Consider the following 226,254-nt stretch of genomic DNA (forward strand, 5'->3'; position numbering starts at 1 on the left):
TCTGAGTCCCGGCGAGGACCGCCCCCGGACGTCCAGGTTCCGCACAGGTGACCCCCGTTACAGTGGCCCCGTGACGAGCCAGACCTCCCCCGACCCGCGTGATCGCACCGCTCAGGAGCGTGCCGACACGGCCCGCCGCACCGACGAGGCCATCCTGGGCGGGCCGCGGGTGTACACGCTGGCCGACCTCGTGGCGGGGACGGGGCTCTCCACGGAGTTCGTCGAGAACTACTGGCGCTGGCTGGGTCTGCCGGTCACCCACCCGGAGGAGGCGCGCTTCACGGCCGCCGACATGGAGTCGCTGCGCGAGATCGGCACCCTCATCGAGGAGGGCCAGCTCGACCAGCAGGCGCAGATGACCCTCGTCCGGTCCCTGGGGCACACCTCGGACCGCCTGGCGCTGTGGCAGGTGGAGGCGTTCGTCGAGCACCTGGGTCGTCGCTACGCCCTGGACGACGTCAGCGCGCGCCTAGCCGCGGTGGACCGGATCCCCGGGTTCGCCGACGTGCTGGCCCGCCAGCTCGAGCACGCCTGGCGCCGCCAGCTCGCCGCGCTCATGGGCCGGTTCGCCACCGAGTTCGGCAGCTCGAACGAGGCCCGGCTGCCGGGTGACCAGCTGCCGCTGCGTCGGGCGATCGGTTTCGCCGACATCGTGTCGTTCACCAAGCGCACGGCCGGCCTCGGGTCGCAGGAGCTGTCCGAGTACGTCCAGCTCTTCGAGTCCCGGGCCCGGGACGTCATCACCGAGGCCGGCGGTCGCGTGGTCAAGACGATCGGGGACGCCGTGCTGTTCGTCGCTGACGACGTCGCCACGGGCGCCGAGTGCGCCCTCGGGCTGGCCGCGCCCCACTCCACCGACGAGATCCCCGTGCGCGTCGGGTTCGTCTGGGGGCGCGTGCTGTCGCGGTTCGGCGACGTGTTCGGCCCGGACGTGAACCTGGCCTCGCGCATCTCGGAGCTGGCCGAGCCGGCGACCGTGCTCGTCGACCCGCCGACGGCCGCCCTGCTGGCCTCGTCGGCGCGCTACGCCCTGACGGCGCAGGCGCCGCGGGAGGTCCAGGGCCTGGGCGAGATCACCCCGGTGCGCCTGCAGCGCGCCTACACCGGCTGAGGCCTCAGAGCAGCACCGGCTCGGGGTCCCGCGGCTCCGGGTCGGGGTCGATGAGTCCCTCGTCGTCGAACCGGACGTTCCCCACGCGCGGTCCGATCGGCCGGGTGTGCATCGGTGCCGAGGGGTTCTCCAGGAGGGCGCTCGCGTGCTCGGCGTCGACGGACGGGTCGAGCCACGCGTCCCACGCCTGCCGCGGCAGGGCCACCGGCATCCGGTCGTGGATGCGTTCGAGGCCGTCCGCCGCCGCGGTGGTGATGACGGTCGTGGAGACGAGCCACCGGTCGGGGTCGTCGTCGGCGCGGGTGCGGTCCCGCCAGAACTCGTAGAGCCCCGCGAAGGCGGCGACCTCACCGTCGGCGGGCCGGATCCAGTACGCCTGCTTCGGGGTCCTGCGGGTGCCGGGCGGAGCCTCGAGCCTCCGCCACTCGTAGTACCCGTCGGCGGGGACCAGGCAGCGCCGGACCCCCAGCGGCTTGGCGAACGCGGACTTCTCCAGGAGGGTCTCGCGGCGGGCGTTGATCATGCGGGCGCCGATCCCGGGGTCCTTCGCCCAGGAGGGGACGAGCCCCCACCGGGCCACCTGCAACGTGCGGGTGATCTCCCCGGCGGTGGTGCCGCCGTCGGGCAGGGGTTCGCGCCGGGGACGTTCGACGACGATCCGCACCGGGTCGGTCGGGGCGACGTTCCAGCGCGGCCCGAGCAGGCGGGCGTCGTCCGCGATCTCGGCGACGGCGAGCTCGTCGGCGAGGTCCTGGGCGTCGGTGAAGGAGGCGAAGCGGCCGCACATGAGGTCATCGTCCCCCGGACCGCCGACATCGGCGGTGAGAGGGGTCACGGCGAGCGGCCCTCGTGATCGTCGTATCGTTTCGATAGCATGAAGCCCATGCCCGAGAAGACCACCGTGCTCCAGCGCGCCCGCTCGCCGTTCCGCTGGATCCTCATGCTCGGTGCTCTCGCGGCCCTGCCGGCCTTCACGGTCGACATGTACCTGCCGTCGCTGCCCGAGGTCGCCGACGACCTCGGCTCCACGGCCTCCTACGCCCAGCTGTCCGTCTCGGTGATGCTCATCGGCGGCGCCGCCGGCCAGCTCGTCATCGGGCCGCTCTCGGACCGGTTCGGACGCCGCGCCCCGCTCGTGTGGGGGCTGGCGCTGCACGTGGTGACCTCGCTGCTGTGCGCCCTGGCGCCCACGATGTCGGCACTCATCGTCCTGCGGCTGCTGCAGGGATTCTTCAACGCCGCCTGCACCGTGGCCGCGATGGCCGTGGTGCGCGACCGCTTCGTCGGGGCGGAGGCCGCCCGCATCCTGTCGCGGCTCATGCTCATCATCGGCGTGGCGCCGATGCTCGCGCCGACCTTCGGCTCCGCGGTCGCCGCCGCCGCGGGCTGGCGCTGGGTCTTCGCCGTCCTCGCGGTCGGCGGTGCGAGCCTGGCCGTGGTCGTCTGGCGCGCCATGCCCGAGACGCTGCCGGCGGCACGCCGCCAGCCCGGCGGAGCCGGCAGCGTGCTGCGCGGCTACCGGGACCTGGTGCGCGACCGGCACTTCATGGGGCTCGCGGTCCTGCCCGGCCTCGGCCAGGCCGTGCTCATGAGCTACGTCGTCGGCTCGCCGTTCGTCTTCCAGGAGTACTACGGCCTCAGCCACACCCAGTTCTCCCTCCTCTTCGCCCTCAACGGCCTCGGCCTGGTCGTCTCGGCCCAGATCAACGCCGCCCTGGTGCGCCGGGTCGCGCCGATCCGCCTGCTGCGGGCCGCGCTGGTGCTGCAGGGCGTGTTCGCCGTGGGGCTGGTCGTGGTCGCGCGGACGGAGTTCGGGGGCCTGCTGGGCCTGCTGGCGCTGCTGTGGATCGTGCTCGCCTTCCAGGGGCTCATCCCCGCCAACGCCTCGGCGATCGCGCTGTCCCGCCACGGTGAGCGGGCCGGGTCCGCGGCCGCCGTCATCGGCGCCGTGCAGGCCGGGACCGCCGGTGCCGTCTCGCCGCTCGTCGGTGTCCTCGGCGGTGACGCCGTCGCGATGACCACGGTCATGCTCGGGGCGTGGACCGCGGCGATCTGCGTGCTCGCCTTCGCCACGCCCGCCTTCCGCCGTGGCGGGTGGGTCCACCTCGCCTGAGCCCGGGACACGCCGTCGACCGCCCGTGCGAGGAGGCGTCGGTCTAGGGTGACAGGGTGAAGGAATCCAGTCCCCGGCATCTCGGGCACCTTGCCGGGCACCCGGTACTGCGCTGGGTCGCCCTGGGGGTGACCGCGGTCCTCGCGCTGGTCGGAGCGGCATCGATCGCCGCGTACGTCGACCTCAAGTCGCAGATCGAGGTCTCCGACGTCGACGCGTTGATCGGCCGGCAGCGACCGGAACGCGACCCGGTGGCCGCGGCCTCCGACGAGCCGGCCGACCCGAGCGACCCCTTCGCCGGGCAGGACCGGAACATCCTGGTCATGGGGACCGACTACCGCGACGCGGAGAACGCCGAGATCGCCGGCTCCGGGGACGAGTTCCACTCCGACAGCACGCTGGTGATGCACATCAGCGGCGACCGGACCCGCATCGAGGCGATCTCCATCCCACGCGACTCGCTCGTGGACATCCCGGCCTGCCCCCGGCCCGACGGCAGCTCCACCGCGCCCCAGAGCAACGCGATGTTCAACACCGCGTTCTCCCTGGGCGGCGGACCGGAGCAGGACCTCACCGCGGCCGCGGCCTGCACGCTCCTGACCGTCGAGTCGCTCACCGGCCTGACGATCGACGACCACGTCGTGGTCAAGATGGCCGGCGTGGTGGACATCGTCGACGCCCTCGGTGGGGTGCCGATGTGCCTGCCGGAACCGGTGATCGGCGACTCGCGGTACAGCGACCTGGAGCTCGACGCCGGACGCCAGGTGCTGGACGGTGAGACCTCGATCCAGTTCCTGCGGGTGCGCAAGGGCGAGGGCATGGGGCTCGAGCTGGGCAGCGACCTGCGGCGCATCGAGCGTCAGCAGGCGTTCGTGGACTCCATGCTCCGCGAGGTCCTCGACCAGAACCTCATCACCAACACCCCGAAGCTGTACCGGATGGTGCGGGCGTCGCTGAAGTCGATGTCCACCAGCCCGGAGCTGGCGAGCCCCAGCGCGCTGGCCGGTCTGGCCTGGAGCCTGCGCAACGTCGACCCGTCCAGCATCGTCTTCGAGTCGGTCCCGGTGGTCGAGGCCCCCACCGACGCCAACCGCGTGGTCTGGACCCACGAGGCGGCCGACCTGTGGCAGCGGTTCGCCGACGACGTCCCGCTGCACGGCGAGCCCACGCCCACACCCACGCCGAGCGACTCGCCCGAGGACGGCGTGGTCGAGGCGGAGACCACCGCCGACGAGGGCACCGGGTCGGCAGGCTCCGACGGCGCGGTCGACGAGTCCGGTGACGGCGCCGGCGGGGGTGGCCAGGGCGGCACCGTGAGCGCGGACAACCCCGGCACCTCCGACCCCTCGCCGAGCCCGTCGCCCAGCCCGTCGCTGCTGCCCGGCGTGTGCAGCTGAGCGACGGCTTCGTCGTCGCGTGCCCGGTGTGCTGGTCCTCCTCTCGGGTTTCGGTCTCGGGCTGTCCCTGATCCTGGCCATCGGCGCCCAGAACGCGTTCGTGCTGCGCCAGGGGGTGCGCCGCGAGCACGTCGGCGTCGTGGTGCTCGTGTGCGCCGCCTCCGACGCCGTGCTGTACGCGGCCGGGGGAGCGGGCCTCGGGGCCCTGGTGGAACGGAACCCCGTGGTCGTCGACGTCGCCCGGTGGGCGGGTGCCGCCGTCGTGCTCGGGTACGGGGCGCTCGCCGCCCGGCGGGCGCTGCGCGGCGAGGAGGGACTGCGCGTTGCCACCGACGGCGCGTCCGGTGACGAGGGGCGGCGCCTGCGCCCCGTGCTGCTCACGGCCCTCGCGCTGACCTGGCTCAACCCGCACGTCTACCTGGACACCGTGGTGCTGCAGGGGTCGGTGGCCGCCACCTACGGCGACGACCGCTGGCTGTTCAGCGCCGGTGCCGTGCTCTCCAGCATCGTGTGGTTCACCGCGCTGGGCTACGGCGCCCGCCTGCTGGCACCGGTGCTGCGCCGGCCGGGGGCGTGGCGGGTGGTCGACGGCGTCATCGCGGTGATCATGGTGGCCGTCGCGGTCTCGCTGGTCGCCGGCGCCTGACCCCGCTTCGCCCGGTCCCGTCCCAGCCCGCCGCGTCGCTCAGGTCGCCACGTCGCCCGGGTCGTACCTTCCGTCACGTGGTCGTACCCCGCGGGTACGACCACGTGACGGAAGGTACGACCTCGGCAGGGGTCAGGGTCGGTCCCTGCCGAGTCAGGACCGTGTGCCGCGGGTCAGGGCGATCCGCGGCGAGTCAGGACGCGGGTCAGCGGGTCAGCGCGGCCAGCCGCTCGATGCCGTCGCGCAGCACCTCGGGCTGCTTGACGAACGTGAACCGCACCCGGGAGCGCATCGTCTGCGCCGCCGTCGACCCGGGGCGGCAGAACGCCGAGACCGGCACGCCGACCACCCCGACCAGCTCGGGCAGCCGCAGGCACAGGTCGTGGCCGTTGGTGAAGCCGAGCGGCGCGCCGTCGGCCACCACGAAGTAGGTGCCCTGCGGGACGACAACGTCGAACCCGGCCCGCTCGAGGCCCGCGCAGAGCAGGTCACGGCGTTCCGCCAGGGAGTCCGCCAGGGCGCGGGGGGTCTCCTCGTCGGCCAGCGCGAGGGCGATCGCCGGCTGGAACGCCGACCCCGAGGTGTAGGTCATGAACTGCTTGAGCGTGCGCACCGCCGTGATGAGGTCCGCGGGGCCGTGCATCCACCCGACCTTCCAGCCGGTGAGGCTGAACGTCTTGCCCGAGCTCGACACCGTCAGCGTCCGCTCGGCCATCCCTGGCAGCGTGGCGATCGGGACGTGCACGGCGTCGTCGAACACCAGGTGCTCGTAGACCTCGTCGGTGAGCACGAGGGTGTCGCGCTCGCGGGCAAGGGAGGCGACCTGCTCCAGCTCGGCGCGGGTGAGCACGGTGCCGGTCGGGTTGTGCGGGGTGTTGACCAGGATCATCGCCGTGCGCTCGGTCGCGGCGGCACGCAGGGCGTCGGCGTCCAGGCGCAGGTCGGCGGTGAGCGGCACGGGGACGTGGGTGGCGCCGGCCATGGCGATCGCTGCGGCGTGGGAGTCGTAGAAGGGCTCGAGGGTGATGACCTCGTCGCCCGGCCCGGTCAGGGCGAGGATCGCGGCCGTGAGCGCCTCGGTCGCCCCGGTGGTCGCCAGGACCTCGGTGTCCGGGTCGACGTCGAGGCCGTAGCGGCGGCGCTGGTGGTCGGCGATGGCGTGGCGGAGCTCGGGCACGCCGTCGCCGGGGGCGTACTGGTTGCGGCCGGCGTCGATGGCGGCCTTGGCGGCCTCCTTGACGTAGTCCGGGCCGTCGACGTCGGGGAAGCCCTGGCCGAGGTTGACCGCGCCGGTGCGGTTCGCCAGCACCGTCATCTCGGCGAAGATCGTCTGGGCGATCGTCCCGTCGTCGGAGAGCAGGCCGGTGGCGGCGGCGACCTGGCGCCACCGAGGTGTGGACGTCATGCAGGCGACACTACCGACGGGTCGAGAGAACTGTGGTGGTGAGCGGCCGCGGCCGCGCGTCGGACGCCTGCGGCGAGGCGTCAGTCCATCGCACGCCCATCGGCGGTGTTCATGCCGTTCTCCCTGAGCCGTCGGACCAGGCTGCGCCGCCGCCATCGCCTCGTGGGGACGATCAGAGTGAGCCCGAAAGCGACCCAGATGACTCCAGGAGCGATCAGGCTGCCGTCAGCCGTGGTCCCGGCGCCGGTCGTGATCCTGATGAGGCCGTCGACGAGGAGCCCGATCCCGAGAAGGACGATGATCGCACCGATCCCGAGGAGGAGTCCGGAGAGCACACGCTTCCAGGCAGGCATGTCCAGCCAGAGTTCGTGACGGAGGTCTTCGTCGCGGTCCAGGTTCGTCTCCGTCTGGATTCGTCGCAACTCCTCGGCGATCCGACGATCCAGCACACCGGTGGCCTGACCTTGCTCCGCCAACGTCCCGCGGAGTGTGGCGAGCCGTTGCAGCCTGTGGAGCTTCCGGGCGGAGAACTCGCCGGACCATGCCCTCGAGAGCAGCGCGAGGATGGGGGCGGCGATCGCCGCGACCCCCGCCAGCAACGTCGCGAACGTGGTCACGTCCACAAGAAGCCACGCTAGTCAGCGTCGGCTCAGCTCGCTCGTGACCCGCGACTCCGGATGAAACCTGGGAGCCGGGGGCGCCGGCTCTGTCCACCGATCCGTTGACCGGCGTTGTCCACAGGGTGGATGGCCCCAGGCGCAGCGGGCGGGAACTTCGCTACGCTCGGTCGCGCTTGAGTGGATTTGCCCGATTGACCCCGACGGAGAGGTTCCACGGGTGGACGCCGACGTTCTGACCCACGACGAGGCGGGCAGCCTGCTGACCGGCGAGGTCCGCGAGCTCGTGCGCCGCCGTGGCATCGACCCGGTGACCGATCGCCACGGACTCGACCGCCTGGTCGGGGAGGCCGTGGCCGACTACGGGGACCGGGCCACCCTCGGGGTCGTTCCGCCGCTGGTCGACCCGGCTGCCACCACTCGTGCGCTCATCGACACCTTCGGCGGGTTCGGTCCGTTGCAGCCCTACCTCGACGATCCGGAGATCGAGGAGATCTGGATCAACAACCCGGCCCAGGTGTTCGTCGCGCGTCGCGGAGTCAGCGAGCTGACGACGACGCTGCTCACGGGCCAGCAGGTCCGGGACCTCGTCGAACGGATGCTCAAGTCCTCGGGGCGCCGGCTCGACCTGAGCTCGCCGTTCGTCGACGCCACCCTGCCTGGCGGCGAGCGCCTGCACGTGGTGATCCCGGACGTCACCCGCGAGCACCTGGCTGTCAACATCCGCAAGCACGTCGTGCGTGCCCACCACCTCGACCACCTCGTCCGCCTCGGCTCCCTGACGACGCACGCTGCCGCCTTCCTCGACGCGGCCGTCCGCGCGGGGGCCAACATCCTGGTCTCCGGCGCCACCCAGGCTGCACGCTAAACGGTGTATTAGATCTACTTGGACGCCTTCTTCTTTTTCGCGTCCTTCGAGTCCTTGACTTCCTCGAAATGGCCTGGCGGGAGCATCATCCACATTACTCCAGCAGCGTCGATGACGAACACGCGAAGCTCCTCGACGCCTGTGGGCGAATCAAACGTGTATCTACGGGTCTCGTTGACCCCTAGCGAACCGTCAGAACTTGCCTTAAGGTGAGTAGGCATCCCGGCGGGTGTGTTGGCTGCTCCAACGGCCGTTTTCCCAAGGATCCACGCCGACCGCAGCGGTGCAGATGAGTCGTTCCGTATGATCCACTCGCGGAAGTGTTTGGCACGGGACGGCGCCCTTGATTGCGGTTCGTCTGTCACCTCGCGGAAGTGAACCCCTTGAATCTGCTGCCTGCGTAGTGACGCCTCTGCAGCTCTGCGATCCCGCCGTTCGAAGAACCACAGCACGCCAGGGACCAGCGCTCCGAGGCCCCCGACCCACTCGCCGACAGTTCCCCACTCGACCCCGCTGAAGCACGCCATACGGCGAGGATACTGCGCTCTGTGTCGGGCGCCCCGTAGTCAACCGCCGAGTTGCCTCACTCTGGTCCAAGATTCACCCGGCAGTGTCGCTCGTTCGGTGTGTCCCATCTGTAGGATGAAGTAGTGACGAATAAGCGTTTCAGGTTCTATGTGTTCGTGGGCAACGATGGTCGGCAGTTGTCCACGGCGTGGTATTTCTGGGCTGACGCAACTTCGTTCTATCTGATAAACGTTGACATAGGCGGCTTGAAGATTAGTCTGCATGGACACGATCGTCGCTATCTCGGTGAGCAGCACTACCGTGTTCAACCAATGAATGGCAAGCATGATATCCGAAGAACTAGTTCGGTGCTGCTTGTGGCTCCCCGCAGAGGCTGGCCGCTTACGTTCAGTGGTCGGAGCACTGGCGATGGCGAATTGGTGATCCGGATTCGGATCACACATGCCGCGACCTGTTTGTCGGAATCACCGACTCCCGTACCTGACAGACCAAGTAGCGCCAAGATCGCGCTTCCGGCCAACTTGGGTGGCTGGGCCAATGACCTTGAGTTGACTTTCTCGCAGGTTCCCCAGGGCTGGCAGCCCGCCAACACCCATGACGAGTGGATCAGTGTTGAGCATGCGGGCACCACGGCCTACATCGGAAGGCACCAGCCTGGCTTCATGATCTGCAACGCTCAAGGAGCGGTTCTTCGGGCCAACTCGCGTCGGCGCTGGACTGACTGGTACCCGACGCCTCCGCATCTCTGCACTCCACCGCCCGAGGGTCGGTCGAGTGATCAGCGGGTCGTCGCCGTCGACGTCGAAGAAGACGGCGTGCTCTGGATCGTGGAACAGGCCACAGCGCGCGTCGCTTCGGACAGCGGTCTACGCTGAAACGATGACTGACTCATTACTTCATTCCCTCCGTCATCACGTACTCGACGAGTCTCAGCCAATCGCAGGATTGCTGCGCAAGTGCCTGATGCTAGGTGCCGAAACCGGTTCCGATGCGCTCCGAGGCTGGGCTCGGCGAGAGCTTGACGGCTACGACGATGCCGATGAGATTCCTGCGTACCGAAAGATCGGCGTTCCCATCAAGATGTCGTCACAAAGCGGATCCACCGTGATGCAGGGGCAGATTATTGACCGGCTTCAAATGCCGCAGAAGTGCTGGGAGTGGGTGCCTGAGAAGCTCGAATTGACGCAGCCCGTAGCGGAACTTGAAGAACTGGCGCAGCGCGAAACGCTGGCTTTCGCGAACTCCGGACTTCATCATGCTCAGGACTTATGGAACGCAGAACTCGGTCCGTATCAGTCCATAATCAATCTTTCGTACACGACGACCGGGTCGGCGTTGGCAGGCGTGCTCAGTCAAATCCGGACGCACTTGGTCGACGTGGTAGCCGACCTCACGGCCGACACGCCCCTTGCTGAACTCCCTGGTAAAGAGGAGGTAGACGCTGCCGTGAGCAACCGGATTGGGCAGGCCCGTGACGTGTATCAGACGACCGTTCACCAGGCGAGCGGGCCGGTCGCCGTTGGAACCGAGGCTTCTGCTACTGCGGAGGGTATGACGGTCGCCGACGTCGTGAGGCTCTTGGACAAGGTTCAGGAGATGGCAGGCGAGGTCGAGGCGAGCCAGCAGACCGCCTTGATCGATGCCGTCGCTGAGCTACGAGAAGCGGTTGCCAAGGGCACGCCCGACACCGGCGACGTGGTCAAGAAGGCGGGCAAACTTCGGCAGATCGCGGAGAAGGCCGGGACCTCCTCTGTGTCTGCTGCGGTAGCCACGGCAACGCAGGTTGTCATCAGCATGGCGATGTCAGGAGCGTTCGGGTAGGCACCCGGCCCGTTGCGCGGGCCAGGGTCCGTGCGAGCCGCTGGGAGCAACCTCGCACCCCTCAGTGACACAAGAAGGCCCGGCACCCTGGGGTGCCGGGCCTCCTGCCAGTCGCTGCGGTGTCAGCCTACGGACGGCTGATCGCGTTGAAAAGGGTGGGCTCCCATAAGAGTTGAAGGGCTGACCGGTCGTGGCCCACGTGGCCATCTCGTCCACCTCGTCGGCCTGGACGATCGCGTCGATCAGGGCCTGGGCCGCCGTGTGCACGTTGGCGCGGGCCTGGTCGTGCTGGGTCTGCCAGGTCGGGTCGGCCGCGACCGTCAGGTACTCGCGGTGGTAGTCGGCCGAGATCAGGCTGGCCTGGTCCTGGGCCGTGTCCAGGAACGCCCGGGCAGCGTTGCGGCGAGCCACCACCGCGTCGTAGTTCGGCGTCGGGTCGGTGGGGTACTCGCCGGTGTCGCGCAGGATCTGCGCGGCCCTGCGCCGGTCGGCCTGCTTGGCCTCGACCACCGCGGCCGAGCCGTCGCCGGTCGCGTCCAGGTCCTTGACCGCGGCCTTGTACTTGGCCTTGAACTGATCCCACTCGTCGCCGCCAGGCATGATTACCTAGGCGACCTCCGTGGAACGCGACGTCTTGGTGGCCTGGCGAGGTTCTCTCAACCTCGCAGCAAGTCCCTAGCGAGGCTCGTGTCCGCGGCTCCTCAGCAGTTGCTTGAGTCGCTTCTCCCAGCCGCCCTGGTGAACGACGCGGTCGTATTCAGCGTCCGGGTCAGCTAGCAGATCGACTCGTGGACGCTTGCTGAGCTGCGCCCAATCCTCGTACATGAGGTAGAGAGCGTTGCCATAGTTCAGGCACTCGAGGGCGACGAGCTCCTCGCGGAACATGAAGCCGAAGTAGCGAGAGAACCCGCCTTCACCAACGACCGTCTTGTCCGGGTTCATCTTCCGGATCGCCTCGAATCGCCCCTTCGCCTCCCTGACGCGCGGCGAGGAAGACTTCACGCCCAGCCGTTCGACGACTCGTTCAAACGTCGCCTCGCCCTCCGGCAGGATCTTCCAGTCCACAAACTGCGTATCTAGCCAACTGGCAACGCTCACGTCCGTCGCCACGACTGACGCGTGCGTCCCGGCGTTCTCCCGGATGAGTGAGCAGGCCAGCAATAGGTCACGCTCTTCGTAGTTGTCCTTCTGGAAGACGCGGTCGACGCGAAACCCAACCGTCACCTTGCCGTCGATCGGGTCCTGCACGTCGATCAGTATCGGCAGTTGCTGTCCGTGCCAGGTTTCCTTTCGGTAGACATCCCTGGTCCAAGTAACGATGTGCTCGCCCTTGCTCGGGTCGCCAAAGTCGGGGGCTAACCAGCCACCCATGGTCTTCGGCTGCTTAGGGAGGTCTTTCCTCGTGACCTCCCGGCCGTTCGCGTTGTAATTCGACCAGCGACCCACACTTGGAGGAGGCACGATCGCAGAGTCGAACTGGACCTGCCCGCCGTCCCAGCCGATTCCGAGGTGCTTCAGGCGACCAGCAGCTAGGTCAGCCGTGCCGAACGCCCTCGTGGCACCGACGTAGAACGTGTCCATCGTCAGGCTCGCGATCTGCTCGCTGACGATCTGGGGAACATTCCGATATCCCGGCATCCGACAACCGTCCCTTCGACTAGGTCCTGCTCTTGAGCCTTACACGGGCCACCGACATTTGCTAAACACGTCACGTCCCTAGGCCGAGCCAGGCAGCCAGCACGAGCACGGCCACCCCTCCGAGGACAGTGAGGACGAACGTTGCGGTGTGGTCACGCCAGGTGCGGGCAAGCCACTTTGACTCGACCTCGCGCGACGCGGCTTCACTCAGGACATGACCGCTTGCCTGCGGTTCCTCGACGCCTTCGCCGATCTGGTGCTGCTTCTCCTCGACGCCTGCCTCCAGTTCAATCTTCTCGAAGGCAGTCTGAGCAGCGCGCTCCAAACCTGCACACAGGACTCGCTTGCTCGCACTGACGGTGACTTGTAGGTGACGGTCACCGTTGTAGATCTCGAAGTAGAACACCTGGGCTCGAGCCTGCGGGATGGGCAGGATGCCTTCCGATGTATCGACGACCTCGATTACCTGGCTCAGTCTCTCCGGATAGAACTCGTGCTCCTCGGCCGCTTCCCGGGCCTCTTGCAAGCTGCCTCGATGCAACTCGCTCCCTGACGAGTCAACGACGTTCAGCATGCCCGGCCTCACGTCACCCGGTACGTCGTCCAGGGCCCCAATGATCTTCCGCTGGACCACGTCGAAGGCCGCCCAAGTGCTGTACTGCTTGGGCAACCGCGCTTCCACCGTTGCCTTGAAGACATCCTCCACGGTACCGACTCGCCTCTCGCTCGTCCTTGACGTCCCAGCGCAAAGGCTGGCACAAGTCCCCGACAGCGTGACGACTCTTTCACCCGCTCACGGCGTGTCGTAGTACCCAGGCTGGTCCGAACCTTCGACAAACTCGGCGATCACGCCTGTACCCCTCGAGGTCTCGACCTGCTCGTCGGTGATCCGGTACACCGCAGGTGGCCTACGGAGCTTGCCCTCGTAGATGATCTGGCCCGAGACGCTAGGCGCGTAGTAGGTCTGCTGGTCGTAGGGACCGCCACGCAGCCGAACGAGGATTTTGTCGTCCATTCGGACAGTCTCGGGCGGGTCGGCTCAGCTCGCGATTCGGAAAGTCATGGGAGGGAACACCGCCTGACGGGCACCATGGTGCCGGTGGTCTTCCTCATCCTGCCGATCACGGTCGTCTTCGCCGTCTTCCCCTCCCTGGCCACGTTGCAGATCGGTCTGTGACCTCGACGAAAGGATGCTCCATGACCACCAACCCGCCCGACAGCACGCGCTCCCGGCACCTGCCCGAGGCCGACGACCCGGAACGCGGCGACGTCCCCGGCTGGGTTCTCGTCACGCTCATGACGGCAGGTCTGGTCGTCGCGCTCTGGGCACTGGCGGGTCCGCTGCTCGAGGACGCCTTCACCCAGGCGATCGAGAGCGTCACGGGTCTGTGACGTCCGGGTCATGGGCACGAGCCGATGGCTCGGCGGCCGGCCGGTCCGACGGTGAGCGCGGCTCGGCGGTGGCGGAGTTCGCCCTCGTCTCGGCGCTGCTCGTGGCGCTCTTCCTCGGCGTCGTGCAGGTCGCGCTCGCGTTGCACGTCCGGGCCGTCGCGATCGATGCGGCGGCTGAAGGCGCACGGCTGGCGGCGCGGACCGACCACGACCTCGGTGCCGGTGCCCAGCGGACCCGGGACCTGCTCGCGTCGGCGCTGAGCGAGCGGTACGCGGGCGACGTCGTGGTCGGCACGACGAGGCGCGGTGGACTGGACCTCGTCCGCGTCACGGTCACCGCGCCGCTGCCCGTGGTGGGTCTGCTCGGCCCGTCAGGTGCGATGACCGTCGAGGGGCATGCCGTGGACGAGTCGGCATGACCGGGCGTCCAGACGGCCCCGACGACCCCGAGTCGTCACCGACCGGATCTGGGGAGGAAGGTGCCGCCGTGGTCGAGTTCCTGGGAGTGGGTGTGCTGCTGCTCGTCCCGCTCGTGTACCTGGTCGTCACCGTCGGCCAGATCCACGCCGCGGGGTTCGCCGTCGAGGGCGCGGCCCGGGACGCCGCGCGGGCGGTGGTGACCGCCGAGTCGTCGGCGACCGGTGCCGCACGTGCTCGGGCGGCGACGGAGGTGGCTCTGGCAGATCAGGGCTTCGTCGTCGACGGCGCCGATGTCCTGGAGCTCGAGTGCTCGGCGAACCCGTGCCTGACACCGGGGGCGACGGTCGGCGTGCGGGTCCGTGTCGAGGTGCCGCTGCCGTTGGCGCCGCCCGCGCTGCAGGACTGGGTGCCGCTGAGCATCCCGGTCGAGGCGGCCCACGTCGCACCGGTCGAGGAGCACGTCGGGACCCGGCCGTGACGGCGGCACGCGAGGAAGGGCGGATCATGCTGCTCACCGCGGGCTTCGTCGCGGTGGGGCTGATGCTGGTCGGCATGGTGGCCTCGGCCGCGTCCGTGCACCTGGACCGCAAGCACCTGTTCGACCTGGCGGACTCGTTGGCGGTGGCCGGTGCCGACTCGATGACCCGGGAGACGTACTACGGGGAGGCGATGGCCCCGGACGGGTCGGGCGTGCTGACCTTGACGGACGACGGCGTGCGCACCGCCGTGGCCGAGCACCTGGCCGTGCAACCGGCATCCTCGGCCCCAGGACTGCGCGGCGTGAGGGTGCAGGAGGCCGCCACGCCGGACGGCCGCAGCGCCCGCGTGAACCTGATCGCCACCTCCCACCCGCCGTTGATTCGTTGGTTCACCGACGCCTTCGGTGGGGGCATCACCGTGACTGCCACGGCAACGGCACGGGCAGGTTGAGCAGGTTCTGTCGTTCGCCGGCGTCCGACGCCGCGATCCCCAGGCAATTCGTAGGTTCGTCGCAGGCTCTCCCCGGGTAGGCCGCGCACTGTGGACCTATGACAGCGACGACGAGCCACCCCGGCCCTTCCGTCCCGTTCGTGGCGGACCGGCACCCTGCGCGGTCCCGCGTCCGGCGGGACGCGGCCGTCCGGTACGTCGCCGTCGCAGCGCTGTGGCTCGCGCTGCTCGGTGTCGACTGGATGTGGGCCGCCGACGGCGGTCTGCAGGCTCTCACGGCCTGGGACACCGCGTTGACCTCGCTCGGGCAGATCACGGGACTGGCGTCGGCGGCGCTGCTGCTCGCCCAGGTGCTGCTCATGGCCCGGGTGCCCGCGCTGGAGGCGGCATTCGGGCGCGACCGGCTCGTGAGCATCCACCGGCTGGTCGGCCTGTGGTCGTTCAACCTGCTCGTCGCCCACCTCGTCCTCATCACCTGGGGGTACGCCGCCGGGAGCATCACTGCGTGGCCCGCGACGTTCTGGGAGCTGATGTGGCAGTACCCGGGCATGCTGCTGGCCGTCGGCGCGACCGTGGCGCTGGTGCTGGTCGTGGTCACCAGCGTGCGGGCCGCCCGACGCCGGCTGCGCTACGAGTCGTGGCACCTGCTGCACCTGTACGGGTATCTCGGGGCGGCGCTCGCCCTGCCGCACCAACTCTGGACCGGTCAGCAGTTCCTGGCCCGCCCCGCCGTCACGGCCGTGTGGTGGACGGTGTGGGCGTTGGTCTTCGCCGCCGTCCTCGTGTGGCGGGTCGCGCTGCCGGCCTGGCGCACCTGGCGTCACCAGATCCAGGTCACCGGCGTCGTGCCGGAGGCGCCCGGCGTGGTGTCCGTGCACCTGACGGGCCGGCGCCTGCACCGACTGGTCGAGCCCGGGCAGTTCCTGGTCTGGCGGTTCCTGGGCCGGCAGGGCTGGACCCGGGGCAAGCCGTACTCGGTCTCCAGCGCCCCGACGTCCCGCTCCGCCCGCGTGACGGTCGCCGCCGTCGGCCCGGCCAGCACCGCGGCCGCCGACCTGCAGCCGGGCACCCGCGTCGTCGTCGAGGGAGCCTACGGCCGCCTCACCCGCCGCGCGCGCACCCGGCGCAAGGTGCTGCTGATCGGTGCGGGCTCCGGGCTCGCACCGCTGCGCGCGCTGGCCGAGGGCCTGGACTACGCACCCGGGGAGGCCGTGCTCATCGAGCGGTACCGCGAGCACCCGCTGTTCGCGGCCGAGCTCGACCACCTCGCCGCCACCCGGGGCCTGGGGGTGGTGCGGCTGCCCGGACGACGCCGGGCCGACGGCTCGTGGGTCGGGCCCGGGTTCGACGGGGACGACGACGAGCGGGTCCTGCGCGGCTGGGTGCCCGACGTCGCCGAGCGCGACGTGTACGTCTGCGGGCCGCCCGCGTGGACGCAGAGCGTCCGCGAGGCCGCCCTCGCTGCCGGCGTCCCCGCCGCGCAGATCCACAGCGAAGACTTCGGATGGTGACGCGAGATGAAGAAGATCGTCCTCTGGGTGCTGTCGACGGTCACCGTCCTGGTCCTGCTGCTGGGCTACCGCACCTCGACCGACCCTGACGCGCTGAGCACCTCGACGTCGGTGGTGCAGGCGGCGACCGGGACGTCGGGGTCGACGAGCAGCCCCGGGTCGACCAGCAGCACCACCGGTGACGGGGGCGGGTCTCCCGGCTCCGGCTCGACCGACACCTCGAACGGGTCCGGGTCCTCGAACGGCAACGGGGGATCGTCCGGCTCCGGCAGCTCCGGCTCCTCGGGGTCGTCCTCCTCCGGGACGGCGAGCACGACGGCGTCCGGCGACGTCGTCCAGACCCGGTGGGGCCCGCTGCAGGTGGAGATCACCGTCGAGAACGGGGAGATCACGGCCGTCGACGTCCCTGTGTACCCGGACGACAACGGCAAGGACCGGCAGATCAACGGGTACGCGCTGCCGGTGCTCGTCCAGGAGACGCTCGACGCCCAGAGCGCCTCGATCGACATGGTCAGCGGCGCCACCGTGACGAGCACGGGGTACACGCAGTCGCTGCAGAGCGCGCTCGACCAGGCGGGGCTGTGAGCGGCATGGCGACCACCCAGCCGGCGGTCCGTCGCCGGGTGGTGCACGTCATGGGGATGCCCGTCAGCGTGGCGCTGCGGGGCCGCCACGCCGAGGGGCCCGCCGCGGACCGGGCCTGGGACCGGGTGGTCGTCGAGCTGCAGCACGTGGACGTCACCTTCAGCACCTACCGGCCCGACTCGGTGATCAGCCGGCTGGCGCGCGGCGAGATCGGCGTCGACGCCCTGCCCGACGAGGTGCGCGAGGTGCTGGCGCTGGGGGAGGAGGCCCGCCGGGCGTCCGACGGCGCCTTCGACGTCGTGCAGCGGCACCCGGACGGCACCGAGACCTTCGACCCGAGCGGCGTCGTCAAGGGCTGGGCGATCGAGCGCGCGGCCCGGCACCTGCGCGACCTCGAGGGAACCGACTACTGCCTCTCAGCCGGTGGCGACATGGTCTGCCACGTGGCCGACGACGACGCCGAGCCCTGGCGGGTCGGGATCGAGGACCCGCACGCCCCGGCGCGGCTCCTCGCCGTCGTGCCGGTGCGGGACGGCGCCGTGGCGACCTCCGGGCTCGCGCACCGGGGTGACCACGTCGTGGATGCGCGCTCCGGGCGGACGCCGACGGCGCTCGCGTCCGTGACCGTCGTCGGGCCGAGCCTGACATGGGCGGACATCGACGCCACGAGTGCCTTCGCGCTTGGTGCCGACGGCCGCGACTGGCTGCGGACGCGGCCGGGGGAGACGGGGCTGGTGGTCTGGGCGGACGGGCGTGCCGAGCCGTTCGCCGGCATCGGGTCCCGATGATCTGCCGGGACGACTGGCGTGCAACGTCGCCGCACGGTGGGGTCCGGCCGCGTCAGAGGCCTACCCGGTTCACGCAATGTCTCGCCTGCCGCACCCCCCCGGCACCCCGGGAGCCACCGGGTGATGAGGGTGATTTCTCCCCGCTGAACGCGCCTCGGTCCTCTTTGTCATCGACGATGGGTCACACGGCGACCGTGCACGTTCGACGCTGACGTGCCAGGGGGGACAAAGGCGTCCCTCGCATCGTGACAGATGGGGTGATGGGGGCGTGGCCCGATCCCGTGGACGACTTGCCGGCCTGGCGCTGTCGGCCGCGTCGGCCCTGCTGGTCGCGGGCTGCCTCGGGGCCGACTACCGCGACCTGCCCCTCGACCTGTCCGCCTGGGACGACGGGTGGCTCGTTGCGATCGAGCCGGAGGAAGAGCTGTGGGTCGGCCTCGACGGCAACAACCTCCACCCCGACCAGGCGTGGGAGCTCGTCGAGGCCGACGACGCGGTGCTGCGCCTGACCACGAGCGAGCACGAGGTGCCGCCGCCCGGGTCGGACCGCCCCGGCGACCCGCACATCTCGACGACCGTCTTCGGGTTCGTCGGGGTGGACGTGGGCCGGACGCCGCTGCGCTTTGAGCTCGTCGTGGACGGCGAACGCGTCGACGTCGCGGAGTACACGGTCGACGTGGTCGACGACGCCTGCGCGGCCGAGACGGCCGCCGTCGCCAACCGCTGCGGCGGGGAGCTGTTCTCCTACCAGCCGCAGTACCTCCAGGCGCTGAACCACGGCGAGCAGGTGAGCCTGGGTGTCGGGGAGGAGGCCGAGCTGGTCCTGCCCGCGAACGCCCTGCACCCGGACACTGCGTGGCAGGTCGCCGAGCACGACGGCGCCGTGGTCACGGTGGACGGCCCGGTCGACCTGGGCCCGGCCCGCTCGTCGGGTGACTTCAGCGAGGTCGACCCGGAGGTGCGGCACTCGTTCCTGCCGGCCTGGCGGTTCACCATCACCGGTACGGCGCCGGGGGAGAGTCCGCTGATGCTCGAGCTGACGGTGGACGGCGAGCTGATCGACGTCTACGAGCTCGTGGTGCGCGTCGGCGCGTAGGTCCAGGTGCTGGTCACGAGGCCGGATCTCGCTGCCGGGCTGCCGCCGGCCACCGGGGCGGCAGACCCCTCGTGGCGACCCCCGCCGTAGACTCCGGCGGGTGAGCAACGCAGCGTCATACCCCACGATGGAGGACGTCATCGGCGACACCCCGCTGGTGCGTCTGCAGCGCCTGCCGGGGCCGGAGAACGAACGCCGCGGCAACGTGCTGCTCGCCAAGCTCGAGGGGAACAACCCGGCCGGCTCGGTGAAGGACCGGCCGGCGATCAGCATGATCCGGGGTGCCGAGGAGCGAGGGGAGATTTCCCCGGGCGACACCCTGCTGGAAGCCACGTCCGGCAACACCGGGATCGCCTTGGCGATGGCGGCGGCGATCAGCGGTTACCCCCTGGTCCTCGTCATGCCCGAGGACGCCTCCACCGAGCGGATCCAGACGATGAAGGCGTACGGAGCCGACCTGGTTCTCACCCCGGCAGGGGGCGGCATGGAAGAGGCCCGCGACGTCGTGACGCGGATGGAGCGGGAAGGCCGCGGTCGGGTCCTGGACCAGTTCGGCAACCCGGACAACCCGCGTGCCCACGAGGTCGGCACGGGCCCGGAGCTGTGGCGCCAGACCGAGGGACGGATCACGCACTTCGTGTCCGCGATGGGCACCACCGGCACGATCACCGGGGTCTCGCGGTTCCTCAAGTCCCGCAACCCCGATGTCCAGATCGTCGGGGCGCAGCCCGCGGAGGGCTCGAGGATCCCCGGGATCCGCGCCTGGCCGCCGGAGTACGTGCCGAGGATCTTCGACCCGTCGGCGGTGGACCGGACGGTGGAGGTCAGCCAGACCGATGCCGAGGAGATGGCCCGCCGGCTGGCCCGCGAGGAGGGCATCTTCGGCGGTGTCTCCGCGGCCGGTGCGTGCTGGACCGCCCTGCAGGTGGCCGAGGAGGTCGAGGGGGCGACGATCGTCTTCGTGGTCTGCGACCGCGGCGACCGGTACCTCTCCAGCGGCGTGTTCCCCGCCTGAGAGTCGCGTGCGTGACGCGCTGGTGACGTTGTCGTGACGCTCTCGTAGGCGCGTGTAGGTCATGGTCGCAAGGTTGGTGGGCGACCGCAGGGTCGCCTTCAAGACCTCAAAGGGAGGGCCGACCCATGAAGCGGTCGATGCGTGCAGGGGCCGTTCTCGGAATGGCTGCAGCGGGGGTGATGATGGCCGGCTACGCGGTGGCGGGGACCGACTCGACGACGCTGGCCAACGGGGCTGACCTGTCGGTGACGGTCAGTACCCCGACCACGGGGGACACGTTCCTGGTCCCGACGGGGTCGACGACCGTCGACGTCCCCGTCGAAGGCAGTGCCTCGATCGGCGAGGGCGAGCCGAACGTGCACTGGACCTATGTTGTCGACGTCAGCGGCAGCACCGGCGCCGGCTGTGGATCGGTCGGCGGCACCGTGCTGGACTGCGAGAAGCAGGCCGTCACCAACCTCAACAATGCGGTGGTCGCCGACGGGTCCGGCAAGGACGTCGGCGTCAGCGTGTTCGGGCGCGGCGGCGCGTCCGCGGACATGAGTGGCGCCGCCGGCAACCAGCCGATCGTGGCTCCGGACGACCCGGGAGTCGACGTCGTCATCGGCTCGATCGTGATCGGAGGCGTCAACCTCTACACCCCGCGCGCGGTCAACCCCAACGACACGAACTTCAGCGCCGGACTGACAGCGGCGGGCACCAGCGTCTCCGCGTCCACCGCCGCGTCCAAGAACGTCGTCTTCCTGTCCGACGGCGAATCCAACCTGGGCGGCGGCAACTTCAATGCGGCAGTTGCCGCGCTGGACTCCGCGGGTGCCACGATCTACTCGTTCGCCGTCGGTAGCGGTGCGAGCTGCGCCGGCGGATCGGACGGCACGCTCCAGGCGATGGCCGACGCGACCGGCGGCACCTGCACCAACGTGCCGAACCCGGCCACGCTGCCCGACATCGTCCAGAACGTCACCGACACCGCGATGACGGACGTCGCCCTCGAGGTCGACACGGTGAGCACGTCCTTCGACACGCTCACGCAGACGCCCCCGTTCGACGGCCCGGGCAGCACGGACTTCACGGCCACCGCGGCCGACCAGGCGCCGGGTGCGCACGAGGTGTGCGCGTCCGCGACCGGCACGGGGCCGAAGAGCGATGCGAGCTCGGAGCAGACGGTCACGCAGTGCGAGACCTATGACGTGTACGCGTTCTCCCTGACTCCCGAGACCGCCACCAACGAGCTCGGGTCGGACAACGAGCACACCGTCACCGCCACCGTGGACGGGCCCGCCGGGAAGCTGGCGGGATGGCCGGTCGAGTTCGCCGTGACCGGGCAGAACGCCGGGGCGAGCGGGACGTGCGCCCCCGCCTCGTGCGAGACCGACGCCGACGGTGAGGTGACCTTCACCTACAGCGTCCCGGTCGAGCCGAACAGCCTGGGCACCGACACCATCTCGGCCACGGTCACCGTCAACAGTGACTCCGCCACGGTGGACGTGACCAAGGAGTGGGTGGACACGACGCCGCCGACGGCCACGTGCGAGCCCGGACCCAACTCGGGCGGACAGATCCCCGCCGCCCCCGGCGAGGGCGGCCAGGGACAGAACCAGGACGGGTTCTACACGATCACGGCGACCGACGACGTCTGGGGCGCTGAGTCCCTCGACGTCTTCGTCATCGACGACGGCACCGGGACCGTCTTCGGCCCCTACGCGAACCCGACCAACCTCAAGTGGACCGAGGCCAACGGGGCCGATCCCATCGAGAAGGCCGGCTCGGGTGCCGTCGACTGGGCGCTGAAGGGTCAGGGCGACGCGCAGATCACCGCCGTCGACGGTTCCGGCAACGTGTCGGACCCCGTGGCCTGCCTCGTCCCGCCCGCCCCGCAGTGACGGCCGAACCGACCGCCCCTGCCTGACACCGGCGTGGCCGGTACCCGGACGTCACACTCCGGGTACCGGCCACGACCACGATCCGCTGCGACGCACCTATTCGTCGATGCGTTCGGGTGCTCCCGACGCGGGGACGCACCACACCTCGATCCGCAGCGTCCGCAGTACCTCGGGTGGGATGCGGCGCACCTTTGGCACCACGTCCTCCGGGACGACGACGGCGTAGCGCGTCGCACCGCTCAGGTCCGTCATGCGCCGGAGCAGCTGCCCGAACATCGTGTCAACGTCGAGTCCGGGACTGCTGGTGTGACCTGTTGTCTCCGCGACGAGCGTCCTCTCCTCGGGGCGCTTCGCGATGACGTCGACATAGCCCGGGTCGTCCAGCGTGACCTTCCAGCCCTGAGCGGTGAGATGGTCGGCGAACCGTCGCTCGACCTCGGTCTCCTTCATACCGATCACCCTCCTCGCTGTCACCGTTGGCTCGTCGACGAGGCATCCTGCTCGTGTCGTGGAAGGCGGCTCAGCCGGACCGCGGCGGAGCGGTCGCCAGCTCGGTGAGCCGGTGCATCATGCGCCAGCTCATCACCGCGCTGACGGTGCTGAGCACCTCGGAGACGGCCCGGTCGACCGGCCGCTCCGACTCGTACCGCTCGCGCATGTGCAGCCGCGTCGCCGGCGCCGGGCCCACGTGCACCGGTTCCAGGTGGAAGGCCCACGTGAAGTCGTGGCCCTCGGGCGCGCCCTCGGCGCCCTGGGACGTCACGACGAGGTCGCTGCCGGGCTTCACCTCGGCCACCCGCAGCGCGACGTCCGGGTGCAGCCGGAAGGCGTCGCCGGGGTGGACGTCCTGCCACTCGGGGTGGATGGTCGTGGCACCGGTGATCTGGCACCCGACGAGGTTCTCCAGCGCCTCGAACGAGTAGAAGCCGGCCTTGTCCTGCCCGATCTGGGCGACCCAGGGCCAGACCTCCGCGGGCGTGGCCGCGATGGTGCAGGCCCGGTCGGCCTGCACGACGCCACCGGTCATCAGCTCGTCGCCGGGCAACCAGGCGCGCGTCTCGGGCTCGGTGGCGCCGAGCCGTCGGTGCGCACCGGTGACGAGCACCGCCGCGCCGGCGGCGAGACCTGCCACGACCGGCGCCGCGAGCGCCGCCGTCAGTGCACGGCGTCGTCCCCGCCGCGGGGCGTCCTGTTCGCTGTCGTTCTCGCCCACGGTGTCCAGTCTGCTCCGAACGCCCGCGGTCGCACGGCGCGGCGGCAGATCGTCAGCAGGATTCGAGAACCCGGTTCATCGCGTCCTTCTCGGGCTGGGTGATCGCGAGCTCGTACGCGGCCTTGACCTCGATCTGGGTGGCGACGTACTCGCAGCGGAACGCCTTGTTCGGCGGCAGCCACTCGGCGGCGTTCGCGGCTCCCTTGGTGCGGTTCTCGCCGGGGTCGACCATGAGCAGGTTCGCCGGGTCGTTGGCGAACTTCTCGCGGCGGTTGTCGTTCCAGTCGTGGGCGCCGGAGATCCACGCGTTCTGCAGGGCGACGACGTGCTCGGCGTCCAGGGAGACGGCCAGGTCGTCGCTGCCGCGCTCGAAGGCGCGGTTCTTCTCGCCGGTGTACGGCTCGACGTCGTAGGTCCCGGACAGGACGGTGCAGCCGTCGTCATCCACCTTCTCGTCGCTCAGGTCGCGGGCGAGCATGTCGTTGCGGGCGTCGCAGCCGTTGCCGTCCGGGTCGGTCCAGTGGTCGAACTCGTCGCGGTCGTAGCCGGTCTGCGGGGCCCTGCCCTTGACGGTGAGCCCGTCGAGCTGCCGGGTGACCTTGGTGACGTCCACCGACCCGTCGGGACTCGCCCCCGAGCCACCGGAACCACCGTCCCCGGAACCACCGTCCCCCGACCCGTCGTCGAGCGAGGCGACGTCCTCGGCGGCGTCGCCGATGACGGCCCTGGCGTCGTCGGCGACGGAGTCCAGGTCGAGGTCCCCACCGCTGCCGGTGACCTGGACGAGGACGAGGGCGACGAGGAAGGCGGCAGCCAGGCCGAGGAGTGTGCGACGCATCCGCACACCCCACCAGGTCCAGGCGACTTCGTCGCGGCGCCCACGCCGGTGCCGCCCCTGCTGGGACGACATCTCGTGCGTATGCTCACGGTCGAGGAGAGGGGTGGCTGCATGGCTGAAGGGGAGAAGGCGGACCCGCCGTCGCGCCGCAGGGACAGGCTGCGCCGGCGGTCGGGCGTCGCGGCGACGCCCGCCGTGGCCGAGGTCCCGCGCCTGACCCGCTACGTCGAGGACGGACGCCCGAGCCCGGCCCCCGAGGGTGCGAGCGTGGCCGACGGGCTGCGGTTCGCCGACGGTGCCTCCGACCGCATGACCATGTCGCTCTACCCGCGGCCGACGACGGCCGCGATCCACGAGCTCGCCGAGGCCTGGGAGCTGCACCCGCTGGTGGTCGAGGACCTCCTGCACGCCCGCCAGCGACCCAAGGTCGAACGCTACGGCGACCTGCTGTTCCTCGTGGTGCGCTCCGCCTGGTACGTCGACGCGGAGGAGGACGTCGTCCTCGCCGAGTTCCACGTGCTGGTGCGCCCGGGTGCCGTCGCCGTGCTCTGCCAGGACGGACGGTGGATCGACGGCACGCCGGCCGAGCGCCTCGACGAGTCGACGTTCGGGTCCGAGGAGGAGGCCCGTGCGCTGCTCCCGGGCGAGGACCTGCTGCGGCTCGGTCCGGAGGCGGTCGTCTACCGGTTCCTCGACGCCATCGTCGACGGCTACACCCCCGTGCTGCAGGGCGTGGCCATCGACAAGGAGCAGATCGAGCGCCAGGTGTTCAGCGGCGACGCCGCGGTGGCCGAGCGCATCTACCGGCTCAGCCAGGAGGTCATCGACATGCAGCACGCGACCTCGTCGATGACGGAGGTCGTCGAGGCGCTGCGCGCGGGGTCCGCCGAGCCCGCCATCGCGACCGAGCTCCAGACCTACCTGCAGGACGTCTCGGACCACCTCACCCGCGCCACCGCGCGGGTGGCGGAGTACCGCGAGGCGCTGGGGCAGATCCTCGACGTCAACGCGACGCTGGTGGCGCACCGGCAGAACGAGGACATGAAGAAGATCTCCGGCTGGGCGGCGATCCTCTTCGCGCCCACCCTCGTCGCCGCCGTCTACGGCATGAACTTCGACGTGATGCCCGAGCTGCACTGGGTGTTCGGGTACCCGATGGCGGTCACCCTGATGGTGGCGTTCTCCGTCGTCCTGTTCGTGGTGTTCAAGCGCGGCCGGTGGATGTAGTCCGGGACGGCCTCCGCAGCCTGTGACGTGATGCACACGGCCAAAAGGCGAATCTGAGATGCGTCTTTAGATACGGTGCCGGACATGCAGCTCACGGCGTTCACCGACCTGGGCCTCCGGATCGTCATGAGGCTCTCCGTGCTCGGCGAGGCCGAGCACGCCACCACCGGCGTGCTCGCCGAGGAGCTGCACGTGCCGGCCAGCCACGCCGCCAAGGTCGTCACCCGGCTCGCCCGCCTCGGCGTCATCGAGGCGCGCCGCGGTCGCGCCGGCGGGCTGCGTCTGGCCGACGGCGCCGAGCGCCTGTCGATCGGTCGCATCGCGCGGGACCTCGAGGGCGACGGGGAGGTGGTCGACTGCGAGGGGGCGAACCCGTGCCCCCTGCGCAACGGCTGCCGGCTGCGCGGGGCGCTCGCCCGCGCGCGCGAGGCCTTCTTCGCCGTCCTCGACCCCCTGACGATCGCCGACATGGCCGCCCCACCGACCCGGTCCGTCCTCCTCACCCTCGGAGCCGGACCGCCCGCCGGGTCGACGCCGTGACGTCGCCCGCCACCCTGCAGGTACCCGAGGAAGGATCCCTCCCGATGCTCACTGCCGAGTCCACCGCCGTCGTCCGTGCCACGCTTCCCGTGGTCGGGGCCGCGATCGGCGACATCACGCCGCTGTTCTACCGCAAGATGTTCGCCGCGCACCCCGAGCTCGAACGCGACCTGTTCAACCGGGGCAACCAGGCGCAGGGCGACCAGCAGCGGGCGCTCGCGGCCTCGATCGCCGGGTACGCCACGCTCCTCGTCGACGAGGACGGGCCGGACCCGAGGTCGGTGCTCGCGCGCATCGCCCACAAGCACGCCTCGCTCGGGATCCTCCCGGAGCAGTACCAGATCGTGCACGACCACCTGTTCGAGGCGATCGCGGAGGTGCTCGGCGACGCCGTCACCCCGGAGGTGGCCGCGGCGTGGGACGAGGTCTACTGGCACATGGCCGAGGCGCTCATCCAGATCGAGCAGGGGCTCTACGACGAGGCGGGTGTCGCCACCGGTGACGTCTGGCGCTCGGTCCGGGTGCGGCGTCGGGTCCAGGAGTCGCCCGACACCATCTCGCTGGAGCTCGCCGATCCCGACGGTGCCGCCCTGCCCGCCGGCCGGCCCGGCCAGTACCTGTCGGTCGCCGTCCGCCTGCCCGACGGCGCGCGGCAGATCCGGCAGTACAGCCTGACCGGCGCGGCGGACACGGGCGCGTGGAGCGTCTCGGTGAAGGCGATCCCCGCGTCGCACGACGGCGACCGGATCGCGCCGGCCGGGGAGGTGTCGAACCATCTGCACGCCACGGTCTTCGAAGGGGACGTGCTCGAGGTCTCGATGCCCTTCGGCGAGCTCCGGCTCACCGAGAGCACGCGGCCGCTGGTCCTCGTGTCCGCCGGGATCGGCATCACGCCGATGATCGGGTTCCTGCACCACCTGCGCCGCACCGGCACCGACCGCCCCGTGACGGTGCTGCACGCCGACCGGTCCCCGGCGCGCCACGCGCACCGGGCCGAGCTGGCCGGGCTGGTCGACCAGATTCCCTCGGCGACGCTGCACCGGTGGTACGAGGACCTCGGCGCCCGGCCCGTCGGCGACGGCCTGCGCCCCGGCTACCTCGACCTCGACGGCGTCGACCTGCCGGCCGACGCGGACGTCTACGTCTGCGGCCCGCTGCCCTTCATGAGTCTCGTCCGTGGCGAGCTCCTGCGCAGGGGCGTCCCGGCGGACCGCATCCACCACGAGGTGTTCGGTCCCGGCGAGGAGGTGGCGGCCGCTTGAGCCGTCGGGCCGGGCCGGCGGGGCGCCGTCGGCCCGGCCCGGTCCACTAGGCTCGAGGTATGGCCGACGACAAGCTCCCCGTCGATCTGAACCAGATGTTCGAGCTGGCCCGGGCCGGCGCCGACCTCCTGCTGGAGTTCGTCGACGCCGGCGTGCCGGTGGACCACGCGGACGCCCACGGCAACACCCTGCTCATGCTGGCGGCGTACCACGGGCACGCCGACCTCGTCCGCGGTCTGGCCCGGCGCGGGGCGGACGTGAACCGGCTCAACGAGCGGGGCCAGTCGCCGCTCGCCGGAGCCGTGTTCAAGGGCGACCCCCACGTGATCGACGTCCTCGTCGAGGCCGGGGCCGACGTCGACGCCGGCCGACCGAGCGCCCGGACCACGGCCGAGATGTTCGGTCAGCCGGTGCCGGGGGAGTCGTGAGCGAAAGGTAGGCTGGTTCCTCGTGGCCACTATCGACTTCCCCGCCGAGATCAAGGGGCTCCGCTCCACCCTCGAGTCCATCGAGTCGGTGAGCGACCCCTCTGCCCTGGAGGCGAAGATCGCCGAGCTCTCCGAGCAGGCGGCCGCTCCCGACCTCTGGGACGACCAGGAGAACGCGCAGCGGGTCACGTCCGCGCTCTCGCACGCGCAGGACGAGCTGGAGCGGGTCAAGCGGCTGTCCCAGCGGATCGACGACGTCGAGACCCTGGTCGAGCTCGGCCACGAGATGGACGACCCCGACTCCCTGACCGAGGCGGAGTCCGAGATCACCGCGCTGCGCAAGGAGCTCGACTCGCTCGAGGTCCGTACCCTGCTCAGCGGCGAGTACGACGCCCGCGAGGCCGTCGTGACGATCCGCGCGGGCGCCGGTGGCGTCGACGCCGCGGACTTCGCCGAGATGCTCATGCGCATGTACCTGCGCTGGGCCGAGCGCCACGGCTACCCGGCCAAGGTCATGGACACCTCCTACGCCGAGGAGGCGGGCCTGAAGTCCGCCACCTTCGAGGTCAACGTCCCCTACGCGTTCGGGAACCTGTCGGTCGAGGCCGGCACCCACCGCCTGGTGCGCATCTCGCCCTTCGACAACCAGGGGCGGCGCCAGACGTCGTTCGCCGCGGTCGAGGTCATCCCGCTCATCGAGCAGACGGACCACATCGAGATCCCCGAGAACGAGCTGAAGATCGACGTGTTCCGGTCCTCCGGGCCAGGCGGCCAGTCGGTGAACACCACCGACTCCGCCGTGCGCATGACGCACATCCCGACCGGCACCGTCGTGTCGATGCAGAACGAGAAGTCGCAGATCCAGAACCGCGCCGCGGCGCTGCGCGTCATGCAGTCCCGCCTGCTGCTGCTCCGTCAGCAGGAGGAGGCCGCGAAGAAGAAGGAGCTCGCCGGCGACATCAAGGCGAGCTGGGGCGACCAGATGCGCTCCTACGTCCTGCACCCGTACCAGATGGTCAAGGACCTGCGCACCGAGCACGAGGCCGGCAACACCCAGGCCGTGTTCGACGGCGCGATCGACGAGTTCATCGAGGCCGGCATCCGCTGGCGCCGCAACCAGTCGGAGAACTGAGGTCCGTCCGGCCCGGCCCTGACTCGGCGCGTTCCGCCCTGACTCGCCACGGTCGGGCCTGACTCGGCGCGTTCCGCCCTGACCCGGCACGAGGTGTGCCGGCCCGGCCCACCGGACAATCCCGGACGATTGCGGCCAGCAACGGACCGGTGCCCGCGACACGCCGCGTGTCTGCCGTCGGGGGCAGGATCTCGCGTGCGACTCTCGGATCGGGTGAACGCCTGCGCCTGGCAGGCATCCACCCGGTGGGAGGTACGCCGTGATCCGGTTCGAGAACGTCTCGAAGGTCTATGCGCGGGGGGCGCGACCCGCGCTCGACGACGTCTCCGTCGACGTCGAGCGGGGCGAGTTCGTGTTCCTCGTCGGCGCGTCCGGCTCCGGCAAGTCCACCTTCCTGCGGCTCGTGCTGCGCGAGGAGCGCCCCACCGGCGGACGGGTGTACGTCGCCGGGCGCGACCTGACCCGGCTCTCGCCCTGGCGGGTGCCCGGTCTGCGTCGCGGCATCGGCATGGTCTTCCAGGACTTCCGGCTGCTGCCGAACAAGACCGTCTACGAGAACGTCGCCTTCGCGCTGCAGGTCATCGGGCGCCCACGCCACCACATCCGCACGACCGTGCCGGAGGTGCTGGAGTGGGTGGGGCTCGACGGCAAGGAGAAGCGGCGGCCGCACGAGCTGTCCGGCGGGGAGCAGCAGCGCGTCGCGATCGCCCGCGCCTTCGTCAACCGCCCCAAGATCCTGCTCGCCGACGAGCCCACCGGCAACCTCGACCCGACGACCTCCCAGGGCATCATGCGGCTGCTGGACCGGATCAACCGCACCGGGACCACCGTGGTGATGGCGACCCACGACGACGAGATCGTCAACGAGATGCGCCGCCGGGTCGTCGAGCTCTCCACCGGGCACGTCGTGCGCGACGAGAAGGACGCCGTCTACGGCCGCCGCGAGGAGATCCTGCCGCAGGTCGGTCCCGTCGCCGTCCTGGACGCCCCCGGGCGGGGGGTGCCCGCCCGCCGCATCTCGGTGCGCCCCGAGCCCGGTGACGTCGCCGCGGAACGTGCGGCCGACCAGGCCGCGGCCCGGGGGGTCGACCCGCCGCCGGCGGAGACCGACGACGAGGAGGTCCGGGCGATGTCGGGGGCGTCCCGGGCCGAGGAGGCCTGAGCGGTGCGCCTGCAGTTCGTCTTCGGCGAGGTCCTGGGTGGTCTGCGCCGCAACGCCACGATGGTGGTCTCGGTGGTGCTGGTGACGTTCGTCTCCCTGACGTTCGTCGGAGCCGCCGCGCTGCTGCAGGTGCAGATCGACAAGCTCAAGGGTGACTGGTACGACCTCGTCGAGGTCTCGGTCTTCCTCTGCCCCGAGGGTTCCACCGAGCCGACGTGCGCCGAGGGCGAGGCCAGCCCCGAGCAGATCAGCACCCTGGAGCGCACGATCAGCACCGAGCTCGACGGCGTCGTGTCCACGGTGTACTTCGAGTCGAAGACCGACGCCTTCGAGGCCTTCTCCGCCCAGTATCCCGACGGCTACCAGGGCACCCAGCTCACCGCGGACGACATGCAGGCCTCGTTCCGCCTCCAGCTCGCCGACCCCGAGCAGTACCAGGTCGTGGACGAGGTGCTCTCCGGTCGGGACGGCGTCGAGGTGGTCGAGGACCAGCGGGCGATCTTCGACCCGCTGTTCCTGGCGCTGAACCGTGCCTCGCTGGTGGCCGTCGGTCTCGCCGTCGTCATGCTCGTCGCTGCGGCGCTGCTGATCATCACCACGATCCGGCTCTCCGCGGTGTCCCGGCAGCGCGAGACCGGGATCATGCGGCTCGTGGGTGCCTCGACCCTGTTCGTCCAGCTGCCGTTCATGCTCGAGGGCGCCATCGCGGCACTGCTCGGGGCCGTCCTGGCGGTCGTCGGGCTCTGGGCGGCCGTGCAGTACCTCGTCGTCGACTGGCTCGCCGCGTCGGTGGACTGGGTCGAGCACGTGACCCCGGCCGACGTGCTCACCATCGCCCCGCTGCTGCTGGGCCTGGCCGTGGCGGTCGCCGCCGTCTCCTCCGCCGTGACCCTCCACCGCTACACGAGGGTGTGATCCGCCGTGCCCGACGTCGTCCGCCTGCGCCGCGCCCTCGCCGGGGTGCTGGCCGCGCTGCTGCTGATCGGCCCGACGGCACCGGTCGTCGCCGACGAGCTCGACGACCAGCGTGCCGCCGCGGAGGAGCAGCAGCGCCAGAAGCGCGAGGAGCGCCAGGACCTGCAGCACGAGCTCGAGGACACCAACGACAAGTTCGCCCAGGCGGTGCTCGACCTCAACGAGGTCGAGGGGCGTCTGCCGGTGGCGCAGGCCGAGCTCGCCGAGGCGCAGGCCGCCCTCGCCGAGGCCCGCCGCAAGGCGGCGGTGCTCGCCGACCGGCTCGCCGACGCCGAGGACGAGGAGAAGGCCGTCGCCCAGGAGATCGAGGCCGGCGAGGGCAAGGTCGAGGAGGCGCGGGACGACGTCGCCGCGATGGCGCGCGAGGCCTACCGCCGCGGGGACGACGCCAGCACCATCGGGTTGGTCACGGGGGCGCAGTCCACGGAGGAGTTCCTCGACGACCTGTCCGTGACGGCGTCGGCCGCGCGCAGCCGGTCCCGCTCGGTGACCGAGCTGCAGGAGGCCGAGACCGTGGCCCGCAACCAGCAGGCGCGGCTCGACGCGATCCGGGAGACGATCGCGGTCCTCAAGGCCGAGGCGGACGCGAACGTCGTGGTCGCGCAGGAGGCCGAGCAGCGGGCGGCGGAGCGCAAGGCCGAGGTGGAGCGGCTCATCGAGGAGCAGAAGCGGCTCAAGGCCACGATCGCGGACCAGCGGGACGAGACGATCGCGGAGCTCGAGGAGAACGAGGCCGAGCGCGACCAGCTCCAGTCCGAGATCAAGGACATCATCGCCAAGCAGGCCGAGCGCGACCGTCGGCTCGAGGAGGAGCGCAAGCGTCGTGAGGCCGAGGAGCGCCGACGCCAGGAGGCCGAGGCACGCCGGCAGGCCGAGCGCGAGGCCGAGCAGCGCGCCGCCGAGCAGCGTGCGGCGGAGCGCGGCCAGCAGGACTCCGGTGGCGGGTCGGGCCAGGGCGGCGGGGGAGGCTCCGGCTCCGGCGGCGGCTCGGGCGGCGGGGGCGGCTCCGGCTCGGGCGGCGGTTCGGGCTCCGGCGGTGGCTCGAGCGCGGGTGGCGGAGGCGGGTCCAGCTCCGGCGGCTCGTCGACCCCCTCGGGTCCGTTCCTGGGCTGGCCGACGAACTACCGGGTGGTGACCAGCAGCTACGGCATGCGCTACCTGCCGATGTACGGCTACACCCGGCTGCACGCGGGCACGGACATCCGCAGCTACTGCGGCACCCCCATCTACGCCGCCCAGAGCGGGTACGTGGAGCAGGCCTACTACGGGTCGAGCCCCGGCAACAACGTGCTCATCAACCACGGCAGGCACCGCGGGGACAGCGTCATGAGCCGGTACCTGCACCTGTCGCGCGACGTGGTCTACGTCGGGCAGAAGGTCTCCAAGGGCCAGGTGATCGGGTACTCCGGGAGCAGCGGGTCCTCCGGGGCGTGCCACCTGCACTTCGAGGTGTGGCTCAACGGCAGCACGGTCGACCCGATGCGGGGCTGGCTGAACTGACCTGCGGAGCGGCGTGACCGCCCTGAGCGAAAATCCGCTGGTCCCGGGTCCGAGGCCGCGTATCCTGGAGCGTCGCGTCACCCAGGGAGGAGGAGACCGTGTCCAACAAGTCCAAGGGCGCCAAGAAGAAGCAGCAGTCGGCGGACCCGCGCCAGGTCGTGGCGAACAACAAGAAGGCCCGCCACGACTACGTGATCGAGGACGTGCTCGAGGCCGGGATCGTCCTGTCCGGGACCGAGGTCAAGGCGCTGCGCATGGGGCGTGCGTCGCTGGCCGAGAGCTACGTCACCGTCGACCACGACGAGGTCTGGCTCGAGCACGCGCACATCCCCGAGTACTTCCAGGGCACCTGGAACAACCACGCGCCGCGCCGTCGACGCAAGCTGCTGCTGCACCGCGACGAGATCGACCGCCTCGGGGTCAAGTCCCGGGAGAAGGGCAAGACGATCGTCCCGCTGCGGCTGTACTTCCTGGACGGGCGGGCCAAGCTCGAGATCGCGCTGGCCCACGGCAAGAAGGAGTTCGACAAGCGCCAGGCCCTGCGCGAGAAGCAGGACCTGCGGGAGGCCCAGCGCGCCATGCGACGCCAGGAGCTGCTCGGCTGACGGCGCTGCGGCGCACCGTGCCGCGGCTCGCGGCGGCGCTGCCCCGGTGCGGAAATATCTGTGCGACCTGGGGCGTTCATCCACTACGATGGACAGACCGGCGGTGGTCCGCCACGGCCGGTGCGGATCTTGACAAATCCATAGGGGCTGATCGGTTTCGACGGTGGTCGTGCTTCCAGGGGAAGCGGGCCGAGGATGCAGTGCTCATCTCGTTAACGCTTGCCTGCAAACCTATAGGTGCCGATAACAAGCGCACCGACTTCGCCCTCGCCGCCTGAGCGAGCTCCGAAGTCCGTGAGCCCGGGAGCGCTCTCGACCCGGTAGCTCACGTCATCTAGAGAGCCACTGCTCGTCGCCCTCGTCATCGGGGCGACGGGGACTTCCAGATGACTGGGCCCGTCCGCACCTTGTCTGCGTGAGTGCGGGGGCCGAGAAAATCGCAGCAGACTGCGCCCGGAGAAGCCCTGGAAAAGCGCTACCGGACCCGGGTTCGATTCCCGGCAGCTCCACTCGTCACGACGAAGGCCCGCCTGACACCGCGTCAGGCGGGCCTTCGTCGTGCCCGCGGGCCGCGGTCGGTCAGGGAAGACGGCCGGCCCGGCGAGTCCGACGAATTCGCGCTTGCGGTGGACAGCGTGGTCCACCTTCGCCAAGGTGGACGAATCCCGGCGTGACGGGGACCACCCGCCCGAGTGCGAAAAGAGGTCGGCCATGGCCGAAGCACGACTCGACAGGCTCGCCCGGCGGCTGGGCCTGGAGACGAACCCCACGATCTTCTTCACCTCCGCCGGCCTGATGGTGCTGTTCCTGCTCCTGCTGCTGGTCTTCCCCACGCAGATCGGTGACGCGTTCGGAGCCGGCCGGGAGTGGATCGTCACCAACCTGGGCTGGTTCTTCATCATCGGCGTGACGTTCTGGCTGGTGTTCCTCGCCTACGTGGCCCTGAGCAAGTACGGTCACCTGCGCCTGGGTGACAACGAATCACGGCCCGAGTACTCGAACCTGTCGTGGTTCGCGATGCTCTTCGCCGGCGGCATCGGCACGGTGCTGATGTTCTGGGGCGTGGCGGAACCGATCTCGCACTTCTCGACGCCGCCGTTCGACGACGTGGCCCCGTACTCCGCCGAGGCGGCGAGCGACGCGATGTCGATCTCGCTGTACCACCTCAGCCTGCACACCTGGGCGATCTTCACGTTGCCGGGCCTGGCCTTCGGCTACTTCGTCTACCGGTACAAGCTGCCGCTGCGCGTCAGCTCCGTCTTCTACCCCTTCCTCAAGGAGCGCATCCACGGACCGATCGGCAAGACGATCGACATCTTCGCGGTGCTCGGCACCCTGTTCGGCCTCGCGGTCTCCCTCGGTCTCGGTACCTCCCAGGTGGGGGCGGGGGTCAACGCGCTCTTCCCCAGCATCGAGAACGGCACGCTGCTGCAGGTCGTCGTCATCACCGTGCTGACCATCACGGCCGTGAGCTCCATCGTGGCCGGGCTGGACAAGGGCGTGAAGCGCCTGTCGAACATCAACATCCTCATGGCCGTCGGCCTGATGATCTTCGTCCTCATCGCCGGGGACACCCTGTTCCTGCTGCGCCAGATCCCCGAGAGCGTGGGCGTCTACGCCCAGGACCTCATCGGGCTGGCCTTCTGGAACGACGCGATGTCGCAGTTCACCAGCGAGGGAGGCTGGGGCTGGCAGGGTGGCTGGACGGTCTTCTACTGGACGTGGACCGTGACCTGGGCGCCGTTCATGGGCGTGTTCCTGGCCCGCATCTCCAAGGGCCGCACCATCCGGCAGTTCGTCGGCGGCGTGCTCATCGCCCCGTCCGTGTTCACCATGGTGTGGTTCGTCATCTTCGGCTGGTCGGCGATGGAGCTCGACGGCATCGGCGGCAGCGGAGGCGCGATCTCGGAGGCCGTGGCCGACAACGTGGCGCTGGCGATGTTCACCTTCTTCGAGAACTACCCGGCGGCCACCCTGGTCTCGGGGATCGCCGTCATCGTCGTCGCCCTGTTCTTCGCCACGTCGTCGGACTCCGCGTCCCTGGTGGTCGACATGCTCTGCGTGGGCACCGCCGACTCGGGCCCCACCCGGCAGCGCGTGTTCTGGGGAGTCAGCGAGGGCATGCTGGCCGCGTCGCTGATCATCCTCGGCGGGGTGACCGGCCGGGACGGTCTCGCCGCGCTCCAACAGGTGATCACGGTGATCGGGCTCCCGATCTTCATCCTGAACTTCCTGATGGTCTTCAGCCTCTACAAGTCGCTGCGGACCGAACGCCATACCGCCGTCGAGGCCCAGTTCGCCGGATTGATGGCCCGATGGCGCTTCATGGGGCGCGCCGGCGCGGGGCAACGCGGGGCGTCGGCACGTGCGGCCGCGCTGCAGGGGGCCGCGGTGTCGTCCGGGGCGACGACCGGGAGCGCTGCGGCGACCGAGCGCTCCGCAACCGGCAGTGAGGAGCCGCCCGAGACGGGGCCCGGGGAGCCGGACACCGGGACCAGGACCGACTGACCGGTCGCCGCCGCACGGCGGCGCGACCGAGGTCGCAGGGCCGAGGGGGCCCGGGGCATGACGTCCCGGGCCCCCTCGGCCGTGCACCAGACCTGCGCGCGACCTGCTCGAGGGGCGGGCGTCGTCCTGCCGGCGCACCCGGGTCCGCCGGCCCGGTGGCCGGCTGCGGTCAGCCGACCAGCTCGGGTTCGCGGTCCGACGCGCCCGTGCTCGGGGCGGGCGACCCCGGACCCCGGGGGTCGTCCTCGCCCCGGCCCGGCCCGGACGGGGGAGCGGAGGACCGCCGCCGACGCAGGAACCACACGATCAGGCCGACGGCACCGATCGGCAGCAGCCACGGCAGCAGCACGCCGAGGACGAGCACGACGGTCTTCGCGGCGGCCACGAGCGCGCTCCACCCGGTCTCCAGCCCGTCGACGAACCCGCTCGCCGGCGCCGTCACCGGAGCCGTCCGGGGGGTGATCTGGATGTGCAGCGTCGACATCGCGACCTGGTCGCTGAGCGCCTCGCGCTGGGCGACCAGGGAGTCCAGCTCCGCCTGGCGGGCCGCGAGCTCACGCTCGACCTCGAGCAGGTCCTCGGTCGAGGTCGCCTGGGACAGCAGCTCGTCCAGGCGCTTCGTGGAGGTCGTCAGAGCCGAGATCCGCGCGTCCAGGTTCTGTCCCTGCCTCGTGACGTCGTCCTTCGTGACCTCCACGTGCTGGACGGTCGCGAGCTCCGAGAGCGCCTCGACGGCGCTGGTCGTCCGTGCCGCCGGGATCCGCACGGTCATCGACGCGGGGCCCGGCTCGCCGTCGAGGTCGGGCGACTCGGTGAGCTGGTCGACGCGTCCGCCGGCCCCCTCGACCATCCGGGTCAGCTCGGCCGTCGTGCGGGAGGGGTCGGGGGAGGTCATCTCGATCCACCCGGTGACCACCACCTCGCGGTCGACGGCGGCGGTGCGGTCCGCCTCGGTGACGACGGACTCCTCGGCGACCGCCGCGGCGTCGGCGGCGGACGTGCTCGCCACGTCGTCGGTGGCGGTGTCCACGCCGACGGAGACGTTCTCGTCGGAGCCCGTGCAGGCGGCGAGCCCGAACGTGAGGATCGCAACGACGGTGAGGGCGGTGGCTCGGCGACCGAGTGCGCGGGTCGGCATGACCCCGACTCTAGGCCCCTGACCAGCGAGGATCCGGTCCTTCGCACCGATCGTGATGCGACCGTGCCAGGACCGTGACATCCGGCCCGGGACGAGTCCAGGGCAGGTAACGATCAAATAACGAAGGGCTCCGTACGATAGACAGGCGATCTGTAAGGACGCTCTACTAACAAACATGACCACGACAACGACGCGCACCAGCCGACGGGGCCTGGGCGGCGGTCTGCGAGCGACCTCCAAGGTGCTCCCCGAGCACGCTCGGGCGCACAACCGGTCGCTGGTGCTCCAGCACCTGTTCCACGAGGGGCCGACCTCGCGGGCCGGCCTCTCCCGGTCCACGGGCCTGACCCGGGTCACGGTCTCCGACCTCGTCGGCGTCCTGCTGGCCGAGGGCCTGGTCGAGGAGCTCGGGACGCAGCCCGGACGCCGCGTCGGCAAGCCGGCGATCCTCGTGGGGATGCGGACCGACGCGTACCAGATCGTCGGGCTCGACCTCTCCGACGACACCGTCCTGCGCGGCGCCGTCCTCACCCTCACCGGCGAGGCCGTCGACCGCCAGGTCCTGCCGGTCGACGGCCGGCGGGGACAGGACCTGGTCGACCTGCTGGCCCGGTTCGCCCGGCGCCTCGTCGCGTCGGCGACCCGCCCCGTCATCGGCATCGGTGTCGGTTCGCCGGGCGTCGTCGACGACACCGGGCGCGTCGTCGAGGCGCCGAACGTCGAGTGGAGCGACCTGCCCCTGGCCGCGCTGCTCACCGACCGGCTCGGCCTCCCGGTGCACGTGGCCAACGACGCCAACTCCGCGGCGCTCGCCGAGTACACCTACGGCGGGGGCGGCGACTCGATGATCGTGCTGACCGTCGGCAAGGGTGTCGGCGCCGGCGTCATGGTCGACGGTGCCCGCGTGCACGGTGCCGGTGACGCCGCCGGAGAGCTCGGGCACGTCACCGTCGTCGAGGAGGGTGGTCAGCCGTGCGCCTGCGGGCGGCGCGGCTGCCTCGAGACGGTCCTGTCCGCCCCGGCGCTCCGGCGCGCGACCGAGGGGCTCGACGCGCACCAGGCCGAGGCCGTGCTGGCCGACGTCGGCCGCACGCTCGGCAAGACCCTCGCGCCGGTCGTCGGTGCGTTGAACCTCGGCGAGGTCATCCTCGCCGGCCCGCCCGAGCTGCTCGCGGAACCGCTCCGGACCGCGGCGCTCGAGACCATCACCGCGCGGACCATGCCGGCCACCTCGGCCGGCCTGGACCTGCGCATGGCCGCCCTGGACGACGACGTCGTCCTGGCCGGGGCGGCCGTCCTCGTCCTGGGCGCCCAGCTCGGCGTCTCGTGACCCGTCCCTCCGAACCTCATCCATCGGCGGCGCGAACAGAGCCGTCCCCGCAACACCGTGGAAGGAACCATCCCGTGAAGAGAACCCGACTCGTCGCCGCCGCCGCGGCCTCGACGATCACCCTGACCCTGGCGCTGACGGCCTGCAGCAGCGACACCACCGACACCGGCTCGGAGGGCACGGAGACCGAGGCTGCCGGCGAACCGGAGGCCGCCGACCTCACGATGTGGGTGGCCGGTGGCGACACCCCCGACGAGCTGCGCGAGTACCTCGTCGAGACCTTCGAGGCCGAGAACGAGGGCTCGACGCTGACCATCGAGGAGCAGGACTGGGGCGACCTGGTCACCAAGCTCACGACCGCGCTGCCCGACGCCGAGAACACCCCGGACGTCGTCGAGCTCGGCAACACGCAGGCCCCGACCTTCACCAACGCCGGCGCGTTCCGCGAGATCTCGCCGGAACTCTACGAGGAGCTGGGCGGGGACAACCTGCTGCCGTCCTTCGTCGAGGCGGGCTCGGTCGACGGCACCGTCTACGCGTTGCCCTACTACTTCGGCTCGCGCTACATGTTCTACCGCGCGGACATCTGGTCGGACGCCGGCCTCGAGGTCCCGACGACGCTCGACGAGTTCGGCGCGGCCGTCAAGGAGCTGCGCACCGACGACATGTCCGGCTTCGCCCTCGGGGGCCAGGACTGGCGCAACGGCATCTCGTGGATCTTCGCCCACGACGGCGAGCTCGCCGTCAAGGAGGGCGACGAGTGGGTCTCCACCCTCTCCGACGAGAACACGATCGCCGGTCTCGAGCAGTGGCAGGACGTCTACCAGGGCGCCTCGAACCTGCCGGCCACCGACCGCGACGTGGCCTACTGGGACTTCCTCAACGACACCGCCGAGGGCGGCGCCCCGGACGCGGCGACGATCATGGCGCCGGGCTGGGCCCGCTGGTCGATCGGTGACCTCACCGAGAACGACGAGGGCGAGGAGGTCCGCGACGGCATGGCCGACGCCTCGACGTTCGACATCTTCGCCCTGCCGGGTGTCGACGGCGGCGTGGCCCCCGTCTTCGCCGGTGGCTCGAACATGGCGGTCTCGGCCCAGTCGCAGCACCCCGAGCTGGCCGAGAACCTCCTGCGGGTCATCTACTCGGACGAGTACCAGACGATGCTCGCCGAGAACGGCCTGGGGCCGGCCAACACGGAGTTCACCTCGGTGATGGAGACCGACAAGTTCGGTGAGGTCACCGTCGAGACCGCTGAGAACTCGAAGCTGACGCCGGCCGCCCCGGGCTGGGCCGCCGTCGAGGGTGCCTCGGTCTACGAGGAGCTCTTCCAGAAGATCGCCGAGGGCGGTGACGTGGCCGAGCTCGCCGCCGAGTACGACGAGACGATCACGCCGATGCTCAACGGCCAGGCGGGCTGACGACCGGCTCGTCACCGCACGCAACACCCTGACGGGCGGGGTGGCGCCGCACGACCAGGCCGCCACCCCGCTCGTCCCATGACCGGGAAGGAGGACCGCATGACCCTGACCACTGGCGGGACCGCCGGATCGGACGGCATCGCGATCCGCCGTCGGCGCACGCCGGCCACCCCTTATCTCCTGCTGATCCCCGCGGTCGCCGCCCTCCTGGTCGGCCTCGGCTACCCCGTCTACTGGCAGATCATCACCTCGCTGCAGGAGTTCGGGCTCATGCAGCAGTTCGGTGCCCCGCCGGAGTTCATCGGCCTGGACAACTACACCCGGATCTTCACCGACCCCGAGGTCTGGTCCGTGGTGGCGAAGTCCATCGCGTTCTGCCTCGTCAACGCCCTGGTGACCGTCGGTCTCGGCCTCGGCCTCGCGGTGCTGATGCGGGCGGTGCCCGGCTGGGTGCGCATGTCGATGCAGATCACCCTGCTGCTGGCCTGGGCCACCCCGCTGGTCGCCGCCGTGACCGTGTTCCGCTGGCTCTTCGACGACCGCAACGGCGTCGTGAACTGGATGTTCGTCCAGCTCGGCCGGGAGAACCTCGACGGGTACAACTGGCTCGGCAACGTCTGGACGTTCTTCCTGGTGGCATCGCTCGTCGTCATCTGGATGTCGGTGCCGTTCGTGGCCCTGTCCATCTACGCCGGGCTCACCCAGGTCTCCGAGGAGGTGCTCGAGGCCGCGCGCATCGACGGTGCGGGCTCGCGGCAGATCCTGTGGCGGATCATCATGCCGCTCGTGCGGCCGGTCATCGCGATCGTGCTGCTGCTGCAGATCATCTGGGACCTGCGGGTCTTCGCCCAGATCCGGCTCCTGCAGGACGCCGGCGCCCCGATCTCCGAGACGAACCTGCTCGGCAACTACATCTACGAGCTCGGGGTGGGCAGCCAGGACTTCGCCGGCGCCGCCGCCGTCTCGCTCTTCGTCCTGGTGCTCACGATGGTCCTGTCGGGGCCGTACGTGCGCTATCTCATGAAGGAGGACGCGGCATGAGCGCCGTCCTTGCGGACACCGCAGCCCCCGCGGCACGCACCGGGGAGCGACGTCCCGTGCGCCGTCGTCGGATCCGGCCGGGCAAGATCCTGCTGAGCGCCCTCGGCCTGCTGATGGCCCTCGTGTGGGTCTTCCCGGTCTACTGGATGATGAACTCGGCGGTCACCCCGGACGCGATCCTCGGTGCCGACACCCCGCAGCTCCTGCCCGTCAGCTTCACGCTGACCAACCTCCGATCGGTGCTCACCGACTCCGGGTTCCTCAACGCCCTGGGCATGAGCGTCATGGTGACGTTCCTGACGATCACGCTGGTGCTGGCCTTCGCGTTCCTCGCGGCCCTGGCGATCAGCCGGTGGCGGTTCCGGGGCCGGACGAGCTTCATCCTCGCGGTGCTGTTCATCCAGATGCTGCCGGCCGAGGGTCTGTTCATCGCCCAGTACCAGATGATGTCCAGCCTCGGTCTGCTCAACCAGGTCATCGGCATCTCGGTGCTGTACGTGGCCATGCTCGTGCCCTTCACCGTCTGGATGCTGCGCGGGTTCGTCGCGGGCGTCCCGATCGAGCTGGAGGAGGCCGCGATGGTCGACGGGCTCTCGCGGCCGCGGGCCTTCCTGCGGATCACGTTCCCGCTGCTGGCCCCCGGTCTCGTCGCCTCCGGGGTGTACGCGTTCCTGCAGGCGTGGAACGAGTTCACGACCGCGCTGGTGATCCTGCCCGCCGAGTCGGCGCAGACGCTGCCGATCTGGCTGCGCAGCTTCCTGTCGGCGTCGGCCAACCGGGGCATCAACTGGGCGGAGGTCATGGCGGCCTCCACGCTCATCGCCGTGCCGGTGATCGTCTTCTTCCTGTTCGTGCAGGGGCGGATGACCTCGGGTCTGGTCTCCGGGGCGGTGAAGGGCTGACGTGGACGAGAACGGCACGGCGACGCCTCCGGCGTCGCCCGGACCCAGCGTGGGCCTGGACATCGGCGGCACCAAGACGCTCGCCGTCCTGCTCGCCCCCGACGGCACCGTCGCGGCGCAGACGCGCCTCCCGACGGCCCCCGGGCCCCGCGGCGTCCTCGACGGCGCCGTGCGCGCCGTCGAGGGTGTCACCCGCGCGGCGGACGTCCCGGTCGAGGACGTCACCGGGGTGGGCGTCGGCATCCCCGGTCTGGTGGACGCCGTCGACGGCAGCGTGCGCCACGCGGTCAACCTCGGCCTGGACGGGGAGGCCTTCGAGCTCGCGACGCTGCTCTCCGCGCGGCTCGGCGGGATCGGCGTCGGCGTCGAGAACGACCTGAACGTCGCCGCCATCGGGGCCGCCCACCTCCTCGAGGTCGCCGACCCCACCTCCGGACCTGTCGACCTGGCGTTCCTGGCCCTCGGCACCGGTCTGGCCGCCGGGGTCGTGCTGGACGGCAGGCTCCGTCGCGGCAGCCACGGGGCGGCCGGCGAGATCGGTCACGTCCCTGTGGACCCCGCCGGTCCGCCGTGCGCGTGCGGCCAGCGCGGCTGCCTCGAGCTCTACGCCTCGGGCTCGGCGATCAGCGCCGTCTGGCCGACGACGTCGGGCCGGCCCGCCCCGGTCGAGCTGTTCGAGGCGGCCGAGGCCGGGGACCCGCGGGCCGTCGCCGTGCGCGACCGGTACGCGAGCGCCGTCGCGGCCGCCGTCCGCCTGCTCGTGCTCAGCGTCGACGTGCGCTACGTCGTCCTCGGCGGCGGGGTCTCCCAGCTCGGCCGGCCGCTGCTCGAGGCCGTGCAGGGGGCCCTCGAGGACGAGTCCGCGGCCTCCGGGTTCCTGCGCAGCCTCGACCTTCCCGGCCGCGTCCGCCTGGCCCCCGGCCGGGTCCCGGTGGGAGCGGTCGGCGCCGCCGTCGTCGGGCGCGGGCACGCTGCCCGGGTGCCCGACCTGCGCTGAGGCGCGTCCCGACCGGCCCTGCGCCGACACCCCGCCCGTCCGGCACGCCGCCGACGCGGGCACGACCGAGAGGAACCATCGACCGTGCGACTCCGCCGGGCCCTGGCCGCGACGGCCGCCGTCGTGCTCGCCGCGCTGTCCGCCGGGTGCGGGGCGGGCGAGGTCGAGCCGGAGGTCTCGGACGACATCGTCCTGTGGCTCGTCGGCGCCGACACCGGTGACGAGCTGCGCGACCACCTCGTGACGACCTTCGAGCGGCGCCATCCCGGCGCGACGCTGACCATCGAGGAGAAGCAGTGGCCCACCCTCGTCGACGACCTCCACCGGGCCCTGGGCGATCCCGCCGCGACCCCCGACGTCGTCGAGCTCGGCAACACGCAGGCTCCGACGTTCACCCATGCGGGTGCGTTCCGTGAGATCTCGCCCGCGCTGTACGCCGAGCTCGGCGGGGACGACCTGCTGCCGTCCTTCGTCGAGGCGGGGTCGGTCGCGGGCACCGTGTACGCCCTGCCGTACTACTTCGGCTCCCGCCACGTCTTCTACCGCAAGGACGTGTGGCGCCGCGCCGGGGTCGAGGTGCCCGAGACGCTGGGCGAGTTCGGCGACGCCGTCACGACGCTCACCACGGGCAGTCGTGCCGGGTTCGCCCTGGGCGGCCAGGACTGGCGCAACGGGATCTCCTGGGTGTTCGCCCACGGCGGCGACCTGGCCGTCGAACGGGACGGCTCGTGGGTCTCGACGCTGTCCGACCCGGACACGGTGGCCGGGCTCGAGGCCTGGCAGGACGTCTACCGGCACGCCTCGTTCCTGCCCACGACCGAGGTCGACACCGGCTACTGGGAGTACCTCAACGACGGCGTCGAGTCCGGCGTCCCGGCGGCGGCCGCGATGATGGCCCCCTCGTGGGCCCGCTGGGAGCTGGGGGACCTGGTCCGGGACGACCAGGGCGTCGAGGTCCGCGACGGCATGGCCGACGAGGACACGTGGGGGGTGTTCGCGCTCCCGGGCGTCGACGGCGGGGTCGCGCCGGTGTTCGCCGGCGGCTCGAACCTGGCGATCTCGTCGCTGACCCGCAACGCCGCGCTCTCCGAGGACCTGCTGCGCGTCGTCTACTCGGACGCGTACCAGACGATGCTCGCCGAGTCCGGGCTGGGTCCCGCCGACACCCGGTTCACCGACCTGATGACCGACGACGTCTTCGGTCGCACACTGGTGGCGACGGCGGAGGCCTCACGGCTCACCCCGGCCGCGCCCGGCTGGGCGGAGATCGAGTCCCGAGGTCTCTACGAGGACCTGTTCGAGGAGATCGCGCGCGGCGGCGACGTCGCCGCGGTCGCCCGGGAGTACGACGCGCTCATCACCCCGCTGCTCGACGGCACGGCCGACGACGGCGCATGACCGACGAAGGAAGGAGACCTCGATGGAGGTCGTGATCGCTCCCGCCCAGGAGCTGGCGGTGCTGGCCGCCGAGGCGATCGAGGCGTTGCTGCGGCGCAGGCCGCAGGCGGTGCTCGGTCTGGCCACGGGGTCCAGCCCCTCGCAGGTGTACGACGAGCTGGCGCGACGCCACGCCGAGGGCGGGCTGTCGTTCGCCCGGGCCCGCGGCTTCATGCTCGACGAGTACGTGGGGCTGGCCGCCGACCACCCGGAGCGGTACCGCAACGTCATCGCCGCCGACATCGCCGAGCGGGTGGACTGGCAGGCGGACCAGGTGCAGGGACCGGACGGGCTCGCGTCGGACCTCTCGGCCGCGTGCGCGGCGTACGAGCGGGCGATCGCGGACGCCGGGGGAGTGGACCTGCAGCTGCTCGGGATCGGGACGGACGGGCACATCGCCTTCAACGAGCCGGGGTCGTCGCTGGCCTCGCGCACGCGGATCAAGACGCTGACGACCCAGACGCGGGTGGACAACGCGCGGTTCTTCGACGGGGACGTCGAGCAGGTGCCCACCCACTGCCTGACCCAGGGGCTGGGCACGATCATGGAGGCCCGGCACCTGGTGCTGCTGGCCACGGGCCGGCACAAGGCCGAGGCCGTGCACCAGCTGGTCGAGGGGCCGGTCTCGGCGCTGTGGCCGGCGACGGTGATGCAGTTCCACCCGCACGCCACGGTCCTCGTCGACGAGGCCGCGGCCTCGCGGCTCCAGCTCGCGAGCTACTACCGCCAGACGTACGACTCCAAGCCTGCCTGGCAGGGCCTCTGACCCGCGGGCCAGGATGCCTGGTCGCGGGTCAGGATGCTCGGTCGCGAGTCAGGATGCCTGGTCGCGAGTCAGGATTCTTTGCCGCGGGTCAGGGGACGGCAGCGCGGAGCACGTCACGGTGTGACGTTCCGCGCGCTGCGTCCTGGTGCGCCCGGGCCGAACCGTCGGCGGGCGCACCTCCTCGTCCCGGGCCCGCCCTGACTCGCGGAGGACCGTCCTGACTCGCACGGCAGCGCCCTGACTCGGCGGAACGTGCCCTGACCCGGCGCGTGCGGACCTGACTCGTGACCCGTCCGGCACGCTCCGGTGGAGGTGCCGGTTCGCCTCGACCCACGATGTCCGGCACGTAGGATGGGGCGCATGAGCGAGCCCCTCTCCACCCCGCCGGCCGACCCCTCGCAGGACACCGGGTCGGGGACGAGCGTGCTCGAGCGCCCCGACACGCGGGAGCAGTCGGCGGAGCCGGGTGACCACGAGCGGTTTGCGCACTACGTGCGCAAGGAGAAGATCATGCAGTCGGCGATGTCCGGCAAGCCCGTGATCGCGCTCTGCGGCAAGGTCTGGGTGCCGGGCCGCGACCCCGCGAAGTTCCCGGTGTGCCCGATCTGCAAGGAGATCTACGACGGCCTGCGTGACCCGCAGGACGGCGACGACGGCAACTCCGACTCCGAGTCGTGAGCTTGCCGGTTCCCGAGTCGGAGTCCGTCGACCTCTTCGCCGCCGCCGCCGAGCCGGCCAAACCGCTGCCGCAGTCGCCCTCGGTCTCGGCCGCCTCCCACCTCAGCCCCGCGTACCCGCGTCGTGCCCCGTGGGGGACGGCGTCGAACCTGCGGGCGTGGCAGGCCGAGGCCCTGGAGCTCTACCACCAGCGCTCGGCCCGTGACTTCCTGGCCGTCGCCACGCCGGGCGCCGGCAAGACCACGTTCGCCCTGCGGGTGGCCACCGAGCTGCTCGACGCCGGCGTGGTCCGGCGGGTGACGGTCGTCGCGCCGACGGAGCACCTCAAGCACCAGTGGGCGGACGCCGCCGCGCGGGTGGGCATCCGGATCGACCCGTCGTTCAAGAACGCCCAGGGAAAGCACGGGTCGCACTACGACGGCGTCGCGCTGACCTACGCCCAGGTGGCCGCCAAGCCCGCCCTGCACCGGGCGCGCACCGAGGCCGCCCGCACCCTCGTCATCCTCGACGAGGTGCACCACGGGGGTGACGCCCTGAGCTGGGGCGACGCCATCCGGGACGCGTTCGAGGACGCCACGCGACGTCTCGCGCTCACCGGCACCCCGTTCCGGTCGGACACCGCCTCGATCCCGTTCGTCACCTACGAGGCCGACGCCGAGGGCATCCGGCGCTCGAGGGCCGACTACACCTACGGCTACGGCGACGCGCTGCGCGACCACGTCGTGCGCCCGGTGCTGTTCATGACCTACTCCGGCGAGATGCGCTGGCGGACCCGCGCCGGGGACGAGGTCAGCGCACGCCTCGGCGAGGACATGACCAAGGACATGCACTCCCAGGCGTGGCGCACGGCCCTGGACCCGCGCGGCGAGTGGATCCCCTCGGTGCTGGCGGCGGCCGACCGGCGGCTGACCGAGATGCGCCGCTCCGTCCCGGACGCCGGCGGCCTCGTCATCGCCACGGACCAGGCCGACGCCCGCGCGTACGCCGGGCACCTGGCCCGCATCACCGGGACCTCGCCGACGGTCGTGCTCAGCGACGACGACGGCGCCTCGGCGCGCATCGACGAGTTCTCCGCCGGGACGGACCGCTGGATGGTGGCGGTGCGCATGGTCTCCGAGGGCGTCGACGTGCCCCGGCTGGCCGTGGGCGTCTACGCCACGAGCACCTCGACGCCGCTGTTCTTCGCCCAGGCGGTGGGCCGGTTCGTCCGCGCCCGCAAACGCGGCGAGACCGCGTCGGTGTTCCTGCCGAGCGTGCCGCTGCTGCTCGGCCTCGCCAACGAGCTGGAGGCGGAGCGCGACCACGCCCTCGACCGCCCGCAGACGGCCGAGGAGCAGGGGATCGAGTACGACCCGGAGGCCGCCCTGCTGGCCGCGGCCAACAAGGAGGAGAAGGCGTCGGGGGAGCTGACGGGTTCCTTCGAGGCGCTGGACGCGCAGGCCTCCTTCGACCGTGTGCTGTTCGACGGCGGCGAGTTCGGCACCGGCGGCGACATCGGCTCGGACGCCGAGCAGGACTTCCTGGGGATCCCGGGGCTGCTGGACGCCGACCAGGTCTCCACGCTGCTGCGCCAGCGTCAGGCGGCGCAGACCCGCGGCCGCGACGGCGCCACCACCGGCGAGGCCGTCCTGGAGCAGTCCGAGCAGGAGCACCGCCGGGCGGCGGCGCTGCGCAAGGAGCTGTCGAAGCTGGTCTCCGCCTGGGCGCGCAAGAGCGGGACCCCGCACGGCAAGGTGCACAACGAGCTGCGTCGGCGCTGCGGCGGTCCCGAGGTGCCGCTGGCCACCGCCGACCAGCTCGACGCCCGGGTCGAGACCGTGCGCGGCTGGTTCGTCGGCAAGCGCTGACGCGCGCTCCCGCGGCCCCGCCGCGGCCGGTCAGGACAACGACTCGGTGACCGTGGGGATCGCCGGGTCGCCGGCCGAGAGCCGCCGGGCTCCCCGGGGCAGCTCGTTGCGGGACCTGGTGTGCTGCTCGGCCGCCGTGCTCACCCCGTGGGCGCCGACCCACCGCGAGTCGATCGCTCCGTCCGTGACCAGCGGCACCTGCAGGGGGCGCAGTCGGCCGCCGTCGGCGGCGTCCTCGGGCGGCTCCCACGCCACGACGTCCTCGTCCGGACCCGTGAACAGCACCTCCTCGACGGCCCGCTCGTCCTCGTCCAGCCGGCGGGCGGCCGCCTTGCGCCCGCCCGCGGTCGACTTGTGCGCCGAGGCCTTCGCCACCGCCTGCAGCCGGCCCGCCGAGTCGGCGCGCGCCACGAGCTTGTAGACCATCCCGCAGGTCGGGGCGCCCGAACCCGTCACCAGCGCGGTGCCGACGCCGTAGGCGTCCACCGGTGCGGCGGCCAGGCCGGCGATGGCGTGCTCGTCCAGGTCGGAGGTCACCACGATCTTGGTGCCGGTGGCCCCGAGCTCGTCGAGCCGGGCCCGGACGTCGATCGCCATCGCCCCGAGGTCGCCGGAGTCCAGCCGGACGGCCCCCAGCCCGGTGCCGGCCGCCTCGATCGCCCGGTCCACGCCGCGTCGCACGTCGTAGGTGTCCACCAGCAGCGTCGTCCCGACCCCGTGCCACGAGACCTGGGAGGAGAACGCCGAGCTCTCGTCGTCGTGCAGGAGCGTGAACGCGTGGGCGGCGGTACCGATCGTCTCGAGCCGGTAGCGGTAGCCGGCCTCGAGGTTCGACGTCCCGACGAACCCGCCGACGACGGCGGCCCGGGCGGCGGCGACCGCGGCGACCTCGTGCGTGCGCCGCGAGCCCATCTCCATCACGGGACGGTCCACCGCGGCGCTGGTCATCCGGGACGCGGCCGAGGCGATGGCGGAGTCGTGGTTGAGGATCGACAGCACCAGCGTCTCCAGCACCACCGCCTCGGCGAAGGTGCCCTCGACCTGCAGCACGGGCGACCCCGGGAAGAACGTCTCGCCCTCCGCGTAGCCGGTGACGGTCCCGGTGAACCGGAAGTCCTGCAGGAACTCCAGGGTCCGGTCGTCGACCACGCGCTGCCGGGCCAGGAAGTCGAGCTCGGTGTCCCCGAAACGAAAGGCGGGCAGCGCCTCGAGCAGCCGGCCCGTGCCGGCCAGCACGCCGTACCGTCGGCCGGCCGGGAGGTGACGGGTGAACACCTCGAAGACGCAGTGGCGGTGGGCGGTCCCGTCGGCGAGCGCCGCCGCGAGCATCGTCAGCTCGTACCGGTCGGTGAGGAGCCCGAGCGAGGGCCGGGGTGCGGTCAGGGGGACGTCCGAGGAGGACGGCGGGACGGTCAGGGGGCTCGTCGCCGGGTCGTCGTCGGCCCGTCGCTCGTCGGTCATGCCCCTACGGTACGGCGCGCGCGCCGCTTCGGGCAGGAGGAACGGGTGCGGCGCGTGCGGTCCCGCCCCCGCGCGGCCGTCCCCGTAGGGTGGTGGCATGACGGAAGCGGCGACGCAGGAGGACACCAGCACCGAGGCGGTGTTCGGACTCGCCGACCCCTGGGTCACCATCGTGTGGAACGACCCGGTCAACCTCATGAGCTACGTCTCGTACGTCTTCGAGAGCTACTTCGGGTACCCCGAGGCGAAGGCACGCACCCTGATGCTGCAGGTGCACCACGAGGGCCGGGCGGTCGTGTCGACCGGCCCGAAGGAGCGCATGGAGGTCGACGTGCAGGCGATGCACGGGTTCGGCCTGTGGGCCACCATGCAGCAGTCGGACGCGCCGGGCGCGGCAGGGGAGGGGGCATGACGCCGTTCCGGTCCACCCCTGCCGGGTACGTCGCCACCTGGGAGCCCGTCGAGCGCGAGGTGCTGGCGCGCGTCGCCCGCGACGTCGCCGACCTGCTCAGCGCGGACTCGGGGCTCCCCGAGGACGCCGCGGAGTCCGCCGAGGTCGCCTTCACGGGGGTCGCTCGCGTCCCGCGCGACCCGGCCGTCCAGCGGCTGCTGCCGGACGCCCACCGGGAGGACGAGGAGGTCGCCGCCGAGTTCCGCCACCTGACCCAGACGGACCTGGCCGCGGGCAAGGTCGCCCGGCTGCGGGGGTTCGCCGAGACCGTCGACCCGTCCGTCGAACCGGTCACCGACCCGGGGGACGGCGACCAGGTGCTCGTCGAGCGCGACGGCGCCCAGGACTTCGCCGCCGCCCTGACGGACGTGCGGCTCGTGCTCGCCGAGCGGCTCGGCCTCGACGACGACGGCGACGTCGAACGGCTGCACGACGAGGTCATGTCGGGGTTGATGTCCGAGGACGAGCACGGCGACGACCGGGACCCGGACGAGGCCTCGGGGTTCGACGCCGAGCAGCGCGTCTACTGGGGCGGGGTGTTCGTCGCGGCCGGGTTCGCCCAGGAGTCCCTGATGGACGAGCTCCTCGCCGACCTCAGGGCCCGCCGCGGCACGGACTGAGGGCCGTCGGCGGCCCGGTGCTGTGGTGCGTGCCACGCGTGGCTCCGATCACGAAACCGGTGCTCAGGACGTCGCGACGTTAGGCTGCCAGCCGTGAACGACGCCCCGATCGGGATCTTCGACAGCGGGGTGGGCGGTCTCACCGTCGCCCGCTCGATCCTCGACCAGCTCCCGCACGAACGCCTGCACTACATCGGCGACACGGCGAACGGCCCGTACGGGCCCAAGCCGCTGGCCGCCGTGCGTGCCATGGCGCTCGCCGTGATGGACCGGCTGGTGGACGACGGCGTGAAGATGCTCGTCATCGCCTGCAACTCCGCCTCGGCGGTCGCGTTGCGGGACGCGCGCGAGCGGTACACCGTCCGCCGCGGCATCCCCGTGGTCGAGGTGATCCTGCCGGCGGCGCGCCGGGCCGTCGTCGCCTCCCGCTCCGGTCGGATCGGTGTCATCGGGACCAAGGCGACGGTGGACTCGCTGGCCTACGACGACGCCTTCGCCGTCACCCCCGGGATCGAGGTGACGAGCCAGGCGTGCCCGGAGTTCGTCCGGCTGGTCGAGGAGGGCACGACGTCGGGACCGGAGGTCTTCGACATCGCGACCCAGTACCTCGCCCCGGTGCGGGCGGCCGGCGTGGACACCCTGGTGCTGGGCTGCACGCACTACCCGCTGCTGGCGGGCCCGATCTCGTACGTGATGGGACAGGACGTGACCTTGGTGTCCTCGGCGGAGGAGACGGCCCTGGACGTGTACCGCAAGCTCGTGGCGCACGACCTGGAGCGGTCGCTGGACGCGCCCGCGCCGGAGCACCGCTTCGCCGCGACGGGGAGCCCGGCACCGTTCGCGGACCTGGCCCGCCGGTTCCTCGGACCGGAGGTCGACCTCGTGGAGGCTGCATGAGACTCGTGACCGTCGGTGTCTCCGGCTCGTTGCCGGGGCCGGACTCGCCCGCGTCCTGCTACCTGGTGCAGGCCGACGACGCGGAGCGGACCTGGAACGTGGTGCTCGACCTGGGGTCGGGTGCGCTGGGTCCGCTGCAGCGTCACGTGGACCCGGCCGACCTCGACGCGATCGGCCTGTCCCATCTGCACCCCGACCACTGCTCGGACCTCAGCGGGCTGTACGTGTACCTCAAGTACCACCCGGAGCGTGGCGTCGTCCGCACCGGGGTCCCGCGCGAGCTGCCGGTGCTGGGGCCGTCCGCGACGTGCGAGCGGGCCGCGGCGATGTACGGGCTCGAACCGGGCGAGGACATGGCCACCGAGTACGCCTTCCGCACCTGGGAGCCCGGGTCGCCGGTCCGGGTCGGCCCGATGACGCTGGAGCCTTTCCGCGTCAACCACCCGGTCGAGGCCTACGGCGTGCGGGTGACCGGGCCGTCGTCGGACCGTGCGGGGGAGTCCGCGACCCTGGTGTTCTCCGGGGACACGGACATGTGCCCCGGGTTGGTCGAGGGGGCGAGGGGCGCCGACCTGCTGCTGTGCGAGGCGGCGTTCCTCGAGGGACGTGACGACGGCGTGGAGCGCGGCATCCACCTCACGGGCCGGCGCGCCGGGAAGGTCGCCGCCGAGGCGGCTGTCGGCCGGCTGCTGCTGACGCACCTGCCCGCGTGGACCGACCCGGCCGACACGCTCGCCGAGGCCCGCGGCGTGTTCGACGGCCCGACGGAGCTCGCCGTCGCCGGCGGCGTCCACACGCTCTGAGCCGGCGGGTGGGTACGCTCGACGCCGTGCAGAAGCTTCCCGTCTGGCCGGCCGTGATCGCCGACCTCGTGTGCGTGCTGGCCTTCACCCTCGTCGGCACGGCGAGCCACGCCTCGGCGGGGTCGGCCGGTCACGTGGTGGCCGTGGCCGCGCCGTTCGTGATCGGGCTGGCCGTCGGCTGGCTCGCGACCCGCGGGTGGCTGGCGCCCGCGCAGCCGTGGCCGACGGGCGTGGCGATCTGGTTCGCGACGGCGGCTCTCGGCCTGCTGCTGCGCCCGCTGTTCACCGGGGGCTTCGCCTGGTCGTTCAGCCTGGTCACCGCGGTGTTCCTGGCGCTGACGATGATCGGCTGGCGGCTGCTGGCCGCTCTCGCCCAGCGCCGCCGCCAGACGTCCTGACCACCCGGGACGCTGTGGGCATGAAATCGGCAGCTCGCCCCCGGGTCGAGCTGCCGATTTCATGCCCACAGCGACGGGCGACCGGCGGGGTCAGGGGCGCAGCGCGGCGGCGATCGCCGGGGCCAGGGAGCGCAACGCCTTGCCGCGATGGGAGATCGCGTTCTTCTCGGCGGCGCTCAGCTCCGCCGAGGTGCGCCTGCCAGGGGCGCCGTCCGGGCCGGCCGGCTGCTCGACCGGCACGAGGATCGGGTCGTACCCGAACCCGCCCGTGCCGCGCGGGGAGCGCACCAGCACCCCGGGCATCTCGCCCATCGCGACCTCCTCGCGGCCGTCGGGGGTCACCAGGGCGGCCGCGCAGACGAACGCCGCCGCACGGTGCTCGTCGCGCACGTCGCCGAGCTGACCGAGCAGCAGCTCCAGGTTCGCCGCGTCGTCACCATGGCGGCCCGCCCAGCGGGCCGAGAAGATCCCCGGGGCTCCGCCGAGCACGTCGACGCTGAGCCCGGAGTCGTCCGCGACGGCGGGCAGCCCCGTCGCGGACGCCAGGGCGCGCGCCTTGATCAGCGCGTTCTCGGCGAAGGTCACGCCGTCCTCGACCGGCTCAGGGGCGTCCAGGTCCCCGGCGGTGACGACCGCGTCGTCGGGCAGGTCGGCCAGCCCGGGCTCGGCGTGCAGGATCGCCAGCAGCTCGACGAGCTTCTTGCGGTTGTGCGTGGCCAGCACCAGCCGGGCCGACGCCGGGGCGCCGGCCACCTCAGGCGCCCTCGGCCAGCGCCGCCTGCTGGGCGGCGGTGAGCTCGGTGGTGCCCGCCACCGCGAGGTCGAGCAGCGCGTCCAGCTCGTCCCGACGGAAGGGGACGCCCTCCGCGGTGCCCTGGACCTCGACGAAGGCGCCGTCACCGGTGGTGACGACGTTCATGTCCGTCTCGGCGCGCACGTCCTCGACGTAGGGCAGGTCCAGCATCGGGGTGCCGTCGATGATGCCGACGCTCACGGCGGCCACGGACCCGGTCAGGACCGTCTTGCCGCCCGGGGTGATGACGCCGTGCCGGGTGCCCCACTCCACGGCGTCGGCGAGCGCCACGTACGCGCCGGTGATCGCGGCGGTGCGGGTGCCGCCGTCGGCCTGCAGCACGTCGCAGTCCAGCACGATCGTGTTCTCGCCCAGCGCCGAGACGTCGACGACGGCGCGCAGCGCGCGGCCGATGAGACGGGAGATCTCGTGCGTGCGGCCGCCGATCTTGCCCTTGACGGACTCGCGCGGGCTGCGCTCGTTGGTCGCGCGCGGCAGCATCGCGTACTCGGCCGTCACCCAACCCTCGCCGGAACCCTTCTTCCAGCGGGGAACGCCCGCGGTCAGCGACGCGGTGCACAGCACGCGGGTCTTGCCGAACTCGATGAGCACCGAGCCCTCGGCGTTCTCGCTCCAGTGGCGGGTGATCGTCACCGGGCGGAGCTGGTCAGGGGTACGGCCGTCTGCACGCGTGGTCATGGCCCTCACCCTAACGGGGCGGGCCGGGCACCCGTCGGGCCCGCGTCACATGCCGAACCGTCGCCGCAGCTCGCGGGCGTGACGCCGCGAGACCTCGACCCGGGACCGCTGCCGGTCGTCCATGACGACCACGAGAGAGCCCTGGAAGTCCGGGACGAGCTCGCGCACGTGGTCGAGGTTGACCAGGTAGGACCGGTGGGCCCGGAAGAAGTGCCCGCGCAGGCGTCGCTCCAGCTCGTTGAGCGACATCGTGACCAGCAGCCGCTCGTCGGCGAGCTTGAGGTAGGAGTACCCGCGGGCCGCGCTGGCGTACACGATCGAGGCACCGTCGACCAGGACGGTGCGGCCGTCACGCTGCACGGGGATGCGCACGAGGGTGTCGGCCTCGCCGCCCGACGGCGGGCGCGGACCGGGCGGCGGGCTCGTCGCGCTGTCGTCGCCCCGGTCGGCGGCCGGCTCCGCGGTGCCTCCGCCGTCGGTGCGCAGGGCGCGCTCCAGGGCACGCTGCAGCCGGTCGGCGTCGAACGGCTTGAGCAGGTAGTCCACGGCCGCGAGGTCGAAGGCGTCCACGGCGTGGTCCGGGTACGCGGTGGTGAAGATGACCTTGGGCGGGCGGGGACGGTCCCGCAGGGCGGCGGCGACGTCGAGCCCGGAGCCGCCGGGCATCCGCACGTCCAGCAGCACGAGGTCGTAGTCGAGGGAGCCCAGCAGCAGCAGGGCCTCCTCGCCGTTGGTGGCCTCACCGACGACCTGGACCTGGCCGACCTCCTCGAGCAGGTAGCGCAGCTCGGCCCGGGCGGGGGCCTCGTCGTCCACGATCAGCGCCTTCGGTCGCACGGGCGTCACCTTAGCGGGATCCGCAGGTCGACGGTCGTGCCCTTGCCCGGCCGCGAGGCGACGTCGAACGAGTACCGGTCCCCGAACAACGCGTCGAGGCGCTGGGAGATGTTCCACATGCCCACCCCGGAGTGGTGCGCGCCCGACGCCGCGGGGTCGGGTCGCCGGCCGGCCAGGAGACGTTCCAGCGTCTCCGGCGGCATGCCGACGCCGTCGTCGCTGACCCGGATCGAGGTCGTGCGGGTCAGCGGGTCCACGCGCGCCCGCAGGTGCACCGTGCCGCCCGAGACGGAGTCGGCGATCCCGTGCTTGACGGCGTTCTCGACCAGCGGCTGGATGACCAGCACCGGCACGCGCGAGGTCAGCACCTGCGGGTCGATGTCGTAGCGCACCCGCAGCCGGTCGCCGAACCGCGCCTGCTCCAGCGACACGTAGGTGCGCACGAAGAAGTACTCCTGGCTGAACTCCGCGAAGTGCCCGTCCTGGCGGACGGCGTAGCGGAAGAAGTCGCTCAGCCGCAGCAGGAGCTGACGGGCCTCGTCCGGGTCCGTGCGGGACTTGGAGGCGATGGTGTTGAGGATGTTGAACAAGAAGTGCGGGTTGATCTGCGCCCGCAGGGCGTCGAGCTGGGCGTCGGAGGCGAGGTGGCGCTCGCGGTCCATCTCGGCCAGCTCCAGGTGCAGCGACAGCATGGAGGCCATGTCGTCCACGAGCACCCGCGGGGCCGGCTCGTCCTGGGTGCGGTAGACCTTCAGGGTGCCGACGATCCGGTCGGCGACCGCCAGCGGGGCGACCACGGCGGTGCGCAGGGGGCAGCCGGGCTCGGGGCAGCCGATGCCTTCGCGGGCGTGCACGACGACGGTGCGGCCCTTGCCGAGCGCGAGCCGGGAGACGCGGGTCTGCATCGCCTGGCCGACCTTGTGGTGGTCGCTGCCCGGGCCGACGAACGCGAGCACCTGCTCGGTGTCGGTGATGGCGATCGAGTCCCCGCCGAGCAGCGGCCGGATGAGCTGGGCGGTGCGCCGGGCCGCGTCCCGGGTCAGCCCGTTGCGCAGCGGGACGGACCGGCCCGCCGCGGCGATCGTCAGACCGTCGCGCAGGCCGCGGGGGTCCTGCGGCCGGGCCCCCGGGCGCCAGGCCCGCGTGCGGGTGCCGGACCCGGACCGCGGCCCGCGCAGGGCCGACGGGTAGCCCAGGACGACGACGGTGCTCACCACGAGACCGGCGACCATCGTCGCGAGCACGCCGAGCGGGGGCGTGACCAGCACCTGGGTGACCAGGTACACCAGCCCCCAGGCCGCCACGAGCACCGCCGCCAGCAGCCAGCTACCGCCGCGCACGTCGCACCTCCCGGCGCCGTCGGCGCGACTCGGCGAGGACGAGCCGGGCCAGCGCCTGCGTGTGCCGGTCGGCTGCCGTGCCGTGCATGATCAGCCACGACCGCTCGACGTCGGGCGGCGGCGCGGTGGACCGGGAGACGACGACGGTCACCACGGTGGTCAGCGGTGCGGCCAGCAGGGTCGGGGCGAGCAGCAGGTCGGGCCACGGGGAGCCGTCGGCGACCGTCCCGGCGGTCAGCATCGCGATCACGACCACGACGCCGGTGGTCATCCCGGCGACGGCGCCGACCGCCGTGGTGCGGCGCCACCAGATCGACAGCAGGAACACGGGGGTCAGCGCGGAGCCGGCCACCGCGAACGCCCACGTGACCATCGTGGCCACGATCGAGGGGGTCGAGGCGGCGAAGGCCTCGGGCCGCAGCACCAGCCCGATCCCGGCCGCCGTGCCGGCGGTCACCAGGGTGGTGATGCGCCCGGCGCGCACGGCCTGCCGCTGGGTGGCGCGGGGGTTGAGGTGGCGTTCGTAGACGTCGTGGCCCCAGGACGCGGCCGCGGCGAGCAGCAGACCGGCGATGGTCGACAGCACCGCGATGAGGGCACCGGCCGCGACGACGCCGAGCCCCGCGTCGCCGCCGTAGATCCGGCCCAGCACCGGCAGCGCGTGCTCGGGGACCGTCAGCACGCCGTCCACGGTGAGCTCGTCGAGCCACGGGTTGTCGGCCACGGCGCCAGGGACGATCTCGCGGGCCGCGGTGCCCAGCATGACCGCCACGGCGTAGAACACCCCGGCCAGGCACAGCACCCACACGGTGGTGGTGCGGGCGGCGCTGCCGGTGGGGGAGGTGAAGTACCGGTTCATCACGTGCGGCAGCCCGGCGGTGCCCATCGCGAGCGTGACCATGAGCGCGATCTGGCCCAGCACGTCGTAGCGGGCACCCGGTTCGCCGAACACCGCGGGTTCGCCCGGGTGCAGGGCGTTGGGCTCCGTGGCCAGCCCGCCGTCCGGCGCCGGGTTCCCCAGCGGCGCCGTGGAGATCTGCTCCACGGCGTCGCCGTAGTGGAAGCCCTCGCCGATCACGGTCGCGGCGAGCCACAGCAGCGCCCCGAGCAGCAGCAGGAACTGCACCGCCTGCGTCCACGTGGTGCCCCGCATGCCCCCGAACGAGACGAGGGCGGCCACCACCGCCGTGGACACCACGATGCCGGTGGCGTACGGGCTCAGCCCGGCCACGCCCTGACCGACCAGCAGCTCCCAGGTGATGCCGGACCCGACCGTCTGCGGGACCAGGTAGGACAGGATCACGAGCTGGACCACGCCGACCGCGACGAGCCGCACCCGCTCCGAGCCGAGCCGCCGGCCGAGGAAGTCCGGGATGGAGAACTCGCCGAACCGGCGCAGCGGGGCGGCGACGAACAGCAGCACCGGGACGAACCCGGCGGCGAAGCCCACGGCGTACCAGGCGCCGTCCAGGCCCGTGGCGTACACCGCGGCGGCCACGCCCAGGAACGACGCGGCGGAGAAGTAGTCGCCGCAGATCGCCCACGCGTTCGTCGCCACGCCCACGCGCTGCCCGGCGAGGTAGAAGTCGACGGTCGACGTCCCGCGAGGGCGCATCACCAGCGCGACCACCGACACGAGGGCCAGGACGACGGTCAGCGTCAGACCGCTGGCCAGCGTCACCGGGCGTCCTCCTCGTCCACGGTGTCGTCCGCGGGCTGGGCGGCCTCGCCCAGCATCCGGTGCTCCACGGCCGAGGACAGCCGGGCGGCCGCGATCCCCAGCACGGCGAAGAAGCCGTACAGCCCGAAGGCGGCGACGAGGAAGCCCGGGCTCATGCCGCCGACGAGGCGTGCCTGCGACCACCAGTCGAGGGTCAGCGTCAGCACCGGGAAGGCCGCGACGCCGAGCAGGAACACGACGAAGTAGCCGACGGCGACGCGTCGCAGGGTGCGGAAGGTCGCATCCACCTCGGCGGGCGTGTCCCGCGTGCCGACGTCGTCGTCCATGACCGAGCACTGTACGGAGCGCCGGGCCGGCGGGGAAGAGCCGGACGGGGCGCCCCGCCGGGTCATGACGCGGCGACGGCGGGGGAGCGCAGCACCCGGACACCCGTGGCGAGCAGCACGACGGCACCACCGGCCGCCATGACCAGGCCGATGCCGGGCATGGCCTGGCCCCAGGAGTCCGTGGCCGCGCTGACCTCGCCGAGCCGCACGAGCTGCCAGCCCACCACGAAGGCCACGGAGGTGCCGGCGACGAGGCTGTGGGAGATCGCGACCCAGCGGCGCGGGATCACCGCGCCGGCCACGGCGACGAACCCTGCGCACAGCGTCCACAGCCCGGGGCCGGCGGTGCCGCTCAGGGTGCCGACCGGGGTGATGACCCAGGGCAGGAGGCTGCCGACGATCACGGCGAGCGCCCCGAGCAGCATGCCCAGACTGCCCGGGTGGAAGACCCGGGTCCGTCGGGCCGGCGTGCGTCCGCCGGCGCGCAGCAGGTTGCCCAGGGAGGTGCTCGTCGTCGAGGCCATGGGTCCGACTGTAGGTCCCGGACGGCGGGAGGGAGCCCGGGAGTCGGTGAGCGGCACGGTTCGTCCCGCGGGCGGTCGGTCGGGCCGCCCGAGCGGTGCGGTCGCGCGGGGGCGACCGGTGGGCGCCGTCTGCCGACCGTTCGCGGGACGGACCCTGCCGCCGGGGTGTGAAGGTCTTGTGACCGCGGTCACCGCTGCGCTTCGCTCGGGTGCGTACGAGGACGGACGTGCCCCGGACGACGACGTCCGGGGGAACGCGACGAAGGGAGCGTCCGATGGTCGACACCGAGCGAGGCAGCTCGCCGGATCCCGGGCCACCGCCCGACAACGGGTGGCGCCAGGAGTACTGGAAGAAGAACCTGCGGCTGATGATCGTGCTGCTCAGCATCTGGTTCCTGGTCTCGTTCGTGTGCGGGATCCTGTTCATCGAGCAGCTCAACACGATCGAGGTCTTCGGCTTCCCCCTGGGGCTGTGGTTCGCCCAGCAGGGCTCGATCTACACGTTCATCGTCCTGATCCTCGTGTACACGCTGCGCATGGACAGGCTCGACGACGAGTACGGCGTGGCCGAGCGTGACGAGGAGGGCCGGCGGCTGTGAGCGACATCCAGATCTGGACCCTCGTCTTCGTGGGTCTGTCCTTCGGGACCTACCTGACCATCGCGTGGCGCAGCCGCGTCCGCGAGACCAAGGGCTTCTACGTCGCGGGCCAGGGCATCCCCGCCGTGGCGAACGGTGCCGCCGTCGCCGCCGACTGGATGTCCGCGGCGTCGTTCATCTCCATGGCGGGCCTCATCGCCTTCCTGGGGTCGGACGGTTCCGTCTACCTCATGGGCTGGACGGGCGGCTACGTGCTGCTGGCGCTGCTGCTCGCCCCGTACCTGCGCAAGTGGGGCAAGTTCACCGTCCCCGAGTTCGTCGGCGACCGGTACTCGGAGTACGTACGGCTCATCGCGGCGGTGGCCGCGATCATCGTGTCCTTCACCTACGTGGTGGGTCAGATGCGCGGCGGCGGCATCGTGTTCAGCCGGTTCCTCAACCTCACGATCGAGGGCGGCGTGGCCGTGGCCGCGGGCGTCATCTTCCTGTACGCGGTGCTGGGCGGGATGAAGGGCATCACCTGGACCCAGGTCGCCCAGTACACGGTGATGATCGTCGCCTACCTCATCCCGGCGTGGACGATCGCGCAGAAGATGACCGGCTTCCCGGTGCCGCAGGTGACGTTCGGGCAGATCCTCGACGAGCTGAACGCGCTGAGCCAGGAGTTCGGCCTCGAGCAGTACACCGAGGCGTTCGCCGTGCGGCCCCAGCTCGACGTGTTCCTGGTGACCCTGTCGCTGATGATCGGCACCGCGGGTCTGCCGCACGTCATCATCCGCTTCTACACCACGAAGTCGGTGCGCGGTGCCCGGTTCAGCGCGCTGTGGGCGTTGGTGTTCATCGGCCTGCTGTACACCACGGCCCCGGCCGTGGGGGCGTTCACCAAGCTGAACCTCATGCAGTCGGTGAACGGGGTGGCGGTGGACGCCCTGCCGGCCTGGGTGAACAACTGGGCCGCCACGGGGCTGGTGACCGTCTCCGACTCCGCGTCGACGATCACGACGTTGAGCAACGACCCCGCCTCGGGGGCGGACCTCGTCGTCAACAACGACATCCTGGTGCTGGCCACCCCGGAGATCGCCGGGCTGCCGGCACCGATCGTCGGGCTGGTCGCGGCCGGTGGCCTGGCCGCCGCGATGTCGACGGCGGCCGGTCTGCTGCTCGTCATCTCCTCCTCGGTGTCGCACGACCTGTACTTCCGGGTCGTGAAGAAGCCGACGTCGGACTCGCGCCGCCTGCTCGTGGGGCGGATCGCGATGGGTGCCGCGGTGCTGGTGGCGATCTACGGCGGCATCAACCCGCCGGCGTACGTGGCCCAGGTGGTCGCCTTCGCCTTCGGGCTGGCGGCGTCGACGTTCTTCCCGATCCTCGTGCTGGGGATCTTCTGGAAGCGCGCCAACGCCGTCGGGGCGGCGTCCGGCATGATCTCCGGCCTGGCGTTCACCGGGGCGTACATGATCTACACCCTCGAGGTGTTCGGGACGTCGTCGCACGAGTTCCTGTTCGGCATCTCGCCGGAGGGCATCGGCGCGCTGGGCGCGCTGGTGAACGTGGTCGTCACGGTCGTCGTCTCGCAGCTGACGACGCCACCGACGGAGCACGTGCAGGAGATGGTCGAGGAGCTGCGGTACCCGGCGCGCCGGGTGACGTCCCCCGTGGCGGAGACCGAGTAGTGGTGCACGGGATGACGTCCCCTCGCGCGGTCGCGCTCACGGGCGCTGCGCGCCCTCCGCTTCCGGTCTGACGACCGCGCGAGGGGACGTCGTCCCCGTGCTCGACGTCCGGGCCCGGACCCCGCGTGGGGTCCGGGCCCGGACGCGTCGGGTCAGAGCGGACCGCTCAGGCAGGATGGGTGCGTGCACGTGGCCTTCTTCCGGAATCTCAACCAGGGTCAGCGTTCGCAGCCCACGACGGCCGACCTGCGGGCGGTCTTCGCCGAGGCCGGCGCCGCCGTGGCCGAGCCGTACCGGTCGAACGGCACGGTGGTCTTCGCGGGCGACGACCCCGACGCCGTGGTGGACGACGTCCTGACCGCGCTGGCCGTGCGCACCTCCTATCACGACCTGGTCCTGGTGCGGCCCCTCGCGTTCCTCGAGCAGGTCGTGGACCGGCACGCCGGACCGGACGCTCACCGCTGCGAGCTGACGCTGTTCCCGGGCACCACGGTGATCGCCGACGACGTCCTGGCCCACGAGGCGGGACGCCGCCGGTGCGCGGTCGTCGACCGCGGACCGGGCTGGGCGGTCGTGCAGAACGACCGCGACCGGCAGAGCAACGGGACACCGGCCCTGGAGGCGGCCGGGGCCCGGCGCGCCACGTCGCGCGGTGTGCCGACCCTGGCCGGGCTCGTGGAGCGGTTCGGCGGCTGACCCCGGGACGCGGCGTCCAGGTCAGCGTCGCGCGGACGGGCGGATCGTGGCGCCGCCGGAACCTCGGCGCGGGCGGTCACCGGGCCAGGTCCCGCCGGCGGAAGCCGACGAACCCGACGAGGAGGAACCCCACGGTGACCAGGCTGATCCAGGCCAGCCCCGTGAGGTCGACGTCCGCGGCGCTGACGTCCGGGACGTGCCAGAAGGGGCTGATGCCGAGCACCCAGTCGTCGAGGCCGAACGTCGGGCCGAGCAGGGTGAGGAGGAACGAGACGAGGACGCCGACCCAGGCGACGAGGGCGACGGCCGGCCGGGCGCCGACGACGGCGACGGACACCGCGACGACCGTCCAGACGGCGGGCACGGTGGCCACGGCCTGGCGCAGGACGTCGCCGACGCCGACGCCGATGTCGGCGGTGCCGGCGAGCCATCCGATGACCGCCCCCGCGACCAGGACGTACAGACTCGACGCCCCCAGGGCGAGGAGCACGTGACGTGCGTAGTAGCGGGTCCGTGAGACGGCGGTGGCCAGGATCGGCTCGACGCGGTCGACGGTCTCCTCGCTGCGGACCTTGAGCATGATCTGCACACCGGGGACGGCGGCGATGATGCCGACCAGGCTGAGGATCGTGACGACGAACGCCGAGGTGAGCTCGTCGGGGCTCGTGGCGCCGGCGGCGAGGATCTGCTGCACGGCCGGGTCCGCGCCGAAGATGTCCGTGATCGAGGTGGCGAGGTAGCCGAAGACGACGCCGAGCATGAGGGACGCCAGGGCCCAGGTGACGAGGGGGCCGCGGTTGAGCCGCACGGCCAGGCGCCAGGCCGTGGTGTCCTTCCCGCGGGCCGGGCCGGGGCCGGGGGTGATCGTGCCCTGGCCGAAGTCGCGACGGGCCTGGAGGGTGAACGCGACGGCGAGCAGCACCAGGGTCAGGGCGACGGCGAGCGCCAGCGGCCACCAGGTGTTCCCGCTGGCGGGACGCGTCTCGGTCATCCACGACAGGGGATTGACCCAGGAGGTCCACCCCGGGGCGTCGACGGAGTAGGCGAAACCGCGCAGCACGAACAGCACCCCGAGGGTGCCCACGGCCATCGAGCTGGCGGTGCGGGCGTCGGCACCGAGCTGGGCCGTCACCGCGGCGACGCCGGTGAACATCCAGCCGGTCGCGGTGAAGGTGGCACCCAGCAGCAGCGTGGCCTCCCACCCGCCGCCGCACAGCACGGTGACCAGAGCGGCGACCACGCCCAGCACGAGGGAGCCGATCAACGCCATCGCGGCGCCCGTCAGCAGCCGGCTGCCGCGCCCCAGCACGCCGGACGCGAGCAGCTCGGCCTGGCCGGAGTCCTCCTGGGCCCGGGTGGCCCGGATCACCGCGAAGATCGCACCGAGGGCAGACAGGAAGCCGCCGAGGGCCAGGGCGCGCCAGGCGTTGAAACCGTCCGCGGTGGACAGGTCGTAGGCCGGGCCGAAGATCAGGCCGAGAGCGGGGTTGGACCCCACCGCGGCCGCCAGACCCTCACGGCTCTGCTGGGTGGGGAACACCCAGGGGTAGACCAGCACCGACGAGGCGGACAAGAGGGTGGCGATCGCGATCCACGGGGCGAGCAGCCGCCCGTCGTGCCGCAGCGACGTGCGCAGCAGCGGAGCGGTGCCGGTCAGGTGGCCGCCCCGGGGCTGTGCGTGCGCCGGGTGATGGGCCGTGGCCGTCGTGCTCACGGTGCGGTCCCGGTCTCGCCGCTGGTCGTCGTCCCGGTCGGGGCGGACGCCTGCTCGTCCTCGTACAGGCGCAGGAACAGGCTCTCGAGCGACGGCGGCTCGACGGTGAGCGAGACCAGACCGTAGTCGGTGAGCAAGGTCATCGCCTCGCCGATCCGGGTGGACTCCACCGTCGCCGTGAGTCGGTCGCCGTCCAGGTGGACGTCGTGCAGCGAGGACAGCTCGTCGATCGCGGGAGCCCGTTCGAGCACCGCGCGCACGGTCGTGCGCACGTCACCGCGCAGCCCCTTGAGGGTGCCGGTCTGCACGATCCGTCCCTCGCGGATGATGCTGAGCCGGTCGGCCAGCGTCTCGACCTCGGCCATGATGTGGCTGGACAGCAGCACGGTCGCCCCGCGCTGCCCGGCCTCGCCGATGACCTCCTGGAACACGGCCTCCATCAACGGGTCCAGGCCGCTGGTGGGTTCGTCGAGGATCAGCAGCTCGACGTCCGACGCCAGGGCCGCGACGATCGCGACCTTCTGCCGGTTGCCCTTCGAGTACTGCCGGCCCCGCTTGGTCGGGTCCAGCTCGAACCGCTCGACCAGGTCGGCGCGCCGCGTCTCGTCCAGGCCGCCCCGCATCGAGCCGAGCAGGTCGATCGCCTCACCGCCGGTCATGCCCGGCCACAGCGACACGTCGCCGGGCACGTAGGCGAGGCGGCGGTGCAGCGCGACGACGTCCGACCACGGGTCCTGCCCCAGCATCCGGACGGTGCCGCCGTCCGCCTTCAGCAGGCCCAGCAGCACCCGGATCGTCGTGGACTTCCCGGCCCCGTTCGGGCCCAGGAAACCGTGCACCTGGCCCCGCTCCACCTGCAGGTCCAGTCCCCGCAGCGCCGGGAACCTGCCGTAGGACTTGGTCAGTCCGACGACCTCGATCACCGGGTCCGATCCGCTCATGTGCTGGGTCCTCTCGGGTGCCTGCCGCCGGACACGGCGGCCTGACCACAGCACACTCCATCACCGGGACACTCGCATCGCCGACCTGCGAGCGGTCGCCGGGCCGCCCAGCGGTCGGGTGCCCACGTCGACGTGCCTAGGCTGGTCCGGTGCAGCTCGTCGCGTCCGACCTCTCCTACGCCTACCCGGAGCACCTCGTGCTCCGGGGCGTGGACCTGCGCGTCTCCGACGGCGTGCGCCTGGGCGTCGTGGGGGAGAACGGGTCCGGCAAGTCCACGCTGCTGCACCTGCTCGCCGGCACCCTGCCGCTCCAGGGCGGACGACTCCAGCGGCACGGGTCGGTGGCGCTGGTGACCCAGGAGCTCACGGAGGCGGCGGGCCGCACCGTCGGCGACCTCGTCGCCGGCACCCTCGCCGACCTGCGGGCGCTCGCCACCGACCTGCAGCGGGCCGCCGAGGCCTTCGACCACGACCGTGGCGACCTGCGCGCGCTGGGGGAGCTGCTGGGCCGGGTCGAGCACCTCGCGGCGTGGGACGCCGACCGCCGCGTCGACGAGGCGCTGACCCGGCTGGGTGCCGTCCGCGACCACGCCCGCCGGCTCGACACGCTGTCGGTCGGGCAGCGCTACCGCGTACGGCTGGCGTGCCGGCTCGCCGAACGGGCCGACCTGCTGCTGCTGGACGAGCCCACCAACCACCTCGACGACTCCGGCGTCGACTACCTGACCGAGCAGCTGCGGACGTGGCGCGGCGGCGTCGTCCTGGTCACGCACGACCGGCAGCTGCTGGACGACGTCGTGACCGCCGTCTACGACCTCGACCCCTCGATGGACGGCCGGCCCGTGCTGTACGGGCAGCCCGGCTACCACGCCTACCGGTTCGGCAAGGCGCAGATGCTCGCCCGCTGGCAGCAGCGCTACCGGGCGGAGCAGGAACGCGCCGCCACGCTGTGGTTCCGCCGGGACAGGTCCTACGAGGGGCTCTCCGACGAGTGGCGCCCGCCCAAGGGTTCCCAGAAGCACCGCCGCGGGACGCGAGCCCGCATCCACGTCAAGGCGGCCGACCGCCTCGTGGAGAAGCTGGAGGCCGAGGCGCTCGACGTCCCGCCCCCGCCGCTGGAGCTGGCCTTCCCGGACCTGCCGGCGATGTCGCCGGGCTGGGACCCCGGCGACCCGCTGGTCGAGCTGCGCTCGCCCCGGGTCGTGGCCCCGGACGGCGGCCTGATGCTCGACCTGCCCGGGACGCGGCTGGCGATCCCGCCGTCGGGCCGGCTCCTCGTCGTGGGGCCCAACGGCACGGGCAAGTCCACCGTGCTGTCGGCGCTGACCGGGACGGGCACGCTGGCCCGCGGTACCCGCACGCTGCGGCCGGGGGTGCGTCTCGGCACCGTCGCGCAGGAGGGGCGGGTGCCCGACGGCGCGCGGAGCGGCTTCGACACCTACGCGGCCGAGGCGCTGACGCTCCTGGACCGCGGCGAGCTCGACCCGGACCACGTGGTGCCCGTCGCGGCGCTGGGGCTGCTCACGGAGGACGAGCTGGACCGGCCGGTGACCGAGCTCAGCGTGGGACAGCAGCGCCGTCTGGACCTGGCGCTGGCGCTGCTGCACGCCCCGCACCTGCTCGTGCTCGACGAGCCCACGAACCACCTGTCCGTCGACCTGGTCGACGCCCTGACGCCGGCGCTGCAGCGCACCCCGGCGGCCGTCGTCGTGGCCACCCACGACCGGCGGATGCGCGCGGACCTGGCCGGCTGGCCGGTCCTCGACCTCGGCTGACGGCGGGCCGCCCGCTCCCGGGCCGGGTCAGTCGAGACGTCCGACGTGCGCCATCGCCTGGCGCACCAGGGTGCCCTGGCCGTTGACCATCTCGGCCTGCACGGTGTCGCTGCACGCCTCCTCGGGCGTGAGCCAGGCGAGGTCCAGGGCGTTCTGCTGGGGTCGGCAGTCCCCGGTGACGGGCACGACGTAGGCCAGTGAGATGGCGTGCTGGCGGGGGTCGTGGAACGGGGTGATCCCGGGGGTGGGGAAGTACTCGGCGACCGTGAACGGCTGCGGCGAGGCCGGCACGCGCGGCAGCGCGACGGGCCCGAGGTCCTTCTCGATGTGTCGCAGCAGGGCGTCGCGCACCCGCTCGTGGTACAGCACCCGTCCGGTGACCAGAGCGCGGGTCATGTTGCCCAGCGGGCTGGCGCGCAGCAGCAGCCCGACGGCCACGACGTCTCCCGAGTCGTCGACGCGTACCGGGACGGCGTCGACGTACACCAGGGGCAGCTGCGCGCGCACGGCGGCGAGGTCCTCGGGCGTCAGCCAGCCGGTGGGGGCGGACTCGGGCCCGTTGTCGTCGTCCGGCGGGAACTCGGCGGTGTCGGTCACCCCTCGTTTCTACCAGTCGCGCGGTGGCTGGGGCCTGCGCAGGTGTGATCTGCTGGTCGGAGGCCGGACGCGACGGGCCGGGAATACCCAGTGGGGTTTTATTGCTCGCACCCGTAGCAGCACATCCCAACGAGAGGACTTCGCATGGCCACCGTCGAGCTCACCGACTCCACCTTCGAGCAGGCGATCAAGGACAACGACATCGTGCTGGTCGACTTCTGGGCCTCCTGGTGCGGCCCGTGCCGCCAGTTCGCGCCCGTCTACGAGGCGTCGAGCGAGGAGCACCCGGACGTCGTGCACGGCAAGCTCGACACCGAGGCTCAGCAGCAGATCGCCGCTGCCGCCGGCATCAGCGCCATCCCGACCCTGATGGCGTTCCGCGAGGGCATCATGGTCTTCAACCAGGCCGGTGCGCTTCCCGCGCCCGCCCTCAAGCAGGTCGTCGACGCGGTCAAGGACCTGGACATGGACGACGTCCGCGCCCAGATCGCCGCCGCGGAGAACGGTCAGCAGCAGAACTGAGACCACCGCACGACGAACGGCCGCCCCGGGACAGGTCCCGGGGCGGCCGTTCGTCGTCTCAGCGCAGTGGCGTCAGGGAGTCGAGCCGCCCCCGCTGAACGACCGGGCGCCGGTGGCCACGACCTGGCCCGCCGGCACGTCGACGACGGTGCCGTCGGAGAAGGTCACCGTCTGGTCCGTCGCCGTGACGTTCGACGCCACGTAGGTGCGGCCGCCCGTCCCGTCGAAGGCCGCCGCCATCGGGTCGTCGGCGTGCACGTCGGTCGCCACCGTGCCGAGCGCGGCCAGGTTCGCGATCCAGTGGTAGGTGTGCGCCGGCGTCTCGCCCTCCTCGGGGGTGAACGTCGTCGACTGCAGCAGGGACAGGGCGCGGTCCCCGTCGCCGAGGGCCAGGTACTGCCACAGGATGTCCTGCCAGACGGTCGGCGGGCCGCCGTTGACCTGCTCCAGGTGGTCGTACGAGGCGCGCACCGTCTCGGGCGAGGTGCCCAGGTAGAGGTGGGACCCGGTGATCGGCAGGGTGTTGATGCCCTGGATCATCTCGGCCTCGCCGCTGAACCACGTGGCGTAGGCGCCGCCGTCGCCCCAGACCATCCCGACCACGGGGTGCCCGAACGCGTCGGGGTACGTGGTGCCCTCGGAGTCGAACCAGTACCGCTCGATCGCCGCGGCCTGCGTGGCGTAGAGGTAGGCGCCGGCGTCGCGGACCGCGGTGTCACCCGTGGCCTCGCCCCACTGGACCAGGGCACCGGCGAAGTTCATGCCCTCGGAGCTTGACTCCTGGTTGTTCCCGGCGTTGAAGCCGGCGTGCCCGGAGGCCCAGTCGTGACCCGCGTAGATGTCGAAGTCGCGCAGGTACGGGAACCGCGTCTCGGTGCGGTCGTAGTTGTTCGCGTCCCGGATGAGCAGGTCCACCATGCCGCCGTAGTCGGAGGCCCACTGGGGGTCGAACCGGGCGAGGGTCGCCGCGGCCGCGATGTAGTAGCCGTAGTGGAAGTGGTGGTCGTTCAGCTCGGTGTCCGAGCCGTACGAGCCGGGGTAGCCGATGAGCGTGCCCCACTCGGCGTCGTAGCCGAACACCTGCTCGGTCTTGCCGGGCGTCGCGGTGAACCACTCGGTGAGCACCGAGCGCACCGAGGCCAGGGCCTCGTCACGCTGCTGCGTGCGGCCGAGCTGGTCGGCGATCTCGATCACACGGGTCGCCCGGCCGAGCGCCTTGCCCGTCCAGTAGGTGTCGGTCCGCTGGAGGTCCAGCGGGTCGGAGATCTGGTCCAGCAGGGCCTCGAGCTCCGCCTGCTCGGCCCCGGTGCCCGTCGCGACGGCGGGGACCTCCGTCAGGACGCCGCCGAACGGCGTGGCCGTGGTGAACGAGTCGACGCCGGTGAGCACGGTCATGTCACCGCGCGCCGAGGTGTACGTGCCGGTCGCGGGCGTCGCACCCTGCAGGTACGCGCTCTGGTGCGGGTACAGCGCGGCGACCGTGCCGGCGTCGGTGGCACCCGGCCACGGGGTCGTCTCGAACGTGTAGGTGGTGGTGACCTGGCCGGCGGCCTCGTCGTAGCTGTAGTCCATGCGGGTCGACGTGACCGGGGCGCGCCCCGCCGCGGTGTAGTCGTCCACGAGCGCGTCGCGCTGCGCCGTGCTGACGTCCGGCATCACGGCGACGGCGTACCGCTGCGTCGGCGCGGTGACCGAGCGGCCGCGCACGCCCCAGCTCACGCCCTCGGGTGCGACCGCGAGGTAGTCGCTGCCGCCGGAGGTGAACCCGATGCGGCCGGGCTCGTCGAGCCAGACGGACGCCGGGCCCTGCGTGGTCAGCTGTGCGTCGCCGCCGGTCGCCTCGAACCAGGAGATCGGTAGTCCGTGGCCGATGGTCGCGCGCAGCGTCTGCTGCCCGTCGTCCCACACGGGGGTCACGGTCCAGTCGGTCCAGTCGGCCACCTTGACGTCCTGGGCCGAGAGCCCGCTGACGCCCGCGAGCACGTCCTGGGAGTAGGCGTAGTGGTACTCGTTGGTGCTCAGGGTCGGCTCGGTGGTGTAGCCGATGCCGAGGCCCGTGTTCGTGGGCTTGAACGACGCCGGGTGGGCGTGCAGCGGGGTGCTGAAGCGGCAGTCGGAGAACTTGTACGCCAGCGACGACCACCAGTCGTTGGTGGGCAGCGGCGTGCTGGGCGCGTCCGGCGTGACGAAGGCGCGGGCGTCAGCGGTCACGGCGGCGCAGCCCTCGGGCGTCGGCCCGACGGGGTCGGTCGTGTAGCTGCCCGACCCCACGTCCACGACGTCGGCCGAGGCCGGGGGAGCGGTGGCGGACACGATGCCGGCCAGCAGGAGCGCGGGCACCGCGATCCGTGCAGTGCGCCGACGCCGGGCGGAGTTCCAGAACGTCATCGTTCACCTCATCGGTCGGTCGCTCGGCCTCGACGACCGTCGGCAGCCTCGCCGGCGTCGTCACCGGCTCCGAACGATCGCGTGGGAGCGATCCCACGACCCTAGTGACACGGTGGTGACACGTGCAACCAATGTCTCAGTCCCTGGGAGCGTGCAGGTCAGCAGGGTGCGGTGACCCGTCGGGGCGCCACCCGGCTCGAGAGCGGGTCGTCAGGGTCGCCACTCGTCGCGGTAGTCGGGGTGGTCGGAGAAGTCCGCCGCGCTCTCGCGCATCAGCCCCTCGGCCCAGGAGGCCTGCGCGGGACCGAACAGGCCCTGCTCGTACTGGTCGGCGTGGGCGTGGAGCTCGCGCAGCTCCGCCTCGCGCTCGGGGGTGAGCGGGACGTGACCGTGTTCCCCGCGGTGCTTGCCCTCGTGCTCCAGCAGCTCGGAGATCCGGGCCTTGAGGAATGCGCTCAGCGTGGACATGACGTCGCTCCCTTCACCGCCGCGACGGCTCGCGCCGCGTGCGCGCCGTCATCCTCGACGGTACGCCGCGACGGCCCGCGCGGCGCGGGATGGTGCGCGAGGCGGGAGTCGAACCCGCACGTCCGAGGACACCAGGACCTAAACCTGGCGCGTCTGCCTGTTCCGCCACTCGCGCGTGGCCACCCCGATCCTACGGGGCGGCGTGCCCGGGTCAGGCGGCGTCGATCCCCAGCTTCGTGCGCAGCCGTGCCACGTGCCCGGTCGCCTTGACGTTGTACTGGGCGAGCTCGACGGTCCCGTCGGTGCCGACCACCACCGTCGAGCGGATGACGCCGACGTAGGTGCGGCCGTAGTTCTTCTTCTCGCCCCAGGCGCCGTAGGCCTCCAGGACCTCGTGGTCCGGGTCCGAGGCCAGCGGGAACGTCAGGCCGTCGCGCTCGGCGAAGGTGGCGAGCCTGGCCGGCTCGTCGGGGGAGATGCCGACGACGGCGTACCCGGCCCCCTGCAGCGCCTCCAGGGAGTCGCGGAAGTCGCAGGCCTCCTTCGTGCACCCCGGCGTCATCGCCGCGGGGTAGAAGTACACGACGACACCCTGCTCGGCGCTCTCGCGCAGCGTGGCCAGCGACACGGTGCTGCCGTCGGCGGTGGGGAGGGTGAAGTCGGGGGCGGTGTCGCCGGTGGCGAGACGGGTCACGGGTGCTCCTGGTGCTGCGGGGACGGGACCGTCGCTCAGCCTATCCGCAGGTCGCGCGACGACGTCGGGCGATGCGGTGCGCGGACGGTTCTCGCGTAGCGTGGACCTCGTGAGTCCCGCAGCACCTCCCACCGCGGCCGGGGACGGCGAGCAGGCCGTCGAACCGCTGCCGATCCGCATGCTCCACGACCGGGTCCTGGTCGACCCCGAGGTCGACTCGGCCGAGCGGCAGTCCTCGGCCGGGCTCGTCATCCCGGCCACCGCCAGCGGTCCGAAGCGGCTGGCGTGGGCGAAGGTCGTGGCCAAGGGCGAGCACGTGCGCCAGGTCGAGGTCGGCGACCGGGTCCTCTACGACCCCGAGGAGCGCGCCGAGGTCGACCTGGGTGGCACCGACTACGTGCTGCTGCGCGAGCGCGACGTGCACGCCGTCGCCGAGCGGTCCGACGACGGCGGGGCGACGGGTCTGTACCTGTGACCTGCGCCGCTGTCGCGGAGGTCACACACCGCGCGGCGAGATCCGGTTGTCACCCCGCGCCGCGGTGCTGGTAGAGTTCCATACCGCTACGCGCCATTAGCTCAATTGGCAGAGCAGCTGACTCTTAATCAGCGGGTTTGGGGTTCGAGTCCCTGATGGCGCACCACGCACGCGGAGCTCACGACGTGGTCTCCGCGCGCACAGCGGCCGGCATCGAGCACTCGACGCCGTCGTGTCGCGCCATTAGCTCAATTGGCAGAGCAGCTGACTCTTAATCAGCGGGTTTGGGGTTCGAGTCCCTGATGGCGCACCACCCGAAGGCCCCCGTCGCTCCGGCGACGGGGGCCTTCGTGCTCTGTCCTAGCGGCCGTCCGTGCCGTCGGTTCCGTCGCGGCGGTCGCCCTCGCCGTCCGGGCCGGGGTCCACGCTGAGCAGGTCGCCGGGCTGGCACCCGAGCGCGTCGCAGACCGCCGTGAGCGTCGAGAAGCGGATCGCCCGGGCCCGGTTGTTCTTGAGCACCGAGAGGTTCGCCACGGTGACGCCCGCGGACTCGGCGAGCTGGGCGAGGGTCAGCCCGCGACGTTCGAGGAGCCGGTCGAGGTGGGCCACCACGCGGTGCGGGGGGCCGTCCGTGGCGTCGTCGCGTGGTATCACACCAGTCCTCGCAGCTCGTCCCGCATGGCGGCCCCGTGCCGCAGCAGCACCGCCACCCCCCAGAGGGTCGCGGCCACCGCGAACGCCGTCACGGGCACGACGACCTCGCCCGCCGGGACGGTCGCCCCCGGTGCCGTGAGGGAGCCGGCGGCGACGGCGTCGCGCACGAGCACGAGATGGCCGGCCGTCGCGACGGCCGCGGCGAGCAGGCCCCCGCCCAGCACGACCGTGCCGACCCGCCTCAGGTGCCGCGCGTTGTCGGGGTGGAAGGCGTCGCCGGTCTCGGTCGTCCGGACGACACGGCGCAGCAGCAGCCCGCAGGCGACCGCGGTGAGGCACCACGCCACGGCGGGGGCGAACACCCACAGGCGCTCGCCGGCCGTGGGCTCGACGATCGTCAGCGTCGAGGTCGTGGTCCCGCCCAGCAGGTGGCGGCCGTCGTCGCTCGCGGTGGTCGCCGCCTGCCCGGTGACGGGGACGAGGATGTTGTCCGCGACGAGCGCACCGGTCCCGGCGAGCAGGGCGGCCACGGCGGCCAGCACGGTCAGCACGGTGACGGCGCGCGACGCCGTCCGTCGTGGTGTGGAGGCGTCGTCGGTCCGCCGACGGCGCCATATCGACAATCGATACGCTAGGGTCATGGCATCACGATAATCGATATGCCAGTGAGGTGCCCGATGTCGACCCTCCCTTCCCGCACCAGCGCCCGGACCCGGGCCGGAACCGTCACCCTCTTCCTCGTCGGCTGCCTGCTGTGGTTCGTGGGCGCGCCGATCGTCGTCAGCGTCCTCGACCTCGGGCCGGTCGTGCTGGTCGGCCTCGCCGTCGTCCAGCTCGCGGGGGCGGCGGGGACGGCCGCGTGGTGGCTGCGACGCCGCGGGGCCGGGCCCGCCGCCGTCGGGATCGGGGCCGGTCGGTGGCGGCGCGACACGCTGCTGGCCCTGGCGACGGTCCCGCCCCGGCTGGCGCTCGAGCTGGGCGTCCTCGTCCCGCTGGCCGGGGGAGTGGCGAACGAGGGCGTCCAGGAGGTCCTGCGCCTGACGTCGGGTGGCTGGTCGGCGGTCGTGGGCGCGCTGGTCCTGGGCGTGGTGGGTGGCGGGCTGGCCGAGGAGCTGTGGTTCCGCGGCGTCCTCGTCGGCGCCGTCCCGCAGGTGTTCGCCGATCGTCGTCGGGCCCGGGCCGTGGCCGTCGTGGTCTCGGTCGTGCTCTTCGCCGTGCTGCACCTGCCGGCGACCGTGCCCGACCTGGTCTCGATCCTCGTCGCCGGGGCGACCTACACGGCGCTGTTCGTCGGTACGGGGCGTCTCACCGCGCCGGTGGTGGCGCACTCGTGCTGGAACGCCACCGTGATCGTGGCGCTGGTCGTCCAGCACGGGTGACCCGGACCGCCGTGACCGCATTGTCGGGTCAGCGTCCAAGGTCCCGGTCGCACAGGGTCGTCCTGCACTGACCGGACAGGGATGTCCGGCGTGACGATCGAAGGACATCTCAGGGATCCGGTGCCGCCCCGGACCAGCGTGGCCCCTCGGTGGTCGAGATCCCGCGCACGGGAGCGAGGCGAACGATCATGATGACGAGGTCGACGCGACGTGGCGTCGGAGCTGTCGCGGGAGCGGTCCTGCTGACGACGATGAGCATCACCGGCGTCCAGGCGGCGCCCGGGGGCGGCGGCCCGCCCCATCCCCCGGGCGACGAGGGCGAGCTGGGGGCCAACAACCTGTCCGTCCCGACCGTCTTCGTGCCCGGCGCGGCGGGGTCGCCGTTCGGGGGGACCTGCACGGACGGCGACGACTCGGTCGACCCGGCCGGGACGAAGGGCGTCGACACCGACGGTGACGGGATCCCCGACGAGCACCTGGACTACTGGGTCCAGGGGATCGCCACCTGGCAGGCCGACTGCGCCGAGGCCGCGGCCGACACGCTGACCGTCGGTGCCGAGTGGGGGGACAACCTGCAGAACGCCCCCCTGAAGGCCGGGACGCCCATCCGGGTGGAGATCGGCCTGTTCGCCGACCCGACGGCGTTCCCGATGCCGGGGTACACGGTGGTGAAGCTGGACCCGACGCTGCTGGACCGTGAGTCCCACTACGGGACGCTCGGTGTCGAGGAGTCCCCGTACCCGGAGGTCCGGGCCTGGGACGGCGGCGCCACCCTCGACATCCGCACCACCGACGGCTCGGTCGTGGTGGCGGACGAGATCGCCTACGGCGCCGAGGTCAACTCCACCGGCCGGGTCGTCTACGGGTACAACTGGCAGAAGCCCGTCGGCGGTGAATACCTGATCACCGTGACGACGCCGGCCGTCGGGCTCGGGGCGACCGATGCCGGCACGCTCAGCGACAGCGACGGCGACGGCGTCGACGACACGGTCACCCTCGTGGTGAACGTCGGGAACAAGGGCGGCGGCAACGGTGGCGGCAACGGCGGCCGTCCGGCCGACCGTCCCCGGGGTGGCAACGGCGGTCAGGGCGGCGGCAACGCCCTCGGCCGGGGCTGATCCGGTCGGGCCGCGTGGGTCGGGTGCCGCCACGGGTGGCACCCGACCCGGCCGGCCGGCGGAGAGGAGTGGGACATGTCCAGGATGGTGAGCAGGGTGTCGCGGACCCTGCTGGCGGTGCTCCTCGTCGGAGCCTCCGCCCAGGTGGCCGCGGCGGCGGAGGGGGAGTCCACCCCCGGGGTCACCATGACGGCGGTCAACCCGGCGTCCGCGCTGCGCGACGGCGGGCTGCGGATCGCCCTGACGGCGCACAGCGGGACGGACGGTGACGGCGTGACGTCGTGCCGGCCGCAGGACGCGACCATCGACTGCTGGGGCTCGCTGGTCCTGCAGACGCCCGGGTCCGACGGGCTGCGCCTGGCGGACCTCGAGGTCCACCGCGTCATGGTCGGCGGTGAAGGCGGCGGTCACGGCCCCGGCGGCGGTCACGGCGGGGGCCATGACGGCCATGACGGCCACCTGGCCTTCCCGGACGCGGTCGTGGACGGCGCCGGGCAGCAGGCCGTCGTCAGCGGGCAGGCCGTGCTGCGCGACCCGGGGAGCACCGGGCTGCCCCGCGGCAGCGCCGTGCAGGTCAGGATCCACCTGACGGATGTCTCGCAGGTCGCGGGGCACGACCTGGTCGACGTGCAGGTCAACGAGCTCGTGCACGGACCTGTGAAGCCCGTGCTGTACGAGTCCGGGCCGCAGCCGGTCCAGCAGGTGGGGATCCACCCGCAGGGCTGACCCGTCGAGGAGCCGCGGCCCGGCCGGGAGCGCACCCCGGCCGGGCCGCCCGCGCCGCCGGCGACCCGTTGGCGTCCACGGCCTGACGGTGCACGATGGGGTGATGATCTCCACGGAGCTCGCCACCCGGTTGCGCGACGCGGGACTCCTCTGGAAGCCCGCCGACGGCGACCGCTTCCACATCGACGCGCCCGACCTCCTCGAGGACGTCTTCACGGTCTCGACGCTCGTGGTGGAGGCGCACCACTTCGACACCGGCACGATCCTGGGGTTCAACGGGACCACCGAGTGGGCGCTGGACTCCGTCGACCTCGACGACACGCTGTGGCTGCCGCGCGAGGACCAGCTCCGCGAGCTGCTCGGCAGGACCTTCCGGGCCCTGCGGTACGACGGAGAGGTTTTCGCCGTCGAGGTCGAGCTGCTCGGCGAGCAGCGCGTCTTCGAGGCCCGCGACGCGTCCGACGCCTACGGGGAGGCGCTGCTGGCGCTCATCGGGCTGTCCTCGGTGTGACCCGCGCCGGCGGCGGGCACGACTACCCTGGTCCGGTGCCGAACCCATCGCAGGAGAACCCCGGGACCCCGCAGGACACCCCGGGAGACGACACCGTCGACACCCGTCACCACCGCCGTCCGCTCAGCTTCGTGCGGCGCACCGCGCGTCTGACCCCGGGGCAGCAGAAGGCGTGGGACACGCGCCGTCACCGCTACCTGGTGGACGTCCCGCACGAGCACCGGGACCTCTCGGTGCACCCCGACTGGCAGTTCGACCCGGTCGCGGAGTTCGGCCGCACGGCCCCGCTCGTGCTCGAGATCGGGACGGGCCTCGGCGAGTGCGTCGTGCACGCCGCGGCGACCCACCCCGAGCGTGACCACCTGGCGGTCGAGGTCTACCGGCCGGGCGTCGCGCAGACCATCGTGCGGGCCGGGCACGCCGGTGCCGACCCGGCGGTGGCCGGCGGGGACCCCGGGCACGAGCTCGACAACCTGCGGATCATGCAGGTCGACGCCGCCGAGCTGCTCGGTCACGGGCTGCCGGAGGGCAGCCTGGACGAGCTGTGGGTGTTCTTCCCGGACCCCTGGCCCAAGAAGCGGCACCACAAGCGCCGCCTCGTGACCCCGGCGTTCGCCGAGCTGGCGGCCCGCGCGATCCGGCCCGGCGGCCGATGGCGGCTGGCGACCGACTGGGCCGAGTACGGCGAGGTCATGCTGGAGGTCGGCGACGCCGCCGACGGCTTCCGCAACGCCCACGGACCGGGCGGCCGGGCGCCGCGCTTCGAGGGCCGGGTCATGACCAGCTTCGAGCGCAAGGGTCTGAACGCCGGCCGTTCGGTGACGGACCTGGAGTACGTCCGGGTCTGACTCAGTCGTCCAGCCCACGGGCCCGCAGGGCCTCGCCGAGGGCGTCGGCCCGGCGCAGGGACCCGACGACCAGCGGGACGGCGAACGCGCGCACGTCCGCCTCCCGGCCCCGCGCCCGCTGGGCGTCCCGGACCCGCGCGGCCAGGTCCGCCAGGACCGGTACCGAACGCAGCGTCAGGGCCAGCACGAGCGCCACCCGCTCGGGGTCGACGCCCCACCGGCGGCCAGGCCGCAGCGCGCTCTCCAGGGTGTCCAGGACGTCCTGCGTCGCCGTGGTGGCCGTCACGAGACCGGCGAGGGCCACCAGGGCGACGAGCCGGGTGCTGAGCACGACGGCCTCGACCGGGCCCAGCAGCCACCACTGCACCGCCAGCAGGCACACGACCACCCAGCGCAGCGGGCGGACGTGAGCCCACAGCACGCGGGGGCCGAGACCGGCGAGCGCGTGCAGCGCGACGACACCGACGACGGCGATCCCCGCCCCGAGCGGACCGCGCACGCCCAGCAGCGCGAGCGAGCACAGGCACAGCGCCACCAGCTTCGGGCCGGCGCCGAGCCGGTGCACGGGCGAGCCGCCGGTCGGGGCCGCGGAGGTGGTCCCGGTCATCGGACCGGGGCCGCCATCAGCGTCCGGTAGGCCGGCACGGCCACCGCCGGGACGTCGTCCACCACGACGCGACCCTCGTCGACCACGAGCACCCGGTCGTAGCCGTCCACGAGGTCCAGGTCGTGGGTGACGAGCACGACCCGCTGCTCCAGGGCCGCCAGCCGGTCCGCGATCAGCCGGGTGTTGCGCAGGTCCAGCAGCGTCGTCGGCTCGTCGGCCACCACCAGGTCGGGGGCGGTCACGAGGACGCTCGACAGCGCGAGCAGCTGCTTCTGCCCGCCCGAGAGCAGGTGCGCCGGGTGGTCGGCGTGGTCCGCCAGCCCGTGCCGTGCCAGCTCGGCCGCCACCCGGTCCCGGACCTGCGCGCGGGACAGCCCCGAGTCGCGAAGCGAGAAGGTGACGTCCTCGGCGACGGTCGGCATGACGATCTGCGCGTCCGGGTCGGTGAAGACGAACCCGACCCGGCGACGGACGGCCCGGCCGTGCCGCCGCACGTCCAGCCCGTCGACCAGCACGCGGCCCGACGTCGGGGTCACCAGTCCGTTGAGCAGCCGGGCCAGGGTCGACTTGCCGGACCCGTTGGCGCCGATCACCGCCACCCGCCGCTCGGTCAGCCGCACCGACACCCCGCGCAGCACGTGCCGGCCCTCGCGCCGCACGTGGACGTCGTCGAGCACGATCTCGCTCATCGCACGACCTCCAGCAGCAGCGCCACGCCGATGCCCCCGGTGCCGGCGGCCGTGGCCACGCCCAGCGCCCCGGCCGGTGCCCCGCCGCGGACCAGGCGGGAGTACAGCCGCACGACGGCGATCGCCCCGCTCGCCCCGAAGGGGTGCCCGGCCCCCAGCGCGCCGCCGTCCGGGTTCCAGCGCGGGTCACCCAGCGGGTCCAGCCCCAGGTCCTCGGCCACGACGAGCGCCTGGACGGCGAAGGCCTCGACCAGCTCGACCGCCGCCAGGTCCGCCGTCCCGACACCGGTGCGCTCGCACACCGTGCGCACCGCCCGCACCGGCGCGAGCAGAGGCATGTCCGGACCGCACGCGACGGTGGCCGCACCGCGGACGCGCAGCCCGGGGGGTCCGTCGGGGACGAGCGCCACGGCGGCGGCCCCGTCGGCGGCCGGGGCCGCCGAGGCCGCCGTCACCGACCCGTCGGGGCCGAAGGCGCCCGGCAGCCGGTCCAGGACCCGGCCGGGCAGCGGTCGGGCGTGCTCGTCGCGGTCCAGGCCGCCGACGCCGGTGACCTCCGGCCCGAACCACCCGGCCTCGTGGGCCGCTCGTACGCGGCTGTGCGAGGCGATGGCGTAGGCGTGCTGGCGCTCGCGGGTGACGCCGCGAGCGCGGGCGAGCCGGTCCGCGGCCTGACCCGCGTCCGGGTCGGCCCACGGGGGCGGGGCGAACGAGGCCCGGCGATAGTCGAGGCGGCCGTGCGACCGCGCCGGGGCGCGGGTCGTGCTCTCCACCCCACCCGCGAGCACGACGTCCGCGTGACCGGCGTCGACCAGCGCCGCGCCCGTCGCCACGGCCGCCAGCCCGGAGGCGCACTGCCGGTCCACGCTGATCCCGGGCACGGCGAGGCCGAGCCCGGCGAGCGCCGCCCGCCGGGCCACGTTCCCGCCGTGCCCGGCGGCGTTGCCCAGCACCACGTCGTCCACCCGCCCGGCGGACGCGTCCTGCGCCGCGGCGCTGAGCACCGCGGCGGCCAGCCGTGTCTCGTCCGCGTGGGCGTGCCCGGCGGCAGGACGCCCGACCCAGGTGCGGCGTGCCGCGACGACCACGCTCACCGCAGCACCGTGAGGTCGCCGACGCGCGCGGACGGGTCGTGTCCCGCCACGGCCGCGCCCAGCGCGGACCGCGCGGCCTTGCCGTTGGAGGTCCGGGGCATCGCGGCGAGGCGGTACCAGCGGCGGGGCCGTTGCGCGGGGGTGAGCGTCGCGCGTGCGACGCGCTCGAGGTGCGCGCGCAGGCCGGACCGCTCGTCGGCCTCGACCACGGCGACGACGACCGCGCCGAACCGGCGGTGCGGCGCCCCGACGACCACGACGTCGCGCACCCCGGGCACCGGGCGCAGCGCCGCCTCCACGTCCTCGGGCACCACGGTGGCGCCGGCGGTGAGGATCGCGCCGTCACCACGGCCGCGCAGCCGCAGCGCGCCGTCGGCGGGCAGCGACGGGGTGCCGGAGGTCGGCAGGTCGGCCAGGTCGCCGACCGTGCACCATCCGTCCTCCGTGCGCAGCGGACCGGAGGCGCCGGCGAGGTACCCCGTCGCCGTCCAGGGCGAGCGCACCCAGACCTCGCCCAGACGGGTGCCCGGCTGCGGACGCACCTGGACCTCCACCTCGGGGAACGGGACGAGCCCGGCTCCGGTGTCGATCGCCACGAAGCTCAGCTCGACCGCGCCGTAGTAGGTGACGACCCCGACCCCGTGGGCGCGGGCCCGCTCGTGCTGGACGGGGTCCGTCCCGGCCCCGCCGACCACGGCGGTGCGCAGCCGGGAGGGCATCCCGGCGTCGAGGGCGTCCAGCACGTCGTCGAGACGGGACGGCACCAGGTGGGCGACGTCGGCCGCGGCGAGCGCCGCCGTCGTGGCGGGGGCGGAGGGTGCGAGCATCACGCCGGCACCGGTCGCCAGGGCGTGCACCGCGGCGAAGCAGTGCAGCGAGCTGGTGAGCGGCCCGGTGACCAGCACCGTGTCCTCGGGGCGGGTCCCGGTCAGCCGGGAGACGTGCTCGAACGACGCCGTCCACGACCCGCGGCTGCGCACGACCGCCCGCGGGCGCCCGGTGCTGCCCGAGGAGAACCCGGCCCAGGCGGGGGTCGACGGGTCCGGGGCGGGCCCGGGGGACGGGGGAGGACCGCCGTGGCCGCGGGGGAGCGGGGTGCGCACCTCGGTGGCCGGAGCCAGGGCGCGCAGCACCTCGGACCGTTGGTGCCCGGGCCAGGCGGGGTCGCCGACCAGTCCGACGCCGCCCGCGTGGTCCACGGCCAGCAGCGCGACCAGGGTGTCCAGCGGGTCGGGGAGCGACAGCACCACGAGGTCGCCGGTGACCGTGCCGGTGGCCCGCAGGTGCCCGGCCCCCGCGACGACGTCGGCCGCGAGCTCGGCGTAGGTGCGGCTGCGCTCGCCGCCGCGCACGGCGACCCGGTCGGCGGCGGGGCCGTGCGCGTGGCGCAGGACGTGGTGGGCGACCGGCACTCAGCCCTCCTGACCCGGCCGGCGCAGCGCCGACGGGTAGGCCCGTGCCACGGCGGCGGTGACGGCGGCGCAGGCCAGCGCCTTGAGCACGTCCCCGGGGAGGAAGGCCAGCGACAGCATCGCCGTCTCGGGCAGGGGGACGCCCGTCAGCGCGGCCTGGACGGGGATCCCGACGGCGTAGACGACGCCCACCCCGCCGGCGAGCGCGGCGGCCAGCACCCCGAGGAAGGTCACGCGGCGCTGCCGCTCGACGAGCCAGCCCACGACGAAGGCTCCCGCGACGAACCCGACGAGGTATCCGGCCGAGGGGCCGACGAACACGCCCAGCCCGCCGCGGCCCCCCGCGAGCAGCGGCAGCCCGGCCGCCACGAGGGCGAGCAGCGTCAGCACGGCCAGCGCACCGCGCCGCGCGCCCAGGATCGCCCCGGCGAGCATGACCCCCAGCGTCTGCAGGGTGATCGGGACGGCGTTGCCGAACAGCGCGATCGACCCCGGCAGGCCGAGGACGGCGATGAGGGCGGCGAAGGTCGCGATCCGCGCGGCGTCGGCGGTGGTGGTGGTCCGGGTCGTGGTCCCGGCGACGGTGTCGGTCAACGGTGCTCCTTCGTCGTGCGCGGTGCGGGGGCGATCCCACTCTGCTGTCCCCGCCGCGTGCGGGGCGCCGGTCCGGTCGGCCAGCCCGGCCCCACCATCGTGCACGAATCCCACAAGCGGTTGTCGGGTTCGGCCAACCTCGCGGTCCCCGGGTGGTGGGACACCGCAGCACGACTCACGCTGCGGAACCCGCCGCGACGCGACACGATGCACCGATGGAGCAGACCTACGACGTCATCGTCATCGGGGCCGGCCCCGTCGGGGAGAACGCGGCCGACCGGGCGGCGCGCGGCGGGTTGTCCGTCGCGGTCGTCGAGGCCGAGCTGGTGGGTGGGGAGTGCTCGTACTGGGCATGCATCCCCTCCAAGACGCTGCTGCACCCCGGGGCGGCCCGGCAGGTGGCGCGCGACGCGGCCGGCGTCGCCGACCCCGGCCCGCTGGACGTGTCGGCGGTGCTCGCCCGGCGCGACGAGATGACCGGCGAGGGGGACGACTCCGGCCAGGAGGACTGGCTCGCCTCGGTGGGCATCACGCTGGTGCGGGGCCACGGCCGTCTCGTCGGTGAACGCCTCGTCGAGGTGGTCCCGGCCACCGGTGTCGACGACGACGCCGAGGGGGAGACGCACCGACTGGCCGCGCGCTGCGCCGTCGTCGTCTCCACGGGGAGCGCGCCGGTGGTCCCGGACGTACCCGGACTCGCCGCCGCCAACCCGTGGACCTCGCGCGAGGCCACCGCGGCCGAGGCCGTGCCCGAGTCCCTGGTGATCCTCGGCGGGGGCGTCGTCGGGGTCGAGATGGCGACCGCCTACGCCGACCTCGGCGCGCGGGTCACCCTGCTCGCCCGTGAGGGGCTGCTCGAGGGCGCCGAACCCTTCGCCGGGGAGATGGTGGCCGACGCGCTGCGTGCCGCCGGGGTGGACGTGCGCCTCGGGGTCGAGGCCCGGCGGGTCGAGCGACCGGCACCCGGAGGGCCCGTCACCGTGACGGTCGCCGGTGACGACGGGCCCGGGACCGTCACCGGGGCCGAGCTGCTCGTGGCCACCGGCCGGCGGCCCCGCACCGGGGACGTCGGGCTGGACAGCGTCGGGCTGGAGCCGGGCACGCCCCTGACGATCGAGGACTCGACCGCCGTGCAGGGCGTCGCACGCGACGTCGTCGGGCACCCGTGGCTGTTCGCGTGCGGCGACGTGACGGGGCGGGTCGGGACCACCCATCAGGGCAAGTACCAGGCGCGCGTGGCCGGGGACGTGATCGCCGCCCTCTACGGGTCCGGCGGGGACGGCGAGGCGGCGGCCGCGTCGTCGGGCACCGGGTGGAGCCGGTACGCCGCCCGGGCCGACCACGGGGCGCGCACGCACGTCGTGTTCGCGCACCCCGAGGTCGCCTGGGTCGGTCCGACCGAGGCCGAGGCGACCCGTGCCGGCCTGCCGGTGCGGACCGTGTCCGTCGACCTGGGCGGCGTCGCCGGCGCCGCGGTCACCTCGCCGCACTACGCCGGACGCGTCCAGGTGCTCGTCGACACCGAGCGCGAGGTGATCGTCGGGGCGACCGTCGTCGGTCCGGACGCCGCCGAGATGCTGCACGCCGCCACCATCGCCGTCGTGGCCGAGGTGCCGCTCGGCACGTTGTGGCACGCGGTGCCCGCCTTCCCCACGGTCAGCGAGATGTGGCTGCGCCTGCTGGAGGCCTACGGCCTGTGAGCCGGGGCGGTCCGCCTGCCGGTCGCTCGCGCCCGGTCCCGCGAGGCCCCGATATCCTGGGGCCCGTGACCACCACGACGAAGCGAGTCGGACTCGCCACCTGCTCCGTCCTGCCCGACCTCGACGCGGACGACCGTCCGATCCTCCCCGCGCTCGCCGCACGCGGCGTGACCGCGGAGCCGGTCGTGTGGGACGACCCGGACGTCGACTGGTCGTCCTACGACCTCGTCGTGGTGCGATCCACCTACGACTACTCCCCGCGCCGCGACGAGTTCATCGAGTGGGCCCGGTCGGTGCCGAACCTGGCCAACGCCGCCGACGTCATCGCCTGGAACACCGACAAGACCTACCTGCAGACCCTCGACGAGGCGGGCGTCCCGGTGATCCCCACGATCTGGCTCGACCCCGAGCGCCACCTCGGCAAGCGCGCCATCCACACCCGGATGCCGGCCTTCGGCGACTTCGTGGTCAAGCCGGTCGTGTCGGCGGGCGCGAAGGACACCGGCCGCTACCAGCCGGTGAGCGCCGAGTCGCGGGCCCTGGCGATCGAGCACGCCAAGGCGCTGCTGGACGACGGCCGTGCCGTGATGATCCAGCCCTACGTCACCAGCGTCGACACCGCCGGGGAGACCTGCCTGGTCTTCGTCGACGGCGAGGTGCAGCACGCGGTGCGCAAGAACGCGCTGCTGACCGGCCCGAGCCGGCCCACCGCGGGGCTGTACCGCAAGGAGCAGATGGAGCCGGTCGAGCCCACCGCGGCGCAGGTCGACGTGGCCCGCCGGGCGATCGCCGTGGCGCACGACCGCCTCGGGGTGACGAAGCCGTTCCTCTACGCCCGGGTCGACCTGGTCACGGGCGAGGACGGCACCCCGACCGTCATCGAGCTGGAGCTCACCGAGCCGTCGCTGTGGCTCAAGCACGCCGGTGACGCGGGGACCGCGGAGCGTCTCGCCGACGCGATCGTCGCCCGCCTCGGCTGAGGCCACCCCGGACACGCATCGAGCGTGCTCACTCGGGCCCTTTCCTGAGCGAATGAGGGCCCGAGCGAGCACGCTCGATGTGCGTGCGGGACGGTCAGGCGAGACCGTTCTCGCTGAGCCAGTCGGCGGCGATGTCCTCGCTGGAGCGCTGCTCCTCGGTGGACTGGACGTTGAGGTCGACCAGACCCTCCGGGGTCAGGGCGGCGCTGACCGGGTTGATGACGTCCGCCACCTGGTCGGCCACGTCGGTGCTGACCAGCGGCACGACGTTGGAGGCGAGGAACAGACCCTCGGGGTCCTCCAGCGTCACGAGGTCCTCGGTCTGGATGCGCGGGTCGGCGCTGAAGACGTTCGCGACGTCCACCGTCCCCGCCACCAGGTCCTGCACGGTCGTGTCACCGGTGGCCTCGAACGCGACGTCGACGTCGTAGACCTCCGACAGCCCCTGCGGACCGTACGGGCGCTCCTCGAGCTCGGCCGGACCGCCGAGCGTGAGGTCCTCGAGGCCGGCGAGGTCCCCGATCGAGGTCAGCCCCTCGGCCTCGGCGAACGCGGCCGTCACGTTGTAGGAGTCCTGGTCGGTGGCCGGTGACTGGTCCAGCACGGTCAGCGACTCCGGCAGGGCGTCGGCGAGCTCGGCGTAGACGTCGTCCGCCGAGGTCGCGGTCGTCTCCGGGTCGTAGTACTGCAGCAGGTTGCCGGTGTACTCCGGGAAGACCTGCACCTCGCCGGCCTCGAGCGCCGGCATGTAGGCGTCCCGCTGGCCGATGGAGTAGTTGCGCTCGACGGTGAAGCCGTCGGCCTCCAGGGCCTGGGCGTAGATCTCGGCGATGATCTCGTTCGAGTAGTAGGCCTGCGAGCCGACGACGATCGTGTCGGAGGACGTCTCCTCGCCGCCGTCGCCCGTGTCCTGCTCCAGCGGGTCCGAGTCGCCCCCGCACGCGGTGAGGGTCAGCAGTGCCGCTGCTGCGCCGGCCACGAGTGCGGTGGTGCGTCGGATGGTGCGCATCTGTGTGCCTCTTTCCAGGTGCCAGGTCGGCGTGGGCCGTCCCAGTCAAGCACGGGGTGCCCGGTTCGTCCTGTTCAGTCGGCGGAGCGTCGGGCCGCGACACCGTGCGGCACGACCGCACGCTCCAGCAGCGCGAACAGCAGGTCGAGCACGACGGCGAGCACCACGATGACCAGCGCCGCACCGAGGATCTGCGCGAAGTCGCGGATCTGGATGCCCTGGACGATGTAGAAGCCCAGCCCCCAGCTCCCGACGTACCCGGCGAGCGTCACCGTGGCCACCACCTGCAGGGTCGCCGAGCGCAGGCCGCCGATCAGCAGCGGTAGACCCAGCGGGATCTCCACCTTGCCCAGCACCTGACGTGACGTCATGCCGACCGCCCGTGCGCCGTCGACCACCCGGCGCTCCACGGCCTCCACGCCGGAGTAGGCGCCCGCGAGGATCGGCGGGATCGCCAGCAGCACGAACGCCGTCGTCGACGCCCCCACCTTGTGGGTGACCCCGAAGACCAGGACGAGCAGCAGCACCAGACCGAACGACGGCACCGCCCGCGCCGCGCCCGACAGCGCGACCGCGGCCTCGCGACCCCGGCCGGTGTGCCCGACGAGCCAGCCGGCCGGGACGGCCACGGCCGCGGCGATGAGCACGGACACGAACGTGAACGCCAGGTGGGTCCAGATCGCCTCGGAAAGAGGCAGCGAACCCGACTGCGCGTCGGGGGAGAAGATCCAGGCGATCGCGTCGGCGAAGAGGTCCATCTCACGCCCCCTTCCGGGTCCAGGGCATGAGCGCCCGCCCCGCGAGCACCAGCAGCCAGTCCACCAGCAGCGCGATGACGACGACGGCGACCACGCCGGCGAGGATCTCGGGGATGATCTGGCGCTGGTAGCCGTTGGTGAACAGGTAGCCGAGGTTGTCGATCCCGATGAGGATGCCGACGGTGCACAGCGAGATGGTCGACACCGCGGTCACCCGCAGGCCGGCCAGCACGACCGGGCCGGCCAGGGGCAGGTCCACCTGCCAGAACCGCCGCCACGTGCCGTACCCGACGGCGTCGGCCGCCTGCCGCACGGACGGCTCGACGGAGGACAGCGCGTCGGCGACGAACCGGGTCATGATCGCCACGGCGTAGATCGTCAGCGCGACGATCAGGTTGACCTCCGACAGGAAGCTGATGCCCAGCAGCGGCGGCAGCAGCGCGAACAGCGCCAGCGACGGGATCGTGTACAGCAGGCCCACGGCCGTCAGCACCACGCCGCGGGTGAGGCGGAAGCGGAACGCGAACCAGCCCGCCGGGATCGACAGCAGCAGCCCCAGGACGATGGGCAGCGCGCTCTGCCGCAGGTGCTCGACCGTCAGCCGACCGATGAGGTCGAGGTTCTCGACGACCCAGCTCATGCGGTGCCTTCGTCGTCGTCCCCGACCAGCCGGCCCTGGGTGCGGCCCGTGGCGTCCACCAGCACCGTGCCGTGACCGGTCTCCTTGGTGCGCAGCGCCCGGGCGCCCCGCTCGGTGCCGATGAAGCTGGCCACGAACTCGCTCGCCGGGTTCTCGATGATCTCGCTCGGGGAGCCGATCTGGGCGACCTGCGCACCGGTCTCGAGGATCACCACCTGGTCCCCGAGCAGGAACGCCTCGTCGATGTCGTGGGTGACGAACACGACGGTCTTGTGCAGCTCCTGCTGCAGGCGCAGCGTCTCCGTCTGCAGCTCGGCCCGCACGATCGGGTCGACGGCACCGAACGGCTCGTCCATGAGCAGGATGTTCGGGTCGGCGGCCAGCGCGCGCGCCACCCCGACGCGCTGCTGCTGGCCCCCGGAGAGCTGGCTCGGGTAGCGGGTGGCCAGCGAGCGGTCCAGGCCGACGACGTCGAGCACCTCCATGGCGCGGTCCCGGGCCTGCTGCTTGGGCGTGCCCTCCAGCCGCAGCACGGTGGCGACGTTGTCGACGACGCGGTGGTGGGGGAGCAGGCCGCCGTTCTGCAGCACGTACCCGATGCTGCGCCGCAACCGCACGGGATCGCGCTCCGCGATCGACTCGCCGTCGATCTCGATGGTGCCCGACGTCGGCTCCACCATGCGGTTGATCATCCGCAGCAGGGTGGTCTTGCCGCTGCCGGAGGAACCGACCAGCACCGTCGTGGTGTGGGCGGGCACGACCAGGGAGAAGTCGTCGACGGCGTGCGTGCCGTCGGGATAGGTCTTGGTGACCGACCGGAACTCGATCATCGGGTCTGCTCGCCTCCGGGCGCTCGCGGGGATACCGGCCCCAGCCGATCACACCTGGGCGCGGTGTGCGAGCGAACCCGCCGGTCGCGGCGCCTCTCAGCCCACGAGATCGACGCCGACGAGCGTCTCGGTGCGGGACGGGTCGCCACCCGGCGACGGTTCGGTGAGGTACTGCTCCCAGGCGATCCCGGTCGGGACGAGGCCCTGGGCGGCGACCCAGCCGAAGAGGTGCTCGTAGGCGGGCGCGATCTGGTCGTACTCGCCGCGCACCAGCACGGTGGCCGCGCGGCCGGCGGGCAGGGTCTCGCCGGCGACCTCGCCGTCGTCGGCGAACGGTTCCGCGACCGGGACGGCGACCGACAGGTCGAGGGTCTCGGCGGGCATGCGGTGGCTGATGCCCAGCGGCGGCGCGACGGGTTCGACGCCCGCGCGGCCCAGGGCCGCGAAGATCAGCGGGAACGCCCGGTCGTAGAGAGCGGGGATGTCGGCGAGGGCGACCGTCTCGCGGACCACCGCGAGGTGCTGCTCGCCGCGGGTCTCGATCGTGGGGTCGGTGAACGACGGTGCGGACATGGTCGGACTCCCTCGCGTCGGTGCGGTGGGATCGATCCTAGCGAGCCGGGAGACGAGGAGACGGTCCCGGCGCGTCGCGCCGAGACCGTCTCGATGGGGTGGCTAACCGGGCTTGAACCGGCGACCTCCTGGACCACAACCAGGCGCTCTACCGACTGAGCTATAGCCACCACGGCCGCCGCGCAGAGCTTTGCGGCCGTCGAAAAGTGTACATGGTCAGGGACGTGATCAGGACATCGAGGTCGAGTTCGTGACCGAGGTCTCCTTGATCCGGGCAGCGACCTGGCGGGCGGTCTTGGTGTCCGGACCGGGCTGGGGCACGAACAGCGCCTCGCGGTAGTACCGCAGCTCGTCGATCGACTCCAGGATGTCCGCCAGCGCGCGGTGGCCCCCGTCCTTGGGCGGGGAGGCGAAGTAGACCCGCGGGTACCAGCGGCGGGCGAGCTCCTTGACGGAGGACACGTCGACGATCCGGTAGTGCAGGTGGCCCGTCAGCTCGGGCATGTCCCGCTCCAGGAACACCTTGTCGGTGCCCACGGAGTTGCCGGCCAGGGGCGCCTTGCGCACCTCGGGCACGTGTTCGCGGACGTACGCCAGCACACGAGCCTCGGCGTCGGCCAGCGTGGTGCCGTTCTCCAACTCTGTGAGCAGGCCGGACGTCGTGTGCATCTCGCGCACGAAGTCGTTCATCTGCTCCAGGGCCTCGGCCGGCGGTCGGATGACGACGTCGACGCCGTCCCCGAGCACGTTGAGCTCGGAGTCGGTGACCACGGCAGCCACCTCCACCAGGGCGTCCGCCCGGGTGTCGAGGCCGGTCATCTCGCAGTCGATCCACACGATGCGGTCGTTCGGGTTGCTCGGGCTCACGGGGATCAGCCTACGTTCCGCGCGGCACGGGTCGGGGGAGCGGCCCGCCGCAGCAAGGAGCCCCGGCGGTCCGGACGCTCGGAGAGGTCGCGGTCCGCCGGGGCTCGGTGGACGGGTGGTCGTGCCGGGGCGTCATGCCACACGGACGCCGGACACGTGGCCGACGGACGGCCGCCGCACCGGGAACAGGTGCCGCAGTCGCGGCCGCCGCGGGGATGCTGACGCCTGCGGGGCGGCGCGCCGCTCCCGGGCATGCCGGGCACGTGCTGCCTCCGCCTGCCGCTCCTCGTGGAGGGCTCGGGCGACGGCATGTGCTTCGAGGGGATGCATGGATCGACTTCTTTCGTGACGTGGGGAGATATGGCCCGGGCCAGGGGCCACCCGTGCGCCCGGAAGGGTCCGGACGACGTCACCGCGGTGTGGTTCGAGGATGCCTCGAGGGGTGGACCGCATGCACGGTCTTTTCTGACAGGGAGCCGGGGGAGGCGTCCGGAGTACGTTTCGGGCCCGACTTCACCCACCGCGGCCGGCCGGGGTGGGTCCCGGGATGTCCCGGTCACGAGGGCGGTCGGCGAGCCGACGACGTCGTGCGTCGCTGTGTCGGTGCCCCCGGCAGGATTCGAACCCGCGACCTAGTCATTAGAAGTGACCCGCTCTGTCCAGCTGAGCTACGGAGGCAAGCGTGCCGAGTTTAGCGGAGCACCCGGACGGTCCGAGCGGGCTCGAGCACGGTCCGTCGCCCGGTCCGTCCGCAACGACCGACGGGGCCTCCCTCGGGGGCACCTCCAGAAGGGACGGCCGGCGGTCCAGGGTGCTGGACGCCGCCGAATTCCGGAGTCTCGCCGATCGTGTCGCGCTTCCCCGATCGCGGTGTGTCGGCCGGGTACGGTCGAGGGGACCGACTCCCTGTCGCGAGAGGACCGTCATGGCCAGCAGCGAGCTCCGGCTCCAGGTCGACCTGCCCACCGAGCACGAGACGGGGGTGCCCGCCGACTTCGCCTCCGTGTGGCACACGTCGGCCTCGTTCGTCCTCGACTTCGTCGCCGCGAAGTCCCCGGCCAAGGCGGCCGTCGACAAGACGACCGGGGCCGAGACGGGCGGGAGGGTGATGCCCGCCCGGGTCGTCTCCCGCGTGCGGATCCCGCCGCAGCAGGTGTTCGAGCTGGCGCGCGCACTGACCCAGCAGCTCGACGCGTGGGAGCGGGAGACGGGTCACAAGGCGGACGGGTCCGGTCCGAAGGACTGACCGCCCTGGTCCGGACGGCGGAAACGTCGGCCGGTCGGCGCGCGCGTTTGGCACCGACCGCCCGGCAGGCCAGGATGTTGGCGTGACTACCTCCATGCGCTCGAGCCGGTTCCTCGGTGGACGGTCCGGCGCCGATGCGGACGCGGAGATCGGTCTCACCGTCTACGACGTCGCCAAGGACCTGCGGCGCGACGTCGCCGCGGTGCGGCTGCCCATGCCCCTCGACGGAGCCGCCGAGGCGGAGGGTTCGCGCGACCGGCTGCTCGCCCAGCTCGACGAGCACCTCCTGCCGCGGATGGCCGAGCTCAGCTCGCCCGCGATCGTCGTCGTCGCGGGTTCCACCGGCGCCGGCAAGTCGACGCTGTACAACTCGCTGCTGGGGGAGGAGATCTCCGCCGCCGGCGTGCTGCGCCCGACCACCCGTGAACCGGTGCTCGCCTTCAACCCGGCCGACGCCGACGTCATCGCCGAGGGGCCGGTCACCGAGCTGTCCCGGGTCGTGCACCACGAGGGCGTGCCCCGCGGCACGGCTCTGCTCGACGCCCCCGACCTCGACTCGTTCGTCCAGGAGAACCGGTCCACGGCCCAGCAGCTCCTCGAGGCCGCCGACCTGTGGCTGTTCGTCACCACGGCCTCCCGGTACGGCGACGCGCTGCCCTGGCAGGCCCTGGCGCGGGCGACCGAACGCGGCGCCTCCGTGGCGATGGTGCTCAACCGCGTCCCGCGCGAGGACCTGGTCACCATCCGCGGGGACCTCATGAGCCGGCTCCGTGCGCACGGCATGGTCGACACGCCGCTCTTCGTCGTGCCCGACGTCGGACCCCACGAGGGGCTGCTCGAGGACAAGCCCGTCGCCCAGGTCAAGCGCTGGCTCACGATGCTGGCCGGGCCGGAGCGGTCCCGTGCCGTCGTGGTGCGCACGCTCAAGGGATCCCTGAACGCCCTGCCGGGCTGGGTGACGTCCCTGGCCGACGCCGTCGAGGCCCAGGCCGCGGCCGCGACGACGCTCCGTCGCACCGTGGAGGCCGAGGTGCCCGCCGCCCAGGGGCTCGCCCGGGACGCCGTCGGCGCCGGCGTCGTCGCGGGTGCCGCGGTCGAGGCACGGTGGCGCGAGCTGTCGGGCACGGCGCGGATCGACCGGCTGAAGTTCCGCGGTGACCACGTCCGCAGCACGCGACGTGCCGGGCGGATCCGTTCGGCGGGCCTCGACGTGCTGCGCGAGGACATCCGGCAGGCCGCCGAGCACACCCTCACGGCCTCCGGAGCCCGTGTCGCCGACCGGTTGCGTGCCGTGCTGGACGGTCCGGCCGCGCCGCCCGGTGGCGCGGCCGTCCTGCCGGACGCGGACGACCGGGCGACCGACCGCGAGCAGGCCGTCCCCGCGACGGTCTCCGCCTGGGCCGACGAGGCCGACCGCCGGGTCGCCGACGTCCTCGGCGCCGAGCCGTCCCGACCCGTCACCGCGGCCGCCCGGGCGTTCGGGGAGCGCGGTCTGGCGACCCTGCTGCTCGCCGCGGCGGCCGGCAGCGACGACGCGCGCCGGCTGCTGGACCGCGTGCTCGGGGACGTGCTGGACGACCAGGTCGACGCACTGCGCGACGACCTCGCCGACCGGGCCGCCGCCGTCGTCGACCGCGAGGTCGACGCCGTGCTGGAGGGCCTGGACTCACCCCACCTGGCCGACGACGCGGCCTCCCCGCTGCGCCTGCGCCTCGCCGAGCTGAGGAGGCTCACGTGAACCCCTCGCACGACGCGACCCTGCGGGCCCGCACCGAGGACCTCGCCCGGGCCCTCGACCTCGCCGGCCCGCGTCTCGACGCCGCGACCGCCGAGCGGGTCCGGACCGCGGTCGAGGGAGTGCGGCAACGCCTCGACCTCGGCGTCGACCACACCGTGGTGGCGCTCGCCGGCGGCACCGGATCGGGCAAGTCGAGCCTGTTCAACAAGATCTCCCGGCTGTCGTTCGCCGACGTGGGCGTCAAGCGGCCGACGACCGCCCGCGTGACGGCCTGCTCGTGGTCCGACGAGGCCGATCCGCTGCTGGACTGGGTCGGCGTCGACCGCGAGCGGCGCATCACCCACTCGGAGGTCCTCGAGGGGGACGGCGCCGGGGCCATGGCGGGTCTGGTGCTGCTCGACCTGCCCGACCACGACTCCGTCGAGCCGGCCCACCGGGAGGTCGTGGACCGGGTGCTGCCGCTGGTCGACCTGCTGGTGTGGGTCGTGGACCCGCAGAAGTACGCCGACGACGCCCTGCACTCCGGCTACCTGCGTGCCCAGGTCGGTTCGGAGTCCTCGATGGTCGTGGTCCTGAACCAGGTCGACACCGTCCCCGACTCCCAGCGCGACAACCTGGTGGAGGACCTGGAGCGGCTGCTCGCCGACGACGGCCTGCACGACGTCTTCGTCCAGCCGGTCTCCGCGCGCACCGGTGAAGGTGTCGCCCGGGTGCGCGAGGTGCTCGAGGAGGCCTGCGCGCGCCGGTCCGTCGCAGCCGGGCGGGCCGCGGCCGAGCTCGACGCCGCCGGGGCCGCGCTGCTGGCGCAGACGCCGGCGGACGTGCCCTGGCGGCTCGACGCGGCGGTCGACCGTGAGCTCGAACCGGTGGTGGCCGCGACCGGTCTCGACGCCGTGGCCAGCCAGGTGGGTGCCGCGGTGCGCAACCGGTACGGCATGCCGGAGCTGCCCGCGCCGGACCGGGACGCGATCGCCCTGGCGCGCGCACGCTGGCTGACCCGCGCCGGGGCGTCGCTGCGTCCCGGGTGGCAGCGGTCGCTCGCCGAGTCGGCCGCCTCCGCCGACCAGCTGCGCGCCGCGGTGACCGCGGCGCTGCGTGAGGTCGACCTGGACGTGAGCGGCCCGCGGCACGCGCGGGCGCTGCGCCGGGTGGCGTGGGTCTGCCTCGCCCTGGGCGTCGTGCTCGGGGTGGTCGGTGGGCTCGCGCTCGGCGACGTCCTGTCCCTGGCCCAGCCGTGGGGGCTGGTGCTGGCGGCGTCCGGCGGTGCCCTGGTGGTGGCGGCCGGGGTGCTCGCGGTCGTGCGGGTGGTGCAGCGTCGTCGCAAGGCTCGGCGTCGGCAGGAGGAGGTGCGCTCCGAAGGGCGGCGGGCCGTCCGGGACGTGCTGGTGGCCCGGCTGGGTGAGCCCACCGAGCGCGTGCTCGGCGAGCACCGACAGGTGCGCGACCACGCCCTGTCCGTGCGGGAGCTGCCGTCGGCGGCACCGCTGACCGGGAGCCACCGGCTACCCACAGCGGACGAGATCGCCGCGTCGTCCACCGACGCGACCGACGAGGGGGACCGAGCCGGCGCGGTGACGTGAACCTGGGGCGGACGGCCGGCACCGCGCCGGCCCGAGGATCCCAGGAGGACGCGATGAGCGACGCGAAGGTGACCGTGACCGGCTACGTCGGGACGACCCCGGTGCTGCACCTGTCGGCCCACGACGTGCCGTGGACGAGCTTCCGGGTGGGCAGCACCCGGCGGCTGCGTGACGCCGCCACGGGGGAGTGGCGCGACGGACGGACCACGTGGTTCACCGTCAAGGCCTTCCGCGGTGCGGCGCGCACGATCTGCGAGTCGATCACGCCGGGACAGCCCGTCGTCGTCACGGGCCGCCCCTCGACCGAGGAGTGGGTCGACAAGGAGGGCCGGGACCGGTACGCGCTGATCATCGACGCCGACGCCGTCGGCCCCGACGCGACCCGTGGACTGACGCGGTTCACCAAGGTGACCCACGACGACCCGGCCACGGAGCGGACGCCGTCCGGCTCGGCGACCCCGCCCGACCCCTGGGACGGCGGGGCCGACGCGGCGGAGGACCGCGACGGAGCCCACGACCCCGAAGATGCCCTCGATCCCGCCGCGGAGGCCGCCGTCGCGTAGGCTGGGTCACCGGCCGCACGCCGCGAGGCGGCGTGTCTGCCGGAACCCCAGACGAAGCGCGATCGAACGGTGGAAGCAAGCCAGTGGCTGAGTTCATCTACTCCATGTACAAGGCGCGCAAGGCGCACGGCGACAAGGTCATCCTCGACGACGTGTCGCTGAACTTCCTGCCCGGCGCCAAGATCGGCGTCGTCGGCCCGAACGGCGCCGGGAAGTCGACGATCCTCAAGATCATGGCCGGGCTCGACCAGCCCTCCAACGGCGAGGCGCGCCTCTCCCCGGGCTACACGGTCGGCATCCTGCAGCAGGAGCCTCCGCTCAACGAGTCCAAGACCGTCCTCGGGAACGTCGAGGAGGGCGTGGGCCCGATCAAGGCGAAGGTCGACCGGTTCAACGAGATCTCCGCTCTCATGGCCGAGCCCGACGCGGACTTCGACGCCCTGATGTCCGAGATGGGTGAGCTCCAGGAGGCCATCGACGCCGCCGACGCCTGGGACCTCGACAGCCAGCTCGAGCAGGCGATGGACGCGCTGCGCTGCCCCCCGCCGGACGCCGAGGTGTCGGTGCTCTCCGGTGGTGAGCGCCGCCGCGTCGCGCTGTGCAAGCTGCTGCTCGAGAAGCCCGACCTGCTGCTGCTGGACGAGCCCACCAACCACCTGGACGCCGAGTCCGTCCTCTGGCTGGAGCAGCACCTGGCCACCTACCCGGGCGCCGTCCTGGCGGTCACCCACGACCGCTACTTCCTCGACCACGTCGCCGAGTGGATCTGCGAGGTCGACCGCGGCCGCCTCTACCCCTATGAGGGCAACTACTCCACCTACCTGGAGAAGAAGCAGGAGCGCCTCAAGGTCCAGGGCAAGAAGGACGCCAAGCTGTCCAAGCGCCTGAAGGACGAGCTCGACTGGGTGCGGCAGAACGCCAAGGGTCGGCAGACCAAGTCCAAGGCGCGTCTGGCCCGCTACGAGGAGATGGCCGCCGAGGCGGAGCGCACCAAGAAGCTCGACTTCGAGGAGATCCAGATCCCGGCCGGTCCGCGGCTGGGCAACGTGGTGCTCGAGGCCGAGAACCTGCAGAAGGGCTTCGGCGACCGCCAGCTCATCGACGGCCTGAGCTTCACGCTGCCGCGCAACGGCATCGTCGGCGTCATCGGGCCGAACGGTGTCGGCAAGACGACGCTGTTCAAGACGATCGTCGGCATGGAGCCCCTCGACGGCGGCGACCTCAAGGTCGGCGAGACGGTCAAGATCTCCTACGTCGACCAGTCCCGCGGCGGTATCGACCCGGACAAGTCCCTGTGGGAGGTCGTCTCGGACGGTCTCGACTTCATCCAGGTCGGCAACGTCGAGATCCCCTCGCGCGCCTACGTGGCCTCCTTCGGCTTCAAGGGTGCCGACCAGCAGAAGCCGGCCGGGGTGCTCTCCGGTGGTGAGCGCAACCGTCTGAACCTGGCGCTGACCCTCAAGCAGGGCGGCAACCTGCTGCTGCTCGACGAGCCCACCAACGACCTGGACGTCGAGACCCTCGGCTCGCTGGAGAACGCGCTGCTCGAGTTCCCCGGCTGCGCCGTCGTCGTGTCCCACGACCGCTGGTTCCTCGACCGCGTGGCCACGCACATCCTGGCCTACGAGGGCACCGAGGAGAACCCCGCGAACTGGTACTGGTTCGAGGGCAACTTCGCCTCCTACGAGGAGAACAAGGTCGAGCGGCTCGGCGCCGAGGCGGCTCGACCGCACCGCGTGACCTACCGTCGCCTGACCCGCGACTGATCCTCCCCTCGCGGGCGAAGCCCGTGACCTCGACGACGTCGGGTCACGGGCTTCGCCGTGCTCCGGGTCACGGAGCAGCGACGGCGCTCCTGACCAGCATCGTCACCCGGTGGGCCGCAGCAGGGGACGACACGGACACCGGGACGCCCCTGCACCGAACGTCCGGAGTGTGCAGACTGGGCACATGACGCAGACCGGCCCGCAGGAGGAACCCGCCGAGCCGTCGTCGACCCCCGAGGACACCACCGCACCCGCCGAGCAGCCGGTCTCGGCGAGCTCGGCGCTGACCTCGGACGCGACCACCGCCGCCCTCGTCGACGCGCTCGAGGGGCTGCGCGCCCGGCTCGGCGCGCTGCGGCTCCCCCTGGAGGTCCCCGGGGCCGCCCACGCCCGCGAGGACCTGGCCCGGGCCACGGACCAGCTCGACGACTACCTGCTGCCCCGGCTCCGGGCCGAGCGCGCACCCCTGCTCGCCGTCGTCGGCGGGTCGACCGGCGCGGGCAAGTCCACCCTGGTCAACTCCTTGCTCGGCGAACAGGTCACGACACCCGGCGTGCTGCGACCCACCACCCGGTCACCGGTGCTCGTCCACCATCCTCTGGACGCGCGCTGGTTCGGTGCCGACCGCGTGCTGCCCGGGCTCGCACGCGTGGCGACGCACGGCGGGTCGACCGAGGCGTCCCCGGACCACGACGGGGCCGGGGCGCGGACCCGGACCTTGCGCCTGGTGCCCAGCGCCAACCTGCCCCAGGGGCTGGCTCTGCTCGACGCCCCGGACGTCGACTCCGTCGAGGAGGCCAACCGCGAGCTCGCCGGCCAGCTCCTCGGCGCGGCCGACCTGTGGCTGTTCGTCACCACCGCGGCGCGGTACGCGGACGCCGTCCCCTGGGAGCTGCTGACCACCGCCGCGTCGCGGAGGGCGCAGGTCGCCCTCGTGCTCGACCGTGTCGACCCGGGGACGGAGGAGGTCGCCGCCGACCTGCGGCGCCTCATGACCGAGCACGGCCTGGGCGAGGCGTCGCTGTTCGTCGTGCCCGAGACCGGTGCCGTCGGCGAGGAGCGGATGATCGACGGGCTGCTGCCCGAGTCCGCCGTGAGCGAGCTGGCGACCTGGCTGTCCGGCGTCGGCGGGGACCCGGACTCGCGCGCCCGCGTCATCACCGCCACCCGCGACGGCGTGGTGGACGACCTCGTGCGCCGCACCAACGCCCTGGCCGACGCCGCCGACGCCCAGCAGGCGGCCGACGCCCGACTGCGCGGCGCCGTCGAGCGGCACCACCGTGAGGCGCTGCGCCAGGTGGAGGCCGCCACGTCCGACGGCGCCCTGCTGCGCGGGGAGGTCCTCGCCCGGTGGCAGGACTTCATCGGCACCGGCGAGTTCTTCCGGTCGCTCGAGGCCGGTGTCGGCAAGGTCCGCGACGCCCTCGGCCGGTTCTTCCGGGGCCGGCCCAAGGAGGCGCCGCACGTCGAGCAGGCCATCGCCCACGGCCTGGAGTCCGTGCTCCTCGACGGTGCCGAGCAGGCTGCCGAACGCACCTACGCGGACTGGCGCGACGACGTCGCCGGCTCCGCCCTGCTCGACGGCCTCGAGCTGTCCCGCACCGCCCCGAACCTGCGCGCCGAGGTGGCCGAGGCCATCCGCGGCTGGCAGGGCGACGTCCTGGCCCTGGTGCGCGAGCAGGGGGAGGGGCGCCGGGGAACCGCCCGGGTGCTGTCCTTCGGTGTCAACGCCCTCGGCGTGAGCCTCATGGTGCTCGTCTTCGCCTCGACCGCCGGCCTGACCGGCCTGGAGATCGGGATCGCCGGCGGCACGGCCGTGGCCGCGCAGAAGCTCCTCGAGGCGGTGTTCGGCGACGACGCGGTGCGGCGACTGGCGGCGCAGGCCAAGGAACGGCTCACCGCTCGCGTGGACACCGTGCTGCGCGGGCAGGCGGCCCGCTACACCGCCCAGCTCGACGCCCTCGGCGCCGACCGGGCCGACGGACGGCGCCTCCGGGACGCGGCGCAGGACGTCGCCGAGGCGGCCCGGACGGAACGTTCGGGGCGCGAGCGCCCGGCCGACGGCCTCACCCGGCCCTGGAGCGGAGGCCTGCTGCGGGGTGCCGGGACGTTCCGCCCCCCGACCGGTCCCGACGGGGTCCCCCGCGTGCCGGGGACGCTCGCCGGGCGGGACACGGGCGCCACGGCGTCCGGGGAGGAACCCCGCAGACCGTTCTGGAAGCGCTGGCGACGGAAGGACCGTGCATGAAGGCCCCCGACCTGTCGACCCGGACCGCGGCGCTCGACCGTGCCGTCGAGGCCGGGCAGGGGCGGCTGGACCGCGAGCTGGCGGACTCGGCGCGCGGCGTGGTCGAGCGTGCCCGCGAACGCGGCGGGCTGAGCGCCGAGCACACCGTCGCCGCGCTCGCCGGAGCCACCGGGTCCGGCAAGTCGAGCGTGCTCAACGCCGTCGCCGGCGCCGACGTCGCCGAGCCGGGCGTCCAGCGGCCCACGACGGCGCACGCGCTCGCCGCGGTCTGGGGCGAGGGCGCCGACGAGCTGCTGGACTGGCTGGACGTGCCGCGTCGGCACGAGATGGAGCCCGTCGAAGGACAGGCACCGGCGACCGGCGTGCTGCGTCGCACCCGGCCGGCCGGCATCTCGACGGGTCTCGTGCTGCTCGACCTGCCCGACCACGACTCGGTGGTGGTCGAGCACCGCGTGCGTGCCGAGCGTCTCGTGGAACGGGCCGACCTGCTGGTGTGGGTCGTCGACCCGCAGAAGTACGCCGACGCCGCGCTGCACGAGCGATACCTGCGCCCGTTGGCGGGGCGGTCCGAGGTGGTCGTGATCGCGCTGAACCAGGTCGACCGGTTGTCGTCGGCGGAGACGGACGCTCTCCTCGCGGACCTGCGTCGTCTGGTGGCCGCCGACGGTCTGGGTGGTGCCCGGGTGCTGCCGGTGTCGGCCCGCACCGGGCAGGGGATCGACGCGCTGCGCGGTCTGCTGGCCGAGGCGGCGCGTCGTCGCGAGGCGTCCACCGCCCGGCTGACCGCCGACGTGCGAGCCGTGGCCGGACGGGTCCTCGACGCGAGCGGGCAGGCACCGCCGGCCCGGGCTGCCGACCGTGCCCAGGGCGCGCTCGTGGACGCCCTCGAGGACGCGGCCGGGGCGACGACCGTGGTCGAGGCGGTGCGGAGGTCGGCGCGTCGGGACGCGCGGCTGGCCACCGGCTGGCCGGTCACCCGCTGGATCGGACGGACTCGCCACGACCCCCTGCGCCGGCTCGGACTGCGACGCGACGACCTGCGCGTTCCCGTCGACCGTCCGGATCTCGCGCGCACGTCCCTGCCGCAGACCCGGCCGAGCGTGCGGGCGGCCACGGCGACCGCGGTGCGTTCCTACGTCGACCACGTCACCGACGGGGCGCCGGACGCCTGGGTGCTGGCCGCCCGGGACCGCGGGTCGACGGCGATCGACCGCCTGCCCGACGCCCTGGACCAGGCCGTCGCGGGCACGCGTCTCGAGGAGGAACGTCGTCCCCTGTGGTGGCGGGTCGTCGGGGTGCTGCAGTGGCTGCTGCTCGCCGCGGCGGTGGTGGGGCTCGGCTGGCTCGGACTCGCGGCCGTGCTGTCGTACTTCCAGCTGCCGCCGCTGCTCGTGCCGGACCTGACCGTGGACCTCACGGGCCGGGGCGGCGGAACCTTCGAGCTGCCGTGGCCCACGGCCCTGACCCTCGGAGGGATCGTGGCCGGCCTGCTGCTCGCCCTCCTCTCCCGCGGGGCGGGCGCCCTGGGTGCCCGACGGCGCGCCGGTCGGGTCCGGCGGCGGCTCAGGGCCGCGGTGAGCGAGGTCGCCGAGACCGAGGTCCGCCGCCCGGTGGCGACCGAGATGGAGGCGCTGGCGACGTGCCGGGAGGCGGCGGCGGTCGCCGCCGCCTGAGGTCGGCCACCGGCCGTCGGCGTGCGACGATGCCGCCATGACTCGTCTGCACGTCCCCGTCTCGCTGCGCTGGTCGGACCTCGACGCCTACCAGCACGTCAACAACGTCGCGATGCTCCGGCTGCTCGAGGACGCGCGGATCACCGCGTTCTGGCGGCACCCGGAGGCCGAGGACCCGTGGCCGACAGCGGTTCTGGCCACGGGTCCGCACGCGACCTCGCACACCCTGGTGGCCGGCCAGCAGGCCGACTACCTGCGTCCGCTGGGATTCACGCGCGACCCCGTCCGCGTGGAGATGTGGATCGGTGCGATCGGGGGCGCGTCCCTCGAGGTCTGCTACGAGGTGTACGACGGGGCGCACGGCGGCTTCCCGCGGACGGGTCCCGCGTCGGGGCTGGAGCCCTACACCCGGGCCACGACGACGATCGTGGTGATCGACGCCGCCTCGGGTCGGCCACGCCGGATCACGCCCGAGGAGCGGTCCGTCTTCGAGCGGTTCGCGGAGGACCCGATCGAGTTCCGCCGGCGCCGCTGACCCACCCCACCCGTTGTGGGCATGAAATCTGCAGCTCTGGACCTGTCCGGAGCTGCAGATTTCATACCCACACGCGGCGGGCCGGCGCTCGCGGAGCGCTCAGGCGCCCGAGTCGGCGTCGTGCTGCTTCGCGGCCCGCTGCTCGGCAGCCCGGGCGACGTTGCGCTGCATGCCGCCGAACACGATCCCGTGGAACGGGGCGACGGACCACCAGTACGCCTGGCCGAGCAGGCCGTGGGGGTAGAACAGTGCCCGCTGAGCGAAGTACGTCCGGTGCGGTCCGTCGGCCTCCTCGGGAGCTGGTCCCGTCGTGTCCTCGTCGGTCATCTCGGCAGCCGACTCGTCGACCCGGAGCTCCAGCCAGGCCAGGCCGGGCAGCCGCATCTCCGCCCGCAGCAGCAGCCGACGTCCCGGTTCCAGCGCCTCGACCCGCCAGAAGTCGAGCGCGTCGTCGACCCGCAGGCGGTGCTCGTCGCGGCGGCCGCGCCGCAGTCCCGGCCCGCCGACGATCCGGTCCAGCAGGCCCCGCATCCTCCAGGCCAGCGACCACGAGTACCACCCGTCCTGGCCGCCGATCTCCTCGATGACCTGCCACAGCACCTCGCTCGGCGCCTCGACGACCGTGCTGCGCTCGTCGACGTAGAGCGACCCGCCCGCCCAGTCGGGGTCCGTCGGCAACGGGTCCGACGGCGCACCCGGGACCGAGGCCGACGTCCACCGGGTCGTCACCTCGCCGTCGTGGATGCGCGTCAGGGCCAGCTCGAGGGCGCGCGTGACGTCCAGTCGTCCGTGGGGCGGATCGGGGACGTACTGGCGGATGTCGTCCTCGAGGCACACGACCTCGTGCTGCAGCGACTCGACCAGAGGTCGCGCGATCCCGGACGGCACCGGCGTCACGACCCCGACCCAGTGGCTCGACAGCCGCGGTGTCAGCACCGGGACGCCGACGATGAGGCGCCGGGGGAGACCCGCCACCTCGGCGTAGCGCTGCATCATCTCCCGGTAGGTGACGATCTCCGGGCCGCCGATGTCGAAGCCGCGGGAGACGTCGGCGGGCATGGCGGCCGCACCGACCAGGTAGCGCAGCACGTCGCGGATCGCGATCGGCTGGATGCGGTTGTCCACCCAGCGGGGCGTCGTCATCGCGGGCAGTCGTTCGGTCAGGTAGCGCATCATCTCGAACGACGCCGACCCGGAGCCGAGGATCACCGCGGCCCGCAGCACCGTCGTCGGTACCCCGGAGGCGAGCAGGATCTCCTCGACCTCCTTGCGGGAGGACAGGTGCGGCGACAGCTCACCCTCGGGCACGTCCGGGTAGAGACCGCCGAGGTAGACGATCCGCCCGACGCCCGCCTCCCGGGCGGCGCGCGCGAACGTCAGGGCGTTGCGGCGGTCACGCACCTCGAAGGTGCGCCCGGTCCCGAGGGAGTGCACCAGGTAGTAGGCGACGTCGACGCCGTCGAGCGCCTGCCGCGTCGCATCCAGGTCGGAGACGTCCACGCGCACCGCCTCGACGTCGTCGGCCCAGCGGCGGCCCGCGAGCCGGTCGGGGTTCCGCGTCAGGGCCCGGACCGTGTACCCGGCCTCGAGGAGCTCGGGCACCAGCCGTCCGCCGACGTAACCGGTCACGCCGGTGACGGCGACGGTGGCGGGGGTGGCGGTCGGGACCGCGGCCGTCACCGGGTCCGGGGCAGGGGAGTCGTCGGTTCGCACCTCGTCAGTCTGCCGCCCGAACGCCTCGGGCACAGCCTGAACGCTGCGCCGGCTGCGACGCGGTGAGGATCAGGCGGGCAGGCGGACCATGCCCTCCTGGGCGATCGTGGCCACCAGGGCGCCCGCGCGGTCGTAGACGCGGGCCAGGCCCAGGCCGCGACCGCCCTGCGCCCCCGGCGACTCCTGGACGTACAGCAGCCACTCGTCGGCCCGGGCGTCCCGGTGGAACCACATCGCGTGGTCCAGCGACGCCATCGGCACGGTGCCGCCGACGTCCGCCCAGGACTTGCCGGCGGCCCGCAGGACCGGCTCCAGCATGACCTGGTCGCAGCCGTACGCCAGCAGTGCCCGGTGCAGCAGCAGGTCGTCCGAGTCGATCGCGTGCCGTGCTCGCATCCAGACCATCTGCTCCGGTCGGGGGTCGTCGGCGGGCCCCACGTAGAGCGCGCCCCCGATGTGCGCGAGCTCGAAGGCCGAGTCGAACGCCCAGTACCGCGCCGCCGGGTGGTCGATGCCGCGCAGGGCCTCGAACGCCGAGGTCACCTCCTCCGGCGGCGGGACGTCGGCGGGCATGGCGGCCTGCGTCTCGTAGCCCGGCTGGTCCACCTGGAACGACGCCGTCAGCGACAGGATCGGTCGGCCCGCCTGGATGGCGTGCGTCCGGCGCGCGCTGAAGGACCGGCCGTCGCGCAGCCGCTCGACGGCGAAGTCGATCGGCGAGTCCAGCGCCCCCTCCCGCAGGAAGTAGGCGTGCAGGGAATGCGGCAGCCGGTCGTCCTCCACCGTGCGGCCGCAGGCCAGCAGCGCCTGGGACAGGACCTGTCCTCCGTAGACCCGGCGCCCGGGACCGGGCACGGACTCACCCCGCCAGACGTCCTCCTCGCCACGTGGGCCCCAGCCCTCGATCTCGCGCAGGTCGAGGGCGGCCAGGAGCCGGTCCAGGGGGCCGTGGGGGGCGTCGCTCACGCTCGTTCACATTCCTCGGGTCGTCGGGGCGGGGTGGTGCTGGTTGCTCGGAATGCTGCTGTGCTCGGGTCGGGACGGGCCCTCGTTCCTCGGGCCCACCCTCGCCTCGCTCCGCATCATTCCTCGTGCTGGTTGCTCGGAATGCTGCTGTGCTCGGGTCGGGACGGGCCCTCGTTCCTCGGGCCCACCCTCGCCTCGCTCCGCATCATTCCTGGTGCTGGTTGCTCGGAATGCTGCTGTGCTCGGGTCGGGACGGGCCCTCGTTCCTCGGGCCCACCCTCGCCTCGCTCCGCATCATTCCTCGAAGGTGTTGATGAGGCTGAACGCCGCGCGCTCCAGGTAGTCCCACAGCTGGGACTCCTGGGCCGGGGCCAGGTCCAGGGACTCGACGGCGGTGCGCATGTGCGCCAGCCAGCGGTCCCGGGCGTCGGGGTTCACCTTGAACGGCGCGTGGCGCATCCGCAGCCGGGGGTGTCCCCGCTGCTGGCTGTACGTCGTCGGCCCGCCCCAGTACTGCTCGAGGAACATCGTCAGACGTTCCTTCGCGGGGCCCAGGTCTTCCTCGGGGTACATCGGGCGGAGCACCTCGTCGGTCGCCACGCCCTCGTAGAACACGTCGACGAGCCGGACGAACGTCTCGTGTCCGCCGACGTCGTCGTAGAAGGTGGGGGTCGTCACGCGCACATCTTCCCAGACGACGGGGCCGTCCCACCGTGGCCGAGGTCACCGTCGGAGGCGGCGAGGGGTTAGGCTGATCACGGAACTGCAACGGCGCAATCCGACGACACCTTGGGGAGAGACCGAATGAGCAAGGCGGAGAACATCCTCGCAGCACTCGGCGGGACCACGAACGTGGTCGAGCTCGAGCCGTGCATCACGCGGCTGCGCGTCCAGGTGTCTGACCCGGGGAAGGTCGACGAGCCGGCGCTCAAGGAGTCCGGGGCGTTCGGCGTCGTGCGGTCCGGCCGGATCATCCAGGTCATCGTCGGCCCGGAGGCCGACAACCTCGCGGCCGAGCTCGACGGACGGCTCGCCTCGGCCTGACGGCACGGCGACCCCGGCGGACGGGTCCGGCGCGGCGTCGTCGCGACGTCCGGACCCGCCCGCAGCAGTCTGCGATCAGGCCTTGTCGGGGGCGTCGACGCGCTCACCGCGCACCGCGCCCATCGTGTGCAGCTCGTCCTGCGCGGCCCGCAGCAGCGCACGGGACACGGTCCACTGGGCGCCGGGCCGCGTCTGCGCCATGATCGTGAAGGACATCGAGAAGTCCGACACCGAGTCCACGCCGCTGCGCACCGACGGCTGCTCGAGGAGCTCGTGACCCAGCTCCTCGCTGCGCGCGACGGTGTCGCCGGCCCGGCCGAGCGCCGCACGCACCCCGTCGACGTCGGCGTCCACCGGCACGTGCACCTCGGCCAGCGCGCGCGACCAGCGCTGCGTGCGGTTGCCCGCGCGCAGGATCTCGCCGTTGCGCACCCACCACTGCGTGCCGTCCAGCGCGCGCAGCTTGGTCGTCCGCAGCTGGACCTCCTCGACCTCGCCCTCGGCGCCGGAACCGAGGTCCACCCAGTCGCCCACGCCGTACTGGTCCTCGATGAGGATGAAGATGCCGGAGATGAAGTCGCGCACCAGCGACTGGGCGCCGAAACCGATGGCGACACCGACCACACCGGCGGAGGCCAGCAGCGGTCCCACCTCGAAGCCGACCGTCGACAGCACGCTGAGCAGCACCACGACGCCGACGACGATGTTCGCCGTGGAGGTGAGCACCGATCCCACGGTGCGGGCACGCTGGGCGCGCCGTGCGTTGGACAGCGGGTTCGCCACGGTCACGGCGTCCTCGACGAGCGGGGAGCCGAACCACCTCTTCGCGTCGCGCTGCGAGGCGGCGGGGGCCTTGTCGCCGCCAGTCGCGATGCGCTCGGCGGTGTGCCGGATGACGCGGCGCAGCGCCACCAGCACGATCGTGCCGACCAGCAGGATGAGGACGACCTGCAGCGGCCAGCCGGTGAACCACTCCCAGAAGGAGCTACCGGCCTCCTGGGTCAGTTCCAGCACCCCCTCGGAGGTGCTGGGCTCGGGTGCCGGGGTGGTGTCGGACGACAGGGACAAGATCACGGATTCATCACGCACGCAGGACACGGTAACGTCCTGCCGACGCGGCTCGGTAGGCCGTCCCGGCGGCCAGACGGGTCGGCCGACCTGGGCGGAAGCGCCTCGACCGGCGCGCGGTGTCGGCCTGGCCGGGCCGATGGTGGCAGGATCGTCGTGTGAGCCTCGACGACCAGACCTCGGCCGTTTCCGACGACGATGCGCCCAGCGAGCTGCACGAGCTCGCCGCGGCGCACGGTGTGCTCACCGAGTACCACCAGTTCGGCGGTGGCGTCGCCCACGTCTCCGACGCCACCCTCGTGGCGGTGCTGACCGCGCTGGGCATCGCCGCCACGACGCGCCAGGAGGTGTCCCAGAGCCTGCGCCGGGCCCGCGACGAGGAGTGGCGCGCGGTGCTGCCCCCGACCGTCGTGGTGCGCCAGGGCGAGCCGCGCGACGTCGCCGTGCACGTCAGCGACGGCGCGTCCGTGCACGTCTGGGTCGAGCTCGACGGGGCCGAGCCCGAGGCCCGGCCGCACGAGCTGCGACGTCGCCGGGACCTGGAGCAGCGTGACGTCTTCGTCCCGCCGCGTGAGGTCGACGGCCGCCCGGTCGGGCGCGCGACCTTCGCCGTGCCGGACGGCCTGCCGCTCGGCTGGCACACCCTGCACGCCCTGACCGAGGGGCAGGAGTGGTCCGCCACGCTGGTGGTCACCCCCGCCCGGCTCGAGCTGGGCGACGACCTGGAGCGGCACCAGGCCTGGGGTGTCCTCGCCCAGCTCTACTCCGTCCGGTCCCGCACCTCGTGGGGCATGGGCGACCTGGCGGACCTGGCCGACCTGGCCTGGCTGACGGCGCACCAGGCCGGCGCCGACTTCGTCGCGGTGAACCCCCTGTCTGCGGCCGAACCCACGGTCCCCATGACGCCGTCGCCGTACCTGCCGACGTCGCGCCGGTTCGGCAACCCGATCTACGTCCGGGTCGAGGACATCCTCGAGACCGCCTACCTCTCCGCGGCGGACCGGTCGCTCGTGGAGTGGGCCGCCGACCCGGTGCGCGACCTGGACACGGACGCCGGCGCGCTGGACCGGGACGCGGTCTGGGAGGCGAAGAAGGCAGCCCTCGAGGTCGTGCACACCGCCCCCCGCCGGGCGGCCCGGCAGGCCGCCTACGAGGCGTTCGTCGCCTCGCAGGGGCAGGGGCTGCAGGACTTCGCCACGTGGTGCGCCCTGACCGAGGAGCTGGCCGGCGCCCCGTGGCCCGACGAGCTGCGCGACCCGGCGTCACCGGCCGTGGCGGCGGCCCGCGAGCGGCTGGCCGAGCGCATCGACTTCTACTGCTGGCTGCAGTGGGTCTTCGACGAGCAGAAGCACGCCGCGCAGCGCACCGCCCTCGAGGCCGGGATGCGGCTCGGGATCATGCACGACCTCGCCGTGGGTGTGCACCCGGACGGCGCGGACGTCTGGGCCCTCGGCGACGTGCTGGCGCGAGGCGTGGGTGTCGGCGCCCCGCCCGACATGTACAACCAGCAGGGGCAGAACTGGTCCCAGCCGCCGTGGAACCCGCGGATGCTCGCCAAGGCCGGCTACGCCCCGTACCGGGACATGCTGCGCACGGCGCTGCGGCACGCCGGCGCCCTGCGCGTCGACCACGTCCTCGGCCTGTTCCGGCTCTTCTGGGTCCCGGACGGAATGCGCCCGACCGAGGGCACCTACGTGCGCTACGACCACGACGCCCTGGTCGGGATCCTCTGCCTCGAGGCCCACCGGGCCGGCGCCGTCGTCATCGGCGAGGACCTGGGCGTGTTCGAACCGTGGGTCCGTGACTACCTCGCCTCGCGCGGGGTGCTGGGCACCTCGGTCTTCTGGTTCGAGAAGTCCGACGGGCGGCCCACCCCGCCGGAGGACTACCGGCACCTGACCTTCGCCACCGTCGGCACGCACGACATGCCGCCCACGGCCGGGTACCTCGCCGGGGAGCACGTCGACCTGCGCGACCGGCTCGGCCTGCTCACGGAGGACCCCCAGGTCCTGCGGGCGCAGGCGCGGGCGGAACGGCAGGCGGCCGTGGTGGCCCTGTCCCAGCGCGGACTGGTCGGGGACTCGCCGTCCGAGCGAGAGGTCGTCGAGGGGCTGCACCGGTACCTGCGCCGGTCACGCGCCGCGCTGGTCGGGGTCCAGCTCGTCGACGCCGTGGGGGAGCGGCGCTCGCAGAACCAGCCGGGCACGGACACCGAGTACCCGAACTGGAAGGTGCCGCTCGGCGACTCGGCGGGCAACAACGTGCTGGTCGAGGACCTGTTCGACAACGCCCGGCTCCGCTCGCTCTTCGCCGCGGTGGCCTCCGCCCGCTAGGCAGGTCGGCACCGCCCGTCGCGAGTCAGCACCGGCTCCCGCAGGTCAGCGCCGCGGGCGGCGAGTCAGGACGGTTCTCGACGAGTCAGGGCGGCGAGGGCGCGGACGTGGGCCTCGGCCGCGGCGTCCTGACTCGGCCCTCGACGTGCTGACTCGCGAGGAATCGCGCTGACTCGCGGTGACGGACGCGGGCCCGGCCGGAGCGATCCGGCCGAGCCCGCGTCCTCCTCCACGCACGGGTGTCAGGAGGCGGCGTCGACCGCCTGCGCGGCCAGGGCCCGCTCGGTACCGGCGAGCCCCTCGACGACCATGCGGCGCAGCGCCGCCGGTGCGTCGGGGTGCGTCTCGAGCCAGCCGCGGACGGTGTCCCGCAGCTCGACCGAGGCCAGCGGGGCCGGGTAGAGACCCTCCACGAGCTCCTCGGCGATGTGGTAGCTGCGGCTGTCCCAGATCGGCAGCAGGGCGTCGACGTAGCGCTGCGCGAACGGCTCCAGCACCGCCGGGTCCGTCACGTGCACGAACCCGGAGGCCGTGGCGCGGATGATCGCGTTCGGTGCGTCCGAGTCGTCGACCACGGAGGCGAAGGCGCGCTCCTTGCCGGCGGTCGTCGGGATCGTCGCACGGGCCCGGGCCGCGGCCTGACGACCGGTCGCGGTGTCGTCCGCGGCCTGGGCGGTGTCGATCTCCGCCTCGTCGGCGGCGCCGAGCAGCACCAGTCCCTGCAGCAGCTCCCAGCGCAGGTCGGTGTCCACCGACAGCCCCTCGAGGACGACCGACCCGTCCAGCAGGCCGCGCAGCGGTGCGACGTGGTCCTCGGTGGACGCCAGCGCCGAGAAGTACTTCACGAGCTGCAGCTGCAGGTCGGAGCCGGGCGAGGCCTTCTGGGCGAGGGCCCACAGGGTGTCGCCGACCCGCTGGAGCGTCCCGGCACGCCGCTCCGGCGCCACGTACGTGCGGGTGGCCAGGCCGAGCTGCGCCAGGGTCGTCCGCACCGTCGTCGACTCGGTCTCGGCGGCGATGTTGCCCAGCACCAGGTCGACGTACGCCGAGGCCGGCGTCTCGCCGTCGCGCACCGCGTCCCACACCGAGCTCCACACCAGCGAGCGGGCCAGCGGGTCGGCGATCCGCGACAGGTTCTCGACCGCGAAGGTCAGCGAGGCGTCGTCCAGCCGCACCTTGGCGTAGGCCAGGTCGTCGTCGTTGATCAGCACCAGGGCCGGCCGGTCGAGCTCGATGAGCTCGGGCACCTCGGTCCGCTCGCCGTCGACGTCCACCTGGACCGACCGCGTCCGCACCACGTTCCCGGCGGTGTCGAAGTCGTAGAAGCCGATCCCGAGCCGGTGCGGACGGATCGTCGGGTAGTCCTCGTGCGCCGACTGCTCGATGACGAACGAGGTGATGCGTCCGTGCGCGTCCAGCTCGATCGCCGGGCGCAGGGTGTTGACCCCGGCGGTCTCCAGCCAGGCCTGCGACCATGCGGACAGGTCGCGGCCGCTGGTGGCCTCGAGCTCGACCAGCAGGTCCCGCAGCTCGGTGTTGCCCCAGGCGTGCTTGCGGAAGTAGGCCGAGACACCCGCGACGAACTCGTCACGGCCGACCCACGCCACGAGCTGCTTGAGCACCGACGCGCCCTTGGCGTAGGTGATGCCGTCGAAGTTGACCTGGACGTCCTCCAGGTCGTTGATCGGTGCCACGATCGGGTGCGTCGACGGCAGCTGGTCCTGGCGGTAGGCCCACGTCTTCTCCATGGCGTTGAACGTGGTCCACGCCGCCTCCCACTCGGTGGCCTCGGCGGTGGCGAGGGTGGAGGCGTACTCGGCGAACGACTCGTTCAGCCACAGGTCGTTCCACCACTTCATGGTGACGAGGTCGCCGAACCACATGTGCGCCAGCTCGTGCAGGATCGTCACGACGCGGCGCTCGCGGATCGCGTCGGTGACCTGGGAGCGGAACACGTAGGACTCGGTGAAGGTGACGCAGCCCGGGTTCTCCATCGCGCCCATGTTGTACTCGGGCACGAACAGCTGGTCGTACTTGTCGAACGGGTAGGCGACGCCGAACGTCTCCTCGTAGAAGCCGAAGCCCTGCCGGGTGGTCTCCATGATCGCCTCGGCGTCCAGGTGCTCGGAGAGCGAGGCGCGGCAGTAGACGCCGAGCGGGACCACGCGGCCGTCCGACGACGTCGCCTCGCCGCGCTCGACGGCGTAGGGGCCCGCGACGAGCGCCACGAGGTAGGTGGAGATGCGCGGGGTCGGCCCGAACTCCCAGCGGGCCGCCTCGACGCCGGTGTCGGTCGCGTGCGTGGCCGGGGTCGGCTCGGGGGTCGGCTGGTTGGCGACGACCTGCCAGCGGGCGGGTGCGGTCACCGACAGCTGGAAGGGTGCCTTGAGGTCGGGCTGCTCGAAGGTGGCGAACACGCGGCGCGCGTCCGGGACCTCGAACTGGGTGTACAGGTAGACCTCGTCGTCGACCGGGTCGACGAACCGGTGCAGGCCCTCGCCGGTGTTCATGAAGGCGCAGTCGGCGACGACGCGCACCTCGTTCTCGGCGGCCAGGCCGTCGAGGGCGATCCGCGAGTCGGTGAACACCGCGTCGACGTCGAGCGACCGGCCGTTCAGCACGATCTCGTGCACCCGCGGGGCGACGAGGTCGAGGAACGTGCCCGCACCCTCGGTGGCCGAGAACCGGATGACGGTGGTCGACGCGAACGTGTCGGGTCCGGTGGTCAGGTCCAGGTCGATCGCGTAGGACTCGACGGCGGTGACGACGTCGGCACGGGCGATCGCCTCGGCACGGGTCAGGTTCTCTCCGGGCACGGGTGCTCCCTCGCATGGTGGTCGTGGCGGCGTGTCGCGAGGTCGTCGCGGCACGCCGACGATCATGCCACTTCCTGGGTGCCCGACCGAACGGATTCGCGAGGTTTCAGCCGGTGTCCGGGGGAAGGGTTCGACCCCCGACACGCGCTCGTGACATCCTGCTCGATGCATGTGACGCGTCGGCACCGACCGGCGCGGGAGGGAGAACTGATGTCCGGCACGGTGCCGCCACCCCCGCCGCCCGGCCCTGGTCCCCAGGAGCCCGGTGGCGCGTCCTCGCCCGCCGCGGCGCCCCGACGGGCCTCCGCCGCCCCGGCGGCGCCGCCGTCGTTCGCGCCGCGCGGCGCCGGTCGGCGGGAGACGACGGCGACACCGGACGAGCAGGCGACCCGTCCGCACGCCCCCGTGCCCCCGGCCCCGGGGGCGTCCTCGCCGTCCACGGCCTCGCCCGCGTCCCCGTCCCCGCACGCCGCGCAGACGACCGCGTGGAACGCGACCGCCCCGGTGGCGGGTTCGGCTCCCGTGCCCCCGCAGCAGGCCCCGTCGCGGGTTCCCGCGGGGATGCCTCCGCAGCAGTACGGGTACGGCTACACGCCGCAGCAGTACGCCTACCAGCAGCCGTCGGCCGCACCCGGCGGCGGCACCCCGCCGTCCGGGACGACGCAGCAGCCGTCCGTCGGCGGGCGGGGCCGTCGGCTCAGCGCCGGCTGGATCGCGTTCATCGCGCTGGACGCCGTCCTCCTCGTCGTCGCCCTCGTGTTCGCGGTGGGCGCGCTGGGCGGGTCGGACCTCCCCGACACCCAGGCCGAGGGCACCGCGGAGGCCGCCGGCGAGGGCGCTGCGAACGGCGACGGCGACGGTCAGGGCGGTGCCGAGCAGGACGCCGACTCCGGGCCGGGCGAGCTGGTGACCGAGTTCGCCTCGCCGTCGCGCAACATCACCTGCGAGGTCTACGCCGACCAGGTCACCTGCGGTCTGGCCGAGCGGGACCAGCAGCCCGTCCCGGTGGAGGACTGCGACGGGACGAGCGGGTACGCCGTCACGCTGACCGGCGGCGGCGAGGTCTCGCTGCCGTGCCTGGCCAAGGGGGAGAAGCCCAAGAAGGCGCCGAAGAACATGGAGCAGCTGCCCTACGGCGAGTCCCGCACCGAGGGCGACTTCACCTGCACCAGCGAGACCGACGGCATGTACTGCCAGCACGATCCCAGCGGCAACGGGTTCTCCCTGGCCCGGGCCGGCGTCGGGACGTTCTGACCGGTAGCTCTCCGGCACGACGACGGACGCCCCGGACCCTCGAGGGTCCGGGGCGTCCGTGCGTCCGCCGCGGTGGTCAGCCGGTGGCCGTCACCAGATGCTGACGCGCTCCTGCGGGGGCAGGAAGAGCGCGTCGTCCGCCGTGACGTCGAAGGCGCGGTAGAACTCGTCGACGTTGCGCACCACCCCGTTGCAGCGGAACTCGTTGGGGGAGTGCGGGTCGGTGGCCAGGCGGCGCTCCACCTCGGCGTCGCGGCCCTTGGCCTGCCACACCTGCGCCCAGGACAGGAACACCCGCTGCAGGCCCGTGTAGCCGTCGATGACGGGGGCGTCGTCGAGCGAGCCGCCCAGTGCGATCCGGTACGCCTTGATCGCGATGGACAGGCCACCCAGGTCGCCGATGTTCTCGCCGATGGTGAGCGAGCCGTTGACGGTCGGGCCGTCCTCGCCGAGCTGGGCCGGGCGGAACTGGTCGTACTGGGCGACGAGGTCCTTCGTGCGCTTCTCGAACTCGGTGCGGTCGGTCTCGGTCCACCAGTCCTCGAGGCGGCCGTCGCCGTCGTACTTCGAACCCTGGTCGTCGAACCCGTGGCCGATCTCGTGCCCGATGACCGCACCGATGCCGCCGTAGTTCACGGCGTCGTCGGCCTCCGGGTCGAAGAACGGCGGGTGCAGGATCGCGGCGGGGAAGACGATCTCGTTCATCCCCGGGTTGAAGTAGGCGTTGACGGTCTGCGGCGTCATGAACCACTCGTCGCGGTCCAGCGGCTTGCCGATCTTGCCCAGCTCGTAGTCCTGCTCGAAGGCGTGGGCCCGACGCACGTTGCCGACGAGGTCGTCCGCGGACAGCTCCAGGCCGCTGTAGTCGCGCCACTTGACCGGGTAGCCGACCTTCGGGGTGAACTTCGCCAGCTTGGTCAGTGCACGCTGCTTGGTCTCCTCGGTCATCCAGTCGAGGTTCTCGATCGACTCGCGGTACGCGGCGATGAGGTGCTCGACCAGGACGTCCATGCGCTCCTTGTGCTCCGGCGGGAAGTGCCGGGCCACGTACTCCTGGCCGACGGCCTCGCCGAGGGCGCCCTGCACGAGGCTCACGCCACGCTTCCAGCGCTCGCGCACCTGCTCGGCGCCGGAGAGGACCTTGCCGTAGAAGTCGAAGTTCGCCTGGACGATGTCGTCGCTGAGGTACGGGGCCCGGGCGGTGACCAGGTGGTACGCCGCCCAGAGCTGCCAGTCCTGCAGCGGGAGGCTCGACCACAGCTCGGCCAGGCCGGTGACGAACGACGGCTCGCGCACGACCAGGGCGTCCATCGCCCCGGCGGGGGCGCCGAGCGCGTCGGCCCAGGCCGCCCAGTCGAACCCGGGGGCCGACTCGACCAGGTCGGCGAAGGACATGGGGTTGTAGGTGAGCGTCGCGTCACGGTCGCGGACGACGTCCCAGTGGTGCGTGGCGAGCCGGGTCTCCAGGGCGACCACGCGCTCGGCGGCCTCCTGCGGGCTGACGCCCCAGTCGTCGGTGCCGACGCCGGCGATCGCGAGCATCCGCGCCACGTGCGGGGTGTACGCGGCCCGGACCGGCTCGTACTGGTCCTCGCGGTAGTACGCCTCGTCGGGCAGGCCGAGGCCGCCCTGGACCATGATCGTCACGTACCGCTCGGGGTCCTTGGCGTCGTTGTCCACGCCGAAGGCGACGGCCCCGCCGCCCCCGGTGCGCTGCAGGGCGCCCAGGACCCGGGTGAGGCCCTCGCGGTCGGTGGCGTCGCGGACGGCGGCGAGCTCCTGGACGATCGGGGTCGTGCCGAGCTCCTCGATGCGCTCGGTGTCCATGAAGCCGGCGTACAGCGCGCCGATCTGCTTCTGGGGTCCGGTGGCGGTCCCGGACCGCACGGCCTCGCCGGCGTCCGTGATGATGTCGCGGACCTGGTCCTCGGCCTGGTCGTGCAGCTCCCGGAACGCGCCGTCCATGGCGCGGTCGGCCGGGATCTCGTGCGAGGCGAGCCAGCGCCCGTTCACGTGGCGGAACAGGTCGTCCTGGGGCCGGACGTTCTCGTCGAGTGCAGCGGTGTCGATGCCGGACCTCAGCCCGGTCGCGTCGGTCGTCATGTCGCCACACTACGCGGCCGCCCGGGCGGCGAGACGCGGCGTCCTCCGTGGCCCTCGTCGTGGACAATGGGGCCATGCGTCTGCACATCGCCGCCGATCACGCCGGATTCGAGCTCAAGTCCCACCTCGTCGAGCACCTGCGCGCCGCCGGGCACGACGTCGTCGACCACGGGGCACACACCTACGACGCGCAGGACGACTACCCCGCGTTCTGCTTCGCGGCCGGTGAGGCCGTCGTCGCCGAGCCGGGGTCGCTCGGCGTCGTCATCGGCGGGTCCGGCAACGGGGAGCAGATCGCCGCGAACAAGGTGCCGGGCGTGCGCGCGGTGCTCGCCTGGTCGACGGAGACGGCACGTCTGGGCCGACAGCACAACGACGCCAACGTCGTCGCCGTCGGCGGTCGCATGCACTCCCTCGACGAGGCGACCGGGCTGGTCGAGGCGTTCGTCGCGGAGCCGTTCTCCGGCGACGCCCGCCACCAGCGCCGGATCGACCAGCTCGCCGCCTACGAGGCCGCCCGGCCGACCGCGTCCTGACGTGCCCGAGGGGCACACCGTCCATCGGCTGGCCCGGACGCTCGACGAGCTCTTCGCCGGGCAGCGGGTCGCCGTCAGCAGCCCGCAGGGGCGGTTCGACGCGGGCGCCGCGCTGCTCGACGGCGTGCCGTTCGCGGGGGCCGAGGCGTGGGGCAAGCAGCTGTTCTGCCGCTTCGACGCCGGGGCCGGGGACGACCGCTGGCTCCGGGTCCACCTCGGCCTCTACGGCGCCTGGACGTTCGCCGGGGACGGCAGCGCCGACGTCGTGCACGCCATCGGGGCGCCCCGCCGGCGGATCGGCGAGCGGGACAGCACCCCCGCGGGGTCGCCCGACCGGACGTCCGCGGGGGAGTGGACCCCGCCCGCGCCCCGCGGCGCCGTCCGGGTGCGGCTGCTGGGCGCCCACGCGGTGGCGGACCTGACGGGGCCGACCGCCTGCGAGGTGCTCACACCGGCCGAGAAGTCCGCCGTCGAGGCGCGGCTGGGACCGGATCCTCTGCGGCCCGACGGCGGCGGGGAGTCCCTCGAGGCGGCCCGGGAGGCGTTCACGGCCCGGGTGCGGCGGTCCCGCGTCACGGTCGGCCAGCAGCTCATGGACCAGGCAGTGATCGCCGGGGTCGGCAACATCTACCGGGCCGAGGCGCTCTTCCGGGCCGGCCTCGACCCGCTGCGGCCGGGCCGCGAGGTCCCGGCGGAGACGCTCACCGCGATCTGGGACGACCTCGTGGTGCTGATGCGCGACGGCGCCGGCACCGGGCGGATCGTCACGACGCGTCCCGGGGACCGGGACACCCCGCCCGGCGCGCCCCCGGCTCCCGGGGCGGGAGCGCGGGGGCGGACCCGGCAGAACACCGACGACGACCCGGACGCGGTGCCTGCCGAGCAGGCGTTCTACGTCTACCACCGTGACGGGCTGCCGTGCCGGGTCTGCGCGACGCCGGTGCTGCTCAAGGAGCTGGCCGGGCGCACCCTGTACTGGTGCGGCGTCTGCCAGGCCTGAGCGGTCCGGTCAGAACACCCAGGAGCACATCGGGGCGACCGGCCACCCGAACGCGGTCGACGCCCGCGCCAGGGACTCGGGGGTCCGCTCCGTGACCAGCCCGGCGGCCGCCAGCGCCGTCAACGCCGTGCCGCCCAGGTAGGCCGCGCCGAGCTCCCGGATGTCCAGGGCCAGGTCGGCCTCCTCGGCAGCGGTCTCCGACGCGGTGCAGGACGCCGGGCCGAAGGCCTCGGCCCGCAGGTGCCAGACGCCCTCGTTGTCCGGCAGGCGGGTGTCGGTGACGGCCAGGGTGACGTCGAGGTCGGCCGCGTACCGGCGGCCGGCCAGCGCCGTCGGGACGTCGACGACCCGCACCCACACGTTGTCCGAGATCCGCAGGTCGGCGCCGCGACGGTCGACGAGCAGGCTGAGCAGCGGGTCGTCGGGAGCGACGAGGAACGGCTTGGTCTCGCTCATGAGGTCCAGGTCCACGAGCACGCCCCACAGCGCGCGCGAGGAGGCGGTGTCCAGCGCGACGGCCTCCGCCACGTTCACGGTGCCGCGGGGTCCGGTCACGTCCCAGTCGAGCTTGCGCCGCAGCAGGGCGTAGCCGCGGGGTTCGCCGTCGCGCTCGACGACGACCAGCCGGCGGGACTCGAAGCCCTGGCGGAAGGCGGCCGGGTCGTACCAGCGGTGCGCCTGCAGCTCCGCGGTCTCCGGGCCGGCCCAGCCCGGCCGGTTCAGCCCGAGCCCGCCCACGTCCTGCCCGGCGGCACGGTGGATGCCGAGCACCAGGTCCCGGTGGCGCTCGGCGTCGGCGTGCTCGATGCGCACGGTGTGCTCGGACGCGCCGGGGACGTCCCGCAGCGCCGCCCCGCGGGGGAGGGTCACCCGCACGTCGTCGGCGGCCCGCCCGTAGCCGAAGCGTCCGTAGATCGCGTACTCCGCCGCGTACAGGGCCGACAGCGGCTCCCCGCGCTCGCGGCACCGGGCCAGGTGCAGGTCGATCATCGCCGAGGCGAGACCCCGCCGTCGGTGCTGCGGGTGGACGCCGACCCAGGTCAGCCCGGCGGTCGGCAGGGTGCCACCCGGCACCGGGAACTGCGTGAACGGGTAGGAGGCGTGCATCGCCGCCAGCGGGGAGCCGTCCGGGGTGTCCCCGTCGACCTGCACGCCGACGGCGCGTTCCCAGGTCAGCGGCGAGGGCATCTTCGCCATCTCCTCGGTCTCGACCGGGACCGGGAAGGCCCACGCGTCGAGGTCGAGCACGTCGTGGTGGTCGTCGGCGGTGAGCGGCCGGAAGCGGTAGCCGTCCGGGAGGGGGGTGTCCAGGCGCATGGCTCGATCCTCGCCCGACCCTCCGGGGCACGCCAGGGGATATCCCCGCCGGTAGCCTCGCGCCATGGCCACCGCGACCGGACCGAGCTCCGCCGACGAGTACCTCGCCGAGGTGCTCGCGGTCGTGGAGCGGGTCCCGCCCGGCCGCGCCACGACCTACGGGCTCGTCGCCGAGGCGGTCGCCGAGGTCCTCGGCCGGGGCGGGCCGCGACAGGTGGGTCAGGTCATGGCGCGGGCCGGTGGGGGCCTGCCGTGGTGGCGGGTGGTCAACGCGGCGGGTTCGCCGCCGGCCCACCACCTCGACGAGGCCCTGACCGAGCTGCGCGCCGAGGGCTGCCCGATGACCCGCGACGGACGCCGGGTGGACCTGCGCCGCGCCGTCTGGCTGCCCTGAGTCAGCCGAGCAGGACCGCCACGGACGCCGGGTCGCCCTGGACCAGCAGCGTCGTCAGCGCCGTCTGCTCCCAGCGGGCGAGGTCCGCGCGGACCTTGGCCGGCGGCCCGACCAGGGCGACCTCCTCGACCATCTCCGTGGGTACCGCCCGGGCCGCGTCCTCCTTGCGGCCCTCCAGGTACAGCCTCTGCACCTCGTCGGTGACCTCGCCGTAACCGAGCCGGTCCAGCGACGCCTTGTGGAAGTTGGCGCCCTTGGCACCCATGCCGCCGGCGTACAGGGCGATGTGCGGGCGCACGAGGTCGGCCGCGGCCTCGACGTCGTCGCGGACCACGACCGGGATGGTGGCCGCGACCTCGAAGTCCTCGGGCCGGGACCGCTCCTCGGCGCGGCGGGCGAACCCGGCCTCGAGGAGCTCGCGGTGCTCGGCGTCCGCGCTCGGGGCGTAGAAGCCCGCCATCCAGCCGTCGGCGATCTCGGCCGCGAGGGCGACGTTCTTGGGCCCCTGCGCGGCCAGCAGGATGGGGATCTCGGACCGCAGCGGGTGCACGGTCGGCTTGAGCGCCTTGCCGAGCCCGGTCGCGCCGGGCGTGTCCTCGCCGACCGGCAGCGTGAAGAACTCCCCGTCGTACGCGACGGGGCGCTCGCGGGCGATCACCTCGCGCACGATGTCGACGTACTCGCGGGTGCGGGCGAGCGGCCGCTTGTAGGGCTGGCCGTACCAGCCCTCGACGACCTGGGGACCCGAGGCGCCGAGACCGAGCACGAAGCGCCCGCCGGAGAGGTGGTCGAGCGTGATCGCCTGCATCGCGGTGGCGGTGGGCGTGCGGGCGGCCATCTGCGCGATGCCGGTGCCGAGCCGCAGCCGCGAGGTGTGCGACCCCCACCACGCCAGCGGGGTGAACGCGTCGGAGCCGTAGGCCTCGGCGGTCCACACGGAGTCCAGACCGGCGGCCTCCGCCTGCTGCAGGGCCTCGACGATGCCCGCCGGCGGCTTGCGGGACCAGTAGCCGGTCTGGATGCCGATGCGCAGGGTGGTCATGGGGCTCCTCGTCGAGTCGGTGTTATCCGGGACGTGCGGTCTCGGACAAGTCACTGTAGCCGAGGTGCGCGTGCGGCCCGCGCCTCGCACCCTGGAGTGATGGCGACCCTCGACGACGTGGCGCGCACGGCGCTCGACCTGCCGGGCACCACCGAGGTCACCTCGCGCGGGTGGCGGGTGTGGAAGGTCGAGGGCCGCCAGTTCGTCTGGGAGCGACCGTTCCGGAAGGCGGACCTGCGCCGGTTCGGCGACGATCCGGTGCCCGCCGGTCCGATCCTCGCGGCCGCCGTCGAGGACCTGGGCGAGAAGCAGGCCGTCCTGGCGGAGCATCCCGGGTCGCACTTCACCATCCCGCACTTCGAGGGGTACGCCGCGGTGCTCGTGCGTCTGGAGACGGTGGACGACGACGTGCTCGCCGAGACGGTCGAGGACGCGTGGGCGGCCCGGGCCCCGCGCTCGACGGTCGCCCGGTACCGCCCTGATCGCTGACCGTCAGTGGGGCGTGCGGTTCTCGCGGGACCGGTCGGCCACGGTGTTGAGCAGCGCGGCGCCCGTAGCCGCGTCGTCGACGGTGACGACGAGAGACCGCTCCCCGGTGCGCTCCACCAGCAGGGCCTCACCGGCGCGCAGCACGATCCCGATCCGTCCGCCCCGGAACCCGACGCGCCAGCCCCAGCCCCCGAACTCGCGGAAGGGGTCGACGTGGACGACCGAGGCCGCCACGACCTCGTCCGCCGGGACGTGGGTCCCCGGCCACCCGAGGACGGAGCGCGCGGTGAGGCCGGTGGCGTCGACGCGCACCCGGAACGCGAACATCGCGGCGAACAGCAGGGTCAGCACGGCCGGGACGAGCAGCAACGGCCACTGGCGCGTCAGCACCGCGAGCACGGTCGTGACGACGACGGCGGCCGCGCCGACCGCCAGGCCCGTGCCGCCCTGCGCGGTCCGCAGCCACACGGCCCGCTCGTCCGCGCGCAGGTGCGTGCGTGCCGCCTCCGGCGGGACGGGGCCGTCGGCGGGCTGCCGGGCGTCGCCCGGGACGACCAGGGCGGCGACGACGGCCGGCACCAGCGGCAACAGGATCGTCGCCGCCACCGCCCAGCCCGACAGGGTCGCCGACGAGGCGTCGTCGAGCCCGCGCTGGGCGCCGGCGCCGACCAGCAGCAGGGTGGCGCCGAGACCCCCGGACCAGACGGCGGAACCGGCCGCCATCCGGCGGGTCGAGGCGCTGCTGCCCCAGACCAGACCGACGACGGCGAACAGGGCGAGGAGCCCGACGGTGAGCGCGAGCACGGCCGTCACGAGTCCGGTGACCGTCATCGTGGCGTCCGCGGTGCCGTCAGGGCCCCAGTGGGTGGCGACCCGGGCGGGCAGGTCGTCCCGCCAGCTCCGCACGACGGCCGCTGCCGCGAGGGTCAGCCCCAGCCCGGCCACGGAGGACCAGAGGGTCGAGCGGCGTGCGCGTCGGTGCCAGTCGGTGCGGACCGTGTCGAGGGGCGTGGTCATCGCTTCAGCTCTTCCTGGAGGAGGGTGGTGGTGGCTTCGGGGGAGAGGCGCGCCTCGCGGGCGGCCGCGACGAACGTGCGCAGGGCGTCCTCGACGGCGGTCAGGTCCCTCGCGGCGGCGGCGGTGATCACCGCGCCGCGGGAGCGCCGGAGGTCGACGAGTCCCTCGTCCCGCAGCTGCTGGTAGGCGCGCAGCACCGTGTGCACGTTCAGCTCGAGCGACGTGGCGAGCTCACGGGCGGCGGGCAGTCGGTCACCGGGCGCGAGATCGCCCCGCGCGACGGCGAGATGGGTCTGCGCGACGAGCTGGGCGTACAGCGGTTCGTCGCTTCCCGTGTCGATGGTCCAGAGCACGGCACGAGCATACTAGTTCTATGACAACTAGAACAAACGATGTCCACGTGACGACTTCTTGACGTCAGGAGGGGGCCGATGCCTCGATGGGGCGTCAGACAGGTAAGTGGTGCAACGCGCCATTGCGCCGCACCACTTTCCTTCTTAGTGGCACGGGCCACAGACGTTCAAGTCCCGTTGCCGAATCGCAATCAGATGACGTACTCGATGAGCTGGGACGGGTCCTCGATCACTCGCGGCACGCTGCGGGACTCGCCGTTCGAGGACGTGTCGGGCACCGGCGGGGCCGGGACCTTGTTGCGGGCGGGCACGCCCACGGCCACGGCACCGCGCGGGACGTCCTTGGTGACCACGGCGTTGGCGCCGATCTTCGCGTCGTCGCCGATCCACAGGGGTCCGAGCACCTTCGCGCCCGATCCCACCATGACCCGGTCGCCGAGCGTGGGGTGCCGCTTGCCGGGATTCATGGTGCGCCCGCCGAGGGTCACCCCGTGGAAGAGGAGGCAGTCGTCGCCGACCTCGGCCGTGGAGCCGATGACCACGCCCATGCCGTGGTCGATGAACAGCCGCCGCCCGATCCGGGCCGCCGGATGGATCTCGACACCGGTGAACAGCCGGGAGGCGAGGGACAGCAGGCGCGCCGGCATGCGTAGGCCGGGCGACTGCCACATCACGTGGGCGATCCGGTAGTGCCACACGGCGTGCACGCCCGGGTACGTCAGCATCACCGAGACGAGGGAGTCCGCCGCCGGGTCCTGGGCGCGCGCGACCTCCGCGTCCTCGCGGAGGAGGCGGAGGAACGCGCGCGCCGGGGAGTCGGACATGGGGATCAGTCCAGCAGGTCCGCGAACAGCACGGTGGACAGGTAGCGCTCGCCGAAGCTCGGGATGATGACGACGATCGTCTTGCCGGCGTTCTCCGGGCGCTTCGCGACCTGGGCGGCGGCGGCCAGGGCCGCACCGGAGGAGATGCCGACGAGCAGCCCCTCCTCGCGGGCGGCGCGCTGCGCCCACTCGACGGCCGTCTCGGCGTTGACGTCGATGACCTCGTCGTAGATCTCCGTGTCGAGGATCTCCGGGACGAAGTTCGCGCCGATGCCCTGGATCTTGTGCGGGCCGGGGGCGCCGCCGTTGAGGATGGGGGACTCCTCGGGCTCGACCGCGATGATCTGGACCTCGGGCTTGCGCTCCTTGAGGACCTGGCCGACACCCGTGATGGTGCCGCCCGTGCCGATGCCGGCCACGACGATGTCGACCTCGCCGTCCGTGTCGGCCCAGATCTCCTCGGCCGTGGTCTCCCGGTGGATCTTCGGGTTGGCCTCGTTGGAGAACTGCCGGGCCAGGACCGCGCCGGGGCGCTCCGCCGCGATCTTCTCCGCCGCCGCGACGGCGCCCTTCATGCCCTCCGAGCCGGGGGTCAGGACGAGCTCGGCGCCGTAGGCGCGCAGCAGCGCGCGGCGCTCCTTGGACATGGTCTCGGGCATCGCCAGCACGACGTGGTAGCCGCGGGCGGCACCGACGAAGGCGAGGGCGATGCCGGTGTTGCCGGAGGTGCCCTCGACGATCGTCCCGCCGGGCTGGAGCTCGCCGGAGGCCTCGGCCGCGTCGATGATCGAGACGCCGATGCGGTCCTTGACCGAGCTGGCCGGGTTGTAGAACTCGAGCTTGGCGGCGACGGTCGCCCCGGCGCCCTCGGTGAGGCGGTTGATCCGCACCAGCGGGGTCCGGCCGATGAGCTTCGTCGCGTCCTCGTAGATGGTCATGGGTGGAGGTTCCTCACTTGTCGGGTGATGCGGTGGTCGTGTCCGGTCGCCGACGGCAGGTTCTCGTCGGCCGGGGCCGTCCCGGGTGTCCAGGGGCCAGCAGGCTGCGAGCGTCGCGCGGTCGCCACGACCCCGGGGGGTCAGGCGTGAGGCGGACGCTCTACCGACAGCAGCAGGCGGCGGGGCCGACGCACGTCGGCCGCCGCTCGGGCAGAGCGGCGGCGGAGGTGTCGGGGCCGGAGGCGGGGGAGGGTGCGATGATCATCGTGCGTCCCTCCTCCTGGTGCGCGGTGTGCGGTGGCGCAGTGCTCCGGCGGGCGTCGGACGTCCCGCAGTGACGAGCCTAACCATGTGCGGTCCGATCGACAAGATCACGCTCACATATCGAGCGGTTCGATGGGTTCCAGCGGCACCCGGCGACGTCCGCCCACGCGTGCGTGGAGGGGGCCGGGACGCAGAACGGCCCCGATCACCGCGGTGACCGGGGCCGTTCCGACTCCAGCGAGCGGGCGACGGGAATCGAACCCGCGTAATCAGTTTGGAAGACTGAGGCTCTACCATTGAGCTACGCCCGCACCGGTCCGACAGCAGGTCGCGACGGCGAACCCGGTCGCGACGGCGAACCCGTCGGACGGCGGGCGCCAGCCTAGCAAAGTCGCACCCGTGCCTCCGCACGCGGTACGGCGGCGGGTGTGCCGCCGTCGCGCACTACACTGACCCACCGGACCCGCCGTCCCCGGGCGGACGGGTACCACGGGGTGTGGCGCAGCTTGGTAGCGCATCTGCTTTGGGAGCAGAGGGTCGCAGGTTCAAATCCTGTCACCCCGACCAGACAGCGAAGGGCCGTCGACCTGCGTCGTGCAGGGCCGGCGGCCCTTCACGCGTCTCCGCGGGCATCGAGACCAGGTCGGGTGCATGCTCGGCAGATCGTGGCACCGCCGCGACCCGTGCCGCGTTCCGGGACGGCCGTGTGCAAGGCTGGGCCCGAGAGCGAGGAGCGGGGTGTGGACGCAGCCGACGAGGTCCTCGGCATCGGCGACGCGGCGACGACGTACGCGACGGAGCGTGGGTCAGCCGCGCGGCCGCGTGGTGCCCAGCGAGGCGCGGACGAGCTCTCTCTGGGCGGCCCACGGCATGTGCGTGAACATCCCCCACATGGTGCGCGCCAGCTCGCCCGCTCCGGAGCCGCGGGCGAGGAGCTCGCGACGCCGAGAGGCGGGGAGGCGGCCGAAGCCCTCGAAGAGTTCCAACGTGCCCTGCGTGCTCAGCCGCAGCAGTGCGTTCAGGCCGACCTCCCGGAGGCGTTCGGCGGCGTCCATCGGGTCGGCGTCGTCCGGCACGTCCCCCTGTACGAGGGCCCGCGCGAGCTCGTCGGCGCGACGCAGCGAGTGCGCCACGGAGTAGCCGGTGATGCGGTGCCCGCCGCGTCCCGCGGTGCCGACCGCCAGGACCCCCGGCGGTGGGGGAGCGTCGCGGCCGCGCATGGGGATGCGCACGACCTCCCGGTCGAGCGGGTCCTCCACGACGGCCGGGTCGACACCGCGGGCCAGCAGGCGCCGTCGGAGCCGCGTCCGCAGCTCGGCGACGGGAAGGCCCGGCGCGGCGGCCAGGCAGGTCTCCTCGAGCAGCATCCGGCCGGCACCCACCGGGATGGCGTAGAGGAAGGTCGGGGTGGCGGTCGGTCGCTCCTGCGCCGACCAGTCGGTGCGCCAGTCCATCAGCAGCGACTCGGCACCCTGGAGGGCCGGCTCGGCAGCCTCGCCCGGCACGACGACGCCGTAGGCGGTCTGCATCGGCGCCGGGTCGTCGGGGCGCAGGCCCGCGGGTCGTGCGCCGCGCGCGTCGACGACCACCGCGGCCTCGGCGCGCAGGGCGCCGACCTGCGCGTCGTCGAGTCGTCCGGCGCGCACCTCGACGCCGTCCAGGGGCAGGGCCGTCTGCAGCGCCGCGTTGTCGAGGACGAGGTAGGCGCGCTCGAGCGGGTGCACGCCGAGGGCCCTCAGCTCGGGGTTCTCCGCGCGTGCGCGCACCACGGAGGAGGGCAGGTCGCCGAGCTCGTCGGCCCAGAGGCCGTACGTCGGCGTCCACGTCGCGGTGGGCCGCGGGTCGACCGCGATCACCGACAGGCCGTGGGCCGCGCACCGCGAGGCGAGCGCACGCCCTGCCGGGCCCAGCCCGACCACTGCCACGTCCGCCATGTCCACCTCCGGGCCACACCCTATGTCGACAGGAGATCGCCATGCCCCACCCGCACCTGATCTGGCTGCGCAGCGCCGCGACCGTGCTCATCAGCTGCGTCATCGCGCAGGCCGGCTGGGCCTCGGCCTACCTCGGCGGAGAGCCGGGCTACCTCGACCAGCACCGGGTGGGCGCCTGGGTCACCCTGGCGGTCGCCTGGCTGGCCGTCGTGGTCTACCTCGTGCTCCGGCGTTCCGCGGGGCCGGTCAACGTGGCGCTGGCCGTGGCGGTGGCGGTGCTGGTGACCGTGCAGTTCACCCTCGGTCGGCTCGGCGGGGACCTGCGGGCGCTGCACATCTTCACGGGCGTGCTCCTCGCGGTGCTCGTGACGGCCCTGACGTCGTGGACCTACCGTCACCGGCTGCCGGAGGAGGTGGCCGGCAGCTCCAGCTCCAGCCCCCGCAGCGTGTAACCCTCGATGAGGTCGTCCCAGCCCACCGCGGGCTCCCGCACGAGACGCGGTGAGCGCGCCAGGAGCCGGGTGAGCAGCACGTCGGACTCCAGGATCGCCAGCGGCTGGCCCGGGCACTTGTGAGCGCCGTCGCCGAAGCTGAGCCCCGCGGCGTTGACGCCGCGCGGCAGGGAGCGGCCCGGGCACAGGTCCAGGCCGTCCTCGTCCGGAGCCTGCGCCTGCGGGTCGGCGTTGGCGGACCGGACGCACACGTCGACGAGGTCGCCGGCCTCGATCGTCCACGAGCCGTCGCCGTCGGTGACGCCGATCGGGTCCTGCGCGCGCCGGTACAGGTGCCCGACGACCGGCTCCAGCCGGATGATCTCGTGCAGGATCGCGAAGCGCTCCTCCTGCCCGGCGACGGCGTACCGCTCGCGCAGGGCGTCGTCGCGCAGCAGGTGCCAGGCGGCCATCGTGACGAACTCGCGCGTGGTCACCATGCCGGCCGTGCCGTAGGTGACGCACTCGACGAGGATGTCGACGTCGGTGTAGCCCTCGTCGACCAGGTGGCTGATGATGTCGTCGCGGCGCTCCCGGCGGCGCTCCCGGATGGCCGGGCGCACGTCCGCCAGGAAGAAGCGCCCGATCGGCAGCAGCCCGTTGAACGCCGCCCGCATCCACTGACGTCGGGTGCGGCCCAGGTCGCGGCGGGTGATGTCGAAGGGCGGCTGGCGGAAGAAGCTCACCAGCCGGCGCGACATGCGCGGCACCGACGACTCGGTGAGCCCCACCACCTCGGCGGTGACCTCGACGGTGTAGTGCAGCGCGATCTCGTCGAGCTCCAGGCGGCCGCCCGGCTTGGTCTCCCCGAGCAGGCGGTCGGCGCACTCCTCCATCTGCGCGGTGTAGCGCTCGGCCACGACCACGGGCGCGAAGAAGCGGGCGACCTTGCGGCGCTGCTCGTCGTGCAGCGGCCCGTCGGAGACGAGGATCGGGTGGTGCTTGAGCCGGCCCTGGGGGATCGCCTCCGCGGTGAAGCCGGCCTGGGTCGTGGCGTGCCGGGCGCGCAGCACCTGCCGGGCGGCCTCCAGCGACCGGATACGCCACACGGTGCTCACCCCGGGGCTGCCGTCGGCGCCCTGCCGCTCCACGCGGGGTGAGCTCGGCTCGTCCGGGCGCACGGCCCGCCGTCGCGCCGTCATCGCCGCCCGACGGGGAGGCGGTCACGCACGGACCGTGCCGCGCGGGCCACGGCAGCGCCCGCCGCCGACAGGTCCGGTCGACGCCGCAGCACGCCCTGCAGCGGGACGGTCCAGACGTCCTCGCCCCGCACGCCCCAGCCCTGCAGCAGGTGGTTGGCCGCGAGCACACCGGTCACGGCGGCGCGTTCCATGAGGGCGATCGGCCAGTCGACGCGCAGGCCGTCCCCGGCCAGGGCCAGGCCCGGGTACGGGGTGTCGACGGTCAGCCGGTCGCGCCACGGGCCCGTGCCGACCAGGCCGCAGTCGTCCTCGACGAGCAGCTCCTCGTGGACCGCCTGCAGGGTGCGCGTCTCGGGGTAGACCTCGTGCAGCGCGTCGAGGAGCCGGGTGCGCAGCCGCTCGGTGTCCAGCCCGCGCGGCCCGTCGCCGGCCAGGTCGGGATCCCGCTCGGGGTCGACGGCGTAGCCGTGCAGCTCCACGACCGAGCCCCCGTGCTCACGGCTCCAGTCGGCCGCTCCCTGCTCGAAACGCTCCAGGACGGTGACGTTGTCGAGCAGGTCGTAGCCGCTGGTGCCCAGGAACGCCTCCCGCTCCGGCGCGACCGTGCCGTCCAGCCACAGCCGCAGCACCGCGAAGGGCGGGGCGTTGCGGCCCGCGGCCACCCGGCGGTGCCAGTCCTGGCGCTCCGGGGTCCCGGCGCCGCCGTCCGCCTCGTCGGCCAGCGGCGCCAGCAGCTCACGGGTCACCCGCGGATCGGTGGCGACCACGACCGCGTCCGCGGTGAGGTCCCCGGAGGTGGCGTGCACGTGCCACGTGCCGTCCTCGGCCCGCGCCAGCGCCTCCGCGCGGGTGCCGGTGCGGACGTCGACGCCCAGTCCGGCGAGGTAGCTGCCGAGCGGGGCCCACAACGCGGTGTCGTAGTCGTCGTCCGGGACGTCGAAGAGCAGACCCTCCGACGACCCTGCGAAGTAGGTGTGGAACATGCCCACCAGCTCGCCGGCTCCGAAGTCGGTCGGATGGGCGAAGAAGGACCGGGCGAACACCTCCAGGGCGAGGTGCCGTGCGCCCTCGGGGAAGCGCAGGCGGTCGAGGAAGTCCTGGGCGGACTCGCCGTCGTAGCGCTCGTGGCTCGCGGGGTAGGAGACCGAGACGAGCTCGACGGCGCTGGGCAGGTGCACCTTGCGCAGCGCCGAGACGGGGAAGGTGGGGCTCCGCACGACGAAGGCCGCGAGGTTGACCGGCGGCGTCAGCGGCAGCGCCGCGAAGCTGTCGGTGAGGCCGTCGCCGCGGCGCAGCGGGTAGTCCGCGACGGGCACCAGGTGGTCGAGCTCCGGGTCGGAGCGGCGCAGCAGCGCGCGCAGCGTGTAGTACTGCCGGAAGAAGGCGTGGAAGCCGCGGCTCATCGTGCGGCCGTCGCCGTCCGCGGGCCCCTCCGGGTCCTCGGCGTGCTCCTGGACGGGCCACGCGCGGACCCGGCCGCCGAGCTGCTCGCAGGCCTCGAGCAGCGTGACCCGCGCACCCCGCTCGGCCAGGATCGCGGCCGCGGCGAGGCCGGCGATGCCGCCCCCGACGACGACGACGTGCCGGTCGTCGGCGACGCGCTCGGCGCCGGGTGCGGCCGGGTGGAGGACGGCCGCGCCGTCGCGGCCGGGCGGGACGGGCCGGGTCATGTCAGGTCCTTCTCGGGTCGGCGGGCCAGGACGGTGTGCAGGATGCCCCGCTGCCATCCCGTGCCGGTGCGCCAGCGGATGTCGGTGAGGCCGGCCCGCTCGAGGCGGGCCTGGAGCTGGGCGGTGCTGTCGTTGTCGACGACGCTGCGCCACAGGTAGCGGTAGATCGACGGGTTGCCGCGCAGGACGACGGCCAGGGGCATGACGAGCGCCCAGCAGACGGCGGTCCAGACGGCCTGGGCCACGCGGTCGCCCTTGACGTGGTAGTCCTGCAGCGTGACCCAGCCGCCGGGCCGCACCTCGTCGTGGATCGCGGCCACGACCTCGTCGCGCTGGTCCTCGGGCACGTTGCGCAGGAGGTACGCGGCGAACGCGCCGTCCGCGTCCCGCTGGCCGTGGTCGCTCGCCACCTCGGGCAGGGCCTGGGCGAACGCCTGCACGAACCGCACACCCTCCGGCCAGGCCTTGGCCCGGGCGCGGCTCAGCATCCCGGCGGAGGCGTCCAGCCCGACGACGCGGGCGTCCTCGCCGGCCGCGTCGAGCACGGCGCGCGTCGACAGCCCGGAACCGCACCCCAGGTCCCAGAGCACGAGCGGCTCCTCGCGGGAGCGCCGCGGCAGCAGCGAGACCATCTCGCGCGCCGCGGCGTGCAGGGCGTCGTGGTAGCCCGGGTTGAGCCGGGTCAGCAGGTCGTAGCGGTCGGCGGCGCGGTCGAACTCGTCGGCGAGCTGCGCTCCGCGCGTCTCGACATGGCCTACGGCGGCGGGGCGTTTGCGTAGCACGGGCTCAGCCTACGGCGTCGGTCCGTGATGTCCGGGCTCCTGCGGACGTGTCCGGTTCACGGTCCGCGACCTCCTCAGGCGAGCAGGACGAGCAGCAGCGCGCCCAGGGCGAGCAGGCTCGTGGCGACGCAGACCGTCACGATCCGCCGGCCGTGCCGCAGCCGGGGAACCTCCTGCTGCAGACCGGCCCGCGTGTGCCGCGCATGGCGGGTGGTGAACCACCAGCCCGGCGTGACCAGGACGAGGGCGACGACGGCGGCCGCGGCCAGGGCCTCGGCGCCCTGGACGGCGGGGAAGGCGTGGATCGCCACGAGGGTGGCGGCGGCGAAGGAGATCAGGGTCCGGCGCCACGCGAGCGCCGTGCGCTCGGCCCAGCGGCCCGGGACCTCCGGCCCCGCCGGATCCTGCGCGGCGGGGGAGCTCATCGCAGGAGCAGCGCGAGCAGCAGGAGCACGCCGACGACGGCCATCGTCGCGACGAGGACGAACCCGGTCGTCGCGCCGGGCAGCTCGGCGCTCAGGCGCATCGCCCGCTCGGTGCGTGCCCACTCGACAGCGGCCACCAGGGGGACGGCGACACCGGCGAGCAGCAGCACCACCGCCGCGGCGAGCCGCAGGTGCGGCTCCATCGGCAGGTCGAGGGCCTCCAGAGCCGTTCCCGCCGCGATGAGGCCCAGCGAGGTGCGGATCCAGGCCAGCAGGGTCCGTTCGTTCGCCAGCGAGAACCGCGCGTCCGGCTCGTCGCCCCGCGCGTAGACCCACCGCGGGAAGCGTTCGGTGCGCGGACGCCCGGCGTCGCGGCGCTCGTCCGAGGTGTTCTCGTGCGGCATGGTCGACGTGGCCTCCGGGTCGGGAGCGGGCGTGCCCGGCCATCGTGGCACCCGGACGGTCCACCGGCGCGGGGTGCCGCACCGCTGGACCGTCGCGACCGCTAGGGTCGACGTCGTGACCGTGCCGAACGACCCGTACGCCGCACCCGACGGCGGCGAGCACCCGCAGCAGCGCCCGACGCGGCCGGTGCCGCCGCACTCGTCGGCCACGCCCGCCGCACCGCCGTCGTACCCGAGCCCCGCCGGTCCGGCGCCGGGCCATCCCGGCGCCGGCTGGCACTACCCGGTGCGCCGCACCAACGGCCTGGCGGTCGCCTCGTTGGTCCTGGGCATCCTGTGGCTCGGCTGGGTCGGCAGCGTCCTGGCCGTCGTGTTCGGTCACGTGGCGTTGAGACAGATCAGCAACGCGCCCCCGCACGCCCCGCAGGAGGGCCGTGGCATCGCGATCGCCGGCGTCGTGCTCGGGTGGGTCGGCGTCGCGACGCTCGGTCTCATGATGCTCTTCCTCGTCCCCGTCGCCCTGGCGCCGGTCGGCCTCTGAGGGCCGTCTCCCGGGGGGGCGGGGCGCCACACCGTGGGGTGTGCCACTGGACGGGCGGTGTCGTCCCCTGGGGCGCGTGGCGTATGATCGTCGGGTTGCCCGTGCGCCCGTCCTCCGGGCGTCGTTCGACAAGCATCGCAAGCATCCCCGCGCCGCAGCACACCGCGCCGGCCCGCTCCGGCACGACGCGCGCGCACGCACCCGACAGTTGGAGACCATCGAAGTGAAGAGCGCCGTCGAGACCCTGGAGCCCACCAAGGTCAAGCTGACCGTCGAGGTGGAGTACGACGAGCTCAAGCCGAGCATCGACCACGCCTACAAGCACATCGCGGAGCAGGTGAACATCCCCGGCTTCCGCAAGGGCAAGGTCCCCCCGCGCATCATCGACCAGCGCGTCGGCTGGGGTGCCGTCATCGAGCACGCCGTCAACGAGGGCCTCTCCGGTTTCTACCGCGACGCCGTCAGCGCCGAGGAGCTGCGCCCGCTGGGTCAGCCCGAGGTCGAGGTCACCGGGATCCCCGAGAAGGCCGGCGAGGGCCAGCTCGAGTTCGTGGCCCACGTCGAGGTCCGTCCTGAGCTGGAGCTGCCCGAGCTGTCCGCCATGGAGCTGACCGTCGACTCCACCGAGGTCTCCGACGAGGACGTGGCCGAGCGCCTCGACTCGCTGCGCGAGCGCTTCGGCACCCTCGTGGGCGTCGACCGTCCGGCCGTCGAGGGCGACTACGTCGTCATCGACCTCAAGGCCGTCGTCGGCGACGAGGAGGTCGACTCGGTCTCCGGCGTCTCCTACCAGATCGGTGCCGGCAACATGCTGGACGGCCTGGACGAGGCCCTCACCGGTCTCTCCGCCGACGAGACCACCACCTTCACCACCAACCTCGCGGGTGGCGACCACCAGGGCGAGGAGGCGACCGTCACGGTGACCGCCACCTCCGTCAAGGAGCGCGAGCTGCCCGAGGCGGACGACGACTTCGCCCAGATGGCCTCGGAGTTCGACACCCTCGAGGAGCTCAAGGCGGACCTGCGCGAGCAGGTCGCGTCGTCCAAGTCCTCCAACCAGGCCGTCGCCGCCCGCGACGCCCTGCTCGAGAAGCTGCTGGACGCCGTCGAGGTGCCGGTGCCGTCCGGTGTCGTCGAGGCCGAGGTGAACCGTCACCTCGAGCAGGAGGGTCGCCTCGAGGACGACGAGCACCGTGCCGAGGTCACCGAGGACGCCACCAAGGCGATCAAGAACCAGATCCTGCTCGACACCCTGGCCGAGAAGCTCGAGGTCCAGGTGGGCCAGGGCGAGCTGATCGAGTACCTGGTGCAGGCCTCGCAGCAGTACGGCATGGAGCCGCAGCAGTTCATCCAGACCCTCGACCAGACCGGTCAGATCCCGGCCATGGTCGGCGAGGTCGCCCGGTCCAAGGCGCTCGCCGTCGCCCTGCGCGACATCGAGGTCAAGGACTCCGAGGGCAACGTCGTCGACCTGACCGAGTTCATCGGTTCCGAGGAGGACGACGAGGCCGCTGCGGCCGCCACCGAGGCGGCGCAGTCCGAGATCGCCGACGCGGAGTCCGGCGACTCCGCGGCGTCGGCCGACTCGCCCGACTCGGCGGACTCCGGCGAGTCCGCGGACGAGGCCACCAAGGCCTGACGGTCCCGCACCGCACGACGACGGCCCGTACCTTCCGCGCGGAGGGTGCGGGCCGTCGTCGTCCCCGGGCCGTCCGGAGGGCCCCGGCGCCTGTGCGCCTGCAGCGAAACCGGCGCTTCCCGGGACTCTGCGGGCACCCGGTGCACGTTAGGGTCGAGCGACAGCGAAGCGAAGGAGACGGACGTGAACGACTTGCTGCAGATGGGTGACGTGGCACCGCAGGCCCGCGCCGAGGGCCAGGGCTTCGGCCTCAACGACTCCATCTACAACCGGCTCCTCAAGGAGCGCATCATCTGGCTGGGTTCGGAGGTGCGCGACGACAACGCGAACGCCATCTGCGCCCAGATGATGCTGCTCGCGGCGGAGGACCCCGAGAAGGACATCTACCTCTACATCAACTCCCCGGGCGGCTCGATCACGGCCGGCATGGCGATCTACGACACCATGCAGTTCATCCAGCCCGACGTCGCCACCGTCGCGATGGGGATGGCTGCCTCGATGGGCCAGTTCCTGCTGTCCTCCGGCGCGAAGGGCAAGCGCTACATCACGCCGCACGCCCGCGTGCTGATGCACCAGCCCTCCGGCGGCGTCGGCGGCACCGCGACCGACGTGCGGATCGGTGCCCAGCTGATCATGCACATGAAGAAGGTGCTCGCGGAGCTCACGGCCGAGCAGACCGGCCAGCCGCTCGAGAAGATCCTCAAGGACAACGACCGCGACAGCTGGTTCACGGCCGACGAGGCGCTCGAGTACGGCTTCGTGGACCGCGTCGTCGCCAACGCTTCCTCGGTGTCCGGGGGCGGCGGCACGACCGCCGAGTGACCCGACCACGGTCGACCGAGACCCCAGCTGATTTCCCACCGAGGAGAACCATGAGCTACTCCGCCGAGTACCAGTTCGCCGAGCGGGCCGCGCGTCTCGCCGGCGACGCCGCCCGCCCGGGCGGGATCGCGCTGCCGCACGGCGCCCCGTCGTCGCGGTACGTCCTGCCGCAGTTCGAGGAGCGCACGCCGTACGGCTTCAAGCGCCAGGACCCGTACACCAAGCTGTTCGAGGACCGCATCATCTTCATGGGCGTCCAGGTCGACGACGCGTCGGCCGACGACATCATGGCCCAGCTGCTCGTCCTGGAGTCCCAGGACCCGGACCGCGACGTGATGATCTACATCAACTCCCCGGGCGGCTCCTTCACCGCGATGACCGCCCTGTACGACACGATGCAGTTCATCAAGCCCCAGATCCAGACCGTCTGCCTCGGGCAGGCGGCCTCGGCGGCGGCCGTGCTGCTCGCCGCCGGGCAGCGGGGCAAGCGTCTCGCGCTGCCCAACGCCCGGGTGCTGATCCACCAGCCCGCGATGGAGGGTGGCGGTTACGCCCAGGCGTCCGACATCGAGATCCACGCCAACGAGCTCATCCGGATGCGCGAGTGGCTGGAGGAGGCGTTGGCGCACCACACGGGCAAGCCCGTGCAGGAGATCCGCGACGACATCGAGCGCGACAAGATCCTCACCGCCGCCCAGGCCCAGGAGTACGGCCTGGTGGACCAGGTCCTCGACTCCCGCAAGCCCGCTCAGCTCGGTGTCTGAGCAGCCGGTTCACCGGTGACGACACCGCTCGCGACCCGGGTGCCGACCGTCGTGTCGGCACCCGGGTCGCGCCACACCGGAGTTCTCGGCTGACAACCGGGCCCGGGTGGTGTGGAATGGTCGGAGACGCGCACGAGAACAAGGAGGCCCGCGGTGGCGAGAATCGGTGACGGTGCAGACCTGCTCAAGTGCTCCTTCTGCGGGAAGTCGCAGAAGCAGGTCAAGAAGCTCATCGCTGGGCCGGGTGTGTACATCTGCGACGAGTGCATCGACCTGTGCAACGAGATCATCGAGGAAGAGCTCGGTGAGACCACGGAGCTGGGGCTGACCGAGCTGCCGAAGCCGCGGGAGATCTTCGACTTCCTCGAGCAGTACGTCATCGGCCAGGAGCCGGCCAAGCGGGCCCTGGCCGTCGCGGTCTACAACCACTACAAGCGCGTGCAGGCGGCGCCGGCGGCGAAGGACGACCAGGACGCGGTGGAGATCGCCAAGTCCAACATCCTGCTCATCGGCCCCACGGGGACGGGCAAGACGTACCTGGCGCAGACGCTCGCGAAGATGCTCAACGTCCCGTTCGCCATCGCCGACGCCACGGCGCTCACCGAGGCCGGGTACGTGGGCGAGGACGTCGAGAACATCCTCCTCAAGCTCATCCAGGCCGCCGACTACGACGTCAAGAAGGCCGAGACGGGCATCATCTACATCGACGAGATCGACAAGGTGGCCCGCAAGGCCGAGAACCCGTCGATCACGCGGGACGTCTCGGGCGAAGGCGTGCAGCAGGCGCTCCTGAAGATCATCGAGGGCACCAGCGCGTCGGTGCCCCCGCAGGGCGGGCGCAAGCACCCGCACCAGGAGTTCATCCAGATCGACACCTCGAACGTGCTGTTCGTCGTCGCCGGAGCGTTCGCGGGTCTGGACGACATCATCGCCTCGCGGGCGCGGCAGCGCGGGATCGGCTTCTCCGCCCCGATGGAGTCGACCACCGACGTCGACCTCTTCTCGGAGGTCCGGCCCGAGGACCTGCACAAGTACGGACTGATCCCCGAGTTCATCGGTCGACTGCCCGTGATCTCCTCCGTCTCGCCGCTCGACCGAGACGCCCTGGTGCGCATCCTCAGCGAACCGCGCAACGCCCTGGTCAAGCAGTACCAGCGCATGTTCGAGATCGACGGCGTGCGCCTGGAGTTCGCCGACGACGCGATCGACGCGATCGCCGAGCAGGCGCTCCTGCGCGGGACGGGTGCACGCGGGCTGCGCGCGATCATGGAGGAGGTCCTCCAGCAGGTGATGTTCGACGTGCCGAGCCGCGACGACGTCGAAGGGGTGGTCATCACCCGCGAGGTCGTCGAGGAGAACGTCAACCCGACGATCGTGCCGCGGTCCTCCGGTCCCGTGCGCAACCGCAAGTCCGCCTGATCGCACCGCCTCGGACGGCCGGCGGCCACATCGTGGCCGGGCCGTCGCGCTGACGTCGACGCCCGTAGGATCTAGCCATGGCTGAGCCCTTCGACGAAGCGCCCGTGCCCGAGACCGGTCGTGCGCTGCCGACCGAGATCCTCGGCCTGCGCAGCACGATCGACAACATCGACGCGGCCCTGGTGCACCTGCTCGCCGAGCGGTTCCGGGCGACGCAGCGCGTCGGGGAGCTCAAGGCCACCGAGGGGCTGCCGCCGGCGGACCCGCAGCGTGACCGTCAGCAGATCGACCGTCTGAAGGCCATCGCCTCGGGCGCCGGGCTCGACCCCGAGTTCGCCGAGCAGTTCCGCCACTTCATCGTCTCCGAGGTGATCCGCCGCCACGAGCGCATCGCGGCCGAGCACGCCGCCGCCGGGCGTGCCGACGAGGTACCACCCCTGGACACCTACAGTTGAAGAGGTGGCGGCTTCTGAGCCGCCCGAGCACCTCGCCGCGCCCGGCCCCGGTTCACGGCGGACCTGCGCCCCTCCGTGCATCGCCCCTGGTGAGAAGGCCTTTTCGCCATCGCGGATGCGCACTGCGCCGATCCGGAGCAGGCTGGAGGTTCACAGTCGACGGACCCGAGGGGGAACTGCATGAAGATCGATTGGCTCAAGCCCTTGGTCGGCCGCCCCGGCCCGTTCGCGACCGTCTATCTCGACGCCACGCGTTCGGTCGAAGCCGGTGACAAGGATGTGGCGAACCGCTGGCGCTCCGTGCGCCGTTCGCTCGCCAAGCAGGGTGCCACGGACCAGGTCCTCAACGACCTGGACGACGCCGTGGACCGCCCGACGTGGGTGCACGGGCCGCACGGTCGAGTGCTCATCGCCGACGACGAGGGTGTTCTCGTCGACCGGGTGCTGAAGGAGCCGCCGCCGGTGATGGCGGGTGTCTGGCACCGCGTTCCGAGCCTGCTGCAGGCGGCACGCTCGGCCGACGAGGAGGTGGACGCGCTGGTCGTCGCGGTCGACCGGCTGGGTGCCGACTTCTTCCCGGTGGGGTCCGACGGGTTCCCGTCCGGGGACAAGGAGACGTTCGAGGGCCCCGACGACGAGGTGTCGAAGACCTCGAGCACCTCGACGAAGCGGTCGGTGATCGAGTCGCGTGCCGAGGACTCCTGGCACCGCAACGCCGAGGCGATGGCCGGCGAGATCGACCGCCGCGTGGCCGCCTCCCGACCGGAGATCCTGCTGCTCACCGGCGACGTGAGGGCCGTGAGCATGGTCCGGGACGCGCTCGGCCAGCAGGCGGCTCAGCTGACCGTCGAGGTGTCCGGCGGCGGCCGGGACGACGGTGTGCACGCAGGGCACTTCGCCGAGACCGTCGCCGAGGCGCTGGACTCGTTCCGGGAGCGCCGCCGCGAGGCGGTGCTGGCCGCGCTGCGTGAGGGCCTGGGCCGTGAGTCCGGTGCCGTCACGAGCATCGGTGACGTCGCCCAGGTGCTGGCCCGTGGCCAGGTGAAGCAGCTCGTGCTCTCCGAGGAGCTCGCGGACGACGCGGCCCGGGCGCTGCACGCGTGGGTCGACGGTTCGGTCGACGAGCCCGGGCTCGGTGGGCTGCTCAACGGTTTCCAGCTCTGGATCGGACCGGACCCGATGCACATCGCGGCCTCGCGGACCGAGCTCGACGGGGTCGGGGACCTCGAGGAGCTCCCGGCCGCGACGGCCCTGCTGCGTGCCGCCATCGGCCAGGACGCCGGGCTGGTCTTCGCGCCGACCGGGTCGGTCGAGCTGCGCGACGGCGTCGCGGCGACGCTGCGCTGGGACGACGGCGGCACGCCGCACGAGTCGGCGGCCACGATGAGCGGCGACGACGGACGGGTCTCCATGGCCCACTGAGAGGTCGCACGACAAGGCCCCGGCATCCTGGGAAGGGTGCCGGGGCCTCGTGCTGTCGCGGGTGCCCGCGGAGGAGCGCCCGGGGGCTCAGCCGCGCGGCTTCTTGACCGGCGGCTCGCCGAGCTCGTGGTCGACCACGACGATGCCGCCCTGGACGTCCGGGTCGCCCTGGCCGTCGGTGGCCTCGACGAGCTCGAGGGGCCCGGTGACCCGGCCGGCGCCGCGCAGGTCCACCACGGCGGACTCGACGCCCGGGAGCAGGTGCGCGGGCACGGCCACCGTCCCGGACAGGATCGGGGTCTTCATGGAGACCTTGGCAGCCGACTTCAGCTTGCGCAGCGCCGCCAGCGCGTGGCCCGCGGCGGTCAGGCCGGTCGGGTCGACGCCGGCCGCGGCGTCGCGCAGCGGCCGGGCCGTCGGCCACTCCGCGCGGTGCACGGACCCGCTGCGCCACCAGGACCAGACCTCCTCGGTGGCGAACGGGATGAACGGCGCCAGCAGGCGGAGCATGACGTCCAGCGCGATCGCCAGCGCCGTGCGGGCCGAGAGCGTGTCGGCGGTCACCGTGCCGTCGGCGCCGTAGGCGCGGTCCTTGACGAGCTCGAGGTAGTCGTCGCAGAACGCCCAGAAGTACGACTCGGTCAGCTCCAGGGCCCGGGTGTGGTCGTAGGACTCGAGCGCCGTGGTCGCCTGGTCGACGACGTCGGCCAGCCCGGCCAGCATGGCGCGGTCCAGGTCGACGGTCACGGCCCCGGGGTCCAGCGCGATCTCGCCCGCACCGGTCTCCGGGTCGACGCCGAAGGTCAGCGCGAACTTCGAGGCGTTGAGCACCTTGATCGCCAGGCGCCGGCCGATCTTCATCTGACCGATCTCGAACGCCGCGTCCGTCCCGAGGCGTGCCGCGGCCGCCCAGTACCGCACGGCGTCGGACCCGTGCTGCTCCAGCAGGTCCATCGGGGTGACGACGTTGCCCTTGGACTTGGACATCTTCTTGCGGTCCGGGTCGAGGATCCAGCCGCTGATGGCCGCGTGCTTCCAGGGCAGCACGCCGCACTCGAGGTGCGAGCGCACGACCGAGGAGAACAGCCAGGTGCGGATGATGTCCTGGCCCTGCGGGCGGAGGTCCATGGGGAAGACGCGGTCGAACAGGTCGGCGTCGCGCTCCCAGCCGGAGACGATGAGCGGCGTCAGCGAGGACGTCGCCCAGGTATCCATCACGTCGTTGTCGCCGACGAACCCGCCCGGTACCCCGCGCTGGGACTCGTCGTAGCCGGCCGGGGCCTGCGACGTCGGGTCCACCGGGAGCTCGGCCTCGGACGGCGTGATGAGGCGGTCGTGGTCGACGTCGCCGTGCTCGTCGACGCCGTACCAGACCGGCACCGCCACGCCGAAGAACCGCTGCCGGGAGATGAGCCAGTCACCGTTGAGGCCGTTGACCCAGTTCTCGTAGCGGACCCGCATGAAGTCGGGGTGGAAGTCCAGCTCCTTGCCCCGTCCGAGCAGCTCGGCCTTCAGGTCGCGCCGGGTCCCGTCGGCGTTCCACTCGCGACCGCCGTTGCGGATGTACCACTGGCGCGAGGTGACGATCTCGAGGGGCTTGTCGCCCTTCTCGTAGAAGTTCGTCATGCGCTGGGTCGGGGTCGGCTCGCCGTCCAGGTCGCCGGACTCGCGCAGCGCGTCCACGACGGCGGTGCGGGCGCTGAACGACGTCTTGCCGGCCAGTCCCTCGGCGTAGAGGTCGGCGCCGGGACCGCCGGCGATCCACTCGGGCGTCTCGCGGGCGAGCCGGCCGTCCCGGCCGATCACCGAGCGGGTCGGCAGCTGCAGCTCGCGCCACCACTGCACGTCGGTCAGGTCGCCGAAGGTGCAGCACATGGCGATGCCGGCACCCTTGTCCATCGCGGCGGCGTGGTGGGCCAGCACGGGCACCTCGACGCCGAACAGCGGCGAGGTGACCGTGGTGCCGAACAGGTGCTGGTAGCGCTCGTCGTCCGGGTGGGCGATGAGGGCCACGACGGACGGCACCAGCTCGGGGCGGGTCGTCTCGATGTGGACCGGCTCGCCGCCGTCGCGGTGGAACGCGACGCGGTGGTAGTGGCCGGGGTACTCCCGGGCCTCGAGCTCGGCCTGGGCCACGGCCGTCTGGAACGTGACGTCCCACAGCCCGGGCGCCTCGGCCTGGTAGGCCTCGCCCCGGTCCAGGTTGCGCAGGAACGCCCGCTGGGAGGCCGCGCGCGAGGTCGAGTCGATGGTCTGGTACGTCTGCGACCAGTCCACGGACAGGCCGAGCAGGCGCCACAGCTCCTCGAACTGGCGCTCGTCGTCGGCGGTGAGCTCCTCGCAGAGCTCGATGAAGTTGCGGCGGCTGATCGGCACCTGGTCCGCCGGCTTCACCTTCTTGCCCTCGGTGCCCTGGTGGGGCGGGGTGAAGTCGGGGTCGTAGGGCAGCGACGGGTCGCAGCGCACGCCGTAGTAGTTCTGCACGCGGCGCTCGGTGGGCAGGCCGTTGTCGTCCCACCCCATCGGGTAGAAGACCTCCTTGCCGCGCATGCGCTGGAACCGGGCGACGACGTCGGTGTGGGTGTAGCTGAAGACGTGGCCCACGTGCAGCGAGCCGGAGACGGTCGGGGGCGGGGTGTCGATCGAGAAGATCTGGTCGCGGGTGGCCGACCGGTCGAAGGCGAACGTGCCCTCGGCGGCCCACCGCTCGTCGAACTTCTGCTCCAGACCGTCCGTGCTGACCTTGTCCGGTACCTCCCTGACCACCGCGCGCACGACGTCGGCTACCTGCTCGGCCTGGCTGCCGGAGGTCGCGTTCGCTGCGGGGGTCTGTGCGGGCGCGGCGGGCGCCCCGGGGTTCGGGAAGTCGCTCATGGTGCCTCATTGTCCCAGATCCCCCGGGGCGGGCGGACGCCCGTCCGACACGGGGGTGGGGCGTGGTGCTCGAGCGGCGCGACTGGCTAGGGTCGGGCCCATGAGCGTGAGGGGTCACGTCGACGTCCTGCGGCGGTTCAACCGGAGCTACACCCAGCGGGTGGGCGTGCTGGAGGAGTCCTTCCTGGGCCTGGGCATGGCGCTCGGCACCGCGAGGCTGCTGTACGAGATCGGCGCCGCCCCGGACACGACCCGCGCCCTGCGCGCGCGGCTCGGCCTGGACCGCGAGTACCTGCGTCGGTTGCTGCGTCGGCTGCAGGAGGAGGGGCTGGTGAGCGTCGCGCCCGACCCGGAGGATCCGCGCCGTCGGCGGGTCACCCTGACGCCGGCGGGCCGTACCGCCTGGGAGGAGCTCGACCGACGCTCCGACGAGCGGGCCCGTCGGCTCGTCGACCCGCTCACCGCGCGGCAGCGTGCCCGGCTCTCGGCGGCGCTCGGCGAGGCGGATCTCCTCGTCCGCGCCGCCACCGTCGAGCTGGTGACGGTCGCGCCGGACGATCCCGTCGCGCGGCGGGCCGTGCTCGCGTTCTTCGCGGAGGTCGGCGAGCGTATCGGCGGCACCGCGGTGTTCGACGTCGACGCCGCGCTCGCCGCGGACGCCGAACGGCTCGTCCCGCCGCTCGGCGGGTTCGTCGTCGCCGCCTCCGGCGGGGACCCGGTCGCCTGCGGGGGTGTCCAGGACCTGGGGGACGGTGTCGCCGAGATCAAGCGGATGTGGGTCGACCCCGCGTGGCGCGGTGCGGGGCTCGGCTCGCGACTGCTGCGCCGCCTGGAGGACCTCGCGGTCGAGCTCGGGCACAGGGAGGTCGTGCTCGACACGAACGGGGTCCTCGGCGAGGCGGTCGTGATGTCCGAGGAGGCCGGCTACCGGCAGGTCGAGCGCTACGACGACGACCCGTCCGCGACGCACCTCTTCGCCAAGGACCTGACCACGTGATGTCCGCGGCGGCGTAGGGTCGTCCCCATGGCAGCTTCGAAGGACTTGACCGTCGGCTACGCCGCGATGCTCGAGCAGTTCCACCCCACCGACGTGGTCGACTACTCGGCCTACGCCGAGGAGCACGGATTCGACGGCGTGATGGCCGCCGACCACTTCCAGCCCTGGGTGCCGCAGCAGGGGGAGGCCGCGTTCGTGTGGAACGTGCTGACCGCCCTCGGCGAGCGCACACGCGGTGACATCGGTCCGGGGGTGACCTGCCCGTCGTTCCGGTTCCACCCGGCGATGGTGGCGCAGGCCTCGGCGACCCTCGCCGCGATGTACCCCGGTCGGCACTGGCTCGGGCTGGGCTCCGGCGAGGCGCTCAACGAGCACGTCACCGGCGGCTACTGGCCGGAGGCGCCGGAGCGCATCAACCGGATGTTCGAGGCCATCGACATCATCAAGAAGCTCTTCGCCTCCGGCGTCGAGGGCAAGGACGTCAAGCACTCCGGGCAGTTCTACAAGATGGAGTCCACGCGGTTGTGGACCATGCCCGAGGTCCCGCCGGAGATCCTCGTCGCCACCGCCGGGCCGATCACGGCCAAGCGGGCCGGCAAGCACGCGGACGGCCTCATCACGGTGGGGGCGCCGCTGGAGAAGATCGAGATGCTGTTCGGACGGTTCGACGCGGGCGTCAAGGAGTCCGGTCGGGACGCCTCGACGATGCCGAAGGTCCTCCAGGTGCACATGTCCTGGGCGGAGACCGACGAGGAGGCCATGGCCAACGCCATGACCGAGTGGCCGAACGGCGGCATGAAGTTCCCCAAGGCCGACATCCGGTCGCCGCACGACTTCGCCCAGATGGCCAAGCTGGTCCGCCCCGAGGACTTCTCCGGGCGCATGGTGGTCTCCGCCGACCCGGACGAGCACCGCCAGGCCATCCAGCAGTACGTCGACCTCGGGTTCGACCGCATCTACCTGCACAACGTGGGCCGGAACCAGAAGCAGTGGATCGAGGTCTTCGGGCGCGAGGTGCTGCCGAAGCTGGTCCGGTGACCGGTCCCGACGACGCGGCGCACGGCGCCACGGCCCTGCTCGACGGCGCCCGGATGATGCTCTGGGCGCCGCCGGGCCTGGGCGAGGTCCGCCCGGGCGACGATCTCGCCCTGCTGGTCGGCGACCTGCTGGCGGCCGACGCCGACCGGACCGGTGACGCCCTCGCCGAGGGTGACGTCGTCGTCGTCACGTCGAAGATCGTCTCCAAGGCCGAGGGGCGTGTCGTGCGCGCCGCGGACCGCGAGCAGGCGATCACCGACGAGACCGTGCGGGTCGTCGCCACGCGCGAGCGGCCGGACGGCCTGCCACCGCTGCGGATCGTCGAGAACCGGCTCGGGCTGGTGATGGCCGCCGCCGGGGTCGACGCCTCGAACACGCCCGACGGCACCGTGCTGCTGCTGCCCAAGGACCCGGACGCCACCGCGCGCTCGGTGCGGGCGGCGCTGCGGGCACGGTACGGGCTGGACCGGCTCGGCGTCGTCGTCACCGACACCGCGGGGCGCCCGTGGCGGGAGGGTGTCACCGACATCGCGATCGGCGCGGCCGGTCTGACGGTGCTGGACGACCTGCGCGGCGGCACGGACTCCCACGGGCGGCCGATCTCGGTGACGGTCACCGCGGTGGCCGACGAGATCGCCGCCGCCTCGGAGCTGGTCCGCGGCAAGGCGACGGGCCGGGCGGTCGCCGTGGTGCGCGGCGTCGGGCGGTTCGTGCTCGGCGGTGACGACGGTGCGGGACCGGGCGCGCGCCGCCTCGCGCGGACCGGTCCCGACGACCTGTTCCGCGAGGGGAGCGCCGAGGCGTACGCCCGGGGACTGGCCGACGGCCGGGGGTGACGGGCCTCACGAGGTGGGGCGTCCCGTCGCCGAGCGGCGCCGGGTGCTGCACTATGGCCCTGGCGACCGGGTCGACCACCCGGCGGGAAGGAGACGGAGATGACCCACCACGTGACGAGCGTGGCCGGAGACAGGGTCGGGTTCGACCGCGACGGCGAGGGGCCCGCGGTGGTCTTCGTCGCCGGGGCGGGGCCGTACCGGGCGATCGACCCCGTGACCACCGAGACCGCTCAGCGGTGCGCGCGGCAGGGGCTGACCGCGGTGGTGTACGACCGGCTGGGTCGGGGCGACAGCCCGGCGGACGGGGTGCTCGACCTGGAGCGTGAGCTGTCCGCCCTCCACGCCGTCATCGACGCCGCCGGTGCGCCGGTGGTGCTGGTCGGTCACTCCTCGGGTGCCGCGCTCGCGCTGTGCGCCGCGGACGCGGAGATGCCGGTCTGCGGGCTCGTGCTGTGGGAGGCGCCGTTGGCGCGGTCTGCCGACGACACCTACGAGTGGATCACCGAGTTCGAGAAGCGGCTGGACGCCGAGGACTACGTGGGCGCCCTCGAGCAGTACATGAAGGACCTGCCGCGCGAGTGGCTCGAGGGGCTGCGCGCCTCGCCGGACTTCGAGCAGATCGCACGGGCCTCGATCAGCCAGCGCGCCGACGGCCAGGCGCTGGTGCGGGCCACCGACCTCATCGAGGCGGACCTGCTGCGCGAGCTCGCCGTCCCGGTCCTGGCGACCTACGGCACGCGGACCTTCGACGAGATGCCGGTCGCCGCCCAGCGCGTCGCGGACGCCGTCACCCGCGGCCAGGCACGGGAGGTCGCCGGCGCCGACCACACCTGGGACGTCGGGGCGATGGCCGACCAGATCGTGCAGTTCGTCCGCGACGAGACCTGAGTCCTGCCGACGCGGCAGCGCGTGCGCCGACCGGGGTCAGCGCGGCGCGTCGTCGTCGGCCTCGCCCCGGGCGCGGCCCTCCGGATCCTGCGGGGCGGTGGCGGGCCGGTCCGGTGCCGCCACCACGGGGTCCGGGGCGGCCCGGTCCTCCGCCGCGGGTTCGACGTCGTCACCGGAGAGCCAGCGCAGCCAGTCCTGACGGGGATCGCCCTCGAGGAGCAGGGCCCGGACCAGCAGCGTCAGCGGGATCGACAGGATCGCGCCGAGCGGGCCGATGACGAACGTCCAGAACACGACGGACACGAAGCTCAGGGTGAGCGAGAGCGAGACGGCGTCCGAGACGAACTTCGGCTGGACGAACACCTGCAGGACGACGTTGACCACGCAGTAGATCGCCACCACGGCCAGGGCGAGCTGCCACCCGCCCACGACGAAGGCCATGACCATGGGTGGCACGAGGCCCAGGATGAAACCGATGTTCGGCACGAAGTTGGTGACGAACGCCAGGATCGCCCAGATCGCGGCACCCGGGACCCCGAGCAGCGACAGCGCGATCCCGTCCACGACCGCCACGACCGCGCCGAAGGTGGCGTTGACGACGTAGTAGCGGCGCACCCCGCTGCTGAAGCGGGTGGCGCGCTCGATCGCGCCCGCACGCGAGACGCCGAAGTACCGGGGGGCGGTGGCGTACCGGCCGGCGTCGGCCGCCATGAACACCGCGTAGGCGAGCACGAAGAAGAACGCGGTCCCGATGCTCAGCGCCGTCCCGCTCACGCCGCCCGCCAGCGACAGGATGTTCGTCGGCTGCAGCCAGGAGGTGACCGCGTCGGCGATCTGGGTGTCCAGCCCGGCGGTGGCGAGCCAGGTCTCGACCTCGGAGACCGCGTCGCGGAGCTGCGGCACGAAGTCGCGCACCAGCGCGGCGAACCGGAAGCCGGACCACACCAGCATCGCCAGGAGCGCGGCGAGGATCAGGTACGCGACGACGATGACGGCGGTGGTGGCCAGCCAGCGCGGCCAGCCCCGCGCCAGCAGCGGGAACCGGACCGGGTGACAGATGATGATGATCACCGCGGCGAGGAACAGGGGGGCGATCACCTCGGCGGCCGCGTGCAGGCCGGCGAGCACCACGACGCCGCAGGCCAGGGCCAGCAGCGTGCGTGACGCCGGGGACGACGCGGGCCCGGGCCCGGCCGACCGGCGGTCGCCGTGCGGGGGAGGCGTGCTGCTGGCCGGGGAGCCGGGCGTGGACGTCACACGGCGACCCTAGCCGCGGGGTGTACTCTCCAGCCCGCCGCCGCGCCGTCCCGCGGTTATGCTGCAGTGAGACGGGGCGACGGCGACAGGGGGCGGTGGACGGTGCGCGGTGACGTGGTGCGGTACGACGCGATCAAGGGCTACGCGTTCGTCGCGTCCGACGAGCTGGACGAGGACGTGTTCCTGCACGTCAACGACCTCGACTTCGACAAGGCGCTGATGGCGGTCGGCACCGTCGTCGACTTCACCCACGAGATGGGCGAGCGCGGCCCGCGGGCGGTGAGCGCCTCGCTGATCTCCTCCCCGGTGGCGGACGCGGTGCATGCCGCGATGGGCGGACCGTCGCGAGACGGTGCCGCGCCGGCGAGTCCCGCCGCCTCGGGCGACCAGCACGACGGGTACGCCGACGTGCTCTCGACCGCCGAGCTGCGGTCCGAGGTCACCGAGACGTTGCTGTCGACGGTCGGCGACCTCACCGGCCGGCAGGTGCTGGCGGTGCGCTCCGCGGTCGAGAAGATGGCGCGACGCCACGGCTGGCTGGACGCCTGACGGACGTCGTCAGATCCACTTCTTCCAGCGGAACACGGCGAACAGGCTCACGCTGACGCCGAGCATGAGCACCAGCGCGACCGGGTAGCCCCAGGCCCAGTGCAGCTCGGGCATGATGTCGAAGTTCATGCCGTACACGGTGCCCACCAGGGTCGGGGCGAACAGGATCGCGGCCCAGCCGGAGATCTTCTTGACCTCCTCACCCTGCTGGATCGACACCTCGGTCAGGTGCGTCATCTCCTCGTTCTGCCGCTGGGCGACGAGGGTGGCGTTCACCGTGAGGATGTCGCGCAGCGCGACGCGGTAGGTCTCCACCGACTCGGCGACCTCCGTGAGGTGGTCGGCGACGTCGCGCAGGTAGGCCTGCAGCTCCTCGTCGACCTGGTACTTCTCGGCCCCCTTGGCCAGGGACAGGCAGACGCTCTGCAACGGGCGCACCGCGCGCTGGAAGTCGACGAGCTCGCGGGACAGCTCGTAGATGCGCCGCGACACGTGGGCGTCACCGGAGAAGACCTCGCCCTCGATCTGGTCGATGTCGTAGTCGAGCCCGGAGACGACCGGCGCGTAGTCGTCCACGACGCGGTCCATGATCGCGTACAGCACGGCCTCGGGGCCGCGGGCGAGCATCTGCGGCGTCGACTCGAGCCGGGCGCGCACGGCGGTCAGGTCGGGGGAGTCCCCGTGCCGCACCGAGACCACGAAGTCCGGTCCCACGAACAGGTGCAGCTCGGAGAACTCGACCTCCTCGATCGAGTCCAGGTAGCGCGCGGCGTGCAGGACGACGAAGAGCGTGTCGCCGTACCGCTCGATCTTCGGGCGCTGGTGGGCCTGGATCGCGTCCTCGATCGCCAGCGGGTGCAGGTCGAACTCCCGCGCCAGGGCGGCGAGCTCGTGCTCGTCGGGGCGCTCGAGCCCGATCCAGGCCATGCCGCCCGGCGTGGAGCGCAGCGCGCGGAACGCGTCGGCGAGCCGGGTCACGCTCGCGCTGCGGTGCCCCTCCTCGTCGTAGACGGCGGCGGCCACCATCGCGGAGCGCGGGCGGATCGGCGTCGGCGGGGTCGGGGTCTCCGCGGCGTACGGCGGCGTGCCCGGCGCGCCGGGACGACGCGGGCGCAGGGCACCCAGCATCTGGCGGGTACGGACGGAACGGTTGGAGCTGAAGGCCATGAGGGGACTCCCAGGCGTGCAGGAACGGTGGTCTGCGTGCTGGATCCCGCGACTGACGACGAGTGCGCCGTGCCGACGGCGTGGGGGAGCGGTGGCATCACCCGCCCGATGACGGACGGGTCGTGTCGAGCCGGGTCAGTCGCGGCTCGGACTACTGGGAGGCTCGCTGCGGGTCATGCGCGGTACCTCCTTCACGTTCGGGCGGCGCTCACGCCGCCGACTCCTGGCCGAGGTCAGTCTACTCCGGGCCTGTTCACGGTGCCCGAGCCGGGCGCCGTGGCATCGGTCACGCGTCAGCGCCGCGGGTCGCAGACCGTCATGCCCGCCCGGCTCGTGGTCCGCAGGTCCGGCAGCAGTCGGGCGGCGGTGTCCAGGTCGACCACGTCGTCGAGCAGGTCCTGGGGGCGCAGGGTGCCGTCGGCGACCAGGGCCATCATCGCGGGGTAGTCGGCGGCGGGCATGCCGTGCGAGCCCAGCAGGTCGAGCTCGAGCGCGATGACGCGGTCCATCGGCACCGGGGGATGACCCTCGACGGCGGGCAGCAGCCCGACCTGCACGTGCCGGCCGCGCCGGCGCAGCGCGCCGATCCCCGTCGCGCAGGTCTCCGGGGAGCCGACGGCGTCGAGGGCCACGTGCGTGCCGCCGTCGGACAGCTCGTGGATCGCCGCCACCGTGTCGCCGTCGTCGGCGAGGAGCGTGTGGTCGGCGCCGGCCCGGCGCGCGGCGTCCAGCGCGGCCGGGTCGCGGTCCACGGCGATGACGCGGGCCCCGCGGGCGGCGGCGACCATGACGGCGCTCAGCCCCACGCCGCCGGCCCCGACGACGGTGACCTGCTCGCCGGCACGCACCCGGGCCCGGTGCGTGACCGCACGGAACGCGGTGGCGAACCGGCACCCCAGTCCGGCCGCGGTGGTGTCGGTGACGTCGTCGGGCACGGCGACGAGGTTGGTGTCCGCGGCGTGCAGCGCCACCAGCTCGGCCCAGGAGCCGTGGTGGGTGAACCCGGGCTGGGTCTGGTCCGGGCACACCTGGGCGTCGCCGGCCCGGCACCAGGCGCAGCGCCCGCAGCCGCACACGAACGGCGTGGTGACCCGGTCCCCGACGTGCCACCGCTGCACCCCCGCGCCGACGGCGGCGACCGTGCCCGCGAGCTCGTGCCCGGGGACGTGCGGGAACGTGGTGATGTCACCGTCGTGACCGGCCCACCCGTGCCAGTCGCTCAGGCACAGCCCGGTGGCGTGCACCCGCACGACGACGCCGCCGTCGGGCGCGACGGGGTCGGGCAGCTCGCGCACGGTCACGGGGCCGCCGAAGGCGTCGTAGACGACGGCGCGCACCTCAGGCCTCCTCGGCCATCGGCCGGGGCGACGCGGCGCGGGGCCGGGCTGCGGTTGGCATGTCGCGATGATCGCACGTGGGCGGACGGTCCGGTGGGGCAGTTCTCATGCAGCGCGCGTGCGGTCGCCCATCAGCTCGACGCCCGCTCCATCGAGCTCGTCGAGGAACGCGGCCCGGCCGGCCATCGCCATCACCAGGGCGAGCGTCGTACCGCGGACGACCGGACCGTCCCCGTGCCGGAAGGGAGAGTCGGTGGCGACCAGCTCCAGGCCGCGTGCGACACTGCGGCTGTCCACGGCGGCGTCCTTGGTCACGAAGAACTGCGCCACCTCGACGGCGGACTCGACGGACGGCCCCCCGACCAGGCCCAACGGTCGGCGCACGTCCTCGCCGTGCACGACGACCTCCCCCAGCCAGGCGCCGACGTCGCGGGACGGCGCCACCGTGCTCGCGGTGACGGCCCGGAACCGGGCCAGGGTCTCCGCGGGTGTGCTCCCGCGGTGCTCGGCCAGGCGGCGGGCGTTGTGGCGGTCCGGGTCGAGGCCGGCGCCGACCATGCTGCGCAGCCAGGCCCACCGCCCGAGACTCGCCCCGGCAACCAGGTGGGCGACGACGTCCTCGACGGTCCAGTCGCTGCACAAGGAGCGCGCTCGCCACTGCGCGTCGTCGACCTCGGCGAGGTCGTCGGCCAGCGCCGACCGTTCGGTGTGGACCAGCGCCCAGAGGCGCTCGTGGTGCGTCGTCACCCGCCTATCCCAGCGCATCGGCGGCGAGCGGGCCACTCCGGGGCGGCCGTCAGCGCGCGGCCGCCGCCGGGACCGGGGCCGGACGGGCCGCGACCGCGCCGTGGCCGGCGACGTCGACGCCCGCCTGCACGACGCGGGTGACGCCGTCGGAGACCTCGACCGTCGAGACCGACGCGTTCGGCAGGGCTGCCAGCCGGGACGGCTCCACCGTCCACAGGTAGGCGGCCAGCGTCAGGCCGTGGCCGACGACGAGGACGTGCTTCCCGTCGGCGCGACCGGCGCCGGTCGCGCCGCCGTCCGGCGCCGCGTGGGCCGCGACGATGCGCGCGAACACCGAGCGCACCCGGTCCATGAAGTCACCGCCGGACTCGCCCCCGCCGACACCCGGGTGGGTGCCCGCGAGCATGGCCGGGACGAGCTCCGACCACGGGACCTCGGCGTCGAGGGTGCGCTCCGGGCGCCGCTCGAAGCTGCCGAACGACAGCTCGCGCAACCCCTCCTCGATGCGGAGCCGGTGGCCGGGGTGGTGCTGGAGGATCTCCGCGGCGGTCTGGACGGCGCGGCCCTGCGGGGAGGAGTAGACCGCGTCGAAGGACCGGTCGGCCAGGTGCTGCGCCGTGACGCGGACGCCCGCACGGCCGGTGCGGGTCAGGGGTGAGTCGCAGGCGCCCTGCAGGTGACGTCGGGCGTTGAGCGTCGTCTGCCCGTGGCGGACGAGCGTGAGCGTGAGGGTCATCGTCGGTGTGACCTTTCGTCGGGTGTCTTCCTCCTCGACGGTAGGGCCGCGGGGTGGACCGCCGGTGGCCGGCCGGTGTACGCGCGCCGGCGGTCCGACGGCGGATGCGTGGCGCCTGTCCCTCAGGGCGTGACGACGATGTTGCCGACCTTGCGGCCGGTGTCGATACGTGCGTGCGCGGCGGCGACGTCGTCGAGCCCGCCGACGGACTCGACGACCGGGGCGAGCTCCCCGTCGGCGAGGAGGCGGAGCAGCTCCGCGACGTCCTTGGGCTTCTCGGGTGCCGGGCCGGAACGGACCCGGCCGAACGAGGTGATCGTCTGGCCGAACGTGCCGGTGACGAGCAGCAGGATGCCGTCCTCGGTGAGCAGGCGTCGTCCGGCCCGGGTGCTCAGCGCCCCGACGACGTCGACCACGACGTCGTAGCGGCCGGTGAGCTCGGTCACGGGTGTGGTCGTGTAGTCGACGACGTGCTGGGCGCCGAGCCGGCGGACCAGGTCGAGGTTCGGCGTGCTCGTGACGCCGGTGACCGTCGCGCCGAGGTGGCGGGCGAGCTGGACGACGCTCGTGCCCACCGCGCCGGAGGCACCGACCACGAGAACCGTCGTGCCGTCGGTGACCGTCGCCCGGCGCGTCAGGTAGTGCAGGGCCGTCGTGCCGCCGAACAGCACGGCCGCGGCGTCCTCGTGGCTGACGCCCCCGGGCTTCGGGACGGCCCGCTCGGCGGGGACGACGACGAGCTCGGCGTGGGTCCCCATCCGGCCCCCGGTCATCCCGGCGACCTCATCGCCGGCGGAGAGGCCGGTCACGTCCGGACCGACCGCCTCCACGACGCCGGAGTAGACGCCGCCGAGGATCGGGCGGCGCGGACGGCGGAGGCCGAGGCCGAGCCGGGCGAGGAGGCGGAAGCCGGCGGGGAACCGCGACCCACGGATGCGGGCGTCGGCGACCGTGACCGCGGCGGCCCGCACGCGGACGAGCACCTCGCCCGGTCCTGGAACCGGATCGGGGACGTCGTCGACGTGGACGACCTCGGGCGGGCCGTACCGCCGGGCGACTGCTGCACGCATGATTCCTCCTGACAGGTGTAAGGCTGGTGGCTCCACTGTAGGCTTACGGGTGTAAGAACGGCAAGGGTTCGAGGAGGATTCGTGGCACGCACGACGCTGAGCAGCGCGAAGATCGTCGAGGCGGCGGTCCAGGTCGCCGACGAGGGCGGGCTGACGGCCGTCAGCATGCGCAACGTCGGACGACGTCTCGGCGTCGAGGCGATGTCGCTCTACCACCACGTCGCGAACAAGGAGGCGTTGCTCGACCAGCTCGCCGACTGGGTGTTCACCCGCATCGCCCTGCCCACCGTGGGCGACCCGTGGCGACCGGCGATGGCGGCCCGGGCCGAGTCGGCGCGGACGGTCCTGGCGGCGCACCCCTGGGCCCTCGGCCTCGTCGAGTCGCGGCGCACTCCCGGCCCCGCTCTGCTGCACCATCACGACACCGTGCTCGGGTGCCTGCGTGCCGGCGGCTTCTCCGTCGTGCTCGCGAGCCAGGCCTTCGCGGCCATCGACGCCTACGTCTACGGGTTCGTCCTCACCGAGCAGAGCCTCCCGTTCGAGGCCGGTGAGGACGCCGGGGAGTTCGTGGCGGCCGTCGACCTGCCGCTGGCGGAGTACCCGCACCTGGCCGAGATGGTCGGCGAGCTCGTGGTCGGCGGCGACTACCGCTTCGCCGACCAGTTCGACGACGGGCTCGCACTCGTCCTGGACGGCCTCGAGCGGCGGCTGGCCGGCGCCTGACCCTGAACGAAGCCGTCCGCCGCCGGGGGTTCCGCACGGCGGTTCGCGAGGTTACGGTTCCCGGGTCGGGCACGTCGACGAGGGGCCAGGGGCATGGACGATCTGATCGGACCGCGCTACTACGACCTGGACGGCATGCCCATCTCCCAGGCGCGCTGGGCCGTCATGTGGCACACGGCCGAGCGGCTCGTGGCGCAGACGCTGGTGGGCGCCGACTACGTCGTCGAGGTCCGCTGGGTCGGTGTCGATCGGGAGGAGGCCCGGCACGAGCGCCCGCTGATCTACCGGGTGACCGTGCACCCGCTGGGGTACGTGCTGCCCGCGGGCGCCGACGACGACAGCCCGGTCTCGCTGCTGCTCACCGACGAGACGACGCACGAGGAGTCCTACCCCGACCGGGCGACGGCGATCGTCGGCCACGACCTGCTCGTCGACTCCGTCCGGCGTGGCCTCGCCGCGGCGTCGTTCGGGACCAGCGGGTGCGTCCCGTTGCGCGACCTGATCGCCGAGCCGCCCCTGGCGGCCTGATCCCCGCGAGTCAGGACGTCCGGCCGCGAGTCAGGACGATCGGCGGCGAGTCAGCGCACCCGCACCGACAGGCAGGTCACGCACCCCTCGAGCTTCTCGAACTCCGTCACCGGTGTGGTGACGACGTCCAGGCCACGGTCCCGGAGCAGGTCCGCGGTGCGCGGCGCGCTCGCGGACAGCAGCACCGTGCGGTCGTCGAGGACGACGACGGCGTTCCCCTCGGGCTCGGGGACCGGCACGAAGCGATCGAACAGGTCGGGAGCCTCGACCAGCGGCTCGTGGCCGATGACGGTGCCGTCCGGCAGCGCGGTCACTGCGCTCTTGAGGTGCAGCACCCGCGTCACGGGCACCGGCACGACCCGCCACCCCCGCGGCTCGAGGAGCGTGCGGAGCTGCTCCACGCCGTCGTCGTCGGTGCGGCTGCTCCGCCCGACGTAGACCGTGCGCCCGACCTTGAGGACGTCGCCGCCCTCGAGGGTGGCAGGCGCCTCGATCGCGGCGACCTCGAGGCCGAGCGACTCGACGACAGGACGCATGCTCGCGACCTCACCCCGGCGCGACGCGGCCCCGGGGCGGGTCAGGACGGCGAGGTCGTCGAACACCACGACGGTGTCCTCGACGAAGACCCCGTCCGGGTGCTCGTCGGCCGCCGGGAGCTCGTGGACCTGCCAGCCGCGCGTGCGGAATCCCTCGACGTAGTCGTGCCACTGCCGTCGCGACAGGTCGGCGTCGACAGGGACGCGGTCGAGGTGGGTGAGCTCGCCCTCGGCGAGACGGGGTGACGGCGGGCGGACGAGCAGGGTGCCGGGCATGAGGCGACCGTAGCGTGCTGCCGCCTGGCCGCTGACGCCACGGGCGGCGTGGCGCCGCACGGGTGCACGTCGTCGAGCTTGCGTGCTGACGTTCTGCCATCTGCAGCGTAGAGGTGATGCTATCTGTAGTTTAGAAAGCCTGCTATATGTACAGTAGCCTGGTGGAAGCCTACCGGCGCAGAGTTCTCGATGCTGTTCTCGACGACCTCCAGCCGAACCTGCGCGCCGTCGTCATCCAGGGCGCCAAGGGCGTCGGCAAGACGGCGACCGCGGCGCGCCGTGCTCGGAGCGTCATCCGTCTCGACCGCGAGGTGGAACGGATCGCGTTCGCCGCCGAACCCGAGGTGATCAGGGAAATGCCGGGACCGGTTCTCCTGGACGAGTGGCAGCGTTGGCCCGAGTCCTGGGACGTCGCACGGCGTGCAGTGGACGACGGCGTCGCCCGCGGTCACCTGATCCTCGCCGGCAGCTCCGCCCCTCGGGGCGCCACGGTCCACTCCGGGGCCGGCCGCATCGTCCCCTTCCGGTTGCGGCCCATGAGCCTGTCCGAGCGCGGTGTCGATGATCCGACCGTCAGCCTCGCGGACCTCCTCGCCGGCGAGGCGACCGTGCGCGGTGCAACCTCGCTCTCGCTCTCCGACTACGCGGAACAGATCGTGGCCACCGGCTTCCCCGGCATCTACGCCGAACCGGCACGTACCCGGCCGGCACTCGTCGACGCCTATCTGGAGAACCTCGTTCAGCGCGAGTTCCCCGAGCAGGGTTACCCCGTGCGCAAGCCCGAGGTGCTCGGTGCCTGGATGGCGGCCTACGCTGCGGCGACGTCGACAACGACCGGGTACGGCCGGATTCTCGACGCGGCCACGCCCGGTCAGGGGGACAAGCCGGCGCGGACCACCACCATGACCTACCGCGACGCCTTGAGCGGCTTGTGGGTGTTGGACCCCCTTCCGGCGTGGCTCCCGACCCGCAACGAGTTCGACCGCCTCGCCAGCACGCCGAAGCATCAGTTGGCCGACCCCGGACTCGCCGCCCGTCTGCTGCGTGCCACAGGTCCATCCCTCGTGCGAGGTCGTCACGATCATCTCCTCGGGCAGCTGTTCGAACACCTCGTCGCCCTGTGTGTGCAGGTGTACGCCCAGCCGAGCGGGGCGACCGTGTCGCACCTACGCACCCGGAACGGTGACCACGAGGTCGACCTCGTCGTGGAAGGACCGGACGGAGGCGTGGTGGCGATCGAGGTCATGGTCACCCCGACGCCGACCGACGGGGACCTCAAGCATCTGCGTTGGCTGCGGGGCAAGCTGGGCGACGACCTTGCCGACGCGGTGGTGGTGACGACCGGGCCGCGCGCCTACAGGCGGCAGGACGGGATCGCCGTCGTGCCGGCAGCGTTGCTCGGGCCGTAGGCCGCGGCGGGTCGATCGACGACCGGTGCTGGCCACCCAGCGTCCCGTCCGCCAGGATTCTGGTCGTGACCCGCACGTCCTGGTGACGGAGCGAGACCTCTCCGTCCGACCCCATCCGAAGGAGCATCAACGACCATGGCGACACGCCTGGCCGGTGGCCAGTCCCTGCTCGACCGACTCCCCGGGCGGGAGGCGCTGCTCGAGCAGGACGTCCGGTTCCGTCCGCGGTGGTGGACGACGCGCGTGCCGGCGTCGGGGTGGCTCGACGACCTGCCCGAGGACCCGCCCGGAGGGGATTACCGCCGGATCTCGCGCGGCCGGGTGCTCGACGCCGCCGACGGTTCCGACGACTGGGAGGCGCGGACGCTGCTCGCAGCCGGCGTGTGGAGCGCGGGGGACAGGGCCCTCGTGGCGAGCCGCGGCGCGCGAGCCCTCGGCGGGACGGAGCCGTCCGAGCTGCTGTCACGGCTGCGCCTGGCCGCCAAGCACCTCGGCACCGGGCGGGGCGCCGTCGATGCCTACCGCTCGATGCTGCGTGGCGGGTCCGCGCACGTGAAGCACCTCGGCCCCACGCTGATCAGCACGTACCTCTACGCCGCGGACTTCGGCAACCGGGGTGGGGTCCGGGGCGGTGACGCGCTGGTTCTGGACCGTTTCGTCGTCCGGGCGCTCAACGACCACCACGGCTGGTCGGTGCCCGAGGACGGTCCGTGGTCCGCCGACCTGTACGCCCGGTGGCTCGACGTCGCCACGGAACAGGCGTGGCTGGCAGCGATCGAGCTCGGCCGCACCGTGCGGGGCGACGAGATGGAGTTCGCGTACGCAGCGCACGGCAAGTCGCTGGGGTAGTCAGACGCCAACCGGGTGAAACCGGACGCATGCTCTGGTCACCCCGCCGTCGTTGTCGGCATGTCGAGCTCGACGCCCTCGCCGAAGGAGCCCAGCGTCAGTGGGTCCGTGCCGTGAGCGCGGGCAGCAGGCGGGCCTTCGGCTGTCCAACGTGGCCCTCGACGTCGTCGATCTCGTCGAGCGTGGCCGCGAACGCCGCCGGCGCACCCTGCGGCATGTCACCAACACGACCAAGGACTGTGCCCATCGCGCGTCGTTGACGAGTCGGAGCGGCGCTCCGAGCTGGGGGAGGGACCGGGCGTCGAGCAGGGTCGGTTCCACCTGGTCGCCGTACGGCGACATGACAGCCATGTCGCCGTACGGCGACATCCGCCTGCTCACCGTTGCGGCGACCCAGGTCACGGCGCAACGCGTCGTGAGCATGTACCGTGGCCCACGGTCGGATCGCCTCGGCGCTCCGACCGTGAACCAAACCAGGCTTGTGTATCTACCAGGTGCTCCTCGCGCCCACGGCGGCACGACGATCGTGCGGCGACGCCGCGCTGGAGGAGACCGAGAGCATGACCCTGTCCGACACGCTGACCCGGACGACCGCACCGGCCACGGACCGCACCGACGAGTCCGGCCCCACCCTGATCCAGGCGATGGGCCGCACCTACTTCCCGCTGGCGTTCGTCGCGCGGCTGCCGTTCGCGATGATGGTCGTCGGCGTCCTGACCCTCGTGGTCGCCGGGCGTGACTCCCTCACCCTGGGCGGCATGACGTCCGGCGTGGTCGGCATCGGCGGCGCGGCGATCGGCCCGCTGATCGGTGCCTGGGCGGACCGCGCGGGCCAGCGCAGCGTCCTGCTCGTCACCGCCGCGGTCAACAGCCTCCTGCTCGTCGCCCTGACGGCCGCGGTGTACGCCACGGTGCCGGACGCCGTCGTGCTCGCGATCGCGTTCGCCATCGGCGCCACCGCGCCGCAGGTGCCCCCGATGTCGCGCAGCCGCCTCGTCGGGGTCATTCACTCCCGCCTTCCTGCGGCCGTCCGCGCTCGCACGGTGAGCCGCACGATGTCGTACGAGTCCGCCGCGGACGAGATCGTCTTCGTCATCGGGCCGTTCGTCGTCGGCCTGCTGGCCGCGGCGTTCGGTCCCGCCGCGCCGATGCTCGCCGCCGCGGCGCTGACCGCGCTGGCCGTCGGCGCGTTCGCGCTGCACGCCTCGGCCCGCACGACGGCGGCCCAGGACGCGGGCACGACGGCTCACGCTGCGAAGTCCGCCGAGCAGGCCCCGGCCTCCGAGCTGTGGCAGGCGCGCGTCCTGGTGCTGGTCGCCGGGTTCGTCGGCATCGGGCTGTTCTTCGGCGCCACGCTGACGGCGATGTCCGCCGTCACCGGGGACGCCGGCCACTCCGAGCGGGCGGGTCTGCTGTACGGGTTCATGGGCATCGGCTCCGTGGTCTCGGCCCTGGCGGTCTCTGCGCTGCCCGCTCGGTTCAGCCTGCGGGCACGCTGGCTGACGGCAGCCGTCGTGCAGCTCGTGGGTGCCGTCGTCGTCGCGACCGCGGCCTCGACCGGCGTGCTGATCGCCGGGCTCGTGATCGCCGGGCTCGGCATCGGCCCGAGCCTGGTGACGATCTACTCGCTGGGCTCGCACCGCAGCCCGATCGGGCGTGGCACGACGCTGATGACGATGCTCGGATCGGCCATCATCCTCGGGCAGTCGGCCGCCTCGGCGGGCACCGGTGCCCTCGCCGACACCGTCGGGACGACTGCCGCCCTGGCGATGCCGGCCGTGGCCGCCGGCGTCGTCCTCGCGGCCGCCGCTGGGAACTGGCGGCAGGCCGACCGATAGACTCGGCTGAATGCCTCCTGCCGACCGCTGGGATCAGACTCTCGCCGACGATGGCGCGGTGCAGTTCAGCGCGTCGCGACGGTGGCTGTTCTTCCCGCTCGGTGTCGCGGTCGTCCTCGTCGGCCTCGGGGTGCAGCTCTGGAGCGATCCGGGGGCGTCTCGCCTGATCGCCGGTCTCGTCGTCGGGGTCCCCGCGGTCGGTGTCGTCGCCCTCCTCTGGCGTATCGCACGACCGTTCCGCCTCGTCGTCACCCCGGACGTCGTCCGGTACCGCCGCCTGGAGGTGCCGTGGAGCGACGTCGTCGCGGTGCACGACCGGACCACCGGGGCGAACCGGTTCCTGCTCCTGCAGTGCACCGAGGACTCTGCCGCGCGGCTCGGGTCCCATCCCGGCCTGACGCGCCGGCTTCTGCGGCACGACGACGAGACGCGCGGCCGAGCGTGCGTCGAGATTCCGGGGCCGTTCGACCACCACGAGGAGCTGGTGGCCTGGCTCGAGGCCGTGCGCGCACGGAACGCAGGGGGCGACGTCGAGGCTCCCGTCGACGACCCGGAGAACGCCGAGCCTCCGCACTGAGTGGTGACGCACGGGCGATCGACGCCCGTCGAGGCTGCCTGCTGCTCGATGGGTGACTCACGGGATAGCGTCGTCGGCATGGATGATGTCGTGCAGGTCGTGACCACGATCGACTCCGAGGACACCGCGAACAAGCTGGTTCGCGACGCCGTCGCGCGCCGTCTGGCCGCCTGTGGGCAGGTGGACGGCCCCGTCACCAGCGCCTACTGGTGGGACGGCAGCGTCGAGACCGCCACCGAGTGGCGGGCGACCTTCCGAACGACGGCGGATCGTGCCGGCGAGCTGCAGACATGGCTGATCGAGCAGCACCCGTACGAGGTGCCCGAGGTGCTCGTGAGCCCGGTGACCGACGGGAACCCCGACTACCTGGCCTGGGTGCGTTCCGAGGTGGGCTGACCCGCCTGAGGGGCGAAACGCCGCTTCAGCCCGTGAGCCGCACCTCCGCGTCATGCACCTCGATCGGGTCGGTGCTGTCAGTGGTGGTGAGCTCGCCGTCGATGTCGGTCCAGGTCGGTGTTCCGGTGATGCGGAACTGCCCGTGCCAGGTGGTGGTGAGGCTCGCGGTGAACGTGCCGGGTTCGGGGTAGGGCAGGTTGATGGCGTCGGCGCTGTCCCAGCGGCCGCCCGGATGGTCCGTCGTGATCGGCGTGGTGTCGTCGCCGGCGTCCCAGGTGTACTCGGCGGGATAGGCGCGGACCTGGACGGGGACGCCGAGAAGCGTGGTGTCCATGACCTGGTCCGTGTCGTCGGTGCGCGGATGGATCCCGAAGTTGACGATCGCCCAGTCGCGCTCGATCTCCAGATGAATCTGTGCGGGTTCGACGGGCATGTTCCGGAAGGCGCGCTCAGCCTCGGCCTCGAGGTCGGCCGCCGTGACGCAGGTTCCCTCGCTGATCAGCCGGGGCGCGGACTCCGCGCCGTTGGCAGCGAGAGTCACCGCGAAGAGGCCTGCCAGTGCGAAGGCGTCGTCCGGGCAGTCGATGCCGGTAGCGATCGTCTCGGTGCCCTCGTCGCAGACGTCACGGAGCACGGTGTTCTCCAGGTCGCTGAGGAGGCAGTAGTGCACCGTGGCGCGGAAGTAGCGGGTGTCGGAGGCGGAGTCGCCGCCAGAACTGTTGACAAGGGCTTCTTGCTCGGCGAGCCAAACGGTGACCTCTTGGTTCTCTGCCTTGCCCCCGAAGCCGCGGTTGTCGTCAGGCGCCGCGGCGGCCACTACAGCCGAGAGAATTGCGCAAGCGACGAGGCCGCCCACAGCAAGTATTCGGTTCACTTGGGCCGTCCCGCAATTTCGACGACGACCCATGTCCCATCCCTACGCCCCATCTCGATACGAGCCTCGGTCGTAGTTGCACCCTGCTCCCATACAACTTCACCGGAACGGCTGGCTATCGAGGCCGGCGCCTGTCTGACGTCGACGTCCATAGGAAACAGGCCCGTGACCGGGTCCCGCTGGAATGACTCGATGAGGCTGAAGGAGAGTTCTCCTCCCTCGTAGGTCTCGCCCTTCGTCTGGATGGACTCAGCTTCCGCTAGTGTTTCGTCGCAGAAGCCACATGACCTGTGAGACATGGTCCTGAGCGCCTCAGTGTCACCAGTCTTCAATGTGTAGTCGTAGAGCTCGATGAAGTGCTCAGCGGCAGCAGCAGCGCCCTCGGCGTTCTTCTTGTCCATCGCCGCCGGACGCTCCGGCTTCGTCGGACCGGTGGGGGAGGGCGACGGGGACGGAGTTGGCTCCTCCGACGGCGCCGTCGTCACAGGCGCGGAGGACGGCTCGCTCGCCTGCGCCTCCGGCTCCGGATCACCCCCGGTGCATCCGGCCAGGAGCCCCAGGACGACCAGGGCCGGGACGAGTCGTCGAAGCGGTGAGTGGTGCCGGGGTGTGCGCGCCATTGCGTCTCCAGGGCATCAGTGGCAGGACGACACCAGACCCTAGCGACCCGGACACATCGGGCGAAACCTCCCGCCCACCCTGTGGACGAATCCGCTGACCTCAGGCGAGCTGCGCGGTGAGGACGATGTCCTCGCCGACGTCGAGCTGCACGTCCTGCAGGTCCACGCCGGGCGGCAGGGACGCGCCCAGGTCGACCTTGCGGCCCGCGGCGGCCTCGAGCCGGCCCTTGATGGCCCCGAGCATGGCTCCGACGATCGGGTTGCCGCTGGACAGCTCGACGTCACCGACCGTGAGCACCATGGCGTCGTCGACGGACGCCGAGGCGGTCGCGGTCACGGTCGCCGACAGGAACGACTTCTTGATCCCGGCCTCGATGCGCAGCGACGCCGCGCGCGGTCCGGCCTGCTCGACCTGCAAGTCGAAGTCGTTGAGCGCGATGCCGTTGCCGGACAGCGCCACCGCCAGCAGCCCCTGCACGGTGCCGGCCAGCCCCTCGTGGGAGACCGCGAGCCGGGCGTGACCGGAGACGGGGGAGTCGTCGGACGGCTCGACGAGCTCGGCGCCGACCATGTCGTCGGCCGTGGTCAACCAGGCGAAGCGCAGCCCGGTGATGTCGGCGGTCAGGTCGACCGGCAGGTCGACGGCGACCATCGGATGCGCGTCGATCCGTAGCCGGCGCAGCACGGCGTCCTCGCGTCCGGCGATCTCCGGCCGCCACGGCGCGGGAGCCTCCTGGGCACCGGTCGGCATGCCCATCACCACGCCGGTGAGGTCCACGTCCAGCGAGGCGATGTCGTCGCCGTCGAGCACGGGCAGGACCTTGGCGTCGTCCAGGTTCTGGACCCGGTCGCCGGCCAGGGCGACGAGCGCGGCACGCAACCGCGCGGCCAGGTCCTCGTCCGTGGCGGGGCGCGGGGCGGTACCGAGGGGGAGCAGTGCGTCCATGCGGTCGAGCCTAACCGCCGTCCCCGACCGTCGGCGCCACGGGTGGCGACGCCCCGGCTCGCCGTCGGGCGCGGACCAGCCGCCATCCCGCGATCGCGAGAAGGACTACCAGCGGGACGACCAGCAGGGGGAGCAGGATCGCCGTCAGCGACAGGCCGACCGACGCGCCGTCCTCGGCCGAGGACAGCACGGGCGCCGCGAGACCACCCGTGGCCGCGTTGGCGCCCGCCCGCACCCCGGCCTTGGTGAGGTGCACGATCAGTGCCAGGACGATGCCCAGCACCACCGGTACCCAGTCGCCGGACTCCACGAAGGCACCCGGGTCCTCGACCCGCGTGGTCGACGACGTCGCCCCGGCGCCGAACGCGATCCCCCCGGCGCCGGGGCGCACGACGGTCTGCACGAGGTCGTTGACGGAGTCCAGCACGGGCACCTTGTCGCCGACCGCCTCGAGAACGAGCAGCACCCCGAGGACCACCAGCACCCAGCCGTTCTCCAGCCAGGACCAGGAGGCGGGGAGCGTCAGCAGGTCGCTGTACCGGGCGAGCAGTCCCAGCGCCAGCAGCGGGATCCAGGCGTTGAGCCCGGCGGCGAGCGCGAGCCCCGTCCCGGTGGCCAGCTCCAGCATCAGCGGGGCACGAGCGGGTTGTGCCCCGCCGTCACCCGCTCCTCCGTACGGACCGGCCCCGGCGCGGTGCCATCGCCCCAGGGGTCGCCGCCGAAAGACTCCCGGCCGTGCGGCGTCAGCCAGCCGGACAGGTCCGGTCCGACGGGGACGATCTGCGTGGGATTGATGTCGGTGTGCACCACGTAGTAGTGCTGCTTGATCTGCTCGAAGTCGACCGTGTCGCCGAACCCGGGCAGCTGGAACAGGTCGCGGGCGTACGCCCACAGCACCGGCATCTCGGTGAGCTTGTTCCGGTTGCACTTGAAGTGCCCGTGGTAGACGGCGTCGAACCGCACCAGCGTGGTGAACAGCCGCACGTCGGCCTCGGTGACCGCCTCGCCCATGAGGAACCGCCGGGTGCTGAGCCGGTCCTCCAGCCAGTCCAGCGCGGTGAACAGCCGCTCGTACGCGCTCTCGTACGCCTCCTGCGACCCGGCGAACCCGCACCGGTAGACGCCGTTGTTCACCTCGGTGAACACCCGCCGCATCACCGACTCCATCTCGGCGCGCTCGTCGGCGTCGGCCGGCCACAGCGTCGGGGCGCCGTCGCGGTGGTGCTCGGTCCACTCGGTCGACAGGTCGTGGGTGATCTGCCCGAAGTCGTTCGTGACGACGGCCCCGTCCCGGGTGTCCACGATCGCGGGCACGGTGATGCCGCGCGGGAACTCCGGGTCGCGGGCGAAGAAGGCCTCCTGCAGCCGCTCGATGCCGAGCACCGGGTCCCGGCCGCCGGGGTCGAGGTCGAAGGTCCAGCTGCGCTCGTCGTGGGTCGGGCCGGGCATGCCGATGCTGAGCACGTCCTCCAGGCCGAGCAGACGCCGCACGATGATCGAGCGGTTCGCCCACGGGCAGGCACGGGCCGCCACGAGCCGGTACCGGCCGGGCTCGACGGGGTAGCCGTCGGCGCCGTCGCGGGTGATCCGGGTCGAGAGGTAGTTCTGGTCGCGCACGTACTCCTGGCCGGGGACCGTGTAGGTCCCGCCCTGGGCGTGCTCGGGACGCTGGGTGGTCTGCTGCTCGCTCACTTCGCCGCCTTTGCTGCTGCCTTCTGGGCCTTCTTGAACTCCCGGACCTCCTGCAGGGACTCGGCGCTGGTCACGTCCGCGATGGAGCGGCGCGACCCCTCGTCGCCGTAGTGCCCGGCGGCCTCGCGCCAGCCCTCGGGCTCCACGCCGCGCTGCTTGCCGAGCAGCGCCAGGAAGATCTGCGCCTTCTGCGTGCCGAACCCGGGCAGGGCGTTCAGCCGCTGGAGCACCTCGGCCCCCGTGGGTGCCCCGCCCGAGGCGCCCGGTGCGGTCCAGATCCGGGTCACGTCGCCGTCGTAGTCGTCGACGACGGCGCGCGCCACGGCCTGCACCCGCCCGGCCATGGAGCGGCCGTAGCGGTGGATCGCCGGGGGAGTGGTCGCCATCTCGATGAACGCGTCGGGGTCGGCGTCGGCGATCGCGGCCGGGTCGAGCGTCCCGAACCGGTCGGCGATCTTGCGGGGGCCCGCGAACGCGTGCTCCATCGGGTACTGCTGGTCCAGCAGCATCCCGATCAGCAGGGCGAACGGGTCCTCGCTCAGCAGGCGGTCCGACGCGTCGTCGCCGGTCATCCAGAGCTGTGCGGTCATGGACCCCATCCTGCCCGATACCCTCGGCGGATGGCTCGACACCCTCACGTCCTGGCCGGCTCCCTCGCCGCCGCGCTCACCGTCACCGGCACCCTGCACTTCGTGAACCCCCGCGTGTTCGAAGGGCTCATCCCGAAGGCCCTCGGTTCGCCGCGCGCCTGGGTCTACGGCAGCGGCGCGGCCGAGCTCGCCTGTGCCGCCGCGGTCGCCGTCCCGGCCACCCGCCGCGTCGGTGGCCTCGCGACGGCGGCGCTGTTCGTGGGCGTGTTCCCCGGCAACGTGAAGATGGCCCTGGACTCCCACCCGGGCGCCCGGCACTGGTCCCGCAAGCCGTCGGTGGCCTGGGGCCGGCTGCCGCTGCAGGTGCCGCTGGTGGCCTGGGCGTGGCGGGTCGCCCGCAGCGCCGACCGCGACTGAGCGGGCTCAGACCTCGTCGAAGGTGAGCACCGGCCGCCCGGTGCGCGGGTGCCGCAGCACCGTGGTGCGCACCCCGTAGGTCGGGTCGATCACCTCGGGCACCAGCACCTCCTCGACCGGCCCCGCCGCGACGACCCGACCGGCCGGCTCCGGGGCGAGCACGACGACGTGGTCACACGTCGCGGCGGCCAGCGACAGGTCGTGCAGCGCCGCCAGCACCGTGACGCCGTCGGCCGCGAGCTCGCCGACCAGCCGCATGGTGGCGAGCTGGGCGGCCACGTCGAGGTGGTTGGTCGGCTCGTCCAGCAGCAGCACGCGGGGCTGCTGGGCGAGCGCCCGGGCCATGTGCACGCGCTGGCGCTCGCCGCCGGACAGGGTCGACACCTCCCGCGCAGCCAGGTCGCCGGCGCCGGCCCGCTCCAGAGCGGCGCGGGCGATCGCGTGGTCGTCCTCGGTGGGACCGGCCAGCACCGACCGGTGCGGGGTACGGCCCAGCAGCACGGCGTCGAACACGGTCACCGGCAGCTCGGAGGCGGCGTCCTGCTCGACGAACGCCAGCGTGCGGGCCCGACGGCGGCGCCGCATCGTCAGCAGGTCCTGCGACCCGTCCGCCCCGGAGACCAGGGACACGCGGCCGCCGTCGGGCCGCTCGACCCCGGCGACGAGGCGCAGCAGGCTCGACTTGCCGGTCCCGTTCGGCCCGACCAGTCCGGTCAGGGCCCCCGGGGGAGCGGTGACGTCGACGTCGTCGAGGATCAGACGGCCGCCGACGGACCAGCGCACGCGCTCGGCCGTCAGGCCGGCGCCGTGCCCCGTCCCGACGGCGAGCGTCTCCGCCGTCGGCTGCTCGGTCGGGGGATATCCGGAGATCTGCGTCATGCCCGGGCCTTCCCCTTCCAGAGCAGCACCGCGAACACGGGTGCGCCGATCGCGGCGGTGACGATGCCGACCGGCAGCTCGCGCGGGGCGAAGACGGTGCGGGCCAGGGTGTCGGCCCACATCAGGAACGTCGCCCCGCACAACATCGACAGCGGCAGCAGGGCACGGTGCCGGGCGCCGGTGATCGTGCGCACGGCGTGCGGCAGGATCAGCCCGACGAACCCGATCGCCCCGGACTGGGACACCAGCGCGCCGGTCAGCAGGGCGACGCCGATCAGCAGCACCCAGCGCACCGCGGCGACGGGCACGCCGAGCGTGGCCGCGGCGGTGTCGCCGAAGGTGAACGCGTCGAGCACCGATCCGGTCGAGGCGAGCAGGGTGCCGAGCACGAGCACGGCGCCGCCGGTGATGAGCACCGAGGACCACTGCGCCCCGGCCACCGACCCGAGCATCCAGGACAGGATCTCGCGGTACTGGTCGCCCTGGGCGGACCAGAAGATGACGAAGCTGGTCGCCGCGGCCGCGAGCTGGGACACCGCGAGCCCGGCCAGCACCGTGCGGCCGGGGGACAGGCCCCCGGCGCCGCGCCCGGCCGCCGTGGCCAGCGCCAGCGTCGCCACCAGGGCGGCGGCCGCCCCGACGAACGCCGCGACCGGCAGCACCGCCACCCAGCCGAGCACCAGCACGCTGACCGCGCCCAGGGACGCGCCCGAGCTGAGCCCGAGCAGGTAGGGGTCGGCGAGCGGGTTGCGCGTCAGCGACTGCATCACCACGCCGCACACCGCCAGACCCGCGCCGACGGCCGCGGCGGTCAGCACCCGGGGCAGCCGCAGCTGCCACACGATGCCGTCGTCGAGCCGGTCGGGGGCGGCCAGCCCGAGCAGATCGCCCAGCCCGAGCCGCGTCGCCACGACCTGCCCGACGTCCGACGGCGTCAGCCCGGCCGGGCCGATCGCCACCGTGACGACGACGCTGGCCAGCAGCGCCGCCGTCGTCACGCCGAGCCACGCCAGCAGCCGGCCCCGCGACAGCGTCGCGGGGACCGGAGCGCGCGTGGCCGTCTCACTCATCGAGGTCGAGCTCCGCGAGCTGGTCGGCGAGGTCGGCGGCGGCGTCGGCGTTGCGCACGCCCGCCTCCGTCGCGGGGAACGGCACGACCAGGTAGCGCTCCTCGCGCACGGCCGACAGCTCGGCGGTGGCCGGGTTCTCCTCGAGCCGGGCGATCTTGTCCTCGGCCGAGTTCCAGGTGGCGTCCACCAGCACGACGACGTCCGGGTCGGCGTCGACGATCTCCTCCCACGACAGCGAGGTCCAGGTGTCCTCGACGTCACCGGCGACGTTGTCCAGCCCGACGGCGTCCAGGATCATCTGCGGCGCGCCGATGCCGGCCCCGACGTAGGGGATGTCGCTGCCGGAGGAGTACCACAGGGCGCTCAGGCCGCGGTCGTCGGGGGTGACGCCGTCGAGCACCGCCTGCTGCTCCGCGACCAGCTCGTCCGCGGCGCCGTTCACGTCGAAGATCCGGCCGACCTCGGTGATCTCGGCGAACACCTCGTCGAAGGTCAGCGGGTTCGGCATGTAGGCCGGGTCCTTGCAGGCCGCCGGGGCGACGTAGCTGTTGACGCCGAGCGAGGACAGGGTCTCGCGGTCCCCGGCGCCGTCGGCGGCCACGTTGGACTCCCACCCGGCGTAGACCAGGTCGGGCTCGAGCTCGAGGACGGCCTCGGTGCCCGGCACCTCGTCGCTGAACGGCTCGGCGACAGCGGTGCCCTCGACGTCGTCGGCCAGCCACTCGGGCACGGGGCCGTCGAGGAAAGCCGACCCGACGACGCGGTCGCCCAGGCCGAGCGCCAGCAGCGTCTCGGCGGTGGAGGACTTGATGGTGACGACGCGTTGCGGGGCGGCCTCGAAGGTCACCTCGGTGCCGCAGTTGTCGAGGGTCAGCGGGTACTCGGTGGTGGCCGCGGTGCCGGCCGCGGCGGACTCCGCGGTCGACGGGGCGGCGTCGTCGGCCGGCACGGTCTCCGCCGAGCAGGCGGCGAGGGAGGCGACGGCGGTGGTCGCGAGGACGAGGGCAGCGATGCGCGCTCGGGGCACGGGTGGGTCTCCCGGAAGGCAGGTGGTATGGGTGGCGGGTGCGGCATCTCGCACCGACCGGACCTGCGGCCCAAAGAAGGGGCCGCACCGACGGGCGAGTCTCCGGTGCCCGTGGTCCGCGAGGACTCCCACCCTAGTACCCGCGCATTACGGGCTGATGACGGTCCGCCTCCGACGGCGGAACGGGCGCGGCGAAGGGCGCTCGCGGTGGCAGGGTGGACCGTATGAGGTTCCGAGCACGGGATGGGTGGGCCGCGCTGGCCGGCGTCGTGGCCGCCGGCGCGGGCCTGGCGCTGTCCGAGCTGGTCGCCGCCTGGGTCGACCCGGCCTCCTCGCCGGTGCTGGCCCTGGGCGGTGTCGTCGTCGACAACGTCCCGCCGTGGCTCAAGGACTTCGCCGTCGAGTGGTTCGGCACCGCCGACAAGCTCGTCCTGCTGTCCACGATGGGGGTCGTGCTCGCCGCCGGTGCGGTCCTGGCGGGGTTGCTGGAGCTGCGCCGCCCGCCGGCGGGACGGGTCCTCATGGGCGCCGTCGGCCTGCTCCTCGCGATCATCGCCGTGACCCGCCCCGGGGCCACACCGCTGTGGGCGCTCCCGGCGGTCCTCGGTGTCGGGAGCGGCGTCCTGCTGCTGCGGCTGCTCGTCGCCCGGGTGCCCGCGCCGGCCGCCGTGGTGCCGGTGGGTGCCGGCGCCGGGGCGGGCGGCGCGACCGACGTCCCGGCGGGCGAGCCGCCTGCCGCCGCGTTGTCGGACGACGGCGCCTCACGCCGCACCTTCCTCATCTGGACGGGGGCGACGGCCGTCGGCGGTGTCCTCGCCCTGGCGGCCTCACGTGCCCTGGCCGCCGGCAGCCGGGCGGTCGAGGTGGTCCGCGAGGCCATCCGCCTGCCGTCAGCGGCCACCCCCGCGCCCGCGGTGCCGGCCGGCGCCGACCTCGGTGTGCCCGGCACCGAGCCCTACGTCACGCCCAACGCCGACTTCTACCGCATCGACACCGCGCTGCGGGTGCCGAAGGTCGACCCCGCCACCTGGTCGCTGCGGGTCACCGGTCTGGTCGACGAGCCGTTCGAGATCACCTGGGACGAGCTGCTCGAGCTGCCGATGACCGAGCACCACGTGACCCTGTGCTGCGTCTCGAACGAGGTCGGCGGCGACCTCGTCGACAACGCCCTGTGGCTCGGCCACCCGATCCGCGAGCTGCTGGCCCGCGCCCGCCCGCAGGCCGACGCCGACATGGTGCTGTCGTCCTCGGTGGACGGCTGGACGGCGGGCACGCCGCTGGAGGTGCTCACCGACCCGGACCGGGAGGCGCTGGTCGCCGTCGGGATGAACGGCGAGCCGCTGCCCGAGGAGCACGGCTTCCCGGCCCGCCTGGTCGTGCCCGGCCTGTACGGGTACGTCTCGGCGACCAAGTGGGTCACCGAGCTCAAGGTCACGCGGTTCGCCGACGACCAGGGCTACTGGACGCCCCGCGGCTGGTCGGCGATGGGCCCGGTCAAGCTGCAGTCCCGGATCCACGTGCCGCGGCCGGGCGCTGCGGTCGAGGCCGGGCAGGTGACCATCGCCGGCGTCGCCTGGGCCCAGCACACCGGGATCTCCGGCGTCGAGGTGCGCGTCGACGACGGCGAGTGGATGGCGGCCGAGCTCGCCGACACCGTCGGGCCGGACACCTGGCGCCAGTGGCGCCTCGACTGGGACGCCACCCCCGGCGACCACCAGGTGGCCGTGCGCGCCACGGACGCGAACGGCCAGGTGCAGACCGCCGAGCAGGCGCCGCCGGCCCCGGACGGTGCGACCGGGTGGCACGCGGTCTCCGTCACCGTCGGCTGATCCGCTCCCGGGAAGCTCTCGTCCCTGTCCCGGGCGTGGTTGGCTTTCCTCCGTGGCCGCGAACCGTCCGACCCCGAGGAGCCGACCCATGAGCAGCAACCCGTCCGCGCCCGCCCGCCGTGCCCTCGTCACCGGGGCGTCCTCCGGCATCGGGGCCGCCGTGGTCCGCCGCCTGCGCGCCGAGGGCTGGCGGGTGGTCGCCGCCGCGCGGCGTGCCGACCGGCTCGAGGCGCTCGCCGCCGAGACCGGGGCCGAGGCCTACCCCCTGGACATCACCGACGACGCGGCGGTCGCCGCGCTCGCGGCGCACCTGGAGGCGACCGGCGGGCTGGACGCCGTGGTCAACAACGCCGGCGGGGCCCTGGGCCAGGACCGGGTGGAGGACGGCGACGTGGACGGCTGGCGGCGCATGTACGAGCTGAACGTGCTCGGCACCCTGCGCGTCACCCAGGCGGTGCTGCCCCTGCTGCGCGCGTCGGCCGAGGCGGCGGGGCCCGACGGCGGGTCCGACGTCGTCGTGGTGACCTCCACGGCCGCCCACGGCGCCTACGAGGGCGGGGCCGGGTACACCGCCGCCAAGCACGCCGAGCGGATGCTGTCCACGACCCTGCGCTGGGAGATCGCCGGCGAACCGGTCCGGGTCATGGAGATCGCCCCGGGAGCCGTCGCCACCGAGGAGTTCTCCCTCGTGCGGTTCGACGGCGACGCCGACCGGGCCGCGGCCGTGTACGAGGGCTACCAGCCGCTGCTCGCCGAGGACGTCGCCGACGCGGTCGCCTGGACCCTGACCCGCCCGGCCCACGTGAACACCGACCTGATGGTCATCCGGCCGCGGGCGCAGGCCCACAACCAGAAGATCGCGCGCACGGGCGTGTGACGGTCCGACCGGCCCGGGTCACGCCGGCCGGTCCGCGGCAGCCGCCCGGTCCGGTCCGGTCCGGGACCGGGCGGTCAGCGCCACCACGGGCAGCACGGCCAGGGCCAGCAGCCCGCCGCCGAGCGAGAGGACGGCGAAGCTGCTGGACGCCACGACGAAACCGGACCCGAGCCCGCCGGCCGCTCCCGCCAGCGCGAGCGTGAGGTCGACCGCGCCCTGGGTGCGGGCCCGGGTCGCCAGGGGCAGCGACGACGTGAGCATCGCGGTGCCGGACACCAGCCCGAGGCTCCAGCCCAGACCCAGCAGACCGAGGCCGACGGCGAGACCGACGACGGACGACGACGGCACGAGCCCGGCCACGAGACCGGAGGCCAGCAGCGTCATGGCCGCGGCGACCGCCACCCGGAGCGGCCCGAACCGGTCGGTCAGCCAGCCGGACAGCGGCGAGGGCAGGTACATCATCCCGACGTGCACGGCGATGACGAACCCGGCGGTCGACACCGCGTGCCCGTGGTCGGCCATGTGGACCGGCGTCATCGTCATGATCGCGACCATGACGGCCTGCGTGAGGACCATGACCGTCCCGGCGACGAGCACCGCGCGGCGCACGGCCCCGGGGTCCTCGGCCGCGGTCTCCGCCGGGGCGTCGTGCGCCGTCGCGCCCGGTACGGCGTCGTCCGTCTCCGGGACCTCGACCGCGGCGGGCACCGTCGCGTTCTCGACCGCCTCCTCGTCGAGCCGCCGGGCCAGCAGCAGCGGGTCGGGCCGCAGCGCGACCCCGAGTACGATCCCGGCCGCCGCGTAGGCGGCGCCGCCGAGGATGAACGGGCCGGTCAGCGCCGGCAGACCCCAGCCCGTGGCGACGTCGCTCATGACGCCCACGAGGTTCGGGCCGGCGACGGCGCCCAGCGTCGTGGCGACCAGCACGGTGCTCAGGGCCCGGGCCCGCCGGTGCGGTGCGGCGAGGTCGGCCCCGGCGTAGCGCGCCTGCAGGTTGGTGGCCGTGCCCGCGCCGTAGAGCGCGAACGCCCCCAGGAGTACCCAGACGTTCTGGGCGGCCGCGGCGGCAACGACGACGAACGCGCCGACGGCGCCGGCGACGTAGCCGGCGGCGAGACCCGCGCGGCGGCCGTGGCGCTGCGACAACCGGCCGACGGCCAGGGCCGCCAGGGCGGACCCGCCGGTGAACAGCGCCGCGGGGAGGCCGGCGAACCGTGCCGAGCCCAGCAGGTCCGTCACGAGGAGCGCGCCGACGGTGATGCCGGCCGCGAGTCCGGCGCCGGACAGCACCTGGGCGAGGACCAGGACGCGCAGCGTGCGGCGCTGCACCTCCACGACGGGACGGGTGGATGCCGGGGCGGCGGACATGGTCCTCCAGGTCGTACGCGCAGGGATACCCCGCAGGGTACTCCTGAAAGCCGGTGCGGTTCCGGCGCGGCGCGGGCTACCATGGTCCGCACAGGCGTCGACCCGGCCATCACCGGCGAGCCTCCGGAAGAAAGGCGCGACCCGGCGCCGAGTAGAACCGGACGGGTGGGCCCGTCACAGCCTCCGACGAGCGGTGGACGGGTTCCTCGAGGACACGGTCCGCAAGCGGGGTGGTACCGCGGCCCGGCACCTGAGTCGTCCGCCAGGACGGCGCGGGGAGCCGACGTCGTCCTCGCAGTGCACCACGACGACCCGTACCGCCCGCTCGTTCAGGAGAGCCCGCCCATGGCCTACCCGCTGCACCGCACGTCCGACGGCGCCGCCGACGCGCCCACCGCCACGCCCGGCGAGGCGTTCGGCATCGCCGGCGTCCCCGCGTCCCCGCAGCTGCCGCAGATCGAGCGCGACGTGCTGGCGTACTGGGAGGCCGACGACACCTTCCGCGCCTCGGTGGCCAAGAACCCGGCGGGGGAGCACGGCGAGAACGAGTTCGTGTTCTACGACGGCCCGCCCTTCGCCAACGGCCTGCCGCACTACGGCCACCTGCTGACCGGCTACGTCAAGGACGTCGTGCCGCGTTACCAGACCATGCGTGGCAAGCACGTGGAGCGCCGCTTCGGCTGGGACACCCACGGTCTGCCCGCCGAGCTCGAGGCGATGAGCCAGCTCGGCATCAAGACCAAGGACGAGATCCTCGAGCTCGGGATCGAGAACTTCAACGACGCCTGCCGCTCCTCGGTGCTGAAGTACACCGCCGAGTGGCGCGACTACGTCACCCGCCAGGCGCGCTGGGTCGACTTCGACCACGACTACAAGACCTTCAACCCCGACTACATGGAGTCGGTGATCTGGGCGTTCTCCGAGCTCCACCGCAAGGGGCTGGTGTACGAGGACTTCCGCGTCCTGCCGTACTGCTGGAACGACCAGACGCCGCTGTCCAGCCACGAGCTGCGCATGGACGACGACGTCTACCAGAACCGCCAGGACCCGGCGGTGACGGTGGGCTTCGAGGTCCTGACCGTGCCGGAGCGCGCCGCGTCGGCCGGGCTGACCGCGGGCGACCGGCTCCTCACCTGGACCACGACGCCGTGGACCCTGCCGTCCAACCTGCTCGTCATGGTCGGGACCGACATCGACTACGTGGTCGTCGAGGCCTCGCCGACGGGGTCGCCGCAGCGGTTCGTGCTCGCCGAGGCGCGCCTGGACCACTACGCCCGCGAGCTGACCGACGAGGGCGCCGAGGCCCCGCGCGTCGTGGCCCGGCTGACCGGTCGCGACCTGCTCGAGACCACCTACGCCCCGCCGTTCTCCTACTACGCCGGTCGCGAGCGCGCCCACCGCGTCGTCGAGGCCGACTTCGTGACCACCACGGACGGCACCGGCCTGGTGCACTCCGCCGGCGCCTTCGGCGAGGACGACAAGATCGTCTGCGACCGCGAGGGCGTGGCCAGCGTCATGCCGGTCAAGGCGGACGGCACGTTCACCGCACCGGTCGAGGAGTACGCCGGCCTGCAGGTGTTCGACGCCAACGCCCCGATCATCGACCACCTCAAGGCCCGGACCCGTGGCGAGGCCGACACGGGGTCCGTCAGCGCCGGGACGGTGCTGCTGCGCCGCGAGTCCTACGACCACGCCTACCCCCACTGCTGGCGCTGCCGGCAGCCGCTGATGTACATGGGCGTGTCCTCCTGGTTCGTCGAGGTCACGAAGATCAAGGAGCGGATGCTCGAGCTCAACGAGCAGATCGCCTGGACCCCGGACCACATCCAGCACGGCCAGTTCGGCAAGTGGCTGGAGAACGCCCGCGACTGGTCGATCACGCGCAACCGGTTCTGGGGCTCCCCGGTGCCGGTGTGGAAGTCCGACGACCCCGCCTACCCGCGCGTCGACGTCTACGGGTCCTTCGCGGAGATCGAACGGGACTTCGGGCGGCTGCCGCGCAACGCGGCGGGCGAGCCGGACCTGCACCGTCCGTTCGTCGACGACCTCACCCGGCCGAACCCCGACGACCCCACGGGGCGCTCCACGATGCGTCGCGTCGAGGACATCCTGGACGTCTGGTTCGACTCCGGCTCGATGCCGTACGCCCAGGTGCACCACCCGTTCGAGAACGCCGACTGGTTCGAGCACCACTACCCGGGCGACTTCATCGTCGAGTACATCGGCCAGACGCGCGGCTGGTTCTACACGCTGCACGTCCTGGCCACGGCGCTGTTCGACCGCCCGGCCTTCCGGTCGGCGGTCTCGCACGGCATCGTGCTGGGCTCCGACGGACGCAAGATGAGCAAGTCGCTGCGCAACTACCCGGACGTCACCGAGGTCTTCGACCGGGACGGCTCGGACGCCATGCGGTGGTTCCTCATGGCCAGCCCGATCCTGCGCGGCGGCAACCTCGTGGTGACCGAGGACGGCATCCGGGACGCCGTGCGCCAGGTGCTGCTGCCGCTGTGGAGCACCTACTACTTCTTCACCCTCTACGCGAACAGCGCGCAGGATGGCGCCGGGTACGTCGCGAAGCCGATCACGGGCGATCGCGTGCCGGGTCTGCCGGCCCTCGACCGCTACCTGCTGGCCCGCACGCACGACCTCGTCGGCACCGTCACCGAGCAGCTCGACGCCTACGACGTCGCCGGGGCGTGCGAGACCGTCCGCGAGCACCTCGACGTGCTGACGAACTGGTACGTGCGCACCCAGCGCGACCGCTTCTGGGCGGAGGACGCCGACGCGTTCGACACCCTGTACACCGCCCTCGAGGTGCTGTGCCGCGTCATGGCCCCGCTGGCCCCGCTGGTCACCGAGGAGATCTGGCGCGGCCTGACCGGCGGCCGGTCGGTGCACCTGGCCGACTGGCCGAGCCTGGAGGCGCCCGCCGGCGCGACCGTCGGCTGCGCCGAGGCCGAGGCGCTGGTCGCCGACGACGCACTCGTGGCCGCGATGGACGAGGTGCGTGCGGTCGTGTCCTCGACGCTCGCGCTGCGCAAGGCCCACCAGCTCCGCGTGCGCCAGCCCCTGGCCCGCCTCACGGTCGCGGTGCCGGACCCGGAGGCGCTCGCGGGCTACACCGGGCTGCTCACCGGGGAGCTGAACGTCAAGGCCGTCGACCTGGTCCTGGCCGACGCCGCGGCCTCCGAGCGGTTCGGGATCACCGAACGGCTGGCGGTCAACGCCCGGGCGGCCGGGCCGCGCCTCGGTCGCGGGGTGCAGGCGGTCATCAAGGCGGCCAAGGCCGGGGCGTGGCACCAGGCCGACGGCGAGGTCGTCGTGACCACCGACGACGGCGACGTGCCGCTGCTCGCCTCCGAGTACGAGCTCACCACCGTGGTCGGCGACGAGGCCGGCGCCGACGTCGCGGCGAGCGTGCTGCCGGGCGGCGGGTTCGTCGTCCTGGACCTCGCGCTCGACGACGCCCTGCGTGCCGAGGGGTACGCCCGCGACGTCGTGCGGGACGTGCAGGACGCCCGCAAGGCCGCCGGGCTCGAGGTGAGCGACCGCATCGCGCTGACGCTCGAGGTCCCGGCCGGCGACGTGGAGGCCGTCGAGGCGCACCGCGACCTCGTCATGCGCGAGACGTTGGCCACGTCGATGACGGTGACCGGCGGCGACGGCGAGCGCACCGTCCAGGTGGCCAAGGCCTGACGCGGCCCGGCCCGCTCGCCCTCGCGGGTCAGGACGGTTCCTCGCGAGTCAGGACGACCTCTCGCGGGTCAGGACGCCGCGTGGAGAGTCAGGACGGATCCGTCCTGACTCGCCGCGTGCGGTCCTGACTCGCGACCGGGTGCCCTGATTCGCGGGACCGTGCCCTGACCCGGCAGGGGAGGGTGGGTGACCCGTGCGCTGATCCGGCGGACGGTCGCGTAATCTCGTGGCGTGAATGACGAGCAGGGCAAGACCAAGAAGCAGAAGGCCGACGAGCGCAAGGCGGCCCGCGCCGCGGCGGAGGACGCGGCCGCGTCCGAGGACCTCGAGCGCATCTACGCCCACATCGTCTCCCGCGCGCCGGAGCACGACGTCTCGCCGACCCTCGACCGGGTCGCGCGGCTGCTCGAGCTGCTCGGGGACCCGCAGCGCACCTTTCGTGCGATCCACCTGACCGGCACGAACGGCAAGTCCTCCACCGCGCGGATGGCCGAGCGCCTGGTCCGGGAGCACGGGCTGCGCACCGGGCTGTTCACCTCCCCGCACCTGAGCAGCGTCACCGAGCGCATCCAGGTCGACGGCGAGCCGCTCGGCGCCGTCCGGTTCGTCGAGACCTGGAACGACGTGTACCCGTACGTCCAGGTCGTCGACGCGGAGCTGGAGGAGGCCGGGCAGTCCCGCCTGAACTTCTTCGAGGTCCTCACCGGTCTCGCCTTCGCCGCCTTCGCCGACGCGCCCGTCGACATCGCCGTGCTCGAGGTCGGCATGGGCGGCACCTGGGACACGACCAACACCGCCGACGCCGACGTCGCCGTCATCACGCCGATCAGCGTCGACCACGAGAAGTGGCTGGGGTCGACGCCGGCGGAGATCGCCGCGATCAAGGCCGGCATCATCAAGTCCGACGCGACGGCGTTCTCGGCCGTGCAGCGTCCCGAGGTCGACGAGGTCCTCGCCGAGCGGGCCGTCGAGGTCGGCGCCCGGCTGCTGCGCGAGGAGGTCGACCTCGAGGTCGTGGCGCGCCAGGTCGCCGTCGGCGGGCAGATGGTGACGCTGCGCACCCCGCTGGCCACCTACACCGAGATCTTCGTCCCGCTGCACGGTGAGCATCAGGCGCACAACGCGCTCCTGGCGCTCGCGGCCGCCGAGCAGGCCCTCGGGGGCCGTGCCCTGGACGGGGGAGCCGTGGAGACGGCGTTCGCGGACGTCAGCGTCCCCGGGCGGCTGGAGCTGGTCCGGTCCAGCCCGACCGTGCTCGTCGACGTCGCGCACAACCCGCACGGCGCCGAGGCGCTGGTGGCGGCCCTCGACGAGGCGTTCACGCTGCGCACCGTGGTGGGCGTCGTCGGGCTCATGGCCGACAAGGACGCCGAGGGGCTGCTCGCCGCGCTGGAGCCGGGGATGTCGCAGGTCGTGCTGACCCGCAACTCCTCGGACCGGTCGGCCGACCCGTTCGCCGTGGCGGAGATCGCCCGGGAGATCTTCGGCGACCACCGGGTCCACGTCACCGAGCGCCTGGACGAGGCGCTGCAGGTCGCCACGGACCTGGTCGAGTCGGCGGACACGGTCGGCATCGGTCACGGCACGGGCATGGTGGTGACGGGTTCCGTCGTCACCGTGGCGGACGCCCGCCTCCTCGTCGGCCGCGGCTGACGGGCACCGACGCCGGGCGGGTGGTTTTCCCGCGCACGCTGCGACGTCTCCGGCACGGGTGTTGGATAGGGATCGGACACCCCGCGCTGAGGAGGTTGTGCGATGAAGAAGTTGCTTGACGACCCGGCACAGGCCGTCACCGATTCGCTCCGAGGATTCGGTCTGGCCCATGCCGACCAGATCTCGGTGCACACCGAACCCAACTTCGTGACCCGGGCCGGCGGGACGCCCGCCGGGCAGGTCGCCGTCATCAGCGGTGGCGGCTCCGGGCACGAACCGCTCCACGCCGGCTTCGTCGGAGCGGGCATGCTGGACGCCGCCGTGCCCGGGGAGGTCTTCACCTCGCCGACGCCGGACCAGGTCCTGGCGGCGGTGCAGGCCGCCGACGCCGGGGCGGGCGTGCTGCTCATCGTCAAGAACTACACCGGCGACGTGCTGAACTTCGAGACGGCCGCCGAGCTGGCCGAGGCCGAGGGCATCGAGGTCGCCAGCGTGCTGGTGAACGACGACGTCGCGGTGGAGGACTCGCTGTACACGGCCGGCCGTCGCGGCGTGGCGGGCACCCTGGTGGTCGAGAAGGTCGCCGGTGCCGCGGCCGCCCGGGGCGCCTCCCTGGCGGAGGTCGCCGCGTTGGCAGAACGTGTCGTGGCCGGGGTGCGCTCCATGGGCGTGGCCCTCACCGCCTGCACCGTGCCCCACGTCGGGCGGCCGAGCTTCGACCTGGCGGACGACGAGGTCGAGATCGGCATCGGGATCCACGGCGAACCGGGCCGTCAGCGCGTCCAGGCGGCCGGGGCCAGCGACATCACCCGCCGGCTGGTCGACTCCGTCCTCGACGACATCGACCTCGCCGCGGGGTCCCGGGTCCTGCTCTTCGTCAACGGCATGGGCGGGACGCCCGCCAGCGAGCTCTACGTCGTGTACGGCGTCGCCCGGCAGATGCTGGCCGACCAGGGCGTCGAGGTCGTGCGCTCGCTCGTGGGCAGCTACGTGACGTCCCTGGAGATGCAGGGGGTGTCGGTGACCGTCGCCGTCCTCGACGACGAGCTCCTCGAGCTCTGGGACGCGCCGGTCCGGACCCCGGCCCTCACGTGGTGACCGAGCTCGACGTCGGATGGGCCGAACGATGGATCCGGCAGGCGGCGAGCGACCTCAAGGCGGGCCGTGACGAGCTGACCGAGCTGGACCGCCGCATCGGGGACGGGGACCACGGCAACAACATGGACCGCGGCTTCACCGCCGTCGTGGCCAAGCTCGACGGCCAGGAGGCACCCGCCGAGACGGTCGGGCAGGTGCTGAAGCTGGTCGCCACCACCCTGATGTCCACCGTGGGCGGGGCGTCCGGGCCGCTGTACGGCACGGCGTTCCTGCGGGCGTCGAAGGTCGTGGACGAGGCCACGGCGGACGCGGGCCACCTGGTGTCCCTCCTGGAGGCCGCCACGGAGGGCATCGTCGCCCGGGGCCGCGCGCACGTGGGGGAGAAGACGATGGTCGACGCCTGGCAGCCGGCCGTCGAGGCCGCCGAGAGCGCCGCGGAGTCCGGTGACGCCGTCGCCGTGCTGCGGGCCGCCGCGGAGGCGGCGGAGGCGGGTGCGGTCGCCACCGTCCCGCTCGTGGCGACCAAGGGCCGTGCCTCCTACCTCGGCGAGCGCAGCGCGGGCACGGAGGACCCGGGCGCGCGGTCGACGGCGATGCTGCTGGCCGCGGCCGTGACCGCCGCGGAGGGAGCGGCGGCGTGAGCGTCGCCCTGGTGCTCGTCTCGCACTCGACACGCCTGGCCGACGGCGTCGCCGAGCTGACGGCCGAGATGGCGCCGGACGTCGTGGTGCGCTGCGCGGCGGGCGACGTCGACGGCGGGCTCGGGACCTCCCTCGAGCGGGTGCAGGAGGCCCTGGACGCCGCGCTCGCGGGTGCCGCGTCCGCCGTCGTGCTCGCCGACCTCGGGTCGGCGGTGCTCACCGTGGAGTCGGCGCTCGAGATCGACCCCGACCTCACGCGCCGCGTGCGCCTCGTCTCGGCCCCGTTCGTCGAGGGTGCGGTCGCCGCGGCGGTCACGGCCCAGCAGGGCGCCGGGTTGGACGGCGTCGTGGCCGCGGCCGAGGACGCCGCCCGGTCCATCGGACCGGAGCCGGTGTACGAGCTCGTCGAGTCCTCGGGGGCCGAGGGGCCACCGGTCGCGGCGACGGGCACGCAGGGCGAGGTGGTCCCGGAGCCGGGGGCACCCTCGTCGGGTGCCGCGGACGAGGTCAGCGCCGTCGTGGAGATCCGCAACCCCCTCGGGCTGCACGCCCGTCCGGCCGCCGTCGTCGCCCGCTCGGTGGCGGACCTGGGCGTGCCCGTGACGGTCGAGGGGGCGGACGCGGCCAGCGTGCTCGCCCTGATGTCGCTGGGCACGACGGCGGGGCAGCGGGTGACCGTCACGGCCCGGGGCGAGGGCGCCGACACCGCGGTCGCGCTCGTGACGGGACTCATCGAGGGCGGCTTCGGCGAGGCGTGAGATCGGTCACCCCGCCGCCGGCGGGAGGGTCCCGCGGGCCGGATACCCTGGGACGGTGAGCCGCACGAAGGACGACCGCCCCCGCCCCGGCGACCGCATCACGCCGCGCAAGCCGGCGAAGGTCCAGTTCGCCGCAACGATGCTCCAGCTCGAGGCGTTCGTGGTGCTGTTCGCGGCGCTGGCCCTGTACGGCCTGCGCGACTCCGAGTTCGAGCGCGGACCCCTGGTCATCGACTCCATGGCGGCGATGTGGACCGTCACGGGTGTGCTCTTCGTCGTGCTGGTGGTGCTCTCCCGGCTGGTCTCGCGGCCGGGCGGGTACGTCGCAGGCACGGTGGTGCAGGTCCCGGTGCTGGCCCTGGGTCTGCTGCTGCCGATGATGTTCCTCGTGGCGGGGATCTTCGTCGTCCTGTGGGTCGTCGCGCTGCGGCTCGGCGCCCGCATCGACGCCGAGCGCGCCGCGTACGACGCCGAGAACCCGGGCACCGCACCCAACGCGTGAGCGCCGCGCGGTTAGGGTGACGGCATGACCCAACCGACCACCTCTGCCATCGAGCGCACGCTGATCCTCGTCAAGCCGGACGGCGTCCGGCGCGGCCTGTCCGGCGAGATCCTGCGGCGCGTCGAGGCCAAGGGCTACACGCTCGCCGCCGTCGAGCTCGTGCACGCCACCCCCGAGCAGCTCGCCACGCACTACGCCGAGCACGAGGGCAAGCCCTTCTACGCCCCGCTGGTGGACTTCATGCTGTCCGGCCCGACCCTGGCCGTCATCGCCGAGGGCGACGGCGTCATCGCCGGGTTCCGGTCGCTGGCCGGGGCCACCGACCCGACCGCCGCGGCGCCGGGCACGATCCGCGGCGACCTCGGCCGCGACTGGGGCCTGAAGGTCCAGCAGAACCTCGTGCACGGCTCGGACTCGCCGGAGTCGGCCGACCGCGAGATCGGCATCTGGTTCCCGCAGTCCTGACGTACCGACCCGCGGTACCGCCCCGACGCCGCACGGCGCAGCGGGCGGAGGGACGTCCTCCGCCCGCGGCGCGGCCGCCGGGAACGCCGGGGCAGATGCGCGGGTTCCTCGGCGACGGCGGATAGGCTCGCCGTCGTGCACCTCAAGACGCTCACCCTGCGCGGCTTCAAGTCGTTCGCCTCGGCGACGACGCTGAGGTTCGAGCCGGGGATCACGTGCGTCGTCGGTCCCAACGGGTCCGGCAAGTCCAACGTCGTGGACGCCCTGTCCTGGGTGATGGGGGAGCAGGGTGCCAAGTCGCTGCGCGGCGGCAAGATGGAGGACGTCATCTTCGCCGGCACGGCGGGTCGCCCGCCGCTGGGCCGTGCCGAGGTCTCGCTGACCATCGACAACACCGACGGCGCGCTGCCGATCGACTACACCGAGGTCACGATCTCGCGGACGCTGTTCCGCAGCGGCGGGTCCGAGTACGCCATCAACGGCAGCACCTGCCGGCTGCTGGACGTCCAGGAGCTGCTCAGCGACTCCGGCATCGGCCGGGAGATGCACGTCGTCATCGGCCAGGGGCAGCTCGACGCCGTGCTGCGCGCCACGCCCGAGGAGCGGCGCGGCTTCATCGAGGAGGCCGCGGGTGTCCTCAAGCACCGCAAGCGCAAGGAGAGGGCGCTGCGCAAGCTCGAGGCGATGGCCGGCAACCTCGCCCGGCTGACCGACCTCACCACCGAGCTGCGGCGTCAGCTCGGCCCGCTGGGCAAGCAGGCCGAGGCGGCCCGCAAGGCCCGGGCGGTGCAGAGCGAGGTCCGTGACGCACGGGCCCGGCTGCTGGCGGACGACCTCGCCCAGCTCGGTGCACGGCTCGAGCAGGAGCGTGCCGACGAGGCCGCGCTGAAGGAGCAGCAGCGAGCCACCGAGGAACGGCTGGCCACGAGCCGGCGGCGGCTGACGGGGCTCGAGGCGACCGCGGCCGGGACGGGTCGCGCCGCGGCGCGCGCCTCGGAGACCGTGCACGCCCTGGACGGGCTGCGCGAACGCCTGCGTGGGCTGGGTTCGCTGGCCGACGAACGGGTGCGGCTGCTCGGCACGGCCGAGCCCGAGCACCGCGGCCAGGACCCGGACGAGCTCGACGCCCAGGCCGAGCGCGCGCGGGTGTCCGAGGCGGAGCTGGCCCGCGAGGTGGAGCTGGCCCGCGAGGCGCTCGAGGCCGCCGAGGCACGCCGCGCGGACGCCGAGCGCGTCGCCCAGGACGCGGAGCGCGAGCTCGCCACCCTGCACCGTGGGGCGGCGGACCGGCGGGAGGGGCTGGCCCGCCTGGCCGGTCAGGTGTCCACGTGCCGCAGCCGGGTCGAGGCGGCCGACGCGGAGATCGAGCGGGTGCGGGACGGGCTCGCGGAGGCCGAGCGCCGCGCGGAGGAGGCCGCCCGGGAGTTCGCGACGCTGGAGGCGGAGGCCGTCGGCGCCGAGGCCGGTGAGGAGGGGCTCGACGCCGAGCACGAGCAGGCCGCCGAGGACCTCGCCCGCGCGCGGGAGGCCGTCGACCGGCTCACGGACCTCGTGGCGACGGCCGAGAAGGACCGCGCGACCTGGTCGGCCCGGGTCGAGGCCCTCGAGCTGAGCCTGGACCGCAAGGACGGCGCCGGCGCGCTGCTCGCCGCCGACCAGCCGGGCGTGCTCGGTTCCGTCGCGGCGCTGCTCGGCGTGGAACCGGGGTTCGAGGAGGCGGTGGCCGCGGCGCTCGGCCCGTTGGCCGACGCCGTGGCGGTCGAGAGCCTCGAGGCCGCCGTGGACGCTCTGCGGCTGCTCCGCGACGACGACGGCGGACGGGCGGGTCTCGTGGTCGGCGCGTCGGCGCCCTCCGCGACGGGCCGGGACCTGGGTGAGCTGCCGGCCGGCACGCGACCCGCGGTGGACGTGGTCACGGCCTCGGGAGCGGCCGGTGCCGCGGTGCGGACGCTGCTCGCCGACGTCGTGGTCGTCGAGGACCTGGCCGAGGCGCGGGCGCTCGTCGCCGCGCGCCCCGACGTCGTCGCCGCCACCCGGGCGGGCGACCTGCTCGCCGCGCACCGTGCCTCCGGCGGTTCGGCCGCCGCGCCGAGCGTGCTGCACCTGACCGGCGCCCTGGACGAGGCGCGTGCGGGACTCGAGGACGCCGAGCGCCGCGCGCAGCGGCACGGGGACGAGCTCACCGCCGCGCGCGGGGCGCGTGACGCCGCCCAGGAGCGCCACGACGAGACGCTCGGGCGGCTGCACGAGTCCGACGCCGCGCTCGCGGCGGTGGCCGAGCAGCTCGGGAACCTGGGCGCGGCCCGGCGTGCCGCTCAGACGGAGGCGCAGCGCCACCGCGCGACGATGGACTCCGCGACCGAGCGGCGCCGCACCGCGCAGGAGGAGCTCGTCGGGCTGCAGCGCCGGCTGGAGGTGGCCGAGGCCGAGCCGGCCCGTTCGGAGGAGGACGTGGCGGCGGCGACCGCGGCGCGCGACGCGGCGCAGCAGGCCGCGACGGTGGCGCGCCAGGCGGAGACGGAGACGCGGCTCGCCCTGCGCACGGCCGAGGAACGGGCCCGCGCGGTGGCCGGGCGTGCCCAGGGGCTCGCCCGGGCGGCCGAGCAGGAGCGGCAGGCGCGGGAGCAGGCGGCGCTGCGCGCACGCCGCCGCGCGGCGCAGGCGGCCCGGGCGGCGGAGGTGCGGGCGGACGTCGGTACCGCGCTCGACGCCCTCGGCCGCTCGATCGAGCGCGCCCGGGACGAGCAGGCTCGCGCCCGGGCCGACCGGGACCGGCAGCGACGGGAGGTCGACGAGGTGCGGGCCGAGGCGGAACGTCTGGCCGGCGAGCTGCGCGACCTGACGGACGCGGCGCACCGGGACGAGGTCGCGCGGGCCCAGCAGGTCGCGCGGCTGGAGCAGCTGCAGACGCGCGCCGTCGACGAGCTCGGCACGGATCCCGACGTGCTCGTCGAGGAGTTCGGGCCGCACCACCCGGTGCCCGTGGCCCGCCCGGCGGACGCCGCCGAGGACGACCCGGACCCGGCCCCCGTCCCGTACGTGCGCGCCGAGCAGGAGAAGCGGCTGGCGTCGGCGGAACGCGCCCTCAAGCGGATCGGCACGGTCAACCCGCTCGCGCTGGAGGAGTTCGCGGCCCTGGAGGAGCGGCACCAGTTCCTCGCCGACCAGCTCGCGGACCTGAAGAAGTCGCGGGAGGACCTGCTGCAGATCGTCGCCGACATCGACGACCGGGTGCAGCAGGTGTTCGCCGAGGCGTTCCGGGACACCGCCGAGCAGTTCGAGGGTGTGTTCTCCCGGCTGTTCCCCGGCGGCGAGGGCCGCCTCGTCCTCACCGACCCCAGCGACCTGCTCACCACGGGCCTGGAGATCGAGGCCCGGCCGGCGGGCAAGAAGGTCAAGCGCCTGTCGCTGCTGTCCGGGGGCGAACGGTCGTTGACGGCCGTCGCCTTCCTGGTCTCCATCTTCAAGGCGCGCCCCAGCCCGTTCTACGTCATGGACGAGGTCGAGGCCGCCCTGGACGACGTGAACCTGGGGCGCCTGCTGGAGATCTTCCGCGAGCTGCGCGACGACTCGCAGCTCATCGTCATCACCCACCAGAAGCGCACGATGGAGATTGCCGACGCCCTGTACGGCGTGACGATGCGCGGCGACGGTGTGACGACGGTCATCTCCCAGCGGTTGAGCGAATCCGCCGAGGCGGGGTGACAATGCTGCCGTGGTCACGTTCGTCGTCTGGTCCCTCGCCTCGCTGCTGCTGTGCGCAGCGGTGTTCCTCGTGGCGAGCGTGATGGAGAACGGGGACGACGACGGCGAGGGTCTGCGCGGCTTCGTGCGGGACTTCCGGGCGGGGCTGAGGAACCGGGGCGCCGCCCCGCCCCCGCCCCCGGTGGACACGGACATGGACGCCTTCTTCGCGGCCAACGTCGAGGAGGCTCCGGGGTACGTCGACGCCGACGAGCTGTCGGACGCGCTGCAGCGCGCCCAGGGCCGCGTCCGTCCGCACGCCCCGGTCATCCGGCCCCTGGGCTCCGTCCGTCCGCGCGCCCCGAGGACCGGGTCGTCGCCGCCGGCCGGCGACCGCTGACGTCCCTCCCGCCCGCGGTCTGGGAGACTGAGGGACCGTGACTGACTTTCTCTGGCTCTGGATCCTTCTGGGTGTCGTCGTGGTCGTGGGGTTCGGCTCCGCGCTCGTCGTCCCCCGCCTGCGTCGTGGCCGCTCCGACGGCTCCGCGACCATCACCCGGCCGCCGGAGGCGGCCGAGGACGCCGCTGACGACAGCGCCGGCGCCGAACCCGCTGCGACCGCGACCGCGGTCCTGGAGCGTCCCGCCCCGGCCGAGGGCCGCATGGTCCGGCTGCGCGACCGGCTGGCCCGGTCCGGCTCGCCGCTGGGTGCCCGGCTGCTGACGATGCTCTCGCGCGAGCAGCTCACCGAGGACGACTGGGACGAGATCGAGGAGACGCTGCTGCTGGCGGACCTCGGCACCGGCCCCGCCGAGGAGCTCCTGGAGGCGCTGCGCACGCGGGTGCGGGTGCTCGGTGTGCGCGAGCCGGCGGCGGTGCGCGACCTGCTGCGCGAGGAGCTGCTGAAGATCGTGGACCCGACCCTGGACCGGTCCCTGGCGCTGGACCGGCCCGTGGTCGACGGCGAGACCAAGCCGGCGGTCGTCCTCATGGTCGGCGTCAACGGCACGGGCAAGACCACGACGGTCGGCAAGCTCGCCCGCGTCCTGGTCGCGGAGGACAAGTCCGTGGTGCTCGGTGCCGCCGACACCTTCCGTGCCGCGGCCGCGGACCAGCTGCAGACCTGGGGCGCGCGCGTCGGGGTGGAGACCGTCCGGTCCGACCGGGACGGCGCCGACCCGGCCGCGGTGGCGTTCGACGCCGTGCGGACCGGCGCCGCGGACGGCGCGGACGTCGTCGTGGTGGACACGGCCGGACGCCTGCAGAACAAGGCGGGCCTGATGGACGAGCTCGGCAAGATCTCCCGCGTCATCACGCGCGAGGCGCCGCTGGGGGAGGTCCTGCTCGTCCTGGACGCCACGACCGGGCAGAACGGGATGCAGCAGGCGAAGGTCTTCTCGGAGGTCGCCGGCGTGACCGGCATCGTGCTGACGAAGCTCGACGGCACGGCCAAGGGCGGGATCGTCGTCGCCGTCCAGCGCGAGCTCGGCGTGCCCGTGAAGCTGGTCGGGCTCGGGGAGGGACCGGACGACCTGGCGCCCTTCGACCCCGAGGACTTCGTGGACGGGATCCTGGGGCTCTGACCCGGGGTCACGGGCGGATCACGGGAAGGTCACGACGGCCCCCAGGTGTCTCGCAGTCCGGACAGAAACTGGATGTTTACCCTCGGTGGGCGTTCGTCACACGGACGTAACGTCCGGACACTCCAGGTGAAACCCCGCGACGTCACGGTGGTCACCGACCGGCCACACGGGCTGGCGAGGGGAGTAACACACGATGGAGCTGGATACCGGAGTGACCGCGTGGATGCTGACCTCAGCATCCCTCGTGCTCCTGATGACGCCGGGACTGGCGTTGTTCTACGGAGGCATGGTTCGCGGCAAGTCCGTCCTGAACATGATGATGATGTCCTTCGGCGCGATGGCCGTCGTGGGGGTCATCTACGTCCTGTGGGGCTGGTCGATGTCCTACGCCACCGGCGTGGGGCCGGAGGGCTACTCGCTCTTCGCCAACCCGTTCGAGCAGTTCGGTCTCGGCGGAGGTGCGATCCTCGACGAGTCCGGCGGGTTCGTCGGTGAGGGCCTGCCCGTCGTCGTCGACGTCGGCTTCCAGGCCACCTTCGCGATCATCACCGTCGCGCTCGTCTCCGGTGCGCTCGCGGACCGCGTCAAGTTCGGCACCTGGATGGTCTTCGCGGGCCTCTTCGCCACGCTGTCGTACTTCCCGCTGTCGCACATGGTCTGGGGCGGCGGTCTGCTGTCCGACGCCGGGCCGTTCGTCTTCGGGGACGCCGCGCCGATCGACTTCGCCGGCGGCACCGTGGTGCACATCAACGCCGGTGTGGCCGCCCTCGTGCTGGCCCTGATCGTCGGCAAGCGCAAGGGCTTCGGCCGCGAGCCGATGCGTCCGCACAACCTGCCGTTCGTCATGCTCGGTGCCGCCCTGCTGTGGTTCGGCTGGTTCGGCTTCAACGCCGGTTCCGCCTACGGCGCCGACGGTGCCGCGGGTCTGGCCTGGGTCAACACCACCACCGCGGCCGCCGCGGCGATCATCGGCTGGCTCGTCACCGAGAAGCTGCGCGACGGCTCGGCCACCTCCCTGGGTGCCGCCTCGGGCGTCGTCGCCGGCCTGGTCGCGATCACCCCCGCCGCGGGCGACGTCTCGCCGGTCGGCGCGATCTTCGTCGGCCTCGTCGCCGGTGTGCTGTCCGCCTTCGCGGTGGGCCTGAAGTTCCGGTTCGGCTTCGACGACTCGCTCGACGTCGTCGGCATCCACCTCGTGGCCGGCCTGTGGGGCACGCTGTCCCTCGGCTTCTTCGCCACCGGCACGGGCCTCTTCTACGGCGGCGACTTCGCCCAGCTCGGCGTGCAGGCGGTCATCGCGCTCGTCGCGATGGTGTTCGCCGGTGTCGTGACCCTGGTGATCGGACTGGCCCTCAAGGCCACCATGGGCTGGCGCATCCCGGAGGACGCCGAGGTCAGCGGCATCGACCTCGCCGTGCACTCCGAGACCGCGTACGAGACGATCCAGCAGGGTTCTGTCATCAAGGAGGTTCGTTCATGAAGCTCGTCACCGGAGTCATCCAGCCGCACCGGCTCGACGACGTGAAGTCGGCTCTCGAGGCATCGGGGGTCCGGGGCATGACCGTCAGCGAGGCCAGCGGGTACGGCCGGCAGAAGGGCCACACCGAGGTCTACCGCGGTGCGGAGTACACCGTGGACCTGGTGCCGAAGGTCCGGATCGAGGTCCTCGTCGGTGACGCGGACGCCGCGTCCGTCGTCGACGTCGTGGTCAACGCGGCGCAGACCGGCAAGATCGGTGACGGCAAGGTCTGGACGGTCCCGGTCGAGGACATCGCCCGGGTCCGCACCGGCGAGCACGGCGACGCCGCGCTCTGACGCCGATGGCCGACCACCCGATCCCGGGCGGCGGCCCCGCGCAGCAGGCCCCGCACCCCACCCCCGGGGTGCGGGGCCCTGTCGTCGGGCTCCGCGACGAGCTGCTCGCCGCCGCACGGGACCTCACCGGTCCGGGACGCTCCGGCGTCGCCCGCCGGGCCACCCTCCAACAGCTCGTCACCGACCGCGTCGGCGCGCTGTACGCCGAGGCCACCGCCGGCGTCGACCCCACCGGGCTGGCGCTCGCCGCGGTCGGGTCGCTGGGCCGCGGCGAGCTCGGGCCGCTGTCCGACCTCGACCTCGTGCTCGTCCACGACGGACGCACCCACAAGCCCGACGAGCTCGCGCACGTCGCCGAACGCCTCTGGTACCCCCTGTGGGACTCCGGCGTCGACATCGACCACGCGGTGCGCTCGCTCAACCAGACCCGGCAGCTGGCCATGCGCGACCTGCCCGCCGCCGTCGGCTGGCTGGACGTGCGTCCCGTGGCCGGCGACGCCGTCGTCGTCCACCGGGCGGCCTCCGGGATCCTCACCGACTGGCGGTCGGCCGCCCGGCGACGGCTGCCCGAGCTGCTCTCCAGCGTCCGTGAGCGGGCCGAGCGGTCCGGCGACCTCGCCTACCTCATCGAACCCGACCTCAAGGAGGCCCGCGGGGGCATCCGGGACGCGGTGGTGGTCTCGGCGCTGGCCGCGACGTGGCTGACCGACCGGCCGCACGGTCGGGTGGACGCGGCGTACGCCCACCTGCTGGACGTCCGGGACACCCTGCACGTCGTCACGCGCCGGCGGTCCACGCGCCTGCTGCTGGCCGACCTCGACGAGGTGGCCGCGCGCTGCGGCCACGACGACCCGGACGAGCTCCTGGCCAGCCTCGCCGAGGCCGGGCGCGAGATCTCCTTCGCCCTCGACTCCACCGTGCGGCGGGCGCGGCAGGCGCTGCAGCGTCCGGCGGCACGTCGGCCCGTGGTGGTGCGCGGTCGTCGCCAGCCACCCCGGCTGCGGTCGGTGGGGGACGGGCTGGTCGAGCACGACGGTGAGCTCGTGCTCGGTGTCAACGTCGTCCCGGCCGAGGACCCGCAGCTGTCGCTGCGCGCCGCGGCGACGGCGGCACGCACCGGCCTGGTGCTCTCCCCGGTCACGATGCAGTCGTTGGCCGAGTGCCCGCCGGTCCCGGAGCCCTGGCCCTCGACGGCGCGCAGCCACCTGCTCACGCTCCTGGCCTCCGGACCGGCGCAGATCCACGTGTGGGAGGCCCTCGACCTCGCCGGGGCGGTGACGACCTGGATCCCGGAGTGGGCGGACGTGCGCAACAAGCCCCAGCGCGCCGCCGTCCACCGTCACACCGTGGACCGGCACCTCGTGGAGACCGCGGCGCTCGCCACCGGGGTGCGCAAGCGGCAGATCGCCGACGGCGTGCCGTCTCGCCTGCTGCCGTCGGACCTGCTGCTGGTCACGGCGATCCTGCACGACATCGGCAAGCGCCGGCGGGCCGCGAGCACGGACCACTCGGTCGAGGGCGCGACCGTGGCCCCCGGGATCGTGCGCCGGATGGGATTCCCGGAGCCGTTCGTGGCCGACGTCGAGCGTCTGGTGCGCCATCACCTGACCTTGTCGGGGCTGGCCACGCGGTCCGACCCCGAGGACCCGGCGACGGTGCGGACCCTGCTGGAGGCCGTCGACCACCGCGCCGACCTGCTGGAGGTGCTGCGGGCCCTGACCGAGTGCGACGCGACGTCGCTGGGCCCCGCCGGGTGGACCGGCTGGCGGGGCAGTCTCGTGGACCAGCTCACGCAGCGGGCGCGTGCGGCCCTCGCCGAGGAGACGGCGAGCGAGGGCGGGTCGGACGACCGCGGGTCGGCCCGGTAGGCTAGGGGACCGCACTTCATCCATCCCGTGAAGAGGACCACCTGGTGTTCAACTCCCTGTCGGACCGTCTCTCTGCGACGTTCAAGAACCTGCGCGGCCGGGGACGGCTCTCCGAGGCGGACATCGACGCGACCGTGCGGGAGATCCGGCGCGCGCTGCTCGATGCCGACGTCGCCGTGCCCGTCGTGCGGGAGTTCACGCGCGCCGTGCGCGAGCGTGCGCTCGGCGCCGAGGTCTCGGCGGCCCTCAACCCCGCCCAGCAGGTCGTCAAGATCGTCAACGACGAGCTCGTCGAGATCCTCGGCGGCCAGACCCGTCCGCTGTCGCTGGCGAAGAACCCGCCGACGGTCATCATGCTGGCCGGCCTGCAGGGTGCGGGCAAGACGACCCTGGCGGGCAAGCTGGCGCTCGCGCTGAAGGAGCAGGGGCACACCCCGTTGCTCGTGGCGGCGGACCTGCAGCGGCCCAACGCGGTGACCCAGCTCTCGGTCGTGGCCGAGCGCGCCGGGGTGCCGGTGTTCGCGCCGCACCCGGGCAACACGTCGAGCGAGGACATCGACGCGGTCATCGGCGACCCGGTCGGGGTGGCCCGCGACGGCGTCGGCGAGGCGCGGTCCAAGCAGCACGACGTCGTCATCGTCGACACCGCCGGTCGGCTCGGCGTCGACCAGGTGCTCATGCAGCAGGCCTCCGACATCCGCTCGGCGATCGACCCCGACGAGGTCCTGTTCGTCATCGACGCGATGATCGGTCAGGACGCGGTCAGCACCGCCAACGCGTTCGCCGAGGGTGTCGACTTCACCGGTGTCGTGCTGTCGAAGCTCGACGGCGACGCCCGCGGTGGTGCCGCGCTGTCGGTGGCGAAGGTGACCGGTCGCCCGATCATGTTCGCCTCGACCGGCGAGAAGCTCACCGACTTCGAGGTCTTCCACCCCGACCGGATGGCGTCGCGCATCCTCGACATGGGTGACGTGCTCACCCTCATCGAGCAGGCGGAGAAGGCGTTCGACGCCGAAGAGGCCGAGAAGATGGCGGCCAAGGTCGCCGGCGGCGAGGACTTCACGCTCAGCGACTTCCTGGTGCAGATGCAGCAGATGAAGAAGCTCGGGTCGATGAAGAAGATGCTCGGGATGATGCCCGGCATGGCCCAGATGCGCGAGCAGATCGAGAACTTCGACGAGCGCGAGGTCGACCGGGTCCAGGCGCTCATCCAGTCGATGACGCCGGCCGAGCGGGACAACCCGAAGATCATCAACGGCTCGCGCCGGGCGCGGATCGCCCGCGGTGCGGGGCAGACCACCGCGGCCGTCAACGGCCTGCTGGACCGCTTCGCCCAGGCGCAGAAGATGATGCGCCAGATGGCCTCCGGCGGCGGCATGCCGGGCGGTGGCCCCGGCGGCATGCCGGGGATGCCCGGGATGCCGGGCATGCCGGGCGGCGGCAAGAAGTCCCGCGGCAAGCAGGCGCCCAAGAAGAAGATCAAGGGCAAGTCCGGCAACCCGGCCAAGCGGGCCCAGCAGGAGCGCGAGGCCATGCAGCGGGCCCTGGGTGGCGGCGGCCGCAAGCCGGCGTCGGCGGGCTCGGCCTTCGGCGTCGGCGGCGACCAGCCCGAGGCCGCGGACGTCGAGAACCTCGAGCTCCCGTCCGACGTCAGCAAGCTCCTCGGCGGCCGGTGACGCCGGTAGGCTGACGACATGTCGGTGCCGCACGTCCCCCTGCACGTCACCGGACGGATCCTGCTCGACGGCGACCGTGAGGTCGGCGAGATGTGGGTCCGCGACGGACGCCTGAGCCTGCTGCGCCCGACGCCGCAGGGCAGCGCCGCCACGGAGCTCGAGGGGTGGGTCGTCCCGGGGCTCGTGGACGTGCACTGCCACGTCGGGCTCGACTCCGGGGGAGCCACGGACGTCGGGACGGCCGCCAAGCAGGCGCTCGTCGACCGGGACGCGGGAGTCCTGCTGATCCGCGACGCCGGGTCGCCGCTGGACACCTCGTGGGTCGCCGACCGTGCCGACCTGCCGCGGCTCCTGCGGGCCGGCGCCCACCTGGCGCGGCCCAAGCGCTACCTGCGCCACTACGGGCTCGAGCTGGACGACGTCGCGGACCTCCCGCGGGTCGTCCGCGAGCAGGCACGTGCCGGGGACGGCTGGGTCAAGCTCGTCGGCGACTGGATCGACCGGGACCTCGGCGCCGACGGCGACCTGCGGCCCCTGTGGCCCGTGGACGTGCTGACCGAGGCCGTCGCCGCGGCCCACGCCGAGGCGGCCCGGGTGACCGTGCACGCCTTCTCGGAGGAGGTGGTCCCGGACCTGCTCGCCGCCGGGGTCGACGGCATCGAGCACGGCACCGGCCTGACCGAGGACCAGATCGCCGAGGTGGCCCACCGCGGCATCGCGGTGACGCCCACCCTGCTGCAGGTCGACCAGTTCGAGAACATCGCCGCGCAGGCCGACGGGAAGTACCCGGTCTACGCCGCGCGGATGCGCCGCATGCACGCGCGCCGCTACGAGCAGGTGCGCGCCCTGCACGAGGCGGGGGTGCCGCTGCTGGTGGGCACGGACGCGGGCGGCACGATCTCGCACGGTCGGATCGCGGACGAGTGCGCCGAGCTGGTGGCGGCGGGCATCCCGCCCGCGGAGGTCGTGGCCATGGCCACGTGGCGCGCGCGATCCTTCCTCGGCCAGGCCGGGATGGTCGAGGGCGCCAGCGCGGACTTCGTGGTCTACCCGGCCGACCCGCGCGAGGACATCGGCGTGCTGCGCCACCCGACGGCCGTCGTGCTGCGGGGACGCGTCGTCGCACCGTAGCGGCGTGCGCCGGGTCGGCGTGTGACGCACCTCCGGGTTGGGGGTGGGCCGCGCGTCTGGCACAATGGCGGGGTACTCGGCGTGCCCAGGCCCCTCTCACCTGCGCGCGCCCGGTCCTGATCCGATCGTCCGCCGGAAACCCCACCCGCGTGACGTCCCGGACACCCCACAAGCACAGGAGAGTCCACACCCGTGGCCGTCAAGATTCGTCTGAAGCGTTTCGGCAAGATTCGCAGCCCGTTCTACCGTGTCGTCGTGGCCGACTCGCGCACCAAGCGCGACGGTCGCGTCATCGAAGAGGTCGGCAAGTACCACCCGACCGAGGAGCCCTCGTTCATCGAGATCGACTCCGAGCGCGTGCAGTACTGGCTCGGCGTCGGCGCCCAGCCGACCGAGCAGGTCGCCGCCATCCTCCGCGTCACCGGTGACTGGCAGAAGTTCAAGGGTCTCCCGGGCGCCGAGGGCACCCTGAAGACCAAGAAGCCCGCCGCCGAGACGACGTCGGCCGTCGACGCCGTCAACGCCGAGGCGGAGAAGGCCAAGGCGAAGGCCTCCGCCGCGAAGGACGCCGACACGTCGGCCGACACCGAGGCCGAGGCCGAGGCCTGATGCTGGCGGACGCCCTCGAGCACCTCGTGCGCGGCATCGTGGACAACCCGGACGACGTCCGGGTGTCCGCCCGCACGCAGCGCCGGGGCGACCTGCTCGAGGTCCGGGTGCATCCCGACGACCTCGGTCGCGTGATCGGTCGGGGCGGCCGGACCGCCAAGGCGCTGCGCACCGTCGTCGGTGCGCTGGCGACCGACGGTCCGGTGCGGGTCGACGTCGTGGACGTCGACCGCCGCTGACCCGCCCGGCGCGGCACAGAGCAGTCTCGACGAGGCCCGGTCCCCCCGCGGGGCCGGGCCTCGTCGTGTTCACTGGGCACGGGCGGCCCGAGGAGAAGGAGACGACATGGAGCTGGTGGTGGCCCGCGTGGGCCGTGCGCACGGACTGCGGGGCGAGGTCTCGCTCGAGGCGCGCACCGACGTGCCCGACGAGCGGTTCGCCGTCGGGGCCGTGCTGAGGACCGACCCGGCGGGCGCCGGACCGCTGACCGTCGAGAGCGCGCGGACGCACCAGGGTCGCTGGCTGGTGCGTTTCGCCGAGGTGGCCGACCGCACGGCGGCCGAGTCGTTGCGCGGCATCGAGCTGCTGGTCGACGTCGAGGACTCCGTCGAGGAGGACGCCTGGTACCCGCACGAGCTGCAGGGACTGCGGGCCGAGCTCGGCGACGGGACCGTGGTCGGCGAGGTCGTGGGGCTGGAGCACCTGCCGGCGCACGACGCGCTCGTCGTCCGGGAGGACGGGGGAGCCCGGACGCTCGTCCCGTTCGTGCGCCCCATCGTGCCCGTCGTCGACGTCCCCGGCGGTCGGGTCGTGCTCGACCCGCCCGGAGGGCTCCTCGCGCGCGACCAGAGCGCGGACGGCGACCTCGGCGAGCCGGAGGCCTGAGGTGCGCATCGACGTCGTCACCATCTTCCCGGACTACCTGGCCGCCCTCGACCTGTCGCTGGTGGGTAAGGCACGGCGTGCGGGTCTGCTCGACCTGCGCGTGCACGACCTGCGTGACTGGACCGACGACCGTCACCGCACGGTCGACGACACCCCGTTCGGCGGCGGCGCGGGCATGGTCATGCGTCCCGACGTGTGGGGGCGCGCGCTGGACGACCTCCTGCCCGCCGACGGGCCCGCGCGGCTCGTGGTGCCCGCGCCGTCGGGGGAGGTCTTCACCCAGCGGCGTGCCGAGGCCCTGGCGACCGAGGAGCACCTGGTCGTGGCCTGCGGGCGGTACGAGGGCATCGACGCCCGCGTGGTCGAGCACTACCGGGACCGCGGCGTCGCCGTGGACGAGCTGTCCCTGGGGGACTACGTCCTCAACGGGGGCGAGGTCGCCGCGCTGGTGATGGTGGAGGCGGTCGGCCGGCTCCTGCCGGGCGTCGTGGGCAACCCGCACTCGCTGGTCGAGGAGTCGCACGGGGAGGCCGGGCTGCTCGAGTACCCGGTCTACACCAAGCCGCCGGTCTGGCAGGGGCGCGAGGTGCCCGACGTGCTGCTCTCCGGCCACCACGCGCGGATCGAGCGCTGGCGCCGCGACGAGGCGTTGCGCCGGACCGCCCGCCGACGTCCCGACATGATCGCCGCCCTCGGCGAGGACGCCCTGGACCGACGGGACCGCGAGGTGCTGGCGGAGGCGACGGGTGACGCCGACGCGTCGGTCGGTGAGGCGTCTCACGACGCCGACGCCTGACCCCGGTCGGTCCGGTGTGGCAGAATAGGGCGCCGGTGTGTCGCGGCCCGAGCTCTGCCACAGGGGAGACCATCGGGCTCCGAGCCGACGCACCCACCATGACGACATCCGGTCCGCACCGGCGGACCCAGAGCTTGCGCTGACCTGTGGCAGCGTGGGGGAGACAACCATGAAGACGCTCGACTTCGTCGACGCAGCCTCGCTGCGCTCGGACATCCCGGACTTCCGCGCCGGCGACACCGTCAAGGTCAACGTGAAGGTCATCGAGGGCAACCGCTCTCGTGTCCAGGCGTTCCAGGGCGTCGTGATCGCCCGGCGCAACAGCGGCGTGGGCTCGACCTTCACGGTCCGCAAGGTCAGCTTCGGCGTCGGCGTGGAGCGCACGTTCCCGGTGCACGCCCCGACGGTCGACTCGGTCGAGGTCGTCACCCGCGGTGACGTCCGTCGCGCCAAGCTCTACTACCTGCGCGAGCTGCGCGGCAAGAAGGCGAAGATCCGCGAGAAGCGCGAGACCCCCAAGAAGTGATCGCCGGCGGCTCAGGCCGCCGCTGCGAGCCCGACGGGCGGCCCTCCTCGAGGAGGGCCGCCCGTCGGCGTCTCCGGGCACCCGGGGTTTCGCGCGCCGTCCGGCGATCTGGCAAGGTGTGGTCGTGGCAGACTCCGATCCCATGACCTCCGCGCCGGACCGACCCGAGGACCCGGGCCGTCCGTCCGACGACGTCGTGGGACGACCGCACGGCCACGACGACGCCGTCCGCGCCTCCACCCCGCCGGCGCACGCCGCCACGTCCAGGGAGGCCCCGCGCAGCCGGAGCCTCGGGTTGCTGCGCGAGACCGCCATCATCGTGGTCTCCGCGCTGGTGCTGTCGTGGCTGATCAAGACCTTCCTCGTGCAGGCCTTCTACATCCCGAGCTCGTCGATGGAGGACACGCTCCAGGTCGGGGACCGGGTCATGGTCTCGCGACTCGTCCCGGGTCCGCTGGACGTCAACCGGGGCGACATCGTCGTCTTCCAGGACCCCGGCGGCTGGCTCCCGCCGTTCGAGGAGCCGGACCGCGGCCCGGTCGGCAACGCCGTCCGGGACGCCGCCACCTTCGTCGGGCTGCTCCCGCAGGACGCCGGGGACCACCTCATCAAGCGCGTCGTCGGCACCCCGGGGGACACCGTGGCGTGCTGCGACGACCAGGGCCGCGTGACGGTCAACGGCGTCGCCGTCGAGGAGGGCGAGTACCTCGCCGCCGGGGCGGTCCCGAGCCAGACGGACTTCGAGCACGAGGTCCCCCCTGACATGCTGTTCGTCATGGGCGACAACCGGCAGAACTCGCAGGACTCCCGCTACAACACCGGGAAACCCGGTGGCGGGTTCGTCCCGCTGGACAACGTGGTCGGCAACGCGTGGGTCATCATGTGGCCCTTCGAGGACGCCCGCCTGCTGCGCAACCCCTCCGACGTCTTCGCCGACGTGCCCGCGCCCGAGGGTGCCGCTCCATGACCACCCGGCCCGGGCGGCGCAGCCCGACGCTGCGCGCCGAGCGAGCACTGCTGGCCGACGGCGCCCGCCTCGTCGGCGGCATGGACGAGGTCGGCCGGGGCGCCCTGGCCGGACCCGTCAGCGTCGGCCTGGTGGTCGTCGACGCCGGCACCCGGACCGCGCCGCGCGGGCTGACCGACTCCAAGCTGCTCGCCCCGAAGGTCCGCGAGGCGATGGTCGACCCGCTGCGCCGGTGGGCCGTGGCCTGGGCCGTGGGGCACGCGGGCCCCGCCGAGATCGACGCGCACGGCATCGTGGCGGCGCTGCGGCTCGCCGGGCGCCGGGCGCTGGCGCAGATCCGTCGCACGCACGGCGACGTCGACGTCGTCCTCCTCGACGGGTCGCACGACTGGCTCAGCCCGCCGGGTGCGGATCTCTTCGAGGCCGCCGACCTCGACCCCGGCGGCGCGCTCGACGCCCCGGAACCCGGGGTACGGACCATGGTCAAGGCGGACCTGCAGTGCTCCTCGGTGGCCGCGGCCAGCGTGCTGGCCAAGGTCGAGCGGGACGGCCTGCTCAGCCGGCTGGCCGCCCAGTACCCCCACTACGCCTGGGAGCAGAACAAGGGCTACTCGGCCCCCGCGCACCTGGACGGCCTGCGACGCCGGGGGCCGACGCCCCAGCACCGGCGGTCGTGGAACCTGCGGGTGCTCGACGACACGCCCGCCCTCGAGCGGGAGGGGTCGGGTGACCCGCCGGTGTCGGCGGACCTCGTCACGCTGGAGGCCGCCGCGGCCTCCGAGGAGGCAGTCCCGCGCTACCGGGTGGGATGATGACCCGGTGAGCGCTGAGGACCTCGAGAACTACGAGAACGACGCCGAGCTGGCCCTCTACCGCGAGTACCGGGACGTGGTGGGTCTCTTCTCGTACGTGGTGGAGACCGAACGACGCTTCTACCTCGCCAACCAGGTCGACCTGCAGGTGCGGTCCGCCGCGGGCGAGGTGTACTTCGAGCTCCGGCTGAACGACGCCTGGGTCTGGGACGTCTACCGGTCGGCGCGGTTCGTGAAGTCGGTCCGGGTGGTGACGTTCAAGGACGTCAACGTCGAGGAGCTCGCCAAGGCCGAGATCGCGCTCTAGGGACCTCCCCGCGACATCGCGTCGGGCACGGCCGTCCACAGCCACGCCCTCGGGCCGGTTGTGCACAGCTGAGGTCGGTACGCCTCGGCTCGCCGCCCGCGGCGGAGCAGGCTCGGTCGCGGAGGTGGTTCCGTGCGAGCCAAGGATGCCGTCGGACGGCACGGCGAACGGGTGGCGGCCCGCTACCTGACCGCCCGCGGGTACGAGGTCCTCGACCGCAACTGGCGGGGGACCGGCGGCGAGCTGGACCTCGTCGCGAGTCACGAGGGCGTCGTGGTGGTCGTCGAGGTCAAGACGCGACGGGGGACCGGCTACGGCTATCCCGCGGAGGCCGTGACCCCCGACAAGCTGCGGCGGATCCGTCGACTGACCGGCGAGTGGCTGCGGACGCACCCCGGAGGGTGGCGCGAGGTCCGGGTCGACGTCGTCGGCGTCCTGCTCCCGCCGTCCGGGGCCGCCCGGGTGGAGCACCTGCGAGGGGTGCTCTGATGGGGTACGCGACGACCACGGGGGTCGCGCTGACGGGTATGGAGGGCCACGTCGTGGACGTCCAGGCCCAGCTCGCCCGCTCGCTGCCCGGTTTCACGCTCGTCGGGCTGCCGGACACCGCGCTGGCTGAGTCGCGGGACCGGGTCCGCGCCGCCGTGCTCTCGGCCGGCATCGAATGGCCCCAGCGGAAGATCACCGTCAACCTCTCGCCCGCCTCGTTGCGCAAGTCGGGCTCCGGCTTCGACCTCGCGATCGCCGTGGCCGTCCTCGCCGGCCACGGGGTGGTGCCGGCCGCCCGCGTCGCGCGGGTGCTGCACCTGGCCGAGCTGGGACTGGACGGTCGCCTCCAGCCCGTGCGCGGGGTGCTTCCGGCGGTCGCGGCCGCCGTCGCCGCCGGGCTGCGGGACGTCGTCGTCGCGGCCGGGGACGCGGCCGAGGCCGCGCTCGTCCCCGGGGCGCGCGTCCACGGAGCGGCGCACCTCGGCGACGTCGTGCTCCGCCACGGTGGCCGCCTGCGTCACCACCGCACCGTCGAGCCCGTGGTCCCCGTGCGGTCGGTGGCGCCGCCGCGGGCCGATCAGGACCTCGCCGACGTCGTCGGCCAGGTCGAGGCGCGCACCGCGCTGGAGATCGCCGCGGCCGGCGGCCACCACCTGGCCATGGTCGGCCCGCCCGGCGCGGGCAAGACGATGCTCGCCGCCCGGCTGCCGGGCATCCTGCCCGACCTCACCGAGGCCGAGGCCGTCGAGGTCACGGGCGTGCACTCGGTGGCCGGCACGTTCGACCCCGGCGGCGGGCTCGTGCGGCGTCCGCCCTTCGAGGACCCGCACCACACGGCCACGCCCGCGGCCATCGCCGGTGGCGGGACCGGTGTGGCCCGCCCGGGAGCCGTGTCCCGGGCGCATCGGGGTGTGCTCTTCCTCGACGAGGCGCCCGAGTTCTCGCCCCGGGTGCTGCAGACCCTGCGGCAGCCCCTGGAGTCCGGTGAGCTGGTGCTCCACCGCAGCGGGGGCGCCGCCCGCTACCCGGCCCGGTTCCAGCTCGTGCTCGCCGCCAACCCCTGCCCGTGCGGCATGTCCGACACCCGTGCCGGCCAGGACTGCACGTGCACGGTGACCGCGCGACGTCGCTACCTGGCGCGACTCTCCGGCCCTCTGCTCGACCGGGTGGACCTCCGGGTGCACGTCACGGGCCCCAGCCGTGCCGACCGACTGCTCGGCGGGGCGGGTGAGTCGACCCGCGTCGTCGCGGACCGTGTCGCCGTCGCGCGTGGGCGGGCCCGGGAGCGGCTGCGCGGCACCCCGTGGCGCACCAACGCCGAGCTGCCCGGACCCTGGCTGCACGACAGGCTGGGGAAGGAACGCGCCGTGCTCGGTCCCGTCGAACGGCTGGTCGACGACGGCGGGCTGTCCCTGCGCGGCGCCCACCGGGTGCTGCGCGTCGCGTGGACCGTGGCCGACCTCGACGGGCGCGACCTGCCCGGCCGGGCCGACGTGGACACCGCGCTGGCGCTCAGATCGGCAGGACCCCGTGGCTGAACCGCACCGCGGCTCCACGTCGCCGTCCCGGCCCGCCGTGCGCTTCGACCTCGACGACCCGGTGCTGGCGGCCGCCGCCTGGAGCCGGGTCGCCGAACCCGGGGACGTCGTGGCCGGCGCACTCGTCGAGCACCTCGGTGCCGCCGGCGCGCTGCGCTGGCTCGTCGACGCCGCGACCGACCCGGCCGGGGCGCGGCGGGCCGCCCGGATCGACCGGCTGCCCCTCCCGGAGTCGCCGACGGTGCCGGGTGGCCCGTCCCCGGGTGTCCGGGACGGAGCCGACGCGGTGTCGCGGCTCGCTGCCGCCGTCCGGCGCTGGGCACCCCGACTGGACAGCCTCGACCCGCGCCGCGAGCTCCGGGTCCTCGAGCGGTGCGGTGGAGCGCTCGTCACCCGGGACGACCCGCACTGGCCGGCCGCGTTCGCGGACCTCGGCCCGACGGCGCCGTTCGCCCTGTGGGTGCGCGGACGTGCCGACGTGGCCGCCTGGGCCGAGCGATCGGTGGCGCTGGTCGGGTCGCGCGCCTCGACCAGGTACGGCGAGCGTGTCACCGAGGAGCTCGCCGCGGGGCTCGCCGACCGGGGGTTCACGGTCGTGTCCGGCGGCGCGTACGGCATCGACGCCTCCGCGCACCGCGGGGCGCTCGCGGCCGCCGGGACCACCTGCGCCGTGCTCGCCGGGGGTGTGGACCGGTACTACCCCCAGGGCAACGACGGGTTGCTGCGCCGCACGGTCGACGACGGCGGTGCGGTGCTCAGCGAGGTCCCGCCGGGGTCGGCGCCCTTTCGTCAGCGGTTCCTCGCCCGCAACCGGCTCATCGCGGCGCTGACGAGGGCCACCGTCGTCGTGGAGGCGGCCCGAAGGTCGGGCGCGCTGTCGACGGCGCGCCGGGCGGCGGATCTGCTGCGCCCGCTCGGAGCGGTGCCGGGACCGGTGACGTCGATGGCGTCCGCGGGGTGCCACGGCCTGCTGCGGGACGGCGCCGCCGTCTGCGTGACCTCGGCGGCGGAGGTGGCCGAGCTGGCCGGCCGGATCGGCCATGACGCCGAGCCCGACGGCCCGGCGGACGGCGACGACCTCCTCGGCGAGCTCGGGCCGGACGAGCGGATGCTGCGGGACGCCCTGCCCCTGCGCTCAGGCGCCACGGTCGACGGTCTCGCCCGCAGCGCCGGGCTCTCCCCCCGACGGGTGCTGACGCTGCTGGGAGGGTTCGAGCGCCGCGGACTGGCACGCTGCGACGCGGGTCGGTGGTCGTGGGTCCGGTGAGGTCCGAGGCTCGCGGCGTCCACGGGAGGAAACGCCGGACGACCTGCGGCGTCACCGTGCCGTGGCGGGGCAGACTGACCCCGATGACCGACCCGGACGTCCCGCCGCTGCCCACCGCGCTCGCCGGCGCGGTGGACGACTTCTCGCGGCACCTGGCCACGCGGCAGGGACACTCGGCGCACACCCGTCGCGCCTACCGCGCCGACGTCACCGCGCTGCTCCGGTACGCCGTCCGGCACGGTGCGGCCGGCCTGGACGGGGTCGACCTGACGATGCTGCGCGGTTGGCTGGGTGCCCAGGCGGACCGCGGCCTGGCCCGGGCGACCCTGGCCCGCCGGGGCGCGGCGGCGCGGGCCTTCCTGCGCTGGGCGCACCACGAGGGACTCCTCGCCCACGACCCGTCGGCGCGGCTGGCCAACCCGCGCGTTCCGCGGACGCTGCCGACCGTGCTGTCGACGCAGGCCGCCGCCCGATTGCTCGACACCGCGCGATCGGACGCGGAGGAGGCCGAGCCGGAGGACCGGCCGGCCGCGTTGCGGGCGTGGGCGGCGGCCGAGCTCCTCTACGGGTCCGGCATTCGCGTGGGCGAGCTCACGGCGGTCGACACCACGGACGTGGACGTCGCCGAACGGATCGTGCGGGTGCTCGGCAAGGGGGGCAAGGAGCGTGTCGTCCCCTTCGGTGTCCCCGCGGCGCGGGCGCTGCGGGCGTGGCTCGCCGAGGGACGGCCGGAGCTCGTCCGGGCGGACTCCCCGACGGCGCTCTTCCTCGGCGACCGCGGCGGCCGCTGGGGACAGCGCCAGGCCCGCGACGCCGTGCACCGGCTGGCGGACCGGGCCGAGGTCGACGACGTCGCGCCGCACGCCCTGCGGCACTCGGCCGCGACGCACCTGCTGGCCGGCGGGTCCGACCTGCGCTCGGTGCAGGAGGTGCTGGGCCACGCCGACCTGGGCACGACGCAGCGCTACACGCACGTGGACGCCGAGCGGCTGCGCCGGGTCTTCGAGCAGGCGTTCCCCCGGGCGTGAGGGGCCGGCGAGCTGTTCACCGTCGCGGCAGCAGCACCACGGGTGCCGCGAGGCCGACGAGGAGCAGCGGGTCGAGGTAGCGGTCACCGCGCCGGACGCCCCAGTGCAGGCAACCCTGCCGGCCGCAGTGCGACCGGGCGTCCGCGGCGACGACGGCGACGGGTGAGCCGCGGTCGACGTGGTCGCCCACCGCGCCGAGCGCGGTCGCGGGTTCGAACGTCGACCGCAGCTCCCCGTGACGGACCACGACCACGGGTTTGTCGCCGACCCGGCCGGCGAAGACGACCCGGCCCGTCGCGGGCGCCCGGACCGGGTCGCCGGGGTCGGCCGGCAGGTCGACGCCCCGGTGACCGGGTCGCCACGGCTCGGCCGGCAGGTCGGCGTGCGCCAGCACCGGACCCGGGCGTGGGAGCTCCCACGGCCCGGCGGGCAGGGGCGAGGAGACGAGCCCGGGGGAGAGGGCGGCGCCGGTGCGCGACGCGGCGGCCGACGGCGTGGGGGCGGGGCCGGCCGGTACGACCCCGAGGACGAGCGCCGGCAGCAGGACCACCACCGCCGCGCGCGACACCGTGGTGCGTCCTCGTGCGCGGCGGGGCGGGGGGCGGTGCGGAGCCATGACGACACCGTGCCGTGGCGGGGCCCGCCGACGCTCCGCCGCCTCCCGGCGACTGTGGACGAGGCGGACGGGGCGTGGCCGCCGACGTGCGCGAGAACACCCCGGCGACCGTCCGTCGGTCGCGGTCGTGTCGGGTAGACTGCTGGCTGCGACCAGTCGTGTCCGCTCCCGCCTCGTTCCTCGCGTCGTCGACGCGTGCGCGAGACGCGGTCCGGCGCGGAGGGTCGACATCGCGCGTCACGTGGTGCCCGGCACGGTCCCCCAGGGATCGACGGGCACCGCCACCACGGCAGCGGTCCGCATCCCACGGGTGCGGTGCCGGGGCGGCGTGGCGCCAGGGGTGGTCGGGCCCGATGCCCACCACCGACAACCGAAGCACCTGCGACCGTCGACGACGTCGGCGGTCGCCCGATGCGTGCGGCACCGGGTGGATCCCGGACCGCACGGCGAAAGGACCAGCCATGGCCGTCGTGACCATGCGTCAGCTCCTCGAGAGCGGTGTCCACTTCGGGCACCAGACCCGCCGTTGGAACCCGAAGATGAAGCGCTTCATCTTCACCGAGCGCAACGGCATCTACATCGTCGACCTGCAGCAGTCGCTGTCGTACATCGACCGCTCCTACGAGTTCGTCAAGGAGACGGTCGCCCACGGCGGCACGATCCTGTTCGTCGGCACCAAGAAGCAGGCCCAGGAGGCCATCGCCGAGCAGGCGTCCCGCGTCGGCATGCCCTACGTCAACCACCGTTGGCTCGGCGGCATGCTGACCAACTTCACCACCGTGCACAAGCGTCTCCAGCGCCTCAAGGAGCTCGAGGAGATCGACTTCGACGACGTCGCCGGCTCCGGCCTGACGAAGAAGGAGCTCCTCGTCCTGCGCCGCGAGAAGGACAAGCTCTCGCGCACGCTGGGCGGTATCCGCGACATGGCCAAGACGCCGTCGGCCGTGTGGATCGTGGACACCAACAAGGAGCACCTCGCCGTCGACGAGGCCCGCAAGCTGGGCATCCCCGTCGTGGCGATCCTCGACACCAACTGCGACCCCGACCTGGTCGACTACGCGATCCCGGGCAACGACGACGCGATCCGCTCCGTCACGCTGCTGACGCGGGTCATCGCCGACGCGGCCGCCGAGGGCCTCATGCAGCGCGCCTCCGGCAAGAAGGGCGAGGCGACCACCGAGGAGTCCGAGCCGCTGGCCGAGTGGGAGCGCGAGCTCCTCGCCGGCGCCGAGGGCGACCAGGCCGCCGACGCCGCGCAGCCGGTCGCGCCGGCCGAGGGCGCCGCCGCGAGCGAGGGTGCCACGGGCGCCGGTGACGCCGTCGCCCCGGGTGCCGACGCCGCTCCGGCCGCCGAGGCCGTCGCCGTGGCCGAGCCCGAGGCCGAGGCCAAGACCGAGAAGTCCGAGTGAGCCGCGGGGGGGGGGGGGGGGGGGCGCGCCCCCCCCCCCCCCCCCCCCCCCGCCTCACCGCCCACCGCACACCAGCACGGAGGACATCCCCCATGGCGAACTACACCGCCGCTGACATCAAGGCCCTGCGTGAGCGCACCGGCGCCGGCATGCTCGACGTCAAGAAGGCGCTCGACGCGGCCGACGGCAACACGGACCAGGCCATCGAGATCATCCGCAAGAAGGGCCTGGCCAAGGCGGCCAAGCGCGAGGGCAACACCGCCTCCGAGGGTCTCGTCGCGGCGACGATCACCGACGCTGCCGATGGCCAGGTCGCCACGATGGTCGAGCTGAACGCGGAGACGGACTTCGTCGTCAAGAACGAGAACTTCGTCGCGCTGGCCGACACGGTGCTGCAGGCCGCCGCGGCCGCCGGTGCCACCGACGCCGAGTCGGCCCTGGCCGCCCCGGCCGGTGACAGCACGGTCGCCGACACGATCGCCGCCCAGGGCGCCACCATGGGCGAGAAGGTCGTGCTGCGCCGCGTCGCGCGCGTCGAGGGCCCGAAGGTCACCGCCTACCTGCACAAGACCGCCAAGGACCTGCCGCCGTCGATCGGCGTCCTGGTCGTGACGGACGCCGCGGGCGAGGAGGTCGCCAAGGACGTGGCCCAGCACATCGCCGCGCTGGCCCCGCAGTACCTGACCCGCGACGACGTCCCCGCGGACATCGTCGAGAAGGAGCGCGAGATCGCCCGCGAGCGGTCGATCGCCGAGGGCAAGCCCGAGGCCGCGCTGCCGAAGATCGTCGAGGGTCGCCTCAACGGCTTCTTCAAGGAGGCCGTGCTGGTGGACCAGCCGCTGGCGAAGGACACCAAGACGACCGTCGGCAAGCACGTCGAGGCGGCGGGCGGCCAGCTGCTCGGCTTCGTGCGCTTCCGCGTCGGCAACTGATGTGACCACGGCCCGGCCGCACCGGCGACGGATGCGGCCGGGCCGTCGTGCGTCCGCTCCCGGTACCTCCCCGGGCGGACGACGGCATCCGATGCCAGGATGCGCCAGGAGAGGGACCCGTACGGGGCGACCCGGACGACGACGAGACGGACGGTGGCATGACGCACTTCGACCAGGACCAGATCGTGACCGGGCACGTCCCGCCGAAGGACGCCGACACCCGGCGGGTGCTGCTCAAGCTGTCCGGTGAGACGTTCGGCGGCGGCGCCGTCGGTCTGGCCAGCGACGTCGTGCGCCGGGTCGCCCAGGAGATCGGCGAGGCCGTGCGCCAGGGCGTGCAGGTCGCCATCGTCGTCGGCGGCGGGAACTTCTTCCGCGGCGCCGAGCTGTCCCGTGCCGGTCTGGACCGGGCCCGCGCGGACTACATGGGCATGCTGGGCACGGTGATGAACTGTCTGGCGCTGCAGGACTTCCTCGAGCAGGACGGCGTCAAGACGCGGGTCCAGACGGCGATCACGATGGGCCAGGTCGCCGAGCCGTACATCCCGCTGCGTGCCATGCGCCACCTGGAGAAGGGTCGCGTGGTCATCTTCGGCGCCGGCGCCGGCATGCCGTACTTCTCCACCGACACGGTCTCGGTGCAGCGCGCCCTGGAGACGCACTGCGACGAGGTTCTCATGGGCAAGAACGGCGTCGACGGTGTCTACACCGCCGACCCCCGCACCGACGCGTCGGCCGAGCGGCTCGAGCACCTCACCTACACGGACGCCCTCGTGCGCGGACTGAACGTGATGGACGCCACGGCCCTGTCGATGTGCCGGGACAACGACGTGCACATGCGTGTCTTCGGCCTGGAGGAGACCGGTAACGTGACCCGTGCACTGCTCGGCGAGAAGATCGGGACCTCCGTCACCACCCGCTGAGCGTGCACCGACCCCCCTAACCATCACGAGCAAGGAGCACCCGGGTGATCGACGACACCCTCCTCGAGGCCGAGGAGAAGATGGACACGGCGATCGAGTTCGCCAAGGAGCAGTTCGGTGCGATCCGGACCGGTCGCGCGAACGCCGGCATGTTCTCCTCGCTCGAGGTGGACTACTACGGCGCGCCGACGCCCCTGCAGCAGCTGGCGTCCTTCAACATCCCCGACGGGCGGACCGTCCTCATCTCCCCGTTCGACAAGAGCTCGATGTCGGCGATCGAGAAGACGCTGCGCGAGTCCGACCTCGGTGTGAACCCGTCCAACGACGGCAACACGATCCGCGTCGTCATGCCGACGCTGACCGAGGAGCGTCGCCGCGACTACGTCAAGCTCGCCAAGACCAAGGCCGAGGACGCGCGCATCTCCGTGCGTGGCGTGCGCCGCAAGGCCAAGGAGCAGATCGACAAGGCGGTCAAGGACGGCGAGGTCGGTGAGGACGAGGGTGCCCGCGCGGAGAAGGAGCTCGAGGCGCTGACCAAGAAGCACGTCGACCTCGTGGACCAGCTGCTCGCCCACAAGGAGAGCGAGCTGCTCGAGGTCTGATGTCCCCCGTCGACGCGCAGCGCCGGCCGTCCCGAGCCGGACGCAACCTCCCCGCCGCCGTCGCGGTCGGGCTCGGGCTGCTCCTGCTGCTCGCCGCCTCGCTCTGGTTCCGGCCCGAGCCCTTCGTGGCGTTCGCGGTCGTGGCCCAGAGCGCAGCCCTGTGGGAGCTGCGCGTCGCCTTCGCCCGGCGTGCGATCCAGATCCCGCTGACCCCGCTGCTCGTGGGCGGGGCCGGCATGGCCGTGTCGGCGTACGCCGCCGGGCCCGAGGCGCTGCTGGTGGCGTTCATGCTCACCGTCGGCGCGGTCGTGGTCTGGCGGGTGCTGGACGGCTCCGGCCCACGAGCGCTGCGGGACGCGGCCGCCGGCGTGTTCGCCGCGACGTACCTGCCGTTCATGGCGGGCTTCGTGATGCTCATCCTGGACCAGCCGGACGGCGAGCTGCGGGTGGCGCTCTTCGTCCTGCTGGCCGTCGCGAACGACGTCGGCGGCTACGCCTCCGGGGTGTTCTTCGGGCGCCATCCCATGGCACCCTCGGTCAGTCCCAAGAAGAGCTGGGAGGGGCTGGCCGGCTCGGTGGCCCTGACCACCACGGTGGGGATCGTCGGAGCGCTGTTCGTGCTGGACGCCCCGTGGTGGCTCGGCATCGGCCTCGGCGTCCTCACCGCGGTCACCGCGACGGCCGGCGACCTGGCGGAGTCCCTGATCAAGCGTGATCTCGACCTGAAGGACATGGGGTCGCTGCTGCCCGGCCACGGCGGCGTCCTCGACCGCCTGGACTCCCTGGTCGTCACCGCCCCGTTCGTCTACCTGGTCATGGCCGCCACGGTCTGAGCTGCGAAGGAACTACTCATGGCACCACCGAACGCCCCCACCGGGGCCGGCGCCGACCTCGGCATCCCCGCGGTGCGCCCCTCCGACGAGACCGCGCCGATGCCGCTGCAGATGGCGCCCCGCCGTCGCGGCAAGCCGCCGAAGCACTTCGCGGACCTCACCCCCGCCGAGCGCGTCGCCTCGGTCGCCGAGATGGGCGAGAAGCCGTTCCGCGCCAAGCAGCTCGCCGCGCACTACTTCACGCACTTCACCTCCGACCCGTCGGAGATGACCGACCTGCCCAAGGCCACCCGGGACCAGCTGGCGGAGACGATGTTCCCGCCGCTGATCCGCCCCACCCGGCGGATGGAGGCCGACGGCGGCACCACCGTCAAGACGTTGTGGCACCTGTTCGACGACGCCAAGGTCGAGTCGGTGCTGATGCGCTATCCGCACCGGACCACGCTGTGCGTGTCCTCGCAGGCGGGGTGCGGCATGGCGTGCCCGTTCTGCGCCACAGGTCAGCTCGGGCTGACCCGCAACCTGTCGACGGCCGAGATCCTCGAGCAGGTCCGGGACGCCTTCCGTGCGCTGGACCGCGGGGAGATCCCGGGCGGCCCCGCCCGCCTGAACAACCTCGTGTTCATGGGGATGGGGGAGCCGCTGGCGAACCCGCGCGCCGTCATCGAGACGGTCAAGGCCCTGGTGGCGCCCGCCCCCGAGGGGTTCGGCATGTCGGCGCGCAACATCACCGTGTCGACCGTCGGTCTGGTGCCCGCGATGCGCAAGCTCGCCGACCTCGGCATCCCCGTCACGCTCGCCCTGTCGCTGCACGCGCCGGACGACGACCTGCGCAGCGAGCTGGTGCCGATCAACACGCGCTGGAGCGTCGACGAGGCGATCGACGCTGCGCGGCACTACTACGAGGTGACCGGCCGGCGCGTGTCCATCGAGTACGCGCTCATCAAGGACATGAACGACCACGGCTGGCGTGCCGACCTGCTCGCGGAGAAGCTCAACGCCCGCGGCAGGGGCTGGGTGCACGTCAACCCGATCCCGCTCAACCCGACCCCCGGCTCGATCTGGACGGCGTCCGACCGTTCCGTGGAGGACGAGTTCGTGGCACGATTGCGCGGGCACGGAATCCCGACCACGATCCGTGACACCCGCGGGAGCGACATCGACGGCGCCTGCGGGCAGCTGGCCGCCGAGGAGGACGACGACGAGTGAGCACGCTCTTTTCCACCGTGTCGAAGATGCGACAGGGGTACGACCCGGACGAGGTCGACGAGTTCTTCGACCACGCCCGTCAGGCGTACGAGGGGCAGACCCCCGAGCCGATGACGAACGCGGACGTCGCGGCGTCCACCTTCGACCTGGTGCGCGGTGGCTACAACACCCATGAGGTCGACGCGGCCCTGGACCGCCTGGAGGGCGCCTTCATCGCCCGGCAGCGGGCCGACTTCGTCAACGGCCACGGGCAGGAGGCCTGGATGGCCGCGCTGGCCGAGCGGGCCCGCACGCTGTACGGCCGCCTGGGACGTCCCGACGGTCAGAAGTTCGCCCCGGCCGAGCGCGGCCAGCAGGGCTACGACATGGACGACGTCGACGCGCTGTGCGACCGGCTCGTGGGGTACTTCGACCGCCAGGAGCCGCTGACGGCGGCCGAGCTCCGGTCGGCCACGTTCAGCCGCGCCAAGGGCAAGGACGCCTACGCCGAAGGGCCCGTGGACAAGTTCCTGGCCCGGGCGATCGAGGTGCTCCTCGGGGTCGAGTGACCTGGGATGATGGGGCCATGCCCCACGCCGCACGCACCCTGACCCTGCTCGGTTCCACCGGATCGATCGGCACGCAGGCCCTCGACGTCGTCGACGCCCACCCGGGCCGCTTCGTCGTCGAGGCGCTCAGCGCCGGAGGGTCCGACGTGGACACCCTGGCCGCCCAGGCGGCCCGGTACGGGGTGCGTGCCGTCGCGGTGGCCGACGCCGGCCGAGCGGACGCGCTGCGCGAGGCCCTGCGCGGAGCCATGGGGCCCGGCGCGGCCGAGGTCGAGGTGCTGGCCGGTCCGCAGGCCGCCGCCGAGGTGGCCGGACGCGGCAGCGACGTCGTGCTCAACGGCATCACCGGGTCCGTCGGCCTGCGTCCCACCCTGGCCGCCCTGGCGGCGGGGTCGACCCTGGCGCTGGCGAACAAGGAGTCCTTGGTGGTCGGCGGCGCGCTCGTCAAGGCGGCCGCTGCCCCCGGCCAGATCGTGCCGGTCGACTCCGAGCACTCCGCCATCGCGCAGGCGTTGCGTGGCGGGGCGCGCGAGGAGGTCCGCCGGATCGTCCTGACGGCCTCCGGCGGGCCGTTCCGCGGCCGGACCCGTGACGAGATCCGGACCGTGACCGCGGACCAGGCGCTCGCCCACCCGACGTGGGCGATGGGACCGGTGGTCACGGTGAACTCGGCGTCGCTGATGAACAAGGGCCTCGAGCTCATCGAGGCGCACCTGCTGTTCGACGTGCCCACCGACGACATCACCGTCGTCGTGCACCCGCAGTCGGTGGTGCACTCGATGGTCGAGTTCCGCGACGGCTCGACGATCGCGCAGGCCTCGCCGCCGGACATGCGCCTGCCCATCGCGCTGGGCCTGTCGTGGCCCGAGCGCCTCGACGTCGTCTCGCCGCCGTGCGACTGGACGCAGGCGGCGAGCTGGACCTTCGAGCCGCTGGACGAGCACACCTTCCCGGCCGTCGGGCTGGCGCGGGCGGCGGCCGCTGCCTCCGCCACCCACCCGGCGGTCTACAACGCCGCCAACGAGCAGGGCGTCGCCGCCTTCCTCGACGGGCGGATCGGGTTCCTCGACATCGTGGGCACCGTCGAACGGGTTCTTGGCGAGCACGAGGGCGCGGCAGCGGCGGACGTCACTCTCCAGGACGTCGAGGAGACCGAGACCTGGGCGCGCGCCCGGGCGGACGAGCTGCTCTCCCGCCGCTGAGGCGCGGCGGGGGCCGCCGGACCGGACAGCGACCTCCCAGGAAGGTCGCCTAGGCTGCTGGGGTGGACATCCTTCCTCTCGTCGTCGGCATCGTCGTCATCGTGGTCGGCATCCTCGTCTCGATCGCCCTGCACGAGGTGGGGCACATGGTGCCCGCCAAGAAGTTCGGCGTCCGGGTCAGCGAGTACATGGTCGGGTTCGGCCCGACCCTGTGGTCGCGCCGCAAGGGCGAGACCGAGTACGGCCTCAAGGCGATCCCGCTGGGCGGCTACGTGCGCCTCGTCGGCATGATGCCCCCCGCGCCGGCGGGCCGCCGCCCGCGCGAAGGGTTCTTCGGTCAGGTGATCGCCGACGCTCGCGACGCCAGCGTCTCCGAGATCCGGCCCGGCGAGGAGCACCGCGCGTTCTACCGGCTCTCCACCCCCAAGAAGCTGGTGGTGATGCTGGGCGGGCCCGTGATGAACCTCGTCATCGCCGTGGTGCTGCTCGCGGTGGTCTTCCTGGCGATCGGCATGCCCACCGCGACGACGACCGTCGCGCAGGTCGGCGACGACACCGCCGCGGCGTCCGCCGGGGTCGAGTCCGGGGACGAGGTCGTCGCCTTCGACGGGGAGCCCGTCGAGGACTGGAACCAGCTCGTCGGGATGATCAACGACGCGGCGGGGGAGCCCGTGCCGATGGTCGTCGAGCGGGACGGCGCGCAGGTCACCTTGACCGTCACCCCGACCCCGGCAGAGCGGCCGCAGACCGACGCCGACGGCTACCCCGTCCTCGACGCGGACGGCGAGCCGGTGCTGGTCGACGGCGCGCTGCTGGGCGTGACGTCGAGCGTGGAGCGGCAGGCGCTGCCGGTCTCGTCGGTCCCCGAGGCGATCTGGTTGCAGACCTCGGAGACCGCCAAGGCGATCGTCAGCCTGCCGGTGCGGGTGTACGACGCCGCCTACGAGGCGTTCACCGACGCGCCGCGCTCGCAGGACTCGGTGATGTCCGTGGTCGGCGTGGGGCGCGCGGCCGTGGACACCGCGGGGGCCGAGGACTACTCCGTGCTCGCCCGCGTCCAGCTGATGCTCATGCTGCTCGCCTCGTTGAACGTGGCGCTGTTCATGTTCAACCTCATCCCGCTGCTGCCCCTGGACGGCGGCCACGTGGCGAACGCGCTCTACGAGGGCGGCCGGCGCACGGTCGCCCGGGTGCGGGGGCACGCGCTGCCGGGACCGGCGGACGTCGCCCGCATGATGCCCGTGGCCTACGTGGTGTTCGTGCTCCTCATCGGTGTCGGTGCCGTGCTCATGGTGGCCGATCTGGTCGATCCCGTCCGGCTGTTCTGATCGCGAGCACGGCGTGGTGATCCGGTGACCATCAGGGCGTGACCGGGTCGGCGGTGCACAGCACGGGCAAAACCGCGCGATACTGGCGTGGTGACTGCAGTGAACCTCGGCATGCCCGCACCCCCCGCGCCCACGCTCGCCCCGCGGCGGAAGACCCGCAAGATCAAGGTCGGTGACGTCTACGTCGGTGGCGACGCCCCGATCAGCGTCCAGTCGATGACGACGACCAAGACCACCGACATCAACGGCACCCTCCAGCAGATCGCGGAGCTGACGGCCGCCGGCTGCGACATCGTGCGCGTCGCCTGCCCGACGCAGGACGACGCCGAGGCGCTGCCGATCATCGCGAAGAAGTCGCAGATCCCCGTGATCGCAGACATCCACTTCCAGCCCAAGTACGTGTTCGCCGCCATCGAGGCCGGCTGCGCCGCCGTGCGTGTGAACCCGGGCAACATCAAGAAGTTCGACGACCAGGTCAAGGAGATCGCCCAGGCGGCGAAGGACCACGGCACGTCGCTGCGCATCGGCGTCAACGCCGGCTCCCTGGACAAGCGGCTGCTGGAGAAGTACGGCAAGCCGACCCCGGAGGCGCTCGTCGAGTCCGCGGTCTGGGAGGCGAGCCTGTTCGAGGAGCACGACTTCCACGACTTCAAGATCTCCGTGAAGCACAACGACCCGGTCGTCATGGTGCGCGCCTACGAGCTGCTCTCGCAGCGGGGCGACTGGCCGCTGCACCTCGGCGTCACCGAGGCCGGCCCCGCCTTCCAGGGCACGATCAAGTCCGCCACGGCGTTCGGCGCCCTGCTCAGCCAGGGGATCGGCGACACCATCCGCGTGTCGCTGTCGGCCCCGCCGGTCGAGGAGGTCAAGGTCGGCACGCAGATCCTGCAGTCGCTCAACCTGCGGCCCCGCAAGCTGGAGATCGTCTCCTGCCCGTCCTGCGGCCGTGCCCAGGTGGACGTCTACGAGCTGGCCGACAAGGTGACCGCCGGGCTGGAGGGCATGGCGGTGCCGCTGCGGGTGGCGGTCATGGGCTGTGTCGTCAACGGTCCCGGTGAGGCGCGCGAGGCGGACCTCGGCGTCGCCTCCGGGAACGGCAAGGGGCAGATCTTCGTCAAGGGCGAGGTCATCAAGACCGTCCCCGAGGCGCAGATCGTCGAGACCCTCATCGAGGAGGCGAACCGCATCGCCGAGACGATGGACGCCCCCGAGAACGACGACCAGGCCGGTGCCGTGGTCACGGTGGGCTAGTCACGCACGAGGGCGACGGCCGAGGGGAGCACGCGATGGGATGGCGACCGGCGCTGCGCAGCCGGTCGCCCGCGCCCGGTGACGGGGGTGGCGCCGGGGCGCGGGTCCTCGGGGCGGAGGACCTGGTCGAGGCCCGACGGGTCTGCGCGCGGGAACCTGTCACGGGCGTGCTCGCCGCGGCCCGGCTCGACATCGCCCTGCACGTGGGGCTGGCAGCGGCCGGCGGCCAGGTCTGGGGCTACCCGGCGGCAGGTGACCTGCGCGCCGTGTGCTGGGCCGGGGCGAACCTCGTGCCCGTCGTGCCGTCGGCGCTGGACCGCTCCGACGCCGACGACGCCGTGGCCGCGTTCGCCGCCGTCGCGCGGGAGCAGGGTCGGCGCTCCAGCTCGATCGTGGGGGAGCGGCGGACCACCCTGCGGCTCTGGGAGCTGCTCTCCCCGGTGTGGCCGCCCCCGCGCGAGGTGCGTACCGACCAGCCGTCGCTGGTGCTCGACCACGACCCGCAGATCGACCCCGACCCCCGGGTCCGGGTCTCCGACCTCTCCGAGCTCGACCTGGTGCTGCCCGCCTGCGTGCGGATGTTCACCGAGGAGGTCGGGTACTCCCCGGTGGCGGGGGGCGGCAGCGCCTACGCGGCCCGGGTGCGCGCGCTCATCGCCGAACGACGCTCCTACGTCCGGATCGACCCGGACGACACCGGGGCGCCGCGGGTGGTGTTCAAGGCCGAGCTGGGCGCGGTGGCGGGTGGCGTGGCGCAGGTCCAGGGCGTGTGGGTCGACCCGGAGCTGCGCGGGCGGGGACTCGCCGCGTCCGGCATGGCCGCCGTCGTCGCCCTGACGCGGCAGCACGTCGCACCGGTGGTGTCGCTGTACGTCAACGGGTTCAACGCCCCGGCGCTCGCCACGTACCGTCGGGTGGGGTTCACCCAGGTCGGGACGTTCGCCACCGTCCTGTTCTGAGGCCGCGCTACCGCAGCAGCCGCGACATGCGCCGGTCGGCGAGCACGTGCCCCCCGGTCTGGCAGGTCGCGCAGTACTGCAGCGAGCGGTCGGCGAACGAGACCTCGCGCACCACGTCGCCGCACACCGGGCACGTCTGCCCGGTCCGTCCGTGCACCTGCATGCCGCGGCGCTTGGCGTCCTTCAGCTCGGCCGCCGGACGACCCTCCGCGGCGGCCACCGCGGCCGTGAGCGTGTCCACGACGGCCCGGTGCAGGGCGTCGACGGCGTCGTCGTCGAACGACCGCGTCAGCGCGAAGGGGGACACCTGGGCGGTGTGCAGGATCTCGTCGGAGTAGGCGTTGCCGATCCCGGCGATCGCGCGCTGATCGCGCAGCAGCCCCTTCACCTGCTGGTTGCGGGCCCGCAGCAGCTCGCCCAGCACGTCCGCCGTGAAGTCCTCGGACAGCGGCTCGACACCGAGCGTGCGGATCGCCTCCACCGCCTCCGCGTCCTCGACGACGTGCACGGCGACGCGTCGACGGGTACCGGCCTCGGCCACGTCGGCGCCGGCGCCGTCGTCGAACCGGAGGCGGAGCGTGAGCGACGCCCCGCGCGACCCGCCGCCCAGCCGGGGCCGGACCGGCGTGGTCGGTGCCTGCTCCCGCCAGCGGACCCAGCCGCCGCGGGCCAGGTGCACCGCCAGCGACGGGCCGTCGGTGGCGAGCACGAGCCACTTGCCCCGCCGTGACCAGCCGTGCACCGACCGGCCGACCAGGGCCGACAGCGGCGGGTCGTAGGTCTTGAGCGCGGCGACGGCCCCGACGTCGGCGGCCTCGATCGTGCGGCCCCGCGTCCGTCCGTCCAGGAAGCGGGCCAGCGCCTCCACCTCCGGCAGCTCCGGCATGGTCCCAGTGTCGCCGATCCGGCCGGTGCGCGCCGTTAGGCTGTGCCCCATGTCGATCGCGTCCCACCGCAGCGGTGACCTGCTGCGCCTGTCCTCCCTGTTCGTGCGTACCCTGCGCGAGGATCCCGCCGACGCCGAGGTCGCCAGCCACCGGTTGCTGGTCCGTGCCGGGTACATCCGGCGTGCCGCCCCGGGCGTGTACTCGTGGCTGCCGCTCGGGCTGCGCGTGCTCGCGAAGATCGAGGCCGTCGTGCGCGAGGAGATGGACGCGATCGGTGCGCAGGAGGTCCACTTCCCGGCGCTGCTGCCGCGCGAGCCGTATGAGGCGACGGGCCGGTGGAACGAGTACGGGCCCAACCTGTTCCGGCTCAAGGACCGCAAGGACGCGGACTACCTCCTGGCGCCCACCCACGAGGAGATGTTCACACTCCTGGTCAAGGACCTGTACTCCTCGTACAAGGACCTGCCGCTGGCCCTCTACCAGATCCAGACGAAGTACCGTGACGAGGCGCGTCCCCGCGCCGGTCTCATCCGGGGCCGCGAGTTCATCATGAAGGACGCCTACTCCTTCGACCTCGACGACGAGGGTCTGGCGACGGCCTACGAGAAGCAGCGGGGCGCCTACCGGCGGATCTTCGACCGGCTCGGGCTCGACTACGTGATCGTCGCGGCGACCTCCGGGGCGATGGGCGGGTCCCGGTCCGAGGAGTTCCTCTCCCCGTCCCCGATCGGGGAGGACACCTTCGTGCGCTCCGGCGGCGGCTACGCGGCCAACGTGGAGGCGGTCTCGACGCCGGTGCCCGACCCGGTGCCCTTCGACGACGCCCCGGCGGCCCACGTCGAGGACACCCCGGACACCCCGACGATCGAGACGCTGGTCGACTTCGCCAACGCCCACCACCTGCGGCCGGACCGCGCCTGGACCGGGGCGGACACCCTGAAGAACGTGGTGCTCGCTGCGACCCACCCCGGCGGACGCCGGGAGCTCGTCGTGGTCGGCGTGCCGGGGGACCGCGAGGTGGACGTGAAGCGGCTGGAGGCGGCGATGGCGCCGGCGGAGGTCGAGCCGGCTTCGGAGGCCGACTTCGCCGCGCACCCCGAGCTCGTCAAGGGCTACATCGGCCCGGGCGTCCTGGGCCCTCAGGGCAAGCAGGTCACCGACGTCGAGTCCGGCGAGGTGCGGTCCGCGGTCCGCTACCTGCTCGACCCGCGCGTCGTCAGCGGGACCCGGTGGATCACCGGTGCCGACGAGGCCGGGCGCCACGTGTTCGACCTCGTGGCGGGCCGCGACTTCAGCGGCGACGGCACCGTGGAGGCCGCCGAGGTCCGCGCCGGCGACCCGGCGCCCGACGGGTCGGGGCCCCTCGAGCTCGCCCGCGGCATCGAGATCGGCCACATCTTCCAGCTCGGCCGCAAGTACGCCGAGTCCCTCGACCTGAAGGTGCTCGACCCGAACGGCAAGCAGGCCGTGGTGACCATGGGCTCCTACGGCATCGGCGTGACCCGCGTGCTGGCCGCGCTGGCCGAGGCGAACCACGACGACCGGGGTCTCGCCTGGCCGGCGAAGGTCGCCCCGGCGCACGTCCACGTCGTCGCCACCGGCAAGAACGCCGAGGTGTTCGAGGCCGCTGACGAGCTGGCGTCGCGACTGGTCGCCGAGGGTGTCGAGGTCATCTACGACGACCGGCCCAAGGTCTCGCCCGGCGTGAAGTTCGCCGATGCCGAGCTCTTCGGCGTCCCGCTCGTCGTCGTGGTGGGCCGGGGCCTGGCCGACGGTGTGGTCGAGGTGCGGCCGCGCGTCGGGGACGCCCGGCAGGTCGCGGTGGACGACGCGGTCGCCGAGGTCACACGCCAGGTCGAGGAGCTGCTCGCCTGACCTTCACCCGTCCTGGTCGGTCGGCTCCTGCGGGCCGTCCCCGTCCGTCGCCTCCTCGGGGCGCTGCTCCGGCAGCCCTGGGAACGGCACGGGCTCGGCGCCCCAGGCGTCGAGCGTGAGCGCGGACTCGACGAGCAGGTCGACCAGGACGGTGCGGGTGTCCGGCGCGGTCGTGCCGACGAGCGTCGCGTAGGTCGTGGCCAGGTCGTTCTCCACCGAGCGCACCAGCGCGCGGTCGCCCGGTCGGCGGGGGACGGCGTACGCCGCCTGGCGCGGGTCCTGCGCGGTCCCGTCCGTCCCGGCCACGAGCGCCCAGGCAGCGGCCCGATCGGTGTGCACGTCGGCGCGCTCGACGTACCGGGAACGTTCGTCCTCGGGACGGATCGCGGCACGCAGCCGGACGGCGTAGCCCGCCGAGTGCTCGGAGGCCACGAGTGTCCGCAGGTCCGCCGCGGTGAGCCCCTCGGGCACCACCGCCGGCTCCCCGGAGTCCGGCGAGGTGCTGGAGACGCCGGTACGGGCCGGGTCCCCCTCGGCCGGTGTCTCGTCGGCCTCCGCTCCGTCCTCGGGGCCGTCCGGCGGGGCCGTCACGGTGGGCTCGGCGGAACCGTCCGCCCCGGCGTCGTCCCGGGCGTCCTCGGCCGGCGCCGGATCGTCGGCCACCGCGGCGTCCACCTCGGCGGGTCCGGGCAGCTGCGGCACCACCGGCGGGGGCGCGCTGTCGGTGTACTCGCCGACGCGGGTCGCCGAGACGGCCTGGGCCGCGCCGACGGAGGCCAGCAGCCGTGCGAGGGGACCGTCGGCCGTGGTCCCGGCGGCGGTCCGGTTGCGCCCGGAGGCGTCGGCCAGGGCCGCGACGACGTCGTCCGGGCCGACGGCGTCGGCCGGCGAGCTCTGCGGGGACCCGCTCGGCGGGTCCGCCGGCTCCTGCAGCCCGGAGTCGTACACGCCGCCCAGCTGGTCGGCCTGCTCCCGGGAGTCGGCCGCGACACGTTCGAGCTCGGCGACGAGCCGGCGCCGGCGGTCGCCCAGCTCGTCGATCACGGCGTCGGCCTGCTCGGCGACGAACAGCGCGTCGGTGACGGCGGTACGGCGCACGATCTCGATCGTGTCCGGCCCCGGCTCGGCAGGCGGGGGCGTCTCCAGCCGCAGCCCGCAGCCGGTGAGCAGCAGCGCCACGAGGACGCTGCCGACCACGACCCGCATCCGGCGGCGGGTCGGGGCGGGCGGGGGCTGCGGTTCCATCGTGCCCCGATCTTGCCACGTCCCGGTGTGACGTTCCTCCACCTGTCCACGCGGGTCGTCGGGCGCACGGTGGGCGGGGGGTTCGTTACGCTGGTCGACGCACAACGACACACCGCCGCGGGACGTCCCGGCGCGGGAGCACCCACGGGAGGCAACGATGGCAGCAGGAGAGGACCGGACCTCGGACGGACGTGTCCGAGCGGTGGTCGGCCCGGTGGTCGACGACGCCGGTCTGTTCCTCGAGGACGTCCGGGTGACCCGGGCCGGCAGCCGGTCGGTGGTCCGGCTGACGATCGACCTCCCGGAGCACCTCGTGGGCAGCCTCGACTCCGACACGCTCGCCGACACGTCCCGGGCGGTCTCCGCCGCGCTGGACGACGCCGACGTGGTCCGCGGCCAGTACACCCTGGAGGTGTCCACCCCGGGTGTGTCCCGCCCGCTGACGGAGCTGCGCCACTACCGTCGGGCGCGCACCCGCCGGGTGCGGCTGACCCTGGACGACGGGCAGGTCGCGGAGGGCCGTCTGACCGGCGTGGACGGTGACGGCGACGACGCGGTGCTGGTCCTCGACGGCGAGCAGCGGGTCGCGTACGGACGGGTGCGCCGGGGACGCGTCGAGGCGGAGCTGGACCGGCGCGAGGACGACGAGGCGGGGACGTCCCGCCAGGGCGAGGAGAGCTGACGATGGACATCGACATGAGCGCGCTGCGGATGCTGGAGCGCGAGCGGGAGATCAGCCTGGACCTGCTGGTCGAGGCCATCGAGCAGGCGCTGCTGTCCGCCTACCACCGCACCCCGGACGCCTACCACCACGCGCGGGTCGAGCTCGACCGCAAGTCGGGGCACGTCACGGTGTGGGCCCGCGAGCAGATCCGGACGCCCGACCCGGAGGACCCCGAGGGCCGGGGCACGATCGAGCTGGGCCCGGAGTTCGACCACACGCCCGAGAACTTCGGCCGGATCGCCACCGCCACCGCCCGCCAGGTGATCGTGCAGCGTCTGCGCGACGCCGAGGACGACCAGGTGCTGGGCACGTTCCGCGGCAAGGAGGGCGAGATCCTCGCCGGCGTGATCCAGCAGGGTCACGACCCGCGGACGGTGCTCGTGGACGTCGGCGAGATCGAGGCCGTCCTGCCGCCGCACGAGCAGGTGCCGGGCGAGAAGTACGTCCACGGCGAGCGCCTGCGCGCCTACGTCGTGGAGGTCGCCCGTGGCATGAAGGGCGCCAAGGTCACGCTCAGCCGCACCCACCCGGGTCTCGTCCGCAAGCTGTTCGAGCTCGAGGTCCCGGAGATCGCCGACGGGTCGGTCGAGATCACCGCCGTCGCCCGGGAGGCCGGGCACCGCTCCAAGGTCGCCGTGCGGTCCACGGTGCCCGGGCTCAACGCCAAGGGCGCCTGCATCGGCCCGATGGGTTCGCGCGTGCGCGCCGTCATGGCGGAGCTGCACGGGGAGAAGATCGACATCGTCGACCACAGCGACGACCCGGCCCGCTTCGTGGCGAGCGCCCTGTCCCCGGCCCGTGTGAGCTCTGTCACGGTCGTCGACGCGGAGGCGAAGGCCGCCCGCGCCGTCGTGCCGGACTACCAGCTCTCGCTCGCGATCGGCAAGGAAGGGCAGAATGCCCGGCTCGCGGCCAAGCTCACGGGGTGGCGGATCGACATCCGTTCCGACGAGGGCACGCCGGGGGCGGTGGCCGACGGGGACGCGGTCGAGGAAGCCTGAGCTGGTCGAGGCCCATGAGCAGTCGCGTTAGACTGGAGGGGATCGGGTCGCGCGACCCTGTTCCGGCACGCCCCGCCACCACCCCGCCACGACCGGTGGGACCGGTGCGGACGTGTGTCGGATGCCGGCAGCGCGACCTGCGGTCGCAGCTCTTGCGGCTGGTCCTCGTGACGTCGGACGACGCCCCGCGCGTCGCGGTCGACGTCCGGGCGTGCCTGCCGGGGCGTGGAGCCTGGATCCATGAGGACCTCGCCTGCTTGGACCGTGCCGTCCGGCGACGGGCCGTCCCGCGCGCACTGCGTGCGGGTGGCCCGGTGGACCTGGAGCCGGTCCGGGCATATCTGGAGCACCAGGACCGTTGAAGAACCTGGGCGGCACCGTCGGTGCCGCCCCCGTCGCGACCGGGCGTCCTCGCCCGGCCGCACACGCGTACGTCGACAAGGAAGCGGGTCAGAAGCCGATGGGCACCCGATGAGTCCCGAACGATGAGTACTCAGTACTAGCGACGGTCCTGCCTGTCTCGGTGGGGCCGAGACAGGAGAGATGTGGCGAAGATCCGCGTCCACGAGCTGGCGAAGCAGCTCGGGGTGGAGAGCAAGACCCTGCTGGCCGAGCTGAAGGCCTCAGGTGAATTCGTCCGGTCGGCGTCCTCGACGCTCGAGGCACCGGTCGAGCGCATGATGCGCGGCAAGTTCACGGCGTCCGACGCCGGAGCGGCCAAGGACGGCAAGTCCGCCAAGCCCGCCCCGAAGAAGAAGCCCGCCGCGCCCAAGCCGGGTGCACCGGCGGCGGCCGGCGAGCAGGCCGCGAAGCCTGCCGCCTCGACGCCCGCCGAGGCGCCGAAGCCGGGTTCCGCACCCAAGCCGGGTGCGGCGAAGCCCGGGGCCGCGCCGAAGCCGGGTGCCGAGAAGGCGCCGGCGGCGGAGACCCCGAAGCCCGCTGCCGAGAAGGCACCGCAGGCCGAGAAGCCCGCTGCTCCGACCCCCAGGTCGGCACCGAAGCCGGGCGCCGCGCCCAAGCCGGGTGGCGGCCCCAAGCCGGGTGCACCGAAGCCGGGCGGGCAGCGTTCCGGTGGTGGCGGCCGCAGCGGCGGTCCGCGGCCGGGCAACAACCCCTACGCGTCCCAGCAGGGCATGCAGCGTGGCGGGGGTCCGCGGCCGGGCAACAACCCGTACTCCTCGCAGCAGGGCATGCAGCAGCGGCCCGCGCGCGGCGAGGGCAAGCCGGCCGAGCGCTCCGGCGGTCCGCGTCCGGGTGCCCCGCGTCCGGCCGCTCCGCGTCCGGGCGCCCCGCGCCCGAACCCGGGCATGATGCCGGGCAAGACCAGCATGCCGCGACCGGGCGAGCGTCCCGGCGGCGGTGGTCGCGGCGGCCGTGGTCGCGGTGGCGGCCCGGGCGGTCCCGGTGGTGCCGGCGGTCCCGGTGGCGGTCGGGGCGGTTTCCGTCCCGGTGGCGGCGGCGGGTTCCGCGGCCGTGGCGGCGCCGGCCGTGGCAGCACCCAGGGTGCGTTCGGTCGCGCCGGCGGCAAGCCGGTCCGGGGACGCAAGTCGAAGCGGGCGAAGCGTCAAGAGTTCGAGCAGATGCAGGCCCCGACGCCGGGTGGCGTCTCGGTCCCGCGCGGCAACGGCAACACCCTGGTGCGCCTGCGCTACGGCTCGTCCCTGAACGACTTCGCGGACAAGATCGACGCGAACCCGGCGGCGCTGGTCACGGTGCTCCTGCACCTGGGCGAGATGGCGACCGCGACGCAGTCGCTGGACGAGGACACCTTCGTCACGCTCGGGTCGGAGCTCGGCTACAAGATCGAGATGGTCTCCGCCGAGGAGGAGGACCGCGAGCTGCTCGGGTCCTTCGACATCGACCTGCAGGCCGAGGAGGCCGACGAGACCGACGAGGACCTGGAGGCGCGGCCGCCGGTCGTGACCGTCATGGGTCACGTCGACCACGGTAAGACGAAGCTGCTGGACGCCATCCGGTCCACGGACGTCGTCGCCGGTGAGGCCGGTGGGATCACCCAGCACATCGGTGCCTACCAGGTGCACACCGAGCACGAGGGCGCCGACCGGGCCGTCACGTTCATCGACACCCCGGGTCACGAGGCCTTCACGGCCATGCGTGCCCGTGGTGCCAAGGCGACGGACATCGCGATCCTCGTGGTGGCCGCGGACGACGGCGTGATGCCGCAGACGATCGAGGCGCTGAACCACGCCCAGGCGGCGGACGTGCCGATCGTCGTGGCGGTGAACAAGGTGGACAAGGAGGGGGCGAACCCCGACAAGATCCGCCAGCAGCTCACCGAGTACAACCTCGTGGCCGAGGAGTACGGCGGCGACACGATGTTCGTCGAGGTCTCCGCGCTGCGGCGCCAGGGTATCGACAGCCTCCTCGAGGCCGTCCTGCTGACCGCTGACGCGGCGCTCGACCTCCGGGCCAACCCGGAGAAGGACGCCCGCGGTGTGGCGATCGAGGCCCACCTGGACAAGGGCCGCGGTTCCGTGGCCACCGTCCTGGTGCAGTCGGGCACGCTGCGCGTCGGCGACGCCATCGTCGCGGGCACCGCGCACGGTCGTGTGCGGGCGATGTTCGACGAGCACGGCGAGTCCGTCACCGAGGCGGGTCCGGCGCGTCCGGTCCAGGTCCTGGGTCTGGCGTCGGTGCCGAGCGCCGGCGACACGTTCCTCGCCGCACCCGACGAGCGCACCGCTCGTCAGATCGCCGAGAAGCGCGAGGCGGCCGAGCGTGCCGCGCTGCTGGCCAAGCGGCGCAAGCGCATCAGCCTCGAGGACTTCACCAAGGCTCTCGAGCAGGGCAAGGTCGAGACGCTCAACCTGGTCATCAAGGGTGACGTGTCCGGTGCCGTCGAGGCGCTGGAGGACGCGCTGCTCAAGATCGACGTGGGCGACGAGGTCGACCTGCGCGTCATCCACCGCGGTGTGGGTGCGATCACGCAGAACGACGTCAACCTGGCCACGGTCGACAACGCCGTGATCCTCGGCTTCAACGTCCGCTTCGGCGAGCGTGTCGAGGACCTGGCCGAGCGCGAGGGCGTCGAGGTCAAGTTCTACTCGGTGATCTACCAGGCCATCGACGACATCGAGGCCGCCCTCAAGGGCATGCTCAAGCCGGAGTACGAGGAGGCGAAGCTCGGCAGCGCCGAGATCCGCCAGGTCTTCCGGTCCTCGAAGTTCGGCAACATCGCCGGTTCGATCGTCCGGTCGGGCACGATCCGACGGAACACCAAGGCCCGCGTGCTGCGCGACGGCCGCGTGGTGGGCGACGAGCTCACGGTCGAGTCGCTGCGACGCGAGAAGGACGACGTCACCGAGGTCCGCGAGGGCTTCGAGTGCGGTATCGGACTCGGGTCGTACAACGACATCGTCGAGGGCGACATCATCGAGACCTTCGAGATGCGCGAGATCCCCCGCGCCTGAGAAGGTCGGGACGGACGACGGCGCCCCGTCCGCACCGCCGAGCGCGGTGGGGGCGGGGCGCCGTCGGCGTCAGGACAAGGAGGACGGATGAGCGAGAACCCGCGGGCGCGCCGGTTGGCGGACCGCATCAAGGAGATCGTCGCGCAGATGCTCGACACGCGGATCAAGGATCCGCGACTCGGCTTCGTGACGGTCACGGACGTCCGTGTCACCGGCGACCTGCAGCAGGCGTCGGTGTTCTACACGGTCCTCGGCAGCGACGAGGACCGCGACGGCACGGCGGCGGCGCTGGAGAGCGCCAAGGGCATGATCCGCTCCGAGGTCGGCAAGCAGACCGGCGTGCGGCTGACGCCGACGATCGAGTTCCACCTGGACTCCGTGCCGGAGACGGCGGCGCACCTCGACGAGGCGCTGTCCCAGGCGCGGCTGCGGGACGCCGAGCTCGCGGCGCTGCGCGAGGGCAAGTCCCCGGCCGGTGACGCCGACCCGTACCGCACGTCGGACGACGACACCGACTGACGACCGCCCCGATGCCGCGGGGAGAAGGTCCGCCGGGCCGGAGCGATCCGGCCCGGCACCTCCTGCGCGTGGCGGTGGGGGAGAGGGGAGATCCCGTGGCCGACCGTGGCACGGCGCGCCCGCCGCGCCGTCCGACGGCGCCGGACGGTCTGCTGATCGTCGACAAGCCGGCCGGCTGGACCAGCCACGACGTCGTCGGGCGTTGCCGGCGGCTGGCGGGCACGCGCAAGGTCGGGCACGCCGGCACCCTGGACCCGATGGCGACGGGTGTGCTGGTGGTCGGCGTCGGTCGGGCGACCAAGCTGCTCACCTACGTGGTGGGCGCGGACAAGGCCTACCGGGCGACGATCCGGCTGGGCGTCTCCACGACGACCGACGACGCCGAGGGCGAGACCCTCGAGGCCCGGGGCGTGGGCGAGGGTGTGGACCCCGCCGCCCTCGCGCGGCAGGTCGCCGCCCTCACCGGCGACATCCGGCAGGTCCCGAGCACCGTCAGCGCGATCAAGGTCGACGGACGCCGGGCCTACGCCCGGGCCCGTGCCGGCGAGGAGGTCGAGCTCGCCGACCGTCCCGTCACCGTGAGCTCGTTCGAGGTGCTCGAGACCCGTCCGGCCACGGCCGACGGCGGCGTGGCGGTGCTCGACGTCGACGTCGAGGTGGTGGTCTCCTCGGGTACGTACGTGCGTGCGCTGGCCCGGGACCTGGGCGAGGCGCTCGGCGTCGGCGGGCACCTGACCGCGTTGCGCCGCACCCGTGTCGGCGGGTATCCGCTCGATCGTGCCCGGACCCTCGACGAGCTCGAGGCCCAGGCCGACGCCGACGGCGTGCTCGCCACCCTCCCGCTCGGCGACGCCGCGCGGAGCACCTTCCCCGTCCGTGAGCTGACCGACGCCGAGGCACGGGCGCTGGGCTACGGGCAGTGGGTGACCCCGACCGGCATGCGGGGCACCGTGGCGGGCCTGGCCCCGGACGGCACGCTCGTCGCCCTGCTGGAGGACACGACGCGGCGCGGGGAGCGGCGGGCCAAGCCCGTCCTGGTCCTCGCCCCGGCCTGAGCGGGACTATCCTGATCCGTCGGCGTCGTGAGGCGTCGGCCCGTCCGGCAACGAGGAGCGCGATCGGCGTGCAGGTGTTCACGGACCTCTCCGAGGTCCCCGAGGACTTCGGTCCGTCGGTCGTGACGATCGGCAACTTCGACGGCGTGCACCGCGGTCACCAGGCGGTGCTCGCCCGACTCGTCCGCCTGGCGCGGGCCGACGGCTGCGCCGCGGTCGCCGTGACCTTCGACCCGCACCCCGCCGCCGTCCACCGTCCCGACTCCGCTCCCGAGCTCATCACGGGGATCGACGACCGCCTCGAGCTGCTGGCGGAGACCGGACTCGACGCCGTCCTCGTGATCCGCTACACCCTGGACTTCGCGGAGCAGAGCCCCGAGGAGTTCGTCACGCGCTACCTCACCGGGGCGCTCGGTGCGCGCAGCGTCGTCGTGGGCCACGACGTGCGCTTCGGCCGGGCCAACGCCGGGACGCTGGCCACCATGGTCGACCTGGGCGGGCGCCACGGGTTCGAGGTCGTGGCGATCGACGACGTGGGGGAGTGCCAGCCCGCGCAGGACGGTGCCGGCCAGCGCTGGTCCAGCTCGGCGGCACGCGCCCTGATCGCCGAGGGCGACGTCGCCCAGGCCGCCGACGTCCTGGGCCGGCCCCACCGGGTGCGGGGCCTCGTCGTGCGGGGGGACGCCCGCGGCCGCGAGCTCGGGTTCCCCACGGCCAACCTGGGGGACATCGCCGGCATGGTCCCTGCCGACGGGGTGTACGCGGGGTGGCTGCGCCGGCCCGGGCGGACGGGCCAGGAGCCCGCGGACCCCGACGCGCTGCTGCCCGCGGCGATCTCGATCGGCACCAACCCGACGTTCGACGGCGTCGAACGGCGGGTGGAGGCCTACGTCCTGGACCGCACCGATCTCGACCTGTACGGCGAGGAGGTGGTGCTCGAGATGGTCGAGCACCTGCGCCCGACGGTCCGTTTCGACGGCATCGAGGCGCTGGTCGAGCAGATGACCCACGACGTGGCCCGCGCCCGCGGTGTGCTGCTGTCCTGATACGATGGTCGCTGCCGTAGATCGGCCGCGGATCCAGAGCGCCCGGTGAAGCAGTCCCGGAGCACCGCGCAACGACACCAGAAGGAGAGCCATGCCGCTCGACGCTGCCACGAAGCAGAACATCATCACCGAGTACGCGACTCACGAGGGCGACACCGGCTCGCCGGAGGTCCAGATCGCTCTGCTGACCCAGCGGATCACCGACCTGACCGAGCACCTCAAGGAGCACAAGCAGGACCACCACTCCCGTCGTGGTCTGCTCCTCCTGGTCGGCCAGCGTCGCCGTCTGCTCAGCTACCTGCAGAAGGTCGACATCCAGCGCTACCGCGCGCTCATCGAGCGCCTCGGCCTGCGCCGCTGACGTCCCGCCACCAGCCCGGTCCCTCTCGCAGGGACCGGGCTGGTCTGGTGTGATGTCCTTGTAGACGTAACACCGCACACCGCGCCGCCGGGCCGTCGTCCGGTCCTCGGTAGTGGCCCCCCGATCCGCCGGTTCCCCCGGTGTGCTCCGAGGGCCTCGATCGAAGACCGTCGCTCGGGCGGGCGGCGCCTTCGAGAGCAAGGAGGGCACCCGTGGAGGGTCCCGAGATCCAGTCCGCCGAGGCCGTCATCGACAACGGCCGCTTCGGCACCCGTACCGTCCGCTTCGAGACCGGCCGACTGGCCCGGCAGGCCGCCGGCGCCGTCTCCGCCTACCTCGACGACGAGACCATGCTGCTGTCGACCACCGCGGTCGGCAAGCACCCCAAGGACCAGTTCGACTTCTTCCCGCTGACGGTGGACGTCGAGGAGCGGATGTACGCCGCGGGCCGCATCCCCGGCTCGTTCTTCCGCCGTGAGGGCCGCCCGTCCACCGAGGCGATCCTCACCTGCCGGCTCACCGACCGCCCGCTGCGCCCGCTCTTCGTCAAGGGCCTGCGCAACGAGGTGCAGATCGTCATCACCGTCATGGCGCAGCACCCGGACGACGCCTACGACGTGCTGGCGATGAACGCCGCGTCCGCGTCGACGCAGATCTCCGGCCTGCCGTTCTCCGGCCCGGCCGGCGCCGTGCGCATCGCGCTCATCGACGACCAGTGGGTCGCCTTCCCGAAGTACTCGGACAAGGAGCGCGCCGTCTTCGAGATGGTCGTCGCGGGCCGCAAGGTCACCGCCGCCGACGGTTCCGAGGACGTCGCCATCGCGATGATCGAGGCCGAGGCCACCGACGACGCCTGGAACCTGGTCAAGAACGAGGGCGCCACCGCCCCGACCGAGCAGGTCGTGGCCGAGGGCATCGACGCGGCCAAGCCGTTCATCGCCGCCCTGTGCGACGCCCAGCTCTCGCTGGCCTCGCAGTCGGCCAAGGACGTCGCCGAGTTCCCGCTGTTCCCGGACTACGCCGACGACGCCTACGCCGCCGTCGAGTCCGCGGTCTCCGCCCCGGCCGCCGAGGCCCTGGCGATCGGCGACAAGCAGGAGCGCGAGAACCGCCTCGACGAGATCAAGGCGGGGATGCTCGAGCAGCTCGCCGAGCAGTTCGAGGGCCGCGAGAAGGAGCTCTCGGCGGCTTTCCGCTCCCTGCAGAAGCAGCTCGTGCGTCAGCGCGTGCTGACCGACGGCGTGCGGATCGACGGCCGTGGGCTCGCGGACATCCGCACCCTGTCGGCCGAGGTCGAGGTGCTCCCGCGGGTGCACGGCTCGGCGCTGTTCGAGCGTGGCGAGACCCAGATCCTGGGCGTCACGACGCTGAACATGCTGCGCATGGAGCAGCAGATCGACTCCCTGGGGCCGGTCACGCGCAAGCGCTACATGCACAACTACAACTTCCCGCCGTACTCGACCGGTGAGACCGGCCGTGTCGGCTCGCCCAAGCGCCGTGAGATCGGCCACGGCGCGCTCGCCGAGCGCGCCCTGGTCCCGGTGCTGCCGAGCCGCGAGGAGTTCCCGTACGCGATCCGCCAGGTCTCCGAGGCCCTCGGCTCCAACGGGTCCACCTCGATGGGCTCGGTCTGCGCCTCGACGCTGTCGCTGCTCAACGCCGGAGTGCCCCTCAAGGCGCCGGTGGCGGGCATCGCGATGGGTCTGGTCTCGGACACGGTGGACGGGGAGACCCGCTACGCCGCGATGACCGACATCCTCGGTGCCGAGGACGCCTTCGGCGACATGGACTTCAAGGTCGCCGGCACCCGGGAGTTCGTCACCGCCATCCAGCTCGACACCAAGCTCGACGGCATCCCGGCCTCCGTGCTGTCGGCCGCGCTGGGTCAGGCCCACGACGCCCGTCTGACGATCCTCGACGTCATCGCCGAGGCCATCGACACCCCGGACGAGATGTCGCCGAACGCGCCGCGCGTCATCGCGGTCAAGGTCCCCGTCGACAAGATCGGTGAGGTCATCGGGCCCAAGGGCAAGATGATCAACCAGATCCAGGAGGAGACCGGCGCGGACATCTCCATCGAGGACGACGGCACGGTCTACATCGGTGCGACCGACGGCCCGAGCGCCGAGGCGGCGCGGGCGTCGATCAACGCGATCGCCAACCCGCACGTCCCCGAGGTCGGCGAGCGCTTCGTCGGCACCGTGGTCAAGACCACCTCGTTCGGGGCCTTCATCTCGCTGGCCCCCGGCAAGGACGGTCTGCTGCACATCAGCCAGCTGCGCAAGCTGGTCGGTGGCAAGCGGGTGGAGAACGTCGACGACGTCCTGTCCATCGGCCAGAAGATCCAGGTCGAGATCGGTGAGATCGACTCCCGCGGCAAGCTGTCGCTGGTCGCGATCACCGAGGAGGACGACAAGCCCGCCGACGAGGCCGTCGCCACCGAGGCGAGCGAGGCCTGATCTCACCCATGAGCCAGCACCTGCCGCTCGTCGGAGCGGATCAGCCGGGTGCCGAGCTGACCGCCGGGCAGGACGGTGCGACGATCCGTAGCACCGTCCTGCCCGGCGGTGTGCGTGTGCTGACCGAGCACATGCCGGGGCTGCGCTCGGCCACCGTCGGCGCCTGGGTCGGCGTCGGGTCCCGCGACGAGACCGACGGGCACCACGGATCGACCCACTTCCTCGAGCACCTGCTGTTCAAGGGCACGGCGCGCCGGTCGGCGCTGGACATCGCCGAGGCGTTCGACGCCGTCGGCGGCGAGGCCAACGCCGCGACCGGCAAGGAGCACACGTGCTACTACGCGCGGGTGCTCGACGCCGACGTCCCGATGGCGGTCGACGTCGTCAGCGACATGATGACCTCGGCACGGCTCGACCCCGACGAGCTCGAGACGGAGCGGGGTGTGATCCTCGAGGAGCTCGCGATGGCCGAGGACGACCCCGCGGACCTGGCGCACGAGCGGTTCGCCGCCGCCGTGCTCGGCAGCCACCCGCTGGGCCGTCCGATCGGCGGCACCCCGGACGCGATCCGTGGCGTGCCGCGCGAGGCGGTCTGGGAGCACTACCGGTGGCACTACCGGCCCGAGACCCTCGTGGTCGCGGCGGCGGGCGGTGTCGACCACGACCGGCTCGTCGACCAGGTCGGCGAGGCGTTGTCGGCCGGCGGCTGGGACCTGACCGTCCCCGCCAGCCCGCGGCCGCGGCGGTCGGACGCCCCGGAGTCGGACGGCGTGCCCACCGAGGGCGTGGACGTCACCGTGCACCGCCCGATCGAGCAGGCGAACGTCATCCTCGGCACCACCGGGCTGAGCGCGACCGACGAGCGCCGCTTCACCATGACCGTGCTCAACGCGGTGCTCGGCGGCAGCATGTCCTCGCGGCTGTTCCAGGAGATCCGGGAGAAGCGCGGGCTCGCCTACGCCACGTACTCCTTCGCCCAGGGCCACGGGGGACTGGGGACCTTCGGGCTGTACGCGGGATGCACGCCCGGGCGCACCGACGAGGTCGTCACGATGCTCGGCGCCGAGCTCGACCGGCTGGCCGAGGACGGCATCACCGTCGCGGAGCTCGACCGGTCCGTCGGGCAGCTCTCCGGCGGGCTCGTGCTCGGGCTCGAGGACACCGGGTCGCGGATGAGCCGCCTGGGCCGGTCCGAGCTCGTCCTGGGCGAGCTGATGACCGTCGACGAGTCCCTGGAGCGCATCCGGTCCGTGACCCGCGAGGACGTGCGTGAGCTCGCCGCCGACCTGGCCGCGCGGCCGCGGTCGGTGGTGCGGGTGGGGCCCTTCACGGAATGAGGAGATGATCGTGAGCAGCAGCAGCGCCGTGAGGGTGGCCGTCATCGGGGCGGCCGGCCGCATGGGTGGCCAGACGTGCGCCGCCGTCGAGGCCGCCGAGGACCTGGAGCTCGTCGCGCGCATCGGCGCCGGCGACGACGTGGCGGCCGTCGTCCGCGAGTCCGGGGCCCAGGTCGCGGTCGACTTCAGCGTCCCCGCCGCCACCGAGGCGAACGTGCACGCGGCGCTGGACGCCGGCGCCGACGTCGTGGTCGGGACCACCGGCTGGGACGACTACTCGCGCGGCCGGGTGGCCGAGCACCTCGAGCGGCTCGCCGCGGCGGGCGACGGGCCGGGTCCTGGCGTCCTCATCGCGCCGAACTTCGGGCTGTCCGCCGTGCTGGCGATGACGTTCGCCGCCCGGGCGGCGCGCTACTTCGAGTCCGCGGAGGTCGTCGAGCTGCACCACCCGGACAAGGTCGACGCGCCCTCCGGCACGGCACGGCACACGGCGGCCGCGATCGCCGCCGCACGGGCGGAGGCCGGCCTGGAGCCGTCCCCGGACGCCACCCAGAACGGCTGGGACGCCCGGGGCGCGGACGTCGACGGGGTCCGGGTGCACGCGGTCCGGCTGCGCGGTCTCGTCGCCCACGAGGAGATCCTGTTCGGCAACGCCGGCGAGCAGCTCACGATCCGGCAGGACTCCTTCGACCGTGCCTCGTTCATGCCGGGCGTGCTGCTCGCGGTGCGCGAGGTCGGCTCGCGGCCGGGTCTCACCGTCGGCCTCGAGAACGTGCTGGACCTGTCGTGACCTCGTCCGAGCCGTCCCCGGCCACCCGGAGCCGCCCGCCGCGCGGTCTCGTCGGCGCCCTGGCCGTCACCGGGCTGCTGGCGATCTACGTCTGGGCGATCGCCGGACGCGGCGTCGCGATGATCGCCAGCGGCGAGGCGGTGCTGGTCGCGATCGGCGTGGCGGTGCTCGTCATCCCGCTGCTCGTGGTCGGGCTCATCGCCCGCGAGTTCTGGCTGGCGGCGCGGGTGCAGCGCATGGCCGACACCCTCGCCGGGGCCGGCGAGCTCCCGGTCGACGACCTGCCCCGGTCCCCGGGTGGACGCATCGACCGCGACGCGGCCGACGCCGCGTTCGCGGAGGCGCAGCAGGCCGTCGAGGCCGAGCCCGAGAGCTGGCGGGCCTGGTACCACCTGGCCTTCGCCTACGACGCCGCCCACGACCGCCGCCGCGCGCGCGCCGCGTTGCGCCGGGCCTCCTCGCTGTTCTCCGGCTGACCCCTCACCGGGCTGGCCACCGCGTCCAGCAGTACAGGTGGTGGCGGACGTCGGCGGCCCGGCACGCGAGCTCGCCGAGACCCTGGAGGGCCCGTGCCAGCTCCTCGGCGTCGCCCGCGTGCTCGCCCCCGTGCACCCAGCGGTGCGCCGCCTCGCCGAGCTCGTGGGGGGACGCCGCCGCCAGGTGCGCAGCCAGCTCGTCGGCGACGGTGACGACGAACGGGCCCTCGTCGCGGCCGTCGACGACCTGCCCGTGGCGCGCGGCGCCGGTCACCTCGCCGTAGGGCAGCCCGAACGTGGTGCCGGCCAGCACGGCGAGGGCGACGAACGGGTCGACGGACGGCAGGGCCACGGTGTCGAAGAGCGGTTCGCCCGAACCGCGCGTCGGTGTGCTGGGCCCGTCCTCGACCTGCAGCACCGTCGCGGCCAGGGCGTCGGAGGGAGCGGCGAAGTAGTCCGTGATCATCGGTTCCGTCGGACTCGCCAGACGCCGCCGCCTGCTGCTCGGACCTGCGGACCCATCCCCGACCTCGGACATGCGCCCAGCCTGCCATCAGGGTGCTACGGCATCGTCACGCGCGGGTTACCGCGCGGGGTCGTGCGGGAACGCCTGCCGTGCCACGACGACCACGGCACCGGCCAGCGCCATGGCCGACGCCCCGGTCCAGGCGAGGGTCGCCAGACCCGGTCCCGCGACGACCACGGACCCCACGGCCGCCCCCAGACCGATGCCGAGGTTCGAGGTGGCGTTGACGAACGCCCCGGCGACGTCGGCGCTCGCACCGCGGGCCCGCAGCGCCAGCGTCTGGAAGGCGGCCGGCAC

The 226,254-nt window shown here is 73.1% G+C and carries 224 protein-coding genes, 7 tRNA genes, 1 other RNA gene and 1 pseudogene (2 of these 233 cut by a window edge); 148 read left to right on the top strand and 85 right to left on the bottom strand.

Annotated elements, in window-relative coordinates; genetic code table 11:
* On the top strand, positions 1-5 hold the 3' end of the coding sequence (locus tag Q6347_RS09740) for a biotin--[acetyl-CoA-carboxylase] ligase (RefSeq protein WP_304607239.1). Its footprint begins 856 nt before the window's first position; the window shows 5 of its 861 coding nt (coding positions 857-861); the start codon falls outside the window, past its left edge; its stop codon occupies positions 3-5.
* 65 nt (positions 6-70) lie between these two features.
* Positions 71-1,111, top strand: coding sequence for an adenylate/guanylate cyclase domain-containing protein (locus Q6347_RS09745; protein WP_171247464.1), 1,041 nt, complete (start codon positions 71-73; stop codon positions 1,109-1,111).
* A gap of 4 nt (positions 1,112-1,115) precedes the next feature.
* On the opposite strand, the gene Q6347_RS09750 is transcribed toward Q6347_RS09745, so the two are convergent.
* A complete protein-coding gene (locus Q6347_RS09750; protein ID WP_304607240.1) occupies positions 1,116-1,898 on the bottom strand; it encodes an SOS response-associated peptidase in 783 nt (260 codons plus the stop codon).
* A 96-nt stretch (positions 1,899-1,994) separates the two neighbouring features.
* Here Q6347_RS09750 and Q6347_RS09755 point away from each other — a divergent pair, with 96 nt between their 5' ends.
* From Q6347_RS09755 to Q6347_RS09765, 3 genes are read left to right on the top strand one after another with little or no spacing between them, the layout of a single operon-like run.
* Entirely contained in the window at positions 1,995-3,224 is a 1,230-nt protein-coding gene (locus Q6347_RS09755) for a multidrug effflux MFS transporter (protein ID WP_171247466.1), read from the top strand.
* Between the two features lie 56 nt (positions 3,225-3,280).
* Positions 3,281-4,621, top strand: a complete 1,341-nt coding sequence (locus Q6347_RS09760) for an LCP family protein (RefSeq protein ID WP_304607241.1) — start codon at positions 3,281-3,283, stop codon at positions 4,619-4,621.
* Positions 4,622-4,649: 28 nt separating this feature from the next.
* Positions 4,650-5,267: a LysE/ArgO family amino acid transporter gene (locus tag Q6347_RS09765; RefSeq protein ID WP_304603801.1), complete on the top strand. Its 618-nt coding sequence runs from the start codon at positions 4,650-4,652 to the stop codon at positions 5,265-5,267.
* 205 nt (positions 5,268-5,472) lie between these two features.
* On the opposite strand, the gene Q6347_RS09770 is transcribed toward Q6347_RS09765, so the two are convergent.
* Both Q6347_RS09770 and Q6347_RS09775 read right to left on the bottom strand, forming a co-directional pair.
* Positions 5,473-6,672 carry an aminotransferase class I/II-fold pyridoxal phosphate-dependent enzyme gene (locus Q6347_RS09770; protein ID WP_304607242.1) on the bottom strand — a complete coding sequence of 400 codons (1,200 nt, stop codon included), beginning with the start codon at positions 6,670-6,672 and terminating at the stop codon, positions 5,473-5,475.
* Between the two features lie 80 nt (positions 6,673-6,752).
* Complete coding sequence (locus Q6347_RS09775; protein WP_304603503.1) at positions 6,753-7,289, bottom strand: hypothetical protein; 537 nt, start codon at positions 7,287-7,289, stop codon at positions 6,753-6,755.
* Positions 7,290-7,524: 235 nt separating this feature from the next.
* Here Q6347_RS09775 and Q6347_RS09780 point away from each other — a divergent pair.
* Positions 7,525-8,154 (top strand): annotated as a pseudogene (locus tag Q6347_RS09780) (ATPase, T2SS/T4P/T4SS family); the annotation flags it as partial.
* Positions 8,155-8,171: 17 nt separating this feature from the next.
* Here Q6347_RS09780 and Q6347_RS09785 read toward each other — a convergent pair.
* Positions 8,172-8,684, bottom strand: coding sequence for a hypothetical protein (locus Q6347_RS09785; RefSeq protein WP_304607243.1), 513 nt, complete (start codon positions 8,682-8,684; stop codon positions 8,172-8,174).
* A gap of 123 nt (positions 8,685-8,807) precedes the next feature.
* Between Q6347_RS09785 and Q6347_RS09790 the strand changes: the two genes are divergently transcribed.
* Positions 8,808-9,560 (top strand): hypothetical protein, encoded by a 753-nt coding sequence (locus Q6347_RS09790; protein WP_304607244.1) that lies wholly within the window; start codon positions 8,808-8,810, stop codon positions 9,558-9,560.
* 4 nt (positions 9,561-9,564) lie between these two features.
* Positions 9,565-10,506: a hypothetical protein gene (locus tag Q6347_RS09795; RefSeq protein WP_304607245.1), complete on the top strand. Its 942-nt coding sequence runs from the start codon at positions 9,565-9,567 to the stop codon at positions 10,504-10,506.
* Here Q6347_RS09795 and Q6347_RS09800 read toward each other — a convergent pair.
* From Q6347_RS09800 to Q6347_RS09815, 4 genes are all read right to left on the bottom strand, one after another.
* The gene (locus tag Q6347_RS09800) at positions 10,489-11,106 is read right to left on the bottom strand and encodes a hypothetical protein (protein WP_304607246.1); all 618 of its coding nucleotides are present in this window, start codon (positions 11,104-11,106) and stop codon (positions 10,489-10,491) included. The two genes, Q6347_RS09795 and Q6347_RS09800, sit on opposite strands and share 18 nt — an antisense overlap.
* A 75-nt stretch (positions 11,107-11,181) precedes the next feature.
* Complete coding sequence (locus Q6347_RS09805) at positions 11,182-12,087, bottom strand: hypothetical protein (RefSeq protein ID WP_304607247.1); 906 nt, start codon at positions 12,085-12,087, stop codon at positions 11,182-11,184.
* A gap of 127 nt (positions 12,088-12,214) precedes the next feature.
* Positions 12,215-12,850 (bottom strand): hypothetical protein, encoded by a 636-nt coding sequence (locus tag Q6347_RS09810; protein WP_304607248.1) that lies wholly within the window; start codon positions 12,848-12,850, stop codon positions 12,215-12,217.
* Positions 12,851-12,937: 87 nt separating this feature from the next.
* Entirely contained in the window at positions 12,938-13,159 is a 222-nt protein-coding gene (locus Q6347_RS09815; RefSeq protein ID WP_304607249.1) for a hypothetical protein, read from the bottom strand.
* 182 nt (positions 13,160-13,341) lie between these two features.
* On the opposite strand from Q6347_RS09815, the gene Q6347_RS09825 reads away from it, so the two are divergent.
* From Q6347_RS09825 to Q6347_RS09870, 10 genes are all read left to right on the top strand, one after another.
* The gene (locus Q6347_RS09825) at positions 13,342-13,536 is read left to right on the top strand and encodes a hypothetical protein (RefSeq protein WP_304603507.1); all 195 of its coding nucleotides are present in this window, start codon (positions 13,342-13,344) and stop codon (positions 13,534-13,536) included.
* A 68-nt stretch (positions 13,537-13,604) separates the two neighbouring features.
* Positions 13,605-13,955 (top strand): TadE/TadG family type IV pilus assembly protein, encoded by a 351-nt coding sequence (locus Q6347_RS09830; protein ID WP_304603508.1) that lies wholly within the window; start codon positions 13,605-13,607, stop codon positions 13,953-13,955.
* Between the two features lie 68 nt (positions 13,956-14,023).
* The gene (locus Q6347_RS09835; RefSeq protein WP_304607250.1) at positions 14,024-14,434 is read left to right on the top strand and encodes a pilus assembly protein; all 411 of its coding nucleotides are present in this window, start codon (positions 14,024-14,026) and stop codon (positions 14,432-14,434) included.
* Positions 14,435-14,460: 26 nt separating this feature from the next.
* Positions 14,461-14,886, top strand: a complete 426-nt coding sequence (locus tag Q6347_RS09840) for a hypothetical protein (protein WP_304607251.1) — start codon at positions 14,461-14,463, stop codon at positions 14,884-14,886.
* Between the two features lie 98 nt (positions 14,887-14,984).
* Positions 14,985-16,397: a ferredoxin reductase family protein gene (locus Q6347_RS09845; RefSeq protein ID WP_304607252.1), complete on the top strand. Its 1,413-nt coding sequence runs from the start codon at positions 14,985-14,987 to the stop codon at positions 16,395-16,397.
* Positions 16,398-16,403: 6 nt separating this feature from the next.
* Positions 16,404-16,982 carry an FMN-binding protein gene (locus tag Q6347_RS09850; protein ID WP_304607253.1) on the top strand — a complete coding sequence of 193 codons (579 nt, stop codon included), beginning with the start codon at positions 16,404-16,406 and terminating at the stop codon, positions 16,980-16,982.
* A gap of 5 nt (positions 16,983-16,987) precedes the next feature.
* The gene (locus tag Q6347_RS09855; RefSeq protein ID WP_304607254.1) at positions 16,988-17,770 is read left to right on the top strand and encodes an FAD:protein FMN transferase; all 783 of its coding nucleotides are present in this window, start codon (positions 16,988-16,990) and stop codon (positions 17,768-17,770) included.
* A gap of 268 nt (positions 17,771-18,038) precedes the next feature.
* Positions 18,039-18,866, top strand: coding sequence for a hypothetical protein (locus Q6347_RS09860; RefSeq protein WP_304607255.1), 828 nt, complete (start codon positions 18,039-18,041; stop codon positions 18,864-18,866).
* A gap of 127 nt (positions 18,867-18,993) precedes the next feature.
* On the top strand, positions 18,994-19,881 hold the full coding sequence (gene cysM, locus Q6347_RS09865) for a cysteine synthase CysM (RefSeq protein ID WP_369810844.1): 888 nt from the start codon (positions 18,994-18,996) through the stop codon (positions 19,879-19,881).
* A 161-nt stretch (positions 19,882-20,042) separates the two neighbouring features.
* Positions 20,043-21,764: a vWA domain-containing protein gene (locus Q6347_RS09870; RefSeq protein ID WP_304607257.1), complete on the top strand. Its 1,722-nt coding sequence runs from the start codon at positions 20,043-20,045 to the stop codon at positions 21,762-21,764.
* Positions 21,765-21,860: 96 nt separating this feature from the next.
* Here Q6347_RS09870 and Q6347_RS09875 read toward each other — a convergent pair whose 3' ends face one another.
* From Q6347_RS09875 to Q6347_RS09885, 3 genes are all read right to left on the bottom strand, one after another.
* On the bottom strand, positions 21,861-22,214 hold the full coding sequence (locus tag Q6347_RS09875; RefSeq protein WP_304603517.1) for a hypothetical protein: 354 nt from the start codon (positions 22,212-22,214) through the stop codon (positions 21,861-21,863).
* Between the two features lie 70 nt (positions 22,215-22,284).
* Positions 22,285-22,977 carry an SRPBCC family protein gene (locus Q6347_RS09880; RefSeq protein ID WP_304603518.1) on the bottom strand — a complete coding sequence of 231 codons (693 nt, stop codon included), beginning with the start codon at positions 22,975-22,977 and terminating at the stop codon, positions 22,285-22,287.
* Positions 22,978-23,029: 52 nt separating this feature from the next.
* Entirely contained in the window at positions 23,030-23,815 is a 786-nt protein-coding gene (locus Q6347_RS09885) for an HNH endonuclease family protein (RefSeq protein ID WP_304607258.1), read from the bottom strand.
* Between the two features lie 111 nt (positions 23,816-23,926).
* On the opposite strand from Q6347_RS09885, the gene Q6347_RS09890 reads away from it, so the two are divergent.
* From Q6347_RS09890 to Q6347_RS09940, 11 genes are all read left to right on the top strand, one after another.
* Entirely contained in the window at positions 23,927-25,042 is a 1,116-nt protein-coding gene (locus Q6347_RS09890; RefSeq protein ID WP_304603520.1) for a magnesium and cobalt transport protein CorA, read from the top strand.
* A gap of 84 nt (positions 25,043-25,126) precedes the next feature.
* The gene (locus tag Q6347_RS09895) at positions 25,127-25,582 is read left to right on the top strand and encodes an Rrf2 family transcriptional regulator (protein ID WP_304607259.1); all 456 of its coding nucleotides are present in this window, start codon (positions 25,127-25,129) and stop codon (positions 25,580-25,582) included.
* A gap of 44 nt (positions 25,583-25,626) precedes the next feature.
* Complete coding sequence (locus Q6347_RS09900; protein ID WP_304603522.1) at positions 25,627-26,844, top strand: globin domain-containing protein; 1,218 nt, start codon at positions 25,627-25,629, stop codon at positions 26,842-26,844.
* Positions 26,845-26,903: 59 nt separating this feature from the next.
* Entirely contained in the window at positions 26,904-27,272 is a 369-nt protein-coding gene (locus Q6347_RS09905) for an ankyrin repeat domain-containing protein (protein WP_171247499.1), read from the top strand.
* A 22-nt stretch (positions 27,273-27,294) separates the two neighbouring features.
* Positions 27,295-28,404: a peptide chain release factor 2 gene (prfB, locus tag Q6347_RS09910; protein ID WP_171247500.1), complete on the top strand. Its 1,110-nt coding sequence runs from the start codon at positions 27,295-27,297 to the stop codon at positions 28,402-28,404.
* Between the two features lie 259 nt (positions 28,405-28,663).
* Positions 28,664-29,566: a cell division ATP-binding protein FtsE gene (ftsE, locus tag Q6347_RS09915; RefSeq protein ID WP_171247501.1), complete on the top strand. Its 903-nt coding sequence runs from the start codon at positions 28,664-28,666 to the stop codon at positions 29,564-29,566.
* 3 nt (positions 29,567-29,569) lie between these two features.
* Complete coding sequence (ftsX, locus tag Q6347_RS09920) at positions 29,570-30,481, top strand: permease-like cell division protein FtsX (RefSeq protein WP_304607260.1); 912 nt, start codon at positions 29,570-29,572, stop codon at positions 30,479-30,481.
* Positions 30,482-30,487: 6 nt separating this feature from the next.
* Positions 30,488-32,041 carry a M23 family metallopeptidase gene (locus Q6347_RS09925; RefSeq protein WP_304603524.1) on the top strand — a complete coding sequence of 518 codons (1,554 nt, stop codon included), beginning with the start codon at positions 30,488-30,490 and terminating at the stop codon, positions 32,039-32,041.
* 98 nt (positions 32,042-32,139) lie between these two features.
* On the top strand, positions 32,140-32,646 hold the full coding sequence (smpB, locus tag Q6347_RS09930) for an SsrA-binding protein SmpB (protein WP_171247504.1): 507 nt from the start codon (positions 32,140-32,142) through the stop codon (positions 32,644-32,646).
* Positions 32,647-32,789: 143 nt separating this feature from the next.
* Positions 32,790-33,158: a transfer-messenger RNA gene (gene ssrA, locus Q6347_RS09935) on the top strand.
* Positions 33,159-33,357: 199 nt separating this feature from the next.
* Positions 33,358-35,154: a BCCT family transporter gene (locus Q6347_RS09940; protein ID WP_304603525.1), complete on the top strand. Its 1,797-nt coding sequence runs from the start codon at positions 33,358-33,360 to the stop codon at positions 35,152-35,154.
* Positions 35,155-35,323: 169 nt separating this feature from the next.
* On the opposite strand, the gene Q6347_RS09945 is transcribed toward Q6347_RS09940, so the two are convergent.
* A complete protein-coding gene (locus Q6347_RS09945) occupies positions 35,324-36,292 on the bottom strand; it encodes a DUF4349 domain-containing protein (RefSeq protein WP_304603526.1) in 969 nt (322 codons plus the stop codon).
* A 175-nt stretch (positions 36,293-36,467) separates the two neighbouring features.
* Here Q6347_RS09945 and Q6347_RS09950 point away from each other — a divergent pair, with 175 nt between their 5' ends.
* The 9 genes from Q6347_RS09950 (at position 36,468) to Q6347_RS09990 (ending at position 46,711) form a co-directional block, all read left to right on the top strand.
* Positions 36,468-37,622: an ROK family transcriptional regulator gene (locus tag Q6347_RS09950; RefSeq protein ID WP_304603527.1), complete on the top strand. Its 1,155-nt coding sequence runs from the start codon at positions 36,468-36,470 to the stop codon at positions 37,620-37,622.
* Positions 37,623-37,696: 74 nt separating this feature from the next.
* Positions 37,697-39,043, top strand: coding sequence for an extracellular solute-binding protein (locus tag Q6347_RS09955; RefSeq protein ID WP_304603528.1), 1,347 nt, complete (start codon positions 37,697-37,699; stop codon positions 39,041-39,043).
* A gap of 99 nt (positions 39,044-39,142) precedes the next feature.
* On the top strand, positions 39,143-40,084 hold the full coding sequence (locus Q6347_RS09960; protein ID WP_304607261.1) for a carbohydrate ABC transporter permease: 942 nt from the start codon (positions 39,143-39,145) through the stop codon (positions 40,082-40,084).
* A complete protein-coding gene (locus tag Q6347_RS09965) occupies positions 40,081-40,986 on the top strand; it encodes a carbohydrate ABC transporter permease (protein WP_171247510.1) in 906 nt (301 codons plus the stop codon). The genes Q6347_RS09960 and Q6347_RS09965 overlap by 4 nt, the downstream gene beginning before the upstream one ends.
* Position 40,987: 1 nt before the next feature.
* Positions 40,988-41,983, top strand: a complete 996-nt coding sequence (locus tag Q6347_RS09970; RefSeq protein ID WP_304607262.1) for an ROK family protein — start codon at positions 40,988-40,990, stop codon at positions 41,981-41,983.
* Between the two features lie 84 nt (positions 41,984-42,067).
* Positions 42,068-43,381, top strand: coding sequence for an extracellular solute-binding protein (locus Q6347_RS09975; RefSeq protein ID WP_304607263.1), 1,314 nt, complete (start codon positions 42,068-42,070; stop codon positions 43,379-43,381).
* Between the two features lie 22 nt (positions 43,382-43,403).
* Positions 43,404-44,186: a glucosamine-6-phosphate deaminase gene (gene nagB / locus Q6347_RS09980; protein ID WP_304607264.1), complete on the top strand. Its 783-nt coding sequence runs from the start codon at positions 43,404-43,406 to the stop codon at positions 44,184-44,186.
* 360 nt (positions 44,187-44,546) lie between these two features.
* Positions 44,547-44,864, top strand: a complete 318-nt coding sequence (locus Q6347_RS09985; RefSeq protein WP_171247513.1) for a DUF3039 domain-containing protein — start codon at positions 44,547-44,549, stop codon at positions 44,862-44,864.
* A 65-nt stretch (positions 44,865-44,929) separates the two neighbouring features.
* Positions 44,930-46,711: a DEAD/DEAH box helicase gene (locus Q6347_RS09990; RefSeq protein WP_304607412.1), complete on the top strand. Its 1,782-nt coding sequence runs from the start codon at positions 44,930-44,932 to the stop codon at positions 46,709-46,711.
* Between the two features lie 30 nt (positions 46,712-46,741).
* On the opposite strand, the gene Q6347_RS09995 is transcribed toward Q6347_RS09990, so the two are convergent.
* The gene (locus tag Q6347_RS09995; RefSeq protein WP_304607265.1) at positions 46,742-48,172 is read right to left on the bottom strand and encodes a nicotinate phosphoribosyltransferase; all 1,431 of its coding nucleotides are present in this window, start codon (positions 48,170-48,172) and stop codon (positions 46,742-46,744) included.
* A 97-nt stretch (positions 48,173-48,269) separates the two neighbouring features.
* Between Q6347_RS09995 and clpS the strand changes: the two genes are divergently transcribed.
* The 5 genes from clpS (at position 48,270) to Q6347_RS10020 (ending at position 51,341) form a co-directional block, all read left to right on the top strand.
* Entirely contained in the window at positions 48,270-48,584 is a 315-nt protein-coding gene (gene clpS, locus Q6347_RS10000; protein WP_304607266.1) for an ATP-dependent Clp protease adapter ClpS, read from the top strand.
* Positions 48,581-49,243 (top strand): DUF2017 family protein, encoded by a 663-nt coding sequence (locus tag Q6347_RS10005; protein WP_304607267.1) that lies wholly within the window; start codon positions 48,581-48,583, stop codon positions 49,241-49,243. The genes clpS and Q6347_RS10005 overlap by 4 nt, the downstream gene beginning before the upstream one ends.
* A gap of 93 nt (positions 49,244-49,336) precedes the next feature.
* The gene (murI, locus tag Q6347_RS10010) at positions 49,337-50,140 is read left to right on the top strand and encodes a glutamate racemase (RefSeq protein ID WP_171247518.1); all 804 of its coding nucleotides are present in this window, start codon (positions 49,337-49,339) and stop codon (positions 50,138-50,140) included.
* Positions 50,137-50,943 carry an MBL fold metallo-hydrolase gene (locus Q6347_RS10015; RefSeq protein ID WP_171247519.1) on the top strand — a complete coding sequence of 269 codons (807 nt, stop codon included), beginning with the start codon at positions 50,137-50,139 and terminating at the stop codon, positions 50,941-50,943. Before murI ends, Q6347_RS10015 begins: the two co-directional genes overlap by 4 nt.
* A gap of 26 nt (positions 50,944-50,969) precedes the next feature.
* On the top strand, positions 50,970-51,341 hold the full coding sequence (locus Q6347_RS10020; RefSeq protein ID WP_304607268.1) for a DUF3054 domain-containing protein: 372 nt from the start codon (positions 50,970-50,972) through the stop codon (positions 51,339-51,341).
* Between the two features lie 90 nt (positions 51,342-51,431).
* On the opposite strand, the gene rdgB is transcribed toward Q6347_RS10020, so the two are convergent.
* The 7 genes from rdgB to Q6347_RS10055 all read right to left on the bottom strand — a co-directional run bounded on the left by rdgB (position 51,432) and on the right by Q6347_RS10055 (position 57,541).
* On the bottom strand, positions 51,432-52,094 hold the full coding sequence (gene rdgB, locus Q6347_RS10025) for an RdgB/HAM1 family non-canonical purine NTP pyrophosphatase (protein ID WP_304607269.1): 663 nt from the start codon (positions 52,092-52,094) through the stop codon (positions 51,432-51,434).
* A gap of 1 nt (position 52,095) precedes the next feature.
* Complete coding sequence (gene rph, locus Q6347_RS10030; RefSeq protein ID WP_304603538.1) at positions 52,096-52,833, bottom strand: ribonuclease PH; 738 nt, start codon at positions 52,831-52,833, stop codon at positions 52,096-52,098.
* A 45-nt stretch (positions 52,834-52,878) separates the two neighbouring features.
* Positions 52,879-53,670: a LytTR family DNA-binding domain-containing protein gene (locus Q6347_RS10035; RefSeq protein ID WP_304603539.1), complete on the bottom strand. Its 792-nt coding sequence runs from the start codon at positions 53,668-53,670 to the stop codon at positions 52,879-52,881.
* 5 nt (positions 53,671-53,675) lie between these two features.
* Positions 53,676-55,010, bottom strand: a complete 1,335-nt coding sequence (locus Q6347_RS10040; protein WP_304607270.1) for a histidine kinase — start codon at positions 55,008-55,010, stop codon at positions 53,676-53,678.
* Entirely contained in the window at positions 54,997-56,691 is a 1,695-nt protein-coding gene (locus Q6347_RS10045; protein WP_304607271.1) for a cation acetate symporter, read from the bottom strand. The genes Q6347_RS10040 and Q6347_RS10045 overlap by 14 nt, the downstream gene beginning before the upstream one ends.
* Complete coding sequence (locus Q6347_RS10050) at positions 56,688-57,017, bottom strand: hypothetical protein (RefSeq protein ID WP_171247525.1); 330 nt, start codon at positions 57,015-57,017, stop codon at positions 56,688-56,690. The genes Q6347_RS10045 and Q6347_RS10050 overlap by 4 nt, the downstream gene beginning before the upstream one ends.
* 62 nt (positions 57,018-57,079) lie before the next feature.
* Complete coding sequence (locus tag Q6347_RS10055; protein ID WP_246246648.1) at positions 57,080-57,541, bottom strand: hypothetical protein; 462 nt, start codon at positions 57,539-57,541, stop codon at positions 57,080-57,082.
* A 275-nt stretch (positions 57,542-57,816) separates the two neighbouring features.
* Here Q6347_RS10055 and Q6347_RS10060 point away from each other — a divergent pair, with 275 nt between their 5' ends.
* The 3 genes from Q6347_RS10060 to Q6347_RS10070 all read left to right on the top strand — a co-directional run bounded on the left by Q6347_RS10060 (position 57,817) and on the right by Q6347_RS10070 (position 60,509).
* Positions 57,817-58,140, top strand: a complete 324-nt coding sequence (locus Q6347_RS10060) for a DUF4212 domain-containing protein (RefSeq protein WP_171247526.1) — start codon at positions 57,817-57,819, stop codon at positions 58,138-58,140.
* On the top strand, positions 58,137-59,813 hold the full coding sequence (locus tag Q6347_RS10065) for a sodium:solute symporter family protein (RefSeq protein WP_304603542.1): 1,677 nt from the start codon (positions 58,137-58,139) through the stop codon (positions 59,811-59,813). The genes Q6347_RS10060 and Q6347_RS10065 overlap by 4 nt, the downstream gene beginning before the upstream one ends.
* Positions 59,814-59,996: 183 nt before the next feature.
* Positions 59,997-60,509 carry a DUF1697 domain-containing protein gene (locus Q6347_RS10070; protein ID WP_304607272.1) on the top strand — a complete coding sequence of 171 codons (513 nt, stop codon included), beginning with the start codon at positions 59,997-59,999 and terminating at the stop codon, positions 60,507-60,509.
* 76 nt (positions 60,510-60,585) lie between these two features.
* Here Q6347_RS10070 and Q6347_RS10075 read toward each other — a convergent pair whose 3' ends face one another.
* Together Q6347_RS10075 and Q6347_RS10080 are read right to left on the bottom strand one after the other, a co-directional pair.
* Positions 60,586-62,223, bottom strand: coding sequence for an ABC transporter permease (locus tag Q6347_RS10075; RefSeq protein WP_304607273.1), 1,638 nt, complete (start codon positions 62,221-62,223; stop codon positions 60,586-60,588).
* On the bottom strand, positions 62,220-63,164 hold the full coding sequence (locus Q6347_RS10080; protein ID WP_304607275.1) for an ABC transporter ATP-binding protein: 945 nt from the start codon (positions 63,162-63,164) through the stop codon (positions 62,220-62,222). The genes Q6347_RS10075 and Q6347_RS10080 overlap by 4 nt, the downstream gene beginning before the upstream one ends.
* A gap of 149 nt (positions 63,165-63,313) precedes the next feature.
* On the opposite strand from Q6347_RS10080, the gene Q6347_RS10085 reads away from it, so the two are divergent.
* Complete coding sequence (locus Q6347_RS10085; RefSeq protein WP_304607277.1) at positions 63,314-64,939, top strand: ABC-F family ATP-binding cassette domain-containing protein; 1,626 nt, start codon at positions 63,314-63,316, stop codon at positions 64,937-64,939.
* 27 nt (positions 64,940-64,966) lie between these two features.
* Here the strand turns inward: Q6347_RS10085 and Q6347_RS10090 are convergent, their stop codons facing one another.
* Positions 64,967-65,536: an NUDIX hydrolase family protein gene (locus tag Q6347_RS10090; protein ID WP_171247531.1), complete on the bottom strand. Its 570-nt coding sequence runs from the start codon at positions 65,534-65,536 to the stop codon at positions 64,967-64,969.
* Between the two features lie 144 nt (positions 65,537-65,680).
* On the opposite strand from Q6347_RS10090, the gene trxA reads away from it, so the two are divergent.
* A complete protein-coding gene (trxA, locus tag Q6347_RS10095; RefSeq protein WP_171247532.1) occupies positions 65,681-66,058 on the top strand; it encodes a thioredoxin in 378 nt (125 codons plus the stop codon).
* A gap of 72 nt (positions 66,059-66,130) precedes the next feature.
* On the opposite strand, the gene Q6347_RS10100 is transcribed toward trxA, so the two are convergent.
* The 4 genes from Q6347_RS10100 to bcp form a co-directional block, all read right to left on the bottom strand.
* Positions 66,131-68,446 (bottom strand): glycosyl hydrolase, encoded by a 2,316-nt coding sequence (locus Q6347_RS10100; protein ID WP_304607278.1) that lies wholly within the window; start codon positions 68,444-68,446, stop codon positions 66,131-66,133.
* 210 nt (positions 68,447-68,656) lie between these two features.
* Positions 68,657-68,914: a hypothetical protein gene (locus Q6347_RS10105; RefSeq protein ID WP_171247534.1), complete on the bottom strand. Its 258-nt coding sequence runs from the start codon at positions 68,912-68,914 to the stop codon at positions 68,657-68,659.
* A 90-nt stretch (positions 68,915-69,004) separates the two neighbouring features.
* Positions 69,005-69,089 (bottom strand) — tRNA-Leu (locus tag Q6347_RS10110).
* 36 nt (positions 69,090-69,125) lie between these two features.
* Positions 69,126-69,608: a thioredoxin-dependent thiol peroxidase gene (gene bcp / locus Q6347_RS10115; RefSeq protein WP_304607279.1), complete on the bottom strand. Its 483-nt coding sequence runs from the start codon at positions 69,606-69,608 to the stop codon at positions 69,126-69,128.
* A gap of 178 nt (positions 69,609-69,786) precedes the next feature.
* Between bcp and Q6347_RS10120 the strand changes: the two genes are divergently transcribed.
* The 3 genes from Q6347_RS10120 (at position 69,787) to Q6347_RS10130 (ending at position 70,396) form a co-directional block, all read left to right on the top strand.
* Positions 69,787-70,083, top strand: coding sequence for a co-chaperone GroES (locus Q6347_RS10120; RefSeq protein WP_304603803.1), 297 nt, complete (start codon positions 69,787-69,789; stop codon positions 70,081-70,083).
* 90 nt (positions 70,084-70,173) lie between these two features.
* Positions 70,174-70,249: transfer RNA gene (locus tag Q6347_RS10125), tRNA-Lys, on the top strand.
* Between the two features lie 71 nt (positions 70,250-70,320).
* Positions 70,321-70,396: transfer RNA gene (locus Q6347_RS10130), tRNA-Lys, on the top strand.
* Positions 70,397-70,443: 47 nt separating this feature from the next.
* Here the strand turns inward: Q6347_RS10130 and Q6347_RS10135 are convergent.
* Positions 70,444-70,734 (bottom strand): helix-turn-helix transcriptional regulator, encoded by a 291-nt coding sequence (locus tag Q6347_RS10135; protein WP_304607413.1) that lies wholly within the window; start codon positions 70,732-70,734, stop codon positions 70,444-70,446.
* Positions 70,734-71,378, bottom strand: coding sequence for a DUF2975 domain-containing protein (locus Q6347_RS10140; protein WP_304603549.1), 645 nt, complete (start codon positions 71,376-71,378; stop codon positions 70,734-70,736). The genes Q6347_RS10135 and Q6347_RS10140 overlap by 1 nt, the downstream gene beginning before the upstream one ends.
* A gap of 36 nt (positions 71,379-71,414) precedes the next feature.
* Between Q6347_RS10140 and Q6347_RS10145 the strand changes: the two genes are divergently transcribed.
* From Q6347_RS10145 to trmB, 5 genes are all read left to right on the top strand, one after another.
* A complete protein-coding gene (locus tag Q6347_RS10145; protein WP_304607280.1) occupies positions 71,415-72,116 on the top strand; it encodes a type II CAAX prenyl endopeptidase Rce1 family protein in 702 nt (233 codons plus the stop codon).
* 251 nt (positions 72,117-72,367) lie between these two features.
* Positions 72,368-73,234, top strand: coding sequence for a hypothetical protein (locus tag Q6347_RS10150; RefSeq protein ID WP_304607281.1), 867 nt, complete (start codon positions 72,368-72,370; stop codon positions 73,232-73,234).
* 75 nt (positions 73,235-73,309) lie between these two features.
* Positions 73,310-73,960 (top strand): hypothetical protein, encoded by a 651-nt coding sequence (locus tag Q6347_RS10155; protein WP_304607282.1) that lies wholly within the window; start codon positions 73,310-73,312, stop codon positions 73,958-73,960.
* Between the two features lie 103 nt (positions 73,961-74,063).
* A complete protein-coding gene (locus Q6347_RS10160; protein WP_171247546.1) occupies positions 74,064-74,471 on the top strand; it encodes a pilus assembly protein CpaE in 408 nt (135 codons plus the stop codon).
* Positions 74,472-74,506: 35 nt separating this feature from the next.
* Positions 74,507-75,319 (top strand): tRNA (guanosine(46)-N7)-methyltransferase TrmB, encoded by an 813-nt coding sequence (trmB, locus tag Q6347_RS10165; RefSeq protein WP_304603553.1) that lies wholly within the window; start codon positions 74,507-74,509, stop codon positions 75,317-75,319.
* A gap of 1 nt (position 75,320) precedes the next feature.
* Here the strand turns inward: trmB and Q6347_RS10170 are convergent, their stop codons facing one another.
* Genes Q6347_RS10170 through Q6347_RS10190 form a run of 5 tightly spaced genes read right to left on the bottom strand, consistent with a single transcriptional unit; the run spans position 75,321 to position 79,715 of the window.
* Positions 75,321-75,926, bottom strand: coding sequence for an energy-coupling factor transporter transmembrane protein EcfT (locus Q6347_RS10170; RefSeq protein WP_304603554.1), 606 nt, complete (start codon positions 75,924-75,926; stop codon positions 75,321-75,323).
* A complete protein-coding gene (locus Q6347_RS10175; RefSeq protein ID WP_304607283.1) occupies positions 75,923-76,615 on the bottom strand; it encodes an energy-coupling factor ABC transporter ATP-binding protein in 693 nt (230 codons plus the stop codon). Before Q6347_RS10175 ends, Q6347_RS10170 begins: the two co-directional genes overlap by 4 nt.
* On the bottom strand, positions 76,612-77,709 hold the full coding sequence (locus Q6347_RS10180) for a thiolase family protein (protein ID WP_304607284.1): 1,098 nt from the start codon (positions 77,707-77,709) through the stop codon (positions 76,612-76,614). Before Q6347_RS10180 ends, Q6347_RS10175 begins: the two co-directional genes overlap by 4 nt.
* On the bottom strand, positions 77,706-79,121 hold the full coding sequence (locus Q6347_RS10185) for a class I adenylate-forming enzyme family protein (protein ID WP_304607285.1): 1,416 nt from the start codon (positions 79,119-79,121) through the stop codon (positions 77,706-77,708). Before Q6347_RS10185 ends, Q6347_RS10180 begins: the two co-directional genes overlap by 4 nt.
* The gene (locus Q6347_RS10190; protein WP_304607286.1) at positions 79,122-79,715 is read right to left on the bottom strand and encodes a biotin transporter BioY; all 594 of its coding nucleotides are present in this window, start codon (positions 79,713-79,715) and stop codon (positions 79,122-79,124) included.
* Between the two features lie 215 nt (positions 79,716-79,930).
* Between Q6347_RS10190 and Q6347_RS10195 the strand changes: the two genes are divergently transcribed.
* Positions 79,931-81,415: an NAD(P)/FAD-dependent oxidoreductase gene (locus Q6347_RS10195; RefSeq protein ID WP_304607287.1), complete on the top strand. Its 1,485-nt coding sequence runs from the start codon at positions 79,931-79,933 to the stop codon at positions 81,413-81,415.
* Between the two features lie 65 nt (positions 81,416-81,480).
* Positions 81,481-82,395 (top strand): RimK family alpha-L-glutamate ligase, encoded by a 915-nt coding sequence (locus tag Q6347_RS10200; RefSeq protein WP_171247555.1) that lies wholly within the window; start codon positions 81,481-81,483, stop codon positions 82,393-82,395.
* Between the two features lie 94 nt (positions 82,396-82,489).
* Here the strand turns inward: Q6347_RS10200 and Q6347_RS10205 are convergent, their stop codons facing one another.
* The 8 genes from Q6347_RS10205 to Q6347_RS10240 form a co-directional block, all read right to left on the bottom strand.
* Complete coding sequence (locus tag Q6347_RS10205) at positions 82,490-83,404, bottom strand: ABC transporter substrate-binding protein (RefSeq protein WP_304603560.1); 915 nt, start codon at positions 83,402-83,404, stop codon at positions 82,490-82,492.
* A gap of 74 nt (positions 83,405-83,478) precedes the next feature.
* Positions 83,479-84,162 (bottom strand): ABC transporter permease, encoded by a 684-nt coding sequence (locus tag Q6347_RS10210; protein ID WP_304607288.1) that lies wholly within the window; start codon positions 84,160-84,162, stop codon positions 83,479-83,481.
* A 1-nt stretch (position 84,163) separates the two neighbouring features.
* The gene (locus Q6347_RS10215; RefSeq protein ID WP_171247560.1) at positions 84,164-84,802 is read right to left on the bottom strand and encodes an ABC transporter permease; all 639 of its coding nucleotides are present in this window, start codon (positions 84,800-84,802) and stop codon (positions 84,164-84,166) included.
* Entirely contained in the window at positions 84,799-85,632 is an 834-nt protein-coding gene (locus tag Q6347_RS10220) for an ABC transporter ATP-binding protein (protein WP_171247561.1), read from the bottom strand. Before Q6347_RS10220 ends, Q6347_RS10215 begins: the two co-directional genes overlap by 4 nt.
* A 96-nt stretch (positions 85,633-85,728) precedes the next feature.
* Positions 85,729-86,205 (bottom strand): GyrI-like domain-containing protein, encoded by a 477-nt coding sequence (locus tag Q6347_RS10225; RefSeq protein WP_304603562.1) that lies wholly within the window; start codon positions 86,203-86,205, stop codon positions 85,729-85,731.
* Positions 86,206-86,299: 94 nt separating this feature from the next.
* Positions 86,300-86,375 (bottom strand) — tRNA-His (locus Q6347_RS10230).
* Positions 86,376-86,433: 58 nt separating this feature from the next.
* Positions 86,434-87,072 carry an oligoribonuclease gene (orn, locus tag Q6347_RS10235; protein ID WP_304603563.1) on the bottom strand — a complete coding sequence of 213 codons (639 nt, stop codon included), beginning with the start codon at positions 87,070-87,072 and terminating at the stop codon, positions 86,434-86,436.
* Between the two features lie 604 nt (positions 87,073-87,676).
* Positions 87,677-87,750, bottom strand: a tRNA-Arg gene (locus Q6347_RS10240).
* A gap of 247 nt (positions 87,751-87,997) precedes the next feature.
* Between Q6347_RS10240 and Q6347_RS10245 the strand changes: the two genes are divergently transcribed.
* From Q6347_RS10245 to Q6347_RS10280, 8 genes are all read left to right on the top strand, one after another.
* Positions 87,998-88,318, top strand: coding sequence for a DUF3467 domain-containing protein (locus Q6347_RS10245; RefSeq protein WP_171247566.1), 321 nt, complete (start codon positions 87,998-88,000; stop codon positions 88,316-88,318).
* A gap of 82 nt (positions 88,319-88,400) precedes the next feature.
* Positions 88,401-90,056: a GTPase gene (locus tag Q6347_RS10250; RefSeq protein ID WP_304607289.1), complete on the top strand. Its 1,656-nt coding sequence runs from the start codon at positions 88,401-88,403 to the stop codon at positions 90,054-90,056.
* A complete protein-coding gene (locus Q6347_RS10255) occupies positions 90,053-91,636 on the top strand; it encodes a GTP-binding protein (protein ID WP_304607290.1) in 1,584 nt (527 codons plus the stop codon). Before Q6347_RS10250 ends, Q6347_RS10255 begins: the two co-directional genes overlap by 4 nt.
* Positions 91,637-91,689: 53 nt before the next feature.
* On the top strand, positions 91,690-92,199 hold the full coding sequence (locus Q6347_RS10260; RefSeq protein WP_304607291.1) for a single-stranded DNA-binding protein: 510 nt from the start codon (positions 91,690-91,692) through the stop codon (positions 92,197-92,199).
* 83 nt (positions 92,200-92,282) lie between these two features.
* Positions 92,283-93,965: an energy-dependent translational throttle protein EttA gene (ettA, locus tag Q6347_RS10265; protein ID WP_304603567.1), complete on the top strand. Its 1,683-nt coding sequence runs from the start codon at positions 92,283-92,285 to the stop codon at positions 93,963-93,965.
* Between the two features lie 184 nt (positions 93,966-94,149).
* Positions 94,150-96,213, top strand: coding sequence for a dynamin family protein (locus Q6347_RS10270; RefSeq protein ID WP_304607292.1), 2,064 nt, complete (start codon positions 94,150-94,152; stop codon positions 96,211-96,213).
* Positions 96,210-97,886: a GTPase gene (locus tag Q6347_RS10275; protein ID WP_304607293.1), complete on the top strand. Its 1,677-nt coding sequence runs from the start codon at positions 96,210-96,212 to the stop codon at positions 97,884-97,886. Before Q6347_RS10270 ends, Q6347_RS10275 begins: the two co-directional genes overlap by 4 nt.
* Before the next feature lie 37 nt (positions 97,887-97,923).
* Positions 97,924-98,421, top strand: coding sequence for a thioesterase family protein (locus Q6347_RS10280; protein ID WP_304607294.1), 498 nt, complete (start codon positions 97,924-97,926; stop codon positions 98,419-98,421).
* Between the two features lie 99 nt (positions 98,422-98,520).
* Here the strand turns inward: Q6347_RS10280 and Q6347_RS10285 are convergent, their stop codons facing one another.
* The 3 genes from Q6347_RS10285 to Q6347_RS10295 all read right to left on the bottom strand — a co-directional run bounded on the left by Q6347_RS10285 (position 98,521) and on the right by Q6347_RS10295 (position 101,778).
* On the bottom strand, positions 98,521-100,134 hold the full coding sequence (locus Q6347_RS10285) for an SDR family oxidoreductase (RefSeq protein ID WP_304607295.1): 1,614 nt from the start codon (positions 100,132-100,134) through the stop codon (positions 98,521-98,523).
* 69 nt (positions 100,135-100,203) lie between these two features.
* Complete coding sequence (locus Q6347_RS10290) at positions 100,204-101,100, bottom strand: acyl-CoA thioesterase II (RefSeq protein ID WP_171247580.1); 897 nt, start codon at positions 101,098-101,100, stop codon at positions 100,204-100,206.
* A gap of 294 nt (positions 101,101-101,394) precedes the next feature.
* Positions 101,395-101,778, bottom strand: coding sequence for a globin (locus tag Q6347_RS10295; protein WP_171247582.1), 384 nt, complete (start codon positions 101,776-101,778; stop codon positions 101,395-101,397).
* A gap of 126 nt (positions 101,779-101,904) precedes the next feature.
* Here Q6347_RS10295 and Q6347_RS10300 point away from each other — a divergent pair, with 126 nt between their 5' ends.
* Entirely contained in the window at positions 101,905-102,144 is a 240-nt protein-coding gene (locus Q6347_RS10300; protein ID WP_171247583.1) for a glucose PTS transporter subunit EIIB, read from the top strand.
* A 75-nt stretch (positions 102,145-102,219) separates the two neighbouring features.
* Here the strand turns inward: Q6347_RS10300 and Q6347_RS10305 are convergent, their stop codons facing one another.
* A complete protein-coding gene (locus Q6347_RS10305) occupies positions 102,220-103,218 on the bottom strand; it encodes a mechanosensitive ion channel family protein (protein WP_304607296.1) in 999 nt (332 codons plus the stop codon).
* 152 nt (positions 103,219-103,370) lie between these two features.
* On the opposite strand from Q6347_RS10305, the gene malQ reads away from it, so the two are divergent.
* Positions 103,371-105,545: a 4-alpha-glucanotransferase gene (gene malQ, locus Q6347_RS10310; protein ID WP_304607297.1), complete on the top strand. Its 2,175-nt coding sequence runs from the start codon at positions 103,371-103,373 to the stop codon at positions 105,543-105,545.
* Positions 105,546-105,787: 242 nt separating this feature from the next.
* Here the strand turns inward: malQ and pepN are convergent, their stop codons facing one another.
* On the bottom strand, positions 105,788-108,361 hold the full coding sequence (gene pepN / locus Q6347_RS10315; RefSeq protein WP_304607298.1) for an aminopeptidase N: 2,574 nt from the start codon (positions 108,359-108,361) through the stop codon (positions 105,788-105,790).
* 210 nt (positions 108,362-108,571) lie between these two features.
* Here pepN and Q6347_RS10320 point away from each other — a divergent pair, with 210 nt between their 5' ends.
* Positions 108,572-109,615 carry a hypothetical protein gene (locus Q6347_RS10320; RefSeq protein ID WP_304607299.1) on the top strand — a complete coding sequence of 348 codons (1,044 nt, stop codon included), beginning with the start codon at positions 108,572-108,574 and terminating at the stop codon, positions 109,613-109,615.
* 90 nt (positions 109,616-109,705) lie between these two features.
* Here Q6347_RS10320 and Q6347_RS10325 read toward each other — a convergent pair whose 3' ends face one another.
* Entirely contained in the window at positions 109,706-111,718 is a 2,013-nt protein-coding gene (locus Q6347_RS10325; protein WP_304607300.1) for a M13 family metallopeptidase, read from the bottom strand.
* A 74-nt stretch (positions 111,719-111,792) separates the two neighbouring features.
* On the opposite strand from Q6347_RS10325, the gene Q6347_RS10330 reads away from it, so the two are divergent.
* Positions 111,793-112,254: a ribose-5-phosphate isomerase gene (locus tag Q6347_RS10330; RefSeq protein ID WP_171247592.1), complete on the top strand. Its 462-nt coding sequence runs from the start codon at positions 111,793-111,795 to the stop codon at positions 112,252-112,254.
* 1 nt (position 112,255) lies between these two features.
* A complete protein-coding gene (locus tag Q6347_RS10335) occupies positions 112,256-113,254 on the top strand; it encodes an Fpg/Nei family DNA glycosylase (RefSeq protein WP_304607301.1) in 999 nt (332 codons plus the stop codon).
* 9 nt (positions 113,255-113,263) lie between these two features.
* Here the strand turns inward: Q6347_RS10335 and eis are convergent, their stop codons facing one another.
* Positions 113,264-114,571, bottom strand: a complete 1,308-nt coding sequence (gene eis / locus Q6347_RS10340; protein ID WP_304607302.1) for an enhanced intracellular survival protein Eis — start codon at positions 114,569-114,571, stop codon at positions 113,264-113,266.
* 64 nt (positions 114,572-114,635) lie between these two features.
* Between eis and Q6347_RS10345 the strand changes: the two genes are divergently transcribed.
* Positions 114,636-114,965, top strand: a complete 330-nt coding sequence (locus tag Q6347_RS10345) for an MGMT family protein (protein WP_304603580.1) — start codon at positions 114,636-114,638, stop codon at positions 114,963-114,965.
* Between the two features lies 1 nt (position 114,966).
* Here Q6347_RS10345 and Q6347_RS10350 read toward each other — a convergent pair whose 3' ends face one another.
* The gene (locus Q6347_RS10350; RefSeq protein ID WP_304607414.1) at positions 114,967-115,998 is read right to left on the bottom strand and encodes an LLM class F420-dependent oxidoreductase; all 1,032 of its coding nucleotides are present in this window, start codon (positions 115,996-115,998) and stop codon (positions 114,967-114,969) included.
* Positions 115,999-116,106: 108 nt separating this feature from the next.
* Here Q6347_RS10350 and Q6347_RS10355 point away from each other — a divergent pair, with 108 nt between their 5' ends.
* The gene (locus tag Q6347_RS10355) at positions 116,107-116,496 is read left to right on the top strand and encodes an MmcQ/YjbR family DNA-binding protein (protein WP_171247599.1); all 390 of its coding nucleotides are present in this window, start codon (positions 116,107-116,109) and stop codon (positions 116,494-116,496) included.
* A 3-nt stretch (positions 116,497-116,499) separates the two neighbouring features.
* Here Q6347_RS10355 and Q6347_RS10360 read toward each other — a convergent pair whose 3' ends face one another.
* The 5 genes from Q6347_RS10360 to Q6347_RS10380 form a co-directional block, all read right to left on the bottom strand.
* Positions 116,500-117,513 (bottom strand): DUF1648 domain-containing protein, encoded by a 1,014-nt coding sequence (locus Q6347_RS10360; protein ID WP_304603582.1) that lies wholly within the window; start codon positions 117,511-117,513, stop codon positions 116,500-116,502.
* Positions 117,510-117,866 (bottom strand): GntR family transcriptional regulator, encoded by a 357-nt coding sequence (locus Q6347_RS10365; protein WP_304603583.1) that lies wholly within the window; start codon positions 117,864-117,866, stop codon positions 117,510-117,512. The genes Q6347_RS10360 and Q6347_RS10365 overlap by 4 nt, the downstream gene beginning before the upstream one ends.
* Before the next feature lie 191 nt (positions 117,867-118,057).
* A complete protein-coding gene (gene cysE, locus Q6347_RS10370; protein WP_171247603.1) occupies positions 118,058-118,690 on the bottom strand; it encodes a serine O-acetyltransferase in 633 nt (210 codons plus the stop codon).
* A 5-nt stretch (positions 118,691-118,695) separates the two neighbouring features.
* A complete protein-coding gene (gene cysK, locus Q6347_RS10375; protein ID WP_171247605.1) occupies positions 118,696-119,628 on the bottom strand; it encodes a cysteine synthase A in 933 nt (310 codons plus the stop codon).
* A 504-nt stretch (positions 119,629-120,132) separates the two neighbouring features.
* Positions 120,133-120,203: transfer RNA gene (locus Q6347_RS10380), tRNA-Gly, on the bottom strand.
* A 179-nt stretch (positions 120,204-120,382) separates the two neighbouring features.
* Between Q6347_RS10380 and Q6347_RS10385 the strand changes: the two genes are divergently transcribed.
* A tRNA-Pro gene (locus Q6347_RS10385) sits at positions 120,383-120,459 on the top strand.
* A 239-nt stretch (positions 120,460-120,698) separates the two neighbouring features.
* Here the strand turns inward: Q6347_RS10385 and Q6347_RS10390 are convergent.
* Positions 120,699-121,826 (bottom strand): lycopene cyclase family protein, encoded by a 1,128-nt coding sequence (locus Q6347_RS10390; protein WP_304607303.1) that lies wholly within the window; start codon positions 121,824-121,826, stop codon positions 120,699-120,701.
* Between the two features lie 41 nt (positions 121,827-121,867).
* On the opposite strand from Q6347_RS10390, the gene Q6347_RS10395 reads away from it, so the two are divergent.
* Entirely contained in the window at positions 121,868-122,278 is a 411-nt protein-coding gene (locus Q6347_RS10395; protein ID WP_304607304.1) for a hypothetical protein, read from the top strand.
* Here Q6347_RS10395 and Q6347_RS10400 read toward each other — a convergent pair.
* From Q6347_RS10400 to Q6347_RS10420, 5 genes are all read right to left on the bottom strand, one after another.
* Complete coding sequence (locus Q6347_RS10400) at positions 122,221-123,459, bottom strand: cytochrome P450 (RefSeq protein WP_304607305.1); 1,239 nt, start codon at positions 123,457-123,459, stop codon at positions 122,221-122,223. The two genes, Q6347_RS10395 and Q6347_RS10400, sit on opposite strands and share 58 nt — an antisense overlap.
* A complete protein-coding gene (locus tag Q6347_RS10405) occupies positions 123,456-125,129 on the bottom strand; it encodes an FAD-dependent oxidoreductase (protein ID WP_304607306.1) in 1,674 nt (557 codons plus the stop codon). Before Q6347_RS10405 ends, Q6347_RS10400 begins: the two co-directional genes overlap by 4 nt.
* Positions 125,126-125,911 (bottom strand): methyltransferase domain-containing protein, encoded by a 786-nt coding sequence (locus Q6347_RS10410; RefSeq protein ID WP_304607307.1) that lies wholly within the window; start codon positions 125,909-125,911, stop codon positions 125,126-125,128. Before Q6347_RS10410 ends, Q6347_RS10405 begins: the two co-directional genes overlap by 4 nt.
* A gap of 74 nt (positions 125,912-125,985) precedes the next feature.
* Positions 125,986-126,336: a DUF202 domain-containing protein gene (locus Q6347_RS10415; RefSeq protein WP_304607308.1), complete on the bottom strand. Its 351-nt coding sequence runs from the start codon at positions 126,334-126,336 to the stop codon at positions 125,986-125,988.
* Positions 126,333-126,791 (bottom strand): YidH family protein, encoded by a 459-nt coding sequence (locus Q6347_RS10420; RefSeq protein ID WP_369810834.1) that lies wholly within the window; start codon positions 126,789-126,791, stop codon positions 126,333-126,335. Before Q6347_RS10420 ends, Q6347_RS10415 begins: the two co-directional genes overlap by 4 nt.
* Positions 126,792-126,855: 64 nt before the next feature.
* On the opposite strand from Q6347_RS10420, the gene Q6347_RS10425 reads away from it, so the two are divergent.
* From Q6347_RS10425 to Q6347_RS10455, 7 genes are all read left to right on the top strand, one after another.
* Positions 126,856-127,281 (top strand): DUF4190 domain-containing protein, encoded by a 426-nt coding sequence (locus Q6347_RS10425; protein WP_304603591.1) that lies wholly within the window; start codon positions 126,856-126,858, stop codon positions 127,279-127,281.
* Between the two features lie 223 nt (positions 127,282-127,504).
* On the top strand, positions 127,505-128,920 hold the full coding sequence (gene tig / locus Q6347_RS10430; protein ID WP_304607416.1) for a trigger factor: 1,416 nt from the start codon (positions 127,505-127,507) through the stop codon (positions 128,918-128,920).
* Between the two features lie 201 nt (positions 128,921-129,121).
* A complete protein-coding gene (locus tag Q6347_RS10435; protein WP_304603808.1) occupies positions 129,122-129,742 on the top strand; it encodes an ATP-dependent Clp protease proteolytic subunit in 621 nt (206 codons plus the stop codon).
* 50 nt (positions 129,743-129,792) lie between these two features.
* Complete coding sequence (locus Q6347_RS10440) at positions 129,793-130,506, top strand: ATP-dependent Clp protease proteolytic subunit (RefSeq protein ID WP_304603593.1); 714 nt, start codon at positions 129,793-129,795, stop codon at positions 130,504-130,506.
* A gap of 153 nt (positions 130,507-130,659) precedes the next feature.
* Entirely contained in the window at positions 130,660-131,925 is a 1,266-nt protein-coding gene (gene clpX / locus Q6347_RS10445) for an ATP-dependent Clp protease ATP-binding subunit ClpX (RefSeq protein WP_171246797.1), read from the top strand.
* A gap of 77 nt (positions 131,926-132,002) precedes the next feature.
* Entirely contained in the window at positions 132,003-132,380 is a 378-nt protein-coding gene (locus Q6347_RS10450) for a chorismate mutase (RefSeq protein WP_171246798.1), read from the top strand.
* A gap of 180 nt (positions 132,381-132,560) precedes the next feature.
* Positions 132,561-133,802 carry a hypothetical protein gene (locus tag Q6347_RS10455; protein ID WP_304603594.1) on the top strand — a complete coding sequence of 414 codons (1,242 nt, stop codon included), beginning with the start codon at positions 132,561-132,563 and terminating at the stop codon, positions 133,800-133,802.
* Between the two features lie 87 nt (positions 133,803-133,889).
* On the opposite strand, the gene valS is transcribed toward Q6347_RS10455, so the two are convergent.
* Positions 133,890-136,676: a valine--tRNA ligase gene (gene valS, locus Q6347_RS10460; RefSeq protein ID WP_304607309.1), complete on the bottom strand. Its 2,787-nt coding sequence runs from the start codon at positions 136,674-136,676 to the stop codon at positions 133,890-133,892.
* A 100-nt stretch (positions 136,677-136,776) separates the two neighbouring features.
* Between valS and Q6347_RS10465 the strand changes: the two genes are divergently transcribed.
* The 4 genes from Q6347_RS10465 to Q6347_RS10480 all read left to right on the top strand — a co-directional run bounded on the left by Q6347_RS10465 (position 136,777) and on the right by Q6347_RS10480 (position 140,435).
* Positions 136,777-137,673, top strand: coding sequence for a GNAT family N-acetyltransferase (locus Q6347_RS10465; RefSeq protein ID WP_304607310.1), 897 nt, complete (start codon positions 136,777-136,779; stop codon positions 137,671-137,673).
* A 27-nt stretch (positions 137,674-137,700) separates the two neighbouring features.
* The gene (locus tag Q6347_RS10470; RefSeq protein ID WP_171246802.1) at positions 137,701-138,711 is read left to right on the top strand and encodes a TIGR03557 family F420-dependent LLM class oxidoreductase; all 1,011 of its coding nucleotides are present in this window, start codon (positions 137,701-137,703) and stop codon (positions 138,709-138,711) included.
* Between the two features lie 53 nt (positions 138,712-138,764).
* Positions 138,765-139,547, top strand: a complete 783-nt coding sequence (gene cofE, locus Q6347_RS10475; RefSeq protein WP_304607417.1) for a coenzyme F420-0:L-glutamate ligase — start codon at positions 138,765-138,767, stop codon at positions 139,545-139,547.
* 99 nt (positions 139,548-139,646) lie between these two features.
* On the top strand, positions 139,647-140,435 hold the full coding sequence (locus Q6347_RS10480) for an alpha/beta fold hydrolase (protein WP_304603597.1): 789 nt from the start codon (positions 139,647-139,649) through the stop codon (positions 140,433-140,435).
* Between the two features lie 36 nt (positions 140,436-140,471).
* Here the strand turns inward: Q6347_RS10480 and Q6347_RS10485 are convergent, their stop codons facing one another.
* A complete protein-coding gene (locus Q6347_RS10485; RefSeq protein ID WP_304607311.1) occupies positions 140,472-141,692 on the bottom strand; it encodes an AI-2E family transporter in 1,221 nt (406 codons plus the stop codon).
* 114 nt (positions 141,693-141,806) lie between these two features.
* Between Q6347_RS10485 and Q6347_RS10490 the strand changes: the two genes are divergently transcribed.
* Positions 141,807-142,241: a cold-shock protein gene (locus Q6347_RS10490; RefSeq protein ID WP_304603599.1), complete on the top strand. Its 435-nt coding sequence runs from the start codon at positions 141,807-141,809 to the stop codon at positions 142,239-142,241.
* 9 nt (positions 142,242-142,250) lie between these two features.
* Here Q6347_RS10490 and corA read toward each other — a convergent pair whose 3' ends face one another.
* The 5 genes from corA to Q6347_RS10515 all read right to left on the bottom strand — a co-directional run bounded on the left by corA (position 142,251) and on the right by Q6347_RS10515 (position 147,298).
* Complete coding sequence (gene corA / locus Q6347_RS10495) at positions 142,251-143,408, bottom strand: magnesium/cobalt transporter CorA (RefSeq protein WP_304603600.1); 1,158 nt, start codon at positions 143,406-143,408, stop codon at positions 142,251-142,253.
* 293 nt (positions 143,409-143,701) lie between these two features.
* Positions 143,702-144,745 (bottom strand): zinc-binding dehydrogenase, encoded by a 1,044-nt coding sequence (locus Q6347_RS10500; RefSeq protein ID WP_304607312.1) that lies wholly within the window; start codon positions 144,743-144,745, stop codon positions 143,702-143,704.
* 105 nt (positions 144,746-144,850) lie between these two features.
* The gene (locus Q6347_RS10505; protein WP_304603602.1) at positions 144,851-145,492 is read right to left on the bottom strand and encodes a maleylpyruvate isomerase family mycothiol-dependent enzyme; all 642 of its coding nucleotides are present in this window, start codon (positions 145,490-145,492) and stop codon (positions 144,851-144,853) included.
* Between the two features lie 49 nt (positions 145,493-145,541).
* Positions 145,542-146,228, bottom strand: a complete 687-nt coding sequence (locus tag Q6347_RS10510; protein WP_304607313.1) for a histidine phosphatase family protein — start codon at positions 146,226-146,228, stop codon at positions 145,542-145,544.
* 122 nt (positions 146,229-146,350) lie between these two features.
* Entirely contained in the window at positions 146,351-147,298 is a 948-nt protein-coding gene (locus tag Q6347_RS10515; RefSeq protein WP_304607314.1) for an NAD(P)-dependent alcohol dehydrogenase, read from the bottom strand.
* An 81-nt stretch (positions 147,299-147,379) separates the two neighbouring features.
* On the opposite strand from Q6347_RS10515, the gene Q6347_RS10520 reads away from it, so the two are divergent.
* Entirely contained in the window at positions 147,380-148,021 is a 642-nt protein-coding gene (locus Q6347_RS10520) for a TetR/AcrR family transcriptional regulator (protein ID WP_304607315.1), read from the top strand.
* Positions 148,022-148,114: 93 nt separating this feature from the next.
* Positions 148,115-148,549: a hypothetical protein gene (locus Q6347_RS10525; RefSeq protein WP_304603606.1), complete on the top strand. Its 435-nt coding sequence runs from the start codon at positions 148,115-148,117 to the stop codon at positions 148,547-148,549.
* A gap of 50 nt (positions 148,550-148,599) precedes the next feature.
* Here Q6347_RS10525 and ddaH read toward each other — a convergent pair whose 3' ends face one another.
* Complete coding sequence (gene ddaH, locus Q6347_RS10530) at positions 148,600-149,361, bottom strand: dimethylargininase (protein WP_304607316.1); 762 nt, start codon at positions 149,359-149,361, stop codon at positions 148,600-148,602.
* A 161-nt stretch (positions 149,362-149,522) separates the two neighbouring features.
* Here ddaH and Q6347_RS10535 point away from each other — a divergent pair, with 161 nt between their 5' ends.
* Positions 149,523-150,770: an ATP-binding protein gene (locus Q6347_RS10535; RefSeq protein WP_304607317.1), complete on the top strand. Its 1,248-nt coding sequence runs from the start codon at positions 149,523-149,525 to the stop codon at positions 150,768-150,770.
* Positions 150,771-150,905: 135 nt separating this feature from the next.
* Positions 150,906-151,619: a hypothetical protein gene (locus Q6347_RS10540; RefSeq protein WP_304607318.1), complete on the top strand. Its 714-nt coding sequence runs from the start codon at positions 150,906-150,908 to the stop codon at positions 151,617-151,619.
* A 97-nt stretch (positions 151,620-151,716) separates the two neighbouring features.
* Here Q6347_RS10540 and Q6347_RS10545 read toward each other — a convergent pair whose 3' ends face one another.
* Complete coding sequence (locus Q6347_RS10545; RefSeq protein ID WP_304607319.1) at positions 151,717-151,866, bottom strand: hypothetical protein; 150 nt, start codon at positions 151,864-151,866, stop codon at positions 151,717-151,719.
* A 313-nt stretch (positions 151,867-152,179) separates the two neighbouring features.
* Between Q6347_RS10545 and Q6347_RS10550 the strand changes: the two genes are divergently transcribed.
* The 3 genes from Q6347_RS10550 to cutA all read left to right on the top strand — a co-directional run bounded on the left by Q6347_RS10550 (position 152,180) and on the right by cutA (position 154,430).
* A complete protein-coding gene (locus Q6347_RS10550; RefSeq protein ID WP_304607320.1) occupies positions 152,180-153,457 on the top strand; it encodes an MFS transporter in 1,278 nt (425 codons plus the stop codon).
* 58 nt (positions 153,458-153,515) lie between these two features.
* Positions 153,516-154,034, top strand: coding sequence for a hypothetical protein (locus tag Q6347_RS10555; protein WP_304603620.1), 519 nt, complete (start codon positions 153,516-153,518; stop codon positions 154,032-154,034).
* A 78-nt stretch (positions 154,035-154,112) separates the two neighbouring features.
* A complete protein-coding gene (gene cutA, locus Q6347_RS10560) occupies positions 154,113-154,430 on the top strand; it encodes a divalent-cation tolerance protein CutA (protein WP_304603621.1) in 318 nt (105 codons plus the stop codon).
* Between the two features lie 25 nt (positions 154,431-154,455).
* Here cutA and Q6347_RS10565 read toward each other — a convergent pair whose 3' ends face one another.
* The 6 genes from Q6347_RS10565 to Q6347_RS10590 form a co-directional block, all read right to left on the bottom strand.
* Positions 154,456-155,286, bottom strand: coding sequence for a hypothetical protein (locus Q6347_RS10565; protein WP_304607321.1), 831 nt, complete (start codon positions 155,284-155,286; stop codon positions 154,456-154,458).
* 14 nt (positions 155,287-155,300) lie between these two features.
* Positions 155,301-155,924: a DUF6318 family protein gene (locus Q6347_RS10570; RefSeq protein ID WP_304607322.1), complete on the bottom strand. Its 624-nt coding sequence runs from the start codon at positions 155,922-155,924 to the stop codon at positions 155,301-155,303.
* Positions 155,925-156,024: 100 nt separating this feature from the next.
* The gene (locus Q6347_RS10575) at positions 156,025-156,870 is read right to left on the bottom strand and encodes a hypothetical protein (protein WP_304607323.1); all 846 of its coding nucleotides are present in this window, start codon (positions 156,868-156,870) and stop codon (positions 156,025-156,027) included.
* Positions 156,871-156,880: 10 nt separating this feature from the next.
* The gene (locus Q6347_RS10580; RefSeq protein ID WP_304607324.1) at positions 156,881-157,498 is read right to left on the bottom strand and encodes a DUF4126 domain-containing protein; all 618 of its coding nucleotides are present in this window, start codon (positions 157,496-157,498) and stop codon (positions 156,881-156,883) included.
* Positions 157,498-158,562 carry a glutathione S-transferase family protein gene (locus Q6347_RS10585; RefSeq protein WP_369810835.1) on the bottom strand — a complete coding sequence of 355 codons (1,065 nt, stop codon included), beginning with the start codon at positions 158,560-158,562 and terminating at the stop codon, positions 157,498-157,500. The genes Q6347_RS10580 and Q6347_RS10585 overlap by 1 nt, the downstream gene beginning before the upstream one ends.
* Positions 158,559-159,152, bottom strand: a complete 594-nt coding sequence (locus Q6347_RS10590) for an HhH-GPD-type base excision DNA repair protein (protein ID WP_304607325.1) — start codon at positions 159,150-159,152, stop codon at positions 158,559-158,561. Before Q6347_RS10590 ends, Q6347_RS10585 begins: the two co-directional genes overlap by 4 nt.
* A 30-nt stretch (positions 159,153-159,182) precedes the next feature.
* Here Q6347_RS10590 and Q6347_RS10595 point away from each other — a divergent pair, with 30 nt between their 5' ends.
* Positions 159,183-159,569: a DoxX family protein gene (locus Q6347_RS10595; RefSeq protein ID WP_304607326.1), complete on the top strand. Its 387-nt coding sequence runs from the start codon at positions 159,183-159,185 to the stop codon at positions 159,567-159,569.
* A 6-nt stretch (positions 159,570-159,575) separates the two neighbouring features.
* Here Q6347_RS10595 and Q6347_RS10600 read toward each other — a convergent pair whose 3' ends face one another.
* The 3 genes from Q6347_RS10600 to Q6347_RS10610 are packed head-to-tail and all read right to left on the bottom strand — an operon-like array spanning position 159,576 to position 162,545.
* Positions 159,576-160,448, bottom strand: coding sequence for an ATP-binding cassette domain-containing protein (locus Q6347_RS10600; RefSeq protein WP_304607327.1), 873 nt, complete (start codon positions 160,446-160,448; stop codon positions 159,576-159,578).
* Positions 160,445-161,518, bottom strand: a complete 1,074-nt coding sequence (locus Q6347_RS10605) for a putative F420-0 ABC transporter permease subunit (RefSeq protein ID WP_304607328.1) — start codon at positions 161,516-161,518, stop codon at positions 160,445-160,447. The genes Q6347_RS10600 and Q6347_RS10605 overlap by 4 nt, the downstream gene beginning before the upstream one ends.
* Complete coding sequence (locus Q6347_RS10610; RefSeq protein WP_304607329.1) at positions 161,511-162,545, bottom strand: putative F420-0 ABC transporter substrate-binding protein; 1,035 nt, start codon at positions 162,543-162,545, stop codon at positions 161,511-161,513. Before Q6347_RS10610 ends, Q6347_RS10605 begins: the two co-directional genes overlap by 8 nt.
* A 224-nt stretch (positions 162,546-162,769) precedes the next feature.
* Between Q6347_RS10610 and Q6347_RS10615 the strand changes: the two genes are divergently transcribed.
* Together Q6347_RS10615 and Q6347_RS10620 are read left to right on the top strand one after the other, a co-directional pair.
* Positions 162,770-164,374 carry a molybdopterin-dependent oxidoreductase gene (locus Q6347_RS10615; RefSeq protein WP_304603631.1) on the top strand — a complete coding sequence of 535 codons (1,605 nt, stop codon included), beginning with the start codon at positions 162,770-162,772 and terminating at the stop codon, positions 164,372-164,374.
* A gap of 88 nt (positions 164,375-164,462) precedes the next feature.
* Positions 164,463-165,251 carry an SDR family oxidoreductase gene (locus tag Q6347_RS10620; RefSeq protein WP_171246843.1) on the top strand — a complete coding sequence of 263 codons (789 nt, stop codon included), beginning with the start codon at positions 164,463-164,465 and terminating at the stop codon, positions 165,249-165,251.
* Between the two features lie 18 nt (positions 165,252-165,269).
* Here the strand turns inward: Q6347_RS10620 and Q6347_RS10625 are convergent, their stop codons facing one another.
* Entirely contained in the window at positions 165,270-166,619 is a 1,350-nt protein-coding gene (locus Q6347_RS10625; RefSeq protein WP_304607330.1) for an MFS transporter, read from the bottom strand.
* 345 nt (positions 166,620-166,964) lie between these two features.
* On the opposite strand from Q6347_RS10625, the gene ileS reads away from it, so the two are divergent.
* From ileS to Q6347_RS10760, 27 genes are all read left to right on the top strand, one after another.
* Positions 166,965-170,315, top strand: coding sequence for an isoleucine--tRNA ligase (gene ileS, locus Q6347_RS10630; protein WP_304607331.1), 3,351 nt, complete (start codon positions 166,965-166,967; stop codon positions 170,313-170,315).
* Between the two features lie 231 nt (positions 170,316-170,546).
* Positions 170,547-171,968 (top strand): folylpolyglutamate synthase/dihydrofolate synthase family protein, encoded by a 1,422-nt coding sequence (locus Q6347_RS10635; RefSeq protein WP_304607332.1) that lies wholly within the window; start codon positions 170,547-170,549, stop codon positions 171,966-171,968.
* Between the two features lie 102 nt (positions 171,969-172,070).
* On the top strand, positions 172,071-173,066 hold the full coding sequence (gene dhaK / locus Q6347_RS10640; RefSeq protein ID WP_304607333.1) for a dihydroxyacetone kinase subunit DhaK: 996 nt from the start codon (positions 172,071-172,073) through the stop codon (positions 173,064-173,066).
* Positions 173,063-173,707 (top strand): dihydroxyacetone kinase subunit DhaL, encoded by a 645-nt coding sequence (dhaL, locus tag Q6347_RS10645; protein WP_304607334.1) that lies wholly within the window; start codon positions 173,063-173,065, stop codon positions 173,705-173,707. Before dhaK ends, dhaL begins: the two co-directional genes overlap by 4 nt.
* Entirely contained in the window at positions 173,704-174,465 is a 762-nt protein-coding gene (gene dhaM / locus Q6347_RS10650; protein WP_304607335.1) for a dihydroxyacetone kinase phosphoryl donor subunit DhaM, read from the top strand. The genes dhaL and dhaM overlap by 4 nt, the downstream gene beginning before the upstream one ends.
* A 55-nt stretch (positions 174,466-174,520) precedes the next feature.
* Positions 174,521-174,967, top strand: a complete 447-nt coding sequence (locus tag Q6347_RS10655; protein ID WP_304603638.1) for a DUF4233 domain-containing protein — start codon at positions 174,521-174,523, stop codon at positions 174,965-174,967.
* 24 nt (positions 174,968-174,991) lie between these two features.
* Positions 174,992-175,432 (top strand): nucleoside-diphosphate kinase, encoded by a 441-nt coding sequence (ndk, locus tag Q6347_RS10660; protein ID WP_304603639.1) that lies wholly within the window; start codon positions 174,992-174,994, stop codon positions 175,430-175,432.
* Between the two features lie 135 nt (positions 175,433-175,567).
* Positions 175,568-179,137 carry a chromosome segregation protein SMC gene (gene smc, locus Q6347_RS10665; protein ID WP_304607336.1) on the top strand — a complete coding sequence of 1,190 codons (3,570 nt, stop codon included), beginning with the start codon at positions 175,568-175,570 and terminating at the stop codon, positions 179,135-179,137.
* 10 nt (positions 179,138-179,147) lie between these two features.
* A complete protein-coding gene (locus Q6347_RS10670) occupies positions 179,148-179,516 on the top strand; it encodes a hypothetical protein (RefSeq protein ID WP_304603641.1) in 369 nt (122 codons plus the stop codon).
* Positions 179,517-179,553: 37 nt separating this feature from the next.
* On the top strand, positions 179,554-180,699 hold the full coding sequence (gene ftsY, locus Q6347_RS10675) for a signal recognition particle-docking protein FtsY (RefSeq protein ID WP_304603642.1): 1,146 nt from the start codon (positions 179,554-179,556) through the stop codon (positions 180,697-180,699).
* Between the two features lie 193 nt (positions 180,700-180,892).
* Complete coding sequence (locus tag Q6347_RS10680) at positions 180,893-182,179, top strand: ammonium transporter (RefSeq protein WP_304607337.1); 1,287 nt, start codon at positions 180,893-180,895, stop codon at positions 182,177-182,179.
* Positions 182,176-182,514 carry a P-II family nitrogen regulator gene (locus Q6347_RS10685; protein ID WP_171246855.1) on the top strand — a complete coding sequence of 113 codons (339 nt, stop codon included), beginning with the start codon at positions 182,176-182,178 and terminating at the stop codon, positions 182,512-182,514. Before Q6347_RS10680 ends, Q6347_RS10685 begins: the two co-directional genes overlap by 4 nt.
* A 5-nt stretch (positions 182,515-182,519) precedes the next feature.
* Positions 182,520-184,382 carry an HD domain-containing protein gene (locus Q6347_RS10690; protein WP_304607338.1) on the top strand — a complete coding sequence of 621 codons (1,863 nt, stop codon included), beginning with the start codon at positions 182,520-182,522 and terminating at the stop codon, positions 184,380-184,382.
* A gap of 44 nt (positions 184,383-184,426) precedes the next feature.
* Positions 184,427-186,058, top strand: coding sequence for a signal recognition particle protein (gene ffh / locus Q6347_RS10695; RefSeq protein ID WP_304607339.1), 1,632 nt, complete (start codon positions 184,427-184,429; stop codon positions 186,056-186,058).
* An 18-nt stretch (positions 186,059-186,076) separates the two neighbouring features.
* Positions 186,077-187,189, top strand: a complete 1,113-nt coding sequence (locus tag Q6347_RS10700) for an amidohydrolase family protein (RefSeq protein ID WP_304603646.1) — start codon at positions 186,077-186,079, stop codon at positions 187,187-187,189.
* Positions 187,190-187,381: 192 nt separating this feature from the next.
* Positions 187,382-187,798 carry a 30S ribosomal protein S16 gene (gene rpsP, locus Q6347_RS10705; RefSeq protein ID WP_171246859.1) on the top strand — a complete coding sequence of 139 codons (417 nt, stop codon included), beginning with the start codon at positions 187,382-187,384 and terminating at the stop codon, positions 187,796-187,798.
* Positions 187,798-188,037, top strand: coding sequence for an RNA-binding protein (locus Q6347_RS10710; RefSeq protein WP_171246860.1), 240 nt, complete (start codon positions 187,798-187,800; stop codon positions 188,035-188,037). The genes rpsP and Q6347_RS10710 overlap by 1 nt, the downstream gene beginning before the upstream one ends.
* A gap of 106 nt (positions 188,038-188,143) precedes the next feature.
* Complete coding sequence (gene rimM / locus Q6347_RS10715) at positions 188,144-188,683, top strand: ribosome maturation factor RimM (RefSeq protein ID WP_304607340.1); 540 nt, start codon at positions 188,144-188,146, stop codon at positions 188,681-188,683.
* A gap of 1 nt (position 188,684) precedes the next feature.
* Positions 188,685-189,479 carry a tRNA (guanosine(37)-N1)-methyltransferase TrmD gene (trmD, locus tag Q6347_RS10720; protein WP_304603648.1) on the top strand — a complete coding sequence of 265 codons (795 nt, stop codon included), beginning with the start codon at positions 188,685-188,687 and terminating at the stop codon, positions 189,477-189,479.
* Positions 189,480-189,648: 169 nt separating this feature from the next.
* Positions 189,649-190,005 (top strand): 50S ribosomal protein L19, encoded by a 357-nt coding sequence (gene rplS / locus Q6347_RS10725; RefSeq protein ID WP_171246863.1) that lies wholly within the window; start codon positions 189,649-189,651, stop codon positions 190,003-190,005.
* Positions 190,006-190,129: 124 nt separating this feature from the next.
* A complete protein-coding gene (lepB, locus tag Q6347_RS10730) occupies positions 190,130-190,972 on the top strand; it encodes a signal peptidase I (protein ID WP_304607341.1) in 843 nt (280 codons plus the stop codon).
* Entirely contained in the window at positions 190,969-191,784 is an 816-nt protein-coding gene (locus Q6347_RS10735) for a ribonuclease HII (protein WP_171246319.1), read from the top strand. The genes lepB and Q6347_RS10735 overlap by 4 nt, the downstream gene beginning before the upstream one ends.
* Positions 191,785-191,791: 7 nt before the next feature.
* Positions 191,792-192,091: a DUF2469 domain-containing protein gene (locus Q6347_RS10740; RefSeq protein ID WP_171246318.1), complete on the top strand. Its 300-nt coding sequence runs from the start codon at positions 191,792-191,794 to the stop codon at positions 192,089-192,091.
* A gap of 132 nt (positions 192,092-192,223) precedes the next feature.
* The gene (locus Q6347_RS10745) at positions 192,224-192,580 is read left to right on the top strand and encodes a YraN family protein (RefSeq protein WP_304607342.1); all 357 of its coding nucleotides are present in this window, start codon (positions 192,224-192,226) and stop codon (positions 192,578-192,580) included.
* Positions 192,580-194,118 (top strand): YifB family Mg chelatase-like AAA ATPase, encoded by a 1,539-nt coding sequence (locus tag Q6347_RS10750; protein WP_304607343.1) that lies wholly within the window; start codon positions 192,580-192,582, stop codon positions 194,116-194,118. The genes Q6347_RS10745 and Q6347_RS10750 overlap by 1 nt, the downstream gene beginning before the upstream one ends.
* Complete coding sequence (gene dprA, locus Q6347_RS10755; protein ID WP_304603652.1) at positions 194,111-195,385, top strand: DNA-processing protein DprA; 1,275 nt, start codon at positions 194,111-194,113, stop codon at positions 195,383-195,385. Before Q6347_RS10750 ends, dprA begins: the two co-directional genes overlap by 8 nt.
* 83 nt (positions 195,386-195,468) lie before the next feature.
* Positions 195,469-196,413, top strand: coding sequence for a tyrosine-type recombinase/integrase (locus tag Q6347_RS10760; RefSeq protein ID WP_304607344.1), 945 nt, complete (start codon positions 195,469-195,471; stop codon positions 196,411-196,413).
* 16 nt (positions 196,414-196,429) lie between these two features.
* On the opposite strand, the gene Q6347_RS10765 is transcribed toward Q6347_RS10760, so the two are convergent.
* Entirely contained in the window at positions 196,430-197,029 is a 600-nt protein-coding gene (locus tag Q6347_RS10765) for a murein hydrolase activator EnvC (protein WP_304607345.1), read from the bottom strand.
* Positions 197,030-197,490: 461 nt separating this feature from the next.
* Between Q6347_RS10765 and rpsB the strand changes: the two genes are divergently transcribed.
* From rpsB to Q6347_RS10820, 11 genes are all read left to right on the top strand, one after another.
* The gene (rpsB, locus tag Q6347_RS10770) at positions 197,491-198,438 is read left to right on the top strand and encodes a 30S ribosomal protein S2 (RefSeq protein ID WP_304607346.1); all 948 of its coding nucleotides are present in this window, start codon (positions 197,491-197,493) and stop codon (positions 198,436-198,438) included.
* A gap of 92 nt (positions 198,439-198,530) precedes the next feature.
* Positions 198,531-199,370, top strand: coding sequence for a translation elongation factor Ts (tsf, locus tag Q6347_RS10775; RefSeq protein WP_171246293.1), 840 nt, complete (start codon positions 198,531-198,533; stop codon positions 199,368-199,370).
* Between the two features lie 158 nt (positions 199,371-199,528).
* Positions 199,529-200,293: a UMP kinase gene (gene pyrH, locus Q6347_RS10780; RefSeq protein WP_246246398.1), complete on the top strand. Its 765-nt coding sequence runs from the start codon at positions 199,529-199,531 to the stop codon at positions 200,291-200,293.
* Between the two features lie 44 nt (positions 200,294-200,337).
* Entirely contained in the window at positions 200,338-200,895 is a 558-nt protein-coding gene (frr, locus tag Q6347_RS10785) for a ribosome recycling factor (protein WP_304607347.1), read from the top strand.
* Positions 200,895-201,728: a phosphatidate cytidylyltransferase gene (locus Q6347_RS10790; RefSeq protein WP_304607348.1), complete on the top strand. Its 834-nt coding sequence runs from the start codon at positions 200,895-200,897 to the stop codon at positions 201,726-201,728. The genes frr and Q6347_RS10790 overlap by 1 nt, the downstream gene beginning before the upstream one ends.
* Positions 201,729-201,839: 111 nt before the next feature.
* The gene (rlmN, locus tag Q6347_RS10795) at positions 201,840-202,937 is read left to right on the top strand and encodes a 23S rRNA (adenine(2503)-C(2))-methyltransferase RlmN (protein WP_369810845.1); all 1,098 of its coding nucleotides are present in this window, start codon (positions 201,840-201,842) and stop codon (positions 202,935-202,937) included.
* A complete protein-coding gene (locus Q6347_RS10800; protein WP_171246290.1) occupies positions 202,934-203,485 on the top strand; it encodes a DivIVA domain-containing protein in 552 nt (183 codons plus the stop codon). The genes rlmN and Q6347_RS10800 overlap by 4 nt, the downstream gene beginning before the upstream one ends.
* A gap of 17 nt (positions 203,486-203,502) precedes the next feature.
* Entirely contained in the window at positions 203,503-204,687 is a 1,185-nt protein-coding gene (dxr, locus tag Q6347_RS10805) for a 1-deoxy-D-xylulose-5-phosphate reductoisomerase (RefSeq protein ID WP_304607349.1), read from the top strand.
* Between the two features lie 62 nt (positions 204,688-204,749).
* A complete protein-coding gene (locus Q6347_RS10810; protein ID WP_304607350.1) occupies positions 204,750-206,015 on the top strand; it encodes an RIP metalloprotease in 1,266 nt (421 codons plus the stop codon).
* Positions 206,016-206,105: 90 nt separating this feature from the next.
* Positions 206,106-207,266, top strand: a complete 1,161-nt coding sequence (gene ispG / locus Q6347_RS10815) for a flavodoxin-dependent (E)-4-hydroxy-3-methylbut-2-enyl-diphosphate synthase (protein ID WP_304603660.1) — start codon at positions 206,106-206,108, stop codon at positions 207,264-207,266.
* A gap of 35 nt (positions 207,267-207,301) precedes the next feature.
* Complete coding sequence (locus tag Q6347_RS10820) at positions 207,302-208,225, top strand: DUF4081 domain-containing GNAT family N-acetyltransferase (protein ID WP_304607351.1); 924 nt, start codon at positions 207,302-207,304, stop codon at positions 208,223-208,225.
* A gap of 7 nt (positions 208,226-208,232) precedes the next feature.
* On the opposite strand, the gene Q6347_RS10825 is transcribed toward Q6347_RS10820, so the two are convergent.
* The gene (locus Q6347_RS10825) at positions 208,233-209,111 is read right to left on the bottom strand and encodes an Fpg/Nei family DNA glycosylase (RefSeq protein ID WP_304607352.1); all 879 of its coding nucleotides are present in this window, start codon (positions 209,109-209,111) and stop codon (positions 208,233-208,235) included.
* A gap of 49 nt (positions 209,112-209,160) precedes the next feature.
* Between Q6347_RS10825 and Q6347_RS10830 the strand changes: the two genes are divergently transcribed.
* Complete coding sequence (locus Q6347_RS10830) at positions 209,161-210,987, top strand: proline--tRNA ligase (protein WP_304607353.1); 1,827 nt, start codon at positions 209,161-209,163, stop codon at positions 210,985-210,987.
* A gap of 3 nt (positions 210,988-210,990) precedes the next feature.
* Here Q6347_RS10830 and Q6347_RS10835 read toward each other — a convergent pair whose 3' ends face one another.
* A complete protein-coding gene (locus Q6347_RS10835; protein WP_304603664.1) occupies positions 210,991-212,232 on the bottom strand; it encodes a DUF4439 domain-containing protein in 1,242 nt (413 codons plus the stop codon).
* Between the two features lie 157 nt (positions 212,233-212,389).
* Here Q6347_RS10835 and rimP point away from each other — a divergent pair, with 157 nt between their 5' ends.
* The 12 genes from rimP to Q6347_RS10895 all read left to right on the top strand — a co-directional run bounded on the left by rimP (position 212,390) and on the right by Q6347_RS10895 (position 225,431).
* Positions 212,390-212,914: a ribosome maturation factor RimP gene (gene rimP, locus Q6347_RS10840; RefSeq protein WP_171246283.1), complete on the top strand. Its 525-nt coding sequence runs from the start codon at positions 212,390-212,392 to the stop codon at positions 212,912-212,914.
* A 2-nt stretch (positions 212,915-212,916) separates the two neighbouring features.
* Positions 212,917-213,957, top strand: coding sequence for a transcription termination factor NusA (gene nusA / locus Q6347_RS10845; RefSeq protein ID WP_304607354.1), 1,041 nt, complete (start codon positions 212,917-212,919; stop codon positions 213,955-213,957).
* Between the two features lie 14 nt (positions 213,958-213,971).
* Positions 213,972-214,319, top strand: a complete 348-nt coding sequence (locus Q6347_RS10850; RefSeq protein ID WP_304603666.1) for a YlxR family protein — start codon at positions 213,972-213,974, stop codon at positions 214,317-214,319.
* Between the two features lie 183 nt (positions 214,320-214,502).
* Positions 214,503-217,388 (top strand): translation initiation factor IF-2, encoded by a 2,886-nt coding sequence (gene infB / locus Q6347_RS10855; protein ID WP_304607355.1) that lies wholly within the window; start codon positions 214,503-214,505, stop codon positions 217,386-217,388.
* An 87-nt stretch (positions 217,389-217,475) separates the two neighbouring features.
* Positions 217,476-217,907, top strand: coding sequence for a 30S ribosome-binding factor RbfA (gene rbfA, locus Q6347_RS10860; protein ID WP_304603668.1), 432 nt, complete (start codon positions 217,476-217,478; stop codon positions 217,905-217,907).
* A gap of 95 nt (positions 217,908-218,002) precedes the next feature.
* On the top strand, positions 218,003-218,962 hold the full coding sequence (gene truB / locus Q6347_RS10865; protein ID WP_304603669.1) for a tRNA pseudouridine(55) synthase TruB: 960 nt from the start codon (positions 218,003-218,005) through the stop codon (positions 218,960-218,962).
* A gap of 68 nt (positions 218,963-219,030) precedes the next feature.
* Entirely contained in the window at positions 219,031-220,008 is a 978-nt protein-coding gene (locus tag Q6347_RS10870) for a bifunctional riboflavin kinase/FAD synthetase (protein WP_304607356.1), read from the top strand.
* Positions 220,009-220,099: 91 nt separating this feature from the next.
* Complete coding sequence (rpsO, locus tag Q6347_RS10875; protein ID WP_171246276.1) at positions 220,100-220,369, top strand: 30S ribosomal protein S15; 270 nt, start codon at positions 220,100-220,102, stop codon at positions 220,367-220,369.
* A 212-nt stretch (positions 220,370-220,581) separates the two neighbouring features.
* On the top strand, positions 220,582-222,828 hold the full coding sequence (locus Q6347_RS10880; protein WP_171246275.1) for a polyribonucleotide nucleotidyltransferase: 2,247 nt from the start codon (positions 220,582-220,584) through the stop codon (positions 222,826-222,828).
* Positions 222,829-222,836: 8 nt separating this feature from the next.
* Complete coding sequence (locus tag Q6347_RS10885) at positions 222,837-224,165, top strand: pitrilysin family protein (RefSeq protein WP_304607357.1); 1,329 nt, start codon at positions 222,837-222,839, stop codon at positions 224,163-224,165.
* 10 nt (positions 224,166-224,175) lie between these two features.
* A complete protein-coding gene (dapB, locus tag Q6347_RS10890; protein WP_304603671.1) occupies positions 224,176-224,955 on the top strand; it encodes a 4-hydroxy-tetrahydrodipicolinate reductase in 780 nt (259 codons plus the stop codon).
* On the top strand, positions 224,952-225,431 hold the full coding sequence (locus Q6347_RS10895) for a hypothetical protein (RefSeq protein WP_304603672.1): 480 nt from the start codon (positions 224,952-224,954) through the stop codon (positions 225,429-225,431). The genes dapB and Q6347_RS10895 overlap by 4 nt, the downstream gene beginning before the upstream one ends.
* 4 nt (positions 225,432-225,435) lie before the next feature.
* On the opposite strand, the gene Q6347_RS10900 is transcribed toward Q6347_RS10895, so the two are convergent.
* Both Q6347_RS10900 and Q6347_RS10905 read right to left on the bottom strand, forming a co-directional pair.
* Positions 225,436-225,897, bottom strand: coding sequence for a hypothetical protein (locus tag Q6347_RS10900; protein ID WP_304603673.1), 462 nt, complete (start codon positions 225,895-225,897; stop codon positions 225,436-225,438).
* 117 nt (positions 225,898-226,014) lie between these two features.
* Positions 226,015-226,254, bottom strand: partial view of an MFS transporter gene (locus Q6347_RS10905; RefSeq protein WP_304607358.1) — the 3' portion only. Its footprint extends 936 nt past the window's final position; 240 of the gene's 1,176 nt are visible here — the last part of the coding sequence; its start codon lies beyond the right edge, outside the window — the gene reads right to left on this strand; its stop codon occupies positions 226,015-226,017.

The organism is Isoptericola sp. b408 (assembly GCF_030588085.1).
Taxonomy (GTDB): domain Bacteria; phylum Actinomycetota; class Actinomycetes; order Actinomycetales; family Cellulomonadaceae; genus Isoptericola; species Isoptericola sediminis.

Excerpts from the sequence above, each read along its gene's own strand:
- Q6347_RS09750 (WP_304607240.1), bottom strand. The coding sequence starts at position 1,898 with ATGTGCGGCCGCTTCGCCTCCTTCACCGACGCCCAGGACCTCGCCGAC.
- Q6347_RS09755 (WP_171247466.1), top strand. The coding sequence starts at position 1,995 with ATGCCCGAGAAGACCACCGTGCTCCAGCGCGCCCGCTCGCCGTTCCGC.
- Q6347_RS09770 (WP_304607242.1), bottom strand. The coding sequence starts at position 6,672 with ATGACGTCCACACCTCGGTGGCGCCAGGTCGCCGCCGCCACCGGCCTG.
- Q6347_RS09785 (WP_304607243.1), bottom strand. The coding sequence starts at position 8,684 with ATGGCGTGCTTCAGCGGGGTCGAGTGGGGAACTGTCGGCGAGTGGGTC.
- Q6347_RS09795 (WP_304607245.1), top strand. The coding sequence starts at position 9,565 with ATGACTGACTCATTACTTCATTCCCTCCGTCATCACGTACTCGACGAG.
- Q6347_RS09800 (WP_304607246.1), bottom strand. The coding sequence starts at position 11,106 with ATGCCTGGCGGCGACGAGTGGGATCAGTTCAAGGCCAAGTACAAGGCC.
- Q6347_RS09805 (WP_304607247.1), bottom strand. The coding sequence starts at position 12,087 with ATGGACACGTTCTACGTCGGTGCCACGAGGGCGTTCGGCACGGCTGAC.
- Q6347_RS09815 (WP_304607249.1), bottom strand. The coding sequence starts at position 13,159 with ATGGACGACAAAATCCTCGTTCGGCTGCGTGGCGGTCCCTACGACCAG.
- Q6347_RS09825 (WP_304603507.1), top strand. The coding sequence starts at position 13,342 with ATGACCACCAACCCGCCCGACAGCACGCGCTCCCGGCACCTGCCCGAG.
- Q6347_RS09840 (WP_304607251.1), top strand. The coding sequence starts at position 14,461 with ATGCTGCTCACCGCGGGCTTCGTCGCGGTGGGGCTGATGCTGGTCGGC.
- Q6347_RS09845 (WP_304607252.1), top strand. The coding sequence starts at position 14,985 with ATGACAGCGACGACGAGCCACCCCGGCCCTTCCGTCCCGTTCGTGGCG.
- Q6347_RS09850 (WP_304607253.1), top strand. The coding sequence starts at position 16,404 with ATGAAGAAGATCGTCCTCTGGGTGCTGTCGACGGTCACCGTCCTGGTC.
- Q6347_RS09855 (WP_304607254.1), top strand. The coding sequence starts at position 16,988 with ATGGCGACCACCCAGCCGGCGGTCCGTCGCCGGGTGGTGCACGTCATG.
- cysM (WP_369810844.1), top strand. The coding sequence starts at position 18,994 with ATGGAGGACGTCATCGGCGACACCCCGCTGGTGCGTCTGCAGCGCCTG.
- Q6347_RS09870 (WP_304607257.1), top strand. The coding sequence starts at position 20,043 with ATGGCTGCAGCGGGGGTGATGATGGCCGGCTACGCGGTGGCGGGGACC.
- Q6347_RS09875 (WP_304603517.1), bottom strand. The coding sequence starts at position 22,214 with ATGAAGGAGACCGAGGTCGAGCGACGGTTCGCCGACCATCTCACCGCT.
- Q6347_RS09885 (WP_304607258.1), bottom strand. The coding sequence starts at position 23,815 with ATGCGTCGCACACTCCTCGGCCTGGCTGCCGCCTTCCTCGTCGCCCTC.
- Q6347_RS09890 (WP_304603520.1), top strand. The coding sequence starts at position 23,927 with ATGGCTGAAGGGGAGAAGGCGGACCCGCCGTCGCGCCGCAGGGACAGG.
- Q6347_RS09895 (WP_304607259.1), top strand. The coding sequence starts at position 25,127 with ATGCAGCTCACGGCGTTCACCGACCTGGGCCTCCGGATCGTCATGAGG.
- Q6347_RS09900 (WP_304603522.1), top strand. The coding sequence starts at position 25,627 with ATGCTCACTGCCGAGTCCACCGCCGTCGTCCGTGCCACGCTTCCCGTG.
- Q6347_RS09905 (WP_171247499.1), top strand. The coding sequence starts at position 26,904 with ATGGCCGACGACAAGCTCCCCGTCGATCTGAACCAGATGTTCGAGCTG.
- Q6347_RS09940 (WP_304603525.1), top strand. The coding sequence starts at position 33,358 with ATGGCCGAAGCACGACTCGACAGGCTCGCCCGGCGGCTGGGCCTGGAG.
- Q6347_RS09945 (WP_304603526.1), bottom strand. The coding sequence starts at position 36,292 with ATGCCGACCCGCGCACTCGGTCGCCGAGCCACCGCCCTCACCGTCGTT.
- Q6347_RS09950 (WP_304603527.1), top strand. The coding sequence starts at position 36,468 with ATGACCACGACAACGACGCGCACCAGCCGACGGGGCCTGGGCGGCGGT.
- Q6347_RS09960 (WP_304607261.1), top strand. The coding sequence starts at position 39,143 with ATGACCCTGACCACTGGCGGGACCGCCGGATCGGACGGCATCGCGATC.
- Q6347_RS09965 (WP_171247510.1), top strand. The coding sequence starts at position 40,081 with ATGAGCGCCGTCCTTGCGGACACCGCAGCCCCCGCGGCACGCACCGGG.
- nagB (WP_304607264.1), top strand. The coding sequence starts at position 43,404 with ATGGAGGTCGTGATCGCTCCCGCCCAGGAGCTGGCGGTGCTGGCCGCC.
- Q6347_RS09985 (WP_171247513.1), top strand. The coding sequence starts at position 44,547 with ATGAGCGAGCCCCTCTCCACCCCGCCGGCCGACCCCTCGCAGGACACC.
- Q6347_RS09995 (WP_304607265.1), bottom strand. The coding sequence starts at position 48,172 with ATGACCGACGAGCGACGGGCCGACGACGACCCGGCGACGAGCCCCCTG.
- clpS (WP_304607266.1), top strand. The coding sequence starts at position 48,270 with ATGACGGAAGCGGCGACGCAGGAGGACACCAGCACCGAGGCGGTGTTC.
- Q6347_RS10005 (WP_304607267.1), top strand. The coding sequence starts at position 48,581 with ATGACGCCGTTCCGGTCCACCCCTGCCGGGTACGTCGCCACCTGGGAG.
- Q6347_RS10015 (WP_171247519.1), top strand. The coding sequence starts at position 50,137 with ATGAGACTCGTGACCGTCGGTGTCTCCGGCTCGTTGCCGGGGCCGGAC.
- rph (WP_304603538.1), bottom strand. The coding sequence starts at position 52,833 with ATGACCACGCGTGCAGACGGCCGTACCCCTGACCAGCTCCGCCCGGTG.
- Q6347_RS10050 (WP_171247525.1), bottom strand. The coding sequence starts at position 57,017 with ATGGACGACGACGTCGGCACGCGGGACACGCCCGCCGAGGTGGATGCG.
- Q6347_RS10055 (WP_246246648.1), bottom strand. The coding sequence starts at position 57,541 with ATGGCCTCGACGACGAGCACCTCCCTGGGCAACCTGCTGCGCGCCGGC.
- Q6347_RS10060 (WP_171247526.1), top strand. The coding sequence starts at position 57,817 with ATGGTCGACACCGAGCGAGGCAGCTCGCCGGATCCCGGGCCACCGCCC.
- Q6347_RS10080 (WP_304607275.1), bottom strand. The coding sequence starts at position 63,164 with ATGAGCGGATCGGACCCGGTGATCGAGGTCGTCGGACTGACCAAGTCC.
- trxA (WP_171247532.1), top strand. The coding sequence starts at position 65,681 with ATGGCCACCGTCGAGCTCACCGACTCCACCTTCGAGCAGGCGATCAAG.
- Q6347_RS10100 (WP_304607278.1), bottom strand. The coding sequence starts at position 68,446 with ATGACGTTCTGGAACTCCGCCCGGCGTCGGCGCACTGCACGGATCGCG.
- Q6347_RS10105 (WP_171247534.1), bottom strand. The coding sequence starts at position 68,914 with ATGTCCACGCTGAGCGCATTCCTCAAGGCCCGGATCTCCGAGCTGCTG.
- Q6347_RS10120 (WP_304603803.1), top strand. The coding sequence starts at position 69,787 with ATGCTCCACGACCGGGTCCTGGTCGACCCCGAGGTCGACTCGGCCGAG.
- Q6347_RS10140 (WP_304603549.1), bottom strand. The coding sequence starts at position 71,378 with ATGACCCTAGCGTATCGATTGTCGATATGGCGCCGTCGGCGGACCGAC.
- Q6347_RS10145 (WP_304607280.1), top strand. The coding sequence starts at position 71,415 with ATGTCGACCCTCCCTTCCCGCACCAGCGCCCGGACCCGGGCCGGAACC.
- Q6347_RS10150 (WP_304607281.1), top strand. The coding sequence starts at position 72,368 with ATGAGCATCACCGGCGTCCAGGCGGCGCCCGGGGGCGGCGGCCCGCCC.
- Q6347_RS10155 (WP_304607282.1), top strand. The coding sequence starts at position 73,310 with ATGTCCAGGATGGTGAGCAGGGTGTCGCGGACCCTGCTGGCGGTGCTC.
- Q6347_RS10160 (WP_171247546.1), top strand. The coding sequence starts at position 74,064 with ATGATCTCCACGGAGCTCGCCACCCGGTTGCGCGACGCGGGACTCCTC.
- Q6347_RS10170 (WP_304603554.1), bottom strand. The coding sequence starts at position 75,926 with ATGACCGGGACCACCTCCGCGGCCCCGACCGGCGGCTCGCCCGTGCAC.
- Q6347_RS10175 (WP_304607283.1), bottom strand. The coding sequence starts at position 76,615 with ATGAGCGAGATCGTGCTCGACGACGTCCACGTGCGGCGCGAGGGCCGG.
- Q6347_RS10195 (WP_304607287.1), top strand. The coding sequence starts at position 79,931 with ATGGAGCAGACCTACGACGTCATCGTCATCGGGGCCGGCCCCGTCGGG.
- Q6347_RS10205 (WP_304603560.1), bottom strand. The coding sequence starts at position 83,404 with ATGCGCACCATCCGACGCACCACCGCACTCGTGGCCGGCGCAGCAGCG.
- Q6347_RS10210 (WP_304607288.1), bottom strand. The coding sequence starts at position 84,162 with ATGGACCTCTTCGCCGACGCGATCGCCTGGATCTTCTCCCCCGACGCG.
- Q6347_RS10215 (WP_171247560.1), bottom strand. The coding sequence starts at position 84,802 with ATGAGCTGGGTCGTCGAGAACCTCGACCTCATCGGTCGGCTGACGGTC.
- Q6347_RS10220 (WP_171247561.1), bottom strand. The coding sequence starts at position 85,632 with ATGATCGAGTTCCGGTCGGTCACCAAGACCTATCCCGACGGCACGCAC.
- Q6347_RS10225 (WP_304603562.1), bottom strand. The coding sequence starts at position 86,205 with ATGTCCGCACCGTCGTTCACCGACCCCACGATCGAGACCCGCGGCGAG.
- Q6347_RS10245 (WP_171247566.1), top strand. The coding sequence starts at position 87,998 with ATGGCCAGCAGCGAGCTCCGGCTCCAGGTCGACCTGCCCACCGAGCAC.
- Q6347_RS10260 (WP_304607291.1), top strand. The coding sequence starts at position 91,690 with ATGAGCGACGCGAAGGTGACCGTGACCGGCTACGTCGGGACGACCCCG.
- Q6347_RS10270 (WP_304607292.1), top strand. The coding sequence starts at position 94,150 with ATGACGCAGACCGGCCCGCAGGAGGAACCCGCCGAGCCGTCGTCGACC.
- Q6347_RS10275 (WP_304607293.1), top strand. The coding sequence starts at position 96,210 with ATGAAGGCCCCCGACCTGTCGACCCGGACCGCGGCGCTCGACCGTGCC.
- Q6347_RS10280 (WP_304607294.1), top strand. The coding sequence starts at position 97,924 with ATGACTCGTCTGCACGTCCCCGTCTCGCTGCGCTGGTCGGACCTCGAC.
- Q6347_RS10300 (WP_171247583.1), top strand. The coding sequence starts at position 101,905 with ATGAGCAAGGCGGAGAACATCCTCGCAGCACTCGGCGGGACCACGAAC.
- Q6347_RS10320 (WP_304607299.1), top strand. The coding sequence starts at position 108,572 with ATGTCCGGCACGGTGCCGCCACCCCCGCCGCCCGGCCCTGGTCCCCAG.
- Q6347_RS10325 (WP_304607300.1), bottom strand. The coding sequence starts at position 111,718 with ATGACGACCGACGCGACCGGGCTGAGGTCCGGCATCGACACCGCTGCA.
- Q6347_RS10330 (WP_171247592.1), top strand. The coding sequence starts at position 111,793 with ATGCGTCTGCACATCGCCGCCGATCACGCCGGATTCGAGCTCAAGTCC.
- eis (WP_304607302.1), bottom strand. The coding sequence starts at position 114,571 with ATGCGCCTGGACACCCCCCTCCCGGACGGCTACCGCTTCCGGCCGCTC.
- Q6347_RS10345 (WP_304603580.1), top strand. The coding sequence starts at position 114,636 with ATGGCCACCGCGACCGGACCGAGCTCCGCCGACGAGTACCTCGCCGAG.
- Q6347_RS10355 (WP_171247599.1), top strand. The coding sequence starts at position 116,107 with ATGGCGACCCTCGACGACGTGGCGCGCACGGCGCTCGACCTGCCGGGC.
- Q6347_RS10360 (WP_304603582.1), bottom strand. The coding sequence starts at position 117,513 with ATGACCACGCCCCTCGACACGGTCCGCACCGACTGGCACCGACGCGCA.
- cysE (WP_171247603.1), bottom strand. The coding sequence starts at position 118,690 with ATGTCCGACTCCCCGGCGCGCGCGTTCCTCCGCCTCCTCCGCGAGGAC.
- cysK (WP_171247605.1), bottom strand. The coding sequence starts at position 119,628 with ATGACCATCTACGAGGACGCGACGAAGCTCATCGGCCGGACCCCGCTG.
- Q6347_RS10390 (WP_304607303.1), bottom strand. The coding sequence starts at position 121,826 with ATGGCGGACGTGGCAGTGGTCGGGCTGGGCCCGGCAGGGCGTGCGCTC.
- Q6347_RS10395 (WP_304607304.1), top strand. The coding sequence starts at position 121,868 with ATGCCCCACCCGCACCTGATCTGGCTGCGCAGCGCCGCGACCGTGCTC.
- Q6347_RS10400 (WP_304607305.1), bottom strand. The coding sequence starts at position 123,459 with ATGACGGCGCGACGGCGGGCCGTGCGCCCGGACGAGCCGAGCTCACCC.
- Q6347_RS10405 (WP_304607306.1), bottom strand. The coding sequence starts at position 125,129 with ATGACCCGGCCCGTCCCGCCCGGCCGCGACGGCGCGGCCGTCCTCCAC.
- Q6347_RS10415 (WP_304607308.1), bottom strand. The coding sequence starts at position 126,336 with ATGAGCTCCCCCGCCGCGCAGGATCCGGCGGGGCCGGAGGTCCCGGGC.
- Q6347_RS10435 (WP_304603808.1), top strand. The coding sequence starts at position 129,122 with ATGGGTGACGTGGCACCGCAGGCCCGCGCCGAGGGCCAGGGCTTCGGC.
- Q6347_RS10440 (WP_304603593.1), top strand. The coding sequence starts at position 129,793 with ATGAGCTACTCCGCCGAGTACCAGTTCGCCGAGCGGGCCGCGCGTCTC.
- Q6347_RS10450 (WP_171246798.1), top strand. The coding sequence starts at position 132,003 with ATGGCTGAGCCCTTCGACGAAGCGCCCGTGCCCGAGACCGGTCGTGCG.
- Q6347_RS10455 (WP_304603594.1), top strand. The coding sequence starts at position 132,561 with ATGAAGATCGATTGGCTCAAGCCCTTGGTCGGCCGCCCCGGCCCGTTC.
- valS (WP_304607309.1), bottom strand. The coding sequence starts at position 136,676 with ATGAGCGACTTCCCGAACCCCGGGGCGCCCGCCGCGCCCGCACAGACC.
- Q6347_RS10465 (WP_304607310.1), top strand. The coding sequence starts at position 136,777 with ATGAGCGTGAGGGGTCACGTCGACGTCCTGCGGCGGTTCAACCGGAGC.
- Q6347_RS10470 (WP_171246802.1), top strand. The coding sequence starts at position 137,701 with ATGGCAGCTTCGAAGGACTTGACCGTCGGCTACGCCGCGATGCTCGAG.
- cofE (WP_304607417.1), top strand. The coding sequence starts at position 138,765 with ATGATGCTCTGGGCGCCGCCGGGCCTGGGCGAGGTCCGCCCGGGCGAC.
- Q6347_RS10480 (WP_304603597.1), top strand. The coding sequence starts at position 139,647 with ATGACCCACCACGTGACGAGCGTGGCCGGAGACAGGGTCGGGTTCGAC.
- corA (WP_304603600.1), bottom strand. The coding sequence starts at position 143,408 with ATGGCCTTCAGCTCCAACCGTTCCGTCCGTACCCGCCAGATGCTGGGT.
- Q6347_RS10510 (WP_304607313.1), bottom strand. The coding sequence starts at position 146,228 with ATGACCCTCACGCTCACGCTCGTCCGCCACGGGCAGACGACGCTCAAC.
- Q6347_RS10515 (WP_304607314.1), bottom strand. The coding sequence starts at position 147,298 with ATGCGTGCAGCAGTCGCCCGGCGGTACGGCCCGCCCGAGGTCGTCCAC.
- Q6347_RS10525 (WP_304603606.1), top strand. The coding sequence starts at position 148,115 with ATGGACGATCTGATCGGACCGCGCTACTACGACCTGGACGGCATGCCC.
- ddaH (WP_304607316.1), bottom strand. The coding sequence starts at position 149,361 with ATGCCCGGCACCCTGCTCGTCCGCCCGCCGTCACCCCGTCTCGCCGAG.
- Q6347_RS10540 (WP_304607318.1), top strand. The coding sequence starts at position 150,906 with ATGGCGACACGCCTGGCCGGTGGCCAGTCCCTGCTCGACCGACTCCCC.
- Q6347_RS10545 (WP_304607319.1), bottom strand. The coding sequence starts at position 151,866 with ATGGGCACAGTCCTTGGTCGTGTTGGTGACATGCCGCAGGGTGCGCCG.
- Q6347_RS10550 (WP_304607320.1), top strand. The coding sequence starts at position 152,180 with ATGACCCTGTCCGACACGCTGACCCGGACGACCGCACCGGCCACGGAC.
- cutA (WP_304603621.1), top strand. The coding sequence starts at position 154,113 with ATGGATGATGTCGTGCAGGTCGTGACCACGATCGACTCCGAGGACACC.
- Q6347_RS10570 (WP_304607322.1), bottom strand. The coding sequence starts at position 155,924 with ATGGCGCGCACACCCCGGCACCACTCACCGCTTCGACGACTCGTCCCG.
- Q6347_RS10575 (WP_304607323.1), bottom strand. The coding sequence starts at position 156,870 with ATGGACGCACTGCTCCCCCTCGGTACCGCCCCGCGCCCCGCCACGGAC.
- Q6347_RS10580 (WP_304607324.1), bottom strand. The coding sequence starts at position 157,498 with ATGCTGGAGCTGGCCACCGGGACGGGGCTCGCGCTCGCCGCCGGGCTC.
- Q6347_RS10590 (WP_304607325.1), bottom strand. The coding sequence starts at position 159,152 with ATGACCGCACAGCTCTGGATGACCGGCGACGACGCGTCGGACCGCCTG.
- Q6347_RS10595 (WP_304607326.1), top strand. The coding sequence starts at position 159,183 with ATGGCTCGACACCCTCACGTCCTGGCCGGCTCCCTCGCCGCCGCGCTC.
- Q6347_RS10600 (WP_304607327.1), bottom strand. The coding sequence starts at position 160,448 with ATGACGCAGATCTCCGGATATCCCCCGACCGAGCAGCCGACGGCGGAG.
- Q6347_RS10605 (WP_304607328.1), bottom strand. The coding sequence starts at position 161,518 with ATGAGTGAGACGGCCACGCGCGCTCCGGTCCCCGCGACGCTGTCGCGG.
- Q6347_RS10615 (WP_304603631.1), top strand. The coding sequence starts at position 162,770 with ATGAGGTTCCGAGCACGGGATGGGTGGGCCGCGCTGGCCGGCGTCGTG.
- Q6347_RS10620 (WP_171246843.1), top strand. The coding sequence starts at position 164,463 with ATGAGCAGCAACCCGTCCGCGCCCGCCCGCCGTGCCCTCGTCACCGGG.
- Q6347_RS10625 (WP_304607330.1), bottom strand. The coding sequence starts at position 166,619 with ATGTCCGCCGCCCCGGCATCCACCCGTCCCGTCGTGGAGGTGCAGCGC.
- ileS (WP_304607331.1), top strand. The coding sequence starts at position 166,965 with ATGGCCTACCCGCTGCACCGCACGTCCGACGGCGCCGCCGACGCGCCC.
- dhaK (WP_304607333.1), top strand. The coding sequence starts at position 172,071 with ATGAAGAAGTTGCTTGACGACCCGGCACAGGCCGTCACCGATTCGCTC.
- ndk (WP_304603639.1), top strand. The coding sequence starts at position 174,992 with ATGACCCAACCGACCACCTCTGCCATCGAGCGCACGCTGATCCTCGTC.
- Q6347_RS10680 (WP_304607337.1), top strand. The coding sequence starts at position 180,893 with ATGGAGCTGGATACCGGAGTGACCGCGTGGATGCTGACCTCAGCATCC.
- Q6347_RS10685 (WP_171246855.1), top strand. The coding sequence starts at position 182,176 with ATGAAGCTCGTCACCGGAGTCATCCAGCCGCACCGGCTCGACGACGTG.
- Q6347_RS10690 (WP_304607338.1), top strand. The coding sequence starts at position 182,520 with ATGGCCGACCACCCGATCCCGGGCGGCGGCCCCGCGCAGCAGGCCCCG.
- Q6347_RS10700 (WP_304603646.1), top strand. The coding sequence starts at position 186,077 with ATGTCGGTGCCGCACGTCCCCCTGCACGTCACCGGACGGATCCTGCTC.
- Q6347_RS10710 (WP_171246860.1), top strand. The coding sequence starts at position 187,798 with ATGCTGGCGGACGCCCTCGAGCACCTCGTGCGCGGCATCGTGGACAAC.
- rimM (WP_304607340.1), top strand. The coding sequence starts at position 188,144 with ATGGAGCTGGTGGTGGCCCGCGTGGGCCGTGCGCACGGACTGCGGGGC.
- rplS (WP_171246863.1), top strand. The coding sequence starts at position 189,649 with ATGAAGACGCTCGACTTCGTCGACGCAGCCTCGCTGCGCTCGGACATC.
- Q6347_RS10735 (WP_171246319.1), top strand. The coding sequence starts at position 190,969 with ATGACCACCCGGCCCGGGCGGCGCAGCCCGACGCTGCGCGCCGAGCGA.
- Q6347_RS10750 (WP_304607343.1), top strand. The coding sequence starts at position 192,580 with ATGGGGTACGCGACGACCACGGGGGTCGCGCTGACGGGTATGGAGGGC.
- Q6347_RS10760 (WP_304607344.1), top strand. The coding sequence starts at position 195,469 with ATGACCGACCCGGACGTCCCGCCGCTGCCCACCGCGCTCGCCGGCGCG.
- Q6347_RS10765 (WP_304607345.1), bottom strand. The coding sequence starts at position 197,029 with ATGGCTCCGCACCGCCCCCCGCCCCGCCGCGCACGAGGACGCACCACG.
- rpsB (WP_304607346.1), top strand. The coding sequence starts at position 197,491 with ATGGCCGTCGTGACCATGCGTCAGCTCCTCGAGAGCGGTGTCCACTTC.
- tsf (WP_171246293.1), top strand. The coding sequence starts at position 198,531 with ATGGCGAACTACACCGCCGCTGACATCAAGGCCCTGCGTGAGCGCACC.
- pyrH (WP_246246398.1), top strand. The coding sequence starts at position 199,529 with ATGACGCACTTCGACCAGGACCAGATCGTGACCGGGCACGTCCCGCCG.
- Q6347_RS10790 (WP_304607348.1), top strand. The coding sequence starts at position 200,895 with ATGTCCCCCGTCGACGCGCAGCGCCGGCCGTCCCGAGCCGGACGCAAC.
- rlmN (WP_369810845.1), top strand. The coding sequence starts at position 201,840 with ATGGCGCCCCGCCGTCGCGGCAAGCCGCCGAAGCACTTCGCGGACCTC.
- dxr (WP_304607349.1), top strand. The coding sequence starts at position 203,503 with ATGCCCCACGCCGCACGCACCCTGACCCTGCTCGGTTCCACCGGATCG.
- Q6347_RS10820 (WP_304607351.1), top strand. The coding sequence starts at position 207,302 with ATGGGATGGCGACCGGCGCTGCGCAGCCGGTCGCCCGCGCCCGGTGAC.
- Q6347_RS10825 (WP_304607352.1), bottom strand. The coding sequence starts at position 209,111 with ATGCCGGAGCTGCCGGAGGTGGAGGCGCTGGCCCGCTTCCTGGACGGA.
- Q6347_RS10830 (WP_304607353.1), top strand. The coding sequence starts at position 209,161 with ATGTCGATCGCGTCCCACCGCAGCGGTGACCTGCTGCGCCTGTCCTCC.
- Q6347_RS10835 (WP_304603664.1), bottom strand. The coding sequence starts at position 212,232 with ATGGAACCGCAGCCCCCGCCCGCCCCGACCCGCCGCCGGATGCGGGTC.
- rimP (WP_171246283.1), top strand. The coding sequence starts at position 212,390 with ATGGCAGCAGGAGAGGACCGGACCTCGGACGGACGTGTCCGAGCGGTG.
- nusA (WP_304607354.1), top strand. The coding sequence starts at position 212,917 with ATGGACATCGACATGAGCGCGCTGCGGATGCTGGAGCGCGAGCGGGAG.
- Q6347_RS10850 (WP_304603666.1), top strand. The coding sequence starts at position 213,972 with ATGAGCAGTCGCGTTAGACTGGAGGGGATCGGGTCGCGCGACCCTGTT.
- rbfA (WP_304603668.1), top strand. The coding sequence starts at position 217,476 with ATGAGCGAGAACCCGCGGGCGCGCCGGTTGGCGGACCGCATCAAGGAG.
- rpsO (WP_171246276.1), top strand. The coding sequence starts at position 220,100 with ATGCCGCTCGACGCTGCCACGAAGCAGAACATCATCACCGAGTACGCG.
- Q6347_RS10885 (WP_304607357.1), top strand. The coding sequence starts at position 222,837 with ATGAGCCAGCACCTGCCGCTCGTCGGAGCGGATCAGCCGGGTGCCGAG.
- Q6347_RS10900 (WP_304603673.1), bottom strand. The coding sequence starts at position 225,897 with ATGATCACGGACTACTTCGCCGCTCCCTCCGACGCCCTGGCCGCGACG.